This is a genomic window from Pseudomonas sp. NPDC089428 (genome assembly GCF_044749325.1).
Classification (GTDB): Bacteria; Pseudomonadota; Gammaproteobacteria; order Pseudomonadales; family Pseudomonadaceae; genus Aquipseudomonas.
The window spans coordinates 75,405-297,194 of the sequence record NZ_JBIVHT010000001.1; the positions used below are offsets into that span (position 1 = coordinate 75,405).

Sequence of the window (221,790 nt, forward strand, 5' to 3'; positions counted from 1 at the left end):
ACTGGCTGCCATCTGCGCCGTTGGTTTCAGTGCTTCCAGGTTGGCTGCCATCTGAGCTGATGGTTTCAATGCTTCCAGACTGGCTGCCAGCTGAGCTGATGGTTTCAATGCTTCCAGACCGGCTGCCATCTGGGCCATCGGTTTCAGTGCTTCCAGACTGGCTGCCATCTGGGCCATCGGTTTCAGTGCTTCCAAACTGGCTATCATCTGGGCCGATGGCTTCATTGCTTTCAGACTGCTTGCTAACTCACCCATTGACGTAACTTTAGCCTGGCGCATAGCCTCGAAAATTGGTCTGGCTGAAACGCCATGGTTAGGCCCGAACCTGGATGGACTCACCCCAACTTCATATCGAGGCAGTAATTGAACATGACGGGCTGTAGGGCGGAATGCGTCAAGATGCATTAGACCTAGGGCTGCTGCTACGTACTGTGCTTTTCTCGCTGACAACCCCCAGTAGCGCGATAGGCGTAGTGAAATAGGAGCAATGAATTGATCGATTGCCAGCGGTTGACCGGAATAGATAGCCCCGTTTTGTTTGGCCTGCGAGCGCAGTTCTTCGTATCCACCATATCCCAATATCTGGGCAAAGATTTGCTGCACCAACGACCGCTTAGGCTTAACAGGCTGATCGGGATGATGCTTGGCAAGCTTGGAAACAGAGCTCTTGACGCGGCCACTCTCGAAGTCGGCCAATGTAACGGGAATACGAACCATGTAAACACCTCATACAGATGCACAAAATTTAAACAGCAGCTGGCGGGCCGTGGTGCACCTGATTAGGGTAAAGTTTCGTATCAAAATGAGGGGATGAAGCGGTTGTAGCAGGTTGGTCTCGTATCCAAAGAATTCGCGCAAGGCCAGCAGCACCGAACGAGACCAGTCCGGTTTGGCTAAAAATTTTAAAGGTCAAAGGAAAATTGTCAAGCTAAATTAGAGCTGCGCTTGCCTTCGCTGCACGTTGAATATGGCCCTGACAGTTTGTTGTTAACCCAAATTGATCTGGCGCCAGGGAGGTGGGAAAGACAGCTTTTGGCCGGAAACGGATGGTGTTGAAGTGATTCTGCTAGGAGAGGGTGGTACATAATTGGTACGAAGGGTTGGCCGAATGCTGGCAGGCCGCGGCAATCAAGGCTGTTAGATTAAGTAGCCCCAATCCATCATCGGCGCAACGCTGAAGCGCCGAGACGGCTCAGGCCTTGTGGTGCTTGGGTTCATGGTCTGTTCTACGGGCATTGGTGTCTAGGCAACGATCGAAACAAGGAAAAAGGCCGACGGCGCGGTCAGTGACCCCGCCGGATCGGCCTTCAGAAAAAGTTGCCCTGGTTTACCAAGAGTGGCTGGCGTGTGCCTGCCCGTTGCCAGGATGGCGACGCAACGTCGGTTTTATCTCAGCCCCGCAGCCACCCCGCCTTGATCGGCACCGCCATCAGGCTGCGATAGCAGCGTTGCGCCAGATCGGTGACAGGCTGGCCAATACGTCTCCAGACTGGCGAGAACCCGGCATAAACCAAAAGCGAAACCACCATCCCGCCCACCATGTCGAGTGGGAAGTGCACGCCCAGAAATACCCGCGCCCAGGCGACGCTCAATCCGGTCAGCAGAATGATCAGGCCCCACCCCGACAAACCATCCAGCAGCAGGGTAAAGCCGATGCAGGCGAACACGGTCATGTGATCGCTTGGGAATGACGAATCGGGTGCGTGCATCATCCACGTGTGGCCCAAGCCCATCATGAACGGCCGAGGATGTGGCCAAATGGCCCAGATGAGCTGGTTGGCGAGCAAGGCGATCACGGTGACCAACGTCGCTTTGAGCATCAGCCTGCGTTCCCCGGGGCTGCCCCATAACCAGAAGCCCAACAGCAGCACGGGCAGCAGGTAGATCAGGCCGGCAGCGATGCCGATGGCGAGCTGAATCAGCCAGTGCGGCGTGTCGCCGCCAGCGTTGATCAGCAGGAAAAAGCTGCGGTTGAGTGCTTCAAGTTCGCCCATGGTTTGCGTCCACGCAGGTGTTTCAAGTGCTGATAGATTCAATTAAAGCTGTTCGCTTTATTCGATCCGTAAATTAGGTATGAAGGTTGTTTCATCAGGCGGATGTACGAGCGGCAATGAAAAGGCCGATGGCGTGGTCAGTGACCTCGCCATCGGCCTTGGAACAGCCTCTTTTCCGATCGCTACTTCTGGGCGTTGGCAGCCGTTTCCTGCGTATGTTCCGCCTTGTCCTGCGGCAACAGGTCGAACTCATGCAGCCCATCCTTGCGGTACGGGTCGCCGATCCAGCGCGGTGCTGCGGCAAACTGCGCGTTCACCAGGCTCTTGGCCGGTTCGTACTTGTCGTAGCTCAAACCCGCCAGGTCCGACAGCGTGTGAATGAGGTGCGCGCTGCTGTAGGGGCGGTTGGCCATGGCCTGCAGGTCGCGCGGGTGCGCCGCCTGCCAGCTCGGCGAGGTCCACAGCAGGAACGGCACGGTGTACATCGGCCGGGTCGGCGCGCCTTCGTTGCGGCCCAGGCGGTCGTGGTTGCCGGAGCTGTACACGTCTTCACCGTGGTCGGACAGGTACAGCAGGAAGCCGTTCGGGGTGGTCGCCGCGTACTGCTTGATCAGGCTCGACACCACGAAGTCGTTGTAGCGCACGGCGTTGTCATAGAAGTTGTAGGTTTCCACCTGGTCATCGGTCAGCGCTTCTGGGGCACCCTTGCGATCGGTGAAGTGCTGATAGGCATCCGGGTACCGGTAGCGGTAGTCCATGTGCGTGCCCAGCAGGTGGACGATGATCAGCTTCTTCGGCGCCGGGTCTTTCAGGGCCTTCTCGAACGGTGGCAGCACTACTTCGTCGTACTGGCTGGCGTTCTGGTTGCGCTGGTTGTTCAGGTACACCTGCTCATCCGTCTGCTGCGAGAAGGTGGTGAGCATGGTGTTGCGCTTGGTCATGGTCTGCTGATTGGTGATCCAGAAGGTCTTGTAGCCCGCCTGTTTCATCAGGTTCATCAGCGACGGCTCGGTGAGGAAGCGGTCGGGGTGTTCTTCGTCGCCGAAGGTGAGGATCTGCTGCATCACCTCGATGGTGTAAGGGCGCGGGGTGACCACGTTCTGAAACACGGTCAGGCTCTTGTCGGCAGCGGCCAGGGCGTCCAGGTTGGGGGTGGTGTCGCGATTGTAGCCGTACAGGTGCATGTGTTCGCGGGTGGTCGACTCACCAAGCACCAGTACCAGGGTGCGCGGGGCTTCGCCGCTGCTGTCCTGGAGGTTCTGCAGCGGGGGCAGGGCGGCGTTCTGGGCCAGCAGGTTCTGCATGTTGTTCAGCTGTTGCAGGTATTGGCGGTAGCCGACCACCAGCTGCCAAGGCACGGCAGGCTCCATGCGTTGCTGCACTTTCTCTGCCGCGTCGGCGAAGTTGCGTTCCTGGGTGACCATCTGCTTGTAGAACGGCAGCACCAGGTTGGCGACCAGCAACAGCACCACGACCGGGATGCGGCTGCGCAGGCGCAGGGTAACCGGGCGAACTCGGGTCCACAGCAGCACTGCGCCCACGGTGTAGGCCAGCAGGCCGAGCATCAGGCCGATGCTGAAGTACTGGCTGAAGTACTCGCCCGCTTCGGCGGTGTTCGACTCGAACATCACGAAGATGACGCTTTGCGAGAATTCCTGATGGTAGATGCCGAAGTAGCTCAAACCCACCAGCGAGGCAGCCCACAACACCACGCCGATGATGGCGGCGAGGGTGCGGGTGAGGCGTGGCAGCAGCAGCACCGGGACGAACCACAGGGTACTGAGGAACAAGGCGTCGCGGAAACCGGCGAAACCGGTGGTGCCACTGAACAGAAGAAGCGCCTGGGTGACGCCGGAGAAATACCAGAAGAACAGCAAGAGCCAGCCCAGGCCGGCCCAGTCCACGCGCTTGGGCGCGGATGGGGATGCGGTGTTTGCCACGTGTGCCTCGTAAAACAATGGCGGCAGCCAGAAAAGGAGGCTGCCGGAAAGGCAGAGACGCTAGAGGGCGGGATGTGAAAATTGCGTTAACGAATTATCTAAAAAGTCTTAACAAATCATTACGGCGAGGTGGTTCCTACAAATCAAGAAACAGATTTTTCCTCTGGATTGTAGGACGCCTCTGAATCAGGCTTTGGGCCATTGCGGTGGGAAATCGAGCTCCCTAGGCTGGCGGTGCCGTTGCAAATTCAATGGCCAGGTCTGCAAGCCTGTAGGTTCACTAGAAATGCCACCGTCAGTTGATCGCGTTTCGCGTCCAGCTGCGCCTTATGGTGGCTACGTACGGGTGATCTTCGGATCAGCCGGGGTTTCTAGTTGACCTGGTCTTGCAGGCCTGTACGTAGCCGCCACCCAATCATCTGCAAGTGAGCAGGTGGCGATTTTTTCAATTCAGCTAGAGATTTTCGCCATGCTCAAAATGGTTCCCGATCCACCTTTTACCCCCGATGCATCCCACTACCTCGAAGACACCTTGGTCGAGGCCACCGAATACCTGCTCTGCGGCTTGGCCGTGGCCCAGCAGGCCGTCACCACGCTGCCCAAGTCACCCGCCACCGTCATGACCCTGTCGATGATCCATGAGATGGAGGCAGTGCGCACGTTGCTGGAGTCGGCGATTGCGCAGGTGCAGTTGAAGCGGCCCCGGCAGGTGCACACGCTGCATTGAGGCGCTGGCCCATTCGGCTGATGGCTCGGACAGGTGTGTTGCCTGGGCAATCGCATTCGCGGGTGAACCCGCTCCCACAGGGACCGCGCAAGGTCCGAAATTCTGCGCAAGGCTCAGGTCTGACAGAGTAGTTGTGGGAGCGGGTTCACCCGCGAAGAGGCCATCGGTTACATTGCAGCGCGCCGTCGCTCGATCAAAGCGCCCATTGTTCATCCGGCACTGCGGATTCACTTCACTGCTTGGCCGAGGTGCCGTTGGGCTAGCGGTGTAGGTGTTGGCTGGCGCACAGTGTTTCAGCAGCTTGCCTTGCTGGAGGCAGGCTGCGCTCCCCAACCTTTTTGTCATCTCGTTGAACTTGAAGCACTTTCTGCCCTGGCACGGTTGCTGCTCCGCTCCCTGGACTTTCTCAAGTCCTGCCAAGGAGCACCCTCATGAGCCAGCAACCGATCAAATTCGCCTACTGGGTCCCCAACGTCAGTGGTGGCCTGGTGGTCAGCACCATCGAGCAGCGCACCAGCTGGGACATCGACTACAACCGCAAGCTGGCGCAGATCGCCGAGCGGGCCGGTTTCGACTACGCCCTGTCGCAGATCCGCTTCACCGCTGGCTACGGTGCCGACAACCAGCACGAATCGGTCACCATCAGCCACGCGCTGCTGGCGGCCACCGAGAAGCTCAAGGTCATTGCCGCCATTCTGCCTGGCCCATGGAACCCGGCGCTGGCGGCCAAGCAACTGGCGAGCATCGACCAGTTCACCAATGGCCGAATCGCCATCAACGTGGTGTCGGGCTGGTTCAAGGGCGAATTCCATGCCATTGGCGAGCCTTGGCTGGACCACGACGAACGCTATCGCCGCTCCGAAGAGTTCATCCGGGCGCTCAAAGGCATCTGGACTGAGGACAACTTCACCTTCAACGGCGACTTCTATCGCTTTCGCAACTACAACCTCAAGCCCAAGCCGCTGCAGCAGCCGCACCCGGAAATCTTCCAGGGCGGCAGTTCGAGGGCGGCGCGGGACATGGCGGCGCGGGTGTCGGACTGGTACTTCACCAACGGCAATACGGTAGAAGGGATCAAGGCGCAGGTCGATGATATCCGTGCCAAGGCTGCTGCCAACGGGCATTCGGTGAAGATCGGGGTGAATGCGTTCATCATCGCCCGCGATACCGAGGAACAGGCCCGGGCGGTGTTGCAGGAGATCATCGACAAGGCCAACCCCGAGGCGGTGCAGGCTTTTGGCCATGAAGTGAAGCATGCCGGCTCCGCCAGCCCGGAAGGCGAGGGCAACTGGGCCAACTCCAGCTTCGAGGACCTGGTGCAGTACAACGACGGCTTCAAGACCAACCTGATTGGCACACCACGGCAGATTGCCGAGCGCATCGTGGCATTGAAGGCGGTGGGGGTGGACTTGATTCTGTCCGGGTTCCTGCATTTCCAGGAGGAAGTGGCGTACTTCGGCGAACAGGTGTTGCCATTGGTGAGGGCGCTGGAGGCTGAGAAGGCAGAGGTGCAGGCTGTCGCTTGATCGGTGCAGGGCCCCAGGGCCTTATCGCCGGCTAGCCGGCGGTGGGGCCAGTAAAGACAGCACAAACCCTCAGGTCGGTTTCAGGATGCGCCTGGTCGCTCGCATGCAACCCCTCGGCGCCACAAGTGCCATGCTTGTGGGATGCCCATGAGCCCAGTGCGCGCAGACGCACGGCCATCGGCAAGGAGGCCCCCGTGCCCACGCCACCGTGTCGTGGCCGGTGTGCCGCAGCAGAACACGCCGGATACCTGCCCCTCATAACAAATCAGGCAGGGTCCGTGATGCCGAGGTCCGCTGTATGCCTGATGATTTGCTTTACCTGCCCGCTATCCAGAGCATCCTGACCCGCAAGAAGGATACCCCCGGCGCGCTGTTGCCGATCCTTCACGCCATCCAGGACGCCGTTGGTTTCATCCCCGAAGCTGCAGTTCCTGAAATCGCCCACGCCCTCAACCTCAGCCTCGCCGAAGTGCGCGGGGTGATCAGCTTCTATCACGACTTCCGCACCACACCGCCGGCCCGTCACACGCTGCGCCTGTGCCGCGCCGAATCGTGCCAGAGCCGTGGCAGCGAAGCCCTGGCCGCGCAGTTGCGCGAACAGCTGGCGCTGGATGATCACGGCACCAGCGCCGACGGGGCCATCAGCCTGCGCCCGGTGTATTGCCTGGGCGCCTGCGCCTGTTCACCGGCGCTGGAGCTGGATGGCCAGCTGCATGCACGGCTTACTCCCGAGCGCTTGCGGGCCCTGGTGAACGGTTGCCTGGAGGGCGAAACATGCTGAAGCTGTTCATCTCCTGTGATTCGGTGGCGCGCGCGGTCGGCGCCGACCAGGTAGCCAGCGCCATTCAGGCGGAAGCCGAGCGGCGCCAACTGCCGGTCGAGATCCAGCGCACCAGCTCACGCGGCCTGTACTGGCTGGAGCCGCTGGTGGAATGCGAAACCCCGCAAGGGCGGCAAGGCTTCGGCCCGGTCAGCCCGGAAGACGTAGCGTCGCTGCTCGACGCCCTGGCTGGAGAACCTGGCGGTCATTCTCTGGCGCTGGGCGCGGTCGAAGAGCTGGCCTACCTGAAAACCCAGCAACGCCTGCTGTTCGCCCGCGCCGGCATCACCCGCCCATTGTCGCTGGACGACTACCGTGCCCACGGCGGTTTCAAGGGCCTGGAGAAGGCCGTGGCGCTGGACGGCGCCGCGGTGGTCGCTGCCGTGCTCGATTCCGGCCTGCGCGGCCGGGGCGGCGCGGCGTTCCCGGCTGGTATCAAGTGGCGCACCGTGCGCGAGGCCACGCCTGTGCAGAAGTATGTGGTGTGCAACGCCGACGAAGGCGACTCCGGCACCTTCGCCGACCGCATGCTGATGGAGGGCGACCCCTTCCTGCTGATCGAAGGCATGATCATCGCCGGCCTCGCCGTCGGGGCCGACCAAGGCTACATCTATGTGCGCTCGGAATACCCGGACGCCATCGGTGTGCTCAACCAGGCGCTCGCCATCGCCCGCGATGCCGGTTACCTCGGCAGTGACGTGGCCGGCAGCGGCCAGGCCTTCGACCTGGAGGTGCGGGTGGGTGCCGGTGCCTATATCTGCGGCGAGGAAACGGCGCTGCTCGAATCCATCGAAGGCAAGCGCGGCATCGTGCGCGCCAAGCCGCCGCTGCCCGCACTCGAAGGCCTGTTCGGCCTGCCGACGCTGGTGCACAACGTGCTCACCCTGGCGTCGGTGCCGGTCATCCTGGCCGAGGGCGCGGCGTTCTACCGCGATTTCGGCATGGGCCGTTCGCTGGGCACCATGCCGTTCCAGCTGGCCGGCAATATCCGCCACGGCGGCCTGGTGGAACGCGCCTTCGGCCTGACCCTGCGCGAGCTGGTGGAAGGCTATGGCGGCGGCACCGCCAGCGGTCGCCCGCTCAAGGCCGCGCAGGTCGGCGGGCCGCTCGGCGCCTGGGTACCGCCCAGCCACTTCGATACCCCGCTGGACTACGAGGCGTTCGCCGCCATGGGCGCGATGCTCGGCCACGGCGGCGTGGTGGTGGCCGACGACACCCTGAACATGGCCAGCATGGCGCGTTTCGCCTTGCAGTTCTGCGCCGAGGAATCCTGTGGCAAGTGCACCCCATGTCGGATCGGCTCGACCCGCGGCATGGAGGTGGTCGACCGGCTGATCGCGACCAGCGACTTCAGCGAGCGCCATGACCAGGCCCTGCTGCTGCGCGACCTGTGCGACACCATGCAGTACGGCTCGCTGTGCGCCATGGGCGGCATGACCGCCTACCCGGTGGCCAGCGCCCTCAAGTACTTTCCCGCCGATTTCGGGCTGACCACCACGGAGGCCGCACAGTGATCAATTACTTTGACCCCGGGGCTGATACCAACATCGATCTGGGCACGCCAGCCCGCGACAGCGACGTACAGATCAGCCTGAACATCGATGGCCGCAGCATCAGCGTGCCGGCCGGCACCTCGGTGATGCGCGCCGCCGCCATGCTCGGCACCAGCATCCCCAAACTGTGCGCCACCGACAGCCTCGAAGCGTTCGGTTCGTGCCGCATGTGCATGGTGGAAATCGAAGGCATGCGTGGCTACCCGGCCTCGTGCACCACGCCGGTTGCCGAGGGCATGGTGGTGCGCACGCAAACCTCACGCCTGGCCGACCTGCGCCGCAACGTGATGGAGCTGTACATTTCCGACCACCCGTTGGACTGCCTGACCTGCTCGGCCAACGGCAACTGCGAGCTGCAGACCGTCGCCGGCCAGGTCGGCCTGCGCGAGGTGCGCTACGGCTATGACGGCGCCAACCACCTGGCGGAGAAGAAGGATACGTCCAACCCGTATTTCGATTACGAGCCGAGCAAGTGCATCGTCTGCAGCCGCTGCGTGCGTGCCTGCGAAGATATCCAGGGCACCTACGCCCTGACCATCACCGGGCGCGGTTTCGAATCACGGGTGGCGGCGGCCGGCGGCGACAACTTCCTCGCTTCCGAATGCGTGTCGTGCGGCGCCTGCGTGCAGGCCTGCCCGACGGCGACGCTCACCGAGAAGAGCCTGGTCCAGCTTGGCCAGCCCGAGCGTGCGGTGATCACCACCTGCGCCTACTGCGGCGTTGGCTGCTCGTTCCGCGCCGAGATGAAGGGCGACCAGCTGGTGCGCATGGTCCCGGACAAGAACGGCGGCGCCAACCATGGCCACGCCTGCGTCAAGGGCCGTTTCGCCTGGGGTTACGCCACCCACCCCGACCGCATCACCAAACCGATGATCCGCAAGCGCCTGGAAGACCCGTGGCAGGAAGTCAGCTGGGACGAGGCGGTGACCTACGCTGCCAGCGAGTTGCGCCGCATCCAGCTCAAGTACGGGCGCGACTCGATCGGTGGCATCACCTCCAGCCGCTGCACCAACGAAGAAGCCTACCTGGTGCAGAAACTGGTGCGTACGGCGTTTGGCAACAACAACGTCGACACCTGCGCACGGGTTTGCCACTCGCCGACCGGCTATGGCCTGAAGCAGACGCTGGGTGAGTCCGCCGGCACCCAGAGCTTCGACTCGGTGATGCAGGCCGACGTGATCCTGGTGATTGGCGCCAACCCCACCGACGCCCACCCGGTATTCGGCTCGCAGCTCAAGCGCCGCCTGCGCCAGGGCGCGCGGCTGATCGTCATCGACCCACGGCGCATCGACCTGGTCGACTCGCCCCACGCCCGTGCCGAACTGCACCTGCAACTGCGCCCCGGTACCAACGTGGCCATGCTTAATGCCCTGGCCCATGTGATCGTCAGCGAGGGCCTGCTGGCCCAGCGTTTCATCGACGCCCGCTGCGAAACCGAAGACTTCGCCCGCTGGCGCGACTTCGTCAGCCTGCCGGAAAACGCTCCGGAAGCCCTGGGCCCGGTCTGTGGCGTGCCTGCCGAGCAGATCCGCGCCGCCGCCCGGCTGTACGCCACCGGCGGCAACGCGGCGATCTACTACGGCCTGGGTGTGACCGAGCACAGCCAGGGCAGTACTGCGGTGATGGGCATCGCCAACCTGGCCATGGCCACCGGCAACATCGGCCGCGAAGGGGTAGGGGTGAACCCGCTGCGTGGGCAGAACAACGTGCAGGGCTCCTGCGACATGGGGTCGTTCCCCCACGAGCTGCCCGGTTACCGGCACATCTCCAACGAAGGCGTGCGCGCCGAGTTCGAGCAGGCCTGGGGCGTGACCCTGCAGCCCGACCCGGGCCTGCGCATCCCCAACATGTTCGAGGCGGCGCTGGACGGCAGCTTCAAGGCGCTGTACTGCCAGGGCGAGGACATCGCCCAGAGCGACCCCAACACCCAGCACGTCACCGCCGCCCTGCTGGCGATGGAGTGCGTGGTGGTGCAGGACATCTTCCTCAACGAGACGGCCAAGTTCGCCCACGTGTTCCTGCCGGGCAGCTCGTTCCTCGAGAAGGACGGCACCTTCACCAACGCCGAGCGGCGCATCTCGCGGGTGCGCAAGGTGATGGAGCCGCTGGCCGGCAAGGCCGACTGGGAAGCCACCATGGCCCTGGCCAATGCCCTGGGCTACCCGATGAATTACCGCCACCCGGCCGAGATCATGGACGAGATCGCCCGCCTGACGCCGAGCTTCCACCGCGTCAGCTATGCCGAGCTCGACCGCCACGGCAGCCTGCAATGGCCGTGCAACGACGCCGCCCCGGACGGCACCCCGACCATGCATATCGACCAGTTCGTGCGGGGCAAGGGGCGCTTCATGCTGACCGGTTATGTGCCCACCGACGAGAAGGTCAACAGCCGCTACCCGCTGCTGCTGACCACCGGGCGCATTCTCAGCCAGTACAACGTCGGCGCCCAGACCCGACGTACCAGCAACACTGCCTGGCACGACGCCGACCGGCTGGAAATCCACCCCAGCGATGCCGAAAGCCGTGGCATCCACGACGGCGACTGGGTGGGCATCGGCAGCCGTGCGGGGCAGACCGTGCTGCGCGCCAAGGTCAGTGCACGGGTGGCGCCGGGGGTGGTGTATACCACCTTCCACTTCCCCGAGTCCGGCGCCAACGTGATCACCACAGACAACTCCGACTGGGCCACCAACTGCCCGGAATACAAGGTCACCGCGGTGGAGGTGGTGAAGGTGTTCCACCCGTCGGAATGGCAGAAGCGCTACCAGGACTTCAGTGACGAACAGCGGCGCCTGCTCAAGGAACGCCGCACTGCGGAAAAAGCCGAGGTGCGCCGATGAGCAGCGACAACCTGGTCAAGATGGCCAACCAGATCGCCCACTACTTCGACAGCGAGCCGAACCGGCAGTTGGCGGTGCAAGGGGTGAGGCAGCACCTGCAGAGCTTCTGGACGCCAGCGATGCGCCGGCAGCTGGGGGAGTGGATTGCTGCCCATGGGCAGGAAGGGCTGGATGCCAAGGTGGTGGAGGCCTTGGCCTAGCGCTCGCCTGTGCCGGCCCTTTCGCGGGCAAGCCCGCGAGGGGGCCGGAACAGGGAAAATGAAATGTCCGTCATTTATGCAAGACGAATCCCACTGCGATGCTACGCTCGCGGAAACTCTCGTCACGGATATTCCCTATGGACATGAACTGGCACCAGGCCCTGCAAGAGAGCCTGAGCTGGCTTGCAATCGCCTCGTTCATCACCCTCATCGGCTTCACCGCCGCTGCCTCCCTGGCCGTGCGTTACACGCGCTGGGGCAGACAGTTCTGGCAGCTGGCGGGGCCTTACTTCACCTTCCGGCGCAGCTGGCGCCCGCTGCTGGTGTTCGGCCTGCTACTGGTACTGACGCTCTTCTCGGTGCGCCTGAACGTGCTGTTCTCGTTCTGGTACAACGGCTTCTACAGCGCCCTGCAGGCCCTCGACCAGACCGCCTTCTGGTACCTGCTGGGGGTGTTTGCGGTGCTGGCCACCATCCATGTGCTGCGTTCGCTGTTCACCTTCTACGTGACCCAGGCGTTCAGCATCCAGTGGCGGGTGTGGCTGACCGAGCGCCTGACGGGTGACTGGATGAAGGGCGATGCCTACTACCGCGGCCGCTTCCTCGCCGAGCCGGTGGACAACCCCGACCAGCGTATCGAGCTGGACGTCAGCGCGTTCGTCAGCAACTCCGTGTCGCTGGCCCTGGGCGCGGTCAGCGCGCTGGTTTCGCTGGTGGCCTTTACCGGCATCCTCTGGGGCCTTTCGGCGCCGCTGACGGTGGCAGGGTACGAGATTCCCCGGGCGATGGTGTTCGCGGTGTACGTCTATGTGCTGATCGCCACCTGGGTTGCCTTCCGCCTCGGCCAGCCGCTGATCCGCCTGAACTTCCTCAACGAAAAGCTCACGGCGAACTTCCGTTATGCGCTGATGCGCCTGCGTGAGAACGCCGAGAACATTGCCTTCTACCAAGGCGCGCCGGTCGAACGGGCGACTTTGCTGGGGCGCTTCGGCGCGCTGATCGTCAATGTCTGGGCCCTGGTGTTCCGGAACCTCAAGTTCAGCGGCTTCAACCTCGGTGTCAGCCAGGTGGCGGTGGTGTTCCCGTTCATCCTCCAGGCGCCGCGTTTCTTCAGCGGGGCGATCAAGCTGGGTGACGTGATGCAGACTTCCCAGGCGTTCGGCCAGGTGCAGGATTCGCTGTCGTTCTTCCGTGAGTCCTACGACACCTTCGCCCAGTACCGCGCCACCCTCGACCGTTTGACCGGCTTCCTCGATGCCAATGACCAGGCCAGCGCACTGCCACGGGTGCAGACCAAAGACCAGCCGCGGGCGCTGGATATCATCGGCCTGCAAGTGCTGCGCCCGGATGGGCATGCGCTGATCGCCGACCTCGACCTGCGCCTGCACGGTGGCCAGGCGCTGCTGATCAAAGGGCCGTCGGGCAGTGGCAAGACCACCTTGCTGCGTGCCCTGGCGGGCCTGTGGCCGTATTCCGAGGGTGAGGTTCGGCGGCCGCTGGGTACCCAGGCGTTGTTCCTGTCGCAGCGGCCTTACCTGCCCCTGGGCGACCTGCGCACCGCCATTGCCTACCCGGCCGACAGCCAACCGGGGGATGAAGCACGCATGCAGCAGGCCCTGCGCGAGGTCAACCTGGCGCACCTGGCCGAGCGGCTGGCGGTCAATTGCGACTGGTCGAACATTCTGTCGGTCGGTGAGCAGCAGCGCCTGGCGTTTGCCCGGGTGCTGTTCAACCGGCCGCAGGTGGTGTTCCTCGACGAGTCCACTTCGGCGATGGATGAAGGGCTGGAGCATGCGATGTATGCGTTGTTGCGCAAGGAAATGCCCGAGACCTTGCTGGTGAGTGTGGGGCATCGCAGCACCTTGGCCGACTTCCATACCCATCGGCTGGAAGTGGATGGGCAGGGCGGTTGGTCGCTGCGCCAGCAGGAGGTCCTGGCTTAACCTTCGGCAGTTCGGCTGCCAGTGCCGGCCTCTTCGCGGGTAAACCCGCTCCCACAGGGACCGCACAGGTCCTGAGCATTGTGCAGTCCCTGTGGGAGCGGGCTTGCCCGCGAAGAGGCCGCCACTGGCAATAAAGATTCAGGGCTGATGCGCGGCATCGAGCATCACAATCAGCTCAGCCCCTTCGTTGCGCACATTCCCCACTTCCTTGCCCACCGCAAACCATTCGAACGCCTCCACCGGCAAGCACTGCTCCCGCGCCAGTCGCTCGGCTTCTTCGGCAGGTACGTCTGGGTCGATCCACGCCCGGGCATGCTCCGGGCTCAGCACCAAAGGCCGGCGGTCATGGATATCGACCATTCCCGCATCGCTGGCAGCAGTGATGATGACGAAGCCATCCCCCTCGTTCGGCTCCAGCCCCGCATGCACCTCGGCCAGCGCCGCCATGAACATCGGCGCCTGGCTCTTCAGGCGGATGAAATAGGGTTGCTTGCGCTTGGGGTCCTGCGGGTCGGCCACCCATTCGTACCAGCCGTCGGCCATCACCAAGGCCCGCCCTTGCGGCCAGAGGGCCTTGAAGAACTTGCCGGTGGTCACCGTCTCTACCCGCGCGTTGATTGGTGCCGGCCGTTTGCCCGTGGCCCAGAACGGTGCCCATCCCCAATGGCAAGGGTCGATGCGCAGGCCATCGGCAGCCTGATGCAGGATCAGCACGCGGCTGCCGGGGGCGACGTTGTAGCGGCCGATCGGCTGGTTGTCGTAGCCGCTGATCACGTCCTGTTCGGCGTCCAGTTCACGCAGGTAGTCGGCCAGGCCCTGGTACTGGGCGAAGCGTCCGCACATGGCATGTACCCCCACTTGTCGAAATATCCTACGGCGAAATTGACCGGATACTCGCTACCGCGTTTACTGTATATGCATACAGCCAATTATCAAGGCCGTCTCATGACTTCCATCCTGGGTCCCATCACGGGCGGCAGTGCTGCCGTGCCGCGCTATCTGTTCCGTGTTCCGGCGGGCTTTCCGTCGCCAGCCGCCGACCACATGGAGCAGCCTATCTCGCTGGACGAACTGCTCAACCTGCGCGCACCGCACATCTATCTGGTCAGGATAGACGGCGACAGCATGCAAGGCGCCGGTATCTTCGATGGCGACCTGGTGCTGGTCGACCGCTCGATCGAGGCGCGCCATGGCCATATCGTGATTGCCGCAGTCAACGGCGAGCCATTGTGCAAGCGCCTGCAGCACGTTGCCGGGCAAGTGCTGCTGCGTTCGGAAAACCCCCGCTATGCGCCACGCTACATCATGGAGGGTGACGACTTCATGATCTGGGGGGTGGTGACCTTCAGTGTGCGCAGCCACGACCCGGCCGCCTGAGCGGGCTCAGCGCAACAGCGTCACGCCCAGCAGCGTGGCACCGGCAAACCCCGCCCCGACCAGGAAGGTCGCCTGGAACCCGGCGCCATCCCACAGCAGCCCGGCCACCACGCTGGCGACCAGCAGCGCCACCCCGGTCAGCAGGTTGAACAGGCCGAATGCCGTGCCGCGCAGGTTGGCCGGTGCGCTGTCGGCGATCAGCGCGGCGAAGATGCCCTGGGTGAAGCCCAGGTGCAGGCCCCAGGCCGCCACGCCCAGTGCCAGCCCGGCCCAGCCTGGCAGCAGGGCCAGCAACAGGTCGGCGGCAACCAGCAGGCCCAGCCCGATCATCAGCACGCCCCGGCGGCCCACGCGGTCCGACAGCGCACCGGCGGGGTAGGCTGACAGCGAATAGGCCAGAGCCATGAGCACCAGCACCGCTGGCGCCCACAACGGCGCCAGGCCCATGTCCTGGGCGCGCAGCAGCAGGAACGCCTCGCTGAAACGGGCCAGGGTGAACACCATGGCCAGGCCGATCAGCCGCCAGTAGGCCGGGCCCAGGCGCGCCAGTTCATGCAGCGCCAGGGGCGAGCGCAGCGGCCGCGCACCGGGCGATACCTCGGGTTCGCGCACGAAGGCGACGAGAATGTACACGGCGATGAATGCCGGGATCACCGCCGCCCAGAATACCGTCTGGAAATGGCTCGCCGTCAGCCACATCAGCACGATAGCCAGCAGCGGGCCGAGAAAAGCGCCGACGGTGTCCAGCGCCTGGCGCAGGCCGAATGCCGCGCCACGCAGCTCGGGCGGGGTCACATCAGCCACCAGCGCATCGCGGGGGGCGCCGCGGATGCCCTTGCCGATACGGTCGACGAAGCGCGCCGCCGTCAGCCACTCCAGCCCGGAGGCCATGGGGAACACCGGCTTGGTCAGCGCGCCCAGGCCATAGCCCACCACCGTCAGCAGCTTGCGCTTGCCGAGGCGGTCGCTGAGCGCCCCGGAGAACACCTTGGTGACCGCCGCAGTGGCCTCCGCGATGCCCTCGATGAAGCCGACGGCGACCACCGAAGTACCGAGTACGGTGACCATGTACAGCGGCAGCAGGGCGTGGATCATCTCCGAGGAAATATCCATGAACAGCGACACGAAGCCCAGCGCCCAGACGCTGCGAGGCATCTTCGGCAGGGCCTTGGCGGCGGTGCCTTGCTCGGTCTTTTCGGCGCTGCGCATCGGGAGCCTCGGCGGGTTGCCACAATTCGAAACTGTAGGAGCCCGTGGGCAGGATGCAAATCGGATGAGTGGCTGCAGGCTTCGGCAGGATGTTGTGATTAACTGTATATAAATACAGTACTGTTGATGCTGCCCGATGAAACCCACACCTGTTTTTGCCCTGATCGACTGCAACAGCTTCTACGCCAGCTGCGAGCGGGTGTTTCGCCCCGACCTGCAGCGCACGCCCATCGTCGTGCTCAGCAACAATGATGGCTGCATCGTCGCCCGCAGTGCCGAGGCCAAGCCGTTGGTGAAGATGGGCCAGCCGTACTTCCAGGTGAAAGACCTGCTGCGCCGTCACGGCGTGGTAGCGTTTTCCTCCAACTATGCGCTGTATGGCGACATGAGCCAGCGGGTGATGACGGTGATCGAAGGCATGGTCCCGGCGCTGGAGGTGTACTCCATCGACGAAGCCTTTGCCGACCTGGCCGGCATGCCTGGCGACCTGGAGCGCCTTGGCCGCGACATCCGCGCGCGGGTGTTCAAGCACACTGGCATTCCGGTCGGGGTCGGTATCGCTGGCACCAAGACCCTGGCCAAGCTGGCCAACCACGCGGCCAAGCGCTGGTCGGTACAGAGCGGTTGGGTAGTCGATCTGCGGGATCCGACAAAGCGCGAATGGGTGCTGAAAAAGTGCGATGTGTCGGAAGTCTGGGGCATCGGCAAGCGCCTTACCGCACACCTGCAGGAAATGGGCATCCGCACCGCCTGGGACCTGTCCCGTGCCAACCCCGGCCTGCTGCGCAAGACCTTCAGCGTGGTGGTGGAAAAGACCGCCCGCGAACTGGCCGGCATACCTTGCCTGCAACTGGAAGAGGTCGACCCGCCACGCCAGGAAATCTGCTGCAGCCGCATGTTCGGCCAGCGCCTGACCGCGCTCGCACCGCTCAAGGAAGCGGTGGCCACCTACGTGATGCGCGCGGCGCAAAAGCTGCGCAAGCAGCGCTCGCTGGCGCAGCGCATGCGGGTGAGCATCCGCACCGGCATGTTCAACCCCGATGAGCCGCGCTACGCCAACGGCGTGGTGGTGCAGTTGCCGTACCCGACCGACGACGAGCGGCTGCTTACACGCCTGGCGCTGGAGGCGGTGGAGCGGGTGTATCGCGAGGGGTTTCGCTACAGCAAGGCCGAGGTGCTGCTGATGGAGTTGTGCCAGCGCGGGGAGGTGACGGGCGATCTGTTTGCGCCGACGCAGAGCGTGAAGGCCGAGCGGGTCATGCAGGTGATCGACGGCGTCAACGGGCGCTGGGGGAGGGGGACACTGCGCAGCGCGGCGGTGCCGGCGGCGGCGCAGTGGGCGATGCGGCGGGAGTTGATGAGTGCGGGGTATACCACGCAGATGGCGGGGCTGTGGCGCGTCAATCCTTGAGGCCGTTGGTCCTGCTACGCGGGTGCTGATTCAGGACATTGCGCTGGTCGAGCCACGCTTCGAAGCAGGTGAAGGTGTCGACGGCGGCCTGTACCGTGATGGCCTGTGCCGGCGCTGCCGCCGATGCCTGGCCAAGCCGTTCGAGGAAGCTTCGCCAGTAGCTGCCGGTCAGCTCGCCGTACACGTCGAGGAAGGCGGCACCGCTGTCGTGGCCGATGCCCAGGCGCTCGGCCATTGCCCGCTTGAGCACCTGGCCACCCAGCGTCGAGCCTTCCAGCACGTACATCACGCCCAGCGCGCTGGCCTCGTCGCGGATGGCCGGCAATGCCTGGCACTGTGGCAGGGCGGCGATGTCGGCTTCACTCAGGTTCAGCGCCAGCAGGTCGCGGGCCAAGGTCGCGGTCTTGCGGCGTTCTGGTCCCTGATACTCGCTCAGGTGATGTTCCAGGGGGGCATGGAAACCGTAATAGGCCTGCAGCAGGCGGCGGTAGGCGGCGCTGTCGAAGCCAGGGCTGAAGAAGGGCAGGCGCGCCTCCAGTGCCTTGTGGCAGTCACGGGTGCCTTCGCGCAGGGCGAGCAGCAAGGGGCTGGGGGTAGTGATGGGCATTGGTCTGGCTCTGCTGGCATTTCGCCTGATTTGGAGTGGCGATGCTAACCCGGCGTTCCGCCTTGGCGTGACTTTGTTGCAGTAAAAATGTGGCCGGCGTGTTAAACCAGTCGGCCTGACCCTCAGTGAAGAACGCCCCTGGTGAAAGCCGTACGCCTGACCTTGCTCTGCCATGCCCTGACCCAGGCCCAGAAGAACGGGCGCCTGGCACACCCCGACGACGGCATCTTGCCTTTGGCCGTGGAGCCTTGGGTGAGCACTCCCGACACGCAGCTGCTGGCTGCGCCGGAGCGGCGTGCAGCACAGACGGCGGCGTGGCTCTCGCCGCAGGTGCAGATTGAGCCGGCGTTGGCCGATTGCGCCCTTGGCCATTGGCAGGGCTTGCCGCTCAAGCAACTGCAGGCCGAGCAGCCGCAGGCGTTGGCGCAGTGGCTTGAGGATCCGCTCAGCGCGCTCCATGGCGGCGAGTCGTTCGCGCAGCTGTGCAAACGCGTTGGGGCATGGTTGATGGCCTTCGACAGGCCCGGTGAATGGCTGGCGGTGACTCACCCGTGGGTGATTCGCGCTGCGCTGGTGACGGTGCTGGAGTGCCCGCTGGCGGCCGCGCAGCGGATCGATGTGCTGCCGTTGTCGCGGGTGGAGCTGAGCTTTACCGGGCAATGGCGCTTGCGTCTGGGCTGAGCAAGCGCCGTTTGCGTGGTCAGAACGCCAACTTGTAGCCGATCAGCAGCAACATGGTGGCCAGGCAAGGGCGCAGCACGCGGTCGGAGATGCGCCCGGTGAGGTGGCTGCCCAGGTAGATGCCTGGCAGCGAGCCCAGCAGCAGGTAGCCCAGCAGCGACCAGTCCATGTTGCCCATGCCGGCGTGGCCGATACCGGCGACCAGGGTCAGGGGTACGGCGTGGGCGATTTCGGTGCCGACCAGGCGGCGGGTGGCCAGGAACGGGTAGAGCAGGAACAGCGCCACGGTGCCCAAGGCACCGGCACCAATGGAGGTCAGGGTGACCATGATGCCCAGCACCACACCGGTCAGCACGGTGAGGATGTTCAGGCTGCGGTCGCTGAGGTGGTAGTGGTCACCGGCGTGGCGACTGGCGAACGCCTGCAGGCGCGATTTGAACAGAATCGCCAGCGCGGTGAGGATCAGAACCACCGCCAGGCCCTGCTTGATGATTGCGTTAAGCGCCGTGGTGTCGGTGTGCAGGGTGCTGAGGAACCACAGGGTCAGCGCCGCCGCCGGCACGCTGCCGAGGCTGAGCAGGCCGGTGATCTTCCAGTCGATGTTCTTGTTGCGGGCATGCACCCAGACGCCACTGCCCTTGGTGATGGCGGCATACAGCAGGTCAGTGCCCACGGCAGTTGCCGGGTTGATACCGAACCACAGCAGGATCGGGGTCATCAGCGAGCCGCCGCCGACGCCGGTCATGCCGACGATGAAACCCACAACCAGTCCGGCAATGGTGAAACCGAAAGATCCTACATCCATACGCTACTCGACTGCCCAGCTTTGCCCGTTATCGGATGGGTGCCAGCATATAGGGAGTTTTTATAGCCAAATAGACTTGTTCGTTATTAGGTTATAACCGAGGTTGGGGTGGGGGTGCCTGGCTGGAGGTTTCTGGCGCCTGTGAAATCGAGCGCCGCCCGCGCGGCGCATCGCGGATGAAATCCGCTCCTACTTTTGTTGCAACGTGGCCATGCCTGTCAGGCCAGGGTTGTCAGCCGGTTTGCACGACTCAAGACATGCACCAAGGCTGGCAACCATGGCGTAACAGGTTCGGCACGTTGCAACAAATGTGGGAGCGGATTTCATCCGCGATGCGCCGCGCGGGCGGCGCTCGATCTTCGCCCCAACACAAAACCCCAGCCCTACACCGAGGCCTCACGCCCAGGCCTCACCCCCAGGCCTCAGATACGGAAACTGCCCACCAGCTGCTTCAGGCGCCCAGCCTGCTGAGCCAGCGCGTCGCAATGCTGCAGGGTCTGGTTGAGGTTCTCCACCCCTTGCTGGTTCAGCGCGTTGATCTGGGTGATGTCCAGGTTCAGGCTATCCACCACTGCGGTCTGCTCTTCGGTAGCCGTGGCCACCGACTGGTTCATGCCGTCGATTTCGCCGATGCGCTGGGTCACGCTGGCCAGGCGTTCGCCAGCCTGGTTGGCCACCTGCACGGTCTGTTCGCTCGATACCTGGCTGGTGTTCATGGTGTGCACCGCCTCGCGTGAACCCACCTGCAGGCTGGTGATCATGCGGTGGATCTCTTCGGCCGATTCCTGGGTCCGATGGGCCAGGTTGCGTACCTCGTCGGCGACCACGGCAAAGCCGCGCCCAGCCTCACCGGCACGGGCGGCCTCGATGGCGGCGTTGAGGGCCAGCAGGTTGGTCTGCTGGGAAATGCCCTTGATCACGTCGAGGATCTTGCCGATCTCGTCGGTGCTGGCATTGAGGGTTTCGATCTGTTCGCACGACTCGCTGATGCGCTGCGACAGCGCGGTCATGGCGCTGATCGCCTGCTCGACCACTTCACGGCCGCCATGGGCCTGCTCGCTGGCGCCGCTGGCGTGTTGCGAGGCATCGGCCGCGTTGCGGGCGATTTCCTGAGTGGCGGCGCCCAGCTGGTTGATCGCCGCCGCCACACTGTTGGTGCGCATGCTCTGCTCTTCGGAACCGATGATCGAGGCATTGGACGCGTTGACCACTTTTTCCGACAGGTCGTGCACCAGGCGGGTGGCCGAGGACACTTCGCTGATCGAGCTGTGGATGCGTTCGACGAAGCGGTTGAACGAGCTGGCCAGTTCGCCGAATTCGTCCTTGTGCTGCACGTCGAGGCGGCGGGTCAGGTCGCCTTCACCTTCGGCGATGTCGCGCATGGCGCGGCCCATGGTGGTCAGCGGGCGCATCAGCACCGGAATCAGCAGGCCGAGCAGCCCGGCGATGGCGGCCACGGCGATGAGCATGGCGATGATCGCCGAGGTGCGGAACTGGCTGAGTGCGGCGTAGGCCTTGGCCTTGTCGATCGACAGGCCGATGTACCACTGTGCCGACGGCAGGCCGGCGACCGGGGCGAACGAGATCAGCCGGTCCTCGCCGTTGAGGGTGACATCCTGCATGCCCGTGGTCACGCGCAGGCCGCTGCCGGGGTAGATGTCCTTGAGGTTCTTCATCAGCTGGCCCTTGTCCGGGCTGACGATCACCTGGCCGCTGCTGTCGGCGAGGAAGGCGTGGCCGATGCCACCGAAGTCGACCGAGTTGATGATCTCGACCAGGGTGTCGAGGGTCAGGTCGCCGCCGACCACGCCGATCAGCTCGCCGCTGTGCTTGCTTTTCACCGGTACCGCGATGGTCACCATCAGGCCGCCGACTGCGCCTTGGTAGGGTGCAGTGAGCACGGTCTGGCCGGCGCTGGCCGCGCTGCTGTACCACGGTCGCTGGCGTGGATCGTAACCGGCCGGCATCTGGGTATCAGGGCGCTGGGTGAACACGCCGTTGGCTTGGCCAAGGTAGGTGAACAGGAAATTTCGCGTATAGGAAGGCTGCTCGATCAGCCCGCCGAGGGTGCCTCCTGCCCCTTGTTCGGCAATGTCCTGCGCCAGGTTTTCAAGCACCAGAATGCGCCCGCTCATCCAGTTCTGCACGCTGCTGGCGGTTAGCGCGCCGGCTTGCTGCACGGAAGATTCGATGTTCTGGCGAAGGGTGTTGCGTTGCAGATAGTCGTTGTAGAGCGTGAACAGCGCAAAGGCCAGCACCACGACACCGCAGGCGCTGAGGAGGATTTTGTGGCGAAATTTCAGGTTCATGTTTCGAGACCTTGAGCCATTGAGGGGAGGGCGCCAGGCGCTTGTGGCGCGATGGCGGGTCCTGTCCTCTGGGATATCGGCGCGGCCGGTAAAAGGTTGAAACACTTACTTATTTTCTTTGCCTCAGGTCGACGGACGGTGGGCTAGCCGGTGGCTAGCAGGTCGATCAGCAGGCGTGCGCCCTGGCGCAGCGGTTGCTGCTTGCGCCACAAGGCATGGATCGGCAGCTGCAGTTCGTTGCGGGTGTTGCGAAATTGCAGGCGCACCAGGCGCCCGGCATCGACCAGCGGCGCCACGCGGGCCAGTGGCAGGTCACCCCAGCCGAGGCCGGCTTCGACCATTTGCAAGGCCAGGTCGAAACTGTCGGTGGACCAGTGCGTGGCGCCGATCAGCGGGCGCGGGTCGAGCAGCGGCAGGTCGCGGCTGCGGACCAGGATCTGGCGCACATTGACCAGGTCCTCGAGGTAGTGGATACGGCCTTCGAGCAGGGCCGGGTGGGCCGGCGACAAGGTGGCCACCAGCGACTCCATGCCGACGTGCTGGAAGCTGCGGCGGGCATCGACCTGCAGGCCGGCGAAGGCCAGGCACAGGTCGGCGCGGCCAATGTCGAGCAGGTGCAGGGCTTCTTCCTGAGGGGCGCTGAGCAGCTGGATGTCGAGCAGCGGGTAGCGTGCGCCGAGGCTGGCAATGGCCGCCAGCAGCGGACGATGGTCGATATCGGGGACCACGGCCAGGGTCAGGTTGCTTTCCAGGCCTTGGGACAGCTCCAGCGCGTGCACTTGCAGCAAGCCCAGCTGTTCGGCGATCAGCCGCGCATGGGGTTCCAGGGCCAGGGCCTGGGCGGTGGCGCGGACTTCGCGTGGGCCGCGCTCGAACAGGGGGTAGCCCAGTTCGGCTTCAAGGTTGCCGATGCCCATGCTGACTGCCGAGGGTACGCGCTGCAGGGCGCGGGCGGCGGCGGAAAACGAACCGCGGTCGAGCACGGCGAGAAACAGCTGGATGTTGTCGCTGGAAAAATTCATGGCAGCCTCCTGTCAGTCAATCTGAAAGCTGCTGACTTTTCCTGTCAAGCGGATTGAACCATCCTTGCGCCTCATTGTATTGCGACACATGAGGTAACCCGTGCAGGGCATCAAACGCAAACTGGTCTACGTGACCTTTTATGAACTGATCGGCCTGTGCATGTCGACGCTGGGGCTGGCCTACCTGTCGGACACCCAGGCGTCGCACACCGGGCCGCTGGCAGTGATGATCACCTCCATCGCCATGCTCTGGAACCTGATCTACAACAGCCTCTTCGAGTACTGGGAGAGCCGTCAGGCCACACGTGGACGCAGCGTGGCACGGCGGGTGGCGCATGCTGTCGGCTTCCAGCTGACCTTGGTGGTGTATTTGATTCCGCTGATCGCCTGGTGGTTGGACATGAGCCTGGTGGAGGCGTTTCTGGTGGACCTGGCGTTCATCATTCTGATCCCGTGCTACACCTTTGCCTACAACTGGGCGTTCGACCGGATCTTTGGCCTGCCGACTTCGGCCATGGCCACTGCCTGATGCTGGTAGGTCTGGCCTCTTCGCGGCTAAAGCCGCTCCAACAGGAACTGCGCAGGCCCTTGTTGCAGTGGCAATCCTGTGGGAGCGGCTTTAGCCGAGAAGAGGCCGGTGCAGGAGACTAAGGCAGGCGAATCAGCAAGGGTTCCTGTGGTGCTGGCGCTTGGCGCTGTTGCGCCTGCTGCTCGATGGACGGCTGTGGTGCGGTGGCCAGCAGGCTATCCTCGACCTGCCCTGACAAGTAGTACACCCCCGCCAGCGCGCCGCTCTGGCGGTTCTCCATCAGCTCCTGCCATTCCTGGTTGAGTGCGACGTTGAGGATGACCCGCAATTGCTCGACCATCTCTGGCTGGTCACGGTTATGGGTCATGATCCCGTAGCCGGTCGCTGCAATCGAGATCATCGCCCCGGCCACCTTGCCCACCGCGCTGGCCACGGCGCTGGCGATACCGCGCGGCGCCAGGGTGGCACCGAGTTTTTCACTGGCATTGTTCGCTACGGACGACAAGCTCACATCCGTTTTCCCGGGGCCTTTGCTGGCCTGCTTGTGCAAGTGCTCGCGCAACGCCAGCCAGGCCGGCTGCTGCTCCAGCGACTTGGCCCGCAGCAACTGATAGAGCGTGGCATTGCGGGCGGATGGTGGTCCCAGGTTGATCGCCGGGATGCGGTTCAGGCGCTGGCTGAATTCTTCGGGCGCGGCATGGTAGCGCTGGATGATGGCCGGCAGTTGCTGGCCGAGCAGTTGCACGTACAGCTCGCAGGCCCGATCGCGGATGCCCTCGGGGTTGATCTGTTCGGCCACCGGTTCGATCACTCGATCGTGGTACTGCTCCTGCAGGTACAGCGCCAGCCGCTTTTCTGCAGGCTCGCGGCCCTCGCCGCTGTCGAGCTTGTACCAGGCCACTTTCATGGTCAGCCATTGTTGGGTCCAGTAGCCGGTGAACCAGGGGATGAAGTCCTGTTCGGTACGTTGCTGCACCTGCTCCTTCCACACCCGCATCGAACGCCGGGCATAGTCGTTGGCAGAGCCGGCGGCGCCGACCGACGCCTCGATCAGTTCCTGGTCGATGCGCTGCCAGGTGGCGGGATCGAGCACCGCTGGAGGCGGCGGGGGAGGCGAGCGTTTGCCGGCGCAGCCGGTGATGGCCAGCAAAAGGCACAGCACAATCAATAGGCGTGGGCTCACTCGGCTGCCTCCCTGGGGTAGAGGCTGGGTGGTTATCCGAGTATAGGGCGGTGGTCATGGGGCTGCTGTGCAGCCCATCGCCGGCAAGCGCGGCTCCTACAGGTGCCGCGCGATGCTCGGGTTCAGCGCAGTACCTGTGGGAGATCACCCAGCCCTGTGGGAGCGGCCCCCAGTCATTCGAGGTCGAGCTTGTCTTCCAGGCGGTCGAGATGATCATGCATCAACGCCAGCGCTGACCCCCCATCACCGGCTTCCACGGCATCGATGATCGCCGCATGCTCCTCCCAGGCGCAGTGGTCGCAGCAAGGCGACTCATAGCGGGCGATGATCAATGAGGTCATCGGCACCAGGCCGTTGAGAAAGCGCGCCAGCGGTGCATTGGCCGCGACCTGGGCGAGCTTGAGGTGAAACTCGCCCCCCAGGCGGATGGCGGCGCAGCGTTCGCCGCGTTCGTGGTGCTGGCGCTCGCGCTCGACCAGCTGGCGCAGCTGGCGGATCTGCGCCGGCCGGGCGCGCTGGGCGGCCAGGCTGATCAGGGTGGTTTCGGCCAGGCGCCGGGCGCTGAGCACCTGGCGTGCCTGCTCAGGGTCAGGGGCGGCCAGGTGGGCGGTGTGGCTGGGCCGCTGTACCACCACTTGCTGGTCCGACAGGCGCCCGAGCACCCGGCGGATCACCGTGCGGCTGACCCCGAAGGCATTGCCCAGGGCCTGTTCGGGCAACAGGCTGCCGGGTGGCAGGCGCTGTTCGAGGATCGCGTCGAACAGGCGCGGGTAGATCTGCTCGGCCGACAGGCGGGTCTCGCCGGCGGCGAGCAGGGCAGGCAGGCGGGGGGCGGCGTGGGCGCAGGCGGTCATGGTCGCTCTCCTGGGGTCATTGGCCGGGCTGGTCGTCCGGGATGTTGAGTTGAATGCCCATGCGCTGGCCCTCGGCGAGGATGTGCTGGCGCATCTGGGCGCTGGCCAGGGCGCTGTTGCGCTCGCGAATGGCGCGCACCACGGCTTCGTTTTCCTTGAGCCGTGCGGCCAGGTGCTCGGGCGAGTTGCGCAGCATGCTGGCGCTCTGCTTGAGCGCGTTGCCGGTCTGCTGCACCACGCTCTGGAAGATCGGGTTGGTGGTCAGGGCGAACAGTGCCTCGTGGAACGCGATGTAGGCCTTGACCCCGGCTTCGCTGTCATCGGCTTCCAGGGCCTCGCGCATGTCCATCAGGGTCAGGCGCAGCTGGCCGATGTCCTGGTTGTTGGCCGATTGCGCGACCAGGCCGACGATGAACGGTTCGAGGGTGTAGCGCAGCTCCAGCACATCGGCCAGGCTCGCAGCTGCGGCGCTTTCGCTGGTCGGGTCCTGGGTCGCTGCCTCGGCATCCAGCACCAGCACCCCCTTGCCTGGCAGCGCACGCACCAGGCCCAGGGTTTCCAGCACGGTCACGGCTTCGCGCAGGCTGGGGCGGCTGATGCCCAGTTGCTCGGCCAGTTCGCGCTGGCCGGGCAGCATGTCGCCGGAGCGCCACTGGCCACGGGCCAGGGCCTGGCGCAGTTTTTCCACCACTGAGTTGACGACGGTCGATGAGCTGATCACGGTTCGCTCCTGGAAGGGCCGGCGTCAGCGCCGGCCACATGGGCTCAGAATTCCTGTTGATGGGGGGTGGCTTGCTTGCGTGGCGCAGGGGCGAAGCCGGGTTTGCCATCGAGCACGTTCTGCGCACGTTCCAGGTCGATGTCCTTTTCCCAGCGGGCAATGGCCACGGTGGCCACGCAGTTGCCGATCAGGTTGGTCAGTGCCCGGCCAATGCCCATGAACCAGTCCACCGCCAGCACCAGCACCAGGCCCACCACCGGGATCGCCGGCACGGCGGTCAGGGTTGCAGCAAGGATCACCAGCGCCGAGCCTGGGATGCCGTGAGCGCCCTTGGAGGTCACCAGCGATACCAGCAGGATGGTCAGCAGGTCGGTCATTTCCAGTGGCGTGCCGGTGGCGTTGGCGATGAACACGATGGCCAGGGTCAGGTAAATGGAGAAACCATCGAGGTTGAACGAGTAGCCGGTGGGGATCACCAGGCCGACGGTGGAGCTGCCGATGCCCAGGTGTTCCAGCTTGCGCATGATCTGCGGCAGCACCGCGTCGGATGACGCGGTACCGAGCACGATGGTCAGCTCTTCACGCAGGTACTTGATGAACGGCAGCAGTTTCAGGCCCGACACGCGCATCACGGTGCCCAGGACGATCAGCACGAAGCCGGCGCAGGTCAGGTAGAACAGTGCCACCAGGCCACCCAGGTGCTGCAGCGACTCCAGGCCGTACTTGCTGGTGGTGAAGGCGATGGCACCGAATACACCGATCGGTGCCAGGCGCACGATCATGCCCATGATGCGGAAGATCACGTGGCTCAGCTCGTTGATCAGCCGCGAGATGCCGGCGGCCGACTCGCCCACCAGGTTCAGGGCGCTGCCGAACAGCACCGAGAACAGCAGCACCTGGAGGATGTTGTTGTCGGCGAAGGCACCGATCACCGAGGTCGGGATCAGGTCCATGAAGAACGCCGTGGCGCCATGGATGTGCTGGCCGCGCTCGGCCAGGCTGCTGGCGTCGGCGCTGGACAGCTGGTCGAGGTGGATGTTGGCGCCGCTGCCGATGCCGCTGCTGAAGGCGAACACCAGGCCGATGACCAGGGCGATGGTGGTCAGCACTTCGAAGTAGATCACCGATTTCAGGCCGATGCGCCCGACCTTCTTCAGGTCGCCGGCGCCGGAAATGCCGCTGACCACCACGCAGAACACGATCAGGCCGATGAGCATCTTGATCAGCTTGATGAAGCCGTCGCCGAGGGGTTTGAGCTGCAGGGAAAGGTCGGGGAAGCTGAGGCCGCAGGCGATGCCGAGGGCAAGGCCAAGCACGACTTGCAGGAAGATCGAACGCGAGCACCATTTGAGCATGGGAGGGATCTCAGATCGGTGTCCTTGCTTCGGTGCCGCACGGGGCGAAAGAGCGCAGGACTTAATTATTGTGGTCTTACCGGTTTGTTCAGCGCCGGATCATAAAACCGCGAAAAATCCGACATTGCAAGGGATTTTGGCCTTACCGGTCTGACCAGTTATGGGGCAAGGTGAGCGCTTCGGCTCTAGTACGGTGCAGGCCGTCGATTCGCCGCTTTGTCTAAGACCTGAGGAAATCGCACTGGCCGCCCCGCCCCGGTGGATGACTTGCAAGCTGCTTGCCAGGGGCGTGTCGAGGGCGGGGCTGGTCCGGCGGGTGCAGCCCGCGCCGGGCGCGGGCTGGCTTCGTCAGGTCATTCGGCGTTTGGGGAGAATGCCTGCGGGTTGGCTTCGCTGAGGGTGCGGGTCAATTGCTGCATCAATTGCTGCAACGCTTGGTCACGGCTGTTTTTCAGCAGATCGGCTGCTCGCTGGTACCGGGCGCTGTCGCTGGACAAGTCAATGCGTTGCAGTACGCCCTGCTGGCGCCAGTTGATCTCTGCCAGCTCGGCTTCCAGCAGGGCGATGTAGCGCTCAGGCACCGCTGGCCCGCTGTAGGCACCCGCAGGTGCCGCCTCGTTCAGTGTATCGAAGTACTCTGCGGCACCTTCCCATTCCAGCTCGAAAGCCTGGAACGCTTGCGGGCGCAAGCGGCGCAGCCAGCGCGGCCAGAAGTGCTGTGCAGCCAGCCATGGATCCAGCTGAGGGGCTGCACCTGCGGACCACACGCTCTGTTCCAGGCGCTGGAGCGTGGCATCGCTCAGGCGAGCGAGGTATTCAAACTGCATCCCGTCAGGTTGCGCCGGGAGGCGCAGCCGCTGCTGCAGGCGGATGCGGGCGTACAGCGCCATTTCCAGCTCGTCCAGCAGGAAGTCGGGCTCGCACAGTCGCGCGTCGGCGAGGTCGTCGAGTGCTGAAAGGGCAGGGGCCGCCGCGCGCTGGGCCGGGCTGCGGGCATTGGCCAGGGCGGTGCGCCTGGCCCTGCGGGCGTTGTACAGGTCGCCGATGTGGGCGTCGAGCAACTGCTGGCGATAGACACCGGCCAAGGTTTCCAGCGCAGCCTGTTCGTCATTCGCATCAGCTGCGGCCCGGGATACCGACTGCCACAGGGTGACTTCGGTTTCCACCTGCTGGAACAGCAGGCTGGCCTGGTCGACGCATTGCGTGGCGGCGTCGTGCAGCAGGTCGTTGATCTGTTGCTGGAGTTCGGCAAAACCGTTACCTGCCGCCTGCTCGCCGGCTCCGGTGACCAAGGTCTGCAACACCTGACGCATGCGCAAGTCCATCGCGGCCCTGTGGTGCTGATATTCGGCCGTGCCGGGCAGGCGCTGGTAGAGGTCGAACAGCGGCTGCCAGTTTTCGTCCATCCACAGCTGCGCCAAATGGGCACGCAACGCACCGGGCCAGCCGGTGGACCAATCCTCGTCTTCCGAGTCGTTGAGCAGCGCGGGCAGCCCGGCCTCGTCAAGCCGCTGCAGGGCTTGCTCGGAGAATGGGTTGTCATCGAAGGAGTAAGTCATTTCAGCGTGGCCTTCCCGTACACGCCGGGCGAAGGCTGTGTCGCGCAGTTGGGGAGCATCGCTCAGCTCGTTGAGGCTCAGGTCGATCGCCCTCAGGTTCAGTGGCTGCTGATCCATCAGTGTGGTCAACCCCGCAGGCCAGTCGGCGATCGACGTGCGCTCCAGGTCGAGCTGTTCGAGCGCCGTCCAGCCGGTAATGTCTGGTGCCAGTTCCAGCGGGTTGTAGCGCAGCGAGAGCATGCGCAGCCGGTCAAGGCCGGCCAGCGCACCGCGGCTTGCTTCGCTCAGGGCAATTTCGTTGCAGCCCAGTTCGAGGTGGGTCAGGCTCGGCCAGCGTTGCAACGCCTGGAAGTGTTCTGCGCCGAAGGCCAGGGTATTGAGGTCGGCTTGGAAGAAGCTCAGCTGAGGCAGGCTGGCCAGGCGCTCGAGGGTACTGACAGCCAGTTGTTGCAGGCTGCTGGACAGGTTCAGGCGCTGGAGCTGGGTCAGGCGCGTGAGGATATCCAGATCGGCCTGCCGGGACAGGTCAAGCTGGTTGTGGGACAAGTCGAGCGATTGTATTTCACCGAGCTCGGCCAATGCCGGTGGCAAGGCCTGCAGGGCATTCTGTTCAAGGTCGAGATGGCGAACCCGGGGGAAGGCGCGCAGAAAGCCATCGAGTTGGGCGTCGGCGTGCTCGGCCAGCCCGCTGATATGCAAGTCGCGCACGTGCGGCAGCGTCACGCTCAGGTTTGGCAGGGAATGGACCTGCGCCGCCTCGATTTCGAGTATGACGAAGTCAATGGCGCCTGTCGGGGCTTCGGGGCTTTCCCTGCGCCACGCTCGGCGTATGCGCTGGGCCAGTTGGTCGTGCGCGGTACGTTGCTCGGCGTGGGCGCTGTCGACCCAGGCCTGAAGCTCGTGATCCAGCTGTCGATATTCGCTGCGCAGGCGTTCCAGCATGGCGTGGAAACCGCCCGGCACCTGGCGTGCCTCGTGCTGCAGGCGCTGGCGCAACAGTTGGCGTTCCTCAAGGTTGCCGGCCGGATACAACTGGTCGAACACTTCGTCGGCAGTCAGCCAGCCCCGGCCCCGGCCACTGAGGGGGTAGCCCAGGCGCTGGCTGCCCGGTAGCCGCGCGGGTGGGTTGTACATCCGTCGCAGCGGCGCCATGCCCAGGTCCCTGGCGGTTGCTTCGCGGTCCTTGCAGGCCAGCGCGAACAGCGCATCGCGCAGGCCTGTCGCGTCATGGATGTTCAGCTTGAGGGCATTGCGCTCGCTGTCGGGCAGGGCACGCAGCACCGTGGCCAGCAAGGCATCGCGATTGCCGAGGATTTCGCCGTTTGCATCGCTCGGCTCGTAGCCACCGGCGCTGCGCAGCACCCGTTTGGTAGTTGCGCCCTGCGCATTGGCCAGCTCGATCAGGCGGCCGTCTTCAACCAGCTCCAGCCTTATGTCGCCCGACCAGCCAGGCAGGCGCGGCAGGTTGGCGAATACCAGGCGGTCGCGGTCGACGTTGGCCGTCCCTTGCTGCAAGTCCCGCAGCGCGCGATTCAGGCGGCCCTCGCGCAGATACAGGCGCGCCTGTTCTGCCATGCGCAGTGGCAGGCGACCGCTTTGCCTGAGCCTGGCCAGGTCCGGCGCCGATGCTGTTGCGAGAATTTCACTGCGCGCCCGTGGGCTAAGTGAGGGGAAGTCCCTGGCCAGCACCGCAGTGTCACCTGCTGCAACCGGGGCAATGGCGCTGGCGCCGAAGGCCTCCAGGTGATCCAGCAGCAGAGCCGGCAGCGGGCTGTGATCGTGCAGCAACCGGCGCAGCGCGCCGTCATCGTAGCCGCTGCTGCGCATTGCCTGGGCCAGGGTGCTGTCGTCCAGGCCGGCGCTCGCCTGGCCAAGGCGTCGGGCCAGCACCGGGCTTCGCCAGGCAAGCGGCCGCTCGTGCTCCAGCACCCAGGTGCCCTGGCCGTTGCCCAGCAGTTTGGGCTGATGGCGCATGCCAGTGGCGGATGCCAGGCGCCAGCCTCCCTTGGGTTCGGCTTGCAGCGCGAAGGCCTGGCCTTCGTGTAGCCACCAGTGGCGGCCCTGCCATGCATACAGGCCGCTGGCACCGGGTAGCGTGTCTGCAGGCCATGGGCGCGGCTGGGCAAACGGCTGCAGGCCGCCATGCCACAGGCGCTCGGCAGCGCCATGGCCAACCCGCTGCCATTGGTGCAGGGCCCCAGGTGGTTCGACAAAATGCCCGGCAGCCCCCAGTGCCGCCAGCTGCGCCAGGTTTTCGAAGACCTCGAACAGGTGGGCGATGGCGGCGTCGGTTTCGCCCTCGTTGGCGGCCTCCACACCTTCGAGAAACTCATCGATCAGTTGCGCAGCGCCAACCACCAGCATCGCTTCTGCCAGGCCCGGGACAAAGAAGCTGGCAAGGTTGAGCAGGTTCAGCCCGGCCTGCAGCCAGCCTTCAAGGCTGTTCCACAGGGCTTGAGCATCGCGCTGCGCGGTGGGTACGACGATGCTGGCGGCATCCTGGCGCTTGCGCTCAAGTGCGGTGCGTGCCCGCTCGGCAAAGCAGTCCCGGGACCAGGGGGTGGCGCTCCAGTTCAGCCGTGCGTTCTTGTCCAGGGTTGCCTGCCACAGCTGGCGAGGGCCGGGAAACACGCGGCTGAGCCAGCTGACCTGCTGGCCTTTTTCAAGCTCTGGCGTGCCTGCCTGTAACGTGTCATAGGGAAAACGGGGCAGGAGGGTTTCGCGCAGGCGCCTGGCGAAATGCAGCTGCTGATCATGGCTGACATAACGCAGGAAAAACCGTCGTTGTTCGTCGTGCCAGAGCATCTGCGTCAGCGCCTGACCCAGCGCCGCCAAGGAAGGATACTGGCGCAGGGCCTTGGCGGGATGCCCTGGCAGGTAAAGCAGGCAGGTCTCCTTGGTGGCTTGTGGTTGCAGGCGAACCACCAGCGGTCCGTTCAAGCGGCAATCGAACAGCGACAGGTAATTGCATTCCACGGGGCGAGCAGGCACTGGGCTATCCGCCAACAGCGCCTCGCCCAGGGCCTCACCGCGCTGGTCGAGCCTGCCCTGCAGGCTCGCCAGGCTGAGTTCGGCGGCAAAGGCCGCGCGGTCCTGGTCCCGGTGTAGCGCGCGGGCGGCGGCGGTATCGAGCAGGGCGGCCAGGTGATCCTGGTAGCGCCGGCCGAGGTCGAGGTTGCGGACCCCTTTGACGAAGCGCTCGGCGTCGAGGTTGGTTGCTGCCGGTGCATCCTTGCTCAGGTATAGCTTCACCGAGTCGTTTTCGTCGAAATTCAGCATGGCAGCTTCCAGCCATGACATGTCGCGGTGCTGGGCCGCATGCCACAGCCAGCCCCGATCGACATCGGGCAGTTCGCGGTCGGCAAACCAGTGGGCCAGGGCGTCTTCCAATGGCCCACGGCAAAACGCTTCGGGGGCTTGCAGCGTTGCCAGATGCTGGCGCAGTCGATGGGTGGCGCGATGGCTGTCGCGCAGGCGCTTCTCCAGTTGCTTGCGTTGTGCCGGGGTGCTCGCTGTCAGCCAGGCGGGCATGCGCTGTTGTATGAATGCCAGGTGGGGCGAGGGGGCGTGGGGCATGGCCGTTCTCCAGGTTTGGGGAGCGGCGAGCCTAGGTGTGCAGCCCGCGTGCCGAGGGCTATCGGGTTACTGCCCGGTCTGCGGCGCCATGCACTTGATTGACGCCAGCTCGGGATGTGCCACCAGTTTGTCGATGTGCAGTGCGTCGTCGTTCATCCAGCTTTCGCTCAGCACCCGATAGTGCTCCATATCGCGGCAGCGCAGGCGCAGGCTGTAGTCGAAGTGGCCGCTGATCAGCTGGCATTCGTAGACTTGCGGGCAGGCCAGCATGGTCGCTTCGAAGGCTTTTTGCGCGGCACGCCCGCTTTGGTTGGACAGCGCCACCAGTACCAGCAACGACAGGCCGGGGGCGAGCTTCTGCAGGTCGATGATCGCGCCGTAGCCGCGAATTACGCCACGTCGTTCAAGCTTGCGCACGCGCTCCAGGCAGGGGCGTGGCGTGAGATGGACCAGGGTCGAGAGCTTTTCGAAGGTGATGCGGCCATCGTGACGCAGCACCTCGATGATGGCCTCATCGATGCGGTCCAGAGGTTGGGCATTGGCGTCCTTGGTGTCCATGCGCGGGGCTTCTTTCGAGAGTGGGCATGGACAGGGTAGGCGTAATCCGGGGCCGCTGCGCGGCCCCGAGGTGCATCAGGCGCAGGCAGTGTCTGCCTTGCGCATCGACCGTACGCCAACCACGCGTGGTTGTAGCAGCGAATACAGGTCTTTCGGGTCTTCCAGCTTCGGCACCAGCGCGATGTCCTGACCAATGCCGAGCATGCGTGCGGTGTCCAGCACATAGCGCAAGGCCGAGTAGTCCTCCAGGGCAAATCCGACCGAGTCGAACAAGGTCACTTGCCGCGCATCCTCACGGCCTCGAACAAGCCCCGCGACCACCTGCCAGAATTCGACCACCGGTGAATCGTCAGGCATCTGCTGGATCTCGCCCTCGACACGGCTTTGCGGCTCGTATTCGACGACCACCCGTGCCTGTTCGACGATGTCACGGTGCAGTTCGGTCTTGCCTGGGCAGTCGCCACCCACGGCGTTCAGGTGCATGCCCGGCTCGATCATTTCCGGCGTGAGGATGGTTGCGTAGGCCTTGTCGGCCGTCACTGTGGTGACGATATCGGCGCCGCGCACCGCTTCGGCAACCGAGCCGGCGACGATCAACTTCAGGCCAGGGCGGCCGGCCAGGTTGGCCACCAGCTTGGCCGTGGCGGCCGGGTCGATGTCGTACAGACGGATCTCGTCGATGCCCACCAGGGTATTGAAGGCGATTGCCTGGAATTCGCTCTGCGAGCCGTTGCCGATCAGCGCCATGCTGCGGCTGTCCTCGCGTGCCAGGTAGCGGGCTGCCAGTGCCGAAGTGGCCGCGGTGCGGATCGCCGTGGTCAGGGTCATCTCGCTAAGCAGCAGCGGGGTGCCGGTGTCGACATCGGCCAGGGTGCCGAAAGCCATTACCGTGGGCAGGCCGTGCTGAGTGTTTTTCGGGTGCCCATTGACGTACTTGAAGGCGTACAGGCTGGCATCGGACACCGGCATCAGCTCGATGACGCCGCCGGGGGAGTGGTTGGCCACCCGTGCGCACTTCTCGAAGGCCTGCCAGCGCAGGTAGTCCTGGCGGATGTACTCGGCCATCTCCACCAGGCAGGTGGGCAGGCCTTTGCGGTTGACCAGGCGGGCGAGGTCTTGCACATCGATATAGCGGGTCATGATGGGTCTCCTTGCGGCGACGCTTCCAGTGTGGGCTCTGGAGATATTGTCGGGCGCGGAGCGTTGCGATGCTGGCTGAAGCGGGGGCTGGCGGCAGCGGGGGCGGCTGATTTCACGCAGGAGACAGCCGAATCGGCTGTGGCCAGGGACGGAAGCTGTGGCAGATGGCGAGGCGTTTCAGGCAAAAAAAACGGCACCTGCCAGAGGTGCCGCTTTCAGGTCACGCCGTCTTACTTGTGCAGCTCTTCAGCTGCATACAGCGTGTTCTCCAGCAGGCAAGCACGGGTCATCGGCCCGACGCCACCTGGAACTGGCGTGATCCAGCCAGCGCGCGGCAGGGCGGTCTCGTAGACCACATCACCCACCAGCTTGCCATCTTCCTGGCGGTTGATGCCGACGTCGATGACGATGGCGCCTTCCTTGATCCACTCACCCTTGACCAGGCCCGGCTTGCCGGCGGCCACGACCACCAGGTCGGCGCGGCCGACGTGGCCTGCCAGGTCCTTGGTGAAGCGGTGGCAGACGGTCACGGTGCAGCCGCCCAGCAGCAGCTCCATGGCCATCGGGCGGCCAACGATGTTGGACGCGCCGACGATGACCGCGTTCATGCCGTACAGGTCCTGACCGGTGCTTTCCAGCAGGGTCATGATGCCTTTGGGCGTGCACGGGCGCAGCAGTGGAATGCGCTGGGCCAGGCGGCCGATGTTGTATGGGTGGAAGCCGTCGACGTCTTTGTCGGGGCGGATGCGCTCGAGCAGCAGCGAGGCGTCCAGGTGCGCCGGCAGCGGCAGTTGCAGCAGGATGCCATCGACGGCCGGGTCGTCGTTGAGGCGGTCGATCAGCTCGGTCAGCGCTTGCTGCGTGGTCTCGCTGGGCAGGTCGAATGCCTGGGAGATGAAGCCGACCTCTTCGCAGTCCTTGCGCTTGTGCGAGACATAGACTTGGGAGGCGGGGTCGGTGCCGACCAGGATCACCGCCAGGCCCGGCGTGCGCAGGCCTTGCTGGCGACGCTCCTCGACACGTTGAGCGATCTGCTTGCGCAGGTTGGCGGCGATCGCCTTGCCATCGATTAGGTGTGCAGTCATAGACGCGTGATTAACCATCGAGAAAGGAACAATAAAGAGGGCGCATTCTCGCACGACATCGCCCAAGGGCAAAGGCGGGTGGTCGGGCAAATCCCCTAACCCCTTAAATAATTTAAATTTTTTGGAGAAAGGTGTTGACGCCCCGGAGGCTCGCCTATAAGATTCGCCGCACTTGTCGGGCACAGCCTAGCACTGGTTGGCGAAGTCGGGCAGAATGAGTGGTTTAGCAGTTACCTGTTAAAGCCTCGTTCAGTTAGGCTTAAAGCTTAAGCGCCCGTAGCTCAGCTGGATAGAGCATCCGCCTTCTAAGCGGATGGTCGCAGGTTCGAGTCCTGCCGGGTGCGCCATTTAGGCAGCTTGGGCAAGCAAGTAAGGCTGTAATGCAATATGGTGGGCGTAGCTCAGTTGGTAGAGCGCTGGATTGTGATTCCAGTTGTCGTGGGTTCGATTCCCATCGTCCACCCCATATTCGACGAAGGCGCCTTTGATTGAACAATCTGGCGCCTTTGTTTTAAGCGTTACGCGGACGTGGTGAAATTGGTAGACACACTGGATTTAGGTTCCAGCGGCGCAAGCTGTAAGAGTTCGAGTCTCTTCGTCCGCACCATGCTTCTGTAAGGCTGTATCGCAACACTGCAACACCGCAATATGGTGGGCGTAGCTCAGTTGGTAGAGCGCTGGATTGTGATTCCAGTTGTCGTGGGTTCGATTCCCATCGTCCACCCCATATTTTTCGAGGGCGCCTTGGTCGTGAGACCGGGCGCCTTTGTTGTTTCTGCTGGGGTCATGGCTTGGGTCATGTGTTGGCATTGAGATCGAGCGCCGCCCGCGCGGCGCTCGATCTGGCAGGCGCCCAAAGGCTCAAGCCAGAAACTTCGCAGCCACAACTCAATCCCCCCTTGCAATCCTCTGGTGGCACCCCAATAAAAGCTGTTAGATTTCAGCCGGTTGAAACACCGGCCCAGTTGGCCGGCAGAGGAACAGCCTGATGATTGCAAAAGAAGCCCGCCAGGCCCTGGCGCTGCAGCGCTTCGCTGAGGCCAATCCGCAACTGCTCGAGGAGATCCGCGAGCTGGATCCGCGTGAGCAGGCCCAGCAGATCGAGTGGGCCTTCGAGGATGCCGCCGATGAGCAGGGGGTTCAGCCCTGGGAGCTGGCCTTGCAGTTGATCGCCGAAAGCCCCGAGCAGCTTCAGGCCATGCGCCTGGAGACCCATCGCGAAGTGGCCGAGGCGCTGGGTATGGAGTGGGAAGAGTACTGCCAGTTCAACGAGATCGAACCCGAATAAGACGGCGTCGCTTTCGTACCGGCAGTTGTTTGACAAGGTATTTCGGCTGCGGGGCGCCAGTGGGCGTTGCGTTGCCTTCTATATAAAGAGGCCTGGCACTTCAGCGTGCGGGCCATGCAAGTTAATCGACCGGCGTGGATTCCCGTCGTCCCGGGTGGGGTGACTTCTGGTGCGTGACTCACTAGAATGTTTGCCCTTGATTCTGGAGTCGGGCTATCGCCGGCTAACGTCTGTGCAACGAGGAATATCCATGCAAGTTTCTGTTGAAAACACTTCCGCTCTCGAGCGCCGCATGACCATCGCCGTTCCGGCCGAGCGCGTCGAGAACGAAGTCAACAAGCGTCTGCAACAGACTGCCAAGCGCGCCAAGGTCGCGGGCTTCCGCCCAGGCAAGGTGCCGATGAGCGTGATCCGTCAGCGTTTTGAGGCCGATGCCCGTCAAGAGGCTTTCGGTGACCTGGTCCAGGCTTCCTTCTACGAAGCCATCGTCGAGCAGAAGCTGAACCCGGCTGGCGCTCCGGCCGTTGAGCCGAAGTCCTTCGAGAAGGGCAAGGACCTGGAATTCGTTGCCATCTTCGAAGTGTTCCCGGAGTTCACCGTTGCCGGCTTCGACTCGATCAACGTCGAGCGCCTGAGCGCCGAAGTGGCCGACGCCGACCTGGACAACATGCTGGAAGTCCTGCGCAAGCAGAACACCCGTTTCGAGGCTGTCGAGCGCGCCGCGCAGAACGACGACCAGGTCAACATCGATTTCGTCGGCAAGGTCGACGGTGAAGTGTTCGCCGGCGGTTCCGCCAAGGGCACCCAGCTGGTACTGGGTTCCGGTCGCATGATCCCTGGCTTCGAAGACGGCCTGGTTGGCGCCAAGGCGGGTGAAGAGCGCGTTGTCAACGTGACCTTCCCAGAGGATTACCAGAACCTGGACCTGGCCGGCAAGGCCGCCGAGTTCACCATCACCGTCAACAGTGTTTCCGCACCTGTGCTGCCAGAGCTGAACGAAGAGTTCTTCGCCCAGTTCGGCATCAAAGAGTCGACCCTGGAAGGCTTCCGCACCGAAGTTCGCAAGAACATGGAGCGTGAACTGCGCCAGGCGATCAAGACCAAGGTCAAGAACCAGGTCATGGACGGTCTGCTGGCTGCCAACCCGATCGAAGTGCCGAAGGCGCTGCTGGAAAACGAAGTCAACCGTCTGCGCGTGCAGGCTGTTCAGCAGTTCGGTGGCAACATCAAGCCTGAGCAGCTGCCAGCCGAGCTGTTCGAAGAGCAAGCCAAGCGCCGTGTGGTCCTGGGCCTGATCGTCGCTGAAGTGGTCAAGCAGTTCGAGCTGAAGCCGGACGAAGGCAAGGTTCGCGAAATGATCGAAGAAATGGCCTCGGCTTACCAAGAGCCTGAGCAGGTCATCTCCTGGTACTACAAGAACGACCAACAACTGAACGAAGTCCGTTCGGTTGTGCTGGAAGAACAAGTTGTAGATACTGTTCTGCAGAAAGCGACTGTGACCGACAAGTCGGTCTCGTACGAAGATGCCGTTAAGCCAGCACAGGCTCCTGCCGCCGCTGAGTAACAGGCTTCTCTCGTAGGAACCCCCACAAGCCAGCCTTCGAGCTGGCTTGTGCGTTATCAAGCCATGACTATTTGGGAGTGAGCGCAGGACATGTCCCGCAATTCTTATATTCAGCAGAGCTCTGACATCCAGGCCGCAGGCGGCCTGGTCCCGATGGTTATCGAGCAGTCCGCCCGTGGCGAACGTGCCTACGACATCTACTCGCGCCTGTTGAAGGAGCGAGTGATTTTCCTGGTTGGCCCGGTAGAGGATTACATGGCCAACCTGGTAGTGGCGCAGCTGCTGTTCCTTGAAGCGGAAAACCCGGACAAGGATATCCATCTGTACATCAACTCCCCAGGCGGCTCGGTGACTGCAGGCATGTCGATCTACGACACCATGCAATTCATCAAGCCGGACGTCTCGACTATCTGCATCGGCCAGGCCTGCAGCATGGGTGCATTCCTGCTGGCCGCGGGTGCCAAGGGCAAGCGTCACTGCCTGCCGAACTCGCGCGTGATGATTCACCAGCCACTGGGCGGTTTCCAGGGGCAGGCCACCGATATCGAGATCCACGCCCAGGAAATCCTCAATATCAAGGCGCGCCTGAACGAGCTGCTGGCCTACCATACTGGCCAGGAACTCGAGACCATCAAGCGTGACACCGAGCGTGACAATTTCATGAGCGCCTCGCGCGCGGCCGAGTACGGCCTGATCGACTCGGTGTACGACAAGCGGCAACTGGCCTCCTGAACCCAGGTGCCAGAGCAGGTAGGTGCGCAAAGCGCCTACCTGCGGACTTGAAAAAGCCCGCAATTGCCTTCATCTTGTGTTGCAAGCCTACCGGATTGGATCGATCGAATGACTGACACCCGTAACGGCGAGGACAGCGGCAAATTGCTTTATTGCTCCTTCTGCGGCAAAAGCCAGCACGAAGTGCGCAAACTGATTGCCGGGCCCTCGGTATTTATCTGCGACGAGTGCGTCGACCTGTGCAACGACATCATCCGTGAGGAGGTGCAGGAAGCCCAGGCCGAGAGCAGCGCGCACAAATTGCCTTCGCCGAAAGAAATCAGCGGCATCCTGGACCAGTACGTCATCGGTCAGGAGCGCGCGAAGAAGGTGCTGTCGGTAGCGGTGTATAACCACTACAAGCGCCTGAATCAGCGTGACAAGAAGGGCGACGAAGTCGAACTCGGCAAGAGCAACATCCTGCTTATCGGGCCTACCGGCTCGGGCAAGACCCTGCTCGCCGAAACCCTTGCACGTCTGTTGAACGTACCGTTCACCATTGCTGACGCCACCACCCTGACCGAAGCCGGTTACGTGGGTGAGGACGTCGAGAACATCATTCAGAAGCTGTTGCAGAAGTGCGACTACGACGTGGAAAAGGCCCAGATGGGCATTGTCTACATCGACGAGATCGACAAGATCTCGCGCAAGTCGGACAACCCGTCCATTACCCGTGACGTTTCGGGTGAAGGCGTGCAGCAGGCACTGCTGAAGCTGATCGAAGGCACCGTTGCTTCGGTTCCGCCTCAGGGCGGCCGCAAGCACCCGCAACAGGAATTCCTGCAGGTTGATACCCGCAACATCCTGTTCATCTGCGGTGGCGCCTTCTCCGGCCTGGAAAAGGTCATCCAGAACCGCTCCACCAAGGGTGGCATCGGTTTTGGCGCCGAAGTACGCAGCAAGGAAGAGGGCAAGAAGGTCGGCGAATCGCTGCGCGAAGTCGAGCCGGACGATCTGGTCAAGTTTGGCCTGATCCCTGAGTTCGTCGGTCGTCTGCCAGTGCTGGCGACCCTCGACGAGCTGGACGAGGCTGCGCTGATGCAGATCCTCACCGAGCCGAAGAATGCCCTGACCAAGCAGTACGCCAAGCTGTTCGAGATGGAGAGCGTGGACCTCGAGTTCCGCACCGACGCCCTCAAGGCAGTCGCGCGCAAAGCCCTGGAGCGCAAGACTGGCGCCCGTGGCCTGCGTTCGATCCTCGAAGGCGTGCTGCTCGACACCATGTACGAGATTCCTTCGCAGAAGGATGTCAGCAAGGTGGTGATCGACGAGAGCGTCATCGAAGGCACCTCGCAGCCGTTGATGATCTATGAGAACAGCGAGCCGCAAGCCAAGGCCGCGCCCGACGCCTGATTCCAGGTAGATGCCGGGTGATGGCAGCAAGCAAGAAAGGGGCCTACGGGCCCCTTTCTGCTTTTCCTATGCAAGCGCTTGTAATTTCCCAAGCGTGCCCCCACATTAGGTCCAGGCATCATTTCCACCGGTTTCCGGCCATAAGGCCGCTGTAGAGGCGAAATCATGAAGACCACCCTCGACTTGCCTCTTTTGCCATTGCGCGATGTCGTCGTCTATCCGCACATGGTCATCCCACTGTTCGTGGGGCGTGAGAAGTCTATCGAAGCCCTCGAGGCCGCGATGACGGGCGAGAAGCAAATTCTGCTGCTGGCCCAGAAGAACCCAGCCGATGACGATCCAGGCGAAGACGCCCTGTATCGGGTCGGTACCGTCGCTACCGTATTGCAACTGCTGAAACTGCCCGATGGCACTGTCAAGGTGCTGGTCGAGGGCGAGCAGCGTGGCGCGGTCGAGCGTTTCACCGAAGTAGAAGGGCACATCCGTGCCGAAGTTTCCCTGATCGACGAAACCGACGCTGCCGAGCGCGAGTCGGAGGTCTTCGTGCGCACGCTGCTGTCGCAATTCGAGCAGTACGTGCAGCTGGGCAAGAAAGTCCCTGCCGAAGTATTGTCGTCGCTGAACAGCATTGAAGAGCCCGGTCGCCTGGTCGATACCATGGCCGCGCACATGGCGCTGAAGATCGAGCAGAAGCAGGAAATCCTCGAGATCGTCGACCTGTCGACCCGGGTCGAGCACGTACTGGCACTGCTGGATGCCGAAATCGATCTGCTGCAGGTCGAGAAGCGTATCCGTGGCCGGGTCAAGAAGCAGATGGAGCGCAGCCAGCGCGAGTACTACCTGAATGAGCAGATGAAGGCCATTCAGAAGGAGCTCGGCGATGGTGACGAAGGCCACAACGAAGTCGAAGAGCTGAAAAAGCGCATCGAAGCCGCTGGCCTGCCGAAAGACGCCCTGACCAAGGCTCAGGCCGAGCTGAACAAGCTCAAGCAGATGTCGCCGATGTCCGCCGAGGCTACCGTGGTGCGGTCCTACCTCGACTGGCTGGTGCAGGTGCCGTGGAAGGCCCAGAGCAAGGTGCGCCTGGACCTGGCCAAGGCCGAAGAGATTCTCGATGCCGACCACTATGGCCTGGAAGAGGTCAAGGAACGCATTCTCGAGTACCTCGCCGTGCAGAAGCGGGTGAAGAAGATCCGTGGCCCGGTACTGTGCCTGGTTGGCCCACCTGGCGTCGGCAAGACCTCGCTGGCCGAGTCGATCGCTGCCGCGACCAACCGCAAGTTCGTGCGCATGGCCCTGGGCGGCGTGCGTGACGAAGCCGAGATTCGTGGTCACCGTCGTACCTACATCGGTTCGATGCCTGGCCGCCTGATCCAGAAGATGACCAAAGTGGGTGTGCGCAACCCGCTGTTCCTGCTCGACGAGATCGACAAGATGGGCAGCGACATGCGTGGCGACCCGGCCTCGGCGCTGCTGGAGGTGCTCGACCCCGAGCAGAACCACAACTTCAATGACCACTACCTGGAAGTCGATTACGACCTCTCGGACGTGATGTTCCTGTGTACCTCGAACTCGATGAACATTCCGCCGGCGCTGCTTGACCGCATGGAAGTCATCCGCCTGCCGGGCTACACCGAGGACGAGAAGATCAACATCGCGGTCAAGTACCTGACGCCGAAACAGGTCAAGGCCAACGGTTTGAAGGCCGAAGAGCTGGACATCGACGTCTCGGCGATTCGCGACATCATTCGTTACTACACCCGCGAAGCTGGTGTGCGGGGTCTGGAGCGCCAGATCGCCAAGGTCTGCCGCAAGGTGGTCAAGGAACATACCGGGCAGAAAAAGGTCAAGGTCAAGGTCACCAGCGAGCAGCTCGAGCACTTGCTCGGCGTGCGCAAGTTCCGCTACGGCCTGGCCGAGCAGCAGGATCAGATCGGCCAGGTCACCGGCCTTGCCTGGACCCAGGTGGGCGGCGAACTGCTGACTATCGAATCGGTGGTCATCCCTGGCAAGGGCCAGCTGATCAAGACCGGCTCGCTGGGTGATGTCATGGTCGAGTCGATCACTGCCGCGCAGACCGTGGTCCGCAGCCGCGCCCGCAGCCTGGGGATTGCCGCCGACTTCCACGAGAAGCACGACGTGCATATCCACATGCCCGAAGGCGCCACGCCGAAGGACGGCCCGAGCGCCGGTATCGGCATGTGCACCGCGCTGGTGTCGGCGCTGACGCAGATCCCGGTGCGTGCCGATGTGGCCATGACCGGTGAAATCACCCTGCGTGGCCAGGTATTGGCCATCGGCGGGTTGAAGGAAAAACTGCTGGCTGCACACCGTGGCGGGATCAAGACGGTGATCATTCCCGAGGAGAATGTTCGCGATCTGAAGGAAATTCCGGAAAATATCAAACAGGATCTGCAGATCAAACCGGTCAAATGGATTGACGAAGTCCTGCAAATTGCGCTGCAATACGCCCCGGAGCCCTTGCCAGATGTGGCTCCGGAGATTGTCGCGAAAGATGACAAACGCGACGGCGATGCTAAGGAAAGAATCAGCACGCATTAGTAGTTTTTGGCTGGGGGGCTTTCCTTGACAGTTTTTTCGGGGCCTTGCTATAAAGCGGCACGCTATTGTCAAGCTGCCACCCGGCGCACGTTTCATAAGCTTTTCATTACATACTTAGAAACAAACTCAATAGAGAAATAAGGGGACTTAGAGTGAACAAGTCGGAACTGATTGACGCTATCGCCGCATCTGCTGACATCCCGAAAGCTGTAGCCGGCCGCGCGCTGGACGCAGTCATTGACTCCGTTACCGGTGCCCTGAAGCAAGGTGACGATGTGGTACTGGTTGGCTTCGGTACCTTCTCGGTCAAGGAGCGCGCCGAGCGCACCGGCCGCAACCCGCAAACCGGCAAGGCGATCAAGATCGCGGCCGCCAAGGTTCCAGGCTTCAAGGCTGGCAAAGGCCTGAAAGACGCCGTCAACTAAGTCGTCTCTTTCAGCCGGACCTGGCCTGGCCAGGTCCGAGCACGCTGATGGCGGGCCGCAAACGTTCCCGCCTGACACGTTTGCTAAGAAAAGGCGCATCCTCGGATGCGCCTTTCTTTTATCAGGATTCTACCCACGCTCCGCGGTTGTCGACGCAGTGGTACAGCCGTTTCTGGGGGACGCATGCTGCAAAATATCAGGGACAATTCACAAGGTTGGATTGCCAAGACCATCATCGGCCTTATCGTCATGTTGATGGCGTTGACCGGCTTCGAAGCTATTTTCAAGGCCGCCACCCACAGCCAGGACGCGGCCAAGGTAAACGGCCACACCATCAGCCAGAACGAGCTGAGCCAGGCCGCCGACATGCAGCGCCGCCAGCTGATGCAACAGTTGGGCAAGGATTTTGACCCGGCGCTGCTGGATGAAAAGCTGCTGCGTGACGCTGCGCTCAAAGGCCTGATCGATCGCAAACTGCTGCTGCAGGGTGCCGAAGACGCCAAGTTCGCCTTCTCTGAAGCCGCGCTGGATCAGGTGATTCTGCAGACGCCGGAATTCCAGGTCGATGGCAAGTTCAGCGCCGATCGTTTCGACCAGGTCATCCGTCAGATGGGCTATGGCCGCATGCAATTCCGCGACATGCTTGCCGAAGAGATGCTGATCGGCCAGCTGCGTACCGGTATTGCCGGCAGCAGCTTCGTCACCGACCAGCAGGTCGACGCCTTTGCCCGTCTGGAAAACCAGACCCGCGATTTCGCTGCGATGACCTTCAAGGCCAACCCGGCTGCGGTCAAGGTCAGCGATGACGAAGTCAAGGCGCACTACGACCAGCACGCCAAGGAGTTCATGACCCCGGACCAGGTGGTCATCGACTACATCGAGCTGAAGAAGTCGGCGTTCTTCGACCAGGTCAAGGTCACCGACGAAGAGCTCAAGGCCCAGTACGAGAAGGAAATCGCCAACCTCGCCGAGCAGCGCCATGCCGCGCATATCCTCATCGAGGTCAACGACAAGGTCACCGACGCTCAGGCCAAGGCCCGTGCCGAAGAGATCGAACAGCGCCTGGCCAAGGGTGAAGATTTCGCCAAGCTGGCCAAGGAGTTCTCCCAGGATCCGGGTTCGGCCAGCAATGGCGGCGACCTCGGCTTCGCGGGCCCGGGTGTGTATGACCCGGCCTTCGAAGACGCCCTGTACAAGCTCAACGACGGCCAGGTCTCGGCCCCGGTGCGCACCGAGTTCGGCTACCACCTGATCAAGCTGCTGGGCAAGCAGGCGCCGGAAGTGCCGAGCTTCGCCAGCCTGAAGGACAAGCTGACCCGCGACCTGAAGACCCCGCTGGTCGAACAGCGCTACGTCGATGCCAGCAAGCAGCTGCAGGATGCTGCCTACGAGGCTTCCGACCTGGCCCAGCCGGCCCAGGACCTGAACCTCAAGGTGCAGACCTCCGCAGCGTTCGGCCGCGAAGGCGGCGAGGGCATCACGGCCAACCGTGGTGTGATCCAGGCGGCGTTCTCCGAAGAGGTGATGGATGAAGGTGCCAACAGCACCGCCATCGAGCTCGACCCGGAAACCACCGTGGTGCTGCGCGTCAAGGAGCACCGCAAGCCGGAGCAACTGCCGCTGCAAGCCGTGGCCAAGAACATCAGCGAACACCTGGCCAAGGAGAAGGCGACCGCCGAACTCAAGGCCAAGGCGGACAAGCTGATTGCCGGCCTGCGTGATGGTTCCATCGCTGCTGCTGGCGCTCACGACGGCCAGGAGTGGAAGGCGCGCGAGGCTGTGACCCGTGGTCAGGACGGTATCGACCCGGCCGAGTTGCAGGCGCTGTTCCGCCTGCCCAAGCCGCAAGCCAAGGACAAGCCGGTCTACGGCAGTGTGGTCCTGGCTGACGGCAGCCTGGTCGTGCTGCAGCTCAAGGGCGTCAATGAAGGCGCCGCCGCCAGCGACGAAGAGAAGCAGCAGATCCGCCGCTACCTCGCATCGCGTGCTGGCCAGCAGGACTTCGCGGCCTACCGCAAGCAACTGGAAAGCACTGCCGACATCACCCGCTACTGAGTGATGCATGCATGATGAAACAGGCCGCTCGATGCGGCCTGTTTCATTTCAGCCGCCTGTGCCGGCACCTAGCGTTTCTCGCCTTCGTAGTTATCCAGCGTGTCCCGCGCAATCTCCCGCCCCAGGGCAATCAGCTCCGGCGCCTTGTAGAACTCGAAGAACCGGCATACCCGCTTGGGCACGTTGATCAGCACATCCGGCGGATACCCGGCAATCTTGTACTGCGCCAGCGACGTCTGCATCACCTCGAAGCTCTGGTTGATCAGGTCGAGCAGCGAGGCCGGCCCGACGTTGTCGATGATGAACGAGCCGGTTGCCGACTTCGGCGCACCTTCCCGCTCGGGCGCCGCAGCGGGTTGCTGGGCCTCGGGGTCGGCCGTGTCGGCCAGCCACGGGTTGGGGGGCGCCAGCCCTTCGGCGACGATCTCCTGCTCGATGCGAATCAGCTCTTCGGCAGGCTTGCGCCGAAACGGCAGGCGCGAGCCGAGTGAGCTGAGCAGGGCGTCGAAGCGCATCTTGAAGGCTGCCGGGCGTTCGATCACGGGCAACTGGTATTGCTTCTGGTTGGTGGCGTTGAGGTTGACCGCGATGATCAGGTCACAGTGGCTGGACACCACAGGAACGATCGGCAGGGGGTTGAGGATGCCGCCATCGACCAGCATGCGGTTACCCTGCATCACCGGTGTGAACAAGCTTGGAATCGCCGCCGAAGCACGCATGGCCTGATGCAGGCAGCCTTCCTGGAACCAGATTTCCTGCTGGTTGGTGAGGTCGGCCGCGACTGCCGTGTAGGGGATTCGCAACTGCTCGATGTTTATGTCGCCGACGATCTTGCGAATCTGGCCGAACACCTTGTCACCGCGGATCGCGCCAAGGCGAAAGCTGACGTCGACCAGGCGCAGCACATCCAGGTAGTCCAGGCTTTCGATCCAGTTACGGTATTCGTCAAGCTTACCTGCCGCGTAGATACCGCCAATCACCGCGCCCATGGAGCAGCCAGCGATGCAGGCGATGTCGTAGCCGCGCCGTTCGATTTCCTCGATCACGCCGATATGGGCATACCCACGAGCGCCTCCCGATCCCAACACCAATGCCACACGTTTGCTCATGAGCTTTCCCCGGCTGGTACAACCCTGGCCCTACAATGCACTCATCGCCGCCTGTGCTTCAATCCAGAGCGTGCTGAACTACTCTAAGCAAAGCACATCGTGCCGGGCACTTTTCAATCGCACCGGCGTCGAACAGCCACTCTTTTGACCTTTGAGGTATTACTGATGAAAGCCTGGATCTGCCTTCCACTGATCGCCCTGGCCCTTGCTGGCTGCGCGGGCAAGACGGCCTACCGCGAGAGCTGCGCGACTCAGCTGGATGCCGCCTGGAAGGAGCTGGACCTGGCCAAGGCCGAAGGTTTTGCCGGTACCGTCAGCTATTCCAAGGCCCTGTCGCTGCTGACCGGTGCCAAGACGCAGCAGCAATTCGAAGGGTACGAAGGGTGCACCCACAAAGCCGAAAAAGCCCGCTTCTACATTCGTGAGTCGCGCGCCGGGCGCTGACCAAGGAGCGACACATGTCCGCCATGCTCGATCATGTCGTTGCCCAGCTGCTGGCCTTGCAGGTGCGCCTGCTGGCCTGTCGCGAGCGCCTGGCTGCCGATACCGACAGCGAGGCCCTGCACGACCTGCGCATCAACCTGCGGCGCCTGCGCAGCCTGTTGCGGCCCTTGCAGGGCCTGCCTGGGATCGAGCAGCTGGAGGCGGCGGCCAAGTCATTGGGTACCTTGACCACGCCCCTGCGTGATCGCGAGGTACTGGCGGTTGAGCTGATCAGGCGCGGTCATGCCGAGGCCGGGCAGCGGCGTCTGGCAGGGCGGGACAGGACATTCGCCAGCATTGCCGACAGCCCGCAGCTGACCCGGGTGCTGGCGATTGTCGATGCGTTCCCGCTGTTTTTGCGTGCGGCGGATCGCGAGGGGCTGGCCAGGTCGCTGGGCAAGCGCATCGACAAGCGCCTGGTCAAGCAGTGGCACAAGTTGCGCAAGGCCCTGCAGGACCCCGCCCATGATCGCCACCGATTGCGCCTGCTGATCAAGCGCGCGCGCTACGGTGACGAGGCCTATCCGCAACTCGATCATGCCGGCAAGAAACTGCAGCGCCTGCTGAAGAGGGCCCAGAGCGATCTGGGAGAGTGGCATGACCGCTTGCAGTGGTTGCTGCAGGCCAAGGAGCATGCCGACCTGGCACCTTCTACAGCCGCCTGGCAACAGGAGCTGCTCGAGGCCGAGCGCAAGTCCGATCTCACCCTGGACGCGCTGCAGGCGGCGCTCAAGCAGCGTTAGCCCGGCAAATGACCGATTTGCGGGCTGATTGGGCGAAGTTTGCTGGCTAGTATGGGCGGACCGTTCGCCATACAGCCAGGAGCCGGCCGATGAATTTCAACCAACTGCTCGACGCCGTGCGGGAAACCCCCGACGCGGTCAGCATTCCGCCCACCTGGGCCCAGGGGCGTGCCGTGTTCGGTGGCCTGATGGCGGCCATGGTTCATGAACGCATGCGCATGAAGCTCTCCGATGATCGCCCGGTGCGCTCGCTGGCCATCACCTTCGTCAGCCCGGCTGCGGCGGATGTGCCCATTCGTTTCGAAGTCGAAGTCCTGCGCGAGGGCAAGGCGGTCAGCACGCTGCTGGGGCGGGCCATTCAGGAAGGCCAGGTGGTGACGCTGGTGCAGGGCAGCTTCGGTGCCGGCCGATCATCGGCGGTCGATGTTGCAGCTGCACCTGCGGCGGAGATGAAACCACTTGAACACGCGGCGCCGGAGTTGCCCTACATCAAGGGCGTCACCCCGGAGTTCATGCGCCATGTCGCCTTGCGCTGGGCGGTGGGGGGGCTGCCGTTCAGTGGCAATCAGTCGCGCCACATGGGCGGCTGGGTACGTTTGCGCGATGTGGCCGAAGAGCAGGTCAACGAGGCGCACCTGCTGGCGCTGGTGGATGCCTGGCCACCGAGCCTGATGCCGTTCCTCAAGCAACCGGCGGCGGGCAGCACGCTGACCTGGACCATCGAGTTCATCCAGCCGACGGCGAAACTGTCGACGCTGGACTGGTGCCGTTACCGTGTCGAAACCGAGTATGCCCGTGATGGCTACGGGCATGCGGCGGCAGCACTATGGAGTGCGCAAGGGGAGTTGCTGGCCTTGAGCCGGCAGACGGTGACGGTGTTCGCCTGATCATCACCGCCGGTGCTTGTGCCGTTCGCGCCAGGCCTTCCACCAGGCACCGCTGAGAACGAAACGCGGGAAGGTGACGAACTGCTCGGTCAGCAGCCGCTGCACGGCATCCTTGCGGTTGGCGAACGGTTCGGGTTGTTCGGCTTCCAGGCGATGCCCGTGACGCTGCAGGCCCAGGCCGGCGATCAGGGCAATGACGCCGACGGCGATCTGCCCCAGGTCCAGGGCGAACAGGCCGGACAGCACCAGCAGGGCTCCGAGGATGAACAGCGGTACGGCGATCAGGTGCAACACCAGGTTGGTCGGGTGCCGGTGATTGTGGTGGTAGCCACGCCATTGCCAGGCGTGCAGGTTGGGCAGTCGTTTGCTCATGGGCGGTTCCTCGCGCGCTTCGTTGCGCGCTTCGTTGCAATCATGCCCAAAGCTTAGTGCGGCCCCGTGGGCGGGGCCAATCGAGGCTGGCTATGGCGACTATAGCTTGAGCTGGCCAATGGCCTTGCTCAACTCGCCGGCAAGGGTCGCCAACTGGCTGCTGGTGGTGGCTGAGCCGACGGTCTGCTGCACAGTCTCTTCGGTGACATCGCGGATGCTCACCACCGCGCGGTTCATTTCTTCGGCCACCTGGCTTTGCTGCTCGGCGGCGACGGCAATCTGCGTGTTGCTCTCGCGCATCTGCGCGACTGCGCCGGTAATCTCCGCCAGTGCCGCGCCGGCCTCTTGGGCCTGCCGGACACAATCGTCGGCCTTGTACGAACTCTCCTGCATGAACTCCACGGCATCGCGGGTACCGGCTTGCAGGTCGGCGACCATGCGGGTGATTTCATCGGTGGACGTCTGTACGCGCTTGGCCAGGTTGCGCACCTCGTCGGCGACCACGGCAAAGCCCCGGCCCAGATCCCCTGCGCGCGCGGCTTCGATGGCGGCGTTGAGTGCCAGCAGGTTGGTCTGTTCGGCAATACTGTGAATGACCCCGACCACGCTGTTGATCTTCTGGCTGTCGTCGGCGAGCTGGCGAATCATTTCGGCAGTTTGCTGTACGCCGCTGGAGAGCCCGGCGATGGAATCCTGCACCCGGCTGACCACTTCCTTGCCGCTGCCGGCGAGGGTGTCGGCGGTCTGCGACAAGTCCCGGGTGGCGCCGGCATGCTGGGCGATATGGTGCACGGTGGCTGACATTTCATTGATCGCCGTGGCGGCCTGATCGGTCTCGCTCTGTTGGCCGAGCATGCCATGGCGCACTTCGTTCATGCTCGCGGCCAGGCGCGCGGCACCCGAGTCCAGTTGCGCGGCGGTGTGGGCGACGGTGCTGACCACGCGGTGGTAGGTGGCCTGCATGGCGTTGAAGGCACCGGCCATCTGGCCGACTTCGTCGCCGCAGGCCAGGGGGACGCGGGCCGACAGGTCGCCGGTCTTTTCCACGTGCAGCATCACGTCCTTGAGGGTATTGAGCTGGCTCAGCAGGAAGCGGATCAGCAGCTGCGAGGCAGCAAGCATTGCCAACATCAGGATCAGCACGCAGACCGCGTAGTTGCTGAAGCGGTCGAGAAAGACCTGGCGCAGGCTCGGTGCGGCTGCCAGCACGGCCAGCTGCTGGTCGCCATGGTGCAGCACCTGGGCACCGCGCAGCGGGTTGTTGCCGAGGACCCAGGCCGCCGGTAGCGTGACCCAGCCTTGCCCGTTGGCCAGGGCTTCGAGGTTTTCACCCGCGTAGGTCGGGGTCTGCCCGGGCTGCCAGGTAATCAGGTTGGCCTGGCGCGGCAGGGGCTGCCCGGCGGGCCAGGCGGCCAGCAGCTCGGCCTGGGCTTGCGCCTGGGCCTGCGCGGCATCGGCGCGGGCGCGTTGCTCCAGGTGCACTGCATAAAGCACCAGCAGCAAGGTCGTGACGAAGGCCACTGCGTTGACGGCCCAGAATTTGTACTTCAGGGAAATATTGCTAAGCCAGGCACCCATGGGTAGGTCTTCTCTGAGTTGAGCGGAAACATTATTGGCAAGGTGCCATCATTGTGCCCGCTCACTCGAGCGACGCTCATGACATGTGTCAAGGAAGCTGGAAGAAAGCTTTGGCCGTGGCGCTGGTGTGCTGGGCACAGTGCTCGAGGCTTTCGTTGCGATGCTGGGCCACTTCGCGCAGCACTTCGGTCAGGAATGCCGGCTCGTTACGGCCGTTTTTCGGCTTCGGCCGCAGGCTGCGTGGCAGCAGGTACGGCGCATCGCTCTCCAGCATCAGCCGGCCCTCGGCAATGTTGCCCACCAGCGGGTGCAGGTGGGTGCCGCGACGCTCGTCACAGATCCAGCCGGTGATGCCGATGTGCAGGTCCATGTCCAGGTAGGCGTACAAGGCGTCGCGCTCACCCGTGAAGCAATGCACCACGGCGGCTGGCAGGTGGTCGCGGTAATCCTTGAGGATGGCCAGCAGGCGCCCGCTGGCATCGCGTTCGTGCAGGAACACTGGCAGGCACAGTTCGGCCGCCAGTGCCAGCTGGGCTTCCAGGGCTTTTTCCTGCAGTGGGCGAGGGGAGAAGTCACGGTTGAAATCCAGCCCGCATTCCCCGACAGCGCGCACGCGTGCTTCAGCCAACAGCTGGCGCAGTCGCCGCTCGCTGTTGCCATCCCATGACTTGGCATCATGTGGGTGCACGCCAGCCGTGGCGAACAGGTGTTGGCCTTCGCCATCGAGCTGCTGGCACAGCTCCAGTGCCTGTTCGCTGACCTCAAGACTGGTGCCGGTCAGGACCATCTGCACAACGCCGGCCTCGATGGCGCGCTCGACGATGGCGGCCTGTTGGTCGTGGAAACTGCTGTTGGTCAGGTTGACGCCGATATCGATCAGTTGCATGGTGCTACCTCGTGCCGCGGGGCGGCCAGCATAGCAAAAAGCGTGATATTCGGAAAAAACCAAGAACTTCAGGCGCTTGCCGTGGTCTTTTAGCGTCATTTCTCTAGATCGCGCGTATCACCATGGCTGCCGCCCACCGACCACGGACACGATTTCGCATGCTGCGATACCTGCTGACCCTGTTGCTGATGCTCGGGCTGACCACGGTCGGCCCGGCCTACGCGCGGCTGCCGGGGCCACAGCAGAACGTACCGGCGAACACCTCTCGTGACCTGCAGCAGATTCGCAGCAGCAAGGTGCTGCGGGTGCTGGTCAACCAGAGTCGCAACAGTTCGGGTGAGATCAAGGGCGAGCCGGTGGGGATCGAGTATTACCGCCTGCGCGGGCTGGAGCATTACCTCAATGCCCGGGCCGGGGATGGCCAGCAGATCCGTCTGAAGATCATTCCGCGGGCCAAGGAACAACTGCTGGGCGCCCTGCAGCGCGGTGAGGGTGACCTGGCCGCGCCGGGCGAGCTGCTGGACCCGGCGGTGACAGGCGGAGTCAACAGCAGTGCGCCGGTACTGGACCAGGTGCCGCTGTTGCTGGTCGGGCGCAAGGGCGAACGCAGCTTCACCCACGCCGAGCAGCTGTCCGGGCGTACGGTGGCATTGACCAGTGCCAGCGCGGCAGGGGCGGTGATCCAGCAGATCAACCAGCAACTGGCGCTGCGCAAGCGGCCGCCGATCAAGATCGAATGGGTCGATTCGACCCTGGCTGTGGAAGATGTGCTGGAGATGGTCCAGGCCGGCATCTATCCATTGACCATGGTGGAGCGCCCGATCGCCCAGCGCTGGGCCAGGGTCATGCCGAACTTGCGCCTGGACAGCCGGGTGCAACTGGGGCAAGCGCAGGCCATGCGTTGGTATGTGCGGCGCGATGCGACGGTGCTGCTGGCCACGGTCGATCGCTTTCTTCAGGGGTATCGTGCACCGGAAAACCAGGATGCGGCCTTCGAGCGCATCTACCGGCGCCAGTATCGCGTGCACAACCCCTTGGCGCGCAAGGACCGTCAACGCTTGAATGCACTGCGCCCGGTGTTGCAGAAGCATGGCGAGGCGCAGCAGATCGACTGGCTGAACCTGGCTGCCCTGGCCTTCAAGGAATCGACCCTGAACCCTGCGGCGCGCGGTAGCGGTGGGGCACACGGCCTGATGCAGATCACCCCGTCGGCTGCGCAACGGGTGGGTGTCAGCGACACCGGTTCGGTCGATGGCAATGTTCAGGCCAGTGCGCGCTACCTGGCGCTGATCCGCCGCAAGTTCTTCGCCAGCCCGCAGATCAACGAGCGCGAACGCATGGCGTTTGTGCTGGCGGCCTACAACCTGGGCCCGGAGCGGGTGCAGGCCATGCGCGCCGAGGCTCGCAAGCGCGGCCTCAATGGTAACCAGTGGTTCTTCCAGACCGAGCGCATCGCCATGGAGCAGGTCGGCATGGGGCCGGTCAACTTCGTCAACAGCGTCAACAAGTACTTCCTGGCGTTCAATCGCGAACGCACGGCACTGGAGCGGGTGGTCGTTCGCTGACAAATCAATTTTGTCGATTGTTATGTTGGGTTTTTTGCGATTTTCATATCTATTTAATTGATTATGATGGCGCCCATCCCAACACAACATCCCGCTTTCAAGGACGCTTCGAAATGAACAACGCAATCAGCAAACTGCTCTCCACCCGCGCTGGCCTGGGCCTGAGCGTGATCCGCATCCTGGTCGGTGTGATCTTCATGGCGCATGGGGCGCAAAAACTGTTCGGCCTGTTCGGTGGCTACGGCCTGGAAGGCACCGGCCAATGGATGGAAAGCATCGGCCTGGCGCCGGGCTACCTGATGGCGTTGCTGTCCGGTAGCGCTGAGTTCTTCGGCGGCCTGGCCCTGGTGATCGGCCTGCTGGCCCGCCCGGCCGCACTGGCACTGACGGTGACCCTGGCCGTGGCGATCTTCTCGGTACACATCAACAACGGCCTGTTCATGTCGAACAACGGCTATGAGTTCGCCCTGGCGCTGCTGGCCGGCACCGTGGCGGTACTGATCGAAGGCGCGGGCCGCCTGTCCCTGGACCGCCTGATCGCCCGCTGACAGGTCGCGAGCCGCAAGCTGCAAGCCCCAAGCCGAACGCATTTCAGCTTGGGGCTTGCAGCTTGCGGCTTGTCGCTCTAGCATACCGCCTGCGCCGATTTAAACAGCTACTTGCGGGGCGCAGGACTGGCCCCTCTCCGGGTTATCCGAAATACCGCTAAAGCGCTGGTTCGGTGACGCCTCCCACCGCTGCCCAGCGGGATTCGCGAGGCGGAGAGAAGCTCCATGAGTTGTCCACGTACCAGTGTCTGTTTGAGCCCATTGCCTGCCAACCAGGCTTCCCGCACACCGCGCATCCTGCTCGGTGGCCAGCATCAGCCCACACTCTTGCGTCATCTTGAAGGGTTGTCCCGCCGCAAGGGGCAGGCTCGTGCCTTTCTTATCCAGTTCGCCGACGATGCGTGCCGCCTGGAGCAGTTCGGCAACGACCGCTTCGACCTGGCGGTGATCCAGGCGCCAGCCCGCGAAGACGCCGCCCAAGTCATTGGCGCGCTTACCCGCATTGCGCGCCAGGGCCTGATTACCCGACGCTGAGGAGCGCGCCGTTGAGCACCAACATCATCACCACGGAAGGTCACGAGGCCCTGAAGAAGGAGCTGGACCATCTGTGGCGGGTGTACCGCCCGGAAATCACCCAGAAAGTGACCTGGGCCGCTTCGCTGGGCGATCGTAGCGAGAACGCCGACTACCAGTACAATAAGAAGCTGCTGCGTGAGATCGACCGCCGGGTCCGCTATCTGCGCAAGCGCCTTGAAGACGTGAAGGTGGTCGCCTACTCGCCGCAGCAGGAAGGCAAGGTGTTCTTCGGTGCCTGGGTCGAGATCGAGAACGATGATGGCGAGACCCTGAAGTTTCGCATTGTCGGGTATGACGAGATCTATGGTCGCAACGACTACATCTCGATCGACTCGCCGATGGCCCGGGCCCTGCTCAAGAAGGAGGAGGGTGATGAAGTGGTGGTGAATACGCCGACCGGTCAAGCGACCTGGTATGTGAACAGCATCCACTACGGGCAATGAATTGGGAGTGCCTGTGCCGGCCAGTTCGCGGGGCCGGTACAGGCAACCATCAACCTTCCCGCAGCACCGCCAGCGGGCTGGCATTCAGTGCTCGCCGTGTTCCCAATACCCCCGCCCCACCCACCAGCAGCGCCCCAACCACGGGCAGCACCAGCAACCACGGATGCGGGCTCCACTGCAGGTCGAACGCATAGCGATACAGCACCAGGGTGATCAGCTCGCACCCCAGTGCCGCCAAGGCCCCACTGGCCGCCCCCAGCAAACCGAACTCGATGCGCCGGGCCCTGACCAGCAAGGGGCGCGCGGCCCCCAGTGCGCGCAGCAAGGCGCCTTGGCGAATCCGCTCGTCCAGTGTCGCCTGCAGCCCGGCGAACAACACCGCAAGCCCCGCCGCCAGCACGAACAGCAAGACATACTCGACCGCCAGCGTGACCTGAGCGAGGATGCTGCGGAGTTGTTCGAGCAAGGCATCGACCTGCAGGATGGTCACCGCCGGGAACGCCCGCGACAGTGCGACCACGTCCAGGTCATGGCCTGGGGCCAGGTAGAAGCTGGTCAGGTAGGTGGTTGGCAGCCCCTGCAGGGTGCCCGGCTGGAAGATCATGTAGAAGTTCGGCTGGAAGCTGTCCCAGTGCACCCGGCGCAGGCTGCTGACCCGCGCCTGCCGCTGCTCGCCGCCGATGTCGAAGGTCAGCAGGTCGCCCAGTTGCAGCTTGAGGCTGGCAGCCAGCTCGGCCTCGACCGACACGCCGGGGATTTCATTGCCGCCAGGCAGCGCCTGCCACCAGTTGCCTGCGCTCAGCGTATTGCCCTCAGGCAGGTCGGCGGCCCAGGTCAGGCTGAGGTCGCGTTGTACCGCCCGCTCGCCGGCGGAGTCCTTGCTGACGACCTGCTGCACCGGTTCATCGTTGATCTGAATCAGCCGGCCGGGTGTCACCGGGTAGAGCGGTGCCGAGCTGGCATTCACCTCGCGCAGGCGCTGGGCGAACGGTTCGCGGTCAGCGGGCAGGATGTTCAGGGCAAAGTGGTTGGGCGCGTCCTTGGGCAGTTGTGCCTGCCAGGTGTCGAGCAACTCTGCCCGCAGCAGCGCAACCAAGGCCATGGCCAGCAGGATTAGGCCGAACGCCAGGGCTTGCCCGGCTGCAGCCATCGGGTGGCGCAGCAACTGGCCAAGACCCAGACGCCAGGTCAGCGGTGCGCCAGCGAGTGCCTTGCGCAGGCTTTGCAAGCCGAGCAACAGCAGCCCGCCCAGCAGCAGCGCGGCGATCAGGCCGCCACCGAGCAGGGCGAAGGTCAGCAGCAGGTCAAGGCTCAGGCGCCACATGATCAGACCCAGGGCGAGCAGGGCGGCGCCATACACCAGCCAGCTGCTCGGTGGCACGGGCAGCAGATCGCGGCGCAGCACGCGCAACGGTGGTACCTGGCCCAGCGCGGCGAGCGGCGGCAAGGCAAAACCGGCCAGGGCCACCAGGCCGGTGGCGATGCCGGCCAGTGCCGGAAGCATGCCCCCGGCTGGCACCACGCTGGGCAGCAGGCCGTGCAGCAGGTGGAACAGGCCCAGTTGCGCGAGCCAGCCGAGCAGGGCGCCGGCCAGGGCGGCGACCAGCCCGAGCATCGCCAGTTGCAGGCAATACAAGCCCAGCGCTTGGTGCCGCGACAGCCCCAGGCAGCGCAGCAAGGCGCTGGCATCCAGGCGGCGTGCGGCGTAGCGGCTGGCCGAGAGCGCCACGGCCACGCCTGCCAGCAGCACTGCGACCAGGCTGGCCATGTTCAGGTAGCGCTCGGCTTTGCCCAGGGCGCCGCCGATCTGCCGGTTGCCATCGCGGGTGTCGAGCAGGCGCTGGCTGGCGGCAAGGTTGTTTTCCACGGCCTTGCGATAGTGCTCGAGGGCTTCGGCATCGCCCCGCCACAAGTCGCGGTAGGAAACCCGGCTGCCTGGCTGGATGACACCGGTGGCCGGCAGGTCAGCCAGGTTCATCATCACCCGGGGCGTCAGGCTATAGAAGTTGTTGGCGCGATCGGGTTCGTAGGTCAGCACGCGGCTCATGCGCAAGGTTTTCATGCCGACGTCGATGCTGTCGCCGACTTCAAGCCCCAGGGCCGCGAGTAGGCGAGGTTCGACCCAGGCCTCCCCGGGGGCCGGGCCGCCTCCTGGGGTTTCTTCGCCATAGGGTGCGGCGGCACTGCGCACCTGGCCGCGCAATGGGTAGGCGCCATCGACCGCCTTGATGCTCGATAGCTGGATGCCAGCATCGCCACCCACCACGCTGGTGAATTCAACCACCTGGGCATGCCGCAGCCCAAGTGCCTGACCGGCGCCGAGCTGCTCGTCACGGGCCGGTGCGCTGCCTTGCAATACCAGGTCGGCACCGAGGAACTCGCTGGCGCGTAGCTGCATCGCGCCATTCAGGCGAGCACCGAAATAGCCGATGGCGGTACTCGCGGCGACCGCCACCAGCAGGGCAAAGAACAGCACGCGCACTTCGCTGGCGCGGATATCGCGCAGCAGCTGGCGCAAGGCCAGGCCGCACAGGCGGGACAGCGGCATGTGCTTCATCAGGCCTCCACCGGCGCCACCAGGCGGCCCGCTTCCAGGCGTATCTGGCGCCGGCAGCGGCGGGCCAGGCGCTCATCATGGGTAACCAGTACCAGGGTAGTGCCGCGCTCCTTGTTCAGCTCGAACAGCAGGTCGCTGATGCGCTCGCCTGTGTGGCTGTCGAGGTTGCCGGTGGGTTCGTCGGCAAAAAGTACGGCGGGTTGTGCGGCGAAGGCGCGGGCGATGGCGACCCGTTGCTGCTCGCCACCGGAAAGCTGGCGCGGGGTGTGGGCCAGGCGCTTGCCCAGGCCGACCCGCTCAAGCAGGTTGCGGGCCTGCTCGCGGGCGTCGCGCCGACCGTCCAGCTCCAGTGGCAGCATTACGTTTTCCAGGGCGTTGAGGCTGTCGAGCAGCTGGAACGACTGAAAGACGAAACCGACATGCTCGGCGCGCACCCTGGCGCGCTGGTCCTCGTCCAGTGGGCCGAGGTCGTGCCCGGCGAGGATGACCTGGCCGGCGCTGGGGCGGTCGAGGCCGGCGAGCAGGCCAAGCAGGGTCGATTTGCCCGAACCCGAGGCGCCGACGATGGCCAGGCTGTCGCCCTGGGCAAGGTCGAGGGAGAGGGCATGCAGGATGGTCAGATCACCTTCCGCGCTGGGGACCACTTTGCTAAGGTTCTGAGCAACGAGAATGCTGGGGCCCATGGAGAATCCAATGCGAGTGTGGTGGTTGAGTGCCGGTCTGGCCCTGTATTGCCTGGCTCAGAGCGCGGCGGCGGGAACACTGCTGGTCGTCGGCGATAGTATCAGCGCCGGTGCTGGCCTGGATATCCGCCAGGGTTGGGTCTCTCTGCTGCAGACCCGGCTCAAGGACGAAGGTTTCGACGATCAGGTGGTCAATGCGTCGATCAGTGGTGACACCAGTGCGGGTGGCCAGGCGCGGCTGCCGGCGCTGCTTGCAGCACACAAGCCGAGCCTGGTGGTGCTGGAGCTTGGGGGCAACGACGGGCTGCGTGGGCAGCCTCCGCAACAATTGCAACAAAATCTTGCCTCGATGATCGAAAGTGCTCGCAAGGCGGGGGCCAAGGTGGTGCTGCTAGGCATGCGCCTGCCGCCGAACTATGGCGTGCGTTACAACACCGCCTTCGCCAACGTCTATGCACAGCTGGCAACGGAAAAGCAGGTGGCGCTGGTGCCGTTTTTCCTCGAGGGGGTTGGCGGTGTGCCGGGGATGATGCAGGCCGATGGCATCCATCCGGCACAGGTGGCTCAACAAAGGTTGCTGGAAAATGCCTGGCCGGCGATAAAACCCTTGCTGTGACGCTTTAAACGGGGGCGGCTTTCGGCTAATGTTGCGCCCCCCGTTTCGAGAGCCCCCGATGCCGCGCCCTGCCTGGTCCTTGTTTGCCTATCAACTGATCGAGCCCGATGAGCAGCTCGACCTGTTCGCTTGCCAGGAAATCCGCGTTCACCTCGTCGCCCGTCAGCTTGAGCTTGGCGTGCCGGTCGATCGCACCTTGTGCGGCGGCCTGCTGCCTGCGCAGCCGCGTTGGTCCGGTGTGCCTCGCAGCATCTACCGTGACGGGCGCCTGTGTGACCTGTGCCGGGCGATCCTCGATGCCCAGCGCCGCGGCATGCGGCCGGTCTGGCCCGAGCTCTGAAGTGAATTACCGGCGCCCATCTGCGCGCACCTTTCATCAACTGAAACGCTTGCAAGACGCCAATGCCTCCCGCTTGCAGCGAGGCGGGTGTACAATCGTGCTTCTTGACCACCTTTCGAAGGATTTACCGGATGTTGCCGCGCTTTCCCGCCGTCACCCGTTGCCTGTCCCTGGCCGCCCTGCTGGTAGCGGGTCGCGCTGTTGCGCTGGAACTGCCACTGCCACCGCCCGGTGAAGACGTCGTTGGCCAGGTCCAGACCATCAAGGCCAAGTACGAAGACACCTTCGCCGACATCGGCACCGCCAACGACCTTGGCTACCTGGAAATGATCGCCGCCAACCCGGGCGTCGACCCATGGCTGCCGGGCGCTGGCACCGAGATCGTCCTGCCGACCCGTTACATCCTCCCACCGGGGCCGCGAGAAGGCATCGTCATCAACCTGGCCGAGTACCGCATGTACTACTTCCCGAAAGGGCAGAACGTGGTGCATACCTTCCCGCTGGGTATTGGTCGTGAGGGCTGGGGTTCGCCGATTGCCTTGACCAAGATCACCGCGAAGACACCGAACCCGACCTGGACGCCGCCTGCCTCGATTCGTGCCGAGCACGCCGCGGACGGTGACATACTGCCGAGCGTTGTACCTGCCGGCCCGGACAACCCGCTGGGGCCGTTCAAGTTCACCCTGGGTGTGCCGGGCTACCTGATCCATGGCTCGAACAAGAAGTTCGGTATCGGCATGCGCACCAGCCATGGTTGCTTCCGCATGCTCAACAACAACGTGCTGGAACTGTCGAAGATGGTCCCGGTAGGAACGCCGGTGCGCATCATCAACGAACCGTACAAGTTCGGCAGAAGTGGGGGCAAGGTGTATCTGGAGGCGCATACGCCGCTGGACGATCATGGCAACCCTTCTGTGGTCGACAAGCACACGGCGGTCATCAATGCCTTGCTCAAGCGTGAAGACCTGGCCAACAACCTGCGCATGAACTGGGACATGGTGCGCGATGTGGTAGCCGCGGAAGACGGTATGCCAGTGGAAATTGCCGTGCCCACCAATAACCAGGGCGCCGCACCAATGGTTACCAGCATTCCGCCCGAACTCCAGTAACGGTTTTGCTGCACTCCGGGGCCCGCTCAGGTTAACAACCTGCTGCGGGCCTCTTCGTTTCTGGTGGGGGCTTTCGTCCAGGCAATAAAAAAGCCGACCCACAAGTGGGTCGGCTTCTCAACAATCCGTGAGGATTATTACTTGCGGCTGGCTTTGTCCAGCATACGCAGAGCGCGCTCGTTGGCTTCGTCAGCGGTCTGCTGAGCCTTCTGAGCGGCTGCCAGAGCGTCGTCAGCCTTACGGTAGGCTTCGTCAGCACGGGCTTGAGCGCGAGCTGCTGCGTCTTCAGTCGCAGTCAGACGAGCTTCGGTTTCTTTGGATACGCTGCTGCAACCGGTAGCCAGAACTGCGGCCAGAGCCAGAGCAGAGAATTTCAGAACGTTGTTCATCGTGTTCCCCTTCAAGGACTTTCTATTAAATAGCCATCTCTCGGAAAAGAGAAACTGGCCGGCGTACATAGTACCCATTACTTGTAGTAAGTAAACTGACAGAGCGCAAGAACTGCAAAAAAAATGTTGCTGGGGGGGGCGCCGACAAGATTTGCGGGGTTTTTGTGAAAAAACCGTATAGCGGGCGCAAGCGGTTGTAGTACAGGAACTTTTTTGTTGAACTAACGGTGACTTTAACTGTCCATGAGCGTCTTACGCACAACAACATCCGGTTGCTGTTGCGGGGCGTGCCTGGGCGAGGTCCCGGCACGGGTTCCTGCTACTTTTTAACGCAGGCCACCTTGAGCAATCCCGCTGGCGGCGCCTACTATTTGGGAGTGCCAGGCCCGGTCGAACGATTGCTGTTGGCCTAGGGTCCAAGGGGCAAGAGTGGCGTAGAGGTTCCTCCGCCGGATAAACCACATCGGTTAAGGTAAGGGTCTGCCAGAAAGGCCTGCGAGGAGTAGTGATGAGTGAAGCGCTGACCATCCACCATGACCAGGCCGGTCATCAGTTCGAAACCAACGTGGACGGTCATCGTGCCTACCTGACGTACATGGACCTGGGTAAGCAGACGCTGGATATCTATCGCACCTTCGTGCCCAACGCCCTGCGTGGCCGTGGGATCGCAGCAGCGCTGACCGAGAAGGCCCTGGAGTACGCCGACCAGATGGGTTATACGGTGATCCCTTCCTGCTCGTACGTGGAACGCTACATGGAGCGTCAGCAACGCCATTCGAGCAAGGTCTGACGCGGGCGTCTGCACGCCAGATACGAAAACGCCGGGCATTGCCCGGCGTTTTTCATTGCGGCAAGGTTCAGCCGCGCTTGCGCTGTGGCAGCACATCCTTGAGCTTGGCGTGCATGCTGCGCAGGGTCTTCTCGGTGGTTGACCAGTCGATGCAGGCATCGGTGATCGACACGCCGTACTGCAGTTCGTCGAGGTTTTTCGGGATCGACTGGCAGCCCCAGTTCAGGTGGCTTTCGACCATCAGGCCGATGATCGACTGGTTGCCTTCGAGGATCTGGTTGGCGACGTTCTCCATGACCAGTGGCTGCAGGGCCGGGTCCTTGTTGGAGTTGGCGTGGCTGCAGTCAACCATGATGTTCGCCTTGATCTTGGCCTTGGCCAGGTCCTGTTCGCACAGGGCGACGCTGACCGAATCGTAGTTCGGCTTGCCGTTGCCACCGCGCAGCACCACGTGGCCATACGGGTTGCCCTTGGTGGTGACGATCGACACGCCGCCTTCCTGGTTGATACCGAGGAAACGGTGCGGCTTGGACACCGACTGCAGGGCGTTGATGGCCACGGTCAGGCCGCCATCGGTGCCGTTCTTGAAGCCAACCGCCGAGGACAGGCCCGAGGCCATTTCGCGGTGAGTCTGCGATTCGGTGGTGCGCGCGCCGATGGCCGACCAGCTGATCAGGTCCTGCAGGTACTGCGGGGAGATCGGGTCGAGCGCTTCGGTGGCAGTCGGCAGGCCCATTTCCGCCAGGTCCAGCAGCAGCTGACGACCGATGTGCAGGCCGTCCTGGATCTTGAACGAGTCATCCAGGTACGGGTCGTTGATCAGGCCTTTCCAGCCAACGGTGGTGCGTGGCTTTTCAAAGTACACGCGCATGACCAGGTACAGCGTATCGGACACTTCCGCGGCCAGCACCTTGAGGCGCTCGGCGTACTCGTGGGCGGCCTTGATGTCATGGATGGAGCAGGGGCCGACCACCACGAACAGGCGATGGTCCTTGCCGTCGAGGATATTGCGCACCACTTCGCGGCCGGCAGTCACGGTCTGCAGGGCCTTGGCGCTGAGGGGGATTTCCTTCTTGAGCTGATCAGGGGTGATCAAGGTCTCGTTGGAAGCAACGTTAAGGTCGTCGATCGGTAAATCAGCCATCGTGTTACTCGTCAGGTCACGGGTGCCGGCCGCCAGCAATCCCCGTGCGGCCCAGCAGCAATAATGTTCGCAGCGGGGAGCCGAACCTTAGCGCGTTACAGGGGGCGCGACAATGGGATTTGGCGCGGGTTGACACACTTGTGTGTGCCCGTGGGGCCTCGAAGGTGTAAAAAAGCGGATCAACCTACAAGGAGATTTTCATGGCTTCTCGCAACCCACGCATCGGCATCATCGGCAGCGGTGCTATCGGTGGCTTCTACGGACTGATGCTGGCGCGCGCCGGTTTCGATGTGCATTTCCTGCTGCGCAGCGAATATGACGTGGTGCGCGAACAGGGTCTGAAGCTCGACCATGCCGTGCATGGCGCGTTACAGATGCCGGTCAATGCCTACGCCAGGGCTGCCGACATGCCTCCCTGCGACTGGCTGCTGGTGGGGGCCAAGGCGACCAGCAATGCCGAACTCGCACCGTTGATCGTCCAGGCCGCTGCTGCCGATGCCAAGGTGGTGCTGTTGCAGAATGGGCTCGGCGTAGAGGAGCAGTTGAGGGCGACCCTGCCGGGCAACCTGCACCTGCTCGGCGGCCTGTGCTTCATCTGCGTCAATCGCCAGGCCCCAGGGGTAATTCGCCATCAGGCGCTGGGTGCGGTCAACCTCGGCTATCACAGCGGGCCGGCTGCAGATGGCGGTGCGGCGATCGTCGAAGCGGGTGCCGGGTTGTTCCGTGCGGCGGGCATCGACTCCCAGGCCATGGCCAACCTTGGTCAGGCGCGCTGGCAGAAACTGGTGTGGAACGTGCCTTACAACGGCCTTTCGGTGTTGCTGGGGGCCAGTACCACGCCGCTGATGGCCGATGCCGACAGTCGCGCGCTGATCCAGGCGCTGATGGCTGAAGTGGTGCAGGGCGCAGCCGCGTGCGGGCACCAGTTGCCCGCTGGCTACGCCGAGCAGTTGTTCCGCATGACCGAACAGATGCCCGATTACTGGCCGAGCATGTACCACGACCATGCCCAGAAACGCCCGCTGGAACTGCAGGCGATCTATGCCGAGCCGATTGCCCGCGCCCAGGCGGCCGGCTGCAGCCTGCCGCGGATGCACATGCTGCATCAGGCCCTGGCCTTCATCGATCGCGCCAACCGGGCTGGCTGAATCCTCTGCAGGCCGCATCAGTAGTGCGCCGGACGGCAAAGCGTGGGGCCGGCGCACTGCTAAGCTGAAGCTTGCTCTGCCGCAACGGCAGTCGAGGAGGTCGAATGATCCGCTCCATGCTGTACGCCACCGACCTCGGTGTCTACGCCCCTTTTGTCATGCAGCACGCCCTGACCCTGGCTCGCGCCTTCAGCGCAGAGCTCTACGTGATCCACGCGGTGGAGCCCATGGGGCAGTTCGCCGAGTCCCTGCTGCAGAGTTACCTCGATGAGCAGACGCTGGATGAATTGCACAGCGAAGGCGTCAATACGGTGATGGCCAATATCGAGCAGCGGGTGTTGGAAAACTTTCGTGAAGAATTGGGCGAGGACGCTGATCTGGCACTGATCAAGGCGGTGCGGGTGCGTCAGGGTGATCCGGCGCAGGTCATCCTCGATCAAGCGCAGCGGCTGAGCGTCGACTTGCTGATCTTCGGCAGCCACAGTGCCGGTGCCGGGGTGGATGTGCCGATTGGTCGGACGGCGGTGCGCTTGCTGCAACTGTCGCCGGTGCCAGTGTATATGGTGCCGCTCTCGCAGCACCTTGGACGTAGGAAATCGTGAAGCAAGCGGTAGGCTGATTCGGAGGCGCGTGTAACAAAATAGTTCTAGTTTTATTTCGAGAACCACTAATATAGTTATATCTCGTCGCTGCCTGCTGCCGCTGACTTACCGCCGATTCGAGGGAAACCTATGAAGCTTCAACAACTGCGCTACATCTGGGAAGTGGCGCACCATGACCTCAACGTCTCCGCGACGGCGCAAAGCCTGTACACCTCGCAGCCGGGGATCAGCAAGCAGATCCGCCTGCTCGAGGACGAACTGGGAGTTGAAGTCTTTGCCCGCAGCGGCAAGCACCTGACCCGCGTGACCCCGGCCGGTGAGCGCATCATCAACACCGCTGGCGAGATCCTGCGCAAGGTCGAAAGCATCAAGCAGATCGCCCAGGAATTCTCCAACGAGAAAAAGGGTACGCTGTCCATCGCCACCACCCATACCCAGGCCCGCTATGCGCTGCCACCGGTGATCAGCAACTTCATCAAGCAGTACCCGGAAGTGGCGTTGCACATGCATCAGGGCTCACCCATGCAAATCGCGGAAATGGCCGCCGACGGCACCGTCGATTTCGCCATCGCCACCGAGGCGCTGGAGCTGTTCGGCGACCTGATCATGATGCCGTGCTACAAGTGGAACCGCTGCGTGGTGGTGCCGCAAGGTCACCCGCTGACCAAGCTGCCGAAGCTGACCCTGGAAGCGGTCGCCGAATACCCGATCGTCACTTATGTGTTCGGTTTCACCGGCCGTTCGAAGCTGGATGAAGCCTTCAACCACCGTGGCCTGACACCAAAAGTGGTGTTCACCGCCGCTGACGCCGACGTGATCAAGACTTATGTACGCCTGGGTCTGGGCGTGGGCATCGTGGCCAAGATGGCGGTCGACACCAAGCTCGACAGCGACCTGGTGGCCCTGGATGCCAGCGAGCTGTTCGAAGCCAGCATCACCAAGATCGGCTTCCGCCGTGGCACCTTCCTGCGCGGTTTCATGTGCGACTTCATCGAGAAGTTCGCGCCGCACCTGACCCGTGAAGTGATGGCCAAGGCCATCCAGTGCCATAACAAGCAGGAGCTCGAAGAGCTGTTCGAAGGCGTCGAGCTGCCGGTGCACTGAGTGCGCCGGCGCTGATGTGCGGTTAAATAAAAACCGGCCCTTGGGCCGGTTTTTCATGCCTGCGATTCAGGCCTTGCTGATCAGGTTGCCGGCGTGCAGCCCGCATTCCTTCTGGGTTGACTCCTCCCACCACCAGCGGCCTTCGCGTTCGTGCTGGTTTGGCAGCACCGGGCGCGTGCAAGGCTCGCAACCGATGCTGATGAAGCCACGTTCGTGCAGGCTGTTGTACGGCAGCTCGAGCATGCGGATGTAACCCCACACTTCCTCGCTGGTCATCTGCGCCAGCGGGTTGAACTTGTACAGGGTGCGCTCGGGCGTGGAGAAGGCACCGTCGATTTCCAGTGCCGCCACCTGGCTGCGGGTGCCTGGGCTCTGGTCGCGGCGCTGGCCTGTGGCCCAGGCGCTGACGGTGGCGAGCTTGCGCCGCAGCGGTTCGATCTTGCGGATGCCGCAGCATTCGCCGTGGCCGTCCTTGTAGAAGCTGAACAGGCCTTTTTCCTTGACGAACGGGTCGAGCTTGGCGCGATCCGGGCTGAGGATTTCGATCGGCAGGTTGTAATGTTCGCGCACCTGGTCGATGAAACGGTAGGTTTCCGGGTGCAGGCGGCCGGTATCGAGGCTGAACACCTTGACCTGCTTGTTCAGCTTCCAGGCCATGTCGACCAGCACCACATCCTCGGCGCCGCTGAAGGAGATCCACAGGTCATCACCGAAGTGCTCGAAGGCAAGCTTGAGGATGTCCTGCGGGGACTTGTTGGCATAGGTCGCGGCCAGGGCGGCGACGTCGAAGGGTTGGCTCATCAGGCGGTTTCCATCTTGGCTGTGGCGCTGTGCGCTCGTAATGGGGTGATGGTAACAAAAAATGGCGAGGTAGACGGGCTGATATCGGCATCGCCCGCGAAGCAGGCGACGCCGATCACAAGCCTTGCAAGGTCTCCATCAGCACCCGCACCTTGGCAATCGATTCCTCGTATTCGGCCTGCCAGTTAGAGTCGGACACCACTGCGCCGCCGCCCCAGCAACTGACCTGGCCATCCTTGACCAGCAGGCTGCGAATGGCGATGGAGCTGTCCATCTCGCCGCGCACGTCCACGTACAGCAAAGATCCGCAGTACAGCGCGCGACGGGCAGGTTCCAGCTCGTCGATGATCTGCATGGCGCGAATCTTCGGTGCGCCGGTGATCGAGCCGCCGGGGAAACTGTCACCAATCAGGTCCAGGGCATCCTTGTCGCGGGCCAGCTTGCCGGTGATGCTACTGACCAGATGATGGACGTTGGGGTAGCTTTCCAGGCTGAACAGCTCCGGCACCTTCACCGAACCGATCTCGCAGGTGCGCCCCAGGTCATTGCGCAGCAGGTCGACGATCATCAGGTTTTCCGAGCGGTCCTTGGGGCTGTGGCGCAGCTCTTCGGCATTGCGGGCGTCTTCGGCCGGGTCGGCCGAGCGCGGGCGGGTGCCCTTGATCGGACGGGTTTCCACCTGGCCCCGGCTGACGCGGATGAAGCGCTCCGGGGAAAAGCTCAACAGCGCGCTGCCGTCAGCCAGTTGCTGGTAGCCGGAAAACGGTGTCGGGCAGGCTTGGCGCAGGGCCTGGTAGGCGTGCCACGGGTCGCCCTGGCAGGGGGCGCGAAAACGCTGGGTAAGGTTGATCTGGTAGCAGTCGCCGGCCTGGATGTAACGCTGCACCTGGTCGAAGGCTGACTTGTACTGTTCTGGCTGCAGGTCGCCGTGCATCGGGGCGAGTAGCTGGAAACTGCCGTGCGTCGAAGTGTCGACAGTCTCGAACAGTGCCGTCAGCCGTGCCCGCTCTGCCTGCGCCAGGCTTGGGTGGAACACCAATTGACTGGTGCCAAGCTTATGGTCGGTCACCACTGCCCAGGCGTAGAGGCCTAGCTGTGCATCGGGCAACCCCAGGTCGTCGCATGACAGGCTGGGCAGCTGTTCCAGGCGGCGGCCGAAGTCGTAGCTCAGGTAGCCGATCAGGCCGCCGGCGAAGGGCAGTTCGATGCCGGCGGGCAGCTGCGCTTCACCCAGTTGCGTCAGGCTGGCGCGCAGGCGTTCGAGGAAGGCACGGCCGCTCTCGTCGGGCTGGGCCTGCAGGTGTTGCACGGGCCAGGCGCTGAACAGGTCGAAGCGGCCGCGTTCGGCACCGGGGCGCGCGCTGTCGAGCAGGGTCGCGCCGGGGGCTTGGCGCAGGCGGGCGAAATAAGCAGCGGGGTCGGGCTGGTAGGGCAGGGGGTGAAGCGTACAGGTCGGCATCAGTGTGGACGGCGATGTAAAAGCGAGGAGGGCGATTGTAGACCTGTGCAGGAAATGCGCCTAGCTTTGGCGCGACATTAAACTCCCTGTTTTCCCCGGGGCCGCTTTGCGGCCCATTCGCGGGCTTGCCCGTGAATGGGCCGGGACAGGCTTACCGCGGGTGCACGTGCCCGAACAGGTTCTGGGTCACCCGCACGCGCTGCTCGGCGTCTTCGGTGATCCCTTCCTTGGCCAGTGCTTCGATGTGCGCTTCGATGGCATGGGTGCGCTGGGTCAGGCCGGTGTCGTTGGCGATCTGGATGTTCAGGCCGGGGCGGGCGTTGAGTTCGAGAATCAGTGGGCCCTTGTCCTGGTCCAGCACCATGTCCACGCCGATGTAGCCCAGCCCGCACAGCTCGTAGCAGCCGGCGGCCAGCTTCATGAAACCATCCCAGTTCGGCAACTGCACGCCGTCCACCGCGTTGGTGGTGTCCGGGTGCTTGCTGATGATGTTGTTCAGCCAGGTGCCGCGCAGGGTCACGCCGGTGGCCAGGTCCACGCCCACGCCGATGGCGCCCTGGTGCAGGTTGGCCTTGCCGCCGGACTGGCGGGTCGGCAGGCGCAGCATGGCCATTACCGGGTAGCCCATCAGCACGATGATGCGGATGTCCGGCACGCCCTCGTAGCTGATGCTCTTGAAGATCTGGTCCGGGGTCACCCGGTATTCGATCAGTGCACGGTCGCGGTGGCCGCCGAGCGAGTACAGGCCGGTGAGGATGCTCGACACCTGGTGCTCGATTTCCTCGTGGCTGATGATCTTGCCCGACACCGTGCGGTAGCGGTCCTCGAAGCGGTCGGCGATCACCAGGATGCCGTCACCGCCAGCGCCTTGCGCCGGCTTGATGACGAAGTCGTTGCGCCCGCCGATGATCTCGTGAAGCTTTTCGATCTGCTTCTCGGTCTCGATGATGCCGTACATCTCCGGCACATGGATGCCGGCGGCCAGGGCGCGCTCCTTGGTGATGATCTTGTCGTCGACGATCGGGTACAGGTGGCGCTTGTTGTACTTCAACACGTAGTCCGCGTTGCGCCGGTTGATCCCCATGATGCCCCGGGCCTCCAGGGCTTTCCACGTCTTGATCAGGCCAAACATCAGGCGTCAGCCTTCTTCAGGAATGCCTTGAAGCGCACGAGCTCGGTCAGGCGGTAGCCGCGGTAGCGACCCATCGCCAGCATGAAGCCCACCAGGATCAACAGCACGGCCGGGAAGGTGAAGACGAAGTACACCAGCTCCGGCACCATCATCAGCAGGTGCGCCAGGGAGGCGGCGAACAGGGTGCCGATTGCCACTTTCATGGCATGGCCACCGCCGCGCTCTTCCCAGGTGATCGACAGGCGCTCGATGGTCATGGTCAGGATCACCATCGGGAACAGCGCCACCGACAGGCCGCGCTCCAGGCCCAGCTTGTGGCTGAACAGGCTGATGGCGGCGATCAACACCACGACGAAGGTCAGCACCACCGACAGCCGTGGCAGCATCTGCAGCTTCAGGTGTTCCAGGTACGAGCGTAGCGACAGGCCCAGCGCGGTGATCACCGTGAACAGCACGATGCCGAAGCCCAGCTGGGTCTCGCGGAAGGCCAGGGCGATCAGTACCGGGGTGAAGGTACCCAGGGTCTGGATGCCGATCAGGTTGCGCAGGATCAGGATCACCAGCACGCCGATCGGGATCATCACCATGATCATGAAGGTCTGCTGGGTCTGCAATGGCAAGCCGTACAGCGAGTATTCGAGGAAGTCGGCGTCGGTGTTCTCGTCGGTCAGCTTGGCCAGGCGGATGGCGTTCATCTCGCTGTTGTTCATGCTGAAGGTGACGTTGGCCTTCTTGCCGCCATCGACGGTGATCAGGTTGTCGTCGCCGGTCCACCACAGCAGGCGATCGGCCGGCAGGCCCTGCTCGCCGGTGTCCGGGTTGAAGTACAGCCAGTCGTTGCCGTTGAAGCTGCGCAGCCACAATTCAGGCGTTTGCGGGGTGTCGGCCACCAGGCGGATGGTGTGGACCTTTTCCATCGGCACGTGGGCGATCGACAGCAGCAGGTCGATGACCTGGGCCTTTTTCATCGGCGAGGTGTCGCCGGCCAGCAGCAGCTTGACGTTGTCGTCGTTGAGGTTGTTGACCCGCTTGATGGTCTCGCTGACGAAGGTCTCGACGTCGGCAGAGTGCTGGCGGATCGGTGCCATCAGGGCTTCGGCAGCGATCTTTTCCGGGCCGTCGATGGCCAGGCTGTCACGGAAGGTCGGGCCCTTGATGGCGGACTTTTCATTGCTGTAACGCTTGGTCAGGACCAGGCGGTAGTAGAGGGTCTGGTTGCCGGTGACGCGGCGCGCCGACCAGGTCACCTTGCGGTTGCCGTCGACGCGGTTGACGCTCACCCCATAGTTGTTGGAGATGAAGCTCTCGTTGAGGCTGACATAGTCACGGTTCAGCGGCGGCACGAACATCTGGATCTTGACCGGGTCCTTGGAGCTGGCGACGAACTCGACCTTGGCGTCGATGTTCCACAGGTCGTCGGTCTCGTCTTCGGTCACCGGGATGCCGAGCACGAAGATCTGATAGGCCGTGACCGCCACGCCGAGCAACACCAGCACGGTGATCAGGACTTTCAGATGGAGGGTAAGAGAGCGCATCGGGATTACTCTGCTTTGGGAGCGTCGGTGGCACAGGCAGGTTTGCCGGCCGCGTATTTAAGGCTTGGGTCGACCAGCGCGTCGAAGTGCTTGAGCGCCTCGGAGCCGATCAGCAGCGGGAACTGGAAGGCGCTGCGGTCGGTGAGGTTGACTTCGATGGTGCGCCGGGCCTGGCCCATGCAGATTTCAAGTTCGATGACCGGGCGGGCGGTGTAGGCCTTGCCGGATTCCGCATCATAGTCGCCGGCGCGGCGCTTGATCTTGCTCACGCGCGCCAGGGGGCGTTCGATGGGGTGCGAATGGGCGGCGTCGATGGCCAGGTAGAAGCGCACCCAGTTTTCGCCGTTGCGCTTGAAACGCTTGATGTCGCGGGCGCTGAGCGACGCGGTCTTGGCCCCGGTGTCGAGCTTGGCGGCCACTTCCAGGTCAAGGTCGCCGAGCCGGGCGTATTCGTTCAGACCGTACACGGTCTTGCCCGCCGCCTGACCAAGGGCCGGCAGCAGGGTGAGGCATAGCAGCAATAATACGGGTGTAAGTCTCATAATCCTGGCGCGGTGCTGAGCTGTGCGGGGTTCGGGGCAAAGGTGACTGGCAACGCCTGCACAAGCTTCCTCGTTCGTCTGTCAACAACATGAATTGATGACAAACACACTATCGGTACTCCGTTGGAGGCGCGGCATTCTATCACGCCGACGTCTTGACGCCAGCGTGCCGCGATCTGACAACGCCATCACTGGCTAAGTTCGTTCTTAGACGATTGTCGACAATATTGATTTTGTCTTTGACTGTGCGCCTCTGATTCGCTAGTTTCTGCTCAAGCGATTAGCAAGGTGTCGACAATATGCTGGACCTCACCACCCCAAGCCCTGCCGAGACAGACGAAACGGAAACCTTGTCCGAGAATGTCTTCCGGCGCATCCAGGCGGCGATCGTCAAGGGCGACATCGCCCCGGGCAGCAAGATCTCCGAACCGGAGCTGGCGCGTACCTATGGCATCAGCCGCGGCCCGCTGCGCGAGGCCATCCATCGGCTGGAGGGGCAGCGTCTGCTGGTGCGCGTGCCGCATGTCGGCGCGCGGGTGGTGTCGCTCAATCACGCCGAGCTGATCGAGCTGTACGAAATCCGCGAATCGCTGGAAGGCATGGCCTGCCGCCTGGCGGCCGAGCGCATGAGCCAGGCCGACATCGACGAGCTGCGCCGGGTGCTCGATACCCATGAGCGTGATGCCGCGTTCCAGGCCGGGCTTGGCTATTACCAGCAGGAAGGCGACTACGACTTCCACTACCGGATCATCCAGGGCAGCGGCAACCAGACCCTGGTCAAGATGCTCTGCGGCGAGCTGTATCAACTGGTGCGCATGTACCGCATCCAGTTTTCCGCCACGCCCAACCGGCCGCGCCAGGCCTTTGCCGAACACCACCGCATTCTCGATGCCATTGCCGACCGTGACGGCGAACTGGCCGAACTCCTGATGCGCCGCCACATCGGCGCGTCCAAGCGCAATATCGAGCGTCACTACCTGGACGCCAACAACAACAGCCCACGAGGTGAGAAATGACTGTGAAGAGCACCCCCGGTCAGCGTTTCCGCGACGCCGTTGCCGCCGAACATCCCTTGCAAGTGGTCGGCGCGATCAACGCCAACCATGCATTGCTGGCCAAGCGTGCCGGTTTCAAGGCCATCTACCTGTCCGGTGGCGGCGTTGCTGCTGGCTCCCTAGGCCTGCCTGACCTGGGCATCAGTGGCCTGGATGACGTGCTGACCGATGTGCGCCGCATCACCGACGTCTGCGACCTGCCCCTGCTGGTGGATGTCGACACCGGCTTCGGCGCTTCGGCCTTCAACGTCGCCCGCACCGTGCGCTCGATGTGCAAGTTCGGTGCGGCAGCGATCCACATCGAGGACCAGGTCGGCGCCAAGCGCTGTGGCCACCGCCCGAACAAGGAAATCGTCACCCAGCAGGAGATGGTCGATCGTATCAAGGCCGCCGTGGATGCCCGCACCGATGACAGCTTCGTGATCATGGCGCGCACCGACGCCCTGGCGGTGGAAGGCCTGAACGCTGCCCTGGACCGGGCTGCCGCCTGTGTCGAGGCGGGTGCCGACATGATCTTCCCGGAGGCCATCACCGAGCTTTCGATGTACAAGACCTTCGCCGACCGGGTAAAGGCACCGATCCTGGCCAACATCACCGAATTCGGCGCCACGCCGCTGTACACCACCGAAGAACTGGCCTCGGTCGATGTGTCGCTGGTGCTGTACCCGCTGTCGGCGTTCCGCGCCATGAACAAGGCGGCGGAGAACGTCTATACCGCATTGCGCCGCGACGGCACGCAGAAGAACGTGATCGACACCATGCAAACCCGCATGGAGCTCTACGATGCCATTGGTTACCACGCCTTCGAGCAGAGCCTCGATGCGTTGTTCGCGCAGAAGAAAGGTTGAGCGAACCGCTCCCGAATTAGCCAGAACGCTTCCTATAACAAGTTCAAGAAAGGAGAAACACCATGGCCGAAGCAAAAGTACTCAGTGGCGCTGGCCTGCGTGGCCAGGTGGCCGGCCAGACCGCACTGTCGACCGTGGGCCAGGCCGGTGCCGGCCTGACCTACCGTGGCTATGACGTGCGTGACCTGGCAGCCGGTGCCGAGTTCGAAGAAGTCGCCTACCTGCTGCTGTACGGCGAGCTGCCCAGCAAGGCCGAACTTGCCGAGTACAAGCGCAAGCTCAAGGGCCTGCGTGACCTGCCGCAAGCACTGAAGGAAGTGCTCGAGCGCATCCCGCGCGATGCCCACCCGATGGACGTGATGCGCACCGGTTGCTCGGTGCTGGGTACCTTGGAGCCGGAGCTGACCTTCGAAGCCCAGCGCGAGAAGACCGACCGCCTGCTGGCGCTGTTCCCGGCGGTGATGTGCTACTGGTACCGCTTCACCCACGACGGCGTACGCATCGACTGCACCAGCGACGAGGACACCCTCGGCGGCCACTTCCTGCACCTGCTGCATGGCAAGAAGCCGAGCGAGCTGCACGTCAAGGTGATGAACGTGTCGCTGATCCTCTATGCCGAGCACGAGTTCAACGCCTCGACCTTCACCGCGCGGGTCTGCGCATCGACCCTGTCCGACCTGTATTCCTGCATCACCGCCGCCATCGGCTCGCTGCGCGGCCCGCTGCACGGGGGTGCCAACGAAGCGGCGATGGAACTGATCGAGCGCTTCCAGAGCCCGCAGGAGGCCACCGCCGAACTGCTACGCATGCTTGAGCGCAAGGACAAGATCATGGGCTTCGGCCATGCCATCTACAAAGAGTCCGACCCGCGTAACGAGGTGATCAAGGGCTGGTCGAAGCAGCTTGCCGACCAGGTCGGTGACACGGTCCTGTACCCGGTTTCCGAAGCCATCGACAAGACCATGTGGGAGCAGAAGCGCCTGTTCCCCAACGCCGACTTCTACCATGCCTCGGCGTATCACTTCATGGGCATCCCGACCAAGCTGTTCACCCCGATCTTCGTCTGCTCGCGCCTGACCGGCTGGGCCGCGCACGTATTCGAACAGCGCGCCAACAACCGCATCATCCGCCCGAGCGCCGAGTATGTCGGCGTCGAACAGCGCCAGTTCGTGCCGATCGAACAGCGCTGAAATAGATAAAGAGAGGCAACCCGTTTCCCCTGTGGGGGCGGGCTTGCCCGCGAATGCGCCCGACCGGCAACCGTTGTGCACCTGCTGACGCATTCGCGGGCAAGCCCGCTCCCACAGGGACGGTGGAGCCTTCCGAATCCTGTGACCGAGCCTGAATGATGAACACTGCATACCGCAAAGCCCTGCCAGGCACAGCCCTGGACTATTTCGATGCCCGCGCCGCCGTCGAGGCCATCAAGCCCGGTGCCTACGACCGCCTGCCTTATACCTCCCGCGTACTGGCCGAAAACCTCGTGCGCCGCTGCGACCCGGCCACCCTCGACGCCTCGCTGGGCCAGCTGATCGAGCGCAAGCGCGACCTCGACTTCCCGTGGTTCCCGGCCCGCGTGGTGTGCCATGACATCCTCGGCCAGACTGCCCTGGTCGACCTCGCCGGCCTGCGCGATGCCATCGCCGACAAAGGCGGCGACCCGGCCCAGGTCAACCCGGTGGTGCCGGTGCAGCTGATCGTCGACCACTCCCTGGCCGTGGAGTGCGGTGGCTTCGACCCGCAGGCGTTCGAGAAGAACCGCGCCATCGAAGACCGCCGTAACGAAGACCGCTTCCATTTCATCAACTGGACCAAGAAGGCGTTCAAGAACGTCGACGTGATCCAGCCCGGCAACGGCATCATGCACCAGATCAACCTGGAGAAGATGTCGCCGGTCATCCACAGCGACCGCGGCGTGGCCTACCCGGACACCTGTGTCGGCACCGACAGCCACACTCCGCATGTCGACGCCCTGGGCGTGATCGCCATTGGTGTCGGCGGCCTGGAAGCCGAAAACGTCATGCTTGGCCGTGCCTCGTGGATGCGCCTGCCGGAAATCGTCGGCGTCGAGCTGACCGGCAAGCTGGCGCCGAACATCACCGCCACCGACCTGGTGCTGGCCCTCACCGAGTTCCTGCGCAAGCAGAAAGTGGTCGGCGCCTACCTCGAGTTCCACGGCGAAGGTGCGCGTGCGCTGACCTTGGGCGACCGTGCCACCATCTCCAACATGGCCCCGGAATACGGCGCCACCGCCGCGATGTTCGCCATCGACCAGCAGACCATCGACTACCTCAAGCTGACCGGCCGCGATGACCAGCAGGTGCAGTTGGTGGAGACCTACGCCAAGGTCGCCGGCCTGTGGGCCGACAGCCTGGCCAAGGCCGAATACGAGCGTACCCTGAGCTTCGACCTGTCGAGCGTGGTGCGCAACATGGCCGGCCCGTCCAACCCCCACGCCCGCGTCGCCACCAGCGACCTGGCGGCCAAGGGCATTGCCGGTGCCTGGGAGGAAGTGCCGGGGCAGATGCCCGACGGCGCGGTGATCATCGCTGCCATCACCAGCTGCACCAATACCAGCAACCCGCGTAACGTGATTGCCGCCGGCCTCCTGGCGCGCAATGCCAACAAGCTCGGCCTCAGCCGCAAGCCGTGGGTCAAGTCGTCGCTGGCACCAGGCTCCAAGGCCGTGCAGCTGTACCTGGAAGAGGCGGGGCTGGAAAAGGAACTGGAGCAGCTGGGCTTCGGCATCGTCGCCTTCGCCTGCACCACCTGCAACGGCATGTCCGGTGCACTGGACCCGGTGATCCAGCAGGAAATCATCGACCGCGACCTGTACGCCACCGCCGTGCTGTCGGGTAACCGCAACTTCGACGGGCGTATCCACCCGTACGCCAAGCAGGCGTTCCTCGCGTCGCCGCCGCTGGTGGTGGCCTACGCAATTGCCGGCACCATCCGCTTCGACATCGAAAAAGATGTGCTGGGCGTGGTCGATGGCAAGGAAATCCGCCTCAAGGACATCTGGCCGAGCGATGAGGAAATCGACGCGGTGGTGCGTGCGGCGGTCAAGCCGGAGCAGTTCCGCAAGGTCTATATCCCGATGTTCGCCATCGAGGAAGACCGCGGGCCGAAAGTCGCGCCGCTGTACGACTGGCGCCCGATGAGTACCTATATCCGCCGCCCGCCTTACTGGGAAGGTGCCCTGGCCGGCGAACGCACCCTGCGTGGCATGCGCCCGCTGGCGGTGCTGCCGGACAACATCACCACCGACCACCTGTCGCCGTCCAACGCCATCCTGCTCGACAGCGCCGCCGGCGAATACCTGGCCAAGATGGGCCTGCCGGAAGAGGACTTCAACTCCTATGCCACCCACCGCGGTGACCACCTCACCGCCCAGCGCGCCACCTTCGCCAACCCCAAGCTCTTCAACGAAATGGTGCGCAAGGAAGACGGTAGCGTGAAGCAGGGTTCGCTGGCGCGCATCGAGCCGGAAGGCAAGGTGACGCGCATGTGGGAGGCCATCGAGACCTACATGGAGCGCAAGCAGCCGCTGATCATCATTGCCGGTGGCGATTATGGCCAGGGCTCGTCCCGCGACTGGGCGGCCAAGGGCGTGCGACTGGCCGGTGTCGAAGCGATCGTCGCCGAGGGCTTTGAGCGCATTCACCGCACCAACCTGGTGGGCATGGGCGTGTTGCCGCTGGAGTTCAAGCCGGGCACCGACCGCAAGACCCTGGGCCTGGATGGCAGCGAGACCTACGACGTGCTCGGCGAGCGCAAGCCGCGGGCGACGCTGACCTTGGTGGTCACGCGGCGTAATGGCGAGCGTGTCGAAGTGCCGGTGACCTGCCGCCTGGACACTGCCGAAGAAGTGTCGATCTATGAGGCGGGTGGGGTGCTGCAGCGCTTTGCCCAGGACTTCCTCGAAGCGACCGCGTAGTTGCAGGGGGGGCTGCACAGCAGCCCCCTGGGTTTCAAGCATTTCAGACAGGACAGTACAGCAATGGCACATGCACCTCAGATCAAGATTCCCGCCACCTACATCCGTGGCGGCACCAGCAAAGGCGTGTTCTTCCGCCTGCAAGACCTGCCGGAAACGGCCCAGGTCCCAGGGCCGGCCCGTGACGCCCTGCTGTTGCGGGTAATCGGCAGCCCCGATCCTTACGCCAAGCAGATCGACGGCATGGGCGGCGCCACGTCGAGCACCAGCAAGACGGTCATCCTGTCGAGGAGCATCAAGCCCGGGCACGATGTCGACTACCTGTTCGGCCAGGTCGCCATCGACAAGGCGTTCGTCGACTGGAGCGGCAATTGCGGCAACCTCTCTGCCGCAGTGGGTTCGTTCGCCATCAGCAATGGCCTGGTCGACCCGGCGCAGATTCCGCACACCGGCATGGCCACTGTGCGCATCTGGCAGGCCAACATCGGCAAGACCATCATTGCCCATGTGCCGATCACTGAAGGTGAAGTGCAGGAAACCGGCGACTTCGAGCTCGATGGCGTAACCTTCCCGGCCGCTGAAGTGCAACTTGAGTTCCTCGACCCGGCCGCCGACGAGGACGGCGAAGGTGGCGCGATGTTCCCCACGGGTAACCTCGTGGATGACCTGGAAGTGCCGGGCATCGGCACCTTCAAGGCGACCATGATCAATGCCGGTATCCCGACTGTGTTCGTCAATGCCGCCGACATCGGTTACACCGGCACTGAACTGCAGGACGCGATCAACGGCGACCCTCAAGCGCTGCAGCGCTTCGAAACCATTCGCGCCTACGGCGCCGTGCGCATGGGCCTGATCGAGCATGTCGACCAGGCTGCCGGGCGTCAGCACACGCCGAAGGTGGCTTTCGTTGCGCCGCCGAGCACCTACACTGCGTCCAGTGGCAAGGTGGTTGCGGCCACTGACATCGACCTGCTGGTGCGTGCGTTGTCCATGGGCAAGCTGCACCACGCGATGATGGGGACCGCAGCCGTGGCCATCGGCACCGCTGCAGCCATTCCCGGCACCCTGGTCAACCTCGCCGCAGGCGGGGGCGAGCGCAGTGCCGTGCGTTTCGGTCATCCGTCCGGCACCTTGCGAGTCGGGGCCGAGGCGCGGCAGGTGGATGGCGAGTGGGCGGTGACCAAGGCAATCATGAGCCGCAGTGCTCGCGTGCTGATGGAGGGCTGGGTGCGCGTACCTGGCGATAGCTTCTAACGCACCACTGGCGCTCGGCTTGGGATGAGTAGGGCCGCTTTGCGGCCCTTCGCGGGGCAAGCCCGCTCCCACAGGTACTCCACAGCACTGAAGAACTGTGGTGATCCTGTGGGAGCGGGCTTGCCCCGCGAAGGGCTGCAAGGCAGCCCCAACTTCACAGGAGCTGGCTATGAGCGCCAACGTGGACCTGAACGACCGCCCGGACTACGACCGGGTCCTGCAAACCCTCGCCGACTATGCCCTCGGCTACCGGGTCGAATCCGCTGAAGCCCTGGACACCGCGCGCAACTGCCTGATGGACACCCTCGGTTGCGGCTTGTTGGCCCTGCGCTTTCCCGAATGCACCAAGCTCCTCGGCCCGCTGGTGGAAGGCACCGTGGTGCCCAATGGCGCCCGCGTCCCCGGTACCGCCTACCGCCTCGACCCGGTCAAGGCGGCTTGGGACATCGGCTGCACCGTGCGCTGGCTGGATTACAACGACACCTGGCTGGCCGCCGAGTGGGCGCACCCCTCGGACAACCTGGGCGGCATCCTGGCAGTTGCCGATCACCTGTCACAGAAGCGTGTGGCCAGCGGCGAAGCGCCGCTGCTGATGCGCGACGTGCTCGAAGCCATGGTCATGGCCCACGAGATCCAGGGCGTGCTGGCGCTGGAGAACGCCTTCAATCGCGTCGGCCTCGATCACGTGATACTGGTCAAGGTGGCCTCGACCGCCGTGTGCGCCCGGCTGATGGGGGCCAATCGCGAGCAGATGCTCTCTGCCTTGTCCCATGCTTTTGTCGATGGCCAGGCCTTGCGCACTTACCGCCATGCGCCCAATGCCGGTTCGCGCAAGTCCTGGGCGGCCGGCGATGCCTCCAGCCGTGGCGTGCGCCTGGCCGATATCGCGCTGCGTGGCGAAATGGGCGTGCCAGGGGTGCTGACGGCGCCGCAGTGGGGGTTCCATGAGGTCTCGTTCAGCCACACCAACAAGGACCTGGCGGTAAAGCCGGCCGGCCAGTACGAACTGCGCCTGCCGCAACCCTTGGCCAGCTATGTGATGGAGAACGTGCTGTTCAAGGTCAGCTTCCCCGCCGAGTTCCACGCCCAGACGGCATGCGAGGCGGCGGTGACCCTGCACCCGCTGGTGCGTAACCGCCTGCATGAGATCGACCGCATCGTCATTACCACCCAGGAGTCGGCGATCCGCATCATTTCCAAGCAAGGCCCGCTGGCCAACGCCGCCGACCGCGACCACTGCCTGCAGTACATGGTGGCGGTGCCGCTGATCTTCGGCCACCTGGTGGCCGAGCATTACGAAGATGCCTTCCATGCCAATCATCCGAGCATCGATCGCCTGCGCGAGAAGATGGAGGTGGTCGAAGACCCACGTTTCAGCCGCGAGTACCTGGAGGCGGACAAGCGCTCGATTGCCAATGCCGTGCAGGTGTTCTTCAAGGATGGCAGCAGCACCGATCAGGTGCTGGTGGAGTACCCGATCGGGCATCGGCGGCGGCGCGAGGAGGGGATACCCTTGCTGGAGGCCAAGTTCAGGGGCAACCTGGCGACGCGCTTTGTGCGACAGCGCTGTGAGCAGATCTTCGAGCTGTGCAAGGACCAGCAGAAACTGGAGCAGATGGCGGTGCACAGGTTTGTGGATCTATTCGTGATTTGAGCTTGCCTGTGCCGGCCTCTTCGCGGGCAAGCCCGCTCCCACAGGACTTCCACAAGTCTTGAAAACTGTGAGGTCCCTGTGGGAGCGGGTTTACCTGCGAAAAGGCCGGAACAGGTTGAAATAAAAAGCCCCGGCATTTCTGCCGGGGCTTTCTTTTACACCTTACAACTCAGCTTACGCCTGAACCACCGGGATCTTGGCGTTGGCAGCCGCTTCACGGAACTCGGCGATCTGGTCGAAGCTCAGGTAGCGGTAGACGTCGGCAGCCATGCTGTCGATGTCCTTGGCGTACTGCATGTACTCTTCGACGGTCGGCAGCTTGCCGATGATCGAAGCGACCGCAGCCAGCTCGGCCGAGGCCAGGTACACATTGGTGGCGTCGCCCAGACGGTTCGGGAAGTTACGGGTCGAAGTCGAGACCACGGTCGAACCGGTCTGCACACGTGCCTGGTTACCCATGCACAGCGAGCAGCCTGGCATTTCCATGCGCGCGCCGGCCTTGCCGTAGATGCCGTAGTAGCCTTCTTCGGTCAGCTGGTGGGCGTCCATCTTGGTTGGCGGAGCCAGCCACAGACGGGTCGGGATACCGCCCTTGACCTTGTCCAGCAGCTTGCCGGCCGCACGGAAGTGACCGATGTTGGTCATGCACGAACCGATGAACACTTCGTCGATCTTCTCGCCCTGTACCGAGGACAGCAGGCGGGCATCGTCCGGGTCGTTCGGCGCGCAGAGCACAGGCTCCTTGACGTCGGCCAGGTCGATTTCGATGATTTCGGCGTATTCGGCATCGGCGTCGGCCGACAGCAGCTCAGGCTTGGCCAGCCAGGCTTCCATGGCCTGGGCGCGGCGCTCCAGGGTGCGGGCATCGCCGTAGCCTTCGCCGATCATCCAGCGCAGCAGGGTGATGTTGGACTGCAGGTACTCGGCGATGGCCTTTTCCGGCAGCTTGATGGTGCAGCCCGCAGCGGAACGCTCGGCCGAGGCGTCGGACAGCTCGAACGCTTGCTCGACGGTCAGGTCGTTCAGGCCTTCGATTTCCAGGATGCGGCCGGAGAAGGCGTTCTTCTTGCCTTTCTTCTCGACGGTCAGCAGGCCCTTCTGGATGGCGTAGTAAGGGATGGCATGAACCAGGTCACGCAGGGTGATGCCAGGTTGCAGTTTGCCCTTGAAGCGCACCAGGATCGACTCTGGCATGTCCAGCGGCATGACGCCGGTGGCGGCGGCGAAGGCCACCAGGCCGGAACCGGCCGGGAACGAGATGCCGATCGGGAAGCGGGTGTGCGAGTCGCCACCGGTACCCACGGTGTCAGGCATCAGCATGCGGTTCAGCCAGCTGTGGATGATGCCGTCGCCTGGGCGCAGCGACACGCCGCCACGGGTGCGGATGAAGTCTGGCAGGGTGTGGTGGGTGGTGACGTCGATCGGCTTTGGATAGGCCGCGGTGTGGCAGAACGACTGCATCACCAGGTCAGCGGAGAAGCCCAGGCACGCCAGGTCTTTCAGCTCGTCGCGGGTCATCGGGCCAGTGGTGTCCTGGGAACCGACGGTGGTCATCTTCGGCTCGCAGTAGGCACCTGGGCGCACGCCCTGGCCTTCTGGCAGGCCGCAGGCACGGCCGACCATTTTCTGAGCCAGGGTGAAGCCCTTGCCGGAATCGGCAGGCTGCTCTGGCTTCTTGAACAGGTCGGAAGTACCCAGGCCCAGTTCGGCGCGGGCTTTTTCGGTCAGGCCACGGCCGACGATCAGCGGGATACGGCCGCCAGCGCGGACTTCGTCCAGCAGGACTTCGGTTTTCAGCGCGAAGGTGGTGACCAGCTCGTCGCTGCCGTGACGGCGTACTTCACCTTTGAATGGGTAAACGTCGATGACGTCGCCCATGGCCAGGTTGGTGCAGTCGAATTCGATCGGCAGGGCGCCGGCGTCTTCCATGGTGTTGTAGAAGATCGGGGCGATCTTGGTGCCGAAGCAGAAGCCACCGGCGCGCTTGTTCGGCACGTACGGGATATCGTCGCCGAAGAACCACAGCACCGAGTTGGTGGCGGATTTACGCGAGGAACCGGTACCGACCACGTCACCGACGTAGGCAACCGGGAAGCCTTTGGCCTTGACCGCTTCGATCTGCGCCAGCGGGCCGACCGAACCAGGCTGCTGCGGCTCGATGCCGTCGCGGGCCATTTTCAGCATGGCCAGGGCGTGCAGCGGGATGTCAGGGCGCGACCAGGCGTCCGGAGCAGGGGACAGGTCGTCGGTGTTGGTTTCGCCAGGCACCTTGAACACGGTCAGGGTGTACTTGTCGGCGATGGCCGGACGCGAGGTGAACCACTCGCCGGCAGCCCAGGATTCCAGCACGGCCTTGGCGTGAACATTGCCGGCCTTGGCCTTTTCGGCCACGTCGTGGAAGGCATCGAACATCAGCAGGGTGTGCTTGAGCTGTTCGGCCGCGACGGCGCCCAGTTCGGCGTCGTCGAGCAGCGCGACCAGCGTTTCGATGTTGTAGCCGCCCTGCATGGTGCCCAGCAGTTCAGCAGCGTGCTTGCGGTCGATCAGTGGCGACTTGGCTTCGCCCTTGGCCACGGCGGAGAGGAAAGCGGCCTTGACGTAGGCAGCTTCGTCGACCCCTGGTGGAACGCGGTTGGTGATCAGGTCTACGAGGAAGGCTTCTTCGCCGGCCGGCGGGTTTTTCAGCAGCTCGACCAGGCCTGCAGTTTGTTCGGCGTTCAGCGGCTGGGGCACGATACCCAGGGCGGCACGCTCTTCGATGTGTTTGCGGTAGGCTTCAAGCACAGTTATTACCCTCATCAGTGGTCCCTAAAGGGAGTCCGGGACGCTCATCCAGCATTCGATGCACCCATGCGCTGCCACGGCTTTGTGGGCCGCCCAGCCAGAGTCGCAAAGAATCCTTACAGAAGCTGCTTTCAAAGTTTTACGCCTGCAGAACGGGAGCTGATGAGGGCTGGCGCGGGCATGCAGGGGTGCATGGCCCGGGCCAACGCCGTTCTACCGGATGAACTGTGCTCGTGACGCTTTGAAAACAGCTTCCAACGGACATTGTTGCCTTGAAAAGGCGGGATGATTCTACGGTAAAAAAAGCCTGAAGGTAAGGCAGCGATCATGACTTTAACGGGTGACCCTGGTTAGACAAAGGGCTAACATGACCCGGTGTTCCACCGCCAAGCCGTTGTTTTCAATGTCCAACCAGTCCATCAAGACCCCTTGCGTCGGCCTCTGCTCCACGGTTTACGGAGACACGGTGTGCCGTGGCTGCAAGCGTTTCCACCACGAAGTGATCAACTGGAACGGGTACGACGACGAGCAGAAGCGCGCCGTCTGGCTGCGCCTGGAGCAACTGCTGGTACAGGTGATGATGGCCAAGCTGGAAGTGTTCGACAAAGGCCTGCTGCGCCAGCAGCTGCAGCAGCGCTCGATCCGCTTCGTCGAACAGCAGTCGGAATATTGCTGGGCGTATCAGCTGATCGCTCGCGGGGCGCGGATGATCCGCGATCTGGAGGCTTACGGCATGGTCCTGCTGCCGGAGTTTCGCGACTGGGAACTGCCGCAACTGCGCGATGCCATCGACCGCGAGTTCTTCCTGCTCTCGGAGGCCCATTACCAGCGCTACATCGCCCCCAGCTTCCTGCGCGATGCCATGGGCAGTGAGCAGCAAGGCTGAAACCTTGTGTTGAGTGTGCTGGCCTCTTCGCGGGCTTGCCCGCGAAAAGGCCAGCGAAAAACCTGGATCAGTCGCCGGTGTATTCGCAACCGCTGGTGCAGGTTTCGTGGATGCGCACTTTCGACAGCTCCGGCATCAACGGCTTGACCTGATCCCAGATCCACTTGGCGATCACTTCGCTGGTAGGGTTTTCCAGGCCCGGGATGTCGTTCAGGTAGTTGTGGTCCAACTGCTCGTAGATCGGCTTGAAGATCGCCTTGACCTCGGCAAAGTCGCGGATCCAGCCGGTGTGCGGGTCGAGCGGGCCGGTCAGGTGCAGGCCGACCTTGAACGAGTGGCCATGCAGGCGGCCGCATTTGTGGCCTTCCGGGACGTGGGGCAGGCGGTGGGCAGACTCGAAGGTGAACTCTTTGAAAATTTCCACTGGTGGACCTGTATAGCTGGTGGGATAAGGGCTTGAGCGGAAATTGGTGTTTCAATGTACTGCTCAATGTACTGATTGGTCTTCGCTGGGGTCGAAAGAGGTCATCCACTGGGTGATGTCCGACTGGCGCCAGGCGACCGAATTGGGTCCTATCTTAACCTGTTTTGGGAAGGTGCCCTCCCTGATTCTGCGATAGACGGTGTTCCGGCCGATGCCAGTCACGTGCAGCACCTCGTCGAGGCGCAGGAAGCGGTCGATGTTCTCTGCGGTGCGCATGAGTTTCTCCTTTATATAGCAGGGTCAGGCCAAGAAGTTGTGCCCGACCTTCGCCGCCCGGGCGGCTTCCTCGGTGCGGAACATGAGATGTGTTTTGCTGGTGCGGCCATAGGCCTCGTATTCGGCGTCGACCCACCAGGCGCCGAACTTGCGGTACGGCTCGCCGAGGATCTTCGTGACGTAGCAGTCGATCAGGTTCATGATGGTCTCCACGCCGCCGGTGGCGGCAGGTTGGTGGTCAGGTCGTGGCCTGGGCGATGGTCTGCTCGAAGCGCGACGCCAGCTCGGCATTGACCTCGGCCTTTGCCTGGCTGTCGGCGGTGCCCTTGGCCCGGTGCAGGGTTTCGTACTTGCGCAGCTGGGCGGCGGCGTCGATTAGATCGCCCAGAAGCAGGGGCGCCGCGGCGATCAGCTTGGCGTTGGCCTTGGTCTGTTCGCCGTTGAACCATTCACCCGAGTCGCTCTCGGCATCCTCATCAATGACCATCACATTGCAGATGCCGATCTGCTCGTGACGATCAACCGGCGAGACGTAGATAGGCGTCTTGTCGCTGGACTCAACGAACCATGGGCCTGGGGTGTGCTTGTGTTTCGTCATGGCAATAGCTCTCCATGCCCGCGCATGTAGGCGGGCTTGAGTTGTAGGGGAAGGGTTAGGCTTCTGGCTCGAAGCAGCGCTTGTAGCGGGACCGGTACTCGTCTCGGTCAAGGTTGTCGTGCAGTTCTTGCTCACGGCCAGCGGCCCACATCTGGTTATGGCGCTTGTTACAGGTGAAGCCGGTGTCGGATTCGCTCTCGCCATCCACCCACTCCAGCCATTTGCAGGTGTTGCAGTTCTTGCTCATCGCGGCGCCTTCCATACCAGATAGGCCATGTACATCAGGGGCAGGATCATTCGCATAGCTCCTTCGGCACCTGGACGGTATCGCCGAACTTGTGGTTAACGAGACCGCGGCAGAAGGCGATCAGGGCGGTTGGCCCGTAGCACCAGATTCCGGCGCCGGCTGGGCCGCCGGCATAGCACACGTCATCAGGCAGGCCATTGATGTGTTGCGATGTTCCTCTGTGCTCATCGATCAACAATCCGCCCTGGCTCCAGTCCTTCGACGGCTGATAGAGGTTCGTCCAGCAGCCGCCTTCGGGCGTGTCGTAGATGCAGATGACGCCATGCTCACCGATTGCGATCTCGGCTGCGTCAGTTGCCATGGCCACCGCCCAGTCCAACGGCGCACCGATCAACCTGGCCGTCTTCACTTCGATCAGGTCGGTCATGGCTTCACCTGCATCGGGTAGGGCGGCTGGGTTGAGATGGACAACGAGCCGATCAACGGAAGTCGTGCCCAGGCACCGAAGTGGCCATTGCCGACGCGGTACTTGGTGCCGGCAGCCATCGAGGGCCCGAAGGCCGGAAGGCACAGCGCCTTCTTTGGCTTTTGCCACCAGACCGCCCAGCGCCAGTAGCCACATTTCAGCGCCCAGCTGGCGACAACGGCCTCATCTTTGCTGCCGTAGCACCATTTCAGTCCGAGGAAGAGTTTTCCAATCTTCACAGCTGATACCTCTCATCAATCCAGCGCCCAGGCGCCATTGCGGGTGTAGGTTCGGGTTGTGTTTCGTGCGGGGAGAGCTGGCGCTGGTTGCCGGCCTGCAGCTGGCTGTCGGGGATGCAGCTGATGCCGACCCCGTTGAGCAGGTAGCAGGTGACGCCGCGCTGGCTGTCGTGCTGCACGTCGATGACGTTCTCGGTTGCGCTGGCGCCGGTGGCCAGCAGCAGGATGCAGAGGGCGAGGCGGGTCACAGCAGCACCCCGCTGGCCTTGGCCAGGCGCACGTCTTCCTCGGTAACGGTGTGCAGTGCCATCTTCTCGATGGTGAAAAAGTTGGGTTGGCAGAACTTGCGGGCCCAAGCCTGCAGCGGCTCCAGCGCCTTCCCGAGAGCTGCTGTCGCCTCGTCGTCGAGGTCAGGGTAGTTGTCGACCCATTCCCCCGCGTCGCTTCCGGCGGCGGCCTCGAACATGTGGTTGAGCAGGTCATCAGTATCGGGGAGGAACCCGGCAGGGTCGGCTTTGCAGACGGTGCCGGTGTGTACGGTGTCGCCCACTTTGAGGCCGTTGCCCCTGCCTGGGCCGAAGCTTGTGCCATCCGCCTCGCTGCCGAAGTTGTCGCGGATCAGAGCGGTAAGGTTCGGGTAGTCCCACGATCCGTCATCGCCATTCACTGACCAGGCTTCCTCGGTCTTTCGCCTCGCCCAGCTAACGCAAGGGCCATCCTCTGTATCGAAGATCCCGAGCAGGAACCATTCAGGCCCGGGGCTTTCCGGCTCCCAGCCGAGGCAGTGGCACGCGCCGTCGTCGTAAGGGTGGTGTTCGCCAATATCCGAGTCCATGTGCCACTGCTTCAGCTCCAGGCCCTGCTGTACAAGCCAGGCTTTGAAGGCGGCATAGTCTTCGTCGAAGTCCGGCTCGTCGGGGTGACTCCACCAGCCGTCTTGATCGCGCTCGACGGCCACACGTTGGATCAGCTTGATTTCTTCAGGCATGACGATTCCTTGGCCGCCATATCGCGGCAGTGAATTGATTCAGTGGTTAGGAAATAGATAGCTATTGCATGGCGTTGCTGTAGCCTGAGATGACAATTCATCACTACTAGGCCCAGCCATGCGTAATCGCGGTACGGTTTACTGGGAATGGGCCAATCCGGAGTTGCACTTCCGCAACTACGACGAGCGCCTGTCCTGCGGCACCCTCATCAACATTCAGGTGCGCGTCTCCAAAGAGAACGTCACCCAGCTTTTCCTCGGCGTCTACGGCGAGAAAGGGTTGATGCTTCTTGAAGAAAACCACCCAGCTTGCCAGGGGCAGACGATGACTGCCGCCATGGCCTGGGCCCTCCATCGTGTCAACGACTGGGTAGCAGGTCAGCGCCTCAGCTCTCGCTGAGTGAATAGAGGGGAGAGGAATGCCGATTGTCCGATTCAGCTCACAGACTGGTCGGCAGATTTGCGTAAAACTAGGTGTTCGCTATGGTGGCAATACAGCACCTAACTACAACTAAAGTCGTAGGAGAGCTTCATGAGAATTCGAGGTGATGTTTTCTGGGCCTGGGCAGACCCGACGCTCCATCACCGCACTCATGACGAGACACTCGACGATGGGACATACATCGATGTTCAGGTGCGACTGTCGCGGACAGGCAACACGCAGATGTTCATCGGGGTATATGCACCGGGGGGAATGGCCATACATGAAGAGGCCTTTGACTCTCGACCTGGTGAGTCGATGACCAGGGCGTTGGCCTGGGGCGTGGGCCGCGCCCGCCGCGTTGCCACCGACGCCATCCCTCAGTTCGACCAGTTCGCCTGCTCGAAATAGAGGAGAGAGGTATTACGTCTGAGCGGAGTACAAATGTGCTCCAGGCATTAGGTCGATTCGCGGGTGGTGTTGGGCTGAATCGCGAGACCCCTGACGGCTTCGCTGTAGATGCACTTGATCTTGTCCCACGGGATGATGTGGCGCTGGCCGTATTCACCCTCACCGTCGCATATCTCGCAGCCTTCTACCGGCTCATCCAGTTCGCGGCATTCCGGGCATTCCTGGGTGACCTCCAGCTTAAACTCACCGAGCAGCAGTGCTTTGGCGCCGTTCTCGGCCGTGAGCCGCTTGGGCATCAGGCAGTATTCGTCAGGGATGGATGGCAGCGGCCCAACAGGGACAATCGGCAAGCCAGAGGACGCCGCATCCCTCTCTGCCTCTTCTTTGGTCCACCAGAAGGCAGTACCAACCATCCACGCTATCGGCTCGGCGTTGGGCTGCGGTGCTGTCTGGGCGGTGATCTTGCGCAACTCAGCAGGGAGGCTGGCCCAAGCGCCGGCGGCAACCGCGCCCGTGCCATTTGCCAGCAAGTCTTCGATGGCCGATGCGGCCTGGCTGATCAGTTCGGTGTTGCTGGATCGGTTTTCTGTGGGCATGGGGATACCTCAATCCTTGGCTATGATGTCGGCCTCTGCCATTTCGCAGAAGAACGAGCAGGAGGGGATCTTCTCGTTGCGACGCACTGGGCCATCGCCGAGGTCGCGTAGGGAGAAGCGGACGTTGGTGGTTCGGTTGCGGAACAGGTAGGAGCCTTCGCCCAGGTCGTCCTGGATGGCGCACAGCGCCTCGAATTGCGCCGGGAAGTCCTGGCGGATCGCCCGGAAGTAGCCTTCGCCTCCCTTTACACAGCCGATGCAGTTGGCGTTCTCGTAGCCCATCCGGTACATCAGCGGCAGCTCGATGCCAGCGCGCAGGAGGATGGCCTTGCAATCGTCTTTGCCCAGGCCTCTGTCGATCAGCGGGGCGATCACTGGGCGGTCGGGATTTCGCTCCCTGAAGTCTTCCAGGCGGTCGGCCTCCTCGGCGGTGTAGCCGAACACCATCACGTCGCCAGGCTGTTTCCACGTGTCCAGCAAGCGCCGCTTCAGGATCTTGGTGCACGGGGCGCCGGTTCGACCCTTCATGTAGCGCTCCCGGCGGAACACCTCATGAGCGTCGGCGCCGTACTTCTCATCTCGCAGGACGGTGATCGGCTGGCCGAACCAGGCCTCGCAGTCCTGGGCGAACCGGCGGTTGTCGGCTTCCTCGTTGGCAAGGAAAGCGTTGATTATCTGCACGTCGTGCGTGCTGCCGTACTCGGCCAGGGCCAGCTTGGTGGCCACCGCCGAAGCGGCGCCGCAACTGAACTGGCAGACGATTCGATTGGACATGGTGGATCCTCGCCGGGGAGGCGTTATCGTTGAATAGGGGAAGGCGCCGCGTGGCGCTCGTGATTCAGGTGGGCTATCACTTCATGGGTTGCTCGACCTGGTGGAGGTCGCCATGACACTGAAAAGCGATACTGAGGCCCTTGCCTCGATCGAGGAAGAAGCCCAGGAAATGCTCAGAAAGATCGGGCTGCCAGATGACCAGCTGAAGAAGGACATGGTCATCTGCCTGCGCCAGATCATTGCGATTGCCCGCTACCGGAAAGGCCTGAGCGCCGACCCTGTCGTTGAATAGGGGAAGGCGTTGGCGGGCAGCGCTGGAGACACAACTTCTAAAACGATTATTCTGGTTGTGCGTGATGGAGTAAAAAAGAGATACCGGCATTGGGCCGAGCTAAGGAGATTCGTGTGGCGACCGATTTCAGCAAAGGGCGGTATAACGTGTTTAAGGGGCGCATTCCCGGACAGTTGCCGATTGGCAGAATTGACGAAGACGAGTTCGTGCGCTCGTTCTCAGGCCAAGATCTTCTCTACCGCGTTGACGGTGACGAGTTCTATGACCTGAAGGGTAATTATGTGGGTGCGATATTGGAGACCGGTTCAGGTAGCGCAATGGTCATGGATAACAATAACAACTGCCTATTCGTGATCGACCCCGAGTAAGGCTTGCTCGCGGCCAAGGCGAAGCGCTTGTGCCGCGCTGAACTGCTGAAGCTTCCGCGCCACAGCCGGTGACACTGTGATTTCGTGGCGCGGAGGCTCCAGCAGCGGCAGCGCGCCGCTCGGGCCCAAGCCATGCAGGCGATGAATCATCAGTGTCATCGCCTCTCCCTGTTCCTCGATACCGGCCCACTCCATCAGTTCCAGCAGGGCCTGCTTAGTCCCTGGTCGAACCTTCAAACGCAGGTCTTCTTCCTGCAGCCTGGCGGCTTTGGCGCGGCGCTTCTCGTCGCGCGCCTGCTGTGACATCGCCATACGGCACCTCCTTGATTCCGCTGGGCGGGATGTGTAAATGCAGCTGGCGGCGACGCTGCTGCGTGAGCTTCTGGATGCGTCTCATGGGTAGCACACCTCAATGGGCGTTTTCTTCGTCGAGCCAGACGGCATGACTACCAGTAGGCGCTTGTTTCCTCGGTACACGCCCCAAGGCTGACCAGTGGATCTGGCCATGGCCGCCGCGTACTTCACGGCGGGCACAGGCTGAGACATGGTGGCGATCATTCGCCCGCCAGGTGGTGTAGCGGGGCGAACGGGATGTCGTCGTCGAAGCTTTCGTAATCGGGGCCGTTCGTGCCTTGCTGGCTCTGCTGCTGGGCAGCCGGGCGCTGCTGGGTGCGCTGTTGCTGCTGGCGTGGCTGCTGCGCGGGCTGGTTGCCCTGGGCTTGCTGAGGCGGCCCGCCGGCGAACTTGATGATGATCACCCGGCCGGTGAGCTTCACGCCTTGTGAGTTGTCCGACTTGGTGTAGGTCTCGACGTGTGCGTCGTCGATGGTGAAGTGCACCTGCTGGCCTTTGACCAGGTACTGGGCCATGGCCTCGGCCTGCTTGCCCCACAGAGTGGCGTCGACCCATTGGGTGGGACGCTTCCCGTCGTTGCCTTTGCGGCCGTATTCACAGGCGATGACTATATTGCACACCGGGTCGCCGTTGGGGGTGTAGCGCAGTTCAGCGTCGCGGCCAATTCGGCCGATATCGGTAAGAGTAGGCATCGTGATTCCTTGGGTTATGCGGCCGCGCCGAGCACCTTGTTCATGCGCTCGTCGAGGATTTCGTAGAAGGTTTTCACCCGTTCGGTGAGCTTGCGGATCATCACTTCGTCGCGGTACACGCGCTTGACGAAGAGGGGCATGCCCGGCCAGTAGCTGATGAAGTCCAGCCACTCGCGTTCGGATACCCATAGACCGCCCTGGCACTGGGCGATGTGTTCCTTGGGCACTTCACCGTTCAAGATGACGCTGACCTGGAACTTGGGGAGCTTGGTCTTGATCTCCGTAAGGCCCTGATCGCCGACCAAGGCGTCGGGCGAGTAACCGATGCCGTGGTTGAGGATGATGCCAACCGATCGGGTCTTCACGCTTTCGCGATCCTCATACAGGCCGCGCGCGACGCCCTCCAGTTCGTGCCCACGGATAGTGGCCACGGTCTTGAAGGGAATTTCAGCAGCCTCCTCGGTGATCCGCTCGCCGATCAGTTGGTCCATGTAGGTGAATGCCGCGACGCCAAATCCGGCCTCGCCCTTGCCGGCAACCAGCAGGCAGTCCAGCTCCGAGCAGGTAACGATGCCCAGGCGCAGTGCAAGCCATTCAGGTGTTCCCTGCTCGATATCAGTGATGATCTGCATCTTGTGCCTCCTGCGGGGCTGATTCGTGCTGTTTGACTGACTTGCTGAGCATGCCCAGCACCTGGTCGAAAGCCGCTTTCTCCACGGCAGATGGCGTGCCATGGATGCTGGCGAACGCCTTCTTGGCTTTGTCGCTGCAGCGCTCCAGCAGCATGGCCAGCTGGGTGGCCTGCACCGAGGTAACTCGAGGTGTGATCACGGCGCCGTTGCCGTCGTCGTCTTCGCCAGTCGTTGTGAAGTTGAGCAGGGCGCCGGCGGTGTAGCGCTTGCCATAGCTGACACTGGAAGCCACGGCTTGAACGCCGTTCTTGCTGCCGCTGGTGTCTGCCGGCAGAACAAGCGAGGTGGTTTCACGGTGGCCGGCCCGGTGGCTCAGGACTCCCTCGACCTCGATGCCGCGCTCGTTGCGTGGCGTGCGGAAGGAGAGGGCGAAGCCGTGGCGGGCGAGCACGGGCTTGATCATCTCGTTGATGTCCTCCCAGAGTGCGTAGGTGCTTTGGACTCGCCCGTTCCTGTCCTTGATACCACCGCGCTCGCCGATCACCGGCATCTCTTCCTGCATCGCGGCCAGGGCCTCGTCGTATTGCTGCTTGGCCTGCAGCGCCTGGATGTTCTGGTGCATGACCATCAAGCGCTCCATCTTGTCGATGTCAGCGTTGGGGGACATGGCGACCTGCTGGATGATCTGCAGGACGGTGACCGACTCGGCGGCGATGACCGGCGGCTGCGATTGTGTTTCAACCCTGGCTACATGGCTCATGGCGACCTCAGTATTGAATGGTGATGTTGGGGATCTTGCGCTGGGCGATCAGGGTGATGGCCTGCTTGGCGCATTCCTCGGTCATGCCGCCGGCGACGAAGGCTTCCAGGGCGGCGCAGTTGATGCTGGCGCGGTGCGCCTTGTCGCGCTCGCGGGCTTCTTGCTGACGGAGGATCTCAGCGGCAGCGGCATCAGCGCGGCGGCGCTCGTCTTGGCGAGCCTGTTCGGCGGCTTCCTCTTCCCGGCGGGCGGCTGCCTGGCGCTCCTGCTCCATCCGTTGCTCAGTGGCAACTCGGTCAGCCTCAGCCTGAACCCGGGCCCGTTCGGCCTGCTCGGCTTGCAACTTGAGCTGCAGGCGCTGGTTCTCGGCTTCGCGCTCTTGTGCTGCGGCCTGGTCAATCAGCTCCTGCTCGCGTCGGGCTGCGGCCTCGCGTGCTGCCTGCTGCTCCTGGGCCACGCGCTGGCGCTCAGCCTCGACAGCGGCTGCCTGCGCTGCACGGATACGGTCTTGCTCGGCGCGCTCTTCTTCTGCTCGGCGCAGGCGGGCCAGTTCGGCCTGCTCGGCGTCATACTTCTGGCGGGCGAGCAGGGCGGACTGCACAGCATTCAGCGAGCTCTCTTTGGCCCGGGCAGCCTCGGCCTCGAATTCCTCCCAGGCATCGCCCAGGACGAAAGCGGAAAGCTCGGTGATGCGCGCCTGCAGCTGCTCGGCGTCCAACGAGCCCAGTTCCAGAGCCAGGTCCTTCATGTGGGTGATGGCGTCGTTGTGGCGGTCGATGCGCGCATCCTCGGCGGCTTCCCACTCGGTGAGCGGCCGGCGCGTTTCATCCCGCAGCGTGTCCATCTTGGTCACGAAGTCGCGCAGCTCAGCCTCGACCACCTTCGGCATTTCCTTGAGCCGGCGAAGATAGTCGCGGCCAGGCTTTTCGACCGCGGTCTTCGACTTGCTGACCTTGGCGGCCAGGCTGGCGATGCGCTCGCGGCCCTTGCGGGTGGTCAGATCGGGCACTTCGCCCTCGATCTCCCCCTTCACCAGATTGATGAATTGCTGAAGGCCGCCGGCCACGTAGATGGCCGGGGCGTTCGCCTCGCTGATCTCTTCGATCTTGATCAGTTGCTGTTGTGCGGACATTGGTACACCTCGCGCCAAGCCGGCGCCGTCAGTAGGAAGAGGGGAAATGCCAGGTCACGCCCGTGATGTAAGGCCGAACGCCCTGGCTGCCGGTGATGGTTGCGCGCTCTTGCCGGCTTACGCTCCCTTGCGGGCACGGTTATCCCCCGAAGGGGCCCGCCGTACTCGGGCGTCTTGCGTCAGGAGGTAATGCAGCCAGCAAGGGCGCTGGCGAGCATGAAGAAGGTGCAGGCGAAGAGCATGGAGAATGAGCCGCGCAGCATGTAAACGCGCTTGGCCTTTTGGTAGCTGGTCATGGTCGTGGCCTGGCGCTTATTGGCCGGCGCTTCAACCAGTCAGCCTTGATCGGGTAGGGCAGGTCTGCGACACGCATCCCGACCGGGAATTGGACGGTACCGCGTACCTGAGCGGCCTTTGCCTCTTCGACCTGCTCGTCGAGCAGCGATTTAACGATTGGCGTGGTCATGCAACCTCCTTGCGCCCATCAACGATCTTGTTGAGGCGCCCGCAGTAGTGGTTGAACTCTTCGATGGTGATGCGCTGGTCGGCCAGCATTTCGGTGAGGAGCTTGAGGACCATGGACTGCCACGACAGGGGAGTCGCTGGGTCGGCCATGGCGTCGAGCTCGTTGTCGATCAGGACGTGAGGGCTCATGGCTCGTTCGCCAGGTCAGCGTCGTGCTGCACGCCTTGCTCGGCGTACCCCTCAAGCATCGACTCGGCGATCTCGAAGAGCTTGCCGTTGACGTGGTCGCTCGGGCCAAGGATGTCAGGGACCATGCTTTTCACTGGGCCGCCGGCCTGCGCCTGGAGCAGCAGCAGGGCCAGGGCGTTGATGTCGTCCTGCTCAGCCTCCTGCAGGGCGCGAAGGTGCTCGGCCAGCTTGGCCACAAACTGGTCCTGACTCACGCCAACCGGCCCACCGAAGCGCTGCGGGATCAGAACGTCGCAGCCGCCAACCAGGCTTTCCGCGTTGCTCTCGATCCACTGCTGCGCCGCTTCCTGATAGGCCGAGTCGTCGGCTGGCTCGGCGTTGTCGTGCCGCCATTGTGCTGCTCGAAGTGCGCCCATGGTCGCCTCCAGGTTGGTTGTGCGGCCGCATTGGCCAGGAGCCAGGCGAAGGTGACCAAACCCACCGTGAAAGGTGGCCTGGCGCCTGCCAATGCGGTCGAAAGTGAATGGAAAGGGATGCGGGATGCATCGGGGTGTGATCTGGCCGGCGCTGATCTCCGGCTTGCGTGAGAAGTGCCAGGTTCTACCGAGCCGGTCAGCTTTCGCCCACCGGCGCCGCGCTTGTGAGCCTGCGTCGCTGCGCATCAGCCTGCGCATTCAGATCACACTCCGATGCAGCCTGCGATGGGGAGCAGGGCCTCGGGTGGGTGTACCGGGTTCGTCCTGACCACCCAGGACCTCAACCATCACCGGTATAGGGCAGTTAACGTCAGGCGGACGTGGCGCTTTCAGCCTTGGCCGTGGCGCTTGCTTGCTGCTCTACCAGTTTGCCAATCAGCACTTTCCGGTCTTCAAGAGAAAGGCTCCAGGCTGCGTAGTAGATGCCTTCGTCGATAGTTCCGTCGTACTCCATGGTGGAGTTCGTATCCCAGAGCTTGTACTTGATCCTGTTGGTTGGCCGCTTCGCCATCGTCTTGCCCTCCAGGGCGGTTGATTTCCCGTCTGGCCCTGTCGCCAAGGCCAGCCAGTGAAATCGTCAGCCCTCTCGGCTCATTTGCTCGTGGCTGGCGTGCTCTTCGCTGCAAAACGGCAGGTTCTCGCTCATGGATGCCCGCCTGCCACGGTCAAAACCGATGAAGTGGATGGTCCGGTAGATCGGCTTCTCTACCGGCTGGTAGCAGCGGGCGCATTTCACTTGTGCTTGGGGTTGTTGAGTCATGACAGTCCTCCGGTTGATTTCCCAGCAGCCACTCGTGGGAATGGCTGCGAGTGAAATCACCAGGAGCGTGGGCGGTGCATCAACTCAAGGATCAGGGCCTTCTCGTAGCCAGGCACGAGACAGTTGCAGGTGTTGTTCAGGCGGTCGGACTTCACGGCGACGCGGGCTTTGCGGAATTGCTTGCGGTTCATGCTGTGTTCCTCCAGTGGATTCCCAAAGCACCCGGTCGCCCAGGTGCTTCAGTGAATCTCGTGTCCGTACGCCTCAGCCCGCTACTGGCGGCCGCATCGGCGTTTCATCTGTCAAAGAACTTGGTTCCAGTCGGTCCCGCTTTACGGGGCTGGGAGATCATTTCGCTGATCCCGTGCTATCTGGCGGCTTCACCAGTCGTGTGTGGCCTTGAGGGCCTCCCGAGGGGCTGTGTAGCGCCTCGATGGAGTGAACATTAGGCATTCCTTCTTTTTCAGTCAATAGGTATTCCTAACTTTTTTCATGCGGGCGCAAAAAAGCCCGCCGAGGCGGGCCTTTTTGAACGGGTTCAACTCATGCGCTGGAGGTGTCCCAGTCAAACCACTGAGCCGTGGTGCGCTTGAACCATCCAAGCTTGCTGACGTACTTGTCGGCCTCTTCCTTTGGGTACATGGATCGGATCACATCGTCCCGTGCAAGAAGCTCAAGAGCTGGAAGCGTAGGGGGCTCGTCCGCTTCGATCTTGCGAATTCTACTCTTCATTGCCCGTAGCGTTTCCGCTTGGGTTCCTGGGCCAGATGCCAGCAATTCTGCCTCGATATCGAGATATCTCTTCCGAAGGTCATTATGCAGCCAGGCTCTTTGACCAGTGCCCACAACCAAGTCAATGGAGGATGCCAAGGTCACAAGAAGGGCAGCCCCACCGGTCATGACTGGTGAGGTTCCAGCGATCAGAGATGTTACGGTAGCGGATCCGAAAATCACCCCGACAAAGGCCGTAAAGCGGCCCCAACGGAGAAAAAACGCACCGCGGCGCATGTGGTAGCGGACATTGCGCTGAACATAGAATTCAAGCTCATGGATCTCTTCGGCAATGTCTGTATCGCTCATGCTTTAAGGGTCCCTTTTCGGCCTCGGCGGTACGGGGCGACTTTCTGAAATGGTGTTCGGGCCTCGACTACCATTACCGTTGTCTTTTCTTCCCCAGCCGTCTTGGGTTGGGGTCGGTCGAGGCGGTGATTGTCTTGGCGGTTGTGGCTTCGGTTTGTCAGTCACTTTAGCACAGCTCCATTTCTATAATTGTGGGTATGTGACGCAATCAGCAGTAGTCAGAGGAGAACGGAATACCAAAAAACCTTCCCCAATATTCTGATGTTCTTCTCGGTCAGATCATCCGCTGAGTACTCTTCATCCGGATGTTCGTCCTGGTTGAAGCTGCGGAAGCGCAGACCGCCGCCGGGCATCCGGTAAAGCGTCTTAACGCGCAGCTCGCCGCCGTGGTCGATCGCGTACATCTTCCCGTCCTTCACCGCTGTCGACGACCTGTCGACCCCCACGGTGCTGCCGTCCGGTAGAACCGGCTCCATGCTGTTGCCGTGCACGGTGACGCACACGGCTTGGTCAAACTGCACGCCTTGGTTGCGTAGGGTCTGCTTGCCGAAGCGGAGCTTTCTGCTGGTCGACTTCTCAATAACGGTACGTCCCGATCCAGCGGACAGTTCAACTTCCTTGAGGAACGGCACGTAGACCTCGTCGTCGTCCAGCGGTGTTTCATCGTCCCAGACGGAGATCGGGCCGAGCATAGTGGCATTCGCGACTGGCGCAGCTGCAGGGCCTGCTTTTCGCATCGCGCCCTTTCCCGTCGCCAGCCACATGGGCGTTACCTTCAAAAATTCGGCAGCGCGAAGCAGATTCTGCCCTTCAATGGTCTTGGTTTTTCCAGAAAGCCAATCATTCACGGACGGCGGCCTGATGCCGCACGCCCGAGCCAAAGCAGCCTGGGAGATTTTCGGAGGCCCAGCCATTACTTGCCGTAAACGTTCTTGTAGTGTGCTCATTAGGCCAGCCTAACACTGCGCATCTAAGGTATTCCTATTGACCTGAATAAAAGGTATGCCTAATATCTCTACCTAAGATTCCAGCCGGAGAGACCAGGCATGAACCCCAGCGCAATTATCGAAGCTCTGGGCGGGACATTTCGCGTAGCCGAGCTGTGCGAGGTACGCCCGCCATCGGTGAGCGATTGGAAAAAGCACGGCATTCCTCGTGCCCGAATGATGTTTCTGCGCGTGGCTCGCCCAGACGTCTTCAAGGCCCTGGAGGAAGAAGCCAAGGAAGACGCTTCCCAGTCCAGCGCCATTACCAAGAAAACCGCTGCTTAACCACTTTCAACCACAAAGGAACCCACCGTGTCGTACTTCGACCCCGACCACCTGCACAACAAGCCCACCAAGGTTCGCTTGGATGAGGCTGCCGACGACTTGCTTTCGGCGATGGCTCGTTTCAAGCGCACGCAGAAGGCTGTGCTCGCCAGGGAGATTCTGGAGCGCGGTCTCGACCAGATGATGCAAGAGCTTAACGCGAACACTGATGTGGCCTGAAGTGGCCGAGGAGGCCCTGTGCCAGAAAGCAAAGAGCTGGAGATCCAGCTCGACGGGAAGGGCAATTCGGATCTGGCGTATCTCGCCAGACAGAAGGGCTTAACCCCTGAGCAACTGGCGGCACAAATCATCAATGAGGCTCTCGACCGGATGACGAGAACAGAGCCTGGCCGAAGCAACGTTCGGTCGTTTCGCAAGGGCTTATAAGCCCCTGAGGGACTCATGAGGAACTGCCGTTGAAAGAAATACCACCCAAAACGCAGGCGCAAAAAAACCGGGTGGCCGCCCGGTTCTTTGTACTGCATTCGTAACACATGTGCGAGGCAATCATATATGCACCTTGGTAGCCAAATCAATACCGTGGCCCTCGCGCCACAAAATGCGAACCACGATTTCGTGGCGCGCACGATGTCGTCGCGTGAGATCGCCAGCTTGACTGGCAAGCGTCACGCCAACGTCAAGCGTGACATTGTGGCCATGCTGGCCGAACTCAAAGCAGATGTACTCAGTTTTGAGCACATCTACTTGGACGGTCAGAACCGCGAGCAGGTCGAGTATCTGCTTGATCGCGAGCACACTGACTGCCTCCTGACCGGCTACAGCGCCGGACTGCGCATGAAGGTGATTCGCCGCTGGCGTGAGCTGGAAGGCCAGTCCGAGGCGCGACAGGCGGTGATGGCCAACGGCACCAAGGTCATTGGCGAAATCGCCATCATGGAGTGCTTCACGCGCCTACTGAAGCCGGCCGCATCTTGCCAGGTGCAGATGCTCGCCAAGATCGCCGAGAGCAACGGGCTCGACCCGAAGTTCCTGCCCAGCTATGCGGTAGATGCTCCGGCTGACGCGGCTGGCGGGAGTTCGTTGCCGACCAAAGCGCTGACAGCATTGCTCAAGGATAACGGCATCCGCATGTCGCCCGCGTCGTTCAACAAGGCCCTGCAGCAAGTCGGCATGCTCAAGGTTATGCAGCGCAAGAATTCCAAGCAGGAGATGGTCGATTTCTGGTCGATCACCGACAAGGGGCTTCGCTACGGCAAGAACCTCACCAGCCCCCAGTGCCCGCGAGAAACGCAACCTCACTGGTACGTGGATCGTTTCCCTGAACTGGCCGAGATGGTCAGGAAGGGGCGCCCATGAAATACGTGACCCTTGTTGTAGAAGACACTGCCGAGACGATTCACCTGGGCATGGCGCTGGCTGGAGGACGCGTTACTGCGGCTGGCATCGGTGACTATTCCCTGTATTGCGACTTGATGGAGGCCGCCAAGGAGCTCGTGCTGCTGCTTGAGGGCGGCATCCCGCCGGGGCACGACTCTATCGACGCTGCAGCGCGCACTGCCCGCGAGATCATCACCAGGCTGGACGATGCTGGGGATGGTATCCAGTCCGAGCACGAAGCCCTGCGCACGGACGCCAAGCGGTATCGCTACATGCGCGACTTCCCCTACAACAACTGCGCCCGGGCGGTAGGGATAACCGATGGGCGCCATTTCTGGCTTCAATCGGATGCTGCCGACCAGGCCATTGATAAGGCGATGGCTGATGACGCCGAGCTTCTTGCGTGCATGGCCAGGGAGCATGGCCAATGAGCATGGAGCTGATGGTCAAGGCCATGAAGACCAAGGTCGGCAATCCGCTGCGCAAGCTTGTGCTCATCAAGCTGGCCGACAACGCCAACGACATGGGTGAGTGCTGGCCGTCGTATCAGCACATCGCTGATCAGTGCGAGATCGGCCGATCTACGGTAAAGGTTCACATCCGTGAACTGGAAAAGTCCGGCCTGCTGCGCCGTGAGTTTCGCCGCAAGGGGGAGCTGAACCAGTCGAACGTGTTTCACCTGGCGTTGGAGAGTGGGGCAGCTCCTGCCCTAGGGGGTGGGGCAGGAGATAACCCACCTGGGGCAGGAGATAACCCAGGGGGTGGGGCAGGAGCTGCCCCCAGAACCAGTCACTCTTTTGAACCAGTCACTGAACCAGTAGCGCAGACGGTCGCTGCCGCTCCCTCGGCGAAGAAGAAGGCCCCGAAGTTTGACCCTATGACCTGCAAGCCTGCCAACGTGAGCGAGCAGACCTGGGCCGACTGGTGCCAGCACCGAAAAGAGATCCGCAAGCCGCTGACCGCCACAACCTGCGCGAAGCAGGCCAAGACCCTGGCGGGCCACCACGCGCCAGACGCCGTGATCAACCAGTCGATCAGCAACGGCTGGACCGGCCTGTTCCCGGAGAAGGTGCTGCCTGGTGCGCAGCAGGGCCTCACTGTTCGCAATGGCCCCGACTTCAACGACACCAGCTGGGCTGATGACCTGGGGGGCTTATGACCGCACAACCGAAACTGCGCAGCGTGACGCAGATCATGGCCACGGCTCGCAACCTGCCAGCCGATGTCCAGGCCCCAGCCAAGCAGCTGGACCCAGGCACCACCGAAGTGGTCAACGCCCTGTTCAAGGAGCTGCAGGCCATATTCCCGGCGTGGAAGCAGGCCTGGCCGGATGATGAGGCACTGAAGGCTGCCAAGCGCAGCTGGATCAAGTCGTTCGTTGCGGCGGGCATCAACACGCTCGAGCAGATCCGCTTTGGCATCCAGAAGTGCCGGGTGCTGGGTACCGACTTCGCCCCGAGCAGCGGCAAGTTCATCAAGCTGTGCCAGCCGACGCCGGAAGAGATGGGCATTCCGCCGCTTGCGAGGGCCCTGGCAGAGGCGCTGGAGAACTTCCACCCCAGCAGGGCAGGGTCACGCGTTTGGACGCACGCAGCGGTGCGCCACGCGGCCCTGCAGTGTGAGGCGCAGAACCTGGGGTCGATGGAGGTGGAGCGGGCCGAGAAGGTATTCGCCAGGGCCTACGACATCACGATCCGCATGCTGGTCGCTGGTGAGCCCCTGGGCGACATCGCCACCGGCATCGGCCACGACAGCCAGAAGAGCGCCGCCCAGCTGGCCGACGAATACGCCTCCCAGCGCCAGGTACGCCTGCTGGAGATCCAGCAGATCCCAACCAGCGTCGCCGCCTGCCGCGCACACCTGCTGGCCAAGTTGAACATCAAGCGCGCCGGGCAGCCGGCCGGGGAGGGGGTGTGATGGACGCCAACAAGATGCGCGAGGAGTTCGAGCAGTGGGCCAAGGATCGATACAGCTGGCACCTGCACGACGATGCACGCGATCCAGAAGATCGGACCTTGGCCAGCTGGAATGGCGAGACTTACGGAAACCGGATCGTCGAGGGTATGTGGCAAGCCTGGCAGGCCTCCCGCGAGGCCGTGGCTGTCGTGCTGCCTGATGAGGAGCCGGGGTACATGTACTACGCCCCGGATGTGCTGGCTGCCATCGAGGCCCAGGGCCTGAAGGTGGCGCCATGACCGAGTTCCTGATGCGAGGTATGGGCGACGTCAACATGCTGCTGGGCCGCCTGCAGGCCCAGGACTTCACTAAGCCGAAGCTGATCGTGATCCGAGACGAGAAGCGCCCCGACGTCTGCAACCGGAAGATGTGGGCCATGCTCCGCGACGTCTCCCAGCAAGTGGAGTGGTACGGCCGCAAGCTCACCGACGAGGATTGGAAGCACATCTTCAGCGCAGCAGTGCAGAAGCAGGACGCGGTGCCGGGTATCGACGGTGGCTTCGTTGTCCTTGGCGTCTCGACCCGCAAGCAGTCGCAGAAGTGGTTCAGCGACTTGTTCGAAGTGATGCATGCCTTCGGCGCCGAACATGGCGTGCGCTGGACTGAGCCGGATCGCTGGGGAGGGCGCTACTGATGCGCGTCGTATCCAAGAAGGTGCGCGAGAGCGCCCGCGGCCAGGACTGCACCGTCCGCATCCCTGGCATCTGCAACTTCAACCCGGAAACCACCGTGCTGGCCCACCTGCCTTGCGGGCAGAAGGGCATGGGCATGAAGGGCTTCGACACCGTGGCGGTCTACGCCTGCAGCGCCTGCCACGACGTGCTCGACGGCCGCGGTAAGGGCGAAGTGGACTGGTCCGACATGCCTCGGGCCATCGCTGAGACTCATGAGGCCCTGATCCGGGCAGGCATTCTGACAATCAAGGGGGCCGCATGAAAAACGCACTCCTCACATTCGGCGTGTTCGCAGCCGTGATGCTTCTTGGCCTGGCGATATCGCTTGCGGGACTGGCCTCATGAACCTGGTGATCTTGCCGTGGCCGCCGGCCGAGTGCAGCCCGAACGCCAGGGTGCACTGGACGAAGAAGAGCAGGGCGGCAAAGTCCTACCGGGCAGCCTGCCACCTGCTGGCGAAGCAGGCCGGCATCAAGGCGCCTGATGGTGCCGCGCTGCTCCTGCTCGAGTTCGTGCCGCCGGATCGCCGCCGGCGCGACGACGACAACCTGCTGGCGATGTTCAAGGCTGGCCGTGACGGCCTGGCAGATGCCCTGGGCATCGACGACAACGTGTTTGCCACCCAGATCAGGGTGAGCAAGGAAACGACCAAGGGCGGCGCTGTTCGCGTCCGCATACAGGCACAGGGGGAAGCAGCATGAACTGGACACCAACCGACAGCGGCCAGCTGCTTATCCTGGCCATGGTTATTTTCGGCGTCTACGCAGTTGTGCGTGGCATTGCCATCTCGAATCGCCGCAAGAAGGAGCAGGGGCAATGAAATACCAAAGCGTGTTGGCTGCAGTAATCCGCGCCCTGGCGGCAGAAACCATGAGCGGTGTAGGCGGTGGCGACTTCGAACCGAAGGTCCAGGCCTCGAAGCTGAAGGGTGAGATCACCGGGAAGGACGCGGCAATGCTCGTGGACTGCTGGGTGCACGCCCGCCTGCACAGCAAGCTGATCCCGCGGCACTGGAATGCACTGACAGCCAGGTTCTCGACCCACAAGGCCAAGAAGGTGGATGCGATCGGAAAACTGGTTCCGCTGATCGCCACCCAGGCACCGAGCCTGTTCCGGTACAAAGCGGTCACCGCCTGGGCCATCCCGCCTGTGAAGGGCGTGCAGGCGCAGTCTGGGAATGAGGTGGCCAGTCGGTCCGCCCGTGAGCGTGCAGAGCTCGATTCGCTGCAGGCCGGCGTGCTCAAGCACCTGGCGGGCGGCGAGATGCCCGAGGACGCCGGCCAGGCGCGCCGCGAGCAGTATGTTAAGCGCTCCACCGACATGATCGTGCTGCCTGCCGAGTTCTACGACATCAACACGTGGGACGGCCAGGGCCTGAATCGGACCACCTACTGGCGCTGGAAGAAAGGCATCGAGAAGGTGCTCGACGAGATGGTGGCCGAGGCGCTGGAAGCGTCTAGCAAGATACTTCAGGAGGAAGGCGTTTTGATGGCAGATGCCGCTTGACACCCATGCAACGATGCAACATTATTTGTTCATCCTGTCATTCCTGCGTGTGTTGAGGATTGACGAACAGAACCCGGCCACTGCGCCGGGTTTTTTATTGCCCATTGAGGCCCTCAAGAGTCCCTGGAGGCTCAGTGACGCGATCGGCTTGCTGGAGCCTGCTGGCCCTCGGGCTGGCCGTGCTCAACTACGTGATGCACCGCGACATCAGTACGAACATCTTCTTCGCCACGTTCATCTTCATCCAGGCCCTTAAAAGGCCTGCCGAGGAAGATCACCTGGTCACGGGCAGGATGGTCGAATTCGCGGCATGCGCAGGCGCTGCCCTGCTGACCTTTGCGATTTTCTCAAGGCTGCTCGGTATCGAATGGAGCCCGCCGGCCTCATGGTAGGCCTGGCAGCCGCGCAATCATCCCGCCAGGAGGACTCATGAGCGCAGATGGAATTTCAGGCGCCATAGTCATTGGTGCAGCAACTGGCTCGGGTGTGGCAGCAGCGGCTCAGATCCCCATCGACCACGTCGTGATCATGGGTGCCATCGGTGGCTGCTGCGCCTTCCTTGCCTCCACCGCTGAACTCAGGTGGGGCTCCAAGATCCTATACGCCGTGTTCTCATTCATCGCCGGCTACCTTGCCGGGCTACTGGTGCTTGAGTACTACCCATACAACGTCGTGGCCGCCTTCATCGCATTGCTGATATCCGGTTTGGCCTCTGGCATGTTCGGATCACTCAAGGCGTGGTCGGAAGGTGGTCCAAAGCCCGGCTGGGTTGCCTGGATCGAGCGATTCATTCCTTCCGCGCTTCTGCGAGGTAAGCGTGATGAGGGATGACACTGGAATCTACGCCGCCATAGGCCATTGGGTGCAGGCGTTCGGGGAGTGGGCCCAGGCCTTCGGTCCCGAGGCGATGCTGTCCACCCGTGCACTGTGCCACTTCGCCATATTCCTGGTGATAGCGGGGTATCGGAAGAAGACGGACCACCACCGCCGCGTCGTCGGGCTGATGGCTGGCCTGCTCGCTGGTGCCAACCTGGCCGAGGCCTACCGCATCACCGTCAACTTCAGCTCATTCGCCGCGCTGACCCAGTACCCGCTCACGGTAGTGATGATCGGCTTCCTGTTCTTCGTGATCTACTCGCGAGGGAACGTGGCCAAGCTGATCCCACCGCGGCTTGATCGAATTCTCAGGTAATCCACCACTCAGCCTGTGCGCAGGCCGGAGAAACCCATGAAGACCGAATACCAAGTTCGCCCGGTTACCCGCTACATCGTGAGCCGCTATGCCACTGATGCTGACAGCGCTTCATCCTCGATGGTCGGAGAATTCCCCAGCGGCCAGCAGGCCGACCTGGTTGCTGACGCAATGGTGGCAAAGGATCAGGCGGATGGTATCGAGTCCAGCCGTTCGCGCCACGGGCTGAGCCTGGGCGAGGTCATATCCGGCCAGCGGATTGGTGAGTCGGCATGAGCAGCGTCACCCGCATACGCCATGAGCTGCCAGTTAGCATGGATATCGCCCATGCGGTGGCCGATCTCGATGCCGCCCTTGTGAAAGCCATTGATGCAGCGAAGGATGCCGGGCTTCCACAGGGGCTGCTGGTTGGTCTGCTGCATGGACATGCCCACGCCCAGACGCACAAGATGGTATGCAAGTGAGTGGGGCGACAGCCAGGCCCATGCCGCCACTTGCATTGCTGGAGCTGACCGAGCTGTCCATGCTCGGCATCAGGCTTCAGCCGGCACCGGAGGTAGGCGACTGGGTTCAGGCTGCTGTCCTCAGTGAGGGTGGCGAGCTGCACAACCCTGACCATGCACACCTGATCGACGCCCCGCTGCGCTTCCTGTGGGCATCTGCATGCTTCGAGAAGCAAGGTCGGACAGTGGTAGGCCAGGCCGAGGCAGTCATGTTTCGGGCTGGCGGATGGCAGAAGGCCCGACAAGAGCAACAGATGATCGAGTGGTTCGGCGAGGTGCCGGGCTTCGTCATCACCTTGGCTGCGGATTACTGCTCCCAGTGCTCTGACACCGAGTTCTGCGCCCTAGTCGAACACGAGCTTTACCACATTGCCCAGAAGCTCGATCAGTACGGCGCGCCCAAGTTCACCCAGGACGGCCTGCCCAGCCTGACGCTCCGCGGGCACGATGTGGAAGAGTTCGTCGGGGTGGTTCGCCGGTATGGGCCAAGCCACGACGTACAGCAGCTGATCGACGCTGCAAGCCGGCCGCCTGAGGTGGCCAAGATCAACATTTCAAGAGCCTGTGGTACATGCCTGCTCAAGCTGGCCTGATGTGACACTGGCGTGATACGGAATCCGTCCTATGGCCATCCTCACCGCTGAAGTCAAAGGCTTCATCGTGCAGGCCTTGGCGTGCTTCGATACCCCGACGCAGGTTGCTGAGGCCGTAAAGAAAGAATTCAACATCGAGATCACCCGCCAGCAGGTGGCTCAGCACGACCCTACCAAGAGCACAGGGGCCAACCTGGCTGCCAAGTGGCGAGTGTTGTTTGAAGACACCCGCAAGAAGTTTCGCGAGGACACTGCTGACATCCCGATCGCCAACAGAGCGTACCGGCTGCGAATGCTGGACAGAATGGCTTCCCGCGCCGAGGGCATGAAGAACATGGCCCTTGCTGCCCAGCTGCTCGAACAGGCCGCCAAGGAGTCGGGCAACGTCTACACGAACAAGCACAAGCATGAGCTTGCAGGCCCTGGAGGGGCGCCACTCATGACGCCATCCCTGACCGATGACCAGCTGACCGAACTGGCAAGGAAGATCAACGACGAGGTGTAGCGATGACCGCCGCAGCAGAAGAGCGCTACGCGGCGATCCAGCTTGCTCGGGCTGACTTCTACTTCTTCTCCCGCTGGATGTTCCTTCAGCGAAAAGGCTTCAAGTGGATGCGCGCTCCGCATCACAAGATGGTCTGTGATGCACTGATGCGGGTGTTCCGTGGTGAGTGCAAGCGCCTGGTGATCAACATCCCACCGCGCTACTCGAAGACGGAGCTGGCGGTGATCAACTGGATGTCCTGGTGCCTGGGCAAGGTGCCCGACGCCGAGTTCATCCATACCAGCTACGCAGCCCAGCTAGCGTCGAACAACGCATGGCAGGCCCGGGAAATGGTCGCCCATGAGGCGTACCGCGAGATTTTCCCCGAAACACAGCTGCGCTCGGACAGTTCGGCCAAGCACGAATGGCGGACAACCCAGAACGGCATCGTTTACGCGACTGGCTCAGGCGGCACCATCACAGGCTACGGCGCTGGCAAGCACAGGCCTGGCTTTGGCGGCGCAATCATCATTGACGACCCGCACAAGGCCGACGAAGCGAACAGCGACGTGATCCGCCAGGGCGTGCTGGACTGGTTCCAGAACACCCTTGAGTCGCGGAAGAACGACCCGCACAACACGCCGATCATCGTGATCATGCAGCGCCTGCACGAGAAGGACCTGGCTGGGTGGTTGCTGGGTGGCGGCAACGGCGAGGAATGGGAGCTGCTGTCCCTATCGGCGCTGGACGAATCCACGGGCCAGCCACTGTGGCCAGAGAAGCACACGGTCGAGATGCTCGAAAAGATGCGAGCAGCCAACCCCTACGTGTTCTCCGGCCAGTACCAGCAGCGGCCAAGCCCGCTCGGCGGCGGCATCATCAAGGGCGCCTGGATGCAGCGCTACAAGCAGCTGCCAGTGCTCAACTATCGCAAGATCTTCGCGGACACCGCGCAGAAAACCAAGGAACACAACGACTACAGCGTCTTCGAATGCTGGGGGCAGGGTGAGGATGGCAAGGCTTACCTGCTGGACATGATCAGAGGCAAGTGGGAAGCGCCAGAGCTGAAGCGGCGCGCCGTGGAGTTTTGGAACAAGCACCTGGCCTTCGATACCCATCAGTTCGGCTCTCTCCGAGCAATGGCAGTCGAGGACAAGGCCAGCGGCACCGGCCTGATTCAAGACATCCGTCTCACCTGCAGCATCCCGATCCTCCCCATCGAGCGCCAGAAGGACAAGCTGACGCGCGTGCTCGACGTTGTCGGGTACATCGAGGCCGGCAGGGTTTGCATCCCAGAAGACGCGCCATTCACCAGTGACTTCGTTGCTGAGTGCGAGGCATTCACCCCGAACGACACTCATGCGCACGACGACCAGATCGATCCGATGTGCGATGCAATCAACGACATGGTTGCCTCGGGCAACGCCATCGAAGTCTGGAGAAGGTTGGCAGGATGAGCAAACGACATCAGACCAAGGCGCGAGCCGCGAAGGTTATCGCCGCGACCGATGCCGCCCGCAAGTCGTTCATGACTGGCGACAGCTTCGAGAACTTCGCCGCGCGCGTCGGGCTCCAGGCGAACAACCAGAACGCCGCGTCGCACTACACCTTTGACCTGGTCAGCCGCAACCGCATCCAGATGGAGGCTGTGTATCGCTCCAGCTGGATCGCCGGCATGGCGGTGGACCTGGTGGCTCAGGACATGACCCGAGCCGGCATCGAGATCGTCTCGGACATGGAGCCCGAGGAAAAGGACAAGCTGAACCAGGCCATGGAGCGCCTGCAGATCTGGAACCAGCTGTCGGACAACGTGAAGTGGTCCCGGCTCTACGGTGGCTCCATCGCCGTGATGCTGATCGATGGGCAGAACGTCAGCACCCCGCTCAAGCTCGATTCCATCGCGCCGGGTCAGTTCAAGGGCCTGCTGGTCCTCGATCGCTGGCTGATTCAGCCGTCGCTGGAGAACCTGGTCACCGAGTACGGACCTCATCTGGGCAAGCCCAAGTACTACACCGTCGTGGCCGACGCCCAAGCGCTGGTCAACCAGAAGATTCACTACTCCCGGGTCATCCGGCTGGAAGGCGTGCCGCTCCCATACTGGCAGCGCATTGCCGAAAACGGATGGGGCCAGTCGGTGCTGGAACGCCTGTGGGATCGCCTGATCGCGTTCGACAGCACCAGTGCCGGCACTGCCCAGCTGGTCTACAAGGCCCACTTGCGCACCTACAAGGTCGAGAAGCTACGCGAGCTGATCGCCATGGGAGGCAAGGCCTTCGAAGCGTTCGTGAAGCAGATGGACCTGATCCGCCTGTACCAGTCGAACGAAGGCATGACCATCATGGATGCCTCGGACGATTTCGAGGCGCACCAGTACAGCTTCTCCGGCCTGGCCGAAGTGCTTCTGAGCTTCGGCGAGCAGATCTCGGGCGCCCTGCAAATCCCGCTGGTTCGCCTGTTCGGCCAGTCGCCAGGCGGCATGAACAGCACGGGCGACAGCGACCTGCGCACCTACTACGACAACGTGGCCGCCTGGCAGGACCGCGACCTTCGCCCAGGCGTGACCACGCTGCTGGAGGTGATTGCGCGCTCGGTGCTGGGCAAGCCCATGGAAGACGGCTGGGACTTCAAGTTCAACCCGCTGTGGCAGCTCACCGACACCGAGAAGGCCGAGATCGGCGCCAAGGACACCAACTCGGTGGTTCAGGCATTCGATTCCGGCATTGTCAGCCGCGTGACCGCCCTGAAGGAGCTGCGCCAGTCCAGCCAAACCACCGGCCTCTGGTCGAACATCACCGACGAGGACATCAAGGAGGCGGAGAACGACCCGCCACCTGGTGTCGAGGGCCTGGAGCTGCCGAATGCGGACCCTGGACAAGAAGAAGCGCCGAAACCCGGTGAGAACGAGCCGGGCGGAGCGAGAGTACCAGCGTAGCCTGACCCAGGTAGCCAGGCAGGTGGGGGCGATCATCAACGGCTTCCCGCCAGGTGATCCAGCCGCCGACCCGACCATCACGCAGATCCTGCGCCGGTATTCGGACCTGCTCAACGACTGGGCGGTATCCACGGCCAGCCGAATGATCGCCGACGTCAACCAGGATTACCGCAAGGCCTGGGTGCAAAGGTCGGCGGAGATGTCCAAGGCCCTGCGCGATGAGATCCTCAATGCCGACACAGGGGCTGCCATGCGCAGCCTGCTGGCGGAACAGGTGACGCTCATCAAGAGCATCCCCACTGAGGCCGCCCAGCGCGTGCACGACCTTACCCTCAAGGGAATCGAGGACGGCACCAGGGCCAACGAGATCGCGAAAGAGATTCGCCGATCTGGCGAGGTAGCCGAGAGCCGTGCGCAGCTGATCGCGCGGACCGAGGTATCCCGCACCGCTGCCACCCTCACCGAGGCGCGCGCCAAGGCTACCGGCAGCACCGGCTACATCTGGCGGACATCCCACGACGGCGACGTGCGTTCCTCGCACAAGGCCATGGAAGGAAAATTCGTTCCCTGGAGCGACCCGCCAACGCTCGACAAGCTGACCGGCCACGCCGGATGCCTACCCAACTGCAGGTGCTGGCCTGAGCCAGTAATTCCAGAGTGACAACCATGAAAGCACGTACCCAGGACGAGGCCGGGCGCTGGTTCGCGCCTGAGCGCTTGAGCGCCCGGCAGAGCGTGACCCCTGAAGGGTTTCTGCTGTGCGAGGCAGTCCCCATCGCCCGCATCGGCACGCTGCTCTACGACGAGAGCGAACTGGTCAACGAAGACGGCCCGCTGATCGAGGGTGGTTCTGGTGGCCTGGTCGCCATCGAGCGAAACGCCGACGAGGTGTTCCGCGCCGAGACCATCGCCAGCTTCGAGGGCAAGCCGGTCACCCTGGCCCATCCCGAAGACTTCGTGAACCCAAGCAACTGGCGCGAGCTGAGCATGGGCATCACCCAGAACGTCCGGCGCGGTGACGGGATCGAGAACGACCTGATGCTGGCCGACCTGCTGATCACCGACGCCCAAGCCATCGAGGATGTGCGCAACGGCCTTCGGCAGGTGTCCTGCGGCTACGACGCCGAATACGAACAACTGGCAGTCGGTCGCGGCCGCCAGACCAACATCGTGGGCAACCACGTAGCACTGGTAGAGCGTGGCCGCTGTGGCCCGCGATGCGCAATCGGAGACTCCGACACCATGAGCAAGAAAAAGCAGCTGAGCTTCGCCGATCGCCTCCGCCGGGCGTTCATGTCCAAGGATGCCGAAGCGGCCGAGGCCCTGGCCAAGGAAGCGGAAACCGCCGACGAGGAAGAGGAAGAAGAGGACAAGGGCAAAGCCAAAACCGGCGATGCTGCTACCGACCTGATCCTCAAGGAAATCCGCGCCCTGTCGGCCCGCGTTGGCGACATGGAAGGCAAGATGGACGACCTGACCAAGGATGACGACAAGGAAGACGAGGCCAAGACCAAGGACACCGTCCTGGAGGCCGAGGAAGCTGAGTCGAACAGCGAGGCCTCTGGCAAGGCCTACACCGGCGACGCGGCAGTCATGACCGACCTGCGCTCCCGTGCCGAGATCCTGGCCCCGGGCATCACCTTCGCCACCCGCGATGCCAAGGTGAAGACCACCGACCACATCTGCGCCTGCCAGCGTCAGGCGCTGGGCAAGGCCATGGACACCGAAGGTGGCAAGGCCATCGTCGAGCCGTTCCTGATGGGCCGAGCGCTGGACCAGATGACCGCCGACCAGGTGTCTGCCGCGTTCACCGGGGCAAGTGAGCTGGCCAAGCTGAGCAACAACAGCCAGGGCACGCGCACCTCGACCAACACCAAAGACTTCGGCCGCACCCGGTCGATCGCCGATATCAACGCCGCCAACAAGGCCTTCTGGAAACACTGAGGGGATCCCCGATGAGCAACGCATTTCTCTACCGCATGCCCGCGGGCATCCCTGGCGATGTCACCCGTGCCAGCCAATCCACCATCGAGCCGGTTTTCCTGAACCCGTCGCTGCCGTTCGCCGGCTTCGGCCTGTTCGGCAAGATCGCCAGCGACAAGTTCGTGCCGTTCGGTGCTGGCGACACTGCTGGCGCTGAATACGGCCTGCTGGTTCGCCCGTACCCAATCACCGGTGGCTCGGGTTCCGACCCGCTGGGCACCTCGACCCCGCCAACCAAGGGCGTGGCCGACGTCCTGCGTCGTGGCTACATGACCGTGAAGCTGAACGCTGGCACCGCTGCCAAAGACGGCACCGTCTACGTGCGCGTGGCTGCTGCAGCTGCTGGCAAGCCCATCGGCGGCATCGAGGCGGCAGCCGACAGCACCAACACGGTGGCCATCACCACCGCGACCTTCATGGGCGCTGCCGATGCATCTGGCAACGTCGAAATCGCCTACAACATCTAAGGGGAACGCTAGATGAGCAACCTGATTCTGCCGCGCTCGATCAAGCGCGCCCACACCCGCGACGGTCTGATGACCTTCGACGCGGCCACCATCGACTCCACTGGCGTGTTCCTGATCGGTGAACTGGAGCGCCTGGACCAGACCCTGCACGGCCCGCTGGCTTCGGTCACCTGGTCGCGCGACATCGAGCTGCGCGAGGACGTCTCGATCGCTGACGAGATCTCCAGCTTCACCAACAGCACCTTCGCTGCGGTGGGCGGTACCAGCCCGAACGGCAAGGCCTGGATCGGCAAAGACTCCAGCTCGATCGCCTCGCTGGCCCTGGACATCGGCAAGACGCCGAAGCCGCTGACCCTGTGGGGCATGGAGCTGTCCTGGACCCTGCCAGAGCTGGCCTCGGCTCAACAGCTGGGCCGCCCGGTCGACTCGCAGAAGTTCACCGGCATGCAGCTCAAACACAACATGGACATCGACGAGCAGGTCTACATCGGCGATACCGACCTGGGCGAAACCGGCCTGGTCAACTCGTCGTCGGTTACCAACGTCAGCAACGCCATCACCGGCAGCTGGGCGACCGCCACCCCGGCGCAGATCCTGGCCGACGTGAACGACCTGCTGAACAGCGTGTGGGCTGCATCGGCATTCGCCATCTGCCCGCGTGAGCTGCGCCTGCCGCCAGTAGCGTACAGCCAGCTGGTCAGCCGCATCGTGTCCGACGCCGGTAACATCTCGGTGCTGGAATTCCTGCGCGTCAACAGCCTGTCGAACTCCATCAACGGCACGCCGCTGAACATCCAGCCGCTGAAGTGGCTGACCAACCGTGGCACCAGCAACACCAACCGCATGATGGCGTACACCAACGAGAAGGACCGCGTCCGCTTCCCGATGGTGCCGCTGCAGCGCACCCCGCTGGAATACCGCGGCATCCGTCAGATCACCACCTACTACGGCCGCCTGGGCGTGGTGGAGGTGGTCTACCCGGAAACCATCGGCTACCGTGACGGCATCTGAGGGCTTCATCATGGCAAAGCGCAATGTGATCAAGCCCTTCAAGCTGAACACCCCGGACGGTGTGATCGACTTCGCGGCCGGCACCCAGGTGATCGACGACAAGCACGTCGATCACTGGTTCGTGCAGGCCCACTTGGAGCCCGAGGTTGTCGATGAAAGCGAGGAGGAGGAGAAAAAGCGCCTCATCGCTGACCTGGCAGCCAAGGGCATCACCGTCGGCCAGAACATCAGGCTCGAAACCCTGCGCGAGCGCGTGGCAAAGGCCAACGCCAGCGCCTGATACAGGACTGAACCATGGATGCTGCCAAGTTCCGCGAAGACTTCCCCGAGTTCGCTGATACCACCAGGTATCCGGACTCGGCGGTAAATCTCTGGATGGGCCTGGCGGTCAATGTCCTGCCGCCTGATCGCTGGTGCGATTACCTCAACATCGGCATCGAGCTGTTCGTGGCCCACAACCTGACCGTAGCCGCCGGCAACCAGCAGACCGCTGCTGCCGGTGGCGCTGGCGGCCAGGTGAAAGGGCCGGTGAACAGCAAGTCGGTGGACAAGGTCAGCGTCGGCTATGACAGCGGCGCGGTATCGCTCGAGGATGGTGGGTTCTTCAACCTGACCACCTACGGCATCCAGCTGCTGCAACTGGTCCGCATGATCGGCACCGGAGGGTTCCAGCTGTGAGCCTGAAGGTCACCAAAGACAACGTCGCCAAGGTGCTGCATGCCATCCAGAAGCTAGCCGGCCAGGAGGTTCTGGTCGGCATCCCGGCAACGGAAGCAGAGCGCAACGATGACGAGCCAGGCGCGCCGCTCAACAATGCCCAGCTTGGGTACATTCACGAATACGGATCGCCCAAGGCCAATATCCCTGCGCGGCCGTTTCTGGAGCCAGGGGTGGAGGAGCAGCGGGCCAGCATCACCAATCACCTGCAGACGGCCACCAAGGCTGCGCTGAACGGGCAGGACGAGAAGGTCGACCAGTCGCTTAACGCGGCCGGCCTGATTGCCTCGACCGGAGCGCGCAACAAGCTCAACTCAGGCGAATTCGCGCCGCTTGCGCCAAGCACCATCCGCAACCGGCACAAAAGCCGTGGAACGGCCTCCATGCGCTCCTCCGAAAAGCGCTACCTGGAACTGATCGCCTCGGGCTCATCCCCAGAGCAGGCCCAGGCTGAGGCTGGCATTCAACCGTTGGTCAACACCGGCCAGCTGCGCAACTCCATCACCTACGTCATCCGCAAGAAGGAATAGCCATGGCCCTGCTTGATGTCACAGAGGTCCTGCTTGATCCGGACTTCATGGACATGGGCCTGGTCTGTAAGCGCTCAACCCAAACCGTCGGCGACAATGGCCGCGCTACCAACGCGCAGTCATCGATGCCATTCGCCGGGGTAGTCACCAGCGACAAGGGTGACATCCTCGAGCGAATTGCCGGCGGCGAGCGCAAGAAGGGCTCCATCACCATTCACACCCTGTTCCGGCTCACGGCCGGCGACGGCGAAGACATCATTGCCGATGTCGTGACCTGGCAAGGCCGGGACTACACCGTGGCTAACGTCAACGACTACAGCCATTTCGGGCGCGGTTTCGTAGCGGCCTCCTGCGACCTTCTACCCCTGGCGGGATAACCCATGGCGAATACCTCTGCAACCGGTGGCTACCTGGCACCGGAAGGCGCCCCTACGCCTACAGATGAGTCACTTGAAGACGATCTGCAGGCGATGGTGGCGGGTGTCACTGGCATTCCCGGCAAGTACGTCAGGCCGCGCTGGCAGCCGGGCAACCCAAAGCAGCCAGAGCCAAACGTCGATTGGTGCGCAATTGGCGTGATGAGCACGAAGCAGGACGCCAACTCGGCGATCGAGCACATCGGCATCGAAGACGGCCATGACACCTACCAGCGTCACCAGGAAATCATCCTGCTGGCCACGTTCTACGGTCCCAATGCTCAGTCCTATGGCCAGATCCTCAGTGACGGCATGTACGTCCCGCAGAACAGCGAGGCGCTCAAGGCCAAGGACATGGCCTTCGTAGAAGCCGGCGAGCTCATTGCCGCGCCGGAGCTGATCAACCAGCAGTGGGTGCGCCGCTACGACCTGCGAATCCGGCTTCGCCGGAAGATCAACCGCACCTACCAGGTGCTCAACATTCTGTCCGCCGAAGTCACGGTCACCCCCGGCTGACCACTCCAGGAGAAATCAATGCCAACTCTTGCCGTTTCGGGCGTCGTCAACGTCCAGGTCGTCATGTCTCCACTGGCGGCCGCTACCCGCGATTTCGGCGCGCTGCTCATTCTGGGGGCGTCCAGTGTCATCGACACCAATGAACGCATCCGCCAGTATTCGTCGCTCACTGCAGTGGCTGCCGATTTCGGCACCTCCGCGCCTGAATACCTGGCCGCCAGCCTGTTCTTCAGTCAGTCGCCCCAGCCGGCGATCCTGTATGTCGGCCGCTGGGCCAAGGCTGCATCTTCGGCTCGCCTGAACGGTGGTGCGCTTTCGACCGCCCAGCAAGCGATGTCGAACTTCACCAGCATCACTACCGGGTCGATGAAGATCACCGTTGATGGAACGGTGAAAACGCTGTCGGCCCTGAACTTCAGCGCTGCGGCCAACCTGAATGCCGTTGCCTCGATCATCACCACGGCCCTGGCTGGCGCCGTATGCGTCTGGAACGCCAACTACTCGCGGTTCGAGATCACCAGCCCAACCACTGGTGCGACGTCTACCCTGACCTACGCAAGCTCCACCGGATCCGGCACCGATGTTTCGGCCCTGCTCGGCCTGGTAACCGGCGTGGCGTCGGCGCCGGTCAACGGCATCGTCGCCGAGACCCTGCTGGCATGCGTTACCGCGCTGGCCAGCCAGTCGGCCAACTGGTACGGCCTGCTGGTCGCAGACACCAGCCCGACCGACGCCGATCTTCTGGGCGTGTCTGCCTTCATCGAAGGGGCGTCGCCGTCTCGGATTTTCGGCATCACCACGCAGAACCCGCTGGCACTGGATGGCACCAGCACCACCGATATCGCCGCCAAACTCAAGGCCGCGCTGTACAAGCGCAGCTTCTGCCAGTACTCCAGCTCCAGTGCCTACGCTGCCGCATCGATCTTCGGCCGGGCTTTCACGGTGAACTTCCAGGGTAACAACACCACCATCACCCTGAAGTTCAAGCAGGAGCCTGGCGTTGCCGCCGAGGGCTTGAACACCACGCAGGCTGCCGCACTGAAGGCGAAAAACTGCAACGTCTTTGTCAAATACGACAACGACACCGCCATCATCCAGGAAGGCGTGATGTCGAACGGGTACTTCTTCGACGAGGTGCACGGCCTGGACTGGCTGCAGAACGACGTGCAGACCGCCGTCTACAACCTGCTCTACACCAGCACCACCAAGATCCCGCAGACCGACGCCGGCATCAACCGGATCGTCACCACGGTCAACGAGCGGCTGGAGCAGGCGGTGGCCAATGGCCTCGTCGCGCCAGGGCAATGGAATGGCCCAGCATTCGGGGCGCTGACCTCCGGGCAGTACCTGTCGACCGGCTACTACTCTTACGCTCCGCCCGTTGCCTCCCAGTCCCAGGCAGACCGCGAAGCCCGCAAGGCCCCAGTTATCCAGTCGGCGATAAAGCTGGCCGGTGCCGTCCACTTCGTCGACGTCATCATCAACGTCAACCGCTGATCGGAGCTGATCATCCATGGCAACCTATTCGTTCCTCGATGTAAACGCCACGCTGGTGGGCGCCGGCGCGGTGATCGACCTCGGGTCCGGCGCCGCGAACGCCGAAGAAGGTATTTCGATTGTCGCGGCCAACGACAAGAACACCATGACCATCGGCGCGGACGGCGAGGGCATGCACTCGCTGCACGCCGACAAGTCCGGCCAGGTCACGGTTCGTCTGCTCAAGACCTCCCCTAAGAACGCCCAGCTGATGGCGCTCTATGACGCTCAGTCGTTCAGTTCGTCGCTCTGGGGCCAGAACATCATCACCATCACCAACTCGTCGAGTGGCGACACCACGGTGGCCCGGTCCTGCGCCTTCAAAAAGCGCCCGGACCTGAACTACCGGAAAGACGGCGATATCGTCGAATGGGTGTTCGACTCCGTGAAAATTGACGGCCTGCTGGGTACCTACTGATGACCGAGTTCGAGATCAACGGAATCACCTACCGCATCGGCAAGATGACCGTGTTCCAGCAATTTCACCTGGAGCGCAAAGTCGCGCCGCTGATTCCAAAGCTGGTGCCGGTGTTCCTGAAGCTGCAGGGCGCCGCCCAGGAAGGAAAAAGCGCCAATCCTCTCACTGGCGACCTGTCGGCAACCGTGGACATGCTTTCTCCGTTCATGGATGCCATCGCCAGCATGGAAGACGACCAGGCCGAATTCATCCTTGGCACCTCTCTGTCGGTGGTCAGCCGCAAGCAGGGTGAAGTGTGGTCGCCGGTCTGGAGCTCGCGCGGCAACGTCGCCATGTTCGACGACATCGACATGAACGACATGCTCAAGATGACCTACCGCGTGATCCTGGAGGCGCTCGGCCCTTTTATCAAAGGGATGCTTACCGGCCCGAAAGCTCCCACGAAGGTGTAACGGTCGAGCTGGCAACGCTGCCAAGCGGCGAAGACTGGCTTCTGCTCCCTGTGATGGAGGGCATGTGCCGGTACGAGTCGTTGATCGACGGAACCCTTGACCTGGCCGACATCGCCAAGATGAACGACGCGCTGCTGGTGCGCGCTGAAAACAAAGAGCGCATGCGCCTCGCCGCGGAGAGAAAGAATGGCTGATCAGGACGTCATGAAGGAGTTCCTCGTCTCCCTTGGTTTCAAGGTGGACAAGCAGGGCATGAAGTCCTTCACCGATGGCGTGGACGGCGCAACCAAGGTCGTGAAAAACCTGGTGACTGCCATCACCGGTGCTTCGCTCGCTGTCGCGGCGGGTGTGTCAGCATTCGCATCGAATCTGGAGGGCCTCTATTTCGCATCGCAGCGCATAGGTGCTGCGGCGACCAGCATCAAGTCGGCTGAATACGCAGCTCGGGATCTTGGCGCCTCGGCGTCAGAGGCTCGCGGCTCGCTGGAGTCCATGGCGCGCTTTCTGCGCGAGAACCCGGGCGGCGAGAGTTTCCTGAAAGGCATAGGCGTGCAGACGCGGGATGCCAATGGCGAACTGCGCGACACCGCCGATCTGATGGTTAGCCTGGGAAACCGCCTGCGCAGCATGCCTTGGTACCAGGCCAAGCAGTATGCCGGGATCCTGGGCATTGACGACAACACACTGCGGGCAATCGTCAGCGGCGAGTTCGGCAGGAAGCTGGAGGAGAACCGCAAGCGCCTGGCAGGGAGCGGGTTGGACAAGGCCACCAAGGACGCCCATGCGTTCATGGAGGCGCTGCGTGGGCTGCTGATTCAGTTTGAAAGCTTTACGGTGAGGCTCCAAGCATCCTTGATGCAAAAGCTTGGGCCAGAGCTTCAGCGCTTTTCGGACTGGTTCGAGAAAAACTCTCCGATGATCGCTGATCGCCTGGCTGACATCGTCGCAAAACTGCTTGATCTCGCAGAGAAGGCTGGACCGTATCTCAAGCAAATCTGGCAGTTCTTCGTGGACCTTGATGCTGCAACTGATGGCTGGAGCACCAGACTTCTGATTTTGATCGGTCTCCTGAATACCATCGGCGCCTTTGGAGTGGTGACGGGAATCTCGAATCTTGCAACTGCATTCTTGAGGCTCGGAAGCGCTATCGGCGGAGCAGGCACTGCGGCAGCCGGAGCTGGAGCCTTAGGGAGCCTTGCTGCAGGCCTAGGTGCGGCACTCTACTCACCATCTCTCAATGATGGCGAGGACGATATCGTAAGACGTAGACGCGCTGCTGAGGACGCTGCTGCCGGGGAGATCAATGGCGGCACCGACATGGGCAACATGATCCTGCAGTTTTTCCAAGGCCTGGGATGGACCAGGGAGCAGTCTGCCGGGATCGTTGCCAACCTGTCGGTGGAAAGCGGGTTTGATCCTGCAGCCGTCGGCGACAATGGCAAGGCATACGGGATTGCGCAATGGCATCCTGATCGACAAGCAAATTTCAAGGCCTGGGCCGGGAAGGACATACGGCAATCCACACTTGAGGATCAGCTTAATTTCATCCAGTACGAGCTGACTGAGGGTGCTGAAGTCGCTGCTGGCAAGTTACTACGAGCTGCAAACAGCTCAAGCGATGCCGGGTCGATCGTGTCTCGCTATTACGAGCGGCCAGGTAGCGGGAATACTCCAGCAGAGCGTGAGGCGGCGCGAGCCAGGGAGGCGGCGAATCGAGGAGCCATTGCTGCGGGGATCACGCAAAGCACGACGATCAACGTGTATGGGGCTACCGATCCGAATGCCACTGCAAGCGCCGTCAGTGGCGCCCAGAAGCAGGTAACACAGGATATGAAGCGAAACCTCAGCAGCCCGGTGAATTGACATGCCCAACTTTGCAGGCTTCATCACGATCGATGCGAAACGCTCGATCGACAGCATCGTTGCGCATGTCACCCTGGAGGAGGTCGGTACCGACGAGCTGCAGATCACAGACCATCCGGTCGAGCAGGGCGCCGAGATTACAGACCACGCCTATAAGAAAAACCCCGAGGTGGTGATCAGGTGCGGCTGGAGCAATGCCAGCCTGGCCGGGGTGATCGACAGCGCCAAGGGGCTCTTTTCCGCTTTGACAGGCGGCGATGCGTTCGGCTCCGACTACGTGTCGGGCATCTACAACCAGCTCCTGGCCCTCCAGCAGTCCCGGCAGCCGTTCGACGTGTCCACCGGCAAGCGCATCTACCCCAACATGCTGATGCGCAGCCTGACCCAGACCACCGACCCGACCAGCGAATACACGCTGATGGTCACCGCCGTGTTCCGGCAGGTGTTGATCGTCAACACCGCGGCAACGACGCTTCCGCCGCGAGATGATCAGGCGTCGCCGGCAGACACGGCAGAAACCCAAAGCATGGGCGACAAGCAGGTAGCCCAGTCATACCCGGCCCCTGGCGGCTGGCAGCCGCCGAATGGGTGACCAATGGCCAACTTCGAAATACCGCTCACGCCTAGCCCGCAGCGCTTCAACATCACGCTGTCAGGGGTTCAGTACCGCCTGGCAGTCGTCTGGCGGAATGCTGAACAAGGTGGATGGGTGCTGGATATCGCGGATGCGAACGGCAACCCGATCATCCAGGGTATCCCCCTGGTGACCGGTGCCAACCTGCTCGAGCAGTACGAATACCTTGGCCTGGGCGGCGTGCTTTGGTGCCAGACCACTGACAATCCCGATGCGGTGCCGACCTTCGAAAATCTCGGGGTCGGCTCGCATCTGTATTGGTGGGTTGAGGATTAGTCTGGAATGATCGGTTCTGCATAGCAGCGACAGACCTCGACATCTGAGCAATGGTGATAACCGGGATGCTCGTGTGAATGGTCCCAACTGAAAAGCTTCCCAGACTTTGATCTGCAGTACTCGCAAACCGTGCCATCACCTGCTGTTATCCAGCGATAGCGCCTCGAGCCCACCCACTTGGATTGAGCTTTTGTTCGCTCAAACGAGCTTATGAATTTATCCCGCAGCTTAGGCTTGGCTGATGCTGCTGTCACAAGCTGCGGGCGATACGGGGCAGCATTTGCCTCTCTGGGCTTGCGTATTCGCTGCAGTAGCGTGGCGACTACAACTACGGCCAAAACAGCTAAGGCGATGATCAGTAGCGGACCTCTTTCCATGGCATCTACCCTAGTTGATGAGAAAATCCGATGAGCGTACCCCAATATCTTCGTCAGATCAGCCTCAAGATCGGTAACGACACCGAGGCCATCGATCTTTCCGAGTTGCGCATCCGCTTTGCCGTGCGCCGCGGCACTATTAGCACCCCGAACACCGCCGACATCCGGGTGTACAACGTCAGCGCTGAAACTGCTCGGAAGTCCCAGCTGAAAGAGTTCGGGCGCGTCGTGCTGATGGCTGGATACGCCGGCAACTACGGGGTGATCTTCGATGGCACCATCAAGCAGGTACGGCGCGGGCGCGAGAGCCAGACCGACACCTACCTGGACATCACGGCCGCCGACGGCGACAGCGCCTACAACTGGTCTGTGATCAACATGTCGCTGGCGGCAGGGTCGACGGCCCAGGACCACCTGAAGTCTGCCGTCCAGGCTATGGAGGGTCGCGGCGTTACGATGGGCGACAGTGGAACCCTATCCACCAACAAGCTGCCGCGGGGCAAGGTCATGTTTGGGCTGACCCGTGATGTGCTGGACAACCTCGGGCGCACCCAAGATGTCAGCTGGAGCATCCAAGACGGCAAGATGACGCTAATCCCCAACACGGCCTATCTGCCCGGCGATGCCATCGTGGTGAACTACCAGACAGGCATGGTGGGGCTGCCTGAGCAGACGCAGAACGGGGTCAACGTGCGCATGCTACTGAACCCAAGCGTGAAGATAGGGCGATTGCTCAAGATCGATAATGCGAGCATTCAAAAAGCCCGCTATGACCCCAGCCAGCTGCAAGAGGCGGAGGTCGTTAAGCAAAAAATCCAGAACGATTTGAGTGCTGATGGCCTGTACAAGGTGTTAATCGCCGACAGCTATGGAGATACCCGCGGCAATGAATGGTACACAGAGGTCATCTGCATTTCCGTAGATGCGACGCTTACCAATAAGGCAATGATAGATAGCGCTGTCGGTATACCTGGGGCAATTCTTGGGCCTGGCGCTGTGAAGCCATATGGCTAAGGGCACTTAGTCAATCCTCTCCGCTGGCTTTCCGAAGAGATAACTGTTCCTTTCCCATAAGTATCGAAATTAACTTCGGCGAAAACGGCCATTGGCATTGTCGATGTCTTTCCATCGTCATAAATAAAAATCGCATCTCCACCAAGGGTCTGTCCCCAGCACCCTTTGCCTTCTGCCATTTTTACAACGGCATTACTCGGCGTGGCATCCCTGAATGCCCGCATATGCTCAGCATTCACTATTGGTAGATCGCATTTTTGTGAGGGCGACAAGAATTTAAAAAATCTGTCTTTCGCCACAGTTTGGCCTGCACAGAGGCTTCCTGAAGGGGCAACAAGCATTGTTTCGGCAGAAGCAGCCGAGGACGCAATTAGCAGCCCGACCATTAACATCTTCTTCACGGTGATCTCCTTGAATGTCGAAGAAAGGCTAGACGATCCGCTTAGCGTTCTGAAGATCGCGCAACGCTCCGCCCAGTCGAAATTGTGGACTGCACTGCCAGGGATAATCCAGTCGTTCAGCGCACAGGCGATGACTTGCGTGGTTCAGCCGGCAATTCAGGCCTTCGTGACTGCGGATGACGGGGCGCAGGTGCTCACCACGCTGCCTCTGCTGCTGGACTGCCCAGTGCAGTTCCCGGCCGGCGGCGGATGCACGCTGACCTTCCCGGTGGCCGCCGGAGATGAATGCCTTGTGGTGTTCTCCTCCCGCTGCATCGATTCCTGGTGGCAGTCGGGCGGAATTCAGGCCCAGGCCGAGCTGCGTATGCATGACCTTTCCGATGGCTTCGCGCTGCTGGGCTTCCGGTCGCAGCCGAGAGTCATCGGCAACATCAGCCTGCAGGCCGTCCAGCTGCGCAGCGACGACGGCGCCGCCTTTGTTGAGGTCAACCCCAGCACTCACGCGATCAATGCCACCACCACCGGCCCCATGGCGCTCACTGCGCCTCTGGTGACCATAAACGGGAACGTGCAGGTGAACGGTCGGGTGGACACAACGGGCGACGTGAAGGCCGGCACCATCAGCCTGCAGACCCACAAAACCAGCCAGGTCACCATTGGCACCGGAACCAGCGGGGTGCCCGTTCCATGAGGTATCGCAAGCTCGACGCCAACGGCGACTACACCTTCGGCAGCCAGCAGGCCGACTTCTACAAGGACAATCCCGACGCCGTGGCCCAGGCCGTCATGACGCGCCTGCGCCTCAACAAGGGCGAGTGGTTCATCGACACCGCTGATGGCACGCCCTGGAACACCGAGGTGCTTGGCGAGCGGACCGCCGCCACACGAGACGCCGCCATCAAGAAGCGAATCCTCGGCACGCCGGGCGTGGCGCAGATCGACAGCTACGACAGTTCGATCAACCCGGAAACGCGCCGCTTCACCGTGACGGCAACCATCACCACAGCCTACGGGCAGACCTCCATCAGCGAGACACTATAAATGGCGTCGTCTACTGCACCGGTCATCACTGCAACGGGGATCTCGGCACCCACCTATGCCGAGGTCCTGGACTTCCTCAAGACCCAGTACCAGTCGATCTACGGCGCTGATGTGTACCTCGGCAGCGATTCGCAGGACGGTCAGTTCCTCGGCGTGATTGCCCTGGCCATCAGCGATGCGAACGCAGCGACCATCGCCGCCTATTTGTCGTTCTCGCCAGCCACTGCTCAGGGTGCTGGGCTGTCCAGCAACGTCAAGATCAACGGCATAAAGCGCTCGTCCTCCAGCTTCTCGACCTGCGACGTTCTGCTGATTGGTCAGGCCGGTACCGGCATCACGAACGGCGTTGCAGAGGATCAGTCGGGCAATAAGTGGGCGCTTCCCGCTTCGGTGACCATCCCGCCAGCAGGCCAGATCACTGTCACCGCGACCTGCGCGACGGCAGGGGTTATCACTGCGTCGCCCGGGCAGATCAACAAGATCGCCACGCCAACACTGGGCTGGCAGTCTGTCAGCAACTCAGCATCGGCTGCGGCCGGCGCACCGGTCGAGACGGATTCGGCCCTCCGTCAGCGGCAGAAAACATCGACTGCCCTCCCGTCGCGCACGGTCCTTGAGGGCACGATCGGCGCGGTCGCCAATGTGTCCGGGGTCACGCGGTATGCCGCGGTAGACAACGACACCAACGTTACGGATGCCAACGGCATTCCGGCGAACTCCATGGCGATCATTGCGGAGGGCGGCGACGCCACGGCCATTGCCCAGGCGATAGCCGCGAAGAAGGGGCCTGGTGGCGGAACCTATGGCACCACCTCGGTGACCGTGCTCAACGTCTACAACATGCCGATCACCATCAAGTTCTTCCGCCCAACCTACCGCGCTGTGACGGCTGCCGTGAGCATCAAAGCGCTGGCCGGATACACCACGGCCATCGGCGCCGCCCTGCAGCAGGCAGTTTCCGACTATGTGAACCAGGTCGCCATAGGGGGAGGGGCAAGTGGAACCGTGGAGTGGGCCGACGCATTGACGGCGGCCAACAGCATTCCCGGCAGCACCACATTCAAGTTGACCGCGCTAACCCTGTCCGGGCCTGGTGGCGCCGGCACCCCTGACGTGCCGCTGGCCTTCAACCAGGCGGCAACCTGCACGCCTGCAAGCGTTGTTCTGACGGTGACCTGACATGCCAGACATCAAGGACTACACGGGGAAGATAACCAGCGAACACGCCGACAAGCCGAAGTACATGGCCATGGTCGAGGCTGTCTCGCAGTGCTTTCTGGATACCAACCAGGTGGCGGCGGGGCTTCCAGATGACTTCGACCTGGACCTGGCCACTGATGCCCAGCTGGATGATGTGGGCCTTTGGGTCGGCATCTCGCGAAACATCCCGACGCCGCTGACCAACGTCTATTTCTCCCTCGACACCCCGGGCCTCGGTTTCGACCAGGGCGCCTGGAAAGGGCCGTTTGACCCGGACAATGGCATCACCGTGCTGGACAACGAGACGTATCGCTCGCTGATTCGGGCCAAGATTGGTGCAAACCACTGGGACGGCACACTGGAATCGTCGAAGGCCATCCTCGACCTGATTTTCAACCCTGACGGGCACGCCCCGTTCTTCCCGGTTACCGCGACCAACGAGCCATTCGCGACCGGCGACGGCGTAACCAACACATTCCAGCTCAAATATCAGGGACAGAACGTCTACGAGTACACATCGGTAACGCTTTACAGGACCGATTGGCAGGGAACCCAGAAGTTGTACCCAACGCCGAGAACAAATAGCTATCTCTGGAACATGGATTTAACCAATGCATATTGGTCAAAGGGCGCTGGCTCGGCATCCGTGGGGCCAATCATAAATGGTGTGCAATTTACAAAGTTCACTCCTGACACGACCTCGGCGGTGCACGCCGTCGCTCGGGCGCTCAACATGCCGGCAGGAGCCACGGTCGTTCAAAGCTGCCTGATTTCTGCTGCGGGATATCAGCGTATCTCTATGAGGGTTGCACCTGGAGGTGTTCTTCTTGGTCGAGTAATTTTTGATGCGATATCTGGAACTGTTGTTCAGAACAATGCCGGGATATCTGCTGGAATATCAGACCTTGGAAATGGTGTGTTCAGGGTTTACGTGTCATATCAGTTGGGTTCTGGTTTAACTCAAGCGAGTATAAACTTTGAAGTTGCTGACAACACTAATGCCATTACTTTCAATGGTGACGGAACAAGCGGGATCCTACTGAGCGGCATGCAGGCCGAAGTAGACAATCTAACCAGCATCATCTCTACCACTTCGTCGGCGGCAACCGTAACCGACTACGTTGCCGGCCCATACGGCCAATTCACGATGGGAGAGGTCCCGCTTCCAGGTGCATCGCTGTCATGGACAGGCCAAGGCACCGCCTACGCCAAGGGCAACTACGCCTTCATCATCGACAATCAGGACATGACTATTTCCATTGGCCTTGCCGGCGATCCGCCAAGTGCGATCCAGTGGGCACTGCTGACAGGCGGCTACATCACGCCAAAACCACAGAGCGTTGACATCAAGTACTTCTATTCGCCGTCGACCAGCGGCCCGCTGTTTGGCTTCGATGTCTCCAACCAATACATAGCCGGCTTCGACCAAGGGAGCTGGGGTAGCGTCTATTCCTAAGAGGTATCTATGGCAACGAACGACTTCCTGACGTTTGGCGGAGCAGCCGGCGCGAACGTAATGACCCAGGCCAGCTACGCCGCGCTGGCAGCTCGCACGGCGGGCTTTTCGTCGGGCACTGCAAACTCGCCCCAGCTGAACAAGGTGTGGCGCCAGTCTTCAATTATTGCAGCTGTCATTGGGCAATTTATCGCGAACCGATCAGGCCAGGATGCTGTAGATGATGGCACTACTAGCACGTTGCTCGCAAACCTGGAGGCTTCCATTATTGCTCTGGCTGGTCACGGCCAATGCCGGCTGGTGGCAATCAGCGCAACCACTATTCGTCTCACGCCTTACGATGGCAACAACCTGATGATCAACGCAGTTACTCGGCAGATACCGTCGGCAGGCGTATCGCTGAGCAATAGCGGGATGAGCGCCAACACGCTCTACTATATCTACGCCTATTGGACTGGCTCAGCAATCGCGCTGGAGTTCTCTGCGACCGGTCACAGCACTGGCACTAATGGCGTAGAGATTAAAACAGGCGACCCCTCTCGAACCCTCGTGGGCATGGTCTACACGAGTGCAACCTCGCAATTTTCAGACGGCCCTACTGCCAGGCTTGTGGCAAGCTGGTTTAACCGTCGTTCTGTCGGGGCTGGCTTATCTACAGGCGGTACGTTGACTTTTACCGCTACGGTTAGTACCGAGATATCAACAGGGGTTCGCATCAATTTCCTTAATTGGGGAGGGGAAGCCGTTGATATAAAGTTAACCGGTCAATATACCAACAGTACTTCAACTCAGTCTGTGGCGGTTCAGTCTTACGTGGATAGCGCTCCTTATGGGAACCTGTGCGGATCTTACGTTGTATCTGGTGGCGCAGGCGCTGCGTATGCTTCAACTAGCAGCTTGAAGCCAGACGGTTCATATTTGGCTGAAGGCTTCCATACTGCACAAGTTTATGGAAGCGTAACAGGGAATACTGGCAGCAGTATTCAGATGTCTCATTCCCTAATCACGAGGATCTAGCGCAATGATTCATATCTGCGATAAACCGTTAGGACCAACTTTTGCACTGGAGCTTGAAAGTCATGGAGGGCTTTTGGGTGAGCATTTCTCCTGGTGGGTGCCGGCGCCTGACGGTTCGCCGGCCTGCATTGAGTTTTTTGATGACACTCCGCAAGAGGTAATTGATGGTGTCCTGGAGGTCGAAAGTCGACACGACCCGTCATTGGTAGCGCCTCAGCCTGTGGAGTAATCATCATTCGTGCGACAGCCCGCCTTGAGCGGGTGTTTTTTTGCCTGGAGAACAGCATGCCCCTTACATCGCAGCAATTGCTGCAGATCCTCCCGAACGCCCGCCCTGTAGCGGGCATTTTTTTGCCCGCGCTCAACCGGGCCATGACACGCTGGAAGATCGACAGCCGCGTCCGGCAGGCCGCATTCCTGGCTCAGATCGGTCACGAATCAGGCCAGCTGCGCAACCTGGTCGAGAACCTGAACTACAGCGCCGACGCCCTGGTGCGCACCTGGCCCAGCCGGTTCAGCGTGCAGACAGCACCTGCCTACGCACGGCAGCCCGAGAAGATCGCCAACAAGGTCTACGGCGGCCGCATGGGCAACGGCCCAGAGGCTTCCGGCGATGGTTGGCGGTTCCGTGGGCGAGGCCTGCTGCAGGTGACCGGGCGCAGCAACTACCGCGAGACCGGCACCGGCCTTGGTCTGCCGCTCGAAGATGAGCCGGAGCTGCTCGAGCAGGCCGAGCACGCTTCCCAGTCCGCCGCCTGGTGGTGGGCGAAGCGCGGCCTGAACGAAATGGCCGACGCCGGCCGCATCCGCGACATCGGCAGCATCATCAACACCGGGCAGCCGGGCAAGGTGCCTTTCGGCGCAGCTGAGCGCCAGGCGCTGTATGACCTGGCCCTGAAGGTGCTGGCATGAGCTGGCTGGGCGCGGTACCGGCCTGGTGCTGGTGGCTGATCGCCCTGGTGCTGGTCGCCGGCGGCCAGCAGTACCGGGTGGTGGTGGCGCAGGGCGAGACAGGCACCGCACGCGCAGAGCTGGCCGACTACCGCCTTGAGGTGTCAGAGCGCGACCGCCGCGCCGCCGCTCAGGCCAGAACCGAAGAACAGCGCCGCCAAGCCGTGGCGGACGAGGAGGGTGAGAGTGCACGAAAAAAACTGGAACTGGCCCAAGGCCGCGCCGCTGCTGCTGAGTCTGCTGCTGGCGGGCTGCGGGGTGAGATCGCCCGACTGCGGGACGGCCACCGAGCCACCTGCGATACCATCGCTACCCAGCAGCGCCAGGCAGGAACCTCTGCCACCGGAGTGCTTGGGGGACTGCTTGAAGATGCTGATCGAATGGCGGGAGTTTTCGCAAAAGCGCTTGAGCGAAGTCGAATAGCCGGTCTGGCGTGCGAGGCGGTGGTCGACAAGGTGAAGGCCGGGCGCTGACCGGCAATTGCCCGGGCAGCTACCTCCAGATACGATGCTGTTTTTATATACAGTATTAGCCATGAAGAGTTCCTTGCCCCGCGAGTGGGTCGCCGCGCTGGACAATAAGTGCGACCTGGCTACAGATCCCGAGAAGCACGCAGCCAAGCTGGTACAGATGGCCTTCGATTGCCGACGCCGCGGCCAGGTCGACGACCTGCAGCTGTCCGACATGTTGGAGATGGCCGAGGCCGCCAGGTGGTTTGGCTTGAGCGAGCACGAGGAGATGTATGCGATCGGCTTGTTCGGCGACCACCATGTGCCGGACAACACATGGGGTTATGGGCTTGCCCCTGAGTTCAGAGAAAAACTCGCAGTGGCAAAACGAAGTCCTTCCGATTCCACTGCCAACAAATAGGCGCTGCTGGATCAGGGCAGAACCATGTCGGCCCAGGCCTGCATCATGTCTCGGCGCTGCTCCAGGTAGGTGGCGTGGTTATACACGTCACGGATCGCGCTGCTGTCGGCGTGGGCCAGCTGACGCTCGATCCAGTCCTTGTTGTAGCCGCGGCTGTTCATCTCCGTGGAAAAGAGGTGCCGGAACCCGTGCGGAGACTGGCGGCCCGTGTATCCGCACCGGTCCAGCAGGTTAACGGCGTAGTTGATGCCGATCGGTCGCACTGCATCGGACCGGTTCGGGAACACATATTTCATCCCGCCGGAGATCGGCAGCATCGAGCGCAGCAGTTCGACGGCCTGGCGCGACAGCGGGACCACGTGATCGCGGCGCATCTTCATCTTGTTGGCAGGAATCGACCAGGTGGCCGTGTCCAGGTCGATCTCCGACCACTCGGCCTTGCGCACCTCTGCCGGTCGGCAGGCCGTGAGGATGAGCAGCTTCGTCGCGCACTGCAGCTGGAGGCCCGACTGGCTTCCCTCAATGGCCTTGATGATGGTCGGCATCTCTGTGAAGGCTAGGAATGGCCGGTGCTTGTGCGGTGCCATCTTCTCCGTGACGGTGTGCATTTCCGCCGTGGGGTTGTTCTCGATCATGCCGGTGGCGATCGCATAGCGGAAAACTTGGCCCATCCACTGGCGGGCTTTAACCGCAGTGGTCAGCGAGCCGCGACGCTCGATGCGCCGGATCAGCGTGATCACGTCGGATCGCTTGATCGAATCGATCTGGCGCAGGCCGAAGGCCGGCAGTACATCCAGCTCCATCGCGTTAGAAATGATCTTGGCCGTCGACTCGGTCAGGCTTCCCTTCCTGAATTCCAGCCACTCGTCATAGACGCGGCGGAATGTCCTCTCCTGGGCGCCCAGGCGCTCTGCCTTCTTCACCCTCCTTGATTCGCGCGGGTCCGTTCCCTGCGCTACCTCTTCGCGCGCCTCATCCCTCCGCGCACGCGCCTCCTTCAAACCGATCTCCGGGTAAGTCCCGAGCGAAATCCTGGCTTGCTTGCCGAGCCAGGTGAATCTGAAATGCCAGCTCTTCACACCGGTGTCGGCGATGTACAAAGAGAGCCCGAGCGAGTCCGCAAGGGTGTAGCCCTTTTCCCGGGGCTTGGCCTGCCTGGCCGCGGTGTCCGTGAGCGCCACTAGTACATTGCCTCTCGCTGGTCTGTTGGATGTACTGGATGATGTACTAGCTTGTTGGGATTGGGAAGGTACAGAGTGGTACGAGGCGATACGCCAATGACGCCGCATTCAGGGCGTCATGGCTGTTTGTGGTATCGCTCGGTTTTCGGCGGGAATCCACTGTGGAATCTTTGAAAATTTCCACGCTGTCATAACTCTGTGTGAATCAATAATGCGCGCAGTCTACCAGCATGGCCGCTACAAGGCTTGCAGGCGTTCGTGCAACCGCCCGGTGGCGATCAGTTCGAGCAGCTCGTCGCCCAGGCGCTGGCTTTCGGCAATTGCCTTGTACCAGTAGCGTTTGCGGCTTGGCGCATCGCCCATGAAGCGCTTGAAGTCGTTGCGGTCGGGCAGTTTGCCGTAGGGCAGGGCGGCCAGGTACTGCGGCGAGGGCGTCATCAGCAGCACATTCTGCAGGCGCGTGGCGTCGCCCTTGCGCCAGGGCAGCGCCTTGTCGAACCAGCCGGGCACCACCTTGTCGGTGAAGTGCGGGTACAGCACCAGGTCGTCACCGCGGTAGGGCAGGTCGAGGTGGTAGTCGAGCAGGCCGCCGTCGCGGTAGGTGCCGGTGCCGGCGCCGGGAATGTCACGCACACCTTGCATCACCATCGGGATCGAGCCCGAGGCAAGCAGGGCCTGGCGCAGGTTGGCCAGGTCCAGCGGCAGGCAGCGCGAGGGGAAGTCGGTCAGCGCATCAAGCGGCGGCACGCTGCGCGCATCATGCAGGATGATCCGTTCAAAGTGCCGGGCCAGGCGCGAGCGCCCCAGCAGGTTGCTGGCGATCACCGAGCCCAGGCCCATGCCCAGGCGGCCCCGGTGGTCGTGGGCGAGCTGGCCGTGGCTCTTCACCACCAGAATGTTCAAGCGGTAGTGCGGGTTGGCGAGGATCTGCCCGTCGCGGCCCTGCAGCAGGTCGTCGAGCATGCGCTGGCAGCTGTGGCTGATCTGGGCCGGGGTAACGCCTTTGGCAAAATCCTGCTCGGTGTAAAGCTCGCCCAGGCGGCGGATGCCGGCAACCGGGTCGTCGAGGCAGGCGCTGGCGAAGCGCCAGGAGCCGATCGAGGCGCCGATCAGAGCGCGTTGCCGCGGTGCCGATGGCAGCCATTCACCGAACAGCGCCAGGTCCAGGCCCTGGATGCCCAGCGGCTTGGGCCCGCCTGCCGCCCCTGGCAGCACGCCCACATCGGCCGCCTGCAGGCCACGTTCACGAATGTGCTGCAGCGCGCGCTGGCCAGCCTTGAAGGTGAGTGCAGGGTTTTTGATGTGAATGGCGCTCATGAGGGATCTCGCAGGTAACAAGCCGGTCATTATAGGGGCTTGATCCCGTTACAGCTGCGCTATCATGGCGCCAGCTGTTTTCAGGTTGAATTAAGGACCGCTGGTTAATCTTAACCCTGTAGACAACTTGAACGTCGCTCAGGAGAGCCGCCATGAAAACCTTGACAGCCCTGTTCACCGCCGCCGCCCTTGCCCTGGGTGCCAATGCTGCCTTCGCCAAGGACGTCCAGCCTGACGAAGTGGTCAAGCTGGTCAACGCCAAGACCATCAAGTCGCTGGACGAACTCAAGGCCACCGCCGTGGCCAGGCACCCGGGTGCCACCGTCACCGATTCGGAACTTGAAAACGAATACGGCCGCTACATCTACAAGGTCGAACTGCGCGACACGCAGAACGTCGAGTGGGATGTCGACCTGGATGCCAAGACCGGTGAAGTGCTCAAGGACGCGCGGGACAGCTGATGATCCAGTTACCCCGGTCGGCGCGATACCTGGCGCTGTCGTTGCTGGCCGTGTGCTCCCTGGCCGTTGCCCGCGACCTGGACCAGGACGAAGCCCTGAAGCTGCGCCAGAAGGGCGTCATCCTGCCGCTTGAGCAACTGTTGGAAGCCGCCCTGGGGCGTTACCCCGGGGCGCGCCTGCTGGAGGCCGAGCTGGAAGAAGACGACGGCCGTTACGAATATGAAGTCGAACTGCTGACCAAGGAAGGCGTGGTGCGCGAGATCAAGCTGGATGCCAGCAGCGGCGCCCTGCTAAAAGACGAGGAAGACGACTGACATGCGCCTGCTGCTTGTCGAAGACAATGTGCCCCTGGCCGACGAACTGACCACCAGCCTGCAGCGCCAGGGCTATGCCGTGGACTGGCTGGCCGATGGCCGTGATGCGGTGTACCAGGGCCAGAGCGAACCCTATGACCTGATCATTCTCGACCTCGGCCTGCCGGGCTTGCCGGGCCTGGAAGTGCTGGCGCAGTGGCGTGCCGGCGGCCTGGTCACGCCGGTGCTGATCCTCACGGCGCGGGGGTCGTGGGCCGAACGCATCGAAGGCCTGAAAGCCGGTGCCGACGATTACCTGAGCAAGCCATTCCACCCCGAGGAACTGCAGCTGCGCATTCAGGCGTTGCTACGTCGCGCCCGGGGCCTGGCCAACCAGCCAACCCTGGAAGCGGCAGGCCTGCACCTGGATGAAAGCCGCCAGTGCGTGAGCCGCGACGGCGTCGATGTCCAGCTTACGGCTGCGGAGTTTCGCCTGTTGCGCTACTTCATGCTGCACCCGCAGCAGATCCTGTCCAAGAGCCACCTGGCCGAGCACCTGTACGACGGCGAGACCGAGCGCGATTCCAACGTGCTGGAAGTGCACGTCAACCACCTGCGGCGCAAGCTGGGGCGCAGTGTCATCGAGACACGCCGCGGGCAAGGCTACATCTACGCCGGGAGCGGCGGATGAAGTCGATCCAGGCGCGCCTGAGCCTGGGCCTGGTCGCCGTGCTGGTGGTGGTCGGGGTGGTGCTCGCACAGCTCACGCTGTGGCTGTTCGAAGCGGGCTTGCAGCGTTACCTGGAAAACGGCCTGCGCAAGGAAAGCGAGAACCTGCTGGTGGCATTGGTGCGCGGGCCGAATGGCCTGCAGCTGGATGAGCGGCGCATTTCCGCCGCCTATCAGCGGCCTTTTTCGGGCTACTACTTCCGTATCGATTTCGACCAGGGCACCTGGCGCTCGCGTTCGCTGTGGGACCTGGACATGCCCAAGCCGGCCGCGCCGGGGTTGTCCGATAGCCACGAGCTGGGCCCGGAAGGGCAGCAACTGCTGGCCTTGCGCGCCGATTACCGGCGCCTGGGGCAGAACATCTCGATCAGCGTGGCGCAAGACTACTCGCCCGTGCGCGAGGGCTTTCGTCGGCTGCAGCAGTTCGGCCTGGGCATGGGCCTGGTGGCGTTGCTGATCGTGCTGGTGCTGCAGCGCATCACCGTCACCCGCTCGTTGCGCCCGCTGGAACGCGCGCGCCAGCAGATCGCCCAGCTGCAGCAAGGCCAGCGCTCGCAGCTCGATGCCCAGGTGCCCAGCGAGCTGGCGCCCCTTGTGGGCCAGATCAACCACTTGCTCAGCCACACCGAAGACAGCCTGCGCCGCTCGCGCAATGCCCTGGGCAACCTCGGCCATGCGCTTAAGACACCGCTGGCGGTGCTGCTCAGCCTGGCGTCCAGCGAGCGCTTGAAAGCCCTCCCAGAAGTGCAGGCGCAGTTGCGTGAACAGCTGGAGCAGATCCAGCAGCGCCTGGCCCGTGAGCTGAACCGAGCGCGCCTGGCAGGCGATGCCTTGCCTGGGGCGCAGTTCGATTGCGATGCCGAGCTGCCGGGCTTGCTCGCGACCTTGGGCATGATCCATGGCGAAGGCCTGCTGCTCGAGCGCGATGTGCCGCCGGGGCTGCTGTTGCCGTGGGACCGTGAAGATGTGCTGGAGCTGCTCGGCAACCTGTTGGACAACGCCTGCAAGTGGGCCGACAGCGAAGTGCGGCTGGGGATTGCGCTGACCACCGAGGGCTATCGGTTGTGGGTCGATGACGATGGTCCTGGGATTCCTGAAAGCCAGCGGCTGCAGGTGCTGGAGCGCGGCTCGCGGCTGGATGAACAGGTTGATGGGCATGGGCTGGGGCTGGGGATCGTGCGCGATATCGTCGAGGCTTGGGGCGGGCGCCTGGCGTTGTTGGAAAGTGCCTGGGGCGGATTGCGGGTAAGCATCGAGTTACCGCGCAAGGCTCGGTAATGCCGGGGCCGCTTCGCGGCCCATTCGCGGGGCAAGCCCGCTCCCACAAGTGCAGCGCACACTTGGAGGCTGGTGATCATCCTGTGGGAGCGGGCTTGCCCCGCGAATGGGGCGTAAAGCGCCCCCGACCCTCTCGGCACTGCAAAAAAATTGCAGTACAGCCGCATTTTTTTGAATTAGCCCAATCTTCCGCCGGCCGGCACAATTCCCCCACGAAACCCTGCGGTTTCCATCTCTCCACGGACGGAGCCCCTTGTGATATTGCAGCCGCAATACGAGGCCCAGGCCACTTCGACTGGGCTTTCTTTTTAATCAAAAAAACTACAGATCCTGATTACTTGTATGTCTGCCATGCGTTCCGAGCGTCGTTTGCAGCGGTTGTTGCCAGCGCCCCTGAATATCCCCCCCAAAGAATGGTTGCGTGCCGGTGTCGGCGCGTTGCTAGGCCTGCTGCTCGCTGGTTGGCTGACCAGCCTGGCCTATGGCCCGGGCATTGCCCTGCACCTGCTTGGCCCGTTGGCCGCCTCGGCGGTGCTGGTGTTTGCCGTGCATTCCGGGCCGTTGGCGCAGCCGTGGCCAGTGCTCGGCAGCTATGCGCTGGCCGGTGCGGTCGGCCTGGCCATGCGCCAGGGCTTGGGCGCTGAATTATGGGTGGCCGCTGCGGCCTTGGGCATCTCGATCCTGGTCATGTGCCTGCTGCGCTGCCTGCACCCGCCGGGTGGTGGCGTGGCGGTGAGCGCGGTGCTGGCCGACCCAGGGCTGACGGCCATGGGCGACCACCTGCTGGAGCCGGTATTGCTCAATGCGCTGATCCTGGTAGGCGTGGCGGTGATCTACAACCGCCTGACCGGTGTGCGCTACCCCAAGGGCGCGGCGCCGCGCAAGGACCTGCACCATACCCACGACCCGCTGCCCAGCGAGCGCGTCGGCATCAGCGGCACCGATCTGGACCAGGCGCTGGAAGAGCTGGGTGAATTTGTCGACGTCACCCGCGACGAGCTGGAACGCATCATCCTCGCTACCGAGCAGCACGCCTTGCAACGCAGCCTCGGCGGCATCACTGCCGGGGCGGTGATGTCCCGTGACGTGCAGTTCGCCTCGCCGCAGACCACCCTGGAGCAGGCCTGGAAAATGCTCGCCAGCCACCACCTGAAAACCTTGCCGGTGCTGCGGCAGGGCAAGCTGGTGGGTATCGTCAGCCTCAGCGACCTGGTCGGCCCGGCCATGCAGCGCGGCCAGTTCAGCTGGCGTGGCCTGTTCGGCCGCAAGGTGGTGCGCATGGAGCAGGTCATGAACCGGCGAGTGGTCAGTGTCAGCAGCCAGCATCCACTGGAGCGCCTGTTGCCGCTGCTGTGCGAGCAGGGCTTGCACTGCCTGCCGGTACTCGACGGTGACCAGCTGGTGGGTGTGGTCACCCAGACCGACCTGGTCGCCGGCCTCAAGCGCCAGTTGCTCAGTGCCGCTGGCAGTGCTTCAGATAACCGGGTCCCAGCGTTGTGACCAATCGCTGGCGCCGGCCGCCACCAGCCGGCGCAGCACCGCGATGGCCTGCTGCAAGGCATCACTGTCGCGCTTGCGCGGGTAGACCAGGTAGGTCGGGTAGGTGAATTCCGGCGCTTGTGGCACCCGCTCGAAAACGCCGCTTTCCAGGTAGGCCTGCACCACGCGGGTACGGAAATACCCGCTACCGCCCTGGTCGAGGATGAACTGCAGGGCCAACGGCCCGAGGTTGAAACTCAGCGCCGGGCGAGCGCAGTCGGGCAGGGCAGCGTCATGCTGGCGGCGGAAAGCTTCGCCCCAGTCGATGTAGATGTACGGCTCGGGCTGCTCGACCCGGCGCACACGAATCAGCTTTTCTTCCATCAGTTGCTCCACCTGCAGCCCTGGGCCGTAGATCGGCTGGTACACCAGTGCGGCGTCGAGCAGGCCCATCTCCACCTTGCGCAGCAACGACTCGCCATCGCTCACCTCGCTGCGGATGGCATGGCTGGGCAGCTCGCGGTGCAAGGCGCCGACCCAGTCGAGCAGCATCGGGTTGCCCAGGCTCACTTCCGCGCCCACATGCAGCACCTGCTGGCAGCCTTCGGGCAGCGGCAGGTCGCGGCGTGCCGCTTCCCAGGTCTGCACCAGCTGGTTGGCGTAGCTGACGAAGGCTTCGCCATCACTGGTCAGGCTGGCACCGTTGCGGCTGCGCACGAACAACTGGCAGCCCAGTTGCTGCTCCAGGCGTTGCACGCGGGCGGTGATGGCGGTCTGCGACACGAACAGGCGTTCGGCGGCGGCGACCAGGCTGCCGCAACGCACGATTTCCAGGAAGGTTCGGGCCTGATCGATGTCCATGAGCTGCTCTGTGGCGGGGAGGGGCGCCTATTCTAGAGGCTTTGCACTGTTGTGGGGCACTTTTGCCCTGTCTGCAAATTTGCAGGTCCGTTGTGACTTTAGTCCCATGGCGGCCCCGGTGTGGCGGGCCATACTCATTATTCGCCCTTCAATAACAACAAGTACCGGGTTTTCACCACCATGACCTACCAGCACAGCTATGCCCAATCCATTGCCGACCCTGCTGCCTTCTGGGCCGAACAGGCCGAATCCCTGGCCTGGTACCGCAAGCCTTCCCTGACCCTGCAGGATAACCCCGACGGCACTCACCGCTGGTTCGCCGACGGCCAGCTGAACAGCTGTTACCTGGCCCTTGATCGGCAGATCGAACTGGGCCGTGGCGAGCAACTGGCGCTGATCTACGACTCGCCAGTGACCGGTGCCCAACAAGCATTCACCTACAACCAGCTGCGCGACGAAGTGGCACGCCTGGCCGGCCTGCTGCGGCAACTGGGCGTGGGCAAGGGCGACGGGGTGATCATCTACATGCCGATGGTGCCCCAGGCGGCCATGGCCATGCTCGCCTGTGCGCGGATCGGTGCGGTGCATTCGGTGGTGTTCGGCGGCTTTGCCGCCAACGAACTGGCGCTGCGCATCGACGATGCCCGGCCGACGCTGTTGCTCACTGCGTCCTGCGGCCTGGAGTTCGACCGGGTGATCGAGTACAAGCCGCTGGTCGACCGCGCCCTGCAGGCGGCCCGCCATCAACCTCGCCAGGTGCTGGTGCTGCAAAGGCCCCAGGCCCGCGCGCAGCTGCAGCCAGGCCGTGACCTGGACTGGCAGCAGGCCTTGGCCGATGCCGAACCGGTGGCACCCGTGGCGCTGGAGGCCGGCGACCCGCTGTACATCATGTACACCTCCGGTACCACCGGCAAACCCAAGGGCATCGTCCGTGAAAATGGTGGCAACGCCGTCGCGCTTTGTTATGCGATGCGTCATATCTACGGTATGCAGGCTGGCGATGTGTGGTGGGGCATTTCCGATGTCGGCTGGGTGGTCGGCCATTCGCTGATCGTCTACGGGCCACTGATGAGCGGGTGCACCACGGTGTTCTATGAGGGCAAGCCGATCCGCACGCCGGACGCCTCGGCGTACTGGCGGGTGGTCGAGCAGTACAAGGTCAACGCCTTGTTCTGCGCGCCGACCGCGATGCGTGCGATCCGCAAGGAAGACCCGGATGGCGAGCTGATCCGCAAGCATGACCTGAGCTCGCTGCGCCAGCTGTTCCTGGCCGGGGAAAAGCTCGATTCCAGCACCCATCAGTGGTTGGAGCGGGTGACTGGCAAACCGGTGCACGACCATTGGTGGCAGACCGAAACCGGCTGGCCGGTGACCGCGCCATGCGTGGGGCTGGCGGGCAGTGCGGCGCGGCCAGGTTCGAGCAACCGCGCGGTGCCGGGTTATCACGTGCGCGTGCTGGATGATGACGGGCACCTGCTCGGTCCTGACCAGCAAGGCGCCATCGTCATCGCCCTGCCGCTGCCGCCAGGCTGCAGCCAGACCTTGTGGGGCGACCATGAACGCTACCTGCAGGCCTACCTGCAGACTTACCCGGGCTATTACCACACCGGTGACGGCGGCTACCTGGATGAAGAGGGCTTCGTCTACATCATGGGCCGCACCGATGACGTGATAAACGTCTCCGGGCACCGCCTGTCCACGGGCGAGATGGAAGACCTGGTCGCACGCCACCCGGCGGTGGCCGAGTGCGCGGTGATTGGTGTGCATGACGAGATCAAGGGCCAGGTGCCGCTGGCGCTGGTGGTGCTCAAGGATGGCGAGGGTATCGCCGAGGCGCAGTTGCTGGTGGACCTGGTGGGCAGTGTGCGTGAGGAGATCGGCGCGCTGGCGTGCTTCAACCGGGTGCGCTTGGTAAAGCGGCTGCCCAAGACACGGTCTGGGAAAATCCTGCGGGCGGTGCTGCGCAAGATTGCCGACGGGCAGGCTTATGTGCCGCCTTCGACCCTGGATGACCCAGCGGTGCTGGGGGAAATCGAGGCGGTGCTGGCGGACCTGCCCAGGGCTGGCTGATGGGTTGACCTGTTCCGGCCTCTTCGCGGCTAAAGCCGCTCCTACAAGGACAGCGCTGTACCTGTAGGAGCGGCTTTAGCCGCGAAGAGGCCCGATCAGGCAATAGTGTTGTCAGGCCCGATCTGGTGTAACTGCCCCAACCTGCTACGGGTACGCATCAGGTCGGCCAACGGCCCACCGAGGCTTTCTTCCAGTGGCCGCCTGCCGATCACGGTCACCTGCCGATCCTGGTCATACAGCACATCCACCAGGTTGACGAAGCGCTGCTGCGCCGCCAGCGAGCATTGCGCCAGATCATCCAGCCCATCGATGATCCACTCGTCGTACTGCCCGGCCAGCACCAGGTAGTCGATCACTGCCGTGGCCTTTTCGCAAAGGTCGTCAAAGGCCAGCACCACCCGCCGGCCATCGATGGCCAAGGCGCGCAACGGGCGCTTGTTCACCTCCAGCACCACCGGCTGCTCATCCGGCACGTTCAGCGCCTGGCGCTGGGCCGCATTGCCCGGCCACACATAGTGCCCCTGGGTGAAACGCTGGTGCTCGCGGTTGGCCGGCAGGCTGCGAAAATCCGTGTCGCCACCCACTTCGAGCACGTCCATCGCGCGGTTGATCAGGCGGATCACCGGCAGGAAGCGCTCGTGGTACAGCGGGTTGGGCAGCAACCCTTCTGGCGCGTAGTTGGACGTCACCAGCAGGAAGATGCCGCGGGCGAACAGGGCATTGAACAGCCGGGTCAGCAGCATGGCATCGCCGATGTCATGCACATGGAACTCGTCGAAGCACAGCACTTGGCAGTCGCCCAGCAGCTCATCGAGGGTCGCGCCCAGCGCATCGTCCAGCAGGCGGTGCTGGTGCATGCCCTGGTGCAGGCGGGCGAAAAAGTCGTGGAAGTGCAGGCGCCGCTTGGCCGCTACGGGTACCGCCTGGAAAAAGCCATCCAGCAACCAGCTCTTGCCACGGCCGACCGAGCCGTACAGGTAGAGGCTGCGAGGCTGGCCACCCTCCAGTTGTGCAAGCTGCGCGGCCATGCTGTCGATGACCCGGCGCTGGCCCTCGCTGAGCTGATAGCCGCGGCTGTGGGCCTTGTCCTCGAACCAGCTGAGCAGTTCGCTCTGGTTGGACGACGTGCCGCGCAAGCGCTGGCCGAGCTGGCGCAGCGGGGAAGGGATCCAGGCAGACAAAAGCTAAGCTCCTTGGGCAAAGGCAGGGCAGCGTGCAGCTTGCCCCAGGTGGGGCATTTTGACTAATAGATAAAGTGCCGGGCAATGATCGGCTGGCGAGATAGGTCGAGCGAACAGGCGTAGGCTGGAGGAGTGCAAAACAGAGGAGCAGCGGCCATGCCTGCCGATTTCGAGCTGGAGCGTTTCGTCGATGCACAGGACCGCGTTTACGACCAGGTCATGCAGGAGCTGCAGGCCGGGCGCAAGCGCAGCCACTGGATGTGGTACGTGTTCCCGCAGCTGGACGGCCTGGGCCACAGCATCATGGCCGAGCGCTATGCCTTGTCCGGCATCGACGAGGCGCGCGCCTACCTCGCTCATCCTGTGCTGGGGCCAAGGCTGGAAGCCTGTGTGACTGCCTTGGTGCAGCACAGCGACAAGAGCGCCCGTGAGATCCTGGGCAGCCCCGACGATCTCAAGCTGCGCTCTTGCCTGACACTGTTCAGCCAGGCGGCGCCTGACCATCCGCTGTTCAAGCTTGGCCTGCTGCAGTTCTACGGCGGTGAACCGGACATGCGCACCCTGGCGCTGCTGGAGCATTAGCTCAGGCCTTGCGCTCCAGTTGGCGCTCGATCATGTACTTCACGGCCAACCGGCGTTCCTTGAGATGGCGCAGGTCCTCGTCGACGAAATTGCCTGCCGAAATCGATTCGGCGGCCAGCACCTGGTTGTCGATGTCCATGTACTCGTCGAGCAGGCGGTCGAGGGCCTTGTCCTGCTGGCGGCGCTGCTGAACGATTTCGCGCGGGTAGTGCAGGTCCTGGTAGAGGTCGTGGGAAACGGGCATGGGGTCCTCCTTGGTCAATGCAGTTCGCTTTACTGATTGGAAGGGAGGAATGCGATTGTGTTGAAGCGCAGCGGTGAAAAAACGACGGATGGTTGCCATGCTGGCCCGTGAAAACGGCCCTCGAACACTAACTTGCTGTTTTAAAGCATTTTTTTTCACATGGGGGCTTCACAGACCGAAACTTTGTTGTTAAAGTGCCGCGCATTCCAAGACAACAACCCAGTTGTCACTCAGTTGGAATTGTCAGAGCAGCATCAGCTGCATCCGATACAGGGGCGTCGCCAAGCGGTAAGGCAGCAGGTTTTGATCCTGCCATGCGTTGGTTCGAATCCAGCCGCCCCTGCCATTTTCTCTCTTCAAATACCAAATTCCTTTTTCAGTGCAGATGAACGTCGGCGCTGGATTTTGCCGTTTCTGTTTCCTGCGCTGGCCTCTTCGCGGGTAAGTCGGGGCGCCGAATCGCCGCTCCCACAGGGATCGCGCCAGATTCTGGAAATTGAGCAAGACAGTTGCTCCCACAAGGAAAACACCGCCCTTGAGGGCAGTGCAGTACCTGTGGGAGCGGCGGTTCGGCGCTCCGATTTACCCGCGAGAGGCCAGTGCAGGCACAGTTGATCTATCCTGGCACCCGCAGCAGTTCATTCAACACCCTGGCCAGTTCTTCCGCTTGCACCGGCTTCTGCACCACCAGGCTCCCTGGCAGTTCCAGCCCTTCCAGCTCCGCATAGCCGGTCAGAAACACCACCGGCAAGCGCGGGTGCCGCTCGCGCGCCGCCAGGGCCAGTTGCCCGCCGTTGAATTCAGGCATGGCAAAGTCGGTCAGCAGCAGGTCGATACTGTCGTCCAGCAGAGCCAGCGCCTGCTCCCCGTTGTGCGCCTGGCGTACCTGGTAGCCATACTGGCGCAGCACGTCACCGAGCAGGTCACGTACCAGATGATCGTCATCCACCAGCAGTACCGTACGGTCCCGGCCACTGTCATCGATCGAATGGATGGCGGGCGGCGGGGCAGGGTCGATGGCGACTTCCTGCTTCACCGCCGGCAAGTACACCGCCACCTGGGTACCATGCCCAGGCTCGGTATCGATGCGCACACCGCCGCCGGACTGCTTGGCGAAACCGAACACCTGGGCCAGGCCCAGGCCCGAGCCTTTGCCGATGTCCTTGGTGGTGAAGAACGGCTCGAACACCTTGACCAGCACCTCTTCACTCATGCCGCAGCCGGTGTCACGGATGCTCAGCATCACGTACTCGCCGGGGTCGGGGTCTTCCGGGCGCTGCGGGCGGGCCTTGATGCGCGTGTTGCGGGTCGACAGGGTCAGCTGGCCGCCTTCGGGCATGGCGTCGCGGGCGTTGATTGCCAGGTTGAGGATGATCATTTCGGTCTGGGTCGGGTCGGTCAGCGCCTGCCACAGGCTGTGGTCCAGGTCCAGGCGCACCAGGATGTTGCCGCCAAGGGTACGGCGTAGCAGTTCTTCCAGGCCGGTGAGGGTGCGGTTCAGGTTCAGCGGCACCGGCTCCAGGCGCTGGCGACGGGAGAAGGCAAGCAGCTGCGAGGTCAGCTTGGCGCCGCGGTCACCGGCTTCGCGGATGTGCGTCAGGCGGCTGCGGGCCTTGTCCAGGTCACCCTTGGCCAGGTCGCGTTCAAGGAAGCTGGCGCCGGTGAGGATCACGGTGAGCAGGTTGTTGAAGTCGTGGGCGACCCCGGCGGTGAGCTGGCCGACGGCCTCCAGCCGCTGCATCTGCTGCAGCGCCGCCTCGATGCGCTCGCGCTCGGTGATCTGTTCACGCAGGCGGGTATTGGCTTCGGCCAGGCCGAGGGCGGTTTCCCGCTCGCTGGTGATATCCCGCGCCACTACGTAGAGCAGGGTGTCTTCCGGCACCACCACCCAGGACAGCCAGCGCAACTGGCCGCTGGCATGCTGGATGCGGCCGACGAAGCGTGCGCTGCTGCGACCGTGGGCGAGGGCGGCCAGCTCGGTGAGCAAGGCTTGCTGATCCGTCTCGGGCAGCAGGTGCAGCAGCGAAGTCTGGCTCAGGCGCTCGCGGGAAAAACCCAGGCTGGCCTCCCAGGCCGGGTTGAGGGCTACCGGGGTCAGGTCCTTGTTGAGCACCGCTAGCAAGTCCTGGGACAGCTCCCAGGCGCGGTCGCGCTCACGGGTACGGCGCTCGACCCGTTCGCCGAGCATCTCGTTGAGCTGCCTGAGCGCCTGGGTTGCCTGGCGCTGAGTATGGATGTCCTGCAGTACGCCGGTAAAACGCGTGCACTGGCCGTCGACGAACTGTGACTGGCCGCTACTGAGCAACCAGCGCGGCTCCAGGCCGTTGGGTTGGGCGATGCGGAACTCGACCCGGTAGAGGCCGTCACTGTCCGTGCGCATGGCTTGCTCGACGGCTTCGCGTACCTTCGGCAGGTCGTCGGGGTAGATGCCGGCATAGAACACCTGCAGATTCATCTCGGTATCGACCGGCAAGCCGAACAGGATCTTGCAGCGGTCGTCCCAGATCAGTTGGCCCTGCTGCGGGCGAAAGTCCCAGGTGCCCATGCCGGCGGCATTGATGGCAATGCGCGCGCGCGCTTCGACATCGGCCAGGGCCTCCTCCGCACGGCGCCGGCGCTGGCGCTCCTGCACTTCGGTGAGGGCCCGGCGCACGGCCTTGGGCAGCAGCGGCAGGTTCTTCTTCAGCACGTAATCGGTGGCGCCCAGGCGGATCATTTCCACCGCATGTTCTTCGCCATAGATGCCCGAGAGAAAGATGAACGGGGTATCCGGTGCCAGGCGCTGGGCGATGGCCAGCACGTCGGTGCCGGAGGAGCCCGGCAACACGCAATCGCACAGGATCAGGTCGAAACTGCCCTGATGCAGGGCATGTTCGAACCCGACGTGGTCGAACACCAGCTGCGACTGCACCTGCAACCCGCTGCGCTCCAGGCACATCAGGGTCAGCTCGGCGTCCATCGAGCTGTCTTCGACCATCAATAATTTGAGCGGTGTCGGCAACATCTTTGCGTGGGCCTCAGTTGCTGCCGCGCCGGTTCAGGCGCAGCGAGCCGGGTGGCGGCTCGTTGAGCACAGCCCAGAACACGCCGAGGTCGGAAATCGCCGCGACGAATTCCTTGAACTCCACCGGCTTGACCACGTAGGCATTGACTCCCAGTTCATAGGCGCGCAGCAGGTCAGGCTCTTCACGTGATGAGGTCAGCATCACCGTTGGGATGCTGCGCAGTTCTGCGGTGGCGCGCACTTCCTTGAGCACTTCCAGGCCGTCGACCTTGGGCAGTTTCAGGTCCAGCAACAAGACCGCCGGGTTGCCATCGTCGCGATTGGCGTAAGCGTTGCGCCGCAGCAGGTAGTCGAGGGCATCGGCGCCGTCCCGCAAGACGATCACTTCGTTGGCCAACTGGCTGCGTTCCAAGGCCAGGAGCGTCAGTTCGAGGTCCCGGGGGTTGTCTTCGACCAGAAGGATAGGCTTGAGCATGTTGATACGGGGCCTCAGGTAGTGGCAGGGTGACGGGGTAGCGTGAAGTGGAAGCTGGCGCCATGATCGACCTGGCCTTCGGCCCAGACCCGGCCATCATGGCGCTCGATGATCCGCCGCACACTGGCCAGGCCGATCCCGGTGCCTTCGAAGTCTTCCATGCGGTGCAGGCGCTGGAATACCCCGAACAGCTTGTTGGCGTAGGCCATGTCGAAGCCTACACCATTGTCGCGGATACTCACCTCGGTCTCACCCGGGTGCTGCCGGGCGCGGATCGTGATGCGGGCCGGTTCACGGCCACGGGTGTACTTGATGGCGTTGGCGATCAGGTTGTGCAAGGCCATGTTGATGAACGCCGGGTCGGCGATCACCTTGGGCAGCGGCGCGATGTCCCAGACGATTTCGCGGCCCTGGTAGTCGGGCGCCAGCTCCTGGCGGATGGTATCGACCAGTGCATTGAGGTCGACATCCGACAGGCGCAGCGCCGAGCGGCCCATCTGCGAGAAATTGAGCAGGTTGTCGACCAGGCTGCCGGCGAAACTCGCGGCCTCTTCGATGTGCTGCAGGAAACGTCGACCGCGCTCGCTCAGGCCGTGCCCTTCGATTTCGCCGAGCAGCTCGGAGTAGCCGGCGATGTGCCGCAGGGGCGCTCGCAGGTCGTGGGACACACTGTAGGAAAAGGCCTCGAGCTCCTTGTTCGAGCGGCGCAGTTCATTGGCCAGCTGCGCCAGCTCCTCGGCCTTGCGCAGGACGATACCGAGCACCGCCGTGCGCAGTTCGACCACACCTTCGATGATCAGCGGGTCCCATGGCTCGCAATAGCCACCCACCTGTTCCTGCCAGGTTTCGAAGCTGTGCCGTGGGTTGAGCGCGCCCTGGGGGCCGATTTCCTTGTCTGGCCGCCCGGCCCAGTTGACCGTGCGCACCTGCTCCGGGCGGAACCACAGCAGGTAGTGCGAATGGATTTGCGAGATGGCCACCGCCAGCACGCCGCCGGCATGGGCCGCGAGCTCTGGCAGCTCATCGATGTCACGGCGCAGGTTGTCGCTGTGGAACACCGTCTCATCGCCATGCCGGGTCAGCCAGTGCACCAGTGCAGTGACTTGTGCGGCCGGTGGTGTCTGGCCGATCAGGTCGCAGCGTTCGGCAGAAATCACCGCTGCACCGCTGGCATCGGCAAACGCCAGCAGCACCTCGGGCAGGGCGAGCAGGCCGTCGCTGACACTGTCGTGGTCGGCCATCGACGAAATCATGCGCACGATGTGCTGGCGCAAGTCGAGCAGCTGCCGGGTCCTGGCGTGGGACTCGCGGCTTTCGATCTGCAGTGACAACACGCTGGCCAGCAGTTCGCAGGCGGTGCGGGTGCGCAGCTCGACCGCGTGTGGCTGCGCGTGGTGGCAGGAGATCAGGCCCCAGAGCTGGCCATCGACTACGATCGACAGCGACATCGACGCCAGGGTGCCCATGTTGCGCATGTACTGCAGGTGCACCGGCGACACGCTGCGCAGGGCGGCGAAACTCATGTCCAAGGGTTTGCCGGTGCGCGGGTTGATCGCCGGCAGCAGCGGGGAGGCCTGGTAATTGGCATCTTCGATCACGCGGATGCGGTTGACCCGGTACAGGTCGCGGGCCTGGCGCGGGATGTCCGATGCCGGGAAACACAGGCCAAGGTAGCGCGGGTAACCGGCATCGGCGAGTTCGGCCAGTACCTTGCCGTTGCCCTCGGCATCGAAGCGGTAGGCCTTGACCCGACCGAAGCCGGTGACCCGCTTGACCTGTACCACGCACTGCTGCAGCAGCTCTTCGAGGCTGTCGGCATTGTGCAGGCTGCTGACGAAGCCGCGCACCAACGGGTAGTAGTCGCCCTGGTCGGCCAGATCGGTGGGCGGGCGCAAGGGTTCGAATTCGGCGATCAGCACCTGGTCGTGGCGATGGGTCAGCAGGCGCAGTGTTCCGCCAAAGGGGGCGCCTTGGCGCAAGCGCACGTCGCCGATATGAAAGGGGAATGCTTCTTCGCCCGGCAACCGTTCGAGCTGGGTGCGCAAGTCGAAGCTTTCGCTGACCACGTCGGCGAAGGTGCAGCCGATCAGCTCCCGCGCGGGAACGCCCAGCCAGCGTTCGACGTTTTCGCTGGCCTGGAGGATGCGCAGGTCGCACTCATCCAGCACCAGCAGAAAGCCATGGGGCTGAATGCTGCCGGGTATCTGGATTGGCTCCTGGGCACAGCGCTCCACGGCTGCGGCGAGCGCGTTGTCTGCAGTCATCAATGGAAACGCTCCTGTCATGTTGTTCCATGCCTGCCGCGAGCATCTGCTGCCGGCGGTTGGCTGCCAGGCACCGTAACAGAATATTGGCCACTTTACCGGCCTATGGCCATTGGAGGCATGGGAGGCCCAGGGGTTCGCCTGGGTTGTGAAATTTCTTGCCGGTACGCTAGCGCTTTGTCGTTAGCACAAAAGAATGGCACCCCGCCATCACGGTTCGGCCACCTGCTGCTACGCTGAAATTCACGATAGAAGAACAAGGAACAGCCAGTGACGGAACGCTTTGTGGCCGCGCTGTTTGGCCTGTTGTTGAGCGGCAGTGCCGTGGCAGCGGACTTCCTGGTCGAGGTGCGGGTGCTGGTGCAGCGTGGTTGCATGCTGGTCACCCAGCCGCGTGACGCAGGCGCCCAGGCCCTGGGTCGGATCGACCTGGGGGCTGTCGCTCGTCTGGACGGCCCGGATGCGCCATTGAGTGGCGTATTGCTCAGCCAACGCCCGCCGCGCCTGGAATGCAACCCCGACACGCCTTATCAGGTACGCGTCGATGGTGGCCAGCACGGGGGTGTTGGCGAACTGCGTTTCCTCGCCAGCAAAGACGCCAATGCCAGGCCGATTCCCTATCGGTTGTTCCGCGATGCGGCCTGGCGCGAGCCCGTTGTGGTCGGTGAGCCCCATGCCGCACGTGTGCCGAGCAGCGGCTCGGTCGAGCTGCCGCTCTACGCGCGAATCGACAGGCTGGCCTGGATGCCTCAGGCAGGGCAGTACGCCGACCTGCTCAAGATCACGGTTACCTGGTAGCGAGGCCGCCATGCATAAGGACGTCATGCCATGAACCGCACTTCGATCCTGCTGCTCAGTCTCGGCCCGCTGCTGTTGCCCAGTGGTGTTGCGCATGGCACCACCACCGGTTTCATCCAGGCCCGCCTGGTGATCAGTGCCGCCTGCCAGATCGACAGTGGCGACCAGCCGCCCGCCACCCTGGGCAACCCCGGGCTGATGGATTTCGGTCAGCGTGGCCCGAACTGGGACACGCCGCTGCGCACCCGGGTCGACGAGGCGGGTGGCCAGGGCAGCCTGCAGATCAGCTGCACGCCCCAGGTGCGGGCATTCAACGTGCGCATCAACGGTGGCCTGAATGGCGACGATGGTGTGCGTCGGCTGAGTAACGGCCGCGAGATGATCCCTTATCAACTGGCGGTCGACCCTGGTGGCAACAGCCGCTACGGCATCGGCCAGGCCAGAGCTTTCACCATCAGCAGTACCGAGCAGGTCCCTGTGCCCATCTACGGCGTGGTCGTGGCGCAACCGCGCGCGCTGCCGGCCGGGCTGTACCGCGACACCCTGAGAGTGACCCTGGACTGGTAAACGACGCAAGGAGACTCCGATGCGAACGACTTTCACCCGCTGCATGCTCGCCGGCCTTGGCTTGACCATGGCCGCTCATGCCCAGGCCGCCACGGTGACCGGGACCATCTCCTCGACCCTGACCCTGACCTCGGCTTGCCAGGTCAATGGCGCCAGCGGCACGACCGGGTTGAACTTCGGTAACCTCAACTTCGGTAGCACCGATGCCCTGTTCACCACCGCCAACGCCCAGGTGCTGGGTGGCGGCGGCGGTGCCATGAGCATCCTCTGTTCGGCCGGCACGGTACCGGCGATCCGCGTGCGCGCCGGGTCCCACGACGGCCAGTCCACTGGCGGCACGCGTGCGCTGGCCGACGGCGCCGGCAATTTCGTGCCCTACGACTTCTACACCGATGCCGGGCGCACCACGTTGCTGGCCATTGACGGCACCATCACCCTGCCGACCAGCACTGGCGTGGCGCAGACCGTCAACCTGTATGGCCAGGCGCGTGGCAAGGCCGGCCTGCCGGCGGGGACGTACACCGACACGGTGGCTGTCGAGCTGTCGTTCTGAGCCATGTGCGCCTGCATGCGTGCCTGGCTCGGCGGCTGCCTGGCGGGGTTCGGCGTGTTGCTGACGCCGTCGCTGGATGCAGCCACCAGCAGCACCTTCCAGGTGAGCGCGCAGATTGTCGCCGGCTGCCTGGTGGTGGGCGGTGTGACCAGCTATGGCGTGCTCGATTTCGGCACCCAGTCGGCGCTGTCCACCAGCACCCTCAGTACCTCGCTGGGGGGGACCACGGTGACCTTCCAGTGCACGCCAGGCGTGGCCATGAGCATGAGCCTGGACGGCGGCCAGAACAGCGCCAGTGGTACACGCAACCTCAAGCGCACGGGCGGCACGCAAGTGCTGGCCTACCAGTTGTACCAGGACGCGGCCTACAGCCAGGTCTTGGGGATCGGCCAGAGCGTGACGGTGAGCTACACCGACGCCACGGCCATCAAGTTGCCGGTGTATGGCCGTACCCAGTTGCCAGGCACCTTGCCGGCCGGGACCTACACCGATGTGGTGCAAGTATCGGTGAGTTGGTGAGTACACCAGCACCCAAGAAAAAGAAACCAAGGAGAGTGGCATGGGGGTAGGCGCGAAGTGGGCGCAAGGTTTGACCGGTTTGTTGCTCTTGGCGAGCCTGCCGGCAGGGGCAGCCACCTCGGTGCTGATCTGGCCGATCGACCCCGTATTGGAGGCTGACCAGAAAGCCGGCGCACTGTGGCTGGAAAACCGCGGCACAGCCCCTGCCAGCTTGCAGGTACGGGTGTTCGCCTGGCGCCAGGGCGACTACCAGGAACAGTTCCAGGCCCAACGCGAAATCATCGGCAGCCCGCCGGTGGCCAACATTCCCCCAGGGCAGAAGCAGCTGATCCGCCTGACCCGCACGGGCAGCTCGCCGGTCGGCCAGGAGCAGGCCTACCGCATCATCATCGACGAAATCCCCTCGCCATTGCCCGTTGATGCCGGCAATCAGGGCACCACGGCGGCGATTCGCCTGCAGATGCGCTATTCGGTGCCGCTGTTCGTCTACGGCGAAGGGCTGTGGGGCAAGGCTGACCCGCAAAGCCAGCGCAACGCCGAAGGCGTCGGCAAGCCGCAACTCAGCTGGCGCCCGGTGACGGTACAGGGCAAGCCCTATGTGGAAATGCGCAATACCGGCCCGGTACATGCGCGCCTGACCGATGTGGTGGTGCAGCACGGCGGCCAGGCCAAGCCCTTGGCCGAAGGCTTGCTCGGTTATGTGTTGCCCGGTGCCAGCATGCGCTGGCCGGCACCGGTTACGCCAAACGCTGGCAGCGTGATCAAGGGGAGGGTGAACGGCCAGGAAACGGCTGAAGCGATCCGGCAGGGGCAATGAGCCCGCTGCTGAATGAAGGGCAAGGGCCATGGAGGACCTGGCAATGGTCGGAGTCCGTGCGTGAGATGGCTATCGCGGGCTTCGCGCCGCTGGTGCCTGGGGCTGACCTTGTTCGGCCCCTGCCTTGCGCTGGCCGACGACCTGCCACCACCGCCCAGCGAAACCCCCGCTGTCGCCGATGCCACGCTGTACCTCGACCTGCTGGTGAACCAGATGCCCAGGGCTGAGCTGGTGCCGGTGCAGCAGCGTGCCGGGCGCTTGTTCCTGGACAGCGAAGTGCTGCGCGGCCTGGGCGTCAAGCTGCCGGGCGACCCGCAGGGTGAAGTGGCATTGGACGATGTGGCAGGTTTGCACACCGATTACGACAGCCAGAACCAGCGCTTGCTGCTGCAAGTGCCACCGGCCTGGCTGCCGGACCAGCAGGTCGGTGACCGCGGCCTGTACCCTGCCAGCGAGGCGCGCAGCAGTTTCGGCGCCTTGTTCAACTACGACGTGTACCTCAACGATACCGATGATGGCGGCGCCTACCTGGCGGCATGGAACGAGCTACGCCTGTTCGACAGCTGGGGCACGTTCTCGAGCACCGGCCAGTGGCGCCAGTCGTTCAATGGTGCGCAGCGCGACGAAAGCCACCAGGGTTTCCTGCGCTACGACACCACCTGGCGGTTCACCGACGAGCAACGCCTGCTGACCTACGAGGCCGGCGACTTCGTCACTGGGGCATTACCCTGGACCAGCTCGGTGCGGGTCGGCGGCCTACAGCTGTCGCGTGACTTTGGCGCGCGTCCGGACCTGGTGACCTACCCCTTGCCGGCCTTTGCCGGGGAGGCGGCAGTGCCAACCTCGCTGGATCTGTTCATCAATGGCTACAAGTCCAGTACCGCCGAGCTGCAGCCAGGCCCATACACCCTGACCAACGTGCCGTTCATCAACGGTGCTGGCGAGGCGGTGGTGGTGACCACCGACGCTCTTGGCCGGCAGGTATCCACGACCTTGCCGTTCTACGTCACCAGCAGCCTGCTACAAAAAGGCCTGTCGGACTTCTCGATGGCCGCCGGCAGCCTGCGCCGCGACTATGCCGTGGAAGATTTCGGCTACGGTCCCGGTGTTGCCTCGGCCAGCCTGCGCCACGGCATCAGCGACAACTTCACCCTGGAAACCCATGTCGAGACCGCCGAGTCGCTGCTGCTCGGTGGCCTGGGCGGCAACATGCGCCTGGGCACGTTCGGTGTGCTCAATGCGGCCGTGGCGCAGAGCCAGTTCGATGGCGAGAAGGGCCACCAGGTCGCCCTCGGCTACCAGTACAACAGCCAGCGTTTCGGTTTCAACTATCAGCGTCTGCAACGTCATGGCGAGTATGCCGACCTGACCCGGGTCGACACGCCCGACATGCAGCTGAGCCAGCGCAGCGAGCAGGTGACCCTGAGCGTCAACCTCAACCAGTACGGCAGCGTGGGCGCCGGCTATTTCGACGTTCGCGCCGGTGATGGCACCCGCACCCGGCTGATCAACCTGAGCTGGAGCAAGCCGCTGTGGGGCAACAGCAGCCTGTACCTGTCGGCCAACCGTGAGGTTGGCGACAGCAACTGGGCGGTGCAGGCGCAGGTGGTGATCCCGTTCGACTTCGGCAGCACCCTGGCGGTGAGTACAGAACGCAGCAAGGACGGCGAGAGCCTGCAGCGGGTCAACTACAGCCGCGCTGTGCCGGTGGGTGGCGGCGTCGGCTACAACCTTGGCTACGCTGGCGGTGGCGACCGCGATGCCTACCGCCAGGCCGACCTGACCTGGCGCCTGCAGGCTGTGCAGTTGCAGGCTGGCGTGTACGGCAGCAGCGGCGAGATGACCCGCTGGGCCGACGCCAGTGGCTCGCTGGTGTGGATGGACGCCGGGGTATTCGCTGCCAACCGCATCGACGATGCCTTCGTGGTGGTCAGCACCAGCGGCTACGCCGACGTGCCGGTGCGCTACGAAAACCAGGAAATCGGCCGCACCGACCGCAGCGGCCACTTGCTGGTGCCGTATAGCAGCGGCTACTACCGTGGCAAATATGAAATCGACCCGATGGGCTTGCCGCCCGATGTGCTGGCGGCTGAGGTCGAGCAACGGGTGGCGGTGCGCCGTGGCAGCGGCTACCTGCTGGAGTTCCCGCTCAAGCGGGTGCTGGCGGCAAGCATCGAGCTGGTAGACGCCAATCAACAGCCGCTGAAGCTTGGCAGCAGGGTCAGCCACCAGGAGAGCGGCAGCCAGGCCGTGGTCGGTTGGGACGGCCTGGTGTACCTGGAGAACCTGTCGCCACATAACCGCCTGCACGTGATGGTGGAAGGAGGAGGGCAATGCCAGGTCGAGTTCGACTTGCCCGATGCGCAAGGTTCGGTGCCGTTGATTGGCCCGCTGGTGTGCCGATGAAGCGCTTGTGTTGTGCCTTGCTGTTGTTGCCCACCGGCTCAGCCTGGGCCTTGTGCTCGTCGGTGGCCACTGCCCCGGCGAGCTTTGGCAGTGTCAATTCGACACTGGTGCGGACCACGAGCCAGGCGGCCTCGACCACCAACTCAGGCCTGCAATGCACCGGCTCGCTGCTGAGCGTGCTGACCTCCACCGACCACGTCTACGCCACCATCACCTCAACCACCAGCGGCCTGGTCGGCCCCACCGGGGATATCATCAGTTACACCCTGTACGCCACCAACAGCACCAGCTACCCGATCACCCGAGGCGTGGCCTTCGACTTCGCCCGCAACAGCATCCTCGATCTCCTTGGCCTGCTCGGCAGCAGCACGCCCAAGACCGTCCCGCTGTACATGCGCACGATCATAGGCAGCAACGTCGCTGCCGGGGTGTATACGGAAACATTGAATGTGGCCTGGAGCTGGGACTATTGCTCCGGCATCGGTGTTGGAGCCATCTGTCTTGGGCGTGACATCGGTTCAGGTAGCCAGACGCTGGTCGTTACCTTGACCGTGACCAACGACTGCCAGATCACCACGCCCAACATCAGCTTCGCCAGCGCGCCGGTGGTGGCCGGGTTCGGCACGGTGAGCCAGAGCGTGACCCTGTCGTGCACCAAGGGTAGTGCCTACACGGTGGGCCTGAATGATGGGGAGAACGTGTCGGGCGGGCGGCGGCGGATGAAGTCGGCGGCGGGCAACTACCTGGCCTATGACATCTTCAAGAGTGCCAGTACCGTGCGCTGGGGCTCGCTGACCACTGCCAGGCGCTCGAGCAGCGATGCCGATGTGAACCCCGGCAACGGCACCGGGACGGGCAGCCAGCTGTTCAACTACAACGCCAAGGTCTACACCGACCAGGCCACACCGCCGGCGGCGAGTTACCTCGACAATGTGATTCTGGATGTGCAGTTCTGACAGTGCAATCCGGTATCGGCCCTTTCGCGGGCAAGCTCGCTGCCACAGAAATTGCACAATGTTCGAGGCTGTGGCGATCCTGTGAAAGCTGGCTTGCCCGCGAAGAGGGCGGGCCTGCTCAGCGCAGATCGCCAACCATCTTCAGCAAGGTCTCCAGCACCGCGCCGGCCAAGGCCTTGGACCGCGCCCCCGACCATTCGGCCACTGGTTCCGGCGCATCGTCATGGTCCTTGAACGGCATCTCCAGGGTCAGCGACAGGCAGTCATACGCCATGCCCACGGCATTGCACGCCAGCGTGGTATTCGCCTGACCTGGCTCGTCCCGGGTATAGCCATGCTTCGTCTGGAAATCCTTGGTCACACTGCACAAGGTCGTGCGGAACTGTTCTTCCAGCTTGGCCAGCCGTGGCGTATACCCCGGGTTACCCTCGCAGGCCGCCGTGAACACATGGGGAATTTCCTCATCGCCATGCACATCGATGAACGCATCCACACCGTACTGCTTCATCTGCGCCTGGGCGAAGAACACCTCCGGGCTGAGTTCGACACTGGCATCCTGCCAGGCCCGGTTCAGGTCCTTGCCTTTGAAGTTGGTGCGCAGGTGGCCGAGGAAGGCGCCATCCGGGTTCATGTTCGGGATCAGGTACAGGTCGGCCTTTTCCAGCAGTTTCTGAACCGTCGGGTCATTGCCTTGCAGCCGGTCGATCACCCCCTCCATGAACCACTCGGCCATGTGCTCGCCTGGGTGCTGCTGGGCGATCAGCCACAGCTTGCGCTTGCCTGTAGCGCCATCGCCGGCACGCAGCAGCGGAATATCCCGGCCTTGCACGCTGCGCCCGTGGGCCAGCAACTCGACGCCCGGGATCTGCTGGGCCCGCTCGATCAGCTGGTTGTGGCGCGCGCGCGGGTAGGGCTCGAAGTAGGCGAACCAGACTTGCCCCTGCTCGGCCTTGAGTTCGAACGACAGCGCCTTGCCATCGAACTGGCTCGGCACGCGGAACCAGGTCTGCTGGTCGTAGGAGGCCACGGCGTTGTAGCCGCTCCAGGCGTTCTTGTAGGAAGACTCGCTGGCGTTGTCCAGGCTGAAGCGATGGACCTGACCCGGCGTGAGGCCGCTGACCTTGAAGTGGAACCACTGGAAGTGGCCGCTATGGGTGTCCGGGCGGATGGCCAGGTGCACCTGGGCCGGGTTGCTGGCATCCAGGACCTGGATGTTGCCGGAATCGAAATCGCAGTCGATTTGCAGGGGGGACAGCGTCACGGTCATGGGCGGGCTCCTTGGGATTTGTTGTGGGGGTACTGTACACCGCTTGAGGGTGGGGTGTGTGGGCAGAAGGGCAGGATCGCTTGTCTTGATCGTGATCAGTAGTTGCTTTGTAACTTGAATAATCAAGCCTCAATGGGCTGAGAAACACCAAGGATTTCATGGTGCTCAGCTACTGAATGCCGCGGATTATTGCTGTTCAGTGAATTTCGGGGTTTGGAATGCATGGCGGGAGCCAAGCTCGAAAAACGCTAGTGCTGGAAAATTCCTACAAGTTGTTGAGGGTTTTCCTTCAATAATTCAGCTTGTGCATCTTGGATTGATGACTAATTATTAGTGCGTCGCAATGATGCGGCACTCAATGGAGGAATTGAGATGAAAGAAATCAAAATTGAATCTCGCAAACTGGCCAATCTGGCTCATCTGGTCAAAAAAGTCTGATTAGGCTTTTAGGTAGATAACTAAGCGCAGAGCCGGCCTGCGCTTAGTCAGCCAATGGAGGAAATGATGATCAGTGAAGATTGTTTTTTTGTAGTGCTCGGCTCATCCCTGATTTGCTGGGATTTCAAGGCGCATAAGCAATACCAGTTGTCAGTCGCACATGCGCGGCGATTGATTTTTTTGATTTATAATCAGGATTGCATTGACCAAAACTGCATGGTTGATCAGGAGTTGATTCGGGCGGGGGTCGTGAAAATTACTCAAGAACAAACGGACTATTGGGGGTGGGACGTGCTGTCCAGAATTTTTCACTTCGGCACGAAGAATATTCCCCTGGACGATATACCTCAAAATGAGGAGGCGTGGGCGAAACTGTATTTGGAGCATTGTGACGGTGCATGGGCGAGGCCGCTGCCTATAGATTACGCACACGTTGGAGGTGAAGCGGGTATCTTGCTGCCTCGAAAGACGTGCGAAGGGCAACTCGAGCAAAGTTTGTATCGTCGCTCGACTACCAGAGAATTCATTGATGTGCCACTTCGGCTAGAGATGCTGGCGAAAATTTTGCAGTTTACATTGGGATTTGTAGATGACCGCGAAGTTCCGGTGACTAGTGGGTTGCCTGATTCCCTCCGAAAGCGCCGGTGCAGCCCATCCGGCGGGGGCTGAATTCAACTGAAGGCTATGTGCTGGTGAGAAATGTCGAAGGGCTTGACGAAGGCATCTATTACTATGATGCCGCCAGTCATCGATTGCTTCTCAAATCTACTGACGTGCCGTCAGTGGGGCAGATGCTATCGGGGCAGCATTTTGCGAATAATCTGCCCGCTGGCGTATTTTTCACATCCAGGTTCGATAAGTTATGGTGGAAGTATGAGCATTCGCGCGCTTATCGAAATGCACTACTGGAAGTGGGGCATGTCGCTCAGACGTTTCAGATTATCAGTACTTCCCTTGGCTTGGGGACCTGGCTCACAGGGGCACTGTGCGAACAAGATATAGAGCCTTTCCTAAAGTTGGAAAATGCCCACGAGCAGGTGCTTTTCTTTGTGGGTTGTGGGTACACCAGTGGTGAAGCCACACCTGAAAGCTTGAGGATGCTGACATGCTAGGGGGCGTCGCTTCAATGAACCAACAGAAAGAAGTAATTCGTGCCGTCATGGTTTTCGATACGTGGGATAGTACTAGTTCCGTTCGTGCTCGCCCTTATGCATATGAACTCTCGGGACAGGACTTTCTGCGGGCAGAGCCGAGCTTATGGTTTTCCAGGGCTTTAATGCCTCTCATGGGGTGTCCGGGAATAGAAAGTTTGCCTCTTCAGAAGATTCGCAAGCTGCATGTCAGTCATTTGCTGTATTTCCTGGACTACACGACAAAGCTTGAGATGACTATCGTCAACAAGGCGGTCAACTGCATGGTGCATGGCGAGTTATCTATGCATTTTTCGGTGGGGGAGCGTAGTGCGGTCTTAAAGCTGTATGCTGATGAAGGTTACCATGCGCTGTTTTCCAAGGATCTGGCCGAGCAAATTGCTGGTTACCATAGGCTGGAAAGGTATCGTTCTGTTCGCTTAAAACATTTGAGTAGGCTTTTGGCTCGCTGTTCCGGCAAGTGGGAGGAACTTGCCTTATTTGTGATGGCTTTCATTTCTGAGACCGTCATAACACGTGAGCTATCGCTGTTGGGACAGGATGACTTGAACGTGCCTGTTCTCAGCATGCTGAGAGACCATTTGCATGATGAGGCCAAACATTCGGTTTTTTTTGCCGACTGCTTTGTCAAGCTGTGGGGGCAGGCGTCCACCGCCGAAAGGGACTTTGTTGTAAATGCATTGTTAGTGGTGGTACGCATTTTTTGCCGTCCAGATATTTCATTTATAAGGTTTCAGGCAAAAGATACAGCGCTTTGTCGTGAGCGTGTTGTAAATCATCTTAGGCAAAACTGGCGTCGTAGGGTTGCCTCTACTTTGCAATTGACTCTGAAAGCTGTAAGGCGTACCGATCTGCTCGCGAATGCATCCTACTTTCGCCAGTTGAAAAATGAGGGTTGGCTCGATGAGTAGACCAGACGCTTCGCAGTCCACTCGCGGTTATGTTTTATTGCTCCTCCTCATCAGTCTTCTGGGCGTGTTTCCGCTCGATGTGATTTTGCCCTCTGTGCCTTTGTTGGCCCGGGATTTTGGTGTCGATGCGCAGTACATTGCATATTCGATCAGCCTGTTCGCTGTCGGTGTCGCCATTTCGCAAACCATCATCGGTCCGCTTTCTGACCGAATGGGGCGAAAGCGTCTGCTGATAGCTGGTCTAGTGGTTTCCGTTGCGGGTGCGCTGGGGTGCATCCTCACAACAAGTTACCAAGGTTTCATGGTTTTCCGCCTTCTACAGGCGGTGGGATGCGGGTGCTTCGTGCTTAGCCAGGCCGTGGTGCAGGATAGATTCAACGGCCATCAACGCAATGCGGTGCGTATCCTGATGACCAGTGCAAGTGGTTTGTTTATTTCCTTGTCGCCGCTTGCAGGCAGCGTGCTCCAGCAGTATTTCGGGTGGGAAGGCAGTTTTCAGGCCTTTGTGGTTCTAGCCGTTGTTGTATTGCTGCTTTCCTTGAAATTGCTGCAAGAGAAACCGACAGCAAATAGTCTTACAGGCGTATTAAGTAGCTATCCGATTTTGCTCAAGGATCGCGCTTTTCTGGTCAGCTCGCTATTTTCATGCTTGGCGTTCGCCAGCCATTTTTCATTTGTGGTTGTGTCTCCCTTGTTGCTCATCGAACAGATGGGCCTGACGGAGTTCGCCTTCTCCATGGTCTTTCTTGGCTATGGGCTGGCATACATGGCCGGCGGATTCATTGCCAGTTGGCTGAATGGCCGCATGACGATGCAGGCGCAGGTTGCTTGGGGATTTGCTCTCATCGGTCTGGCTGGGGTTGCTCTATGTCTGGTTGTTACCGTGCATGAGCTTGGAGTTTTCAGCCTTCTGTTTCCATTGGTGCTCTGTACCATCGGTACAACCATCGTTCGGCCAGCTGCAACAACCCATGCGCTGGGCCGGCACCCAGAGCGGGCAGGTGCAGCGGCTTCGCTCAACAATACGATGTTGTTTGCATTCGGTGGGGGCGCCAGCATGCTGGTGGCTTCGATCAGCGGCAGCTTGCCGATGAGTCTGGCGCTGGGCTTTATTGCTTCCAGCCTTGCAGGCTGGTATTTGCTCGTCTATCTGAAAGGTTTGGAGCGTAAAGCGTAGTTGGCTGCAGCCCCAGTGGATATGTAACTCAGGCCCAGTAACCTAACAACAACAGCGCCGCCACACCCAGCCCGACTGCCGCCGAACACCCTCCAACCGAAATCGCCGCACGCCCGTGCCGATACCAGCCATCGAGCCCCAGCTCCCGCGCCGGGGCGAGCAGGCTGCGCCAGCGCAGCTCGGTATCGTGAAACGCCTGCAGGTGTGCAGGTGCCGCATCCAGCCAACGGCGAAAATCGATGCGCTCGCACGAGGTCACGTCAGGGCTCTGCAACCGCACATACCATTGCCCCGCGACACTGGCCAACGCATCCCCGGGAGGTTGCGCCACCTGCAGGGCCTGGTTCATGTTGCGTTCGACGCTGAGCAGCGGGAGGTCGAGGCGCTTGGCAATGCTGGCAAAGTCCAGCTGATCGAGGCGGTTGAGCAGGAACACTTGCTGCACGCGCCGGGGCAGGCGCTTGAGTGCGTACAGCCGCTCATGCTCGGCAGCCTGCTCGCTGGAGGGCGTGGGGTGCTCAAGGGGCAGCAGCAGACGGCTCATGGACAGCTCCTTGCTCGAGGGTAGGGTGGGGGCATCGTCCGTGATGCAGAAACAGCGTAGTCAAAACGAGATTGATTCTCAAGTGCTGATTCCGCAAAGATTTGTAATGAGCGTTCACGCTCTGAAACACTTTTGCTATCATGCGCGCCATCAACGATCTTCATTAGCCTGAAGAGCCAAAAAAAAATGACCCGGCAAAAAGCCGGGTCAAAAACCGTGATTAGCCTGATGAGGAGATAATCTGGAGCGACCTAAGCTCCGGGTTATCCAGCAGATCTTGCGATCAGCTGAGTGCAATAATAATCGTTATCATTTGCCAGTCAAATGAATTTTCAGTTATCCGGTAAAAAAGTTTTACCGGCGCGCTTCCTTGTCCCGGCGCGCGGGGCCTTTCGCCGGCAGCCGGCCATCACGTTCTCCCTTCTTCTTTTTGCCTACAGCCCGTTCTGCAGGGCGCGCCTGTGCTCCAGCAGGGCTCTGGCCATATCGATCATGTGCATGAGTGCAAACGTCAGCTCGCGGGTGCTGCCTTCCTGATGGGAAGCCGTTTCGTGGGCGGTGGCGGCAGCACAGCGCAGCAGCTCTATGGCGTGGTCTTGGGCCTGCTCGGCGGTGACGCCGGCGTGCAAGGTCCAGATCTGGTTGTGCGCGCTTGGGCGCGGGGGGTTGGGGTTGAGGTAGTAATCGAGCGCGCGGCGGGCTGCTTCGCTGTCGAGATCTGTTACGTCGTCTTTCGGTGGTTTCATCCTGATACCTGCGCAGGCCAATGGGAAAGGGTTCTGCCTGAGTTTAATACCTTGGGTATTTATGTGCTTTTCTAGAAATAATACTGAATGTTTATTGAGCGCCAGAAGGCAGTCCGTATCGTGCCAGCGATGAATATGGATAAATGGATTGCCCTCGTCCGTGACCGGATGGAGGAGTTGAAGCTCACCCAAGAGCAGCTTGCCGAGCGCGTCGGCGTGTCTCAAGGCAGTGTGGGGCATTGGGTGAACAAGCGGCGCCAGCCCAAGATCGAATCGATGAACCGTACGTTCGTCGAGATTGGCATGCCCCACTACAGCGTCAGCTTGCAGCTGCGGATACAGGGCCAGGTTGGCGAGGAGCGTGGCATCTACGAGGTGCATGACGACGATGAAGAACTTGACCTCATGCAGTACATCGTGTGCTTCCGCTACCCGGTGTTGGCGTGGGATGAGCTAGGTGCCGCAGAGATGTCCGAGCCGGGTGTATTCGAACAGACGGACTACCTGGCACAGGGCAAGGCGTTCTGGTTGACCGTGGAAAATGACGCGATGAGCGCTGCCAGTGGCCGCAGCGTGCCGCAGGGCATGCGGATACTGGTGGACCCGGGGCTGGAGGCGGAACCGGGCCGGTTGGTGATTGCCCGGCAGCCTGGGAAGACGGCGATTCTGCGGGAGCTGGCCGAGGAGGGTGGGCAGCAGTACCTGAAGGCGCTGAACCGCAGTTATCCGACGCTGGTGTGCGAAGAGGGCTGCGAGTTTCTCGGGGTGGTCGTGCGGGTGCACGGCGTCTTCTAGGGCGTGGGGTCGGGCATGGCATTTGAGTGAGGGCTGGCAGGTGCATGCCGCAGCTTTTTTAGCGCCTGCGAAATCGAGCGCCGCCCGCGCGGCGCTCGATTTCGCAGGCGCTAAAAATGCCACGACCTACACCTGTCGGCCGCAACCCACCGCCTCACTCCATCAGTTCGACCAACACCGTCCCTTCGCTGACCATATCCCCTTCCTGGCAGAACAGCGCCTTCACCGTCCCGCCATGGGGCGCGCGAATGCTGTGCTCCATCTTCATCGCCTCAAGCACCACCAGTGGCGTTCCAGCCTCCACCACCTGCCCTGGCGTCACCAGCACCCGCACGATGCTGCCGTTCATGGGCGCGCCCAACCCGCCCTGATGGCTGTGACTGGCTTCGGCCTCGGCAATCGGGTCGAAGGCGTCGACGGCATGCATCTCGCCATCCCAGCGCAGGAACAACGTGCCAGCGCGGCGCACCGCCAGGTAGCGGCGACGGATTCCGCCCTCATCATGGCTCAGCTGTTCACCTTCAAGCTGCCAGGTGGCAGTGGAGCTGCGCTCCAGGGCAACCGCCTGTTTTTCGCCGCCACTCACCAGGTGCAGGCTGCTGCGCGCCGGCAAGCCCAGACGCAGGCCATTGCGCTCGGCCCACGGCGAACGGCCATCGTCGGCCCGCTGGAGCGGCGCCTGGCCTTGCAGCCAGGCCTCTGCCGCGGCTTCCCAGAAGCCCGCCGGCAATGCCTGCGGTGCCGGCAACAGCACCTCCTGATGGCGTGGAATGAAGCCGGTATCCAGCTCTGCCGCCGCGAAGGCCGGGTGGGCGAGAATACGGCGCAGGAAGGCAATGTTGGTCTTCAGCCCGCCGATGGCGAATTCATCGAGCATGGCCAGCAAGCGCAGGCGTGCCTGTTCGCGGTCCTGCCCCCAGGCAATCAGTTTGCCCAGCATCGGGTCGTAGAACGGCGATACCACATCGCCTTCGCTGACCCCGCTGTCCACCCGGCGGCCTTCGCCCGGTGCCGATTCGCGGTACAGCGCGAGCGTACCGGTGGCCGGCAGGAACTCATTGGCCGGGTCCTCGGCATACAGCCGCACTTCGATGGCATGGCCGATCAGCGGCACCTGCTCCTGAGTGATCGGCAGCGGCTCGCCGCAGGCCACGCGAATCTGCCAGGCCACCAGGTCGAGGCCGGTGATGGCTTCGGTGACCGGGTGTTCCACCTGCAGGCGGGTGTTCATCTCCATGAAGAAGAACTCGCCGCGGGCATCGAGCAGAAACTCGACGGTGCCGGCACCGACATAGCCAATCGCCTGGGCCGCGCGCACCGCTGCCTCGCCCATGGCCCGGCGCAGCTCGGGGGACAGGCCGGGGGCTGGCGCTTCTTCGACCACCTTCTGGTGGCGACGCTGGATCGAGCAGTCGCGCTCGTTGAGGTACAGGCAGTTGCCGTGCTGGTCGGCGAACACCTGGATCTCCACATGGCGTGGCTTGAGCACGTACTTTTCCACCAGCATGCGCGCATCGCCGAACGACGACTGCGCCTCACGCTGAGCCGAGGCCAGGGCGTCGGCCAGCTGGCTTTCTTCCTCGACCACTTTCATGCCCTTGCCGCCACCACCGGCGCTGGCCTTGAGCAGCACCGGGTAGCCAATGCGTTCGGCGGCGGCGCGGAAGGTGTCCAGGTCTTGCGCTTCGCCGTGGTAACCGGGCACCAGCGGCACGCCGGCGTCTTCCATCAGCGCCTTGGCGGCCGACTTGCTGCCCATGGCATCGATGGCACTTGCGGGTGGGCCGAGGAAAATCAGCCCGGCCTGTTCGATGGCGCGGGCAAAGCCTGCGTTTTCGGACAGGAAACCATAGCCTGGGTGGATGGCCTGGGCGCCACTGGCCTTGGCCGCAGCGAGAATCTTGTCGACCACCAGGTAGCTGTCGGCGGCCTTGCTGCCGCCCAGGTCGACGCGAATATCGGCCTCGCGGCTGTGGCGGGCGTCACGGTCGGTGGCGCTGTGCACGGCGACCGTGGTCAGGCCCATGGCCTTGGCAGTGCGCATCACCCGGCAGGCGATTTCGCCACGGTTGGCGACCAGCAGGGTGGTCAAAGCGGGACGGCTCATGGGCGCGGTTCCTTCTTGTCGTCGGTTTGCCAGGCGGGGCGGCGTTTTTCCAGGAAGGCGCGCAGGCCCTCCTGGCCTTCGGCGCTGACGCGGATGCGGGCGATGGTGTTTTCACAGTAGCGGCGCAGGGCCGGGCTGAGTTCGCCGTCGTCCACCTCGCGTAGCAGGTCCTTGGTGGCGCGCAGCGCTTGCGGGCTGTTCTGCAGCAGGTTGCTCACCCAGGCTTCGACCTGGGCATCCAGTTCGCTGGCCGGGTACACCTCGGCCAGCAGGCCCAGCTCGCGGGCACGTGCGCCGCTGAAGCGCTCGGCGGTCAGGGCATAGCGGCGTGCTGCGCGTTCGCCGATGGCCTTGACCACGAACGGGCTGATCACCGCCGGTGCCAGGCCGATGCGCACCTCCGACAGGCACAGCTGGGCGTCTTCGGCGCCGATGGCCATGTCGCAGCAGCTGATCAGGCCCAGCGCGCCACCGAAGGCCGCGCCTTGCACCACGGCCAGGGTCGGCGCCTTCAGGCGATGCAGGGCGTACATCAGCTCGCCGAGTTCGCGGGCGTCATCGAGGTTGGTGTTGAAGTCCAGCTGCGCCGATTGCTGCATCCAGGCCAGGTCGGCGCCGGCGCTGAAGTGCCGGCCACGGCCGCGCAGCAGCAGGAAGCGCAGGCTGGCGTCTTCGGCCAGCTGGTCGAGGGCAACGATCAGTTCGCGGATCATCAGCGCGTTGAAGGCGTTGTTCTTGTCCTCGCGGCTCAGCCACAGGGTGGCGAAGCCGCGCGGGTCGCGGATCACTTCGAGGGTGCTGAAATCGCTCATGGGTCACATCCGGAAAATGCCGAAGCGGCTCTGTTCGATGGGCGCGTTCAACGCGGCTGACAACGCAAGGCCAAGCACGTCGCGGGTCTGCGCCGGGTCGATGACACCGTCGTCCCACAGGCGGGCGCTGGAGTAGTAGGGGTGGCCCTGGTGCTCGTACTGGTCGAGGATCGGCTGCTTGAGCCTGGCCTCGTCCTCGGCACTGAAGGCTTGGCCGCTGCGTTCGCTCTGCTCGCGCTTGACCTGGGCCAACACCCCGGCGGCCTGCTCGGCGCCCATCACGCCAATGCGCGCGTTGGGCCACATCCACAGGAAACGCGGGTCGTAGGCGCGGCCGCACATGCCGTAGTTGCCGGCGCCGAAGCTGCCGCCGATGATCACCGTGAACTTCGGCACCTGGGCGCAGGCGACGGCGGTGACCAGCTTGGCGCCGTGCTTGGCGATGCCGCCTTCCTCGTACTTCTTGCCGACCATGAAGCCAGTGATGTTCTGCAGGAACAGCAGCGGGATGCCGCGCTGGCAGGCCAGCTCGATGAAGTGCGCGCCTTTTTGCGCGGCTTCGGCAAAGAGAATGCCGTTGTTGGCCAGAATCGCTACCGGGTAGCCATGCAGGTGGGCGAAACCGCACACCAGGGTGGTGCCGAACAGCGCCTTGAACTCATCGAACACCGAGCCGTCGACCAGCCGCGCGATCACCTCGCGCACATCGAATGGCTGCTTGGCATCGGCCGGGACCACGCCATACAGCTCGTCGGCGTTGTACAGCGGTGCCACCGGCGCCTGGCGCTGCAGCTTGCCGAGCTTGTGCCAGTTGAGATTGGCGACGCTGCGCCGGGCGATGGCCAGGGCATGTTCGTCGTTGTCGGCGTAGTGGTCGGCGACGCCGCTGGTGCGGCAGTGCACATCGGCGCCGCCGAGGTCTTCGGCGCTGACCACTTCACCGGTGGCGGCTTTCACCAAAGGCGGCCCGGCAAGGAAGATGGTCGCCTGCTGGCGCACCATGATCGCTTCGTCGGCCATGGCCGGCACGTAGGCGCCGCCCGCGGTGCACGAGCCCATCACCACGGCGATCTGCGGGATGCCCAGCGCGCTCATGTTGGCCTGGTTGAAGAAGATCCGCCCGAAGTGCTCGCGATCGGGGAACACTTCATCCTGGCGCGGCAGGTTGGCGCCGCCGGAGTCCACCAGGTAGATGCATGGCAGGCGGTTCTGCAGGGCGATGGTCTGCGCGCGCAGGTGCTTCTTCACCGTCAGCGGGTAGTAGGAGCCGCCTTTGACCGTGGCGTCGTTGGCCACGATCATGCATTCCACGCCTTCGACGCGGCCGATGCCGGCGATCACGCCTGCGGCCGGCACGTCTTCGCCGTATACCTCATGGGCGGCCAGCTGGCCGATCTCGAGGAACGGCGAGCCTGGGTCGAGCAGGCGGTCGATGCGTTCGCGCGGCAGCAGTTTGCCACGCGAGGTGTGCCGTTCCTGGGCCTTGGGCCCGCCGCCCTGGGCCACCTGGGCGAGCAGGCCGCGCAGGGCCTGGACCTGTTCGAGCATGGCCGCGCTGTTGCCGGCGAACTCCGCCGAACGCGGGTTGATCTGGGTGTGCAAGGTAGCCATGTGCGCCCGTCCCCTGTGCTCAGCGGGTTTCGTTGAACAGTTCGCGGCCGATCAGCATCCGGCGGATTTCGCTGGTGCCGGCACCGATCTCGTACAGTTTGGCATCGCGCAGCAGGCGGCCAGCCGGGAACTCGTTGATGTAGCCGTTGCCACCGAGAATCTGGATCGCTTCCAGGGCCATTTGCGTAGCGCGTTCGGCGGTGTAGAGGATCACCCCGGCGGCGTCCTTGCGGGTGGTCTCGCCACGGTCGCAGGCCTGGGCCACGGCATACAGGTAGGCGCGGCTGGCGTTGAGCTGGGTGTACATGTCGGCGATCTTGCCCTGGATCAGCTGGAACTCGCCGATGCTCTGGCCGAACTGCTTGCGATCGTGAATGTACGGCACCACCAGGTCCATGCAGCTTTGCATGATGCCGGTCGGGCCGCCGGACAGCACCACGCGCTCGTAGTCCAGGCCGCTCATCAGCACGCGCACGCCGCCGTTGAGCTGGCCGAGGATGTTTTCTTCCGGCACTTCGACGCCGTCGAAGAACAGCTCGCAGGTGTTGGAGCCGCGCATGCCCAGCTTGTCGAACTTGTTGCTGCGGCTGAAGCCTTTCCAGTCACGTTCGACGATGAACGCGGTGATGCCGTGGGGGCCCTTGTCCAGGTCGGTCTTGGCGTAGATCACGTAGGTGTTGGCGTCGGGGCCGTTGGTGATCCAGGTCTTGCTGCCGTTGAGCACGTAGCGGTCGCCGCGCTTCTCGGCGCGCAGCTTCATCGACACCACGTCGGAACCGGCGTTGGGCTCACTCATGGCCAGGGCGCCAATGTGCTCGCCGCTGATCAGCTTGGGCAGGTACTTGAGCTTCTGCTCGTGGCTGCCGTTGCGGTTGATCTGGTTGACGCAGAGGTTGGAGTGGGCGCCGTAGGAGAGGGCGACCGAGGCCGAGCCACGGCTGATTTCTTCCATCGACACCACGTGGGCCAGGTAGCCCAGGCCGGCGCCGCCGTATTCCTCGGCAACGGTAATGCCCAGCAGGCCCATGTCGCCGAACTTGCGCCACATATCGGCGGGGAACAGGTTGTCATGGTCGATCTGCGCGGCGCGCGGGGCCAGTTCGGCGGCGACGAAGGTGCGCACCTGGTCGCGGAGCATGTCGATGGTTTCGCCCAGGGCGAAGTTCAGGGTGGGGTAATGCATGCGGGGGCACCTTGTTGTTCTTGAAATTGGATAACACCGTAGCTCAAGTGTGAGTCGCCGAACCCTGTGGGAGCGGGCTTGCCCGCGAAAGCGTCAGCAGGATCACCGTCATTGCCTAAATGATCGCATTCGCGGGCAAGCCCGCTCCCACAGGGTTCGGCGTCAAGCTTGGGCCGGTGTTGTTCATCACCTTTACGTTAACGTAAACCTGCCTTTGGTCGCTGTCAATCCGATCATCACCTTTACGTAAACGTAAATCTGCGCCAGAGTATCCCCAGCTCGTTTCAGCCGTGCCCAGAACAACCACAAGAAGGGACACCCATGAGTCAACCAAGCTACACCCGCGGCCGCCAGGACCAACCGTTGCTGACCCTGACCATCGGCCAGGCCTTCGATGCCACCGTGGCCCGCTGCGCCGATGGCGAAGCGCTGGTGGTGCGCCACCAGGGCCTGCGCTACAGCTGGCGGCAGCTGGCCGAACAGGTCGACATCCATGCCCGCGCCCTGATGGCGCTGGGCGTGAACACTGGCGACCGGGTCGGTATCTGGTCACCCAACTGCGCCCAGTGGTGCATCCTGCAACTGGCCAGCGCCAAGGTCGGTGCGATCCTGGTCAACATCAACCCGGCCTATCGCGTGGGTGAACTGGAGTACGTACTACGCCAGTCCGGCTGCCGCTGGCTGGTGTGCGCCGATGCGTTCAAGACCTCCGATTACCATGCCATGGTTCAGGAACTGGTAGCGGAGTTGGCGACCGCCAACCTTGGCGAGCTGGCCAGTGAGCGCCTGCCCGAGCTGCGTGGGGTCATCAGCCTGGCGGCCAACCCGCCCAGCGGCTTCCTGCCCTGGCAAGCCCTGGCCGAGCGGGCAGGGCAGACTGCGACCGAAGCCTATGCGGCGCGTCAGCAGGGCCTGCAGTTCGACCAGCCGGTGAACATCCAGTACACCTCCGGCACCACCGGCGCGCCCAAAGGTGCCACGCTCAGCCACTACAACATCCTCAACAACGGCTTCATGGTCGGCGAAAGCCTGGGTTTGACCGAACGCGACCGCATGGTGATCCCGGTGCCGTTGTACCACTGCTTCGGCATGGTCATGGCCAACCTCGGCTGCATCACCCACGGCAGCACCATGGTCTACCCGAACGACGCCTTCGACGCCGAGCTGACCCTGCGCGCCGTGGCCGAAGAGCGGGCCAGCATCCTCTATGGCGTGCCGACCATGTTCATCGCCATGCTCGACCACCCGTCGCGCACGCAACTGGACCTGTCGACCCTGCGCAGCGGCATCATGGCTGGCGCTACCTGCCCGATCGAGGTGATGCGCCGGGTGATCGACCAGATGCACATGGCGCAAGTGCAGATTGCCTATGGCATGACCGAAACCAGCCCGGTATCCCTGCAGACCGGCCCGGATGACGAACTGGAGCTGCGCGTGACCACCGTCGGCCGCACCCAGCCTCAGCTGGAGACCAAGCTGGTGGACGCCGACGGCTGCATCGTCGCCCGCGGTGAGATCGGCGAACTGTGCACCCGTGGCTACAGCGTGATGCTCGGCTACTGGGACAACCCCCAGGCCACGGCGGATGCCATCGACCCGGCCGGCTGGATGCACTCGGGCGACCTGGCGGTCATGGACGAGCACGGCTACGTACGCATCGTCGGGCGCAACAAGGACATGATCATTCGCGGCGGCGAGAACATCTACCCGCGTGAGCTGGAAGAGTTCTTCTACACCCACCCGGCGGTGGCCGATGCGCAGGTGGTGGGTATTCCGTGCAGCCGTTATGGCGAGGAGATCGTGGCCTGGATCAAGCTGCATCCGGGGCACACTGCCACGGTTGAAGAGCTTCAAGGCTGGTGCAAGGCGCGCATTGCGCACTTCAAGGTGCCGCGGCATTTCCGCTTCGTCGAAGAGTTTCCGATGACTGTCACGGGGAAGGTGCAGAAGTTCCGGATGAGGGAAATCAGCGTGGCGGAGATGGCAGCTTTGACCGAGTGAGGCTGATAGGGCTCGTCGTGGCATGTCTGCTGGGGTCGAGATTGAGCGCCGCGCGGGCGGCGCTCGGTGGCACAGGCACCACATATTTCACGGCGAGCCGCCCACCCTTCATGAACAGCGGGTCTACCCTTAAGCCTTCACCGGTGGTTCATCACTCGGCGGATCACCCACCGTCGGCGGTACGGTCGGCTTGATCGGCAGCTCGTCCGGATCCTTTTCCGGCACGGGCGGCGGCAGGCTCGGGTCGTCGATGTTGGGGTCGGGTGTTTCCGGTGGAATGGGAATGTTCATGGCCTGGCCTCGCAGGGGTGAATTGAAGAGGTGCTGCAGGCTCTGACCGCCGGCAGTTGCCGTTCGCTCAATTATTTTGAACCCCTTGTCTGCGCCCGGCTCTGAACCCTTACCGCCACCAGCCTGAGGGAGCAAGGTCGATGTCACGAAACGAGCCCTTTGAAAGTGCGCCCACGGCGAATGATCACCCGGATCAGGCCATCAGCCTGTCCCAGGCGCTGCTGGCGCCACGCATCGTCATCGAAGACACCCAACCCGTGCTCGAGGCCGGCACGTTCGCCGCCAAGGCCGTCAGCGGCCAACAGATTACGGTCAGCAGCAAGGTCTACAGCGACGGCCACGACCGCCTGGTGGTAATGCTCAACTGGCGCCAGGCCCATAGCCGCCGCTGGCACTGCGTGCCAATGCAGTCGCCGGGCAATGACCTGTGGCTGGCTGATTTCACCCCCACCGAGCTGGGCCCGCACCTGTTCAGCATCGAGGCCTGGATCGACCCGTTCGCCACCTATTGCCACGACCTGGAGAAGAAGTACCACGCCGGCGTCGCGGTCGAGCTGGAGCTGGAAGAGGGGCGGCTGATGCTCGGCCAGGGCATCGACCTCAGCGAAGGCGTGCTGCGCGAAGAGATCGCAGCCTTGCAACAGCAACTGGCTTCGCTCAAGGCCGATGACCAGGTGGCGCTGCTGCTGCACCCTAATACCGCACGGCTGATGGCCGAAGCCGAGCACCGCAGCTACCTGACCCGCAGCCGTGAGTTCCCCCTCGATGTCGACCGGCCGGCCGCACTGTTCGCCAGCTGGTACGAGCTGTTCCCGCGTTCGATCACCGACAGCCCCGAGCGCCATGGCACTTTCAACGACGTGCACGAACGTTTGCCGATGATCCGCGACATGGGCTTCGACGTGCTGTACTTCCCGCCGATCCACCCGATCGGCACCCAGCACCGCAAGGGCCGCAACAATGCGTTGCGCGCCGAGCCCGGCGACCCCGGCAGCCCCTACGCGATCGGCAGCCCCGAGGGTGGCCACGAGGCCATCCACCCGCAGCTGGGCACGCGCGAGGACTTCCGCCGCCTGGTCGCCGCCGCCGCCGAGCACGGCCTGGAGATCGCCCTGGACTTCGCCATCCAGTGCTCCCAGGATCACCCCTGGCTCAAGGAGCACCCTGGCTGGTTCAGCTGGCGCCCCGACGGCACCATCCGCTACGCCGAAAACCCGCCAAAGAAATACCAGGACATCGTCAACGTCGACTTCTACGCCGCCGACGCGGTACCGAGCCTGTGGCTGGCCCTGCGTGACGTGGTGGTTGGCTGGGTCGAGGAGGGCGTGAAGACCTTCCGCGTCGACAACCCGCACACCAAGCCGCTGCCGTTCTGGCAATGGCTGATCGCCAATGTGCGCAGCCAGCACCCCGAGGTGATCTTCCTGGCCGAGGCCTTCACCCGGCCGGCGATGATGGCGCGCCTGGGCAAGGTGGGGTATGCGCAGAGCTACACCTACTTCACCTGGCGCAACACCAAGCAGGAGCTGCGCGAATATTTCGAGGAACTCAACCAGCCGCCGTGGTGCTACTGCTACCGGCCGAATTTCTTCGTCAATACGCCCGACATCAACCCCTTTTTCCTGCACAGCTCGGGCCGTGCCGGCTTCCTCATCCGCGCTGCACTGGCGACCATGGGGTCGGGGCTGTGGGGCATGTATTCAGGCTTCGAACTGTGCGAAGGCACGCCACTGCCGGGCAAGGAGGAGTACCTGGATTCGGAGAAGTACGAGATCCGCCCGCGTGATTTCAACCAGCCCGGCAACATCATTGCCGAAATTGCCCAGCTCAACCGTATCCGCCGGCAGAACCGGGCGTTGCAGACCCACCTGGGCGTGGCGTTCTTCAACTGCTGGAACGACAACATCCTGTACTTCGCCAAGCGCACGCCCGAGCGCGACAACTACATTCTGGTGGCGATCAGCCTCGACCCGCACAACGCCCAGGAAGCCAGTTTCGAATTGCCATTGTGGGAGTTGGGGCTGGATGACAACGCCGACACCCACGGCGAGGACCTGATGAACGGCCATCGCTGGACCTGGCATGGCAAGACCCAGTGGATGCGTATCGAACCCTGGCACCAGCCGTTCGGCATCTGGCGCATAGAAAAGGCCCGTTAGCACGGCACGCCACATTCCCTGTGGGAGCGGGCTTGCCCGCGAAAACCGGCAAAGCCGGTGCCATCCACTGCGGTGCCTGCTTCGCGGGCAAGCCCGCTCCCACAAGGATCTCGCCGAACCCAGGACAGAAAGGAGTCACCCATGGCCAAGCGTTCCCGCCCGGCAGCCTTCATCGATGACCCGCTGTGGTACAAGGACGCCGTGATCTACCAGCTGCACATCAAGTCGTTCTTCGATGCCAACAACGACGGTATTGGTGATTTCGCTGGCCTGATCAGCAAGCTCGACTACATCGCCGAACTGGGCGTAAACACCCTGTGGCTGCTGCCGTTCTACCCCTCGCCACGGCGCGACGATGGCTACGATATCGCCGAGTACAAGGCTGTGCACCCGGACTATGGCAGCATGGCCGATGCCCGCCGCTTCATCGCCGAGGCACACAAGCGCGGCCTGCGGGTGATCACCGAGCTGGTCATCAACCACACCAGCGACCAGCACCCCTGGTTCCAGCGCGCCCGCCATGCCAAGCGCGGCAGCAAGGCGCGGGACTTCTACGTGTGGTCGGACGACGATCAGAAATACGACGGCACGCGGATCATCTTCCTCGACACCGAGAAGTCCAACTGGACCTGGGACCCGGTCGCCGGCCAGTATTTCTGGCACCGTTTCTATTCGCACCAGCCGGACCTCAACTTCGACAACCCGCAGGTGCTCAAGGCCGTCATCGAGGTGATGCGCTTCTGGCTCGACCTGGGTGTCGACGGCCTGCGCCTGGATGCCATCCCGTACCTGATCGAGCGCGATGGCACCCACAACGAAAACCTGCCCGAGACCCACAGGGTGCTCAAGGCGATTCGCGCCGAAATCGATGCCAACTACCCCGACCGCATGCTGCTGGCCGAGGCCAACCAGTGGCCCGAGGACACCCGCCCGTACTTCGGCGAGGGTGATGGCGACGAATGCCACATGGCCTTCCACTTCCCGCTGATGCCGCGCATGTACATGGCCCTGGCCATGGAGGACCGCTTCCCGATCACCGACATCCTGCGCCAGACCCCGGATATCCCGGCCAACTGCCAGTGGGCGATCTTTTTGCGCAACCACGATGAGCTGACCCTGGAGATGGTCACCGATCGCGAGCGCGACTACCTGTGGAACTACTACGCCGAAGACCGCCGCGCGCGCATCAATCTTGGCATCCGCCGGCGCCTGGCGCCGCTGCTGCAGCGCGACCGCCGGCGCATCGAACTGCTAACCAGCCTGCTGTTGTCGATGCCCGGCACGCCAACCCTGTACTACGGCGACGAACTGGGCATGGGCGACAACATCTACCTCGGTGACCGCGACGGCGTGCGTACGCCGATGCAATGGTCGCCAGACCGCAACGGCGGTTTCTCCAGGGCCGACCCGCAGCGCCTGGTGCTGCCGCCGATCATGGACCCGTTGTACGGCTACCAGACCGTCAACGTCGAAGCCCAGGCCCACGATCCGCACTCGCTGCTGAACTGGAACCGCCGCCTGCTGGCGGTACGCAAGCAGCAGAAGGCCTTTGGCCGCGGCAGCCTGCGCATGCTCACGCCAAGCAACCGGCGCATCCTGGCGTACATCCGCGAGTACACCGACGCCGATGGCAACAGCGAGGTGATTCTTTGCGTCGCCAACGTTTCCCGCGCCGCCCAGGCCGCCGAGCTCGAACTGTCGCAATACGCTGACAAAGTGCCGGTTGAGATGCTCGGCGGTAGCGCCTTCCCGCCGATCGGCCAGTTGCCGTTCCTGCTGACCTTGCCGCCTTATGCCTTTTACTGGTTCCTGCTGGCTGCCCACGACCGCATGCCCAGCTGGCACATCCAAGCCACCGAGGGGTTGCCGGAATTGACCACGTTAGTGCTGCGCAAACGCATGGAAGAACTGCTCGAACCGCCCTCCAGCGACACCCTGCAAGGCACCATCCTGCCGCAATACCTGCCCAAGCGCCGCTGGTTCGCCGGCAAGGAAGGCCCGATCGACCAGGTGCGCCTGCGCTACGGCGTGCGCTTTGGCACCGCCACCACACCGGTGCTGCTCAGCGAGATCGAAGTGCTCAGCGACGGCGTGGCCAACCAGTACCAGCTGCCGTTCGGCCTGCTGCCGGAAGAACAGATCAACACGGCGCTGCCGCAGCAGCTGGCGCTGGCGCGGGTCCGCCGTGGCCGCCAGGTTGGCCTGATCACCGACGCCTTCGTCCTTGAACCGTTCATCCGCGCTGTACTGCGCGCCTGTCAGGACGGTGTGCAGCTGCCTTGCGGCAATGGCCAGGGCGAACTGCACTTTGAGTGCACCGCACAGCTGGCTGAGCTTGAGCTGAATGAGGAAAGCCCAGTGCGTTACCTCAGTGCCGAGCAGTCCAACAGCTCGGTGGTGATTGGCGACCGCGTGGTGCTCAAGCTTATCCGCCGGGTCAATCCGGGCATTCACCCGGAGCTGGAGATGAGCGCCTACCTCACCGCCGGCGGCTTCGCCAACATCTCGCCGCTGCTGGCCTGGGTCAGCCGCGTCGACGAGCAGGGCGCGCCGCACCTGTTGATGATCGCCCAGGGCTACCTGAGTAATCAGGGCGATGCCTGGGCCTGGACCCAGAACACCCTGGAGCGGGCCATCCGCGATGAGATGGAGCCGACCAGCGCTGATGCCGAAGCACATACCGATGCGCTGGCCGAACTCAACGGATTCGCCGCCTTGCTCGGCCAGCGCCTGGGCGAGATGCACCTGCTGCTGGCGGCACCGAGCAACGATCAAGCCTTCCAGCCGCGCCCCAGCGACGCCGACGACAGCCAACGCTGGAGCGTGCAGATCAGTGCCGAACTGAACCACGCCCTCGACCTGCTGGCCCAGCACCGCGAACACCTCGACAGCGACAGCCAGGCCCTGGTCGACGACCTGCAACAGCAGCGTGACGGCCTTGCCCAGCACATCGCCAGGCTCGCCGAACAAGCCCAGGGTGGCCTGTTGATGCGTGTGCACGGCGACTTGCATCTGGGCCAGGTCCTGGTGGTACAGGGCGATGCCTACCTGATCGATTTCGAGGGCGAGCCGGCCCGTCCGCTGGACGAGCGCCGGGCCAAACACAGTCCGTACAAGGATGTCAGCGGCGTGTTGCGATCCTTCGACTATGCTGCTGCGATGATCCTGCGCAGCGCGTCTGCGGTCGACCTTTCCGGCCCGGCGCGCCAGGCCCGACAACGGGTTGCCCGGCAGTACCTGCACCAGTCGCGGCATGCCTTCGTCGAGGCCTATGGCCTGGCCACCGCCGCCATGCCCCACGCCTGGCAACAGGCCGAAGGCGAGCGCGCCGCACTGGAGTTGTTCTGCCTGGAAAAAGCCGCCTACGAAATTACATACGAAGCCGAAAACCGTCCGAGTTGGCTGGCCGTGCCCTTGCATGGCTTGCATGGACTGATCAGTACCTGGGGAGAGTCATAGATGAATGCAACCACGCGTGATAACGGCGGCCTTCGGCAACGGGACCTGGATGCCCTGGCCCGCGCCGAGCACGCCGATCCATTTGCAGTGCTGGGCCCCCATGCAGACGGGCAGGGCGGCTTGCTGGTGCGGGCGTTCCTGCCCAATGCGCTGAACGTGCGGCTGCTGGCGCGCCATGATGGGCGTGTCCTCGCCGAAATGGTGCAGGGCAGCCTGCCCGGCCTGTTCAGCGCGCACCTTGATGAGGCACACCCGTACCTGCTGCAGATCGGCTGGGCCGGGGGCGAGCAGGTGACCGAAGACCCCTACAGCTTTGGCCCGCAACTGGGTGACATGGATCTCTACCTGTTCGCCGAGGGCAATCACCGCGACTTGTCCGGGCGCTTTGGCGCCCAGCCGGTCCAGGTCGATGGCATCGATGGCGTGTGCTTCTCGGTGTGGGCACCCAATGCACGACGGGTCTCGGTGGTGGGCGACTTCAACAACTGGGACGGCCGCCGCCACCCCATGCGCCTGCGCCACAGCGCCGGGGTGTGGGAGCTGTTCGTGCCGCGCCTGGGCGTGGGTGAAACCTACAAGTTCGAAGTGCTCGGCAAGGACGGCATACTGCCGCTTAAGGCTGACCCGCTGGCACGCGCCACCGAGCTGCCGCCGAGTACGGCGTCGAAGGTGGCCGGTGAGCTGAGCCACGAATGGCATGACCACGACTGGATGGAACACCGCGCCCAGCGCCATGCTTACAGTGCACCACTGTCGATCTACGAACTGCACCCCGGCTCCTGGCAATGCGAGCTCGACGAACTGGGAGAAGTGTCGCGCTACTACAACTGGCGCGAGCTTGCCGAACGCCTGGTGCCTTATGTGCAGCAGCTGGGCTTCACCCACATCGAACTGTTGCCGATCATGGAGCATCCATTCGGTGGTTCCTGGGGCTATCAGCCGCTGTCGTTGTTCGCCCCGACTTCACGCTATGGCAGCGCCGAGGACTTCGCGTTCTTCGTCGATGCCTGCCACCAGGGCGGCATCGGCGTGATCCTCGATTGGGTGCCGGCGCATTTCCCCACCGACGAACATGGCCTGGCGCGTTTCGACGGCACCGCACTGTATGAGTACGACAACCCGCTGGAAGGCTTCCACCAGGACTGGAACACGCTGATCTACAACCTTGGCCGCAACGAAGTGCGCGGTTTCATGCTGGCCTCGGCGCTGCACTGGCTCAAGCACTTCCATGTCGACGGCCTGCGCGTCGATGCGGTCGCTTCGATGCTGTACCGCGACTATTCGCGCAAGGCCGGCGAGTGGGTGCCCAACCGCCACGGTGGGCGCGAAAACCTCGAGGCCATCGACTTCATCCGCCACCTCAACGGCATCGCCGCCCACGAGGCGCCGGGGGCGCTGATCATCGCCGAGGAGTCCACCGCCTGGCCAGGCGTCAGCCAGCCGATCCAGCAGGGCGGGCTGGGTTTTGCCTACAAGTGGAACATGGGCTGGATGCACGACACTTTGCATTACATCCAGAACGACCCGGTGCACCGGACCTATCACCACAACGAAATGAGCTTCGGCCTGATCTACGCCTACTCCGAGCATTTCATCCTGCCCATTTCCCATGATGAGGTGGTGCACGGCAAGCATTCGTTGATCGACAAGATGCCCGGCGACCGCTGGCAGAAGTTCGCCAACCTGCGCGCCTACCTGACCTTCATGTGGACCCACCCAGGCAAGAAGCTGCTGTTCATGGGCTGCGAGTTCGGCCAGTGGCGCGAGTGGAACCACGACCACCAGTTGGACTGGTACCTGCTGCAGTACCCGGAACACCAGGGCGTGCAGCGACTGGTCGGTGACCTGAACCGCCTGTACCGCGAGCTGCCGGCGTTGCACGAGCAGGACTGCCAGCCCCAGGGCTTCCAGTGGCTGATCGGCGATGACGCGCACAACAGCGTGTATGCCTGGTTGCGCTGGAGCAGCCAGGGCGAGCCGCTGCTGGTGGTGGCCAACTTTACCCCGGTACCGCGCGAGGGGTACCGGATTGGCGTGCCGTTCGGGGCGCGTTGGCAGGAGTTGCTCAACAGCGATGCCGAGCTGTATGCCGGGTCGAATGTCGGCAATCTGGGGGCGGTGGAGAGTGATCAAGTGGCCAGCCATGGGCAGCCACTGTCACTGGCGCTGAACTTGCCGCCGCTTGGGGTTCTGGTAATGAAACCGGCCTGATTCATCGCCTGTGTTGGCCTCTTCGCGGGCAAGCCCGCTCCCACAGGTACTGCACCAACCTTCAGGTGAGTGCTATTTCTGTGGGAGCGGGCTTGCCCGCGAAGAGGCCGTGCCTGCCTACCACCGCATCCGCACCCCAAGGCTGCCAATCAGCCCGTTGAGGTCGTTGCCATCCACATCGCTGCTGTAATCGGCACTGACAAACAGCGCCACCGATGGTGTCACTCGTGCCACCAGCCCCAAACCCAGTTCCACCGTGGTCGAATAACGCGAGCTGGAGATCTTGTCGACCTGGTCCAGCTTCACCTCGCTGGTGTCGTTGAAGTCATACCAGACGTTGGTCCGCACATAGGGCTCGATCGGCATGCCTTTGACCTGGTAGCGCCCGGACAATTTGGCACCGACCCGGCCGCTCCAACTGGGTTGGCTGTCGAAGGCTTGCAAGGTCTCTGCCTGCACCTGGTTACCCGGGAAGAACTGCTGGTTGATCAACTGCGCCTGGGGCTCGATCACCCAGCCACCACCCAGGCCGATCGGGTAACCGCCTTCCACCGAAAAGGTCATCGCATGGCCGCTGTCATCCAGGCGCTGGCCGCTGTCGCCACGGCCCATTACCTCGATGCGCGAGCCCATGGCCACGGCATCCAGGTGCCAGCCTTGCTCATGGGTCATGCTCCAGTACACCCCCAGGCTCTCGCCGCTGAGGTTGACCGCATTGCGTTGCTTGTCCCCCAGCAACGGCCGTGCGCCGTTGAAGCTGCTCTGCAGGTTGTTGTGCCCCACGAAGATGCCCGCACGGTGCACGTTGCCATCGGCGGTTTCACGCACGAACAGGTCCGGGCCGATCATCAGTTGCTGGCTGGGCGCTTCCAGCTGCTCTGGCGTCCGCGCGCCAGGCTGCGGTGTGGCGCCAGGGAAGAACTGTGCCCACTGGCCGCCCACCAGGTCGGGGGCTGGCAGGCTGTGCCGTTCGCCCATCTTCTCACTGAAGGCGTTAAGCGTACCCAGGCTCAGGCCGCTGGCGCTGACCGGGTCGAGCGACAACGTCGGCACCGTCGCGTGTTGCAGGTAGCTGGGGGAGATCGGATCTTCCTGCAATTCGAACGCGAACGTTTCCACCGGGGTTGCCAGAAGCATCGACGTGGAAACCGCATAGAAAAAATGATCGAAGCGCAAGGGATTCGAGGTTCTTTTCATGGCGGATCTCCTCTGTTTTTTTTGTTGCAAAGCCCAAGGACCTGGCCTGTTGTCACGAGCTGTACGACAAAAACAGAGGGCGACCCAAACCAGCACGCCAGCTTTCGCGAGCGCGCACAAAGGCGCGAGCTAGAGGCCCGGCGCGAGTTTTTACGTCTAGTGATAATGTTCAGCTAAGGAGAGTCCGGGGCTTGCGTCAAGAAAGCGTGAAAGGTCTGTTCACACTCCGTGGCTGCCGTTAACCCTATGATTATCTTCGTGAAGTTGTTGGGTATAGCGGTGATCGCTATTTCTGCGCCATTGGCTATGCCGAATCATTGTTACAACCTGACCTCAACGGCCAGTGGCAAGTGGTCGGAAAGGTGCGTCCAAGGTTTGTGCCCCAGAATCTGCGGCGCATGGCTATCGGCATTGCGCAGGTAGATGCGGTCCAGGCGCAGTAGCGGCAAGCGGGCCGGGTAGGTGCGGGCGAGCAGGCCGTGGTGGCGCTCGAAGGCCTCGTGCAAGTCGCGCTGCAGGCGCAGGATGCGGTTACCGTGTTGCTGCCAGTCGTTGAAGTCGCCGGCGATGATTACCGGTGCATCCTTGGGCAGTGCATCGAGGAGCTGGCGCAGCAGTTGCAACTGCTTCTGCCGGTGGCTTTCCAGCAGCGACAGGTGCACGCAGATGGCATGTACCTTGTGCTGGCCGGGGACGTCGAGGATGCAGTGCAACAGGCCGCGACGCTCGGGGCCGGTGATCGACACGTCGAGGTTGCGGTGTTCGATGATCGGGTACTTGGACAGCAGTGCATTGCCGTGGTGGCCATCGGGGTAGACCGCATTGCGGCCATAGGCGAAGTCGCTCCACATGCTGTCGGCGAGGAATTCATATTGCGAAGTCTGTGGCCAGCCGGGGTAGCGTGCGGCATGGCGATCGTGACTGCCGAGCACTTCCTGGAGAAAGACGATATCGGCCTGGGTACTGCGCACCGCCTCGCGCAGCTCAGGCAGGATGAAGCGCCGGTTGAAGGCGGTGAAGCCCTTGTGGGTGTTCACCGTCAGCACCCGCAGCCGTTTGACGGGCGCGGACTGGCGGGTGCTGATGAAACCTGGGCTGCCGGCTTCGAGGTTCACGGTGGCTCCTCAATGCAACAGATACAGATGGGACAGGGCGCGCCGGTGCCGGTTCACTCTTCCTCGCGTTGCAACACCATCAGCAGCAACGACCGCCCCTTGACTTCGAAGGTGCTGTCGAACTGCAGATGCTGCGGCTTGCGCAGCTCCGGCCGGTCGGTATCGATCAGGCAGCTCCAGTAGTCGCCTTCCGGCACGGCCGGCAGCAGGAACGGCACCACATCATGGTGGGCGTTGACGATCAGCAGCATGGTCGCCTCCGAGCCGGGCCGCGCGATGCCACTGACCTGGGCGCGGCCATCGATCAGCATGCCCAGGCAACGCCCGTGCGGGTCTTCCCACTGCTCAACGCTCATCTCGCTGCCATCCGGCGCCAGCCAGGTGACGTCCTTGACCCCGATCGCCTCATTGTAATCGCCCACCAGGAAGCGTGAGCGGCGCAGTACGGGGTAGGCCAGGCGCAGGCGAGTCAGGCGCTTGACGAAGGCCAGCAGTTCCTTGCCGTCCTGGTCCAGGTCCCAGTTGACCCAGCCGATCTCGCTGTCCTGGCAGTAGGCGTTATTGTTGCCGTGCTGGGTGCGGCTGAACTCATCACCCGCCACGATCATCGGCGTCCCCTGAGCCAGCAACAGCGTGGCAAAGAAGTTGCGCATCTGGCGCATGCGCAGGGCTTTGACCTGCGGATCGTCGGTGGGGCCTTCAACGCCGCAGTTCCACGACAGGTTGTTGTCGGTGCCGTCCTGGTTGTTCTCGTCGTTGTCTTCGTTGTGCTTGCTGTTGTACGACACCAGGTCGCGCAGGGTGAAGCCATCGTGGGCGGTGATGAAGTTGACCGAGGAATACGGCCGGCGCCCGCGGTTGTTGAACATGTCGCCCGACGCCGTCAGGCGTGCGGCAAAATCGGCCAGCTGGCCTTCGTCGCCTTTCCAGAAGGCCCGTGCGGTATCGCGGAAGCGGTCGTTCCATTCGGCCCAGCCTGGCGCGAAGTTGCCCACCTGGTAGCCACCAGGGCCACAGTCCCAGGGCTCGGCGATAAGTTTTACCTGGCTGAGCATCGGGTCCTGACGGCAGGCGACGAGGAAACCGTGGCGCTCGCTGTAGCCATCGTGGTAGCGGCCGAGGATGGTCGCCAGGTCGAAGCGGAAGCCGTCCACGTGCATCTCGCCGGCCCAGTAGCGCAGCGAGTCGGTGACCAGCTGCAGCACGCACGGGTGGCTGAGGTCGAGGGTGTTGCCGGTGCCGGAATCGTTGATGTAGTAACGCTTGTCGTCGGGCATCAGGCGGTAGTACGAGGCGTTGTCGATGCCGCGCATCGACAGGGTCGGGCCGCGCTCGTTGCCTTCGGCGGTGTGGTTGTAGACCACGTCGAGGATTACCTCCAGGCCGGCGTCATGCAGGTGCGCGACCATTTCCTTGAACTCGGCGATCTTGCCACTGGCCAGGTAGCGCGGGTGCGGTGCGAAGAAGGCGATGCTGTTGTAGCCCCAGTAATTGTTCAGGCCCTTGTCCAGCAGGTGCTGGTCGTTGACGAAGGCATGGATCGGCAGCAGCTCGATGCTCGACACACCCAGCTCCTTGATGTGCTTTAGCAGCTCGTCGTTGGCCAGGCCCGCGAAGGTGCCGCGCAGTTCTTCCGGCACCGCCGGGTGGCGCATGCTGATGCCACGGGCGTGGGCTTCGTAGATGATCGTGCGTTCCCAGGGGATCTGCACACGCTGGTCGCGGCCCCAGGTGAAGGCCGGGTCGATGACCTTGCATTTGGGCACGAAGGGCGCGCTGTCGCGTTCGTCGAACGACAGGTCGCCATCGGGGTGGCCGATGGTGTAGCCGAACAGCGCCTCGGACCACTTCAGGCTGCCGACCAGTTGCTTGGCATAGGGGTCGATCAGCAGTTTGTTGGGGTTGAAGCGGTGACCGTTTTCCGGCTCGTAAGGGCCGTACACACGGTAGCCATAGACCAGCCCGGGATGCGCGTCAGGCAGGTAGCCGTGGTAGATCTCATCGGTGTACTCGGGCAGTTCGATGCGCTCGATTTCCTGCTCGCCAGTAGAGTCGAACAGGCACAGCTCGACCTTGGTGGCATTGGCCGAGAACAGGGCGAAGTTGACCCCCAGGCCGTCCCAGGTGGCGCCCAGGGGGAAAGGCATACCCTCACGAATGCGCGATGGGGCGACGGAGCGGGTTTTCTTGGGCGTGCGCGGGCTCATGGCTATCCTCGAAATGGCCGTGGTGGAGGGAAATCGTAGGGACCTGCACCGGCCTGTTCGCGGGTAAACCCGCTCCCACAGGTACTGCAACTGTGGGGAGGTGGGTGCGATCCCTGTGGGAGCGGGTTTACCCGCGAAGGGGCCGGTGCAGGCTTACCCGGCAGTCGGCTTTTTCGCTGCCCGAGGTTTCTTGGCAGCTACCGGCTTGCTGGCCCCCGGCAAGGCGGCCGCCTTCTGTTCAGCCGCTACCTTGGGCTTGGCTGGTGCCCGCTTGCGCGGCGCAGCCTTGGGCGCCAGCGCCTCGGCTTCGGCAAGCTTGCGGGCCATGTCCCAGTGGCGGTCTTCCTGGCCGGCGGGCTTACCTTCGGACTCCCAGATCTGGTAGGCGAATTCGCGGATTCGTTTTTCATCGACACTCATCATTGCACTCCTGATGCTCAAGATTGTTGTATCAGCAGGTTGACCGGAAACTCCGCCAGCAAGGCGCTCAACAACAGCTCCCTAGAAGGGCTGACCGCAGCGTTGGAGAAAAGTCCAGTCGAATTGGCAGGCGACAAGGCAAACGGCAGGATCAGCCGGGTGTCGTCCCAGTTCTGTGCCGGGATCAACGGTGTAGAGGCGCCACCGAGCAGGCCGCTGGCCAGGCGCGGAGCGACGACGATGGCGCGTTCGCCATCACCCAGGCGGGCGAAGGCGATGACCTGGTCGGCATGCCGGCCCTGGACCTTCAGTGGCAGGTAGGCACCCCGGCGAAACAGCTCGGCGTGGGCCAGGCGGCAGTCCAGCACCCGGGCGATCAGAGCCTGTTTGATGCGGCCGTCGCGCCAGTGCGCCAGCAGTTCGCCGGGGGCAGCGGCATCGTCGAGGGTGCGACGCCTGCAAGCGTAGTCCACGGCGCGGCGGTTGTCCGGGTCGACCAGGCTGAAATCCCAGTACTCGTTGCCCTGGTACAGGTCGGGCACGCCAGGCACGGTCATGCGCAGCAGGCTCTGTACCAGGCCGTTGAGGGCACCGGGGCAGGCGATCAGCTGCGCGGCATCGGCCAGCGACTGGCGCAGCTGCTGGTTTTCCCGACCCAGCAGCAAGCCGTCGACATACGCTGCGCAGGCGGCTTCATAGGCCTCGTTTGGCGCGCTCCAGCTGCTGCGCAGCTTGGCTTCACGCAGGGCCTTCTGCTGCCATTGGCGGATACGTTCGGCGTATTGGCGCAGCGCGCTGTCGTCGTGCAGGTCGAGGCTGAGTGGCCAGCTGCCCAGTAGCGTCTGCAACAGCAGCAGCTCGTCGCCGGGGCTTGGCGCCACGCCATCATCCAGTTGTTCACGCAGTGGTGCGGCCAGTTCGCGCCAGTGCTCCACACGGCTGGCGAACCAGGGCCCGCGCTCACTCAACACGGCCAGGCGTGCGCGGCTGTCCTCACCACGCTTGTGGTCATGGGTGGCGGTGGCCAGCAGGTTGTCGGGGAAGTCGCGCAGGCGGCGCTGGGCCTCGTTGTGGAAATGTTCGCTGGTGGCGCTGAAACGCTCGGCCTCGAAGCCGACGTCATTGCGCGACAGCAGCCGCGCCGAGCGATAGAACGCAGTGTCTTCCACGGCCTTGGCGGCGCTGGGCGCGGTCAGCTGCTGGAAACGCACGCAGGCATGGCGCAGGTGCTTGCGCGGCCGGCCTGGGGGCATCTGACGCCAAGGCTGGCCACCGAGCCATTGCTCGAGCTGGTCGAGCAATGGCCAGTCGGCTTCGCCCAGGTCCTGGCGGGCATGGGCCAGGGCCTGCTGGAAGAACCGCTCATCTTCGGCCGGGCGCCCGCAGGCGTTGAAGTAGGTGCGATACACCGGGTAATGCGCGACCAATGCCTGCAACGCGCGGCGGATCGCGCCCAGGGTCAGGTCGCGGGTCATCAGGTCGTCGCGGGCGACCTGCAACAGCGCCTGGGCCACCGACTCGCAGTCGCCGGCCAGGCTGGCGTTGAGCACCAGGTGCCGCGCCAGGCGCACCTCCTCGGGGAAGTCGGGGCGCTCGCTGACCGTCGCCCACAACTCGGTCAATGGCGCTTCGCCGGCCGGGTCGTGCTGCAGCAGCGAGACCTGGTTCATGAACTCGTAGCCGGTGGTGCCGTCGGTGAGCCAGTCGCGGTGCAGGTGTTCGTCGGCGCCGAGGATTTTTTCCACATAGATCGGGAAGTGCTCCAGTGCGGCCTGTAACGGGCGCCTGGCAAGCAGGCTGTCGACCCGGCGCCGCAGCTTGCGGCAGTAACCGCGCGGGTCGGCCAGGCCGTCGATATGGTCGATGCGCAGGCCGTCCACCAGGCCGCGCTCGATCAGCTCGAACAGCTTGGCGTGGGTCGCCTCGAACACCACGGCGCGCTCCACCCGCAGGCCGCCGAGTTCGTTGATGTCGAAAAAGCGCCGCCAGTTGATGTCATCGGCGGCGGTGCGCCAGCTGGCCAGGCGGTAGGTCTGGCGTTCCAGCAGCAGATGCAGGCGCTTGAAGCCGTCTTCGCTGCGGCTGTCGAAGGCGACCAGGGCCGACTCCAGGTCTGCGCCTTCACGCACCAGGCGCGCCAGCTCGGCGTGCAGGGGCAGGGCGTCGGCCAGTGGGTCGGGGGCGTCGCGCAAGGCAGTGAAATGCTCCGCCAGGGCCTTTAGCGCAGGCTCGGGGCTCTGCGCAAGAATCCACCCATAGTCCAGCGGGCAGATCGGGAAGCGGTGTTCGTAGTGGGCGACCTGCAGGGAGCCCGATTGCTTGTCGAATTGCAGTGGAACCTCGCCATTCTTCAGCGCCGCGCCATAGTCGCTGCCGAGGAACGGCAACAGCAACTGCCCGGCCAGCAGCGGGTCGCTGGAATGCCACTGGATGTCGAAGAATTCCGCGTAAGGGCTGCGCCGGCCCCAGGCCAGCAGGCTCTGCCACCACGGGTTGTCGGCGCCGCCCACGGCCATGTGGTTGGACACGGTGTCGAGGATCAGCCCCATGCCATGCTGGCGCAGCGCTGCCACCAGCCGCTGCAGCGCCGCTTCGCCGCCAAGCTCTGGGTTGACACAGGTCGGGTCGACCACATCGTAACCGTGGCGCGAGCCGGCGCGGGCCTTTAGGATCGGTGAGGCATACAGGTGGCTGATGCCCAGCTGGGCGAAATACGGCACCAGTGGCACGGCGTCATCAAGGCTGAAGTCGCTGTGAAATTGCAGGCGCAGGGTCGCTGTCAACGGCTTCATCGGTCTCGCTCCCAGGCTTGTTCACGGGCCTGGGCCAGCAGCTCCAGGCGCCGTGCGGCGTCTTCATCGTCAAGCAGTTCGCGCACCGGCGCGGCGAAGCGCCGGCGCCAGTTGGGGTGGCCGCTGGTGGTGCCGGGCAGGTTGGGCTGCTCGTCGCTGCCGAGCAGGTCTTCCAGCGGGATCAGCACCAGTGGGGCGCGGGTGTGGCCAACGTAGCGGATGGCAGCATCGATCAGCGCGTCATTGTCGTCTTGTGGCCCGTAGTTGGCTTCCAGGGTGCGGCGCAAGCCTTCGCGCTCCTTCTGCCGTTCATGGCGCCAGTGCAGCTCGGTGGCGGCGTCGATCAGTTGCAGACGCTGGCTCCAGTCGATGTCTCGGCTTTGCAGCCAGCCGGCAAGCGGCGCAAGGTCGTGGGTGCCGGTGGTGGCCAGGGCGTCGTCCGGCCAGTCGAGGATCGGCTTGAAGTGGCCCGGCTGGGTTTGCTCGAAAGGCAACACGCGCATGCCCAGCACGGCCTTGGCCGCCAGCTGCTCGCGCAGGCCTTCGGGCACCGTGCCAAGGTCCTCGCCAAGGATGATCGCCTGGTGGCGTACCGACTCCAGGGCCAGCAGGCGCAGCAGGTCTTGCAGTGGGTAGTTGAGGTAGGCGCCTTGGTCGGGCTTGCAGCCACGGGGAATCAACCACAGCCGGCGCAGGCCCATCACATGGTCGATGCGCAGGCCGCCGGCATGTGCCAGGTTGGCCCGCAGCATCTCGATGAAGGCGCGATAGCCGTTGCGCTTGAGCCCCTCGGGGGAGAACGCGCAGATGCCCCAGTCCTGCCCCGAGCGGTTGAGGATGTCGGGCGGCGCGCCGACCTTGAGGTTGGCCAGCAGCTCGTCCTGGCGGCTCCAGGCCTGGCTGCCGGCGCCATCGGCGCCCACCGCCAGGTCGGCGATCAGGCCGACCGCCATGCCGTTGCTACGCGCGGCGTGCTGGGCTCGTTGCAGGCTGCGTTCGGTCAGCCACTGGCAGAACGCGTGGAACTCGACCTTGGCCGGGTAGGCGTTGGCGAAGGCTTCGACTTCCGGGTGGTAGGGGTCGTGCCAGGCGCTGGGCCAGTTACGCCAGTCGGCACCCAGGCCCTGTTCAACGGCGTGCGCCTGCAGTACTTCGAAGCGGCAGTGATGTTCCAGGGCCTGGCCGCGGGCCTCGCGGAAGCTGTCGAAGTCCTTGCGCAGCGGGTGGTCGGCCTGGCTGAAGTCCTGGTACAGCGCCTCGAGCAGGCGCAGGCGGGCATCGGCGGCGCGGGGCCAGTCCACCAGCGGGCGCTGCTCCAGCTCTTCGAGCATCTGTTCCAGGCCGCACGCCTCGACCGCCATGCGCACGGCGCGCTCGCCCAGCAGCGTCGCGGGGCTGGCGTACAAGGTGTTGAGCAGCAGCCGGCTGGACGGTGAGTAAGGGCTGTAGTGTTGCTGGTCGATGGCCGAGAGGGCGTGGATCGGGCTGATCGCCAAGGCATCGGCGCCGCGTTCGGCGGCGCTGCGGGCCAGTTGCTCCAAGGCCAGGCAGTCGCCAAAGCCACCATCACCTGGGCGGCGCAGGCTGTAAAGTTGCACGGCCAGCCCCCAGCAGCGGGGCGGCGGCTCGGCGACCGCGTCGGCCAGGCTGTGGCAGCGCTGTGGGGCCACGGCGAGGGTGAAGCTGCGGTCATTGATCTGCAGCAGGTGATAGCCGACCGGCAAGCCGCCGGGCAGGTTGCCTTGGGCATCGAGGGTCAGGTACTGCAGGCGGTTGCTTTCCAGCGTACAGCGCACCGCGCTGCCAGGCGGGAAGTAACGCTGCAAGGGCAGCGGCTGGTCAAGGTCGGCGGTGATCAGCGGGGGCAGGTGCTCGGCGTCATCTGCGGCCTCCACGGCGCGCAGGCTGGCCTGAATCGCCGCTTCGTCGCTGGCAGGGTGGCCCAGCCCGTCGAGGACCTTGCGCAGCACCTCGTCACTGACCTGCTGCGGCCGGTTGTTGGCGTCGATCCAGTCACGGGCCAGCCCGACACGGGCGGCCAGTCGATGCAAGGCGTTTTCGCTCATGGGTTCTCCTGGCCGGGCGCAATCAGGCTGACCACGCAGCTGTAGGCGCACAGCGCGGTGTCGGGGTGGGTGGTGTCGCTGCTGTCGAACAGGCGCCAGTGGACGGCGGGCAGTTCAACCTGCTGCGGCGTGGTGGCCACATTCAGGTCGATGCGCAGGGTGCTGCCATTACCCAGGCGCCAGCGTGCGGTCAGGGCCTGGTCGCCCAGCACTTCGGCGCCCAGTGCGCGGCTGCCGGGCAGGTGCGGGATGATGTGGCGTTGGCGCAAGTCGAGCAGCTGCTGATACAGGCCGTGCCAGCCGGCGATGACCTCTTTGTTCCGTAGCCGCGACGCCTCGAAGGTCTGCTCGGCATTGGGGTCGGGAATGTGTTCGCGTTGCTCGGGGTCGGCGAACGCCTTGAAATGGGCGAACTCGCCCCGGCGGCCTTCGCGCACGGCATCGGCCAGCTCATCATGAAAATCGGTGAAGAACAGGAATGGCCGGCAGCTGCCCTCTTCATCGCCCATGAACAGCAGCGGGATCATTGGTGCCAGCAGCAACAGGCCGGTGGCCGCACGCAAGGCCGCAGGCGGGCACAGGCGGGTCAGGCGCTCGCCCAGGGCGCGGTTGCCGATCTGGTCATGGTTCTGCAGGAACAACACGAACGAACTGGGGGCGAGGTGCCCGCTGGGCTCCCCGCGTGGCGTGCCGTGGCGGTTGGCCTGGCCCTGGAACACGAAGCCTTCGGACAGGCAGCGGGCCAGCTTGTCGATCGGCTTGTCCTGGTAGTCGGCGTAGTAACCTTCGGTTTCCCCGGTCAGCAGCACGTGCAAGGCGTTGTGGCCATCGTCGTTCCACTGGGCATCGAAGCCCTGTTCGAGCAGCGAAGCCTGGTTATGCTCGTTCTCCAGCACCAGCCATATATGCCGGCCCGGCTCCACGGCGGCGCGCACCCGTTGCGCCAGCTCGACCAGAAAGTCGGGCTGGTCGATGGCGTGCACCGCATCCAGGCGCAGGCCGTCAAAGCGGTAGTCGCACAGCCACATCAGGGCGTTCTGGATGAAGTACTCGCGCACCTCGCGGCGGCGAAAATCGATGGCCGCGCCCCAGGGCGTCTGGCGGTCTTCGCGAAAGAACGGGCTGGCGTACTGGTGCAGGTAGTTGCCGTCCGGGCCGAAGTGGTTGTACACCACATCGACCATGACCATCAGCCCCTGGCCATGGGCGCGGTCCACCAGTGCGCACAGCTGTTCGGGGCTGCCGTAGCTGTGCTGCGGCGCATAGGGCAGTACGCCGTCGTAGCCCCAGTTGCGTTCGCCGGGGAACTGGCCCAGGGGCATCAGCTCGATGGCACTGATGCCCAGTTCAGCCAGCCTCGGCAACTGCCGGGCGACGCCCTGGTAACCTTCGAGCACGCCGACGTGCAGCTCCTGGATCACCGCCTCGTGCCACGGTCGGCCTTGCCACGGGTGCTGCCAGGCGTAGGCGCCGGTATCCACCAGCTGGCTCGGGCCGTGTACACCTTCGGGCTGGTAGCGCGACGCGGGGTCGGCCACTTGCAGTTTGCCGTCGATGCGATAGTGATAACGGTCGCCGGCCTGGCACGGGGCGACGCCCGTGTACCAGCCGTTGCCCTCGGGCAGCAGCTCAATGGCCGGCTGCTGCTCCAGTTCCAAGCTCACGCTGCGCGCATCTGGCGCCCACAGGGCGAAGCGCGCCGACGTGGCGTCCAGCAGGTGTGCGCCATGCCTGTGCATCTTCGAACCCCCGCTCAGTAGTGGCTCAGGTGTGCCTGCTTGACCAGGTCCTCGTAGAGGCGCGCGTAGGGTTCCACCGCCTGGCACCAGTTGAACGGCTGGGTCATCGACAGGCAGCGCATGGCGTTGAGCAGGTCCTTCTTGCCGTAGGTATAGAAGGCACGGCTCAGCGCTTCGCGGTAGCTGTCGACAGTCGATTCATCGAACAGGAAACCGGTGACGCCATTCTCGATGGTGTCGGCCAGGCCGCCGGTGTTGCGTGCCACCGGCAGCGAACCGAAGCGCTGGGCGTACATCTGGCTCAGACCGCAGGGCTCGTAGCGCGATGGCATCAACAGGAAGTCGCTGCCGGCGAACATGCGCCGGGCGTCGGTTTCGTTGAAGCCGATGCGCACGCCGATGCGGCCTGGGTGGCGCAGGGCCAGCTCGCGCATGGCCTGTTCTTCCTCCGGCTCACCGCGGCCGATGATCGCGATCTGCCCACCTTGTTCGACGATGTAGTCGGCAACACCCAGGGTCAGGTCCAGGCCTTTCTGGTAGACCAGTCGCGAGACCACGGCGAACAGCGGCCCTTCGGACGGTTCCAGTTCGAACAGTTTGCGCACTTCGGCGGTATTGCGTGCCTTGCCGTCCCAGTCGTTGATGCTGAAGTTGTGCTGCAGGTGCTTGTCGGTGGACGAGTCCCAGCTTTCGTCGATGCCGTTGGGGATGCCGCCGAGAAGGCCTTGCTGGGCCTTGCTGGCCAGGAAGCCATCGAGCCCGCAGCCGAATTCGGGGGTGGTGATTTCCTGGGCGTAGGTGGCGCTGACCGTGGTGATGTGGCTGGAGTAGGCAAGGCCGGCCTTGAGGAACGACAGTTTGCCGTAGAACTCCATGCCTTCCTGTTGCATGGCATGCTCGGGGATCGCCAGCTCCGGGCTGCAGCCGCGGCTGTAGACGCCCTGATACGCCAGGTTGTGAATGGTGAACAAGGTCGGCGTGTTAAGCCCGCGCCAGTGCATGTAGGCCGGTGCCAGGCCAGCGGGCCAGTCGTGGGCATGCACCACTTCGGGCTTCCAGTGGATCATGCCCTCACCAGCGGCAATCTCGGCCGCGGCCAGGCCCAGGCGGGCGAAACGGATGTGGTTGTCGGGCCAGTCACGGCCGTTGTTGGCACCATAGGGGGTGCCGTCACGCAGGTACAGTTCGGGGCAGATCAATACATAGATGACCAGGCCGTCGGCCAGGTCCATGCGGCCGATCTTGCACGGCGGCAGGGCTGCGTGGCCGCCGAGCTCGCCGACGATATGAATGGGGTTGTCACTTTCCATCACCTGGCGGTAGCCGGGGATCAGCACCCGTACATCGTGCAAATGCGCCAGGGCGCGGGGCAGCGCCGCAGAGACGTCGCCGAGGCCGCCGGTCTTGACCAGGTCGGCGATTTCCGAGGTGACGAACAGGATCTTGCGCTTGTTCGGGTTGTGCTGGCGCTGGGCGCCGGGTGTCGTGCCTGTCTTGGCGAAGTCCGGGGTGAGCGGCTCGCGGTTGTCCGGGTTGAATGAATCTACGTGAGGCTCGACAGCGGCACTGATCATACTTCTCTCCGTCCCTATGTATTAGCCGGGTGCTGGCACCCGTTGCGGTATCTCGTGCTGGTTCTCTCTGGTTCTGTAGTTGCGTAAAGCTATCCATGCCCCGAAGTCGTGCGCGCAGGCACAACGCGATCAGCATTCCGGCCGAAGGCGATTGGACTGATTGGGGTAGGCGGGCCGTGCGAAGGAAGTCCTTTTGCAATTGGCCTACTTAGTTGCTGACCCGCCACCATTTCCAAAAGTTCGACTTTTTTACGTCGCTCTTCCTCTGAGCAAATGGCGGGCCGAAATCTGAGTGTAGGAGAGCTGGAGATAAAAAGGTGACCCACTGGTCACTTTCGCTATGACGCGAGATAGACGCAAACGTTGGCGTGTGTGACCGAATATGAACAGAGGTGTTCGAGGGTGGGGCAAGGGGTATTCAGGTGTGCGCCATAGAGTGGCTGGCCAGCGTATCGTGCACCGTGATGGGGCAGAATGTCGGCACTGTGGGAGCCGAGGCTCCCACCAGGGGAGGGGTGAATCAGAGGCTGACGGCTTTACCGTCGCCAAGCGCCTGTTCCAGCAACAAGTGCAGCTGGGCGACCTGCTGGCGCAGCTGATCACGTTCGTCCTTCAACTTGCGCAGCTCATCACGGCGTACGGAGACATAGAGGGTCTGGGTTGGAGTAGCAGGCATCAAGGTACCCATGAGCACACCTCGCGGTTTTGGCTGGTGACAGTTAAAGCGTAGACGCTTCACGCGGCGCGCATTCTGAATTCTTTTGCCGCTCATGGGAACTTTTTTGTTTAACGTTGTCACGCCGTTCGTCGCTGAACCCTCGGGCTCGGTGCTGGACTAATCTGAAAAATTGAACTGTGTTTGTCATCCATTTCGAAAGGGGAGCATCGGCTCATGCAATTGGGAATCGTCGGGCTGGGCCGCATGGGCGGCAATATCGCAAGGCGGCTGATGCGCGCAGGCCACCAGACCGTGGTGCACGACCGCAACCGTGAGGCAGTCGATACCCTGCATCACGAAGGTGCGCAAGGGGCCCATGACCTGGGTGCGCTGGTGCAGAAGCTCAAGGCACCGCGCGCGGTGTGGGTGATGCTGCCGGCCGGCGAACCTACCGAGCAGACCATCGCCCAGCTGGCCGAGCTGCTGGAACCGGGTGATGCGATCATCGACGGTGGCAACACCTTCTATAAAGACGACATGCGCCGCGCTGCCGAACTGGCCAAGCGCGGGCTGCATTACCTGGATGTCGGCACCTCCGGCGGTGTATGGGGCCTGGACCGTGGCTACTGCATGATGATCGGGGGCGAGAAAGACGTGTTCGAGCGCCTTGAGCCGCTGTTCAAGGCACTGGCACCGGGCGTCGGCGACATTCCGCGCACCCACGGCCGCAGCGGTGAGCATCAGCGCGCCGAGCACGGCTATATCCACGCCGGCCCGCCCGGCGCCGGGCACTACGTGAAGATGGTGCACAACGGCATCGAATACGGCCTGATGCAGGCCTATGCCGAAGGCTTCGACCTGCTGCGCAGCAAGGGCGGCAACGAGCTGCCGGAAGACCAGCGCTTCGACCTGAACGTGGCCGAGATCGCCGAGGTCTGGCGCCGTGGCAGCGTGGTCACGTCCTGGCTGCTCGACCTTACCGCCGATGCACTGGTGGCCGACCCGCAGCTGGCGCAGTTCAGTGGCTCGGTGTCCGACAGCGGTGAAGGCCGCTGGACCATCGATGCTGCCGTCGAGCAGGCGGTGCCGGTGCCGGTGCTGTCCAGCGCGCTGTTCGCCCGCTTCCGCTCGCGCCAGCAGCAAGGTACCTATGGCGACAAGATCCTGTCGGCCATGCGCCTGGGCTTCGGTGGCCACGTCGAGAAAAAAGACTGATGACCAAACAGACCATTCCTGCTGCTCCGCCCTGCACGCTGTTCCTGTTTGGTGCCAATGGTGACCTGGTCAAGCGCCTGCTGATGCCGGCGCTTTACAACCTCAGCCGCGATGGCTTGCTGGACCGCAACCTGCGCATCGTCGGCGTCGACCACAACGCGGCGACGGCTGATGAATTCGCCGAGCGCCTGCATGCCTTCATGCAGGCGCGCGACAAGGGCGGCGAGGGCGCTGCCAAATGCCTGGACGAAAAGCTTTGGGCGCGTCTGGCCAAGCGCCTGGATTATCAGACCGGCGATTTCCTCGACCCCGCCACCTATGCGGCGTTGGCCAGGCGCATCGAGAAAACCAGCCACGGCAACGCCATCTTCTACCTGGCCACTTCGCCGCGTTTCTTCCCCGAGGTGGCTCAGCGCCTGGGCGAAGCCGGCCTGCTCGACGAATCTGCCGGCGGCTTCCGGCGGGTGGTGGTGGAAAAACCCTTCGGTACCGACCTGGCCAGTGCCGAGGCGCTCAACGCCTGCCTGTTGAAAGTGATGAGCGAGCGGCAGATCTACCGCATCGACCATTACCTGGGCAAGGAAACGGTGCAGAACATTCTGGTCAGCCGCTTCTCCAACGGCCTGTTCGAGTCGTTCTGGAACAACCATTACATCGACCATGTGCAGATCACCGCCGCCGAGACGGTTGGCGTCGAGACCCGTGGCGCGTTCTACGACAACACCGGCGCGCTGCGCGACATGGTACCCAACCACCTGTTCCAGCTGCTGGCGATGGTCGCCATGGAACCACCGGCGGCGTTCGGCGCCGATGCGGTGCGTGGCGAAAAAGCCAAGGTGATCGGGGCCATTCGCCCCTGGTCGGCGAAGATGGCCCTGAAAAACTCGGTGCGTGGCCAATACGTGGCGGGCAAGCAGGGCCGCAAACCGCTGCCGGGCTACCGCCAGGAGCGTAATGTCGCGCCGGGCAGCCAGACCGAAACCTACGTGGCGCTCAAGGTGATGATCGACAACTGGCGCTGGGCCGGGGTGCCGTTCTACCTGCGCACCGGCAAGCGCATGAGCGTGCGCGACACCGAGATTGCCATCTGCTTCAAGCCGGCACCCTACGCGCAGTTTCGCGAGTCGGAGCTGGAGCGGCCCAAGCCCAACTACCTGAAGATCCAGATCCAGCCCAACGAAGGCATGTGGTTCGACTTGCAGGCCAAGCGGCCAGGGCCGGAGCTGGTGATGGAGAACGTCGAGCTGGGCTTTGCCTACAAGGACTTCTTCAAGATGACCCCGGCCACCGGCTATGAAACGCTGATCTACGACTGCCTGACCGGCGACCAGACCTTGTTCCAGCGGGCCGACAACATCGAGAACGGCTGGCGCGCGGTGCAACCGTTTCTCGATGCCTGGGCCCAGGGGGGCGAGGTGCATGAGTACCCGGCGGGCGAGGATGGCCCTGAAGCGGGCAATGAATTGCTGACCCGCGACAAGCGCGAGTGGCACAAGCTTGGATGACAGTGCCGTGTTGCCTGCTCGGGCCTCTTCGCGGGTGAACCCGCTCCCACAGGTACATCACTGACCTGAGAAAGTGATATCCCTGTGGGAGCGGGTTCACCCGCGAAGAGGCACGAGCACGCAGCCTTTGAAAAGGAGGTGCAATGCCCGCCCATATCGAAGACTACGCGCTGCTCGGCAACTGCCGCAGCGCCGCCCTGGTCAGCCGCGACGGTTCGATCGACTGGTTGTGCCTGCCGCGTTTCGACGCCCCGGCGGTGTTCGCGGCGCTGCTGGGCAACGAAGAGAACGGCCGCTGGCGCCTGGCGCCCAGCGACCCCGTCGAGCACACCCGCCGCCAGTACCTGGGCGACACCCTGGTGCTGGAAACCACCTGGGTCACTGCCAGCGGCCGCGCCCGGGTGCTCGACTTCATGCCACTGGACGAGGTCAACTCGGTGGTGCGTATCGTCGAGGGGTTGTCAGGCGAAACCCGCTTCGAAATGGACCTGGTACTGCGCTTGGACTACGGTCGCAGCGTGCCCTGGGTGGAGAAAATCGACCCGTTGACCCTCAGTGCGGTCGCCGGCCCCGATCGCCTGATCCTGTGCAGCAGCGTGGCGCCCCATGGTCAAGACCACCACACCGTCGCCCGTTTTGGCGTGTGTGCCGGCGAGCGCCAGGTTTTCAGCTTGCGTCACCAGCCCTCGCACTTGCCGGTGCAGCCCGACTGCGACATCGACCAGGCACTGCAACACACCCTGTCGCACTGGCAGGCATTCGCCGACCGTTGTCCTGAGGTTGGTGCCTACAGCGGGCTCGTGCGCCGCTCGTTGCTCACCCTCAAGGCCATGACCTATGCACCCACGGGCGGCATTGTCGCGGCGGTCACCACCTCGCTGCCCGAGCGCATCGGCCATGAGCGCAACTGGGACTACCGCTACTGCTGGCTGCGCGACGCCACCATGACCTTGCTGGCGTTCATGAACCTTGGCTATTTCGATGAGGCCCAGGCCTGGCGTGAATGGTTGCTGCGTTCGGTGGCCGGCAACCCTGAACAGATGCAGATCATGTATGGCCTGGCCGGCGAGCGTGACCTGCAGGAATACACCTTGCCGTGGCTGGCCGGCTACGAGCACTCGCAGCCGGTGCGGGTCGGCAATGCAGCTTCGCAACAGGTGCAGCTGGACATCTACGGCGAACTGGCCGACGCCATGACCCAGGCGATCAAGGGCGGCCTGCCGCGCCACCCGCGCAGTGCGGCGATCTCCCGGCTGATCCTGCCCTATGTCGAACGCATCTGGCGCGAGCCTGATGAAGGCATCTGGGAAGTGCGCGGCGGCCGCCAGCATTTCGTCCATTCCAAGGTCATGGCCTGGGTCGCCTTCGACCGCGCGGCGGGGCTGGCGGATACCACCGAGGAAGGTCGTGAGCGGGGTCGCCATTATCGGCAGGTGGCTGACGAGATTCATCGGGAAGTCTGCGCGCGCGGGCTCGATGCCGGCGGCCAGCACTTCGTCCAGGCCTACGGCTCGGCCGAAATGGACGCCAGCCTGTTGCAGATCGCCTTGACCGGCTTTCTGTCGGCCGAGGATCCGCGCTTTCAGCGCACCCTGGCGCAGATCGAACAGCGCCTGCTGAAGAACGGCCTGCTGCTGCGCTACGACAGCGACAGCTGCAGCGATGGGCTGACGCCGGGGGAGGGCACGTTCCTGGTGTGTTCGTTCTGGCTGGCCGATGTGTATGTGCTGCTGGGGCGTGAGGCCGAGGCCCAGGCGCTGTACGAAAAGCTCACCGGCTTGTGCAATGACGTCGGCCTGCTGGCCGAGCAGTACGACCCCGCCGGCAAGCGCATGCTTGGCAACTTCCCCCAGGCGTTCAGCCATATCGGCATCATCAACACGGCGCTGAACCTGCACCGGGCTCAGTGCCCGGTGCGGGACCGGGCCAGATGTGGCTGAGCGGCCAAGCGGTGACGGGGCCGGTGGCTGCTGCACGCAACTCGCGATCGTCGGAGTAGACTAAGCCAACCCCATTCGGCAAGGAGCACCCATGAGCGTTCGTGGCCACGATCGGCAGATCGACAACATCGAGTTCAACGTCAGCGATATCGCACGGAGCAAGGCGTTCTATGGCAGCGTGTTCGGCTGGCGTTTCACCGACTACGGGCCGACCTACACCGAGTTCAGCGATGGTCGTTTGACCGGCGGTTTCACCACCGGCGAAGCGGTACGCCCAGGCGGGCCGCTGGTCATCCTGTATGCCGACGACCTGGAAGGCGCACAGCAGCGGGTCGAGGCGGCCGGGGCGAAAATAAGCCGGGCGACCTTTGCCTTTCCGGGTGGCCGCCGTTTCCATTTCATTGACCCGGACGGGTACGAACTGGCGGTGTGGACGGCCCAAGCCTGATGGCCAACCACAAGATCGAAATCCGCCGTCGCAATATCGAGAAGATCCTCGTCGCCGCCGAAAAGGTGTTCGCTGAAAAAGGCTATGGCGCGACTTCCATGGGTGATATCGCCGAGCAGGCCGAGTTGCCGCGTTCCAACCTGCACTACTACTTCAGCACCAAGGACGAACTGTTCCGCGCGGTGCTGCAGGACCTGCTGGATGTGTGGAAGCAAGACGCGCTGTGCTTCGAGAACTTCGATGACCCGCGGGTGGTGCTGACCAGCTACATCCGCGCCAAGATGGGCCATTCACGGACACGGCCGCTGGGCTCGAGGATCTGGGCCGAAGAGATGTTGCATGGCGCGCCGGTGCTGGGGGTGAACCTCGCCGAGAGCCTGGTGCCCTGGGCGAAGCTCAAGGAAGACAAGATTCGCCGTTGGGTGGCAGAGGGGCGCATCCTGCCAGTGGAGCCTTCGGCGCTGCTCTACATGATCTGGGCGTCGACACAGCACTATGCCGACTTTGGCTACCAGGTGGCGTTGCTCAACGAGGGTGAGCCGTTGTCGGACATGGCGTTCGAGAGTGCGGTGCAGACGGTGACCTGTGTGATCTTGCGCGGGATCGGGCTGGAGCCTTGAGCAAACGGGGGCCGCTTTGCGGCCCAGCGCGGATGAAGCCGCTCCCACAGGTACCGCGCAGCCGCTGAATACGGCGTAGGAGCGGATTCATCCGCGATGGGCCACGCAGTGGCCCCAATGGCTTCAACTGGCCTCGCGGTAGGGGTTGCGCGGATCCTGGGTCCAGTTCATGTAAGGCTTGCCGGTATCCTGCGCCACCATCTCGATGCAGTTCTCCACCGGGCAGGTGATCTGGCACAGGTTGCAGCCCACGCATTCGTCCTCGATCACGCTGTAGGCATGCGTCCCGTCAGCCTTCAAGGTGCTGGCAATCGCCTGGTGCGAGGTATCCTCACAGGCAATGTGGCAACGCCCGCAACCAATGCACGCGTCCTGGTCGATATGCGCCACCGACTTGTAGTTGATGTCCAGGTACTTCCAGTCGGTGGTGTGCCCCACCGCCTGCCCGCGGAACGCCTCGAGGTTGCGGTGGCCGTGCTGGTCCATCCAGCGCGCCAGGCCGTCCTTCATGTCCTCGACAATGCGAAAGCCATGCAGCATCGCCGCCGTGCACACCTGCACCGCGCCGCTGCCCAGGGCGATGAACTCGGCGGCATCGCGCCAGTTGCCGATCCCGCCAATGCCGCAGATCGGCAGCCCGCGGGTTTCCGGGTCGCGGGCGATCTCGGCGACCATGTTCAACGCGATCGGCTTGACCGCCGAGCCGCAGTAACCGCCGTGGGTGCTCTGATCACCGACGATGGGGTGGGCGACCATGCGGTCCAGATCGACGCTGGTGATCGAGTTGATGGTGTTGATCAGCGACACCGCATCGGCACCGCCGCGATGGGCGGCACGGGCCGACTGGCGAATGTCGGTGATGTTCGGCGTGAGCTTGACGATCACCGGCAGCGAGCAGTGCATCTTGCACCAGCGGGTGACCATTTCCACGTACTCCGGCACCTGGCCGACCGCCGCGCCCATGCCGCGCTCCGGCATGCCGTGCGGGCAGCCGAAATTCAGCTCGATGCCATCGGCGCCGGTGGCTTCCACCAGCGGCAGGATGAACTTCCACGATTCTTCCACGCACGGCACCATCAGCGACACGACCAGGGCACGGTCGGGCCAGTCCTTTTTCACCTGGGTGATTTCCCGCAGGTTGATCTCAAGCGAACGGTCGGTGATCAGCTCGATGTTGTTGATGCCCTGCACCTGGCGGTTGGGGCCGTAGTGCGCGGAATAACGTGACGACACGTTGACCGCCGCCGGGTCCTCGCCCAGGGTCTTCCAGACCACGCCGCCCCAGCCGGCCTCGAAAGCGCGGACCACGTTGTAGGCCTTGTCGGTGGGGGGCGCAGAGGCCAGCCAGAAGGGGTTGGGTGCCTTGATACCGGCGAATTCGATGGACAGGTCGGCCATTTACGCTGCCTCCACGTTGAGCATGAGTTGGGCATGGATGGCTTCGGCGGCCAGCTTGCCGTGTTGCACGGCCTGGACGGTGAGGTCCTGGCCCAGCGCGGTGCAGTCGCCGCCGGCATAAACACCCGCCAGGCTGGTGCGCATGTTTTCGTCGACGCGGATTCTCTCGCCGTCGCGCACCAGTTGCGCGGCGACCGGGTCGCCGAGGCTGGCATCGTCGAAGCGTTGGCCGATGGCCTTGAAGATGGCGTCGGCGGCCAGCTCGTAAGTCTCACCGGTGTCACGCAGGCGGCCGTCAGCCAGTTCGGTGCGCATGAAGCGCATGCCGCGTACACGGCCGTCGTCATCGAGCAGCACGGCGTCGGGGCGGGCCCAGGTGTGAATGCGTACCTGGTTGGCCTTGGCGATGTCCTGTTCATGGCCGGTGGCACCCATGTCGGCGTGGCCGCGGCGGTAGACCAGGTTGACGTCGCGGGCGCCCAGGCGGCTCATCTGCACGGCCATGTCGATGGCGGTGTTGCCGGCGCCGATCACCAGGCAGCGGTCGGCCAGCGGCAGTTGCGCCAGGTCGTCGGCCTGGCGCAGTTCGCGGATGTACGCGGTGGCAGCGAGCAGGCCGGGCGCTTCTTCGTCGGCCAGGCCGAGCTGGCGCACGGCGTTCAGGCCCAGGCCGAGGAACACCGCGTCGAACTGGTCGCGCAACTCGCCCAGGCCAAGGTTGGCGCCCAGGCGCTGGCCATGACGGATCTCGATACCACCGATGCCAAGCAGGAACTCCACTTCGCGCTGGGCATAGTCGTCCACCAGCTTGTAGCGGGCGATGCCGTACTCGTTGAGGCCACCGGCCTTGTCGCAGGCTTCGAACACCACCACGTCATGGCCGTGCATGGCCAGGCGATGGGCGCACGACAGCCCGGCGGGGCCGGCACCGACCACGGCAATGCGCTTGCCGGTAGCGGGCGAGCGCTTGAACGGGTGCTCGCTGAAGTGGGCATTGTCCAGGGCGTAGCGTTGCAACTGGCCGATCAGCACCGGGGCGCATTCCTGGGCATTGTTACGCACGCAGGCTTGTTGGCAGAGAATCTCGGTGGGGCACACGCGGGCGCAGCTACCGCCAAGGATGTTGGCCGACAGGATGCGCTCGGCGGCGCCTTGCAGGTTCTCGTCGCTGATGCGGTGGATGAACGACGGGATGTCGATTTCGCTTGGGCACGCGTTCACGCACGGGGCGTCGTAGCAGTAAAGACAGCGAGCGCTCTCGACGGCAGCCTGGCGAGCGGTGAGGGGCGGGGCCAGGTCGGTGAAGCGCTCGGCCAACTGGTCGCTGCCGGCGCGCGGGCGCGGCAAATGGTTCAGGGCATCGATCACGGTTGTAGCCTCTCTTTTCTTTTTGGTCGTGGCAGTCAACGGCAATACGGCGCCGCCCGGCCTCTGAGGGCCGGTACGGCAATGCGGGTCAGGTCAGCGCTGAACGGGTGTCGGGCGCTGTTGCTCGGCGCGCCGGCCCAGCACCTCGTACACCGAGGGGTAGGCCGGGCGCTCCACGTACCGACCGGCGCCAGGCTCGGCGCGCAGGTCGCCATCGGCCCAGAGCACCTTGCCCTGGCTGATGGTGTGGCTGGGGATGCCGCGTACGGTGCGGCCTTCGAAAATGTTGAAGTCGACCCGTTGGTGATGGGTCTGGGCCGAGATGGTCCGCGTGCCCTGCGGGTCCCAAAGCACCAGGTCGGCGTCGGCACCGACGCGGATGGCGCCCTTGCGCGGGAACAGGTTGAAGATCTTCGCGGTGTTGGTCGAGGTCAGTGCGACGAACTCGTGCATCGACAGGCGCCCGCTATTGACGCCGGCGTCCCACAGTACCGCCATGCGGTCCTCGATGCCGGCGGTGCCGTTGGGGATGCGGCTGAAGTCGTTGCGGCCCATGGCTTTCTGCTCGGCGCAGAAGCAGCAATGGTCGGTGGCGGTGGTGTGCAGGTTGCCCGACTGCAGGCCGCGCCACAGCGCCTCCTGGTGCTCGCGCGGGCGGAACGGCGGGCTCATCACATAGCCGGCGGCGGTCGCCCAGTCTGGGTGGCGATAGACGCTGTCGTCGATCAGCAGGTGGCCCGGCAGCACTTCACCGTACACCGGCTGGCCCTTGGCCCGGGCGTAGGTGATTTCGTCCAGCGCTTCACGGCTGGAGATATGCACCACGTACAACGGCGTGCCGATGGTCTCGGCAATGCGGATGGCACGGCTGGCGGCTTCGCCTTCGACTTGCGAAGGGCGCGACAGCGGGTGCGCTTCCGGCCCGGTCAGGCCTTGGGCCAGCAGCTTCTGTTGCAGGTGGTAGACCAGCTCGCCGTTCTCGGCATGCACGGTGGGTACCGCACCCAGCTGCAGGCAGCGCTCGAAGCTGGCCACCAGGGTGTCGTCGGCCGCCATGATGGCGTTCTTGTAGGCCATGAAGTGCTTGAAACTGTTGACCCCATGCTGGTTGACCAGCTCGCCCATTTCCTCGGCGACCTGCTCGCTCCACCAGGTGATGGCGACATGGAAGCCGTAGTCGGACGCGCTCTTCTGCGCCCAGCCGCGCCAGGTGTGGAAGGCCTCCAGCAGCGACTGCTGCGGGTTGGGGATGACGAAGTCGATGATCGAGGTGGTGCCACCGGCCAGCCCTGCGGCGGTGCCGCTGAAAAAGTCCTCGCTGGCGACCGTGCCCATGAAGGGCAGTTGCATGTGGGTGTGCGGGTCGATGCCGCCGGGCATCAGGTACTGGCCGCTGCCGTCGAGGATCTCGCAGTCGGTAGGGGCTTCGAGGTCTTTGCCGATGGCGCGGATCTGGCCATCGACACACAGGACATCGGCGGGATAGCTCTCTTCATGGGTAACCACGGTGGCGCCACGGATCAACAGGGACATGCCGTCTTCCTCGCAGGCTGACCGGTCTGTGCCGGTTCTTGAAATTGTTATGTGCCAGTGGCTGGAGGATGCGGGTTAATCCTGTCAGGCCTGACAAGATTGGAATCTAGATGCAGTTTCAGGATTGTTCAAGAAAAAATTTCATAAGCATATATCGTTATTAACTTATTGATAATTAACGATTAATTGCCGTAATCACCAAAATGGTGAGGCCTTTCACCATTTTGACGCACTTGACAAGAAGCCAAATTGGTCAAGATTTTCCATGCAAAATCAGCTGCTTGATTCCCGGCTTCGAGGCGCAGGCCGCGCCGATGAAAAAACAGGCTGCACCAGTTTGAAACCTGGTGCAGGGGCCAGGGCCGGCCCAAGGTGGCGCAAGCGGCAGGCGAGGGCATAACCGTGCCCGCGCCTGCCGCGCAACAATGCTTTGCAGATCAGTTGATTACCTCCGCTCGGCGGCGGCCGGCCGGGTAGGCGCAAGCCAACCCGGCACGCAATTTGAGTACGGCCACAACCGCCAGGCCGGACCGGAGGAGCAGTACTGGTGGTGTGTGTACTCCGGCCATCGCGTTAGCCCGATGAGCAAACAACTAGAAGAAATCTGGAGAAGGCCCCATGCAACAGAGCAGATCGGAAGTGATCGAGCAGGCAGGCCTGTTCGAGCTGTCCGCAGGCAGTGACGTCCTCGACAGCCCGCGCTACAACCACGATATCGCGCCAACCAAGGTGCACCAGCGCACCTGGAACAAATGGCACATCACCGCGCTGTGGGTGGGCATGTCCATCTGCGTGCCCACCTACACCCTGGGCGGCGTGCTCACGGCCTACTTCGGCCTGAGCGTGGGCGAGGCACTGCTGGCGATCCTGCTGGCCAACCTCATCGTGCTCATCCCGCTGACCCTCAACGCGTTCCCCGGCACCAAGTACGGCATCCCGTTCCCGGTGCTGCTGCGCTCGTCGTTCGGCATCTTCGGCTCCAACGTGCCGTGCCTGATCCGCGCGGTGGTGGCCTGTGGCTGGTTCGGCATCCAGACGATGTTCGGCGGCCTGGCCATCCACCTTTTCCTCGGCTCGATCTTCGACGGCTGGAAGGCGTTGGGCGGTACCGGTGAAGTGATCGGCTTCATGGTCTTCTGGGCGCTGAACCTGTGGGTGGTGTTGCGCGGCGCCGAGTCGATCAAGTGGCTGGAGACACTGTCGGCACCGCTGCTGGTGGCGGTCGGTTTCGGCTTGCTGTTCTGGGCCTTGCCGCACATGTCGATGACCGAACTGTTGGCGCAGCCGCCCAAGCGCCCGGAAGGGGCCAGCGTGGTCGGTTACTTCTGCGCCGGGCTCACCGCCATGGTCGGCTTCTGGGCCACGCTGTCGCTGAACATTCCCGACTTCAGCCGCTATGCCAAGAGCCAGAAGGACCAGATTCTCGGGCAGATCTTTGGCCTGCCGCTGACCATGTTCCTGTTCGCCGCACTGGGTGTGGTGATGACCGCCGCCTCGGCGTCGCTGGTGGGGGAAACGGTGTCCGACCCGGTCAGCCTGATCGGCAAGATCCACAGCCCCGGCTGGGTGGCACTGGCCATGGCGTTGATCGTGATCGCCACGCTGTCGACCAATACCGCCGCCAACATCGTCTCGCCGACCAACGACTTCCAGAATATCGCCCCGCGCCTGATCGGGCGCAGCCGCGCCGTGTGGCTGACCGGTTTCATCGGCCTGGCGCTGATGAGCCACGAGCTGCTGAAGAAGCTCGGCTGGATCGTTTCCGACCTGAGCCTGGAGAGTGTCTATTCCAACTGGTTGCTGGGTTACTCCAGCCTGCTCGGGCCGATTGCCGGGATCATGGTGGTGGACTACTTCCTGATCCGCCGCCAGCAGCTGGACCTGGCCGGCCTGTACCGCGATGACGTGTACCCGGCGTGGAACTGGGCGGGCTTTGCCGCCTTCGCCTTGCCAGTGGCGCTGACCGTGCTGGCCATCGGCAACAGCAGTTTCAGCTGGTTCTACGACTATGGCTGGTTCACCGGCTCGCTGCTGGGCGGGGCACTGTACTACGCCCTGGGTGGCGTGGCGGTGCGCGGGCCGGCGATCGCGCCAGTGCAAACCAATAAAAATGCCTGAGGAGAAACACCATGAGCCAATCCCAGCATGTGCTGAAATCCACCGAGCGCCACGTCGACAGCGCGCGCCTGTGGCAATCGCTGATGGACCTCGCCCGCCTGGGCGCCACGGCCAAGGGAGGCGTTTGCCGGCTGGCGCTGACTGACCTCGACCGGCAGGCCCGCGACCTGTTCGTCCAATGGTGCGAGGCCGCCGGTTGCAGCGTCAGCGTCGATGGGGTGGGCAATATCTTCGCCCGCCGGCCTGGGCGCAACCCCAAGCTGCCACCGGTGATGACCGGCAGCCATATCGACACCCAGCCCACCGGCGGCAAGTTCGATGGCTGTTTCGGGGTGATGGCCGGGCTCGAGGTGCTGCGCACCCTCAATGACCTGGGTATCGAGACCGAGGCGCCGCTGGAAGTGGTGGTGTGGACCAACGAAGAAGGCTCGCGCTTTGCGCCCTGCATGATGGGTTCGGGTGTATTTGCCGGCAAGTTCACCCTGGAGGAAACCTTGGCCAAGCGTGATGCCCAGGGCGTGTCGGTCGGCGAGGCGCTGAACGCCATCGGCTATGCCGGCCAGCGCGCGGTGCTCGGCCACCCGGTGGGTGCCTATTTCGAAGCGCATATCGAGCAGGGGCCGATCCTCGAAGACCAAGCCAAGACCATCGGCGTGGTCCTTGGCGCGCTGGGGCAGAAGTGGTTCGACCTGACCCTGCGCGGCGTCGAAGCCCACGCCGGCCCGACTCCGATGCACCTGCGCAAGGACGCCCTGGTTGGCGCTGCGGCCGTCGTCGAAGCTGTCAACCGCACCGCCCACGCGCATCAACCCCATGCCTGTGGCACGGTCGGTTGCCTGCAGGCTTACCCCGGCTCGCGCAACGTGATCCCGGGCGAAGTGCGCATGACCCTGGACTTCCGTCACCTGCAGGGTGATCAGCTGGATGCGATGATCGCCGAGGTTCGCGCGGTGATCGAGGCGACCTGTGCCAAGCATGGCCTGAGCCATGAACTGGTCCCCACGGCGGATTTCCCGGCGCTGTACTTCGACAGCGGTTGCGTCGATGCCGTGCGCCAGTCGGCGCAGGCGCTGGGCCTGCCGCACATGGACATTGTCAGCGGCGCAGGGCATGACGCGATCTTCCTCGCCGAACTGGGGCCGGCGGGGATGATCTTCGTGCCTTGCGAGAATGGCATCAGCCATAACGAGATCGAGAACGCCACGCCAGAAGACTTGGCGGCGGGTTGCGCGGTGTTGCTGCGGGCCATGCTGGCGGCGTCGGAGGCGATCGCCAGCGGGCGCCTGGCGGCATAACGACGCGCTGAACGGGGCCGCTTTGCGGCCCATTCGCGGGGCAAGCCCGCTCCCACAGAAATCGCGCCAGATTCTGGAAATTGAGCAAGACAGTTGCTCCCACAGGGTATGCGGACTTCTTGCGAACTCAGTTCTCACCGCGACAGCGCAGCCCACAGCGCTGGGTGATCTCCCGCAGGTACTGCACAAGCATCGAAATTTGCGCAGTACCTGTGGGAGCGGGCTTGCCCGCGAATGGGCTGCAAGGCAGCCCCGGCGATCTCAAGCCGAAACCAGCAGCCCATCACGCCCGATGTGGTAACGCTGCAGGTCCCGCGCCAAGGTCAGGTGCCCGGTGTAATGAGCCAATGCCTCCTCACGCACATCATCAATGCACGGGCTGCGTTTCGGATCCCCCTGGTATCGCGCACTGAAATGCGTCAGCACCAGATTCCGCACCCGCGCCGCTTCGGCGAACTGCGCCACCGCCGCCGCCGTGCTGTGGCCGAACGCATTGCCGCTGCGCTCGACGATGGGCTGGGTATAGGTCGCCTCATGCACCAGCACATCCGCATCCTGGGCAACCTCGGCGAGCAACGCCGGGTTGTCGTTATCGCCACAGACGATCACCCGCCGCGGTGGCCGCGAGGCTTTCAGGTAGTCACGTGGCGTTAACCGCTGCCCGTCATGCTCGACCACCAGCCCCTTGGCCAGGTCACCCCACAACGGCCCGCGCGGGATCCCTTCGGCCTCCAGCCGCTGAACATCCAGGCGTGGTTCGGGGTTCAGTTCGGTGAACACGAAGCCGACGCTCGGTACGCGGTGCGACAGCTGCACGCAACTGACCAGAACGTTATCGCTCTGCCACTGCCCCAGGCGCTCGACCGGCAACAGGCGCAATTCGAACGGCAGGTAGGTTTCGCTGGCCGCCAGGCTCAGGCGCACCCAGTCCTGCAGCGCGGCTGGCAGGATCAGGTCGAGCGGTTCGCTGCGCCCGGCCATCCCGGCGCTGGCCAGCAGCCCCGGCAGGCCGAAGCAGTGGTCGCCATGCACATGGGTGATGAAGATGCCGCGCAGGTCGCGTACCGAGAGCGAACTGTGCAGCAACTGATGCTGGGTGCCTTCGCCGCAATCGACCAGGTACCAGTGCTTGCCGCTGGCTTCGATGACAGCGGTGGCGCTGACGTTGCGGGCTTTGGTAGGCACCCCCGAGGAGGCGCCCAGAAACTGCAGGTCCACTGTTTCGCTCCGTGCGTGGGGGAGCCACACCTTAGACGCAATGCAGCCGCGCGTCGATGCTCAGGGCACGGCAGGGGCGTCCTGGCGCCAGATCAGCTTGCGGGTGTCGTAGCCCTGCTTCTGAGCAATAGCCACCAGTTGGTCGCGGGCCTGGTCGGTGATCGCCGGTGTGCGCGACAGCATCCACAGGTATTCGCGGTTGGGGTGGCCGACCAGCGCCACGCGGTAGTCCTTGTCGTGGTACAGCACCCAGTATTCACCCTTGGTCAGGTCCGGCGCCAGGCGGCTGAACCAGTTGTCGAAGCGCACCCACAGCTTGTCGGTTTTGCCTGGGACTTGGGCTTCGGCAATGCCGCGGGCCTCGTTCCATTCGCCGTCCTTTTCCTTGCAGCGGTTGGTCACGTCGATCCGGCCATCCTCGCGCAAGCCGTAATGGGCTTCGGACTGCACGCAGTTGCGCTGGAAGAACATCGGCAGGCGCGCCAGTTCGTACCAGGTGCCCTGGTAGCGTTGCAGGTCGACCTGCTCGGTGGTCGGCGGGGTGTGGTGGTCGTCGTTGGAACCGACGCAGCCCATCAGGGCCAGGGTCATGCAGGAAAGCATAAGGGCCGTGCGCATCGCCATGGCAAACCTCCTGTCAGCGAATGTAGGGCTCACCCTTGGTTGGATGCGGGCTGGGGGTAAAAGTTGTATCGGTTCTTCCTGGCTTGAGTTATCTGGCGCTCGATCTCAAAGGCGCTGAAAATGCCAAGGCAAGCGCCCCGGCCCTCACCCATTTTCCGGCGGCAAATCAAACGACCCAGTCTCAACCTCACCCGCCCGCACATAGCGGGCGATGATCACGCCCTTCGGCGTCACCTGCGAATGTACCAGGGTGAAAACCCCAGGCGCGGCATCGTCCCCGAACAGCCGTTTGCCATGCCCCAGCAACACCGGGTGAATGAGTAACTGCAACTCATCGACCAGGCCGGCTGCGAGCAATTGTTGCACCACATCGGCACTGCCCTGGGTCAGCAAATCGGCGCCGTCCTGCTGCTTCAGGGCACGTACCGCTGCAACAATATCCGCGCCCAGCGCATGGCTGTTGTGCCAATCGAGGCTGTCAGGGTCATGGGTGGCGACATGCTTGGCCACGCTGTTGAACAGGTTGGCAATCGAGAAATCTTCGGTATCGTCCTTCACCTTCGGCCAGTAGCCGGCAAAGATGTCATAGGTGCGCCGGCCCAGCAGCAATTCAAAAGGCTGGCTGAACAGCGCCTGCATGGCCTGGCCAAATACTTCCTCGGCATGGGGCACGAGCCAGCCGCCATGGGTGAAGCCGCCACTGGTGTCTTCCTGTGGCCCTCCAGGGGCCTGCATGACGCCGTCGAGGCTGACGAAGGCGGCTACGATGAGTTTGCGCATGGGGCTCTCCTGAAAGGCCTGAAGGGGGTGATGATTCACCTATGGTCGAACGGCGCACGGCGATTTCGACAGGGCATGCAGTCCCGTTTTTGGCACAAGCACGGTCATCCGCCTGGGTTACCATCCACGCTGTGAACCCTTTCCCCACAGGAGTGCCGCCCGTGACCGAGTACACCGCGTTCAAGGTCGAACTGACCGATAGCATCGCCCATGTGCAGATCAATCGCCCGGAAAAAATCAACGCGATGAACGCGGCCTTCTGGGCGGAAATCGTCGACATCTTCCAGTGGATCGAAGACACCGATGCGGTACGCGCGGTGGTGATCAGCGGTGCCGGCAAGCATTTTTCCGCCGGTATCGACCTGATGATGCTGGCGTCACTGGCCGGGCAGCTGGGCAAGGACGTTGGCCGCAATGCCCGCTTGCTGCGCAAGACCATTCAGCGCCTGCAGGCGTCCTTCAATGCCGTGGACAACTGCCGCAAACCGGTACTGGCGGCGGTGCAGGGCTACTGCATCGGCGGTGCCATCGACCTTATCTCTGCCTGCGACATGCGCTACTGCAGCCGCGATGCGCAGTTCTCGATCAAGGAAATCGACATGGGCATGGCCGCCGATGTCGGCACCTTGCAACGTTTGCCACGTATCATCGGCGACGGCATCATGCGTGAGCTGGCCTTCACCGGGCGTAATGTGGAAGCCGACGAGGCGCTGCGCATCGGCCTGGTCAACCGGGTCTATGATGATCAGGCCGCGTTGCTCGACGGGGTCTTTGCCATTGCCCGTGAGATTGCCGCAAAATCGCCGATCGCCGTGGCCGGCACCAAGGAAATGCTCAGCTACATGCGTGACCATCGCATCGACGATGGCCTGGATTACATCGCCACCTGGAACGCCGCGATGCTGCAGTCCGAAGACCTGCGCGTGGCCGTGGCGGCGCACATGAGCAAACAGAAACCGACGTTCGCCGACTGACCGGGCCGGGGGACGCGCAGTAAAGGAACCCCCGACATGTCAGCTCGCTGGACTACCGCAGTACTCGACCCACAGATCACCGGGGGGCTGGCCGTGGCCCGCAGCCCGGAAGGGTTCCTGGTGGACGCCAACGGTGCGCTGTTCCCCCGCGACTGGCTCAAGCGCCAGGACCTGGACGTGCTGTGTGAACACGGCATCGGCCATTTCGATGGCGAGCCGGTATTCCTGCTGGAGCTGCGCCGCGCGACCGAGGTGCCGGGCTGCAGCTGGCGTGGGCTGCGTGCGTTCATGCTGGAAGGCGACTTCGACACCTACACAGTGCTCGGCTATGCCGCGCAGATCGGCACCTGGGCCCGCGAGCACCGCTTCTGCGGCAGTTGCGGGCAGGCGATGACGCAGATCCGCTGGGAGCGGGCGATGTACTGCCAGCCCTGCGACCTGCGCAGCTACCCGCGCATTTCGCCGAGCATGATCGTGCTGGTGACCCGTGGCGACGAAATTCTGCTAGCCCGTTCGCCGCGCTTCGTCGCGGGCGTGTACAGCACCCTGGCGGGCTTTGCCGAGCCGGGCGAGTCTGCCGAAGACTGCCTGGTGCGCGAAGTGCGTGAAGAGGTGGCGGTGGAGGTGCGCAACATCCAGTACGTCGGCAGCCAGTGCTGGCCGTTCCCGCATTCGATGATGCTGGGCTTCCATGCCGAGTACGCCGGGGGCGAGATCGTCATGCAGCCGGACGAGATCGAGGACGCCAAGTGGTTCAGCGTGCACGACCTGCCGCCGCTGCCGGCCGGGCGCTCCATCGCCCGTTACTTGATCGATCTGTACGTTGCCCGGCGGCTGGGCAGTGACATCCCTGCTTTCCCGTCCTAGCTGCAGTGAGAAATGTTCTCCGGCTAGGCGCAGGGCGCAGGCAATGGTCATTCCATTGCCAAGTCCTGCAACGACGACGGAGGACATTTCGCGCGCAGATAGGACGGGAAAGCAGGGATGTCACTGCCCATCAGGCCTGCCCGAACCAGTGCTGCCACGCTAAACGTACGGTCAACGCCAGCACCACGGTGATGAACACCGGGCGGATGAACTTGCTGCCGCCGCTGATTGCCGTGCGTGCGCCGAAGAAGGCGCCGACCATCACCGACAGGCCCATGCACAGGCCGACGATGTAATCCACCTGCCCGGAAATGATGAACACCGTCAGCGCCGCGATGTTGCTGACGAAGTTCATGCTGCGCGCCACGCCGCTGGCGCGGACCAGGTCGATGGGGTAGAGCAGCAGCGTGCTCACGGTCCAGAACGCACCGGTGCCAGGGCCGGCCACGCCGTCGTAGAAACCCAGGGTGAAGCCCTGGGGGAACTGCCATTTCTTCCTGATCGGTGCATCGGCATCCAGCGGCGCCTTGGGCGTGCCGCCGAACAGCAGGTAGATACCGCAGGCGAAGACGATCACCGGCAGCATCTTGTTCAGCCACTCGGCCGGCATGTAGTGGGCCACCAGCGCACCGATCGAGGCGCCGAGCAGGGTCGCGAACAGGGCCGGGCGCCATTGCGCCGGGTGGAACAGCTTGCGCTTGTAGTAGGTGAAGCCGGCGGTGGCCGAGCCGAAGGTCGAGCTGAGCTTGTTGGTGCCAAGCACCAGGTGCGGTGGCATGCCGGCGGTGAGCAGCGCCGGGGTGGTCAGCAGGCCACCGCCGCCGGCGATGGCATCGATGAAACCGGCGACGAAGGCGACCAGGGCGAGGATCAGCAGGGTGAGCGGTTCTACGGTGAGTTCGAAAGGCATGGGTGTCTGGCAGGCAGAGGGCAGGGCGTGCGGCAAATGGCCGCGCTAGAAGGGACATGGTAAGCCTGGGCGCAAACGGTTGCCAGTGCCGGCCTCTTCGCGGCGGTTCGACAAGCCCGCTACCACAGGACTACACCTGATCCAAGACTACGCAGTCCCTGTGGGAGCGGGTTCACCCGCGAAGAGGCCGGTGCAGCAAGTCACATCAACTCTGGATGAACGCCAGCAGATCCGCGTTGATCACATCGGCATGGGTGGTCGGCATGCCATGCGGGTAGCCCTTGTAAGTCTTCAGCGTGCCATTGGGCAGCAACTTGGCCGACATCGGTCCGGAGTTTTCATAAGGCACGATCTGGTCGTCGTCGCCATGCATCACCAGCACGGGCTGCTTGATGCCCTTGAGGTCTTCAGTGAAGTCGGTCTGTGAGAACGCCACGATGCCATCGTAATGCGCCTTGGCGCTGCCGATCATGCCTTGGCGCCACCAGTTGCCGATAATGCCTTCCGAGGCTTGCACACCCGGGCGGTTGTAGCCATAGAACGGGCCGGCCGGCACATCGCGGTAGAACTGTGCACGATTGCTGGCGACCTGGGCCTGGAAGTCGTCGAACACCGACTTTGGCAGGCCGCCGGGGTTGGCGGGGGTCTGCACCATCAGCGGTGGCACGGCGGCGATCAGCACGGCCTTGGCTACCGGGTCGCCGGGATGACGCGCCATGTAGCGCACCACTTCGCCACCCCCGGTGGAGTGGCCGACATGTACCGCCCCCTGGGTGCCAAGGTGGGCGACCACAGCGGCTACATCGTCGGCATAGTGGTCCATGTCATGGCCATCCCACACCTGGCTGGAACGCCCGTGGCCGCGGCGGTCGTGGGCGACCACGCGAAAGCCCTTGGCGAGGAAGAACAGCATCTGTGCGTCCCAGTCGTCGGCGCTGAGCGGCCAGCCGTGGTGGAAGTGGATGACCGGCGCATCGCGCGGACCCCAGTCCTTGTAGAAGATCTGGACGCCATCCTTCGTGGTTACGTAGCTCATGGTTGTGTCTCCTCAGTGAAGGAACCGAAGTGAGCTATTGAGAATAGGAGGGATTTCGTTCGGCAGCCGGATTTGTTGCGCCAGGACTGGCCTGTTCGCGGGCACGCTCGTTCCCACAGGTCCTGCGCTTGCCTCAAGGCCTGTGCGACACCTGTGGGAGCGGGCTTGTCGAGGCGTCGAACCGCCGCGAAGAATCCAACACCGATGTCACATGAACCAGCGGTACTCCCGCGCACTGACTTCCTGCATGAACGCCAAGTGGTCCTGGCGCTTGTTCTCGCAATAGACCATCACGAACTCTTGCCCCAACCCTTCGTTGACCGCCGGGTGGCTGCGCATGGCCGCGACTGCGCCGAGCATGTCTTTGGGGAAGTCGACGCCGCTGCGGCGGTCTTCGTTAAGCGGCGCAATGGGTTCCTGCCCGGCATCCAGCCCATGTTCCATGCCACACAGGATCGCCGCCAGCACCAGATACGGGTTGGCATCCGCCCCTGCCAGCCGGTGCTCGATACGCAGGTTGCGCGCATCCGACTCGGGAATGCGAATGCACGCATCGCGGTCCTCGAAACCCCAACTGGCACGGCTGGCGGCATTGACCATGGCGCCATAGCGGCGGAAGGCATTGTGGTTGGCCGCAAAAATCGGCATGCAATGCGGCAGCAGCGCCAGGCAGCCAGCCACGGCATGGCGCAACGGGCGTTGCTGGTCGGCGGCCAGCAGGTTGTTGCCGGCCTGGTCGTACAGGCTCACATGCACATGCATGCCGCTGCCCGGTGCCTGCAGGTAGGGCTTGCTCATGAACGAGGCGCGCAGCCCGTGCTTGAGCGCGACACCCCGGGTGCTGCGGCAGAACAGGGCGGCCCAGTCGGCGGCTTGCAGGCCGTCGTCGCAGTGGCCGAAGTTGATCTCGAACTGGCCAGGGCCCAGCTCAGCGGTGATGACGTTGGCATCCACACCTTGCGCATTGGCGGTCTCGACCATGTCGTGCAGCACCTGGCTGAAGCGCGACAGCCGTTCGATGTGCATGTTGGGCTGGTCGTCCGGGTCATCGCTGAGCGGGTCGCGGGGGAACTGTGGCAAGCCCTGCTTGAGCGCCCGGTCGAACAGGTAGAACTCCAGCTCGAACGCCACCACCGGGCGAATGCCGCGACGTTCCAGGCGCTGCAGTACGCGGGCGAGGACCTCGCGCGGTTCGAACTCGATGGGTGCGGCGGTGCCGTCGGAGCTGATCAGCATCTGCCCCAGCGGCTCGCGCTCCCAGCTCACCGGCTTGAGCGTGCCAGGGATCAGGCGGCGGATGGCATCCGGGTCGCCGTCGTTGAAGCAGTAGTCGCCAATCGGGAACAGCCCGCCTTGTACGCCCAACAGTACGCAGTTCTGCGGCAGTTTCAGCGGGCTGCCGGCGGCGACTTTTTCCAGCATGTCGATGGGGTAGCGCTTGCCATAGAAATGCCCAGGGATGTCCAGGCTGAGCAGGTCGACATGGCTGACGTCGGGATAGCGGGCACGGAACGCGCGGACTTCACTGAGCAGATCGGGAAAGCCTGTTGTTGGAGTCATGCTGTGCTCTCATCGGAAGACCCAGAGGACGCGGGTCGTCTGGTCGGTCAGGTTGGCGTAGCGAAAGTGGCGGTTGGGCGGCAGCTGGAAGCTGTCGTTGGGCGCGAGGGTCACGGCTTGCTCATCGTCAGCCAGCCAGAGGGTCAATTCACCCTCCAGGACAAAGCCGCCTTGTTCGGAGCTGTCGTCCAGGTGCCCCTCGCCACTGCTGGCACCGGGCGCCAGGTGGCTTTCGAGCATGGCGAAACGGCCGTTGAGGGTGGGCGAAACCAGCACGTCGCTGATGCCTTCGGCGTAGTAGAGGGTGCGCCGCTCGCCGGGGCGGGTGACCCAGTCCAGCGCGGGTGGCTGGCTGGCCTGGTAGAAGTAGGTGGTCGGCACCTGCAAGGCTTCGCTGATCGCCGTGAGGTCGGCCACGGTGGGCTGCGACAGGCCGCGCTCGACCTGGGACAGAAAGCCCAGCGAGCGCTTGACCTTGCCCGCCAGCTCATCGAGGGTCAGCCCGCGGTGCTTGCGCAGGTCGCGGATCAGCAGGGCCAGGCCCAGGGCGTCTTCAGACATGATCGCGCATCCTGTACCAGGCCTTGGCTGCCGCCTCCAGCGGTGCGGCCAGCAGGTCACCGCCGGGGAAGCGGCCGTTGTCTATGCCCTGGTACAGCGCCAGCAGGTCGTCGTCGCCAAGAATCGCATCGCTGACCGCTCGTGCGGCGGCCAGGGTCGGCAGCACGCCGTGGCCGGAGAACCCTTGCAGCCAGTAGCGCTGGCCCGCGCGGCCGACGTCCGGGGTGCGCTGGATGCTGCAGTCGATATGGCCTCCCCAGGCATAGTCGATGGCCACCCCGGCCAGTTGCGGGAACACCCGTTCCAGGTAGGGGCGGGTGGCGCTGGCAACGTCCTTGGGGATGCCGCCCAGGTAGGTGCAGCCGCCGCCGAACAACAGGCGGTGGTCGGGGGTGAGGCGGAAGTAGTCGGGCACGAACTGGTTGTCGATCACGCAACTGTTGCGTGGCAGCAGCGAGCGGGCGAATTCGGCCTCCAGCGGCGCAGTGGCTACCTGGTACGAACCGACCGGCAGCAGCCGGCGCGACAGGCCGCGGTCGAGGCGGTCGATGTAGGCATTGCAGGCCAGCACCAGCACGTCGCAACGCACCTCGCCATGCTCGGTGCGGGCCACGTAGCCGTTGGCGCTTGGCTGATAGTCGAGGACCTGGCTCTGCTCGAAGATACGCCCGCCATTGGCTTCGATCGTGGCCGCCAGGCCCTGGGCCAGTTTCAGCGGGTTGAGGTGCGCGCCCTTGGCATCATATAGCGCGGCCTGGTAGCGCGGGCTGTCGATCCATTGTGGCAGCTCGTCGCGGCCGATCAGGCGCAGGGCGTCGTAGCCCCATTTGTGTTCGGCGTCGTGCAGCGCCTCTTCGAGCATCTTTATCCGCCGTGGCAGCACCGCCGTCCACAGGCTGCCGAGCCGGTAGTCGATGTCGAAGCCATGGCGCAGGGGCAGTTCGCGCATCTCGTCGGCGGCCCAGCACATGCTGTCCCACAGGCGGCGAGTGCGTTCCACACCCAGGGCTTTTTCCAGTGGCGGCATGTCGCACGACCAGCCCAGCAGCGCCTGGCCACCGTTACGGCCGGAGGCGGCCCAGGCGACCCGGCTGGCTTCCAGCAAGGTCACGCGCTTGCCGGCCAAGCTCAGGCGCAGGGCGGTGTGCAGGCCGCTGAAACCGGCGCCGATGATCAGTACATCGGTGTCATGTTGGCCTTGCAGGGTGGGGCGCAGGGGGATGCTGGCGGGGTAGGTCTGGGCGTAGTAGCTGGCGACGTGCTGGGCGGATTGCTTGAACATGCCTTGGCCTCGTGAAATTTATTGTGATTATTTTCATGAAAATCTAGCAGGGTTTTTTCATGGCGCCAGGGCCGTTCGTCTTTGCGTCGTCGTTGGATATATGATCCGGGGGCCGCTTTGCGGCCCATTCGCGGGTCAAGCCCGCTCCCACAAAGGTCGCGCTAGCCCCGAATCCTGTGGGAACCCCCGAATCCTGTGGGAGCGGGCTTGACCCGCGAATGGGCCGCAAAGCGGCCCCTTAGGCCCTGACAGGAACAACAATGCGCCGCCTGCCTTCCCTGACCGCCCTGCGCACCTTCGAATGCGCCGCCCGCCATGGCCATTTCGGCCGCGCTGCCGCTGAGCTGTGCGTCACCGACAGCGCCGTCAGCCACCAGATTCGCCAGCTGGAGGAACAGCTCGGCGTCACGCTGTTCGAGCGCGTGGGCCGCCAAGTGCGCCCCAGTGCCGAAGCCGAACGCCTGCTGCATCACCTGCAACAGGCCTTCGAGCTGATCGGCAAGGCTTGCGACGAGCTGCGCGACCCGGCTTCGCAAGCGGTGCTGCGGGTGGCGGTAACGGCAGAGCTTGCGCAAAAATGGCTGGTCGCGCGCCTGGCCGACTTCAGCAGCCGTTACCCGCATATCACCCTGCACCTGCACGATCAGCCGATCGATGCCGGCGCCCCGGCGCTGGACGTCGACCTCGCCATCACTTACGGCACCAGCGCCCTGGACGGCAGCACCCACTTCGTCCGGCCGCTGCCGATGCTGCAGTTCTTTCCTGTGTGCAGCCCCGGCCTGTTCAACCAGGGCGGCCTCAGGCGCCCGCGCGACCTGGTGCGCCACTGCCTGTTGCACGACGACCAGGATGGCCGTACCTGGACCACCTGGCTGGCCACCCACGCCGAGGACGCCTTGCCCACCCGCCAGCTGTATTTCCCCCATGCCGCGCTGGCGCTGGAGGCCGCGCTGCTGGGGCAGGGCGTGGCGATGGGCGACAACCTGACCTGCCAGGCCGACCTGCAGAGTGGCCGGCTGGTGCGCCCCTTCAGTGCCAGCGTGACGGCTCAGGGCCAGTACGCACTGGTGTGCGAGCGGCTGCGCCTGGAGCGGGCGCCGGTGGCTGACTTCATTGAATGGTTCATCGAACAGCTGGGCGATAGCTGAATTTAATTCAACTATCGCTGAGTTTTCATCGTTGGATGCCGCAAGCGAGGCGGCGTAGCGTGCAGTCATCACTCACCGACACGAGGTTGACCCATGGCACGTTCGCTCACCACCACCCCCAAGGCCGATGGTTTCCACCTGCCTGGCGAATTCGAGCGCAAGGCCGGCTGCTGGCTCGGCTGGCCAGAGCGCCCCGATGTCTGGCGCAACGGCGCAAAGCCTGCGCAAAAGGTCTGGGTCGAGATCGTCACGGCCATCGCCTCCAGCGAGCCGGTCACGGTCTGCGCCTCGGCTGCCCAGTACGCCAACGCCCGGCGCCTGCTGCCGCCGCAGGTGCGGGTGGTGGAGATGACCTGCAACGACACCTGGTTCCGTGACAGCGGTGCCTGTTTCGTGGTCAATGACACCAGCGGCGAAGTACGGGGTGTGGACTTCGAGTTCAATGCCTACGGCGGACTCGATGGTGGCCTCTACTACCCCTGGGACAAGGACGACCAGATCGCCCAGAAGATCCTCGAGATCGAAGGCCTGGACCGCTACCGCGCGCCGTTGATCGCCGAGCTTGGCGGCATCCAGAGTGACGGCCAGGGCAGCCTGCTGACCACCGAGCAGTGCCTGCTCAACCGCAACCGCAATGCCCACCTGGGCAAGGCCGAAGTGACGCGTCGCCTTGAAGACTACCTGGGTGCCGAGCAGGTGATCTGGCTGCCGCGTGGTTGCAAGTTCGACGAGACCGATGGCCACGTCGACGACCTGGCCTGCTTCGTGCGCCCCGGTGAAGTGGTGCTGCAATGGACCGACAACCGTGACGACCCGCAGTGGGAGATCTACCAGGAGGCCTACGACATCCTGCGCAGTACCCGCGATGCCCGTGGCCGTGAACTGAAGGTGCACAAGTTGCCGCAACCCGACGTGCTGGAGTGGACTGCCGAAGAAGCGGCCGGGCTCGATCAGGTCGACGGTACCCACCTGCGCGAGGCAGGCACGCGTATCTGCGCCTCGTACATCAACTACTACGCGGGCAACTCGGCCATCGTCGTGCCGCTGTTTGGCGACCGCAATGACGCCATTGCCCAGGCAACCCTGGCGGAGCTGTTCCCTGATCAGCGCATCATCGGTATCCAGAACTCCCGCGAGATCCTGCTGGGAGGTGGCAATGTCGCCTGCATCACCATGCCGCAATACGCAGGAGGCCGCCGCTGATGAAGCTGAGCGCATTCACGATTGCGCTCGCCCTGGGCTGCGCCGCCTCGGCGGCCCAGGCTGCCGACGCACAACAGCCGACCGTCAACCTGTACATCTGGGGCGAATACCTTGCCCCCGACACCTTGACCCAGTTCGAGAAGGAAACCGGCATTCGTGTGGTTGCCGATCACTTCGACTCGCTGGAAACCGCCGAGACCAAGCTGTTGACTGGCGGCAGTGGCTACGACGTGGTGCTCACTGCCGGTCAGCACCTGAGCCGGGCGATTGCCAGCGGCGCCCTGCAGCCGCTGGACAAGGCCAGGTTGCCGCACCTGGCGGGCGTCGGCGAAGAGTTTCGCCAGCATATGGCCTTGTTCGACCCCGGCAACCGCTATGCCGGGACCTATGCCTGGGGCACCACAGGGGTGGGCTACCAGCAGCAGGCCGTAACGGCGCGCATGGGCGATGCGCCGCTGGACAGCTGGGCGATGCTGTTCGATCCGCAGGTGGTGGCGAAATTTGCCGACTGCGGAGTGAGCCTGCTCAACGACCCCAACGAGGTGTTCGCCGCGGTGATGCGCTACATGGGCCTGGACATCAATCAGCAGCGTCTTGAGGACCTGAAAGCGGCGGAGGTGCAACTGCGCAAGATACGCCCGTACATTCGCTACTTCGACAATGATCGCAACATCAACGACCTGGCCAATGGCGAAACCTGCGTGGCGATGTCGTGGAACGGCAACGTGGCCATTGCCCAAGGGCAGGCGCAGCAGGCGGGCAAGGCGTTTGCGCTGGATTACAGCATTCCGAAGGAGGGCACGTTGATCTGGTTGGACGCTTTGGTGGTGCCCAAGGATGCGCCGCATCCGGACGCTGCATGGAAGCTGGTGGATTACCTGATGCGACCGGATGTGATCGCGCCGATTACCGACACCATCCATTACGCCAATGCGATCACGGCGGCGGATGGGCTGGTGGATGCGCAGATCCGCAATGCGCCGGGGACCTATCCGCCAGCAGAGGTGCGGGCACGGTTGTATGGCAAGAATGACAATGGCAAAGCGTTCAACCGCGAGCTGACCCGGGCGTTCAGCCGGTTGAAGAGTGGGACCTGACGGGTGATTTGTAATGGCTGTACTGGCCTCTTCGCGGGCGAGCCCGCTCCCACAAGTGCCGCGCAGATACTGAAAGTTGTAACGACCTGTGGGAGCGGGCTTGCCCGCGAAGAGGCCAGCACAGGCAACACATCAGCTGGAGGCCTTGCGCCGAGGTTGCCTTGGCTTGCGGGCAGCGGGTTTGCCCTCAGCGGCCTTGCCTTTCCCGGTACTGCGCCGCTTTTTCTTCCAAGGTGCCGCCTTGCCAACGGCCGGCCCGGTAATGGTCATGCGCATCCCGCGGCAGCGCTCCACCAGCTTGCCCATCCACGCCGACTGGCGAGCGACGAACTCTTCCAGGCTCATCTCGCCACTTTGCACCATGTCCAGCGCCTGCTCCCAGATTGCCGTGGTACCCGGGTCGGCTATGGCGCGGGGCACGGCGTCGATCAGGCTGAACGCGGCCGGGGTGGCGGACAGCGCCTTGCCGTTCTTCACCAGATAACCACGGTCGAGCAGGCCCTGGATGATGCTGGCACGGGTGGCTTCGGTGCCGATGCCGGTGGTTTCCTTGAGCTTTTGCTTGAGCCGCGGGTCGTCCACCAGCTTGGCAACGTTCTTCATCGCCTTGATCAGGTCGCCTTCGGTGAACGGCTTGGGCGGCTGGGTCCACAGGTCTTTGAGCTGTAGGCCGTGCACGTTGCAGTCCTGGCCTTGGTGCAGGGCCGGCAGCACCTGGGCTGGCTGGGCTTCGCGGCCCTTGGCCGGGGTCAGCGCCTCGGGCAGGGCGCGGCGCCAGCCGGGCTCGACGATCTGCTTGCCGACTGCGCGCAGGGCATGGCCGGCGCAGTCGAATTCGGCCTGGGTACGGTCGTATTCGTGGTTGGGCAGGAACTGCGCCAGGTAACGTGCACGGATCAGCGTGTAGACCGCCTTGTGCTTGGCGGGCAGGCGTGCCGGGTCGCTGGCGGCGGCGGTGGGGATGATGCCGTGGTGGGCGCTGACCTTGGCGTCGTTCCAGGCGCGTGAGCGGCGTTGCGGCTCCAGGTGCGCTTGCAGCGGCGCCAGGCTGGTGTCGGCGCGCTGCAGCGCGGCGAGGATGGCCGGGGCCTCGCCGTGCTGGCTGACGGGCAGGTAGCCGCAGTCGCTGCGCGGGTAGGTGATCAGCTTGTGGGTTTCGTACAGCGCCTGGGCGATGTCGAGGGTTTCCTGGGCGCCGAGGCCGAACTTTTTCGAGCACAGCTCTTGCAGGGTGCCGAGGTCGAAGGGCAGCGGGGCGGCCTCGCGCACGCGTTCGGTGGCGACCTTGAGTACTCGCGCAGTACCAGCCTTGTTCATGTCTGCAGCGGCCTGCTGGGCCAGCGCCTGGTTCAGGCAGCGGCCCTGGTCGTCGCAGGCGTCTTCCGGCGCACGCCACTGGGCGCTGAAGGTGTGCCCTGCCGTTTCTAGCTGCACGTCGATGGCCCAGAACGGCACAGGTACGAAGTCGGCGATGCTGCGGTCACGGTCCACCACCAGGCGCAGGGTCGGGGTCTGCACCCGGCCCACCGGCAGTACGCCCTGGTAGCCAGACTGGCGGCCGAGCAGGGTGAACAGCCGGCTCATGTTCATGCCGATCAGCCAGTCGGCGCGAGAGCGGCCCAAGGCCGAGTGGTAGAGGTTGAAGGTGTCTTGGCCAGGCAGCAGGCGCGCCAGGGCCTTGCGGATCGAAGCGTCGTCCAGGGCCGATAGCCACAGGCGCTGGATCGGGCCACGGTAACGGCAGTGCTCGACCAGCTCGCGGGCGATCATTTCGCCTTCCCGGTCGGCGTCGGTGGCGATCACCAGTTCGCGGGCTTCGCCGAGCAGGCGCTTGACCGCCTTGAACTGACTGGCAGTCTTGGGCTTGACCAGCATTTTCCACTTTTCCGGGATGATCGGCAGGTCGGCCAGGTTCCAGCGCTTGTAGCGGTCGTCGTAGCTGTCGGGTGGGGCGGTTTCCAGCAGGTGGCCGATGCACCAGGTCACGCAGACGTCGGTGCCCTGCCAGCAGCCGTCGGCCTTGCGGTTGGCACCGAGCACCTTGGCGATGTCTTTGGCCTGGGAGGGTTTTTCGCAGAGGAACAGGCGCATGGCCGGGAACGCTTCATCGGGGAATGATGGGCACTAGGATGCGCAAGCGGGGGCGCGGAGGCAAGTTTTATCTGGATGGATGTACAGGTTTTTGTCAGTGGAAGTGTCTTCAGCCTGTGCCGGCCTCTTCGCGGGCAAGCCCGCTCCCACAGGGATCGCACAGTTTTCAGAAGCTGTGGAGTAAATGTGGGAGCGGGCTTGCCCGCGAAGAGGCCGGTGCAGGTCAAGGATCAGGCGCGCGAGTCGCGCACCATGTCCACGTGCGGAATGCCGGCTTCGAGGAATTCCTCACTGACTACGCGAAAGCCCAGGCGCTCGTAGAACGGCGTGGCATGCACCTGTGCACTGAGCATCTGCTGCTTCAGGTCACGCTCCTGCGCTTCGACGATCACTGCATTCATCAGCGCATCGCCCACTTTCAGGCCGCGCCAGTCCTTGAGCACCGAGACCCGGCCGATGGTGCCGTCAGGCAGCAGGCGAGCGGTGCCGATCGGGTAGTCGCCTTCCAGCGCCAGGAAGTGCGCGGCGCCCGGATCGTCCGAATCCCATTCCAGCTCTGGCGGTACATGCTGCTCGGCAATGAACACGGCTTCGCGGATACGGCGGATATCAGCGTTGTCCTTGTGCCAGTCGGCAAGGCGCACACGAATCTTATTCATTGGCGAATCCCAGGCTTCCTTGTTTGATCAGCTGCTGTACCAGCATAAGGCCGTCCTCATCCTGCAACCACTGCTCAAGGTTGTCGATGTGTAACGCGTCGGCCGAGCACACCAGCTTCAGCAGTTCACGCAGCTTGGCCGGCAGCGGGCAGCTGCGGCCGCTGGCGAACAGCATCAGGTCGTCGCCAAGCTCGGACCAGGCCATGCGGGCGCTCGGGTTGCGGATCAGGATGGCGCCGTCTTCCAGGGCTTCGACCAGTTCGTCTTCGTCCAGCTCTTCACCGACCACCTGCTCCGGGTAGCGCGGCTCGGTCATGAACTGGCCGAACCAGGTCAGCAGCAGGTCCTTGTCGTTCATGTGCTTGTCCATCAGCGCCTTGAGGCGGTCGAGGGCGTCATGCTGGATCTGGTGCGGGTCGCTGGCAGGCTGCGCGTCGGCATCGCTGTAGCGCTCTTCGTCTGGCAGGAACTGGCCGAGGAAGTCGGTGAAGTGGGTCAGCACTTCGGCGGCGCTTGGGGCGCGGAAGCCGACCGAGTAGGTCAGGCAGTTGTCCACGGCCACGCCGTAGTGGGCCAGGCGCGGTGGCAGGTAGAGCATGTCGCCCGGCTCCAGGGTCCACTCGCCGCTCTGTTCGAACTCGGCGAGGATGCGCAGGTCGGCGTGCTCCAGCAGCGGGCTGTCGCTGTTGCACATCTGGCCGATCTTCCAGTTGCGCTCGCCGTGGCCCTGCAGCAGGAACACGTCGTAGTTGTCGAAGTGCGGGCCGACGCTGCCACCCGGGGTGGCGAAGCTGATCATCACGTCATCGATACGCCAGCTTGGCAGGAAGCGGAAGTGCTCCAGCAGCTCGGCAACTTCCGGGACGAACTGGTCGACGGCCTGCACCAGCAGGGTCCAGTCCTTCTCCGGCAGCTCGGCAAAGGTGTCTTCGTTGAACGGGCCGCGGCGCAGCTCCCACGGGTGGGCGCCGTGCTCGAGGACGATGCGCGACTCGACTTCCTCTTCCAGGGCCAGGCCGGCCAGCTCGTCGGGGTCGATCGGGCTTTCGAAGTCCGGGAAGGCCTGGCGCACCAGCAGCGGCTTCTTCTGCCAGTAGTCGCGCATGAATTCGCGGGCCGAGATGCCGCCGAGCAGCTGCAGTGGAGTATCAGGATTCATGTTCAACCTATTGAAAAAACGTAATTTTCGTCCGGGAATAAAAACGCCCGGCCAGGCCGGGCGTTGAACGCGACGGTCAGCTTAGATGCGTTTGGCCTGGGCTGCCGCGTTACCGATGTAGGTAGCGGGGGTCAGCAGCTTCAGTTCGGCCTTGGCGTCGGCAGGCATGTCGAGGCCGTCGATGAAGGTCAGCAGCGCTTCTGGCGTGATGCCCTTGCCACGGGTCAGCTCCTTGAGCTTCTCGTAGGGGTTCTCGATGTTGAAGCGGCGCATCACGGTCTGGATCGGCTCGGCGAGGACTTCCCAGCAGGCGTCCAGGTCGGCGGCGATACGGGCCTGGTTGACTTCCAGCTTGCCGATGCCTTTCAGGCTGGCTTCGTAGGCGATGACGCTGTGGGCAAAGCCCACGCCCAGGTTGCGCAGCACGGTGGAGTCGGTCAGGTCACGCTGCCAGCGCGAGATCGGCAGCTTGCTGGCCAGGTGCTGGAACAGTGCGTTGGCGATACCCAGGTTGCCTTCGGAGTTTTCGAAGTCGATCGGGTTGACCTTGTGCGGCATGGTCGACGAGCCGATTTCGCCGGCCACGGTCTTCTGCTTGAAGTAGCCCAGCGAGATGTAGCCCCAGACGTCGCGGTCGAAGTCGATGAGGATGGTGTTGAAGCGGGCGATCGCATCGAACAGTTCGGCGATGTAGTCGTGCGGCTCGATCTGGGTGGTGTACGGGTTGAACTGCAGGCCCAGCTCGTCTTCGATGAAGGCGCGGGCGTTGGCTTCCCAGTCGATCTGCGAGTAGGCCGACAGGTGGGCGTTGTAGTTGCCCACGGCGCCGTTGATCTTGCCCAGCAGCGGCACGGCGGCAACCTGGGCGATCTGGCGCTCCAGGCGGTACACGACGTTGGCCAGCTCTTTGCCCAGGGTGGTCGGCGAAGCCGGCTGACCGTGGGTGCGCGACAGCATCGGCACGTCGGCGTGGGCGTGGGCCAGGGCGCGGATGGCGTCGGCGATCTGGCGCATCAGCGGCAGCAGTACTTCATCACGGCCGGCGCGCAGCATCAGGGCGTGGGACAGGTTGTTGATGTCCTCGCTGGTGCAGGCGAAGTGGATGAACTCGCTGACCTTGGCCAGCTCAGGCAGCTTGGCGGCCTGCTCCTTGAGGAGGTATTCGATCGCCTTGACGTCGTGGTTGGTGGTGCGCTCGATTTCCTTGACGCGTTCGGCGTGCTCGAGCTTGAAGTCGGTGGCCAGGCTGTCCAGCAGGGCATTGGCTTCGGCGGAGAACGCCGGCACTTCGCCGATCTGCGGGTGGGCGGCCAGGCGCTGCAGCCAGCGCACTTCGACCAGGGCGCGGAAACGGATCAGGCCGAATTCGCTGAAAATGGGGCGCAAGGCCTGGGTTTTGCCGGCGTAACGGCCGTCTACAGGGGAAACCGCAGTGAGCGAAGAAAGCTGCATGGGGTGTTCTCGGACAGTCAGGCTTTTGGAAGGGCGCATATCATACATGAATTTTGCGCCCGAGTCGGGTGGCTGACCAAAGGTCGGGCCTGTTTGAATCTGTTGGCAGACCCTGTGGGAGCGGGCTTGCCCGCGAACACCGGCATAGCCGGTGCCATCCACCGAGTCGTCTGCTTCGCGGGCAAGCCGCTCCCACAGGGTTGGGCGTCACCCGTCAGGAAGGCGAACGCATCATGTCGTACAGTTCGTTGAGCAGCTTGCGCCGGCTGAACACCAGCTGCCAGCGGTGCCCGCCCAACTGGCGCCACAGGCGCGCGGCACGGATGCCGGCGAGCAGCAGGGCACGGATCTTCGAGGCGTTGCTGGCCTGCTGCAGGAAGCGCATGTCGCCGTGCACCTGAATGCGTTGGCGCAAGGTGCTCAGGGTGTCCTGGTACAAGGCTCCACTGGAAGCGATGACGTTTTCGTGAACCAGGCCGAAATGGTCGGCCTGTGACTGGATCTGTGGCAGGCGGTTGCCGATGGTGTCGAGCAGGTCGCCGCGCTTGTTCAGCTGGCGCTCCAGGCCCAGCATCGACAGGGCGTAGCGCAGGGGCTCGCGCTGCAGGCTGCTGGGGTCGCGCTCCAGGGCGCCGACCAGGGCGCGATAACCGTCACGCAGGTTGAGGTCGTCACCGCCGAACACCTCCAGGGTGTCCTTGGGGTCGCGGACCAGCAGGCTGCCGAGCATGCAGCCGATATTGGCTTCGCTGGCCTGGCCGGTGCGGGCGATGCGGTCGACCAGCACGGCGGCCTGGAACACGCCGCCCAGGGCAATCAACTGCTCCTGCAGGTTGCTCATGCGCGCGGGCTCCACGGCTCGGCCGTTTCGATTACGCCGCCGCCCAGGCAGACTTCACCGTCGTAGAACACCACCGACTGGCCTGGGGTCACGGCGCGCTGCGGCTCGTCGAACACGGCGCGGTAGCCGGTTTCGGTCAGCTCCAGGGTGCACTGCTGGTCACTCTGGCGGTAGCGCACCTTGGCCGTCAGCCGGCGTGGGCTGCTCAGGTCGATCGGGTTGACCCAGAAGATTTCCGAAGCGAGCAGGGCGCGGGAGAACAGCCATGGGTGTTCGTTGCCCTGGCCGACCACCAGCACATTGCGGGTCAGGTCCTTGTGCAGCACGTACCACGGCTCGTCACCGGCGTCCTTCAGGCCGCCGATACCAAGGCCCTGGCGCTGGCCGATGGTGTGGTACATCAGGCCGTGGTGGCGGCCGATCACTTCGCCGTCAGTGGTCTCGATGTCGCCTGGCTGGGCCGGCAGGTACTGCTTGAGGAAGTCGCTGAAGCGGCGCTCGCCGATGAAGCAGATACCGGTGGAGTCCTTCTTCTTGGCGGTGGCCAGGCCGTGTTTTTCGGCGATGGCGCGGACCTCTGGCTTTTCCAGTTCGCCAACCGGGAACAGGGTACGGGCAATCTCCTTGCCGCCGACGGCGTGCAGGAAGTAGCTCTGGTCCTTGTTCGGGTCCAGGCCCTTGAGCAGCTCGGTGAGCGCGCCGGTGTCGCGGCGGCGCACGTAGTGGCCGGTGGCGATCAGGTCGGCACCCAGCGACAGGGCGTAGTCGAGGAACGCCTTGAACTTGATTTCGCGGTTGCAGAGGATGTCCGGGTTGGGCGTGCGGCCGGCCTTGTATTCCTCGAGGA

Annotated in this window: 223 protein-coding genes, 5 tRNA genes and 1 pseudogene (1 of these 229 cut by a window edge); 130 read left to right on the forward strand and 99 right to left on the reverse strand. The window is 63.4% G+C overall.

Going from position 1 to position 221,790, the window contains the following annotated elements; translation table 11 throughout:
* The 3 genes from ACIPZ5_RS00370 to ACIPZ5_RS00380 form a co-directional block, all read right to left on the reverse strand.
* The coding region (locus tag ACIPZ5_RS00370; protein ID WP_400805851.1) for a hypothetical protein at positions 1 to 717 on the reverse strand (717 nt) is incomplete at its 3' end.
* A 674-nt stretch (positions 718 to 1,391) separates the two neighbouring features.
* A complete protein-coding gene (locus ACIPZ5_RS00375) occupies positions 1,392 to 1,994 on the reverse strand; it encodes a phosphatase PAP2 family protein (protein ID WP_400805854.1) in 603 nt (200 codons plus the stop codon).
* A 182-nt stretch (positions 1,995 to 2,176) separates the two neighbouring features.
* Positions 2,177 to 3,934 carry a phosphoethanolamine transferase CptA gene (locus ACIPZ5_RS00380; RefSeq protein WP_343597203.1) on the reverse strand — a complete coding sequence of 586 codons (1,758 nt, stop codon included), beginning with the start codon at positions 3,932 to 3,934 and terminating at the stop codon, positions 2,177 to 2,179.
* Between the two features lie 469 nt (positions 3,935 to 4,403).
* On the opposite strand from ACIPZ5_RS00380, the gene ACIPZ5_RS00385 reads away from it, so the two are divergent.
* The 7 genes from ACIPZ5_RS00385 to ACIPZ5_RS00415 all read left to right on the forward strand — a co-directional run bounded on the left by ACIPZ5_RS00385 (position 4,404) and on the right by ACIPZ5_RS00415 (position 13,543).
* Positions 4,404 to 4,661, forward strand: coding sequence for a hypothetical protein (locus ACIPZ5_RS00385; protein ID WP_343597204.1), 258 nt, complete (start codon positions 4,404 to 4,406; stop codon positions 4,659 to 4,661).
* 431 nt (positions 4,662 to 5,092) lie between these two features.
* Entirely contained in the window at positions 5,093 to 6,187 is a 1,095-nt protein-coding gene (gene sfnG / locus ACIPZ5_RS00390) for a dimethylsulfone monooxygenase SfnG (protein ID WP_400805857.1), read from the forward strand.
* Between the two features lie 298 nt (positions 6,188 to 6,485).
* Positions 6,486 to 6,968, forward strand: coding sequence for a formate dehydrogenase subunit gamma (locus ACIPZ5_RS00395; RefSeq protein ID WP_400805860.1), 483 nt, complete (start codon positions 6,486 to 6,488; stop codon positions 6,966 to 6,968).
* Positions 6,962 to 8,521, forward strand: coding sequence for a formate dehydrogenase beta subunit (locus tag ACIPZ5_RS00400; RefSeq protein ID WP_400805862.1), 1,560 nt, complete (start codon positions 6,962 to 6,964; stop codon positions 8,519 to 8,521). Before ACIPZ5_RS00395 ends, ACIPZ5_RS00400 begins: the two co-directional genes overlap by 7 nt.
* Positions 8,518 to 11,400, forward strand: coding sequence for a formate dehydrogenase subunit alpha (fdhF, locus tag ACIPZ5_RS00405; protein WP_400805865.1), 2,883 nt, complete (start codon positions 8,518 to 8,520; stop codon positions 11,398 to 11,400). The genes ACIPZ5_RS00400 and fdhF overlap by 4 nt, the downstream gene beginning before the upstream one ends.
* Positions 11,397 to 11,600: a formate dehydrogenase subunit delta gene (locus tag ACIPZ5_RS00410; RefSeq protein ID WP_313711987.1), complete on the forward strand. Its 204-nt coding sequence runs from the start codon at positions 11,397 to 11,399 to the stop codon at positions 11,598 to 11,600. Before fdhF ends, ACIPZ5_RS00410 begins: the two co-directional genes overlap by 4 nt.
* Positions 11,601 to 11,737: 137 nt before the next feature.
* Positions 11,738 to 13,543, forward strand: a complete 1,806-nt coding sequence (locus ACIPZ5_RS00415) for an ABC transporter ATP-binding protein/permease (protein ID WP_343597213.1) — start codon at positions 11,738 to 11,740, stop codon at positions 13,541 to 13,543.
* A gap of 138 nt (positions 13,544 to 13,681) precedes the next feature.
* Here ACIPZ5_RS00415 and ACIPZ5_RS00420 read toward each other — a convergent pair whose 3' ends face one another.
* On the reverse strand, positions 13,682 to 14,386 hold the full coding sequence (locus ACIPZ5_RS00420; protein ID WP_343597215.1) for an SOS response-associated peptidase family protein: 705 nt from the start codon (positions 14,384 to 14,386) through the stop codon (positions 13,682 to 13,684).
* 102 nt (positions 14,387 to 14,488) lie between these two features.
* Between ACIPZ5_RS00420 and ACIPZ5_RS00425 the strand changes: the two genes are divergently transcribed.
* Positions 14,489 to 14,920 carry a LexA family transcriptional regulator gene (locus tag ACIPZ5_RS00425; RefSeq protein WP_261940885.1) on the forward strand — a complete coding sequence of 144 codons (432 nt, stop codon included), beginning with the start codon at positions 14,489 to 14,491 and terminating at the stop codon, positions 14,918 to 14,920.
* A 6-nt stretch (positions 14,921 to 14,926) separates the two neighbouring features.
* On the opposite strand, the gene ACIPZ5_RS00430 is transcribed toward ACIPZ5_RS00425, so the two are convergent.
* Positions 14,927 to 16,129: an MFS transporter gene (locus ACIPZ5_RS00430; protein ID WP_400805868.1), complete on the reverse strand. Its 1,203-nt coding sequence runs from the start codon at positions 16,127 to 16,129 to the stop codon at positions 14,927 to 14,929.
* Between the two features lie 136 nt (positions 16,130 to 16,265).
* Between ACIPZ5_RS00430 and ACIPZ5_RS00435 the strand changes: the two genes are divergently transcribed.
* Entirely contained in the window at positions 16,266 to 17,540 is a 1,275-nt protein-coding gene (locus tag ACIPZ5_RS00435) for a Y-family DNA polymerase (protein ID WP_400805871.1), read from the forward strand.
* Here ACIPZ5_RS00435 and ACIPZ5_RS00440 read toward each other — a convergent pair.
* Positions 17,530 to 18,147: a biliverdin-producing heme oxygenase gene (locus tag ACIPZ5_RS00440; RefSeq protein WP_400805873.1), complete on the reverse strand. Its 618-nt coding sequence runs from the start codon at positions 18,145 to 18,147 to the stop codon at positions 17,530 to 17,532. The genes ACIPZ5_RS00435 and ACIPZ5_RS00440 overlap by 11 nt on opposite strands.
* A 141-nt stretch (positions 18,148 to 18,288) precedes the next feature.
* On the opposite strand from ACIPZ5_RS00440, the gene ACIPZ5_RS00445 reads away from it, so the two are divergent.
* Entirely contained in the window at positions 18,289 to 18,828 is a 540-nt protein-coding gene (locus tag ACIPZ5_RS00445) for a histidine phosphatase family protein (protein WP_400805876.1), read from the forward strand.
* 19 nt (positions 18,829 to 18,847) lie between these two features.
* Here the strand turns inward: ACIPZ5_RS00445 and ACIPZ5_RS00450 are convergent, their stop codons facing one another.
* The 4 genes and pseudogenes from ACIPZ5_RS00450 to ACIPZ5_RS00465 all read right to left on the reverse strand — a co-directional run bounded on the left by ACIPZ5_RS00450 (position 18,848) and on the right by ACIPZ5_RS00465 (position 22,964).
* Positions 18,848 to 19,633: a sulfite exporter TauE/SafE family protein gene (locus tag ACIPZ5_RS00450; protein WP_261940876.1), complete on the reverse strand. Its 786-nt coding sequence runs from the start codon at positions 19,631 to 19,633 to the stop codon at positions 18,848 to 18,850.
* A gap of 422 nt (positions 19,634 to 20,055) precedes the next feature.
* Positions 20,056 to 20,796 carry a methyl-accepting chemotaxis protein gene (locus ACIPZ5_RS00455; protein ID WP_400806676.1) on the reverse strand — a complete coding sequence of 247 codons (741 nt, stop codon included), beginning with the start codon at positions 20,794 to 20,796 and terminating at the stop codon, positions 20,056 to 20,058.
* Between the two features lie 117 nt (positions 20,797 to 20,913).
* Positions 20,914 to 21,942, reverse strand: a pseudogene (gene mcpA, locus ACIPZ5_RS00460) (methyl-accepting chemotaxis protein McpA); the annotation flags it as partial.
* A 143-nt stretch (positions 21,943 to 22,085) separates the two neighbouring features.
* The gene (locus ACIPZ5_RS00465) at positions 22,086 to 22,964 is read right to left on the reverse strand and encodes a LysR family transcriptional regulator (protein WP_400805879.1); all 879 of its coding nucleotides are present in this window, start codon (positions 22,962 to 22,964) and stop codon (positions 22,086 to 22,088) included.
* Between the two features lie 100 nt (positions 22,965 to 23,064).
* Here ACIPZ5_RS00465 and ACIPZ5_RS00470 point away from each other — a divergent pair, with 100 nt between their 5' ends.
* Positions 23,065 to 23,493 carry a PACE efflux transporter gene (locus ACIPZ5_RS00470; protein ID WP_261940873.1) on the forward strand — a complete coding sequence of 143 codons (429 nt, stop codon included), beginning with the start codon at positions 23,065 to 23,067 and terminating at the stop codon, positions 23,491 to 23,493.
* Positions 23,494 to 23,611: 118 nt separating this feature from the next.
* Here ACIPZ5_RS00470 and ACIPZ5_RS00475 read toward each other — a convergent pair whose 3' ends face one another.
* The 8 genes from ACIPZ5_RS00475 to folD form a co-directional block, all read right to left on the reverse strand.
* On the reverse strand, positions 23,612 to 24,676 hold the full coding sequence (locus tag ACIPZ5_RS00475) for a hypothetical protein (protein WP_343597228.1): 1,065 nt from the start codon (positions 24,674 to 24,676) through the stop codon (positions 23,612 to 23,614).
* Positions 24,677 to 24,849: 173 nt separating this feature from the next.
* Positions 24,850 to 25,530, reverse strand: coding sequence for a GntR family transcriptional regulator (locus tag ACIPZ5_RS00480; RefSeq protein WP_261940871.1), 681 nt, complete (start codon positions 25,528 to 25,530; stop codon positions 24,850 to 24,852).
* Between the two features lie 16 nt (positions 25,531 to 25,546).
* Entirely contained in the window at positions 25,547 to 26,251 is a 705-nt protein-coding gene (locus ACIPZ5_RS00485; RefSeq protein WP_343597231.1) for a FadR/GntR family transcriptional regulator, read from the reverse strand.
* A 44-nt stretch (positions 26,252 to 26,295) separates the two neighbouring features.
* Positions 26,296 to 27,606 (reverse strand): C4-dicarboxylate transporter DctA, encoded by a 1,311-nt coding sequence (locus tag ACIPZ5_RS00490; RefSeq protein ID WP_261940869.1) that lies wholly within the window; start codon positions 27,604 to 27,606, stop codon positions 26,296 to 26,298.
* Between the two features lie 353 nt (positions 27,607 to 27,959).
* The gene (locus ACIPZ5_RS00495) at positions 27,960 to 32,741 is read right to left on the reverse strand and encodes a dermonecrotic toxin domain-containing protein (RefSeq protein WP_400805884.1); all 4,782 of its coding nucleotides are present in this window, start codon (positions 32,739 to 32,741) and stop codon (positions 27,960 to 27,962) included.
* A gap of 66 nt (positions 32,742 to 32,807) precedes the next feature.
* The gene (locus tag ACIPZ5_RS00500) at positions 32,808 to 33,299 is read right to left on the reverse strand and encodes an Lrp/AsnC family transcriptional regulator (protein WP_261940867.1); all 492 of its coding nucleotides are present in this window, start codon (positions 33,297 to 33,299) and stop codon (positions 32,808 to 32,810) included.
* Between the two features lie 75 nt (positions 33,300 to 33,374).
* Positions 33,375 to 34,439: an ornithine cyclodeaminase gene (locus ACIPZ5_RS00505; protein WP_343597237.1), complete on the reverse strand. Its 1,065-nt coding sequence runs from the start codon at positions 34,437 to 34,439 to the stop codon at positions 33,375 to 33,377.
* A gap of 230 nt (positions 34,440 to 34,669) precedes the next feature.
* Entirely contained in the window at positions 34,670 to 35,524 is an 855-nt protein-coding gene (gene folD, locus ACIPZ5_RS00510) for a bifunctional methylenetetrahydrofolate dehydrogenase/methenyltetrahydrofolate cyclohydrolase FolD (RefSeq protein WP_054883547.1), read from the reverse strand.
* Between the two features lie 270 nt (positions 35,525 to 35,794).
* Here folD and ACIPZ5_RS00515 point away from each other — a divergent pair.
* The 11 genes from ACIPZ5_RS00515 to ACIPZ5_RS00565 all read left to right on the forward strand — a co-directional run bounded on the left by ACIPZ5_RS00515 (position 35,795) and on the right by ACIPZ5_RS00565 (position 45,542).
* Positions 35,795 to 35,871, forward strand: a tRNA-Arg gene (locus tag ACIPZ5_RS00515).
* 43 nt (positions 35,872 to 35,914) lie between these two features.
* Positions 35,915 to 35,990: transfer RNA gene (locus ACIPZ5_RS00520), tRNA-His, on the forward strand.
* Between the two features lie 56 nt (positions 35,991 to 36,046).
* A tRNA-Leu gene (locus tag ACIPZ5_RS00525) sits at positions 36,047 to 36,131 on the forward strand.
* Positions 36,132 to 36,175: 44 nt separating this feature from the next.
* Positions 36,176 to 36,251: transfer RNA gene (locus ACIPZ5_RS00530), tRNA-His, on the forward strand.
* Positions 36,252 to 36,512: 261 nt separating this feature from the next.
* A complete protein-coding gene (locus ACIPZ5_RS00535; protein ID WP_400805888.1) occupies positions 36,513 to 36,812 on the forward strand; it encodes a DUF6388 family protein in 300 nt (99 codons plus the stop codon).
* Between the two features lie 250 nt (positions 36,813 to 37,062).
* Entirely contained in the window at positions 37,063 to 38,376 is a 1,314-nt protein-coding gene (tig, locus tag ACIPZ5_RS00540; RefSeq protein WP_085674683.1) for a trigger factor, read from the forward strand.
* Positions 38,377 to 38,466: 90 nt separating this feature from the next.
* A complete protein-coding gene (gene clpP / locus ACIPZ5_RS00545) occupies positions 38,467 to 39,108 on the forward strand; it encodes an ATP-dependent Clp endopeptidase proteolytic subunit ClpP (protein WP_003250240.1) in 642 nt (213 codons plus the stop codon).
* Positions 39,109 to 39,216: 108 nt separating this feature from the next.
* Entirely contained in the window at positions 39,217 to 40,500 is a 1,284-nt protein-coding gene (clpX, locus tag ACIPZ5_RS00550; RefSeq protein ID WP_054883550.1) for an ATP-dependent Clp protease ATP-binding subunit ClpX, read from the forward strand.
* Positions 40,501 to 40,665: 165 nt separating this feature from the next.
* Positions 40,666 to 43,062, forward strand: coding sequence for an endopeptidase La (lon, locus tag ACIPZ5_RS00555; protein WP_261940863.1), 2,397 nt, complete (start codon positions 40,666 to 40,668; stop codon positions 43,060 to 43,062).
* Positions 43,063 to 43,214: 152 nt separating this feature from the next.
* A complete protein-coding gene (gene hupB, locus ACIPZ5_RS00560) occupies positions 43,215 to 43,487 on the forward strand; it encodes a nucleoid-associated protein HU-beta (RefSeq protein ID WP_085674679.1) in 273 nt (90 codons plus the stop codon).
* 183 nt (positions 43,488 to 43,670) lie between these two features.
* A complete protein-coding gene (locus ACIPZ5_RS00565) occupies positions 43,671 to 45,542 on the forward strand; it encodes a SurA N-terminal domain-containing protein (protein WP_400805893.1) in 1,872 nt (623 codons plus the stop codon).
* Between the two features lie 68 nt (positions 45,543 to 45,610).
* On the opposite strand, the gene ACIPZ5_RS00570 is transcribed toward ACIPZ5_RS00565, so the two are convergent.
* Complete coding sequence (locus ACIPZ5_RS00570) at positions 45,611 to 46,651, reverse strand: patatin-like phospholipase family protein (protein WP_261940861.1); 1,041 nt, start codon at positions 46,649 to 46,651, stop codon at positions 45,611 to 45,613.
* Positions 46,652 to 46,816: 165 nt separating this feature from the next.
* Between ACIPZ5_RS00570 and ACIPZ5_RS00575 the strand changes: the two genes are divergently transcribed.
* The 3 genes from ACIPZ5_RS00575 to ACIPZ5_RS00585 all read left to right on the forward strand — a co-directional run bounded on the left by ACIPZ5_RS00575 (position 46,817) and on the right by ACIPZ5_RS00585 (position 48,764).
* On the forward strand, positions 46,817 to 47,095 hold the full coding sequence (locus ACIPZ5_RS00575) for a hypothetical protein (protein ID WP_085674672.1): 279 nt from the start codon (positions 46,817 to 46,819) through the stop codon (positions 47,093 to 47,095).
* Positions 47,096 to 47,109: 14 nt separating this feature from the next.
* The gene (locus tag ACIPZ5_RS00580; protein WP_400805894.1) at positions 47,110 to 47,877 is read left to right on the forward strand and encodes a CHAD domain-containing protein; all 768 of its coding nucleotides are present in this window, start codon (positions 47,110 to 47,112) and stop codon (positions 47,875 to 47,877) included.
* An 89-nt stretch (positions 47,878 to 47,966) separates the two neighbouring features.
* The gene (locus ACIPZ5_RS00585) at positions 47,967 to 48,764 is read left to right on the forward strand and encodes a thioesterase family protein (protein ID WP_343597252.1); all 798 of its coding nucleotides are present in this window, start codon (positions 47,967 to 47,969) and stop codon (positions 48,762 to 48,764) included.
* A gap of 3 nt (positions 48,765 to 48,767) precedes the next feature.
* Here the strand turns inward: ACIPZ5_RS00585 and ACIPZ5_RS00590 are convergent, their stop codons facing one another.
* The 3 genes from ACIPZ5_RS00590 to ACIPZ5_RS00600 all read right to left on the reverse strand — a co-directional run bounded on the left by ACIPZ5_RS00590 (position 48,768) and on the right by ACIPZ5_RS00600 (position 51,600).
* Positions 48,768 to 49,136, reverse strand: a complete 369-nt coding sequence (locus ACIPZ5_RS00590; protein WP_110631623.1) for an Mpo1-like protein — start codon at positions 49,134 to 49,136, stop codon at positions 48,768 to 48,770.
* Positions 49,137 to 49,235: 99 nt separating this feature from the next.
* Complete coding sequence (locus tag ACIPZ5_RS00595; RefSeq protein ID WP_261940858.1) at positions 49,236 to 50,714, reverse strand: methyl-accepting chemotaxis protein; 1,479 nt, start codon at positions 50,712 to 50,714, stop codon at positions 49,236 to 49,238.
* Between the two features lie 88 nt (positions 50,715 to 50,802).
* Positions 50,803 to 51,600, reverse strand: a complete 798-nt coding sequence (locus tag ACIPZ5_RS00600; RefSeq protein WP_343597258.1) for a TatD family hydrolase — start codon at positions 51,598 to 51,600, stop codon at positions 50,803 to 50,805.
* Between the two features lie 158 nt (positions 51,601 to 51,758).
* Here ACIPZ5_RS00600 and ACIPZ5_RS00605 point away from each other — a divergent pair, with 158 nt between their 5' ends.
* The 4 genes from ACIPZ5_RS00605 to greB all read left to right on the forward strand — a co-directional run bounded on the left by ACIPZ5_RS00605 (position 51,759) and on the right by greB (position 54,732).
* Positions 51,759 to 53,165, forward strand: a complete 1,407-nt coding sequence (locus ACIPZ5_RS00605; RefSeq protein WP_400805898.1) for a transglycosylase SLT domain-containing protein — start codon at positions 51,759 to 51,761, stop codon at positions 53,163 to 53,165.
* A gap of 113 nt (positions 53,166 to 53,278) precedes the next feature.
* Positions 53,279 to 53,713 carry a DoxX family protein gene (locus ACIPZ5_RS00610; RefSeq protein ID WP_400805901.1) on the forward strand — a complete coding sequence of 145 codons (435 nt, stop codon included), beginning with the start codon at positions 53,279 to 53,281 and terminating at the stop codon, positions 53,711 to 53,713.
* A 225-nt stretch (positions 53,714 to 53,938) separates the two neighbouring features.
* Positions 53,939 to 54,247 (forward strand): hypothetical protein, encoded by a 309-nt coding sequence (locus ACIPZ5_RS00615; RefSeq protein ID WP_400805903.1) that lies wholly within the window; start codon positions 53,939 to 53,941, stop codon positions 54,245 to 54,247.
* An 11-nt stretch (positions 54,248 to 54,258) separates the two neighbouring features.
* Complete coding sequence (gene greB / locus ACIPZ5_RS00620) at positions 54,259 to 54,732, forward strand: transcription elongation factor GreB (RefSeq protein ID WP_261940854.1); 474 nt, start codon at positions 54,259 to 54,261, stop codon at positions 54,730 to 54,732.
* Positions 54,733 to 54,781: 49 nt separating this feature from the next.
* On the opposite strand, the gene ACIPZ5_RS00625 is transcribed toward greB, so the two are convergent.
* Both ACIPZ5_RS00625 and ACIPZ5_RS00630 read right to left on the reverse strand, forming a co-directional pair.
* Positions 54,782 to 57,289 carry an ABC transporter permease gene (locus ACIPZ5_RS00625; RefSeq protein ID WP_400805906.1) on the reverse strand — a complete coding sequence of 836 codons (2,508 nt, stop codon included), beginning with the start codon at positions 57,287 to 57,289 and terminating at the stop codon, positions 54,782 to 54,784.
* Positions 57,289 to 57,972, reverse strand: a complete 684-nt coding sequence (locus tag ACIPZ5_RS00630) for an ABC transporter ATP-binding protein (protein WP_261940852.1) — start codon at positions 57,970 to 57,972, stop codon at positions 57,289 to 57,291. Before ACIPZ5_RS00630 ends, ACIPZ5_RS00625 begins: the two co-directional genes overlap by 1 nt.
* 10 nt (positions 57,973 to 57,982) lie before the next feature.
* Between ACIPZ5_RS00630 and ACIPZ5_RS00635 the strand changes: the two genes are divergently transcribed.
* The 3 genes from ACIPZ5_RS00635 to ACIPZ5_RS00645 all read left to right on the forward strand — a co-directional run bounded on the left by ACIPZ5_RS00635 (position 57,983) and on the right by ACIPZ5_RS00645 (position 60,037).
* Complete coding sequence (locus ACIPZ5_RS00635; RefSeq protein ID WP_343597271.1) at positions 57,983 to 58,588, forward strand: arylesterase; 606 nt, start codon at positions 57,983 to 57,985, stop codon at positions 58,586 to 58,588.
* 58 nt (positions 58,589 to 58,646) lie between these two features.
* Positions 58,647 to 58,928: a hypothetical protein gene (locus tag ACIPZ5_RS00640; RefSeq protein WP_027919636.1), complete on the forward strand. Its 282-nt coding sequence runs from the start codon at positions 58,647 to 58,649 to the stop codon at positions 58,926 to 58,928.
* 131 nt (positions 58,929 to 59,059) lie between these two features.
* Positions 59,060 to 60,037 (forward strand): L,D-transpeptidase family protein, encoded by a 978-nt coding sequence (locus tag ACIPZ5_RS00645; RefSeq protein ID WP_261940850.1) that lies wholly within the window; start codon positions 59,060 to 59,062, stop codon positions 60,035 to 60,037.
* Between the two features lie 137 nt (positions 60,038 to 60,174).
* On the opposite strand, the gene oprI is transcribed toward ACIPZ5_RS00645, so the two are convergent.
* Positions 60,175 to 60,426 carry an outer membrane lipoprotei OprI gene (gene oprI / locus ACIPZ5_RS00650; protein WP_003259780.1) on the reverse strand — a complete coding sequence of 84 codons (252 nt, stop codon included), beginning with the start codon at positions 60,424 to 60,426 and terminating at the stop codon, positions 60,175 to 60,177.
* Between the two features lie 508 nt (positions 60,427 to 60,934).
* Between oprI and ACIPZ5_RS00655 the strand changes: the two genes are divergently transcribed.
* Positions 60,935 to 61,216, forward strand: coding sequence for a GNAT family N-acetyltransferase (locus tag ACIPZ5_RS00655; protein WP_023379662.1), 282 nt, complete (start codon positions 60,935 to 60,937; stop codon positions 61,214 to 61,216).
* Between the two features lie 67 nt (positions 61,217 to 61,283).
* On the opposite strand, the gene ACIPZ5_RS00660 is transcribed toward ACIPZ5_RS00655, so the two are convergent.
* On the reverse strand, positions 61,284 to 62,360 hold the full coding sequence (locus ACIPZ5_RS00660) for a 3-deoxy-7-phosphoheptulonate synthase (protein ID WP_261940849.1): 1,077 nt from the start codon (positions 62,358 to 62,360) through the stop codon (positions 61,284 to 61,286).
* Positions 62,361 to 62,560: 200 nt separating this feature from the next.
* Here ACIPZ5_RS00660 and ACIPZ5_RS00665 point away from each other — a divergent pair, with 200 nt between their 5' ends.
* The 3 genes from ACIPZ5_RS00665 to cysB all read left to right on the forward strand — a co-directional run bounded on the left by ACIPZ5_RS00665 (position 62,561) and on the right by cysB (position 65,214).
* A complete protein-coding gene (locus ACIPZ5_RS00665) occupies positions 62,561 to 63,508 on the forward strand; it encodes a putative 2-dehydropantoate 2-reductase (RefSeq protein WP_400805909.1) in 948 nt (315 codons plus the stop codon).
* A gap of 104 nt (positions 63,509 to 63,612) precedes the next feature.
* Positions 63,613 to 64,110, forward strand: a complete 498-nt coding sequence (locus tag ACIPZ5_RS00670) for a universal stress protein (RefSeq protein ID WP_261940847.1) — start codon at positions 63,613 to 63,615, stop codon at positions 64,108 to 64,110.
* Positions 64,111 to 64,239: 129 nt separating this feature from the next.
* Complete coding sequence (gene cysB, locus ACIPZ5_RS00675; RefSeq protein WP_060507962.1) at positions 64,240 to 65,214, forward strand: HTH-type transcriptional regulator CysB; 975 nt, start codon at positions 64,240 to 64,242, stop codon at positions 65,212 to 65,214.
* Positions 65,215 to 65,280: 66 nt separating this feature from the next.
* On the opposite strand, the gene ACIPZ5_RS00680 is transcribed toward cysB, so the two are convergent.
* The 5 genes from ACIPZ5_RS00680 to ACIPZ5_RS00700 all read right to left on the reverse strand — a co-directional run bounded on the left by ACIPZ5_RS00680 (position 65,281) and on the right by ACIPZ5_RS00700 (position 70,683).
* The gene (locus ACIPZ5_RS00680; protein ID WP_261940846.1) at positions 65,281 to 66,015 is read right to left on the reverse strand and encodes a phosphoadenylyl-sulfate reductase; all 735 of its coding nucleotides are present in this window, start codon (positions 66,013 to 66,015) and stop codon (positions 65,281 to 65,283) included.
* Positions 66,016 to 66,130: 115 nt separating this feature from the next.
* Positions 66,131 to 67,474, reverse strand: coding sequence for an aminodeoxychorismate synthase component I (gene pabB / locus ACIPZ5_RS00685; RefSeq protein WP_400805913.1), 1,344 nt, complete (start codon positions 67,472 to 67,474; stop codon positions 66,131 to 66,133).
* Positions 67,475 to 67,625: 151 nt separating this feature from the next.
* On the reverse strand, positions 67,626 to 68,606 hold the full coding sequence (locus ACIPZ5_RS00690; RefSeq protein WP_152956369.1) for an alpha-L-glutamate ligase-like protein: 981 nt from the start codon (positions 68,604 to 68,606) through the stop codon (positions 67,626 to 67,628).
* Positions 68,606 to 70,141: an inactive transglutaminase family protein gene (locus ACIPZ5_RS00695; protein ID WP_261940844.1), complete on the reverse strand. Its 1,536-nt coding sequence runs from the start codon at positions 70,139 to 70,141 to the stop codon at positions 68,606 to 68,608. Before ACIPZ5_RS00695 ends, ACIPZ5_RS00690 begins: the two co-directional genes overlap by 1 nt.
* Before the next feature lie 5 nt (positions 70,142 to 70,146).
* Positions 70,147 to 70,683 carry an ATP-dependent zinc protease gene (locus ACIPZ5_RS00700; RefSeq protein ID WP_400805915.1) on the reverse strand — a complete coding sequence of 179 codons (537 nt, stop codon included), beginning with the start codon at positions 70,681 to 70,683 and terminating at the stop codon, positions 70,147 to 70,149.
* A gap of 299 nt (positions 70,684 to 70,982) precedes the next feature.
* On the opposite strand from ACIPZ5_RS00700, the gene ACIPZ5_RS00705 reads away from it, so the two are divergent.
* The 6 genes from ACIPZ5_RS00705 to prpD all read left to right on the forward strand — a co-directional run bounded on the left by ACIPZ5_RS00705 (position 70,983) and on the right by prpD (position 79,431).
* Positions 70,983 to 71,699: a GntR family transcriptional regulator gene (locus tag ACIPZ5_RS00705; RefSeq protein ID WP_261940843.1), complete on the forward strand. Its 717-nt coding sequence runs from the start codon at positions 70,983 to 70,985 to the stop codon at positions 71,697 to 71,699.
* Positions 71,696 to 72,586 (forward strand): methylisocitrate lyase, encoded by an 891-nt coding sequence (prpB, locus tag ACIPZ5_RS00710; RefSeq protein ID WP_033699071.1) that lies wholly within the window; start codon positions 71,696 to 71,698, stop codon positions 72,584 to 72,586. Before ACIPZ5_RS00705 ends, prpB begins: the two co-directional genes overlap by 4 nt.
* Before the next feature lie 62 nt (positions 72,587 to 72,648).
* Positions 72,649 to 73,776 (forward strand): 2-methylcitrate synthase, encoded by a 1,128-nt coding sequence (gene prpC, locus ACIPZ5_RS00715; protein WP_343597290.1) that lies wholly within the window; start codon positions 72,649 to 72,651, stop codon positions 73,774 to 73,776.
* A 158-nt stretch (positions 73,777 to 73,934) separates the two neighbouring features.
* Complete coding sequence (gene acnD, locus ACIPZ5_RS00720; RefSeq protein ID WP_400806678.1) at positions 73,935 to 76,523, forward strand: Fe/S-dependent 2-methylisocitrate dehydratase AcnD; 2,589 nt, start codon at positions 73,935 to 73,937, stop codon at positions 76,521 to 76,523.
* Between the two features lie 63 nt (positions 76,524 to 76,586).
* Complete coding sequence (prpF, locus tag ACIPZ5_RS00725) at positions 76,587 to 77,777, forward strand: 2-methylaconitate cis-trans isomerase PrpF (RefSeq protein WP_400805917.1); 1,191 nt, start codon at positions 76,587 to 76,589, stop codon at positions 77,775 to 77,777.
* 169 nt (positions 77,778 to 77,946) lie between these two features.
* On the forward strand, positions 77,947 to 79,431 hold the full coding sequence (gene prpD / locus ACIPZ5_RS00730) for a 2-methylcitrate dehydratase (protein WP_261940838.1): 1,485 nt from the start codon (positions 77,947 to 77,949) through the stop codon (positions 79,429 to 79,431).
* Positions 79,432 to 79,605: 174 nt separating this feature from the next.
* Here prpD and acnB read toward each other — a convergent pair whose 3' ends face one another.
* Positions 79,606 to 82,215 carry a bifunctional aconitate hydratase 2/2-methylisocitrate dehydratase gene (gene acnB / locus ACIPZ5_RS00735; RefSeq protein WP_343597479.1) on the reverse strand — a complete coding sequence of 870 codons (2,610 nt, stop codon included), beginning with the start codon at positions 82,213 to 82,215 and terminating at the stop codon, positions 79,606 to 79,608.
* A gap of 403 nt (positions 82,216 to 82,618) precedes the next feature.
* Here acnB and ACIPZ5_RS00740 point away from each other — a divergent pair, with 403 nt between their 5' ends.
* The gene (locus ACIPZ5_RS00740; protein ID WP_343597299.1) at positions 82,619 to 83,101 is read left to right on the forward strand and encodes a DUF1289 domain-containing protein; all 483 of its coding nucleotides are present in this window, start codon (positions 82,619 to 82,621) and stop codon (positions 83,099 to 83,101) included.
* A gap of 67 nt (positions 83,102 to 83,168) precedes the next feature.
* Here ACIPZ5_RS00740 and queD read toward each other — a convergent pair whose 3' ends face one another.
* From queD to ACIPZ5_RS00785, 9 genes are all read right to left on the reverse strand, one after another.
* Positions 83,169 to 83,525 carry a 6-carboxytetrahydropterin synthase QueD gene (gene queD / locus ACIPZ5_RS00745; protein WP_012271598.1) on the reverse strand — a complete coding sequence of 119 codons (357 nt, stop codon included), beginning with the start codon at positions 83,523 to 83,525 and terminating at the stop codon, positions 83,169 to 83,171.
* A 63-nt stretch (positions 83,526 to 83,588) separates the two neighbouring features.
* Positions 83,589 to 83,801, reverse strand: a complete 213-nt coding sequence (locus ACIPZ5_RS00750; protein ID WP_400805920.1) for a helix-turn-helix transcriptional regulator — start codon at positions 83,799 to 83,801, stop codon at positions 83,589 to 83,591.
* Between the two features lie 24 nt (positions 83,802 to 83,825).
* On the reverse strand, positions 83,826 to 84,002 hold the full coding sequence (locus tag ACIPZ5_RS00755) for a hypothetical protein (RefSeq protein ID WP_400805923.1): 177 nt from the start codon (positions 84,000 to 84,002) through the stop codon (positions 83,826 to 83,828).
* A 37-nt stretch (positions 84,003 to 84,039) separates the two neighbouring features.
* A complete protein-coding gene (locus tag ACIPZ5_RS00760) occupies positions 84,040 to 84,399 on the reverse strand; it encodes a hypothetical protein (RefSeq protein ID WP_400805925.1) in 360 nt (119 codons plus the stop codon).
* A gap of 55 nt (positions 84,400 to 84,454) precedes the next feature.
* Positions 84,455 to 84,646, reverse strand: coding sequence for a hypothetical protein (locus ACIPZ5_RS00765; RefSeq protein WP_400805928.1), 192 nt, complete (start codon positions 84,644 to 84,646; stop codon positions 84,455 to 84,457).
* A gap of 46 nt (positions 84,647 to 84,692) precedes the next feature.
* On the reverse strand, positions 84,693 to 85,073 hold the full coding sequence (locus ACIPZ5_RS00770) for a phage protein NinX family protein (protein WP_400805930.1): 381 nt from the start codon (positions 85,071 to 85,073) through the stop codon (positions 84,693 to 84,695).
* Positions 85,070 to 85,351, reverse strand: a complete 282-nt coding sequence (locus ACIPZ5_RS00775; RefSeq protein WP_400805932.1) for a hypothetical protein — start codon at positions 85,349 to 85,351, stop codon at positions 85,070 to 85,072. The genes ACIPZ5_RS00770 and ACIPZ5_RS00775 overlap by 4 nt, the downstream gene beginning before the upstream one ends.
* The gene (locus ACIPZ5_RS00780) at positions 85,348 to 85,599 is read right to left on the reverse strand and encodes a hypothetical protein (RefSeq protein WP_400805933.1); all 252 of its coding nucleotides are present in this window, start codon (positions 85,597 to 85,599) and stop codon (positions 85,348 to 85,350) included. Before ACIPZ5_RS00780 ends, ACIPZ5_RS00775 begins: the two co-directional genes overlap by 4 nt.
* A complete protein-coding gene (locus ACIPZ5_RS00785) occupies positions 85,596 to 86,339 on the reverse strand; it encodes a hypothetical protein (RefSeq protein WP_400805935.1) in 744 nt (247 codons plus the stop codon). Before ACIPZ5_RS00785 ends, ACIPZ5_RS00780 begins: the two co-directional genes overlap by 4 nt.
* Before the next feature lie 118 nt (positions 86,340 to 86,457).
* On the opposite strand from ACIPZ5_RS00785, the gene ACIPZ5_RS00790 reads away from it, so the two are divergent.
* Positions 86,458 to 86,739: a hypothetical protein gene (locus tag ACIPZ5_RS00790; RefSeq protein WP_400805938.1), complete on the forward strand. Its 282-nt coding sequence runs from the start codon at positions 86,458 to 86,460 to the stop codon at positions 86,737 to 86,739.
* A 132-nt stretch (positions 86,740 to 86,871) separates the two neighbouring features.
* Entirely contained in the window at positions 86,872 to 87,171 is a 300-nt protein-coding gene (locus ACIPZ5_RS00795) for a hypothetical protein (RefSeq protein ID WP_400805939.1), read from the forward strand.
* A gap of 47 nt (positions 87,172 to 87,218) precedes the next feature.
* Here the strand turns inward: ACIPZ5_RS00795 and ACIPZ5_RS00800 are convergent, their stop codons facing one another.
* Positions 87,219 to 87,767: a hypothetical protein gene (locus ACIPZ5_RS00800; protein ID WP_400805941.1), complete on the reverse strand. Its 549-nt coding sequence runs from the start codon at positions 87,765 to 87,767 to the stop codon at positions 87,219 to 87,221.
* Positions 87,768 to 87,776: 9 nt separating this feature from the next.
* Positions 87,777 to 88,541, reverse strand: coding sequence for a hypothetical protein (locus ACIPZ5_RS00805; RefSeq protein WP_400805944.1), 765 nt, complete (start codon positions 88,539 to 88,541; stop codon positions 87,777 to 87,779).
* Positions 88,542 to 88,653: 112 nt separating this feature from the next.
* On the opposite strand from ACIPZ5_RS00805, the gene ACIPZ5_RS00810 reads away from it, so the two are divergent.
* Positions 88,654 to 88,833 (forward strand): hypothetical protein, encoded by a 180-nt coding sequence (locus tag ACIPZ5_RS00810; RefSeq protein WP_400805947.1) that lies wholly within the window; start codon positions 88,654 to 88,656, stop codon positions 88,831 to 88,833.
* Between the two features lie 113 nt (positions 88,834 to 88,946).
* Entirely contained in the window at positions 88,947 to 89,201 is a 255-nt protein-coding gene (locus tag ACIPZ5_RS00815; protein ID WP_400805950.1) for a hypothetical protein, read from the forward strand.
* Here ACIPZ5_RS00815 and ACIPZ5_RS00820 read toward each other — a convergent pair.
* The 13 genes from ACIPZ5_RS00820 to ACIPZ5_RS00880 form a co-directional block, all read right to left on the reverse strand.
* A complete protein-coding gene (locus ACIPZ5_RS00820; protein WP_400805952.1) occupies positions 89,178 to 89,513 on the reverse strand; it encodes a hypothetical protein in 336 nt (111 codons plus the stop codon). The two genes, ACIPZ5_RS00815 and ACIPZ5_RS00820, sit on opposite strands and share 24 nt — an antisense overlap.
* 242 nt (positions 89,514 to 89,755) lie before the next feature.
* Positions 89,756 to 90,247: a single-stranded DNA-binding protein gene (locus tag ACIPZ5_RS00825; protein ID WP_400805954.1), complete on the reverse strand. Its 492-nt coding sequence runs from the start codon at positions 90,245 to 90,247 to the stop codon at positions 89,756 to 89,758.
* A 14-nt stretch (positions 90,248 to 90,261) separates the two neighbouring features.
* Complete coding sequence (locus ACIPZ5_RS00830; protein ID WP_312819159.1) at positions 90,262 to 90,879, reverse strand: YqaJ viral recombinase family protein; 618 nt, start codon at positions 90,877 to 90,879, stop codon at positions 90,262 to 90,264.
* A complete protein-coding gene (locus tag ACIPZ5_RS00835; RefSeq protein ID WP_312819161.1) occupies positions 90,863 to 91,639 on the reverse strand; it encodes an ERF family protein in 777 nt (258 codons plus the stop codon). Before ACIPZ5_RS00835 ends, ACIPZ5_RS00830 begins: the two co-directional genes overlap by 17 nt.
* A 7-nt stretch (positions 91,640 to 91,646) precedes the next feature.
* Positions 91,647 to 92,771, reverse strand: coding sequence for a hypothetical protein (locus ACIPZ5_RS00840; RefSeq protein ID WP_400805957.1), 1,125 nt, complete (start codon positions 92,769 to 92,771; stop codon positions 91,647 to 91,649).
* A 292-nt stretch (positions 92,772 to 93,063) separates the two neighbouring features.
* Positions 93,064 to 93,237, reverse strand: a complete 174-nt coding sequence (locus ACIPZ5_RS00845; RefSeq protein ID WP_400805959.1) for a hypothetical protein — start codon at positions 93,235 to 93,237, stop codon at positions 93,064 to 93,066.
* Entirely contained in the window at positions 93,234 to 93,425 is a 192-nt protein-coding gene (locus ACIPZ5_RS00850) for a hypothetical protein (protein WP_400805961.1), read from the reverse strand. Before ACIPZ5_RS00850 ends, ACIPZ5_RS00845 begins: the two co-directional genes overlap by 4 nt.
* Entirely contained in the window at positions 93,422 to 93,841 is a 420-nt protein-coding gene (locus ACIPZ5_RS00855) for a hypothetical protein (protein WP_400805963.1), read from the reverse strand. Before ACIPZ5_RS00855 ends, ACIPZ5_RS00850 begins: the two co-directional genes overlap by 4 nt.
* 370 nt (positions 93,842 to 94,211) lie before the next feature.
* The gene (locus ACIPZ5_RS00860; protein ID WP_400805965.1) at positions 94,212 to 94,355 is read right to left on the reverse strand and encodes a hypothetical protein; all 144 of its coding nucleotides are present in this window, start codon (positions 94,353 to 94,355) and stop codon (positions 94,212 to 94,214) included.
* Positions 94,356 to 94,478: 123 nt separating this feature from the next.
* Entirely contained in the window at positions 94,479 to 94,661 is a 183-nt protein-coding gene (locus ACIPZ5_RS00865; RefSeq protein WP_400805968.1) for a hypothetical protein, read from the reverse strand.
* A gap of 56 nt (positions 94,662 to 94,717) precedes the next feature.
* Positions 94,718 to 94,852, reverse strand: a complete 135-nt coding sequence (locus ACIPZ5_RS00870) for a hypothetical protein (protein ID WP_256824910.1) — start codon at positions 94,850 to 94,852, stop codon at positions 94,718 to 94,720.
* 352 nt (positions 94,853 to 95,204) lie between these two features.
* Positions 95,205 to 95,741, reverse strand: coding sequence for a hypothetical protein (locus tag ACIPZ5_RS00875; RefSeq protein WP_400805972.1), 537 nt, complete (start codon positions 95,739 to 95,741; stop codon positions 95,205 to 95,207).
* A 218-nt stretch (positions 95,742 to 95,959) separates the two neighbouring features.
* Positions 95,960 to 96,655: a S24 family peptidase gene (locus ACIPZ5_RS00880; protein ID WP_400806680.1), complete on the reverse strand. Its 696-nt coding sequence runs from the start codon at positions 96,653 to 96,655 to the stop codon at positions 95,960 to 95,962.
* 132 nt (positions 96,656 to 96,787) lie between these two features.
* Here ACIPZ5_RS00880 and ACIPZ5_RS00885 point away from each other — a divergent pair, with 132 nt between their 5' ends.
* From ACIPZ5_RS00885 to ACIPZ5_RS01075, 39 genes are all read left to right on the forward strand, one after another.
* Complete coding sequence (locus tag ACIPZ5_RS00885; protein WP_400805975.1) at positions 96,788 to 97,012, forward strand: hypothetical protein; 225 nt, start codon at positions 96,788 to 96,790, stop codon at positions 97,010 to 97,012.
* Positions 97,013 to 97,039: 27 nt separating this feature from the next.
* On the forward strand, positions 97,040 to 97,231 hold the full coding sequence (locus ACIPZ5_RS00890) for a hypothetical protein (RefSeq protein WP_064314396.1): 192 nt from the start codon (positions 97,040 to 97,042) through the stop codon (positions 97,229 to 97,231).
* Between the two features lie 18 nt (positions 97,232 to 97,249).
* Entirely contained in the window at positions 97,250 to 97,438 is a 189-nt protein-coding gene (locus ACIPZ5_RS00895) for a hypothetical protein (RefSeq protein WP_070384107.1), read from the forward strand.
* A 126-nt stretch (positions 97,439 to 97,564) separates the two neighbouring features.
* A complete protein-coding gene (locus ACIPZ5_RS00900) occupies positions 97,565 to 98,368 on the forward strand; it encodes a Rha family transcriptional regulator (protein WP_400805979.1) in 804 nt (267 codons plus the stop codon).
* Positions 98,365 to 98,820 carry a hypothetical protein gene (locus ACIPZ5_RS00905; RefSeq protein WP_400805982.1) on the forward strand — a complete coding sequence of 152 codons (456 nt, stop codon included), beginning with the start codon at positions 98,365 to 98,367 and terminating at the stop codon, positions 98,818 to 98,820. Before ACIPZ5_RS00900 ends, ACIPZ5_RS00905 begins: the two co-directional genes overlap by 4 nt.
* Positions 98,817 to 99,548, forward strand: coding sequence for a helix-turn-helix domain-containing protein (locus ACIPZ5_RS00910; protein WP_400805985.1), 732 nt, complete (start codon positions 98,817 to 98,819; stop codon positions 99,546 to 99,548). The genes ACIPZ5_RS00905 and ACIPZ5_RS00910 overlap by 4 nt, the downstream gene beginning before the upstream one ends.
* A complete protein-coding gene (locus ACIPZ5_RS00915; protein WP_400805987.1) occupies positions 99,545 to 100,306 on the forward strand; it encodes a replication protein P in 762 nt (253 codons plus the stop codon). The genes ACIPZ5_RS00910 and ACIPZ5_RS00915 overlap by 4 nt, the downstream gene beginning before the upstream one ends.
* A complete protein-coding gene (locus tag ACIPZ5_RS00920; RefSeq protein ID WP_400805990.1) occupies positions 100,306 to 100,584 on the forward strand; it encodes a hypothetical protein in 279 nt (92 codons plus the stop codon). The genes ACIPZ5_RS00915 and ACIPZ5_RS00920 overlap by 1 nt, the downstream gene beginning before the upstream one ends.
* On the forward strand, positions 100,581 to 100,979 hold the full coding sequence (locus ACIPZ5_RS00925) for a recombination protein NinB (RefSeq protein ID WP_400805992.1): 399 nt from the start codon (positions 100,581 to 100,583) through the stop codon (positions 100,977 to 100,979). Before ACIPZ5_RS00920 ends, ACIPZ5_RS00925 begins: the two co-directional genes overlap by 4 nt.
* Positions 100,979 to 101,281: a nuclease domain-containing protein gene (locus ACIPZ5_RS00930; RefSeq protein WP_061302584.1), complete on the forward strand. Its 303-nt coding sequence runs from the start codon at positions 100,979 to 100,981 to the stop codon at positions 101,279 to 101,281. The genes ACIPZ5_RS00925 and ACIPZ5_RS00930 overlap by 1 nt, the downstream gene beginning before the upstream one ends.
* Positions 101,282 to 101,360: 79 nt before the next feature.
* The gene (locus tag ACIPZ5_RS00935; RefSeq protein ID WP_400805995.1) at positions 101,361 to 101,720 is read left to right on the forward strand and encodes an endodeoxyribonuclease RusA; all 360 of its coding nucleotides are present in this window, start codon (positions 101,361 to 101,363) and stop codon (positions 101,718 to 101,720) included.
* Positions 101,717 to 101,839, forward strand: coding sequence for a hypothetical protein (locus tag ACIPZ5_RS00940; protein ID WP_263155379.1), 123 nt, complete (start codon positions 101,717 to 101,719; stop codon positions 101,837 to 101,839). Before ACIPZ5_RS00935 ends, ACIPZ5_RS00940 begins: the two co-directional genes overlap by 4 nt.
* A complete protein-coding gene (locus ACIPZ5_RS00945) occupies positions 101,836 to 102,525 on the forward strand; it encodes a hypothetical protein (RefSeq protein WP_400805997.1) in 690 nt (229 codons plus the stop codon). Before ACIPZ5_RS00940 ends, ACIPZ5_RS00945 begins: the two co-directional genes overlap by 4 nt.
* Before the next feature lie 134 nt (positions 102,526 to 102,659).
* Positions 102,660 to 102,917: a hypothetical protein gene (locus tag ACIPZ5_RS00950; RefSeq protein WP_400806000.1), complete on the forward strand. Its 258-nt coding sequence runs from the start codon at positions 102,660 to 102,662 to the stop codon at positions 102,915 to 102,917.
* Between the two features lie 37 nt (positions 102,918 to 102,954).
* The gene (locus ACIPZ5_RS00955) at positions 102,955 to 103,356 is read left to right on the forward strand and encodes a putative holin (RefSeq protein ID WP_099815884.1); all 402 of its coding nucleotides are present in this window, start codon (positions 102,955 to 102,957) and stop codon (positions 103,354 to 103,356) included.
* On the forward strand, positions 103,346 to 103,717 hold the full coding sequence (locus tag ACIPZ5_RS00960) for a phage holin family protein (protein ID WP_400806003.1): 372 nt from the start codon (positions 103,346 to 103,348) through the stop codon (positions 103,715 to 103,717). The genes ACIPZ5_RS00955 and ACIPZ5_RS00960 overlap by 11 nt, the downstream gene beginning before the upstream one ends.
* A gap of 36 nt (positions 103,718 to 103,753) precedes the next feature.
* Positions 103,754 to 103,993 carry a hypothetical protein gene (locus tag ACIPZ5_RS00965; protein WP_400806006.1) on the forward strand — a complete coding sequence of 80 codons (240 nt, stop codon included), beginning with the start codon at positions 103,754 to 103,756 and terminating at the stop codon, positions 103,991 to 103,993.
* On the forward strand, positions 103,990 to 104,181 hold the full coding sequence (locus ACIPZ5_RS00970; RefSeq protein WP_400806009.1) for a hypothetical protein: 192 nt from the start codon (positions 103,990 to 103,992) through the stop codon (positions 104,179 to 104,181). The genes ACIPZ5_RS00965 and ACIPZ5_RS00970 overlap by 4 nt, the downstream gene beginning before the upstream one ends.
* A 20-nt stretch (positions 104,182 to 104,201) precedes the next feature.
* On the forward strand, positions 104,202 to 104,813 hold the full coding sequence (locus tag ACIPZ5_RS00975) for a putative metallopeptidase (RefSeq protein WP_400806011.1): 612 nt from the start codon (positions 104,202 to 104,204) through the stop codon (positions 104,811 to 104,813).
* Positions 104,814 to 104,844: 31 nt separating this feature from the next.
* Entirely contained in the window at positions 104,845 to 105,318 is a 474-nt protein-coding gene (locus ACIPZ5_RS00980; protein WP_400806014.1) for a DUF2280 domain-containing protein, read from the forward strand.
* A 2-nt stretch (positions 105,319 to 105,320) separates the two neighbouring features.
* Positions 105,321 to 106,754, forward strand: coding sequence for a phage terminase large subunit (gene terL, locus ACIPZ5_RS00985; protein WP_185701964.1), 1,434 nt, complete (start codon positions 105,321 to 105,323; stop codon positions 106,752 to 106,754).
* Entirely contained in the window at positions 106,751 to 108,229 is a 1,479-nt protein-coding gene (locus tag ACIPZ5_RS00990; RefSeq protein WP_400806016.1) for a DUF1073 domain-containing protein, read from the forward strand. Before terL ends, ACIPZ5_RS00990 begins: the two co-directional genes overlap by 4 nt.
* Complete coding sequence (locus tag ACIPZ5_RS00995; protein WP_400806019.1) at positions 108,156 to 108,890, forward strand: phage minor head protein; 735 nt, start codon at positions 108,156 to 108,158, stop codon at positions 108,888 to 108,890. The genes ACIPZ5_RS00990 and ACIPZ5_RS00995 overlap by 74 nt, the downstream gene beginning before the upstream one ends.
* 5 nt (positions 108,891 to 108,895) lie before the next feature.
* Positions 108,896 to 110,173 (forward strand): DUF2213 domain-containing protein, encoded by a 1,278-nt coding sequence (locus ACIPZ5_RS01000; protein WP_400806021.1) that lies wholly within the window; start codon positions 108,896 to 108,898, stop codon positions 110,171 to 110,173.
* A gap of 11 nt (positions 110,174 to 110,184) precedes the next feature.
* On the forward strand, positions 110,185 to 110,679 hold the full coding sequence (locus tag ACIPZ5_RS01005) for a hypothetical protein (protein ID WP_400806023.1): 495 nt from the start codon (positions 110,185 to 110,187) through the stop codon (positions 110,677 to 110,679).
* 12 nt (positions 110,680 to 110,691) lie between these two features.
* Positions 110,692 to 111,690 (forward strand): DUF2184 domain-containing protein, encoded by a 999-nt coding sequence (locus ACIPZ5_RS01010; protein WP_400806025.1) that lies wholly within the window; start codon positions 110,692 to 110,694, stop codon positions 111,688 to 111,690.
* A 10-nt stretch (positions 111,691 to 111,700) separates the two neighbouring features.
* Positions 111,701 to 111,970, forward strand: a complete 270-nt coding sequence (locus ACIPZ5_RS01015; protein WP_400806028.1) for a hypothetical protein — start codon at positions 111,701 to 111,703, stop codon at positions 111,968 to 111,970.
* A 14-nt stretch (positions 111,971 to 111,984) separates the two neighbouring features.
* Positions 111,985 to 112,368, forward strand: a complete 384-nt coding sequence (locus ACIPZ5_RS01020; protein WP_400806031.1) for a DUF4054 domain-containing protein — start codon at positions 111,985 to 111,987, stop codon at positions 112,366 to 112,368.
* Positions 112,365 to 112,937 (forward strand): hypothetical protein, encoded by a 573-nt coding sequence (locus tag ACIPZ5_RS01025; RefSeq protein ID WP_400806034.1) that lies wholly within the window; start codon positions 112,365 to 112,367, stop codon positions 112,935 to 112,937. Before ACIPZ5_RS01020 ends, ACIPZ5_RS01025 begins: the two co-directional genes overlap by 4 nt.
* A 2-nt stretch (positions 112,938 to 112,939) precedes the next feature.
* Positions 112,940 to 113,314 (forward strand): hypothetical protein, encoded by a 375-nt coding sequence (locus ACIPZ5_RS01030; RefSeq protein WP_400806036.1) that lies wholly within the window; start codon positions 112,940 to 112,942, stop codon positions 113,312 to 113,314.
* 3 nt (positions 113,315 to 113,317) lie between these two features.
* On the forward strand, positions 113,318 to 113,869 hold the full coding sequence (locus ACIPZ5_RS01035) for an LIC_12616 family protein (protein WP_400806039.1): 552 nt from the start codon (positions 113,318 to 113,320) through the stop codon (positions 113,867 to 113,869).
* A gap of 18 nt (positions 113,870 to 113,887) precedes the next feature.
* Positions 113,888 to 115,366, forward strand: coding sequence for a DUF3383 domain-containing protein (locus ACIPZ5_RS01040; RefSeq protein ID WP_400806042.1), 1,479 nt, complete (start codon positions 113,888 to 113,890; stop codon positions 115,364 to 115,366).
* Positions 115,367 to 115,382: 16 nt separating this feature from the next.
* On the forward strand, positions 115,383 to 115,823 hold the full coding sequence (locus ACIPZ5_RS01045; protein ID WP_069016443.1) for a phage structural protein: 441 nt from the start codon (positions 115,383 to 115,385) through the stop codon (positions 115,821 to 115,823).
* Entirely contained in the window at positions 115,823 to 116,275 is a 453-nt protein-coding gene (locus tag ACIPZ5_RS01050; RefSeq protein WP_400806045.1) for a phage tail assembly chaperone, read from the forward strand. The genes ACIPZ5_RS01045 and ACIPZ5_RS01050 overlap by 1 nt, the downstream gene beginning before the upstream one ends.
* 62 nt (positions 116,276 to 116,337) lie before the next feature.
* The gene (locus ACIPZ5_RS01055) at positions 116,338 to 116,469 is read left to right on the forward strand and encodes a DUF6889 family protein (protein ID WP_302622352.1); all 132 of its coding nucleotides are present in this window, start codon (positions 116,338 to 116,340) and stop codon (positions 116,467 to 116,469) included.
* Positions 116,462 to 118,138, forward strand: coding sequence for a phage tail tip lysozyme (locus ACIPZ5_RS01060; protein ID WP_400806048.1), 1,677 nt, complete (start codon positions 116,462 to 116,464; stop codon positions 118,136 to 118,138). Before ACIPZ5_RS01055 ends, ACIPZ5_RS01060 begins: the two co-directional genes overlap by 8 nt.
* Position 118,139: 1 nt before the next feature.
* Positions 118,140 to 118,730, forward strand: a complete 591-nt coding sequence (locus tag ACIPZ5_RS01065) for a phage baseplate protein (protein WP_400806050.1) — start codon at positions 118,140 to 118,142, stop codon at positions 118,728 to 118,730.
* Positions 118,731 to 118,733: 3 nt separating this feature from the next.
* Positions 118,734 to 119,048 (forward strand): phage baseplate plug protein, encoded by a 315-nt coding sequence (locus ACIPZ5_RS01070; RefSeq protein WP_400806053.1) that lies wholly within the window; start codon positions 118,734 to 118,736, stop codon positions 119,046 to 119,048.
* A gap of 407 nt (positions 119,049 to 119,455) precedes the next feature.
* Positions 119,456 to 120,439, forward strand: coding sequence for a phage protein (locus tag ACIPZ5_RS01075; protein ID WP_400806056.1), 984 nt, complete (start codon positions 119,456 to 119,458; stop codon positions 120,437 to 120,439).
* On the opposite strand, the gene ACIPZ5_RS01080 is transcribed toward ACIPZ5_RS01075, so the two are convergent.
* Complete coding sequence (locus ACIPZ5_RS01080; protein ID WP_400806058.1) at positions 120,436 to 120,840, reverse strand: hypothetical protein; 405 nt, start codon at positions 120,838 to 120,840, stop codon at positions 120,436 to 120,438. The two genes, ACIPZ5_RS01075 and ACIPZ5_RS01080, sit on opposite strands and share 4 nt — an antisense overlap.
* A 10-nt stretch (positions 120,841 to 120,850) precedes the next feature.
* Here ACIPZ5_RS01080 and ACIPZ5_RS01085 point away from each other — a divergent pair, with 10 nt between their 5' ends.
* The 8 genes from ACIPZ5_RS01085 to ACIPZ5_RS01120 all read left to right on the forward strand — a co-directional run bounded on the left by ACIPZ5_RS01085 (position 120,851) and on the right by ACIPZ5_RS01120 (position 127,375).
* On the forward strand, positions 120,851 to 121,531 hold the full coding sequence (locus tag ACIPZ5_RS01085; RefSeq protein ID WP_400806060.1) for a Gp138 family membrane-puncturing spike protein: 681 nt from the start codon (positions 120,851 to 120,853) through the stop codon (positions 121,529 to 121,531).
* Positions 121,528 to 121,881 (forward strand): hypothetical protein, encoded by a 354-nt coding sequence (locus ACIPZ5_RS01090; protein ID WP_400806063.1) that lies wholly within the window; start codon positions 121,528 to 121,530, stop codon positions 121,879 to 121,881. Before ACIPZ5_RS01085 ends, ACIPZ5_RS01090 begins: the two co-directional genes overlap by 4 nt.
* On the forward strand, positions 121,882 to 123,060 hold the full coding sequence (locus ACIPZ5_RS01095; protein ID WP_400806066.1) for a baseplate J/gp47 family protein: 1,179 nt from the start codon (positions 121,882 to 121,884) through the stop codon (positions 123,058 to 123,060).
* A gap of 1 nt (position 123,061) precedes the next feature.
* The gene (locus tag ACIPZ5_RS01100) at positions 123,062 to 124,537 is read left to right on the forward strand and encodes a DUF2612 domain-containing protein (RefSeq protein ID WP_400806068.1); all 1,476 of its coding nucleotides are present in this window, start codon (positions 123,062 to 123,064) and stop codon (positions 124,535 to 124,537) included.
* Positions 124,538 to 124,546: 9 nt separating this feature from the next.
* Entirely contained in the window at positions 124,547 to 125,554 is a 1,008-nt protein-coding gene (locus ACIPZ5_RS01105) for a hypothetical protein (protein ID WP_400806070.1), read from the forward strand.
* A 285-nt stretch (positions 125,555 to 125,839) separates the two neighbouring features.
* Positions 125,840 to 126,466 carry a glycoside hydrolase family 19 protein gene (locus ACIPZ5_RS01110; protein ID WP_400806073.1) on the forward strand — a complete coding sequence of 209 codons (627 nt, stop codon included), beginning with the start codon at positions 125,840 to 125,842 and terminating at the stop codon, positions 126,464 to 126,466.
* Positions 126,463 to 126,978: a DUF2514 family protein gene (locus ACIPZ5_RS01115; RefSeq protein ID WP_400806075.1), complete on the forward strand. Its 516-nt coding sequence runs from the start codon at positions 126,463 to 126,465 to the stop codon at positions 126,976 to 126,978. Before ACIPZ5_RS01110 ends, ACIPZ5_RS01115 begins: the two co-directional genes overlap by 4 nt.
* A gap of 61 nt (positions 126,979 to 127,039) precedes the next feature.
* Positions 127,040 to 127,375 (forward strand): hypothetical protein, encoded by a 336-nt coding sequence (locus ACIPZ5_RS01120; protein ID WP_400806077.1) that lies wholly within the window; start codon positions 127,040 to 127,042, stop codon positions 127,373 to 127,375.
* Positions 127,376 to 127,386: 11 nt separating this feature from the next.
* On the opposite strand, the gene ACIPZ5_RS01125 is transcribed toward ACIPZ5_RS01120, so the two are convergent.
* Positions 127,387 to 128,556 carry a tyrosine-type recombinase/integrase gene (locus ACIPZ5_RS01125; protein WP_400806080.1) on the reverse strand — a complete coding sequence of 390 codons (1,170 nt, stop codon included), beginning with the start codon at positions 128,554 to 128,556 and terminating at the stop codon, positions 127,387 to 127,389.
* A 237-nt stretch (positions 128,557 to 128,793) separates the two neighbouring features.
* On the reverse strand, positions 128,794 to 129,873 hold the full coding sequence (locus ACIPZ5_RS01130; RefSeq protein ID WP_261940837.1) for a patatin-like phospholipase family protein: 1,080 nt from the start codon (positions 129,871 to 129,873) through the stop codon (positions 128,794 to 128,796).
* Positions 129,874 to 130,025: 152 nt separating this feature from the next.
* On the opposite strand from ACIPZ5_RS01130, the gene ACIPZ5_RS01135 reads away from it, so the two are divergent.
* The 5 genes from ACIPZ5_RS01135 to ACIPZ5_RS01155 all read left to right on the forward strand — a co-directional run bounded on the left by ACIPZ5_RS01135 (position 130,026) and on the right by ACIPZ5_RS01155 (position 134,134).
* Positions 130,026 to 130,334: a PepSY domain-containing protein gene (locus ACIPZ5_RS01135; RefSeq protein ID WP_343597302.1), complete on the forward strand. Its 309-nt coding sequence runs from the start codon at positions 130,026 to 130,028 to the stop codon at positions 130,332 to 130,334.
* On the forward strand, positions 130,334 to 130,648 hold the full coding sequence (locus tag ACIPZ5_RS01140; RefSeq protein WP_261940836.1) for a PepSY domain-containing protein: 315 nt from the start codon (positions 130,334 to 130,336) through the stop codon (positions 130,646 to 130,648). Before ACIPZ5_RS01135 ends, ACIPZ5_RS01140 begins: the two co-directional genes overlap by 1 nt.
* Position 130,649: 1 nt before the next feature.
* A complete protein-coding gene (locus ACIPZ5_RS01145) occupies positions 130,650 to 131,318 on the forward strand; it encodes a response regulator transcription factor (RefSeq protein WP_261940835.1) in 669 nt (222 codons plus the stop codon).
* A complete protein-coding gene (locus ACIPZ5_RS01150) occupies positions 131,315 to 132,634 on the forward strand; it encodes a sensor histidine kinase (RefSeq protein WP_400806084.1) in 1,320 nt (439 codons plus the stop codon). The genes ACIPZ5_RS01145 and ACIPZ5_RS01150 overlap by 4 nt, the downstream gene beginning before the upstream one ends.
* Positions 132,635 to 132,976: 342 nt before the next feature.
* Entirely contained in the window at positions 132,977 to 134,134 is a 1,158-nt protein-coding gene (locus ACIPZ5_RS01155; protein WP_400806087.1) for an HPP family protein, read from the forward strand.
* Here the strand turns inward: ACIPZ5_RS01155 and ACIPZ5_RS01160 are convergent.
* A complete protein-coding gene (locus ACIPZ5_RS01160) occupies positions 134,108 to 134,974 on the reverse strand; it encodes a LysR family transcriptional regulator (protein ID WP_261940832.1) in 867 nt (288 codons plus the stop codon). The two genes, ACIPZ5_RS01155 and ACIPZ5_RS01160, sit on opposite strands and share 27 nt — an antisense overlap.
* A 180-nt stretch (positions 134,975 to 135,154) precedes the next feature.
* On the opposite strand from ACIPZ5_RS01160, the gene ACIPZ5_RS01165 reads away from it, so the two are divergent.
* Positions 135,155 to 137,044: a propionyl-CoA synthetase gene (locus tag ACIPZ5_RS01165; protein ID WP_400806089.1), complete on the forward strand. Its 1,890-nt coding sequence runs from the start codon at positions 135,155 to 135,157 to the stop codon at positions 137,042 to 137,044.
* 95 nt (positions 137,045 to 137,139) lie between these two features.
* Here the strand turns inward: ACIPZ5_RS01165 and zapE are convergent, their stop codons facing one another.
* A complete protein-coding gene (gene zapE, locus ACIPZ5_RS01170) occupies positions 137,140 to 138,225 on the reverse strand; it encodes a cell division protein ZapE (protein ID WP_400806092.1) in 1,086 nt (361 codons plus the stop codon).
* A gap of 156 nt (positions 138,226 to 138,381) precedes the next feature.
* Here zapE and ACIPZ5_RS01175 point away from each other — a divergent pair, with 156 nt between their 5' ends.
* Positions 138,382 to 138,807: a DUF1810 domain-containing protein gene (locus ACIPZ5_RS01175; RefSeq protein WP_343597313.1), complete on the forward strand. Its 426-nt coding sequence runs from the start codon at positions 138,382 to 138,384 to the stop codon at positions 138,805 to 138,807.
* Between the two features lies 1 nt (position 138,808).
* Here the strand turns inward: ACIPZ5_RS01175 and ACIPZ5_RS01180 are convergent, their stop codons facing one another.
* The gene (locus ACIPZ5_RS01180; RefSeq protein ID WP_012271609.1) at positions 138,809 to 139,051 is read right to left on the reverse strand and encodes a hypothetical protein; all 243 of its coding nucleotides are present in this window, start codon (positions 139,049 to 139,051) and stop codon (positions 138,809 to 138,811) included.
* 271 nt (positions 139,052 to 139,322) lie between these two features.
* On the opposite strand from ACIPZ5_RS01180, the gene ACIPZ5_RS01185 reads away from it, so the two are divergent.
* Positions 139,323 to 139,397, forward strand: a tRNA-Gln gene (locus ACIPZ5_RS01185).
* A 270-nt stretch (positions 139,398 to 139,667) separates the two neighbouring features.
* Here ACIPZ5_RS01185 and ACIPZ5_RS01190 read toward each other — a convergent pair.
* Genes ACIPZ5_RS01190 through ACIPZ5_RS01200 form a run of 3 tightly spaced genes read right to left on the reverse strand, consistent with a single transcriptional unit; the run spans position 139,668 to position 144,794 of the window.
* Complete coding sequence (locus tag ACIPZ5_RS01190; protein ID WP_343597316.1) at positions 139,668 to 142,055, reverse strand: response regulator; 2,388 nt, start codon at positions 142,053 to 142,055, stop codon at positions 139,668 to 139,670.
* Between the two features lie 13 nt (positions 142,056 to 142,068).
* On the reverse strand, positions 142,069 to 142,530 hold the full coding sequence (locus ACIPZ5_RS01195) for a response regulator (protein WP_079227241.1): 462 nt from the start codon (positions 142,528 to 142,530) through the stop codon (positions 142,069 to 142,071).
* A gap of 14 nt (positions 142,531 to 142,544) precedes the next feature.
* Complete coding sequence (locus ACIPZ5_RS01200) at positions 142,545 to 144,794, reverse strand: ATP-binding protein (RefSeq protein WP_400806097.1); 2,250 nt, start codon at positions 144,792 to 144,794, stop codon at positions 142,545 to 142,547.
* Between the two features lie 270 nt (positions 144,795 to 145,064).
* Here ACIPZ5_RS01200 and ACIPZ5_RS01205 point away from each other — a divergent pair, with 270 nt between their 5' ends.
* Genes ACIPZ5_RS01205 through ACIPZ5_RS01235 form a run of 7 tightly spaced genes read left to right on the forward strand, consistent with a single transcriptional unit; the run spans position 145,065 to position 151,410 of the window.
* A complete protein-coding gene (locus tag ACIPZ5_RS01205) occupies positions 145,065 to 145,592 on the forward strand; it encodes a spore coat U domain-containing protein (protein WP_261940826.1) in 528 nt (175 codons plus the stop codon).
* A 30-nt stretch (positions 145,593 to 145,622) separates the two neighbouring features.
* A complete protein-coding gene (locus tag ACIPZ5_RS01210) occupies positions 145,623 to 146,159 on the forward strand; it encodes a spore coat U domain-containing protein (RefSeq protein WP_261940825.1) in 537 nt (178 codons plus the stop codon).
* A gap of 19 nt (positions 146,160 to 146,178) precedes the next feature.
* Positions 146,179 to 146,712 carry a spore coat U domain-containing protein gene (locus ACIPZ5_RS01215; protein WP_261940824.1) on the forward strand — a complete coding sequence of 178 codons (534 nt, stop codon included), beginning with the start codon at positions 146,179 to 146,181 and terminating at the stop codon, positions 146,710 to 146,712.
* A gap of 15 nt (positions 146,713 to 146,727) precedes the next feature.
* Positions 146,728 to 147,231: a spore coat U domain-containing protein gene (locus ACIPZ5_RS01220; RefSeq protein ID WP_343597323.1), complete on the forward strand. Its 504-nt coding sequence runs from the start codon at positions 146,728 to 146,730 to the stop codon at positions 147,229 to 147,231.
* 40 nt (positions 147,232 to 147,271) lie between these two features.
* Entirely contained in the window at positions 147,272 to 148,048 is a 777-nt protein-coding gene (locus tag ACIPZ5_RS01225; protein WP_261940822.1) for a molecular chaperone, read from the forward strand.
* Positions 148,049 to 148,060: 12 nt separating this feature from the next.
* Positions 148,061 to 150,454, forward strand: a complete 2,394-nt coding sequence (locus ACIPZ5_RS01230; protein ID WP_400806101.1) for a fimbria/pilus outer membrane usher protein — start codon at positions 148,061 to 148,063, stop codon at positions 150,452 to 150,454.
* Positions 150,451 to 151,410 carry a spore coat U domain-containing protein gene (locus ACIPZ5_RS01235; protein ID WP_343597327.1) on the forward strand — a complete coding sequence of 320 codons (960 nt, stop codon included), beginning with the start codon at positions 150,451 to 150,453 and terminating at the stop codon, positions 151,408 to 151,410. The genes ACIPZ5_RS01230 and ACIPZ5_RS01235 overlap by 4 nt, the downstream gene beginning before the upstream one ends.
* Before the next feature lie 118 nt (positions 151,411 to 151,528).
* On the opposite strand, the gene ACIPZ5_RS01240 is transcribed toward ACIPZ5_RS01235, so the two are convergent.
* Positions 151,529 to 152,677 (reverse strand): M14-type cytosolic carboxypeptidase, encoded by a 1,149-nt coding sequence (locus ACIPZ5_RS01240; RefSeq protein ID WP_343597329.1) that lies wholly within the window; start codon positions 152,675 to 152,677, stop codon positions 151,529 to 151,531.
* 504 nt (positions 152,678 to 153,181) lie between these two features.
* On the opposite strand from ACIPZ5_RS01240, the gene ACIPZ5_RS01245 reads away from it, so the two are divergent.
* The 4 genes from ACIPZ5_RS01245 to ACIPZ5_RS01260 are packed head-to-tail and all read left to right on the forward strand — an operon-like array spanning position 153,182 to position 156,354.
* A complete protein-coding gene (locus ACIPZ5_RS01245) occupies positions 153,182 to 153,784 on the forward strand; it encodes a hypothetical protein (RefSeq protein ID WP_400806103.1) in 603 nt (200 codons plus the stop codon).
* Between the two features lie 23 nt (positions 153,785 to 153,807).
* Complete coding sequence (locus tag ACIPZ5_RS01250; protein ID WP_400806106.1) at positions 153,808 to 154,227, forward strand: SagB/ThcOx family dehydrogenase; 420 nt, start codon at positions 153,808 to 153,810, stop codon at positions 154,225 to 154,227.
* 14 nt (positions 154,228 to 154,241) lie between these two features.
* Positions 154,242 to 155,177 carry a diiron oxygenase gene (locus tag ACIPZ5_RS01255; RefSeq protein WP_400806108.1) on the forward strand — a complete coding sequence of 312 codons (936 nt, stop codon included), beginning with the start codon at positions 154,242 to 154,244 and terminating at the stop codon, positions 155,175 to 155,177.
* Positions 155,170 to 156,354: an MFS transporter gene (locus tag ACIPZ5_RS01260; RefSeq protein WP_400806111.1), complete on the forward strand. Its 1,185-nt coding sequence runs from the start codon at positions 155,170 to 155,172 to the stop codon at positions 156,352 to 156,354. Before ACIPZ5_RS01255 ends, ACIPZ5_RS01260 begins: the two co-directional genes overlap by 8 nt.
* A 28-nt stretch (positions 156,355 to 156,382) precedes the next feature.
* On the opposite strand, the gene ACIPZ5_RS01265 is transcribed toward ACIPZ5_RS01260, so the two are convergent.
* Complete coding sequence (locus tag ACIPZ5_RS01265) at positions 156,383 to 156,898, reverse strand: DUF4880 domain-containing protein (protein ID WP_400806112.1); 516 nt, start codon at positions 156,896 to 156,898, stop codon at positions 156,383 to 156,385.
* 434 nt (positions 156,899 to 157,332) lie between these two features.
* Positions 157,333 to 157,644 carry a DUF6124 family protein gene (locus ACIPZ5_RS01270; protein ID WP_343597339.1) on the reverse strand — a complete coding sequence of 104 codons (312 nt, stop codon included), beginning with the start codon at positions 157,642 to 157,644 and terminating at the stop codon, positions 157,333 to 157,335.
* 87 nt (positions 157,645 to 157,731) lie between these two features.
* Here ACIPZ5_RS01270 and ACIPZ5_RS01275 point away from each other — a divergent pair, with 87 nt between their 5' ends.
* Positions 157,732 to 158,439 carry a LexA family transcriptional regulator gene (locus ACIPZ5_RS01275; RefSeq protein WP_343597341.1) on the forward strand — a complete coding sequence of 236 codons (708 nt, stop codon included), beginning with the start codon at positions 157,732 to 157,734 and terminating at the stop codon, positions 158,437 to 158,439.
* 154 nt (positions 158,440 to 158,593) lie between these two features.
* Here the strand turns inward: ACIPZ5_RS01275 and ACIPZ5_RS01280 are convergent, their stop codons facing one another.
* The 4 genes from ACIPZ5_RS01280 to ACIPZ5_RS01295 are packed head-to-tail and all read right to left on the reverse strand — an operon-like array spanning position 158,594 to position 164,152.
* On the reverse strand, positions 158,594 to 160,546 hold the full coding sequence (locus tag ACIPZ5_RS01280; protein ID WP_400806115.1) for a biotin carboxylase N-terminal domain-containing protein: 1,953 nt from the start codon (positions 160,544 to 160,546) through the stop codon (positions 158,594 to 158,596).
* Complete coding sequence (locus tag ACIPZ5_RS01285) at positions 160,543 to 161,358, reverse strand: gamma-carboxygeranoyl-CoA hydratase (RefSeq protein WP_261940814.1); 816 nt, start codon at positions 161,356 to 161,358, stop codon at positions 160,543 to 160,545. Before ACIPZ5_RS01285 ends, ACIPZ5_RS01280 begins: the two co-directional genes overlap by 4 nt.
* Before the next feature lie 3 nt (positions 161,359 to 161,361).
* Positions 161,362 to 162,969, reverse strand: coding sequence for a carboxyl transferase domain-containing protein (locus ACIPZ5_RS01290; RefSeq protein ID WP_060507917.1), 1,608 nt, complete (start codon positions 162,967 to 162,969; stop codon positions 161,362 to 161,364).
* Positions 162,970 to 162,988: 19 nt separating this feature from the next.
* Positions 162,989 to 164,152, reverse strand: a complete 1,164-nt coding sequence (locus tag ACIPZ5_RS01295; protein ID WP_343597346.1) for an isovaleryl-CoA dehydrogenase — start codon at positions 164,150 to 164,152, stop codon at positions 162,989 to 162,991.
* A 321-nt stretch (positions 164,153 to 164,473) separates the two neighbouring features.
* Here ACIPZ5_RS01295 and ACIPZ5_RS01300 point away from each other — a divergent pair, with 321 nt between their 5' ends.
* Entirely contained in the window at positions 164,474 to 166,153 is a 1,680-nt protein-coding gene (locus ACIPZ5_RS01300; RefSeq protein WP_400806118.1) for an AMP-binding protein, read from the forward strand.
* A gap of 129 nt (positions 166,154 to 166,282) precedes the next feature.
* Here the strand turns inward: ACIPZ5_RS01300 and ACIPZ5_RS01305 are convergent, their stop codons facing one another.
* The gene (locus tag ACIPZ5_RS01305; RefSeq protein ID WP_261940810.1) at positions 166,283 to 166,444 is read right to left on the reverse strand and encodes a hypothetical protein; all 162 of its coding nucleotides are present in this window, start codon (positions 166,442 to 166,444) and stop codon (positions 166,283 to 166,285) included.
* Positions 166,445 to 166,584: 140 nt separating this feature from the next.
* On the opposite strand from ACIPZ5_RS01305, the gene ACIPZ5_RS01310 reads away from it, so the two are divergent.
* The 3 genes from ACIPZ5_RS01310 (at position 166,585) to glgB (ending at position 174,273) form a co-directional block, all read left to right on the forward strand.
* On the forward strand, positions 166,585 to 168,603 hold the full coding sequence (locus ACIPZ5_RS01310; protein WP_343597351.1) for an alpha-1,4-glucan--maltose-1-phosphate maltosyltransferase: 2,019 nt from the start codon (positions 166,585 to 166,587) through the stop codon (positions 168,601 to 168,603).
* Between the two features lie 141 nt (positions 168,604 to 168,744).
* Positions 168,745 to 172,062, forward strand: coding sequence for a maltose alpha-D-glucosyltransferase (treS, locus tag ACIPZ5_RS01315; protein ID WP_261940808.1), 3,318 nt, complete (start codon positions 168,745 to 168,747; stop codon positions 172,060 to 172,062).
* Positions 172,063 to 174,273, forward strand: coding sequence for a 1,4-alpha-glucan branching protein GlgB (glgB, locus tag ACIPZ5_RS01320; RefSeq protein WP_261940807.1), 2,211 nt, complete (start codon positions 172,063 to 172,065; stop codon positions 174,271 to 174,273). It abuts the gene before it with no gap.
* 117 nt (positions 174,274 to 174,390) lie between these two features.
* Here the strand turns inward: glgB and ACIPZ5_RS01325 are convergent, their stop codons facing one another.
* The 9 genes from ACIPZ5_RS01325 to ACIPZ5_RS01365 form a co-directional block, all read right to left on the reverse strand.
* Positions 174,391 to 175,470 carry an autotransporter outer membrane beta-barrel domain-containing protein gene (locus ACIPZ5_RS01325; RefSeq protein WP_343597354.1) on the reverse strand — a complete coding sequence of 360 codons (1,080 nt, stop codon included), beginning with the start codon at positions 175,468 to 175,470 and terminating at the stop codon, positions 174,391 to 174,393.
* Positions 175,471 to 175,790: 320 nt separating this feature from the next.
* The gene (locus ACIPZ5_RS01330; protein ID WP_261940805.1) at positions 175,791 to 176,585 is read right to left on the reverse strand and encodes an endonuclease/exonuclease/phosphatase family protein; all 795 of its coding nucleotides are present in this window, start codon (positions 176,583 to 176,585) and stop codon (positions 175,791 to 175,793) included.
* Positions 176,586 to 176,638: 53 nt separating this feature from the next.
* Positions 176,639 to 178,792 (reverse strand): glycogen debranching protein GlgX, encoded by a 2,154-nt coding sequence (gene glgX / locus ACIPZ5_RS01335; protein WP_400806123.1) that lies wholly within the window; start codon positions 178,790 to 178,792, stop codon positions 176,639 to 176,641.
* Positions 178,793 to 178,945: 153 nt separating this feature from the next.
* Complete coding sequence (locus ACIPZ5_RS01340) at positions 178,946 to 179,215, reverse strand: DUF2934 domain-containing protein (RefSeq protein ID WP_261940803.1); 270 nt, start codon at positions 179,213 to 179,215, stop codon at positions 178,946 to 178,948.
* A 14-nt stretch (positions 179,216 to 179,229) separates the two neighbouring features.
* Positions 179,230 to 182,004 carry a malto-oligosyltrehalose synthase gene (locus tag ACIPZ5_RS01345; RefSeq protein WP_400806126.1) on the reverse strand — a complete coding sequence of 925 codons (2,775 nt, stop codon included), beginning with the start codon at positions 182,002 to 182,004 and terminating at the stop codon, positions 179,230 to 179,232.
* The gene (gene malQ / locus ACIPZ5_RS01350; protein WP_343597361.1) at positions 182,001 to 184,070 is read right to left on the reverse strand and encodes a 4-alpha-glucanotransferase; all 2,070 of its coding nucleotides are present in this window, start codon (positions 184,068 to 184,070) and stop codon (positions 182,001 to 182,003) included. Before malQ ends, ACIPZ5_RS01345 begins: the two co-directional genes overlap by 4 nt.
* Positions 184,067 to 185,809 carry a malto-oligosyltrehalose trehalohydrolase gene (treZ, locus tag ACIPZ5_RS01355; RefSeq protein WP_343597363.1) on the reverse strand — a complete coding sequence of 581 codons (1,743 nt, stop codon included), beginning with the start codon at positions 185,807 to 185,809 and terminating at the stop codon, positions 184,067 to 184,069. The genes malQ and treZ overlap by 4 nt, the downstream gene beginning before the upstream one ends.
* A 14-nt stretch (positions 185,810 to 185,823) precedes the next feature.
* Complete coding sequence (gene glgA, locus ACIPZ5_RS01360) at positions 185,824 to 187,383, reverse strand: glycogen synthase GlgA (protein ID WP_261940799.1); 1,560 nt, start codon at positions 187,381 to 187,383, stop codon at positions 185,824 to 185,826.
* 520 nt (positions 187,384 to 187,903) lie between these two features.
* Complete coding sequence (locus tag ACIPZ5_RS01365; protein WP_261940798.1) at positions 187,904 to 188,071, reverse strand: DUF6026 family protein; 168 nt, start codon at positions 188,069 to 188,071, stop codon at positions 187,904 to 187,906.
* Between the two features lie 204 nt (positions 188,072 to 188,275).
* On the opposite strand from ACIPZ5_RS01365, the gene gnd reads away from it, so the two are divergent.
* From gnd to ACIPZ5_RS01390, 5 genes are all read left to right on the forward strand, one after another.
* Positions 188,276 to 189,256 carry a phosphogluconate dehydrogenase (NAD(+)-dependent, decarboxylating) gene (gene gnd, locus ACIPZ5_RS01370; protein WP_313710825.1) on the forward strand — a complete coding sequence of 327 codons (981 nt, stop codon included), beginning with the start codon at positions 188,276 to 188,278 and terminating at the stop codon, positions 189,254 to 189,256.
* Entirely contained in the window at positions 189,256 to 190,761 is a 1,506-nt protein-coding gene (gene zwf / locus ACIPZ5_RS01375; protein WP_343597367.1) for a glucose-6-phosphate dehydrogenase, read from the forward strand. Before gnd ends, zwf begins: the two co-directional genes overlap by 1 nt.
* A gap of 143 nt (positions 190,762 to 190,904) precedes the next feature.
* Complete coding sequence (locus tag ACIPZ5_RS01380) at positions 190,905 to 192,701, forward strand: glycoside hydrolase family 15 protein (protein WP_343597369.1); 1,797 nt, start codon at positions 190,905 to 190,907, stop codon at positions 192,699 to 192,701.
* A gap of 91 nt (positions 192,702 to 192,792) precedes the next feature.
* On the forward strand, positions 192,793 to 193,149 hold the full coding sequence (locus ACIPZ5_RS01385; RefSeq protein WP_261940794.1) for a VOC family protein: 357 nt from the start codon (positions 192,793 to 192,795) through the stop codon (positions 193,147 to 193,149).
* Complete coding sequence (locus ACIPZ5_RS01390) at positions 193,149 to 193,769, forward strand: TetR/AcrR family transcriptional regulator (RefSeq protein ID WP_261940793.1); 621 nt, start codon at positions 193,149 to 193,151, stop codon at positions 193,767 to 193,769. The genes ACIPZ5_RS01385 and ACIPZ5_RS01390 overlap by 1 nt, the downstream gene beginning before the upstream one ends.
* A gap of 123 nt (positions 193,770 to 193,892) precedes the next feature.
* On the opposite strand, the gene preA is transcribed toward ACIPZ5_RS01390, so the two are convergent.
* The 3 genes from preA to hydA all read right to left on the reverse strand — a co-directional run bounded on the left by preA (position 193,893) and on the right by hydA (position 198,068).
* Positions 193,893 to 195,167 carry an NAD-dependent dihydropyrimidine dehydrogenase subunit PreA gene (gene preA / locus ACIPZ5_RS01395; RefSeq protein ID WP_343597373.1) on the reverse strand — a complete coding sequence of 425 codons (1,275 nt, stop codon included), beginning with the start codon at positions 195,165 to 195,167 and terminating at the stop codon, positions 193,893 to 193,895.
* Positions 195,168 to 196,535: an NAD(P)-dependent oxidoreductase gene (locus ACIPZ5_RS01400; protein ID WP_343597375.1), complete on the reverse strand. Its 1,368-nt coding sequence runs from the start codon at positions 196,533 to 196,535 to the stop codon at positions 195,168 to 195,170.
* A 93-nt stretch (positions 196,536 to 196,628) separates the two neighbouring features.
* Positions 196,629 to 198,068 (reverse strand): dihydropyrimidinase, encoded by a 1,440-nt coding sequence (hydA, locus tag ACIPZ5_RS01405; protein ID WP_261940790.1) that lies wholly within the window; start codon positions 198,066 to 198,068, stop codon positions 196,629 to 196,631.
* Between the two features lie 618 nt (positions 198,069 to 198,686).
* On the opposite strand from hydA, the gene ACIPZ5_RS01410 reads away from it, so the two are divergent.
* Positions 198,687 to 200,186 (forward strand): NCS1 family nucleobase:cation symporter-1, encoded by a 1,500-nt coding sequence (locus ACIPZ5_RS01410; RefSeq protein ID WP_261940789.1) that lies wholly within the window; start codon positions 198,687 to 198,689, stop codon positions 200,184 to 200,186.
* A gap of 11 nt (positions 200,187 to 200,197) precedes the next feature.
* Positions 200,198 to 201,481 (forward strand): Zn-dependent hydrolase, encoded by a 1,284-nt coding sequence (locus ACIPZ5_RS01415; protein WP_261940788.1) that lies wholly within the window; start codon positions 200,198 to 200,200, stop codon positions 201,479 to 201,481.
* A 261-nt stretch (positions 201,482 to 201,742) separates the two neighbouring features.
* Here the strand turns inward: ACIPZ5_RS01415 and ACIPZ5_RS01420 are convergent, their stop codons facing one another.
* From ACIPZ5_RS01420 to ACIPZ5_RS01430, 3 genes are all read right to left on the reverse strand, one after another.
* On the reverse strand, positions 201,743 to 202,699 hold the full coding sequence (locus ACIPZ5_RS01420; protein ID WP_400806136.1) for an MBL fold metallo-hydrolase: 957 nt from the start codon (positions 202,697 to 202,699) through the stop codon (positions 201,743 to 201,745).
* Positions 202,700 to 202,759: 60 nt separating this feature from the next.
* The gene (locus ACIPZ5_RS01425) at positions 202,760 to 203,323 is read right to left on the reverse strand and encodes a lipocalin family protein (RefSeq protein ID WP_343597380.1); all 564 of its coding nucleotides are present in this window, start codon (positions 203,321 to 203,323) and stop codon (positions 202,760 to 202,762) included.
* A gap of 144 nt (positions 203,324 to 203,467) precedes the next feature.
* Entirely contained in the window at positions 203,468 to 204,103 is a 636-nt protein-coding gene (locus tag ACIPZ5_RS01430; RefSeq protein WP_343597383.1) for a dihydrofolate reductase family protein, read from the reverse strand.
* Positions 204,104 to 204,264: 161 nt separating this feature from the next.
* On the opposite strand from ACIPZ5_RS01430, the gene ACIPZ5_RS01435 reads away from it, so the two are divergent.
* Together ACIPZ5_RS01435 and nudC are read left to right on the forward strand one after the other, a co-directional pair.
* On the forward strand, positions 204,265 to 205,077 hold the full coding sequence (locus ACIPZ5_RS01435; protein WP_400806140.1) for a crotonase/enoyl-CoA hydratase family protein: 813 nt from the start codon (positions 204,265 to 204,267) through the stop codon (positions 205,075 to 205,077).
* A 36-nt stretch (positions 205,078 to 205,113) separates the two neighbouring features.
* Entirely contained in the window at positions 205,114 to 205,944 is an 831-nt protein-coding gene (nudC, locus tag ACIPZ5_RS01440; RefSeq protein WP_400806143.1) for an NAD(+) diphosphatase, read from the forward strand.
* Between the two features lie 130 nt (positions 205,945 to 206,074).
* On the opposite strand, the gene ACIPZ5_RS01445 is transcribed toward nudC, so the two are convergent.
* The 5 genes from ACIPZ5_RS01445 to ACIPZ5_RS01465 form a co-directional block, all read right to left on the reverse strand.
* Positions 206,075 to 206,854, reverse strand: a complete 780-nt coding sequence (locus ACIPZ5_RS01445) for a TSUP family transporter (RefSeq protein ID WP_261940782.1) — start codon at positions 206,852 to 206,854, stop codon at positions 206,075 to 206,077.
* A 205-nt stretch (positions 206,855 to 207,059) separates the two neighbouring features.
* Positions 207,060 to 207,890 (reverse strand): alpha/beta hydrolase, encoded by an 831-nt coding sequence (locus ACIPZ5_RS01450; protein WP_343597389.1) that lies wholly within the window; start codon positions 207,888 to 207,890, stop codon positions 207,060 to 207,062.
* Positions 207,891 to 208,097: 207 nt separating this feature from the next.
* Positions 208,098 to 209,450: a glutamine synthetase family protein gene (locus ACIPZ5_RS01455; protein ID WP_400806147.1), complete on the reverse strand. Its 1,353-nt coding sequence runs from the start codon at positions 209,448 to 209,450 to the stop codon at positions 208,098 to 208,100.
* A 9-nt stretch (positions 209,451 to 209,459) separates the two neighbouring features.
* A complete protein-coding gene (locus ACIPZ5_RS01460) occupies positions 209,460 to 210,011 on the reverse strand; it encodes a helix-turn-helix domain-containing protein (RefSeq protein ID WP_261940779.1) in 552 nt (183 codons plus the stop codon).
* A complete protein-coding gene (locus ACIPZ5_RS01465; protein WP_343597393.1) occupies positions 210,004 to 211,293 on the reverse strand; it encodes an FAD-binding oxidoreductase in 1,290 nt (429 codons plus the stop codon). Before ACIPZ5_RS01465 ends, ACIPZ5_RS01460 begins: the two co-directional genes overlap by 8 nt.
* Before the next feature lie 260 nt (positions 211,294 to 211,553).
* Between ACIPZ5_RS01465 and ACIPZ5_RS01470 the strand changes: the two genes are divergently transcribed.
* From ACIPZ5_RS01470 to ACIPZ5_RS01480, 3 genes are all read left to right on the forward strand, one after another.
* Entirely contained in the window at positions 211,554 to 212,441 is an 888-nt protein-coding gene (locus ACIPZ5_RS01470) for a LysR substrate-binding domain-containing protein (protein WP_400806151.1), read from the forward strand.
* Between the two features lie 93 nt (positions 212,442 to 212,534).
* On the forward strand, positions 212,535 to 213,644 hold the full coding sequence (gene aguA / locus ACIPZ5_RS01475; RefSeq protein ID WP_400806154.1) for an agmatine deiminase: 1,110 nt from the start codon (positions 212,535 to 212,537) through the stop codon (positions 213,642 to 213,644).
* Complete coding sequence (locus ACIPZ5_RS01480) at positions 213,644 to 214,741, forward strand: extracellular solute-binding protein (RefSeq protein WP_343597399.1); 1,098 nt, start codon at positions 213,644 to 213,646, stop codon at positions 214,739 to 214,741. Before aguA ends, ACIPZ5_RS01480 begins: the two co-directional genes overlap by 1 nt.
* Before the next feature lie 132 nt (positions 214,742 to 214,873).
* On the opposite strand, the gene ACIPZ5_RS01485 is transcribed toward ACIPZ5_RS01480, so the two are convergent.
* The 6 genes from ACIPZ5_RS01485 to mnmA form a co-directional block, all read right to left on the reverse strand.
* Entirely contained in the window at positions 214,874 to 216,832 is a 1,959-nt protein-coding gene (locus ACIPZ5_RS01485) for a DNA topoisomerase III (RefSeq protein ID WP_400806157.1), read from the reverse strand.
* A gap of 230 nt (positions 216,833 to 217,062) precedes the next feature.
* Positions 217,063 to 217,491 carry a GNAT family N-acetyltransferase gene (locus tag ACIPZ5_RS01490; RefSeq protein ID WP_261940773.1) on the reverse strand — a complete coding sequence of 143 codons (429 nt, stop codon included), beginning with the start codon at positions 217,489 to 217,491 and terminating at the stop codon, positions 217,063 to 217,065.
* A complete protein-coding gene (locus ACIPZ5_RS01495) occupies positions 217,484 to 218,650 on the reverse strand; it encodes a cupin domain-containing protein (RefSeq protein WP_261940772.1) in 1,167 nt (388 codons plus the stop codon). Before ACIPZ5_RS01495 ends, ACIPZ5_RS01490 begins: the two co-directional genes overlap by 8 nt.
* A gap of 81 nt (positions 218,651 to 218,731) precedes the next feature.
* Positions 218,732 to 220,102 carry an adenylosuccinate lyase gene (gene purB / locus ACIPZ5_RS01500; RefSeq protein WP_400806161.1) on the reverse strand — a complete coding sequence of 457 codons (1,371 nt, stop codon included), beginning with the start codon at positions 220,100 to 220,102 and terminating at the stop codon, positions 218,732 to 218,734.
* A gap of 214 nt (positions 220,103 to 220,316) precedes the next feature.
* Positions 220,317 to 220,943, reverse strand: coding sequence for a high frequency lysogenization protein HflD (gene hflD, locus ACIPZ5_RS01505; RefSeq protein WP_027919723.1), 627 nt, complete (start codon positions 220,941 to 220,943; stop codon positions 220,317 to 220,319).
* Positions 220,940 to 221,790 carry the 3' portion of a tRNA 2-thiouridine(34) synthase MnmA gene (mnmA, locus tag ACIPZ5_RS01510; protein ID WP_343597409.1) on the reverse strand. The gene runs 274 nt beyond the window's last position, so the window shows 851 of its 1,125 coding nt (coding positions 275-1,125); its start codon lies off the right edge, out of view; its stop codon occupies positions 220,940 to 220,942. The genes hflD and mnmA overlap by 4 nt, the downstream gene beginning before the upstream one ends.

Coding starts and splice junctions, on each gene's coding strand:
- ACIPZ5_RS00375 (WP_400805854.1), bottom strand. CDS start 1,994: ATGGGCGAACTTGAAGCACTCAACCGCAGCTTTTTCCTGCTGATCAAC.
- ACIPZ5_RS00385 (WP_343597204.1), top strand. CDS start 4,404: ATGCTCAAAATGGTTCCCGATCCACCTTTTACCCCCGATGCATCCCAC.
- sfnG (WP_400805857.1), top strand. CDS start 5,093: ATGAGCCAGCAACCGATCAAATTCGCCTACTGGGTCCCCAACGTCAGT.
- ACIPZ5_RS00395 (WP_400805860.1), top strand. CDS start 6,486: ATGCCTGATGATTTGCTTTACCTGCCCGCTATCCAGAGCATCCTGACC.
- ACIPZ5_RS00400 (WP_400805862.1), top strand. CDS start 6,962: ATGCTGAAGCTGTTCATCTCCTGTGATTCGGTGGCGCGCGCGGTCGGC.
- ACIPZ5_RS00410 (WP_313711987.1), top strand. CDS start 11,397: ATGAGCAGCGACAACCTGGTCAAGATGGCCAACCAGATCGCCCACTAC.
- ACIPZ5_RS00415 (WP_343597213.1), top strand. CDS start 11,738: ATGGACATGAACTGGCACCAGGCCCTGCAAGAGAGCCTGAGCTGGCTT.
- ACIPZ5_RS00420 (WP_343597215.1), bottom strand. CDS start 14,386: ATGTGCGGACGCTTCGCCCAGTACCAGGGCCTGGCCGACTACCTGCGT.
- ACIPZ5_RS00425 (WP_261940885.1), top strand. CDS start 14,489: ATGACTTCCATCCTGGGTCCCATCACGGGCGGCAGTGCTGCCGTGCCG.
- ACIPZ5_RS00430 (WP_400805868.1), bottom strand. CDS start 16,129: ATGCGCAGCGCCGAAAAGACCGAGCAAGGCACCGCCGCCAAGGCCCTG.
- ACIPZ5_RS00435 (WP_400805871.1), top strand. CDS start 16,266: ATGAAACCCACACCTGTTTTTGCCCTGATCGACTGCAACAGCTTCTAC.
- ACIPZ5_RS00440 (WP_400805873.1), bottom strand. CDS start 18,147: ATGCCCATCACTACCCCCAGCCCCTTGCTGCTCGCCCTGCGCGAAGGC.
- ACIPZ5_RS00450 (WP_261940876.1), bottom strand. CDS start 19,633: ATGGATGTAGGATCTTTCGGTTTCACCATTGCCGGACTGGTTGTGGGT.
- ACIPZ5_RS00455 (WP_400806676.1), bottom strand. CDS start 20,796: ATGCGCACCAACAGTGTGGCGGCGGCGATCAACCAGCTGGGCGCCGCC.
- ACIPZ5_RS00465 (WP_400805879.1), bottom strand. CDS start 22,964: ATGAATTTTTCCAGCGACAACATCCAGCTGTTTCTCGCCGTGCTCGAC.
- ACIPZ5_RS00480 (WP_261940871.1), bottom strand. CDS start 25,530: ATGACCGCCTGCGCCCACGCCGCCCCCCGCCTGCCTGCCCTGCTCGCC.
- ACIPZ5_RS00490 (WP_261940869.1), bottom strand. CDS start 27,606: ATGCTCAAATGGTGCTCGCGTTCGATCTTCCTGCAAGTCGTGCTTGGC.
- ACIPZ5_RS00495 (WP_400805884.1), bottom strand. CDS start 32,741: ATGCCCCACGCCCCCTCGCCCCACCTGGCATTCATACAACAGCGCATG.
- ACIPZ5_RS00500 (WP_261940867.1), bottom strand. CDS start 33,299: ATGGACACCAAGGACGCCAATGCCCAACCTCTGGACCGCATCGATGAG.
- ACIPZ5_RS00505 (WP_343597237.1), bottom strand. CDS start 34,439: ATGACCCGCTATATCGATGTGCAAGACCTCGCCCGCCTGGTCAACCGC.
- folD (WP_054883547.1), bottom strand. CDS start 35,524: ATGACTGCACACCTAATCGATGGCAAGGCGATCGCCGCCAACCTGCGC.
- ACIPZ5_RS00535 (WP_400805888.1), top strand. CDS start 36,513: ATGATTGCAAAAGAAGCCCGCCAGGCCCTGGCGCTGCAGCGCTTCGCT.
- tig (WP_085674683.1), top strand. CDS start 37,063: ATGCAAGTTTCTGTTGAAAACACTTCCGCTCTCGAGCGCCGCATGACC.
- clpP (WP_003250240.1), top strand. CDS start 38,467: ATGTCCCGCAATTCTTATATTCAGCAGAGCTCTGACATCCAGGCCGCA.
- clpX (WP_054883550.1), top strand. CDS start 39,217: ATGACTGACACCCGTAACGGCGAGGACAGCGGCAAATTGCTTTATTGC.
- lon (WP_261940863.1), top strand. CDS start 40,666: ATGAAGACCACCCTCGACTTGCCTCTTTTGCCATTGCGCGATGTCGTC.
- ACIPZ5_RS00565 (WP_400805893.1), top strand. CDS start 43,671: ATGCTGCAAAATATCAGGGACAATTCACAAGGTTGGATTGCCAAGACC.
- ACIPZ5_RS00570 (WP_261940861.1), bottom strand. CDS start 46,651: ATGAGCAAACGTGTGGCATTGGTGTTGGGATCGGGAGGCGCTCGTGGG.
- ACIPZ5_RS00575 (WP_085674672.1), top strand. CDS start 46,817: ATGAAAGCCTGGATCTGCCTTCCACTGATCGCCCTGGCCCTTGCTGGC.
- ACIPZ5_RS00580 (WP_400805894.1), top strand. CDS start 47,110: ATGTCCGCCATGCTCGATCATGTCGTTGCCCAGCTGCTGGCCTTGCAG.
- ACIPZ5_RS00585 (WP_343597252.1), top strand. CDS start 47,967: ATGAATTTCAACCAACTGCTCGACGCCGTGCGGGAAACCCCCGACGCG.
- ACIPZ5_RS00590 (WP_110631623.1), bottom strand. CDS start 49,136: ATGAGCAAACGACTGCCCAACCTGCACGCCTGGCAATGGCGTGGCTAC.
- ACIPZ5_RS00595 (WP_261940858.1), bottom strand. CDS start 50,714: ATGGGTGCCTGGCTTAGCAATATTTCCCTGAAGTACAAATTCTGGGCC.
- ACIPZ5_RS00600 (WP_343597258.1), bottom strand. CDS start 51,600: ATGCAACTGATCGATATCGGCGTCAACCTGACCAACAGCAGTTTCCAC.
- ACIPZ5_RS00605 (WP_400805898.1), top strand. CDS start 51,759: ATGCTGCGATACCTGCTGACCCTGTTGCTGATGCTCGGGCTGACCACG.
- ACIPZ5_RS00610 (WP_400805901.1), top strand. CDS start 53,279: ATGAACAACGCAATCAGCAAACTGCTCTCCACCCGCGCTGGCCTGGGC.
- ACIPZ5_RS00615 (WP_400805903.1), top strand. CDS start 53,939: ATGAGTTGTCCACGTACCAGTGTCTGTTTGAGCCCATTGCCTGCCAAC.
- ACIPZ5_RS00625 (WP_400805906.1), bottom strand. CDS start 57,289: ATGAAGCACATGCCGCTGTCCCGCCTGTGCGGCCTGGCCTTGCGCCAG.
- ACIPZ5_RS00630 (WP_261940852.1), bottom strand. CDS start 57,972: ATGGGCCCCAGCATTCTCGTTGCTCAGAACCTTAGCAAAGTGGTCCCC.
- ACIPZ5_RS00635 (WP_343597271.1), top strand. CDS start 57,983: ATGCGAGTGTGGTGGTTGAGTGCCGGTCTGGCCCTGTATTGCCTGGCT.
- ACIPZ5_RS00640 (WP_027919636.1), top strand. CDS start 58,647: ATGCCGCGCCCTGCCTGGTCCTTGTTTGCCTATCAACTGATCGAGCCC.
- ACIPZ5_RS00645 (WP_261940850.1), top strand. CDS start 59,060: ATGTTGCCGCGCTTTCCCGCCGTCACCCGTTGCCTGTCCCTGGCCGCC.
- oprI (WP_003259780.1), bottom strand. CDS start 60,426: ATGAACAACGTTCTGAAATTCTCTGCTCTGGCTCTGGCCGCAGTTCTG.
- ACIPZ5_RS00655 (WP_023379662.1), top strand. CDS start 60,935: ATGAGTGAAGCGCTGACCATCCACCATGACCAGGCCGGTCATCAGTTC.
- ACIPZ5_RS00660 (WP_261940849.1), bottom strand. CDS start 62,360: ATGGCTGATTTACCGATCGACGACCTTAACGTTGCTTCCAACGAGACC.
- ACIPZ5_RS00665 (WP_400805909.1), top strand. CDS start 62,561: ATGGCTTCTCGCAACCCACGCATCGGCATCATCGGCAGCGGTGCTATC.
- ACIPZ5_RS00670 (WP_261940847.1), top strand. CDS start 63,613: ATGATCCGCTCCATGCTGTACGCCACCGACCTCGGTGTCTACGCCCCT.
- cysB (WP_060507962.1), top strand. CDS start 64,240: ATGAAGCTTCAACAACTGCGCTACATCTGGGAAGTGGCGCACCATGAC.
- ACIPZ5_RS00680 (WP_261940846.1), bottom strand. CDS start 66,015: ATGAGCCAACCCTTCGACGTCGCCGCCCTGGCCGCGACCTATGCCAAC.
- pabB (WP_400805913.1), bottom strand. CDS start 67,474: ATGCCGACCTGTACGCTTCACCCCCTGCCCTACCAGCCCGACCCCGCT.
- ACIPZ5_RS00690 (WP_152956369.1), bottom strand. CDS start 68,606: ATGTTTGGCCTGATCAAGACGTGGAAAGCCCTGGAGGCCCGGGGCATC.
- ACIPZ5_RS00695 (WP_261940844.1), bottom strand. CDS start 70,141: ATGCGCTCTCTTACCCTCCATCTGAAAGTCCTGATCACCGTGCTGGTG.
- ACIPZ5_RS00700 (WP_400805915.1), bottom strand. CDS start 70,683: ATGAGACTTACACCCGTATTATTGCTGCTATGCCTCACCCTGCTGCCG.
- ACIPZ5_RS00705 (WP_261940843.1), top strand. CDS start 70,983: ATGCTGGACCTCACCACCCCAAGCCCTGCCGAGACAGACGAAACGGAA.
- prpB (WP_033699071.1), top strand. CDS start 71,696: ATGACTGTGAAGAGCACCCCCGGTCAGCGTTTCCGCGACGCCGTTGCC.
- prpC (WP_343597290.1), top strand. CDS start 72,649: ATGGCCGAAGCAAAAGTACTCAGTGGCGCTGGCCTGCGTGGCCAGGTG.
- acnD (WP_400806678.1), top strand. CDS start 73,935: ATGAACACTGCATACCGCAAAGCCCTGCCAGGCACAGCCCTGGACTAT.
- prpF (WP_400805917.1), top strand. CDS start 76,587: ATGGCACATGCACCTCAGATCAAGATTCCCGCCACCTACATCCGTGGC.
- prpD (WP_261940838.1), top strand. CDS start 77,947: ATGAGCGCCAACGTGGACCTGAACGACCGCCCGGACTACGACCGGGTC.
- ACIPZ5_RS00740 (WP_343597299.1), top strand. CDS start 82,619: ATGTCCAACCAGTCCATCAAGACCCCTTGCGTCGGCCTCTGCTCCACG.
- ACIPZ5_RS00750 (WP_400805920.1), bottom strand. CDS start 83,801: ATGCGCACCGCAGAGAACATCGACCGCTTCCTGCGCCTCGACGAGGTG.
- ACIPZ5_RS00755 (WP_400805923.1), bottom strand. CDS start 84,002: ATGAACCTGATCGACTGCTACGTCACGAAGATCCTCGGCGAGCCGTAC.
- ACIPZ5_RS00760 (WP_400805925.1), bottom strand. CDS start 84,399: ATGACGAAACACAAGCACACCCCAGGCCCATGGTTCGTTGAGTCCAGC.
- ACIPZ5_RS00765 (WP_400805928.1), bottom strand. CDS start 84,646: ATGAGCAAGAACTGCAACACCTGCAAATGGCTGGAGTGGGTGGATGGC.
- ACIPZ5_RS00770 (WP_400805930.1), bottom strand. CDS start 85,073: ATGACCGACCTGATCGAAGTGAAGACGGCCAGGTTGATCGGTGCGCCG.
- ACIPZ5_RS00785 (WP_400805935.1), bottom strand. CDS start 86,339: ATGCCTGAAGAAATCAAGCTGATCCAACGTGTGGCCGTCGAGCGCGAT.
- ACIPZ5_RS00790 (WP_400805938.1), top strand. CDS start 86,458: ATGCGTAATCGCGGTACGGTTTACTGGGAATGGGCCAATCCGGAGTTG.
- ACIPZ5_RS00795 (WP_400805939.1), top strand. CDS start 86,872: ATGAGAATTCGAGGTGATGTTTTCTGGGCCTGGGCAGACCCGACGCTC.
- ACIPZ5_RS00800 (WP_400805941.1), bottom strand. CDS start 87,767: ATGCCCACAGAAAACCGATCCAGCAACACCGAACTGATCAGCCAGGCC.
- ACIPZ5_RS00805 (WP_400805944.1), bottom strand. CDS start 88,541: ATGTCCAATCGAATCGTCTGCCAGTTCAGTTGCGGCGCCGCTTCGGCG.
- ACIPZ5_RS00810 (WP_400805947.1), top strand. CDS start 88,654: ATGACACTGAAAAGCGATACTGAGGCCCTTGCCTCGATCGAGGAAGAA.
- ACIPZ5_RS00820 (WP_400805952.1), bottom strand. CDS start 89,513: ATGGCGATGTCACAGCAGGCGCGCGACGAGAAGCGCCGCGCCAAAGCC.
- ACIPZ5_RS00825 (WP_400805954.1), bottom strand. CDS start 90,247: ATGCCTACTCTTACCGATATCGGCCGAATTGGCCGCGACGCTGAACTG.
- ACIPZ5_RS00830 (WP_312819159.1), bottom strand. CDS start 90,879: ATGCAGATCATCACTGATATCGAGCAGGGAACACCTGAATGGCTTGCA.
- ACIPZ5_RS00835 (WP_312819161.1), bottom strand. CDS start 91,639: ATGAGCCATGTAGCCAGGGTTGAAACACAATCGCAGCCGCCGGTCATC.
- ACIPZ5_RS00840 (WP_400805957.1), bottom strand. CDS start 92,771: ATGTCCGCACAACAGCAACTGATCAAGATCGAAGAGATCAGCGAGGCG.
- ACIPZ5_RS00845 (WP_400805959.1), bottom strand. CDS start 93,237: ATGACCACGCCAATCGTTAAATCGCTGCTCGACGAGCAGGTCGAAGAG.
- ACIPZ5_RS00850 (WP_400805961.1), bottom strand. CDS start 93,425: ATGAGCCCTCACGTCCTGATCGACAACGAGCTCGACGCCATGGCCGAC.
- ACIPZ5_RS00855 (WP_400805963.1), bottom strand. CDS start 93,841: ATGGGCGCACTTCGAGCAGCACAATGGCGGCACGACAACGCCGAGCCA.
- ACIPZ5_RS00860 (WP_400805965.1), bottom strand. CDS start 94,355: ATGGAGTACGACGGAACTATCGACGAAGGCATCTACTACGCAGCCTGG.
- ACIPZ5_RS00865 (WP_400805968.1), bottom strand. CDS start 94,661: ATGACTCAACAACCCCAAGCACAAGTGAAATGCGCCCGCTGCTACCAG.
- ACIPZ5_RS00870 (WP_256824910.1), bottom strand. CDS start 94,852: ATGAACCGCAAGCAATTCCGCAAAGCCCGCGTCGCCGTGAAGTCCGAC.
- ACIPZ5_RS00875 (WP_400805972.1), bottom strand. CDS start 95,741: ATGAGCGATACAGACATTGCCGAAGAGATCCATGAGCTTGAATTCTAT.
- ACIPZ5_RS00880 (WP_400806680.1), bottom strand. CDS start 96,655: ATGGCTGGGCCTCCGAAAATCTCCCAGGCTGCTTTGGCTCGGGCGTGC.
- ACIPZ5_RS00885 (WP_400805975.1), top strand. CDS start 96,788: ATGAACCCCAGCGCAATTATCGAAGCTCTGGGCGGGACATTTCGCGTA.
- ACIPZ5_RS00900 (WP_400805979.1), top strand. CDS start 97,565: ATGCACCTTGGTAGCCAAATCAATACCGTGGCCCTCGCGCCACAAAAT.
- ACIPZ5_RS00905 (WP_400805982.1), top strand. CDS start 98,365: ATGAAATACGTGACCCTTGTTGTAGAAGACACTGCCGAGACGATTCAC.
- ACIPZ5_RS00910 (WP_400805985.1), top strand. CDS start 98,817: ATGAGCATGGAGCTGATGGTCAAGGCCATGAAGACCAAGGTCGGCAAT.
- ACIPZ5_RS00915 (WP_400805987.1), top strand. CDS start 99,545: ATGACCGCACAACCGAAACTGCGCAGCGTGACGCAGATCATGGCCACG.
- ACIPZ5_RS00920 (WP_400805990.1), top strand. CDS start 100,306: ATGGACGCCAACAAGATGCGCGAGGAGTTCGAGCAGTGGGCCAAGGAT.
- ACIPZ5_RS00925 (WP_400805992.1), top strand. CDS start 100,581: ATGACCGAGTTCCTGATGCGAGGTATGGGCGACGTCAACATGCTGCTG.
- ACIPZ5_RS00930 (WP_061302584.1), top strand. CDS start 100,979: ATGCGCGTCGTATCCAAGAAGGTGCGCGAGAGCGCCCGCGGCCAGGAC.
- ACIPZ5_RS00935 (WP_400805995.1), top strand. CDS start 101,361: ATGAACCTGGTGATCTTGCCGTGGCCGCCGGCCGAGTGCAGCCCGAAC.
- ACIPZ5_RS00940 (WP_263155379.1), top strand. CDS start 101,717: ATGAACTGGACACCAACCGACAGCGGCCAGCTGCTTATCCTGGCCATG.
- ACIPZ5_RS00945 (WP_400805997.1), top strand. CDS start 101,836: ATGAAATACCAAAGCGTGTTGGCTGCAGTAATCCGCGCCCTGGCGGCA.
- ACIPZ5_RS00955 (WP_099815884.1), top strand. CDS start 102,955: ATGAGCGCAGATGGAATTTCAGGCGCCATAGTCATTGGTGCAGCAACT.
- ACIPZ5_RS00960 (WP_400806003.1), top strand. CDS start 103,346: ATGAGGGATGACACTGGAATCTACGCCGCCATAGGCCATTGGGTGCAG.
- ACIPZ5_RS00965 (WP_400806006.1), top strand. CDS start 103,754: ATGAAGACCGAATACCAAGTTCGCCCGGTTACCCGCTACATCGTGAGC.
- ACIPZ5_RS00970 (WP_400806009.1), top strand. CDS start 103,990: ATGAGCAGCGTCACCCGCATACGCCATGAGCTGCCAGTTAGCATGGAT.
- ACIPZ5_RS00975 (WP_400806011.1), top strand. CDS start 104,202: ATGCCGCCACTTGCATTGCTGGAGCTGACCGAGCTGTCCATGCTCGGC.
- ACIPZ5_RS00980 (WP_400806014.1), top strand. CDS start 104,845: ATGGCCATCCTCACCGCTGAAGTCAAAGGCTTCATCGTGCAGGCCTTG.
- terL (WP_185701964.1), top strand. CDS start 105,321: ATGACCGCCGCAGCAGAAGAGCGCTACGCGGCGATCCAGCTTGCTCGG.
- ACIPZ5_RS00990 (WP_400806016.1), top strand. CDS start 106,751: ATGAGCAAACGACATCAGACCAAGGCGCGAGCCGCGAAGGTTATCGCC.
- ACIPZ5_RS00995 (WP_400806019.1), top strand. CDS start 108,156: ATGCGGACCCTGGACAAGAAGAAGCGCCGAAACCCGGTGAGAACGAGC.
- ACIPZ5_RS01000 (WP_400806021.1), top strand. CDS start 108,896: ATGAAAGCACGTACCCAGGACGAGGCCGGGCGCTGGTTCGCGCCTGAG.
- ACIPZ5_RS01005 (WP_400806023.1), top strand. CDS start 110,185: ATGAGCAACGCATTTCTCTACCGCATGCCCGCGGGCATCCCTGGCGAT.
- ACIPZ5_RS01010 (WP_400806025.1), top strand. CDS start 110,692: ATGAGCAACCTGATTCTGCCGCGCTCGATCAAGCGCGCCCACACCCGC.
- ACIPZ5_RS01015 (WP_400806028.1), top strand. CDS start 111,701: ATGGCAAAGCGCAATGTGATCAAGCCCTTCAAGCTGAACACCCCGGAC.
- ACIPZ5_RS01020 (WP_400806031.1), top strand. CDS start 111,985: ATGGATGCTGCCAAGTTCCGCGAAGACTTCCCCGAGTTCGCTGATACC.
- ACIPZ5_RS01030 (WP_400806036.1), top strand. CDS start 112,940: ATGGCCCTGCTTGATGTCACAGAGGTCCTGCTTGATCCGGACTTCATG.
- ACIPZ5_RS01035 (WP_400806039.1), top strand. CDS start 113,318: ATGGCGAATACCTCTGCAACCGGTGGCTACCTGGCACCGGAAGGCGCC.
- ACIPZ5_RS01040 (WP_400806042.1), top strand. CDS start 113,888: ATGCCAACTCTTGCCGTTTCGGGCGTCGTCAACGTCCAGGTCGTCATG.
- ACIPZ5_RS01045 (WP_069016443.1), top strand. CDS start 115,383: ATGGCAACCTATTCGTTCCTCGATGTAAACGCCACGCTGGTGGGCGCC.
- ACIPZ5_RS01050 (WP_400806045.1), top strand. CDS start 115,823: ATGACCGAGTTCGAGATCAACGGAATCACCTACCGCATCGGCAAGATG.
- ACIPZ5_RS01055 (WP_302622352.1), top strand. CDS start 116,338: ATGTGCCGGTACGAGTCGTTGATCGACGGAACCCTTGACCTGGCCGAC.
- ACIPZ5_RS01060 (WP_400806048.1), top strand. CDS start 116,462: ATGGCTGATCAGGACGTCATGAAGGAGTTCCTCGTCTCCCTTGGTTTC.
- ACIPZ5_RS01065 (WP_400806050.1), top strand. CDS start 118,140: ATGCCCAACTTTGCAGGCTTCATCACGATCGATGCGAAACGCTCGATC.
- ACIPZ5_RS01070 (WP_400806053.1), top strand. CDS start 118,734: ATGGCCAACTTCGAAATACCGCTCACGCCTAGCCCGCAGCGCTTCAAC.
- ACIPZ5_RS01075 (WP_400806056.1), top strand. CDS start 119,456: ATGAGCGTACCCCAATATCTTCGTCAGATCAGCCTCAAGATCGGTAAC.
- ACIPZ5_RS01090 (WP_400806063.1), top strand. CDS start 121,528: ATGAGGTATCGCAAGCTCGACGCCAACGGCGACTACACCTTCGGCAGC.
- ACIPZ5_RS01095 (WP_400806066.1), top strand. CDS start 121,882: ATGGCGTCGTCTACTGCACCGGTCATCACTGCAACGGGGATCTCGGCA.
- ACIPZ5_RS01100 (WP_400806068.1), top strand. CDS start 123,062: ATGCCAGACATCAAGGACTACACGGGGAAGATAACCAGCGAACACGCC.
- ACIPZ5_RS01105 (WP_400806070.1), top strand. CDS start 124,547: ATGGCAACGAACGACTTCCTGACGTTTGGCGGAGCAGCCGGCGCGAAC.
- ACIPZ5_RS01110 (WP_400806073.1), top strand. CDS start 125,840: ATGCCCCTTACATCGCAGCAATTGCTGCAGATCCTCCCGAACGCCCGC.
- ACIPZ5_RS01115 (WP_400806075.1), top strand. CDS start 126,463: ATGAGCTGGCTGGGCGCGGTACCGGCCTGGTGCTGGTGGCTGATCGCC.
- ACIPZ5_RS01120 (WP_400806077.1), top strand. CDS start 127,040: ATGAAGAGTTCCTTGCCCCGCGAGTGGGTCGCCGCGCTGGACAATAAG.
- ACIPZ5_RS01130 (WP_261940837.1), bottom strand. CDS start 129,873: ATGAGCGCCATTCACATCAAAAACCCTGCACTCACCTTCAAGGCTGGC.
- ACIPZ5_RS01135 (WP_343597302.1), top strand. CDS start 130,026: ATGAAAACCTTGACAGCCCTGTTCACCGCCGCCGCCCTTGCCCTGGGT.
- ACIPZ5_RS01140 (WP_261940836.1), top strand. CDS start 130,334: ATGATCCAGTTACCCCGGTCGGCGCGATACCTGGCGCTGTCGTTGCTG.
- ACIPZ5_RS01145 (WP_261940835.1), top strand. CDS start 130,650: ATGCGCCTGCTGCTTGTCGAAGACAATGTGCCCCTGGCCGACGAACTG.
- ACIPZ5_RS01150 (WP_400806084.1), top strand. CDS start 131,315: ATGAAGTCGATCCAGGCGCGCCTGAGCCTGGGCCTGGTCGCCGTGCTG.
- ACIPZ5_RS01155 (WP_400806087.1), top strand. CDS start 132,977: ATGTCTGCCATGCGTTCCGAGCGTCGTTTGCAGCGGTTGTTGCCAGCG.
- ACIPZ5_RS01160 (WP_261940832.1), bottom strand. CDS start 134,974: ATGGACATCGATCAGGCCCGAACCTTCCTGGAAATCGTGCGTTGCGGC.
- ACIPZ5_RS01165 (WP_400806089.1), top strand. CDS start 135,155: ATGACCTACCAGCACAGCTATGCCCAATCCATTGCCGACCCTGCTGCC.
- ACIPZ5_RS01175 (WP_343597313.1), top strand. CDS start 138,382: ATGCCTGCCGATTTCGAGCTGGAGCGTTTCGTCGATGCACAGGACCGC.
- ACIPZ5_RS01180 (WP_012271609.1), bottom strand. CDS start 139,051: ATGCCCGTTTCCCACGACCTCTACCAGGACCTGCACTACCCGCGCGAA.
- ACIPZ5_RS01190 (WP_343597316.1), bottom strand. CDS start 142,055: ATGTTGCCGACACCGCTCAAATTATTGATGGTCGAAGACAGCTCGATG.
- ACIPZ5_RS01195 (WP_079227241.1), bottom strand. CDS start 142,530: ATGCTCAAGCCTATCCTTCTGGTCGAAGACAACCCCCGGGACCTCGAA.
- ACIPZ5_RS01200 (WP_400806097.1), bottom strand. CDS start 144,794: ATGACTGCAGACAACGCGCTCGCCGCAGCCGTGGAGCGCTGTGCCCAG.
- ACIPZ5_RS01210 (WP_261940825.1), top strand. CDS start 145,623: ATGAACCGCACTTCGATCCTGCTGCTCAGTCTCGGCCCGCTGCTGTTG.
- ACIPZ5_RS01215 (WP_261940824.1), top strand. CDS start 146,179: ATGCGAACGACTTTCACCCGCTGCATGCTCGCCGGCCTTGGCTTGACC.
- ACIPZ5_RS01220 (WP_343597323.1), top strand. CDS start 146,728: ATGCGTGCCTGGCTCGGCGGCTGCCTGGCGGGGTTCGGCGTGTTGCTG.
- ACIPZ5_RS01225 (WP_261940822.1), top strand. CDS start 147,272: ATGGGGGTAGGCGCGAAGTGGGCGCAAGGTTTGACCGGTTTGTTGCTC.
- ACIPZ5_RS01230 (WP_400806101.1), top strand. CDS start 148,061: ATGAAGGGCAAGGGCCATGGAGGACCTGGCAATGGTCGGAGTCCGTGC.
- ACIPZ5_RS01235 (WP_343597327.1), top strand. CDS start 150,451: ATGAAGCGCTTGTGTTGTGCCTTGCTGTTGTTGCCCACCGGCTCAGCC.
- ACIPZ5_RS01240 (WP_343597329.1), bottom strand. CDS start 152,677: ATGACCGTGACGCTGTCCCCCCTGCAAATCGACTGCGATTTCGATTCC.
- ACIPZ5_RS01245 (WP_400806103.1), top strand. CDS start 153,182: ATGATCAGTGAAGATTGTTTTTTTGTAGTGCTCGGCTCATCCCTGATT.
- ACIPZ5_RS01255 (WP_400806108.1), top strand. CDS start 154,242: ATGAACCAACAGAAAGAAGTAATTCGTGCCGTCATGGTTTTCGATACG.
- ACIPZ5_RS01260 (WP_400806111.1), top strand. CDS start 155,170: ATGAGTAGACCAGACGCTTCGCAGTCCACTCGCGGTTATGTTTTATTG.
- ACIPZ5_RS01265 (WP_400806112.1), bottom strand. CDS start 156,898: ATGAGCCGTCTGCTGCTGCCCCTTGAGCACCCCACGCCCTCCAGCGAG.
- ACIPZ5_RS01270 (WP_343597339.1), bottom strand. CDS start 157,644: ATGAAACCACCGAAAGACGACGTAACAGATCTCGACAGCGAAGCAGCC.
- ACIPZ5_RS01275 (WP_343597341.1), top strand. CDS start 157,732: ATGTTTATTGAGCGCCAGAAGGCAGTCCGTATCGTGCCAGCGATGAAT.
- ACIPZ5_RS01280 (WP_400806115.1), bottom strand. CDS start 160,546: ATGAGCCGTCCCGCTTTGACCACCCTGCTGGTCGCCAACCGTGGCGAA.
- ACIPZ5_RS01285 (WP_261940814.1), bottom strand. CDS start 161,358: ATGAGCGATTTCAGCACCCTCGAAGTGATCCGCGACCCGCGCGGCTTC.
- ACIPZ5_RS01290 (WP_060507917.1), bottom strand. CDS start 162,969: ATGGCTACCTTGCACACCCAGATCAACCCGCGTTCGGCGGAGTTCGCC.
- ACIPZ5_RS01295 (WP_343597346.1), bottom strand. CDS start 164,152: ATGCATTACCCCACCCTGAACTTCGCCCTGGGCGAAACCATCGACATG.
- ACIPZ5_RS01300 (WP_400806118.1), top strand. CDS start 164,474: ATGAGTCAACCAAGCTACACCCGCGGCCGCCAGGACCAACCGTTGCTG.
- ACIPZ5_RS01305 (WP_261940810.1), bottom strand. CDS start 166,444: ATGAACATTCCCATTCCACCGGAAACACCCGACCCCAACATCGACGAC.
- ACIPZ5_RS01310 (WP_343597351.1), top strand. CDS start 166,585: ATGTCACGAAACGAGCCCTTTGAAAGTGCGCCCACGGCGAATGATCAC.
- treS (WP_261940808.1), top strand. CDS start 168,745: ATGGCCAAGCGTTCCCGCCCGGCAGCCTTCATCGATGACCCGCTGTGG.
- glgB (WP_261940807.1), top strand. CDS start 172,063: ATGAATGCAACCACGCGTGATAACGGCGGCCTTCGGCAACGGGACCTG.
- ACIPZ5_RS01325 (WP_343597354.1), bottom strand. CDS start 175,470: ATGAAAAGAACCTCGAATCCCTTGCGCTTCGATCATTTTTTCTATGCG.
- glgX (WP_400806123.1), bottom strand. CDS start 178,792: ATGAGCCCGCGCACGCCCAAGAAAACCCGCTCCGTCGCCCCATCGCGC.
- ACIPZ5_RS01340 (WP_261940803.1), bottom strand. CDS start 179,215: ATGATGAGTGTCGATGAAAAACGAATCCGCGAATTCGCCTACCAGATC.
- ACIPZ5_RS01345 (WP_400806126.1), bottom strand. CDS start 182,004: ATGAAGCCGTTGACAGCGACCCTGCGCCTGCAATTTCACAGCGACTTC.
- malQ (WP_343597361.1), bottom strand. CDS start 184,070: ATGAGCGAAAACGCCTTGCATCGACTGGCCGCCCGTGTCGGGCTGGCC.
- treZ (WP_343597363.1), bottom strand. CDS start 185,809: ATGCACAGGCATGGCGCACACCTGCTGGACGCCACGTCGGCGCGCTTC.
- glgA (WP_261940799.1), bottom strand. CDS start 187,383: ATGATCAGTGCCGCTGTCGAGCCTCACGTAGATTCATTCAACCCGGAC.
- ACIPZ5_RS01365 (WP_261940798.1), bottom strand. CDS start 188,071: ATGGGTACCTTGATGCCTGCTACTCCAACCCAGACCCTCTATGTCTCC.
- gnd (WP_313710825.1), top strand. CDS start 188,276: ATGCAATTGGGAATCGTCGGGCTGGGCCGCATGGGCGGCAATATCGCA.
- zwf (WP_343597367.1), top strand. CDS start 189,256: ATGACCAAACAGACCATTCCTGCTGCTCCGCCCTGCACGCTGTTCCTG.
- ACIPZ5_RS01380 (WP_343597369.1), top strand. CDS start 190,905: ATGCCCGCCCATATCGAAGACTACGCGCTGCTCGGCAACTGCCGCAGC.
- ACIPZ5_RS01385 (WP_261940794.1), top strand. CDS start 192,793: ATGAGCGTTCGTGGCCACGATCGGCAGATCGACAACATCGAGTTCAAC.
- ACIPZ5_RS01390 (WP_261940793.1), top strand. CDS start 193,149: ATGGCCAACCACAAGATCGAAATCCGCCGTCGCAATATCGAGAAGATC.
- preA (WP_343597373.1), bottom strand. CDS start 195,167: ATGGCCGACCTGTCCATCGAATTCGCCGGTATCAAGGCACCCAACCCC.
- hydA (WP_261940790.1), bottom strand. CDS start 198,068: ATGTCCCTGTTGATCCGTGGCGCCACCGTGGTTACCCATGAAGAGAGC.
- ACIPZ5_RS01410 (WP_261940789.1), top strand. CDS start 198,687: ATGCAACAGAGCAGATCGGAAGTGATCGAGCAGGCAGGCCTGTTCGAG.
- ACIPZ5_RS01415 (WP_261940788.1), top strand. CDS start 200,198: ATGAGCCAATCCCAGCATGTGCTGAAATCCACCGAGCGCCACGTCGAC.
- ACIPZ5_RS01425 (WP_343597380.1), bottom strand. CDS start 203,323: ATGGCGATGCGCACGGCCCTTATGCTTTCCTGCATGACCCTGGCCCTG.
- ACIPZ5_RS01430 (WP_343597383.1), bottom strand. CDS start 204,103: ATGCGCAAACTCATCGTAGCCGCCTTCGTCAGCCTCGACGGCGTCATG.
- nudC (WP_400806143.1), top strand. CDS start 205,114: ATGTCAGCTCGCTGGACTACCGCAGTACTCGACCCACAGATCACCGGG.
- ACIPZ5_RS01445 (WP_261940782.1), bottom strand. CDS start 206,854: ATGCCTTTCGAACTCACCGTAGAACCGCTCACCCTGCTGATCCTCGCC.
- ACIPZ5_RS01450 (WP_343597389.1), bottom strand. CDS start 207,890: ATGAGCTACGTAACCACGAAGGATGGCGTCCAGATCTTCTACAAGGAC.
- ACIPZ5_RS01455 (WP_400806147.1), bottom strand. CDS start 209,450: ATGACTCCAACAACAGGCTTTCCCGATCTGCTCAGTGAAGTCCGCGCG.
- ACIPZ5_RS01460 (WP_261940779.1), bottom strand. CDS start 210,011: ATGTCTGAAGACGCCCTGGGCCTGGCCCTGCTGATCCGCGACCTGCGC.
- ACIPZ5_RS01465 (WP_343597393.1), bottom strand. CDS start 211,293: ATGTTCAAGCAATCCGCCCAGCACGTCGCCAGCTACTACGCCCAGACC.
- ACIPZ5_RS01470 (WP_400806151.1), top strand. CDS start 211,554: ATGCGCCGCCTGCCTTCCCTGACCGCCCTGCGCACCTTCGAATGCGCC.
- aguA (WP_400806154.1), top strand. CDS start 212,535: ATGGCACGTTCGCTCACCACCACCCCCAAGGCCGATGGTTTCCACCTG.
- ACIPZ5_RS01480 (WP_343597399.1), top strand. CDS start 213,644: ATGAAGCTGAGCGCATTCACGATTGCGCTCGCCCTGGGCTGCGCCGCC.
- ACIPZ5_RS01485 (WP_400806157.1), bottom strand. CDS start 216,832: ATGCGCCTGTTCCTCTGCGAAAAACCCTCCCAGGCCAAAGACATCGCC.
- ACIPZ5_RS01490 (WP_261940773.1), bottom strand. CDS start 217,491: ATGAATAAGATTCGTGTGCGCCTTGCCGACTGGCACAAGGACAACGCT.
- ACIPZ5_RS01495 (WP_261940772.1), bottom strand. CDS start 218,650: ATGAATCCTGATACTCCACTGCAGCTGCTCGGCGGCATCTCGGCCCGC.
- purB (WP_400806161.1), bottom strand. CDS start 220,102: ATGCAGCTTTCTTCGCTCACTGCGGTTTCCCCTGTAGACGGCCGTTAC.
- hflD (WP_027919723.1), bottom strand. CDS start 220,943: ATGAGCAACCTGCAGGAGCAGTTGATTGCCCTGGGCGGCGTGTTCCAG.